At 31.5% G+C, this 230,686-nt stretch carries 188 protein-coding genes, 1 tRNA gene and 1 pseudogene (2 of these 190 cut by a window edge); 77 read left to right on the top strand and 113 right to left on the bottom strand.

The window, feature by feature from the left end:
- From ACE193_RS19370 to ACE193_RS19360, 3 genes are all read left to right on the top strand, one after another.
- Window positions 1-947, top strand: the 3' portion of a protein-coding gene (locus ACE193_RS19370; RefSeq protein WP_375559865.1) for an HTTM domain-containing protein. It extends 463 nt beyond the left edge of the window; the window shows 947 of its 1,410 coding nt (coding positions 464-1,410); the start codon falls outside the window, past its left edge; the stop codon is at window positions 945-947.
- Between the two features lie 139 nt (window positions 948-1,086).
- Window positions 1,087-1,977, top strand: coding sequence for a 4-hydroxy-tetrahydrodipicolinate synthase (gene dapA, locus ACE193_RS19365; RefSeq protein ID WP_375559864.1), 891 nt, complete (start codon window positions 1,087-1,089; stop codon window positions 1,975-1,977).
- A 559-nt stretch (window positions 1,978-2,536) separates the two neighbouring features.
- Window positions 2,537-3,358 carry an SGNH/GDSL hydrolase family protein gene (locus ACE193_RS19360; RefSeq protein ID WP_375559863.1) on the top strand — a complete coding sequence of 274 codons (822 nt, stop codon included), beginning with the start codon at window positions 2,537-2,539 and terminating at the stop codon, window positions 3,356-3,358.
- Between the two features lie 61 nt (window positions 3,359-3,419).
- Here ACE193_RS19360 and ACE193_RS19355 read toward each other — a convergent pair whose 3' ends face one another.
- The 13 genes from ACE193_RS19355 to ACE193_RS19295 form a co-directional block, all read right to left on the bottom strand.
- Window positions 3,420-8,027, bottom strand: coding sequence for a translocation/assembly module TamB domain-containing protein (locus ACE193_RS19355; protein ID WP_375559862.1), 4,608 nt, complete (start codon window positions 8,025-8,027; stop codon window positions 3,420-3,422).
- A 325-nt stretch (window positions 8,028-8,352) separates the two neighbouring features.
- On the bottom strand, window positions 8,353-13,248 hold the full coding sequence (locus tag ACE193_RS19350) for a M43 family zinc metalloprotease (RefSeq protein ID WP_375559861.1): 4,896 nt from the start codon (window positions 13,246-13,248) through the stop codon (window positions 8,353-8,355).
- A 273-nt stretch (window positions 13,249-13,521) separates the two neighbouring features.
- Window positions 13,522-16,035, bottom strand: coding sequence for a M28 family peptidase (locus tag ACE193_RS19345; RefSeq protein WP_375559860.1), 2,514 nt, complete (start codon window positions 16,033-16,035; stop codon window positions 13,522-13,524).
- A 236-nt stretch (window positions 16,036-16,271) separates the two neighbouring features.
- Window positions 16,272-17,051, bottom strand: a complete 780-nt coding sequence (locus ACE193_RS19340; protein ID WP_375559859.1) for a hypothetical protein — start codon at window positions 17,049-17,051, stop codon at window positions 16,272-16,274.
- Complete coding sequence (locus ACE193_RS19335; RefSeq protein ID WP_375559858.1) at window positions 17,048-17,815, bottom strand: hypothetical protein; 768 nt, start codon at window positions 17,813-17,815, stop codon at window positions 17,048-17,050. The genes ACE193_RS19340 and ACE193_RS19335 overlap by 4 nt, the downstream gene beginning before the upstream one ends.
- Entirely contained in the window at window positions 17,812-18,600 is a 789-nt protein-coding gene (locus ACE193_RS19330; RefSeq protein ID WP_375559857.1) for a hypothetical protein, read from the bottom strand. Before ACE193_RS19330 ends, ACE193_RS19335 begins: the two co-directional genes overlap by 4 nt.
- Window positions 18,597-19,181 (bottom strand): hypothetical protein, encoded by a 585-nt coding sequence (locus ACE193_RS19325; protein ID WP_375559856.1) that lies wholly within the window; start codon window positions 19,179-19,181, stop codon window positions 18,597-18,599. The genes ACE193_RS19330 and ACE193_RS19325 overlap by 4 nt, the downstream gene beginning before the upstream one ends.
- Window positions 19,147-20,235, bottom strand: a complete 1,089-nt coding sequence (locus tag ACE193_RS19320) for an ISAs1 family transposase (protein WP_375558711.1) — start codon at window positions 20,233-20,235, stop codon at window positions 19,147-19,149. Before ACE193_RS19320 ends, ACE193_RS19325 begins: the two co-directional genes overlap by 35 nt.
- 63 nt (window positions 20,236-20,298) lie before the next feature.
- Window positions 20,299-20,538 (bottom strand): hypothetical protein, encoded by a 240-nt coding sequence (locus ACE193_RS19315; protein ID WP_375559855.1) that lies wholly within the window; start codon window positions 20,536-20,538, stop codon window positions 20,299-20,301.
- A complete protein-coding gene (locus tag ACE193_RS19310) occupies window positions 20,528-21,484 on the bottom strand; it encodes a hypothetical protein (protein ID WP_375559854.1) in 957 nt (318 codons plus the stop codon). The genes ACE193_RS19315 and ACE193_RS19310 overlap by 11 nt, the downstream gene beginning before the upstream one ends.
- A 188-nt stretch (window positions 21,485-21,672) precedes the next feature.
- Complete coding sequence (locus tag ACE193_RS19305; RefSeq protein WP_375559853.1) at window positions 21,673-22,320, bottom strand: hemolysin III family protein; 648 nt, start codon at window positions 22,318-22,320, stop codon at window positions 21,673-21,675.
- 64 nt (window positions 22,321-22,384) lie between these two features.
- Window positions 22,385-22,966 (bottom strand): sigma-70 family RNA polymerase sigma factor, encoded by a 582-nt coding sequence (locus tag ACE193_RS19300; RefSeq protein ID WP_338790317.1) that lies wholly within the window; start codon window positions 22,964-22,966, stop codon window positions 22,385-22,387.
- A gap of 216 nt (window positions 22,967-23,182) precedes the next feature.
- Window positions 23,183-23,782, bottom strand: coding sequence for a NifU family protein (locus ACE193_RS19295; protein WP_375559852.1), 600 nt, complete (start codon window positions 23,780-23,782; stop codon window positions 23,183-23,185).
- Between the two features lie 293 nt (window positions 23,783-24,075).
- On the opposite strand from ACE193_RS19295, the gene ACE193_RS19290 reads away from it, so the two are divergent.
- Entirely contained in the window at window positions 24,076-24,459 is a 384-nt protein-coding gene (locus ACE193_RS19290) for a hypothetical protein (protein WP_375559851.1), read from the top strand.
- Between the two features lie 322 nt (window positions 24,460-24,781).
- On the opposite strand, the gene ACE193_RS19285 is transcribed toward ACE193_RS19290, so the two are convergent.
- The gene (locus ACE193_RS19285; RefSeq protein ID WP_375559850.1) at window positions 24,782-25,609 is read right to left on the bottom strand and encodes a hypothetical protein; all 828 of its coding nucleotides are present in this window, start codon (window positions 25,607-25,609) and stop codon (window positions 24,782-24,784) included.
- Window positions 25,610-26,068: 459 nt separating this feature from the next.
- Here ACE193_RS19285 and ACE193_RS19280 point away from each other — a divergent pair, with 459 nt between their 5' ends.
- Window positions 26,069-28,663, top strand: coding sequence for a DUF5686 family protein (locus ACE193_RS19280; protein ID WP_375559849.1), 2,595 nt, complete (start codon window positions 26,069-26,071; stop codon window positions 28,661-28,663).
- 293 nt (window positions 28,664-28,956) lie between these two features.
- Here ACE193_RS19280 and ACE193_RS19275 read toward each other — a convergent pair whose 3' ends face one another.
- The 8 genes from ACE193_RS19275 to ACE193_RS19240 all read right to left on the bottom strand — a co-directional run bounded on the left by ACE193_RS19275 (window position 28,957) and on the right by ACE193_RS19240 (window position 35,109).
- The gene (locus tag ACE193_RS19275; RefSeq protein WP_375559848.1) at window positions 28,957-29,277 is read right to left on the bottom strand and encodes an SCP2 sterol-binding domain-containing protein; all 321 of its coding nucleotides are present in this window, start codon (window positions 29,275-29,277) and stop codon (window positions 28,957-28,959) included.
- 166 nt (window positions 29,278-29,443) lie between these two features.
- Window positions 29,444-30,355: a DUF4835 family protein gene (locus tag ACE193_RS19270; RefSeq protein ID WP_375559847.1), complete on the bottom strand. Its 912-nt coding sequence runs from the start codon at window positions 30,353-30,355 to the stop codon at window positions 29,444-29,446.
- Between the two features lie 87 nt (window positions 30,356-30,442).
- Window positions 30,443-31,069 carry a TlpA family protein disulfide reductase gene (locus ACE193_RS19265; RefSeq protein WP_375559846.1) on the bottom strand — a complete coding sequence of 209 codons (627 nt, stop codon included), beginning with the start codon at window positions 31,067-31,069 and terminating at the stop codon, window positions 30,443-30,445.
- A 114-nt stretch (window positions 31,070-31,183) separates the two neighbouring features.
- Window positions 31,184-32,107 carry a methionyl-tRNA formyltransferase gene (gene fmt / locus ACE193_RS19260; RefSeq protein WP_375559845.1) on the bottom strand — a complete coding sequence of 308 codons (924 nt, stop codon included), beginning with the start codon at window positions 32,105-32,107 and terminating at the stop codon, window positions 31,184-31,186.
- A gap of 193 nt (window positions 32,108-32,300) precedes the next feature.
- Window positions 32,301-32,717 carry a hypothetical protein gene (locus ACE193_RS19255; RefSeq protein ID WP_375559844.1) on the bottom strand — a complete coding sequence of 139 codons (417 nt, stop codon included), beginning with the start codon at window positions 32,715-32,717 and terminating at the stop codon, window positions 32,301-32,303.
- 41 nt (window positions 32,718-32,758) lie between these two features.
- The gene (locus ACE193_RS19250) at window positions 32,759-33,433 is read right to left on the bottom strand and encodes a DUF4159 domain-containing protein (protein ID WP_375559843.1); all 675 of its coding nucleotides are present in this window, start codon (window positions 33,431-33,433) and stop codon (window positions 32,759-32,761) included.
- 207 nt (window positions 33,434-33,640) lie between these two features.
- Complete coding sequence (locus tag ACE193_RS19245) at window positions 33,641-34,390, bottom strand: RsmE family RNA methyltransferase (protein WP_375559842.1); 750 nt, start codon at window positions 34,388-34,390, stop codon at window positions 33,641-33,643.
- 128 nt (window positions 34,391-34,518) lie between these two features.
- Window positions 34,519-35,109, bottom strand: coding sequence for a hypothetical protein (locus ACE193_RS19240; protein ID WP_375559841.1), 591 nt, complete (start codon window positions 35,107-35,109; stop codon window positions 34,519-34,521).
- A 294-nt stretch (window positions 35,110-35,403) separates the two neighbouring features.
- On the opposite strand from ACE193_RS19240, the gene ACE193_RS19235 reads away from it, so the two are divergent.
- A complete protein-coding gene (locus tag ACE193_RS19235) occupies window positions 35,404-36,075 on the top strand; it encodes a phosphatidylserine decarboxylase family protein (RefSeq protein WP_375559840.1) in 672 nt (223 codons plus the stop codon).
- 348 nt (window positions 36,076-36,423) lie between these two features.
- On the opposite strand, the gene ACE193_RS19230 is transcribed toward ACE193_RS19235, so the two are convergent.
- The 3 genes from ACE193_RS19230 to ACE193_RS19220 form a co-directional block, all read right to left on the bottom strand.
- Window positions 36,424-37,653 (bottom strand): serine hydrolase domain-containing protein, encoded by a 1,230-nt coding sequence (locus ACE193_RS19230; protein ID WP_375559839.1) that lies wholly within the window; start codon window positions 37,651-37,653, stop codon window positions 36,424-36,426.
- A 79-nt stretch (window positions 37,654-37,732) separates the two neighbouring features.
- Entirely contained in the window at window positions 37,733-38,557 is an 825-nt protein-coding gene (locus tag ACE193_RS19225; protein WP_375559838.1) for an AraC family transcriptional regulator, read from the bottom strand.
- Between the two features lie 12 nt (window positions 38,558-38,569).
- Window positions 38,570-39,118, bottom strand: a complete 549-nt coding sequence (locus tag ACE193_RS19220) for a hypothetical protein (RefSeq protein WP_375559837.1) — start codon at window positions 39,116-39,118, stop codon at window positions 38,570-38,572.
- Window positions 39,119-39,435: 317 nt separating this feature from the next.
- Between ACE193_RS19220 and ACE193_RS19215 the strand changes: the two genes are divergently transcribed.
- Window positions 39,436-40,989 carry a hydroxymethylglutaryl-CoA reductase gene (locus ACE193_RS19215; RefSeq protein ID WP_375559836.1) on the top strand — a complete coding sequence of 518 codons (1,554 nt, stop codon included), beginning with the start codon at window positions 39,436-39,438 and terminating at the stop codon, window positions 40,987-40,989.
- 113 nt (window positions 40,990-41,102) lie between these two features.
- On the opposite strand, the gene ACE193_RS19210 is transcribed toward ACE193_RS19215, so the two are convergent.
- Together ACE193_RS19210 and ACE193_RS19205 are read right to left on the bottom strand one after the other, a co-directional pair.
- Window positions 41,103-43,220: a SurA N-terminal domain-containing protein gene (locus ACE193_RS19210; protein ID WP_375559835.1), complete on the bottom strand. Its 2,118-nt coding sequence runs from the start codon at window positions 43,218-43,220 to the stop codon at window positions 41,103-41,105.
- 467 nt (window positions 43,221-43,687) lie between these two features.
- Window positions 43,688-44,326 (bottom strand): trimeric intracellular cation channel family protein, encoded by a 639-nt coding sequence (locus tag ACE193_RS19205; protein WP_375559834.1) that lies wholly within the window; start codon window positions 44,324-44,326, stop codon window positions 43,688-43,690.
- Between the two features lie 200 nt (window positions 44,327-44,526).
- On the opposite strand from ACE193_RS19205, the gene ACE193_RS19200 reads away from it, so the two are divergent.
- On the top strand, window positions 44,527-44,724 hold the full coding sequence (locus tag ACE193_RS19200) for a hypothetical protein (protein ID WP_375559833.1): 198 nt from the start codon (window positions 44,527-44,529) through the stop codon (window positions 44,722-44,724).
- 161 nt (window positions 44,725-44,885) lie between these two features.
- Here ACE193_RS19200 and ACE193_RS19195 read toward each other — a convergent pair whose 3' ends face one another.
- Window positions 44,886-45,452, bottom strand: a complete 567-nt coding sequence (locus tag ACE193_RS19195) for an ExbD/TolR family protein (RefSeq protein ID WP_375559832.1) — start codon at window positions 45,450-45,452, stop codon at window positions 44,886-44,888.
- 247 nt (window positions 45,453-45,699) lie between these two features.
- On the opposite strand from ACE193_RS19195, the gene ACE193_RS19190 reads away from it, so the two are divergent.
- Together ACE193_RS19190 and ACE193_RS19185 are read left to right on the top strand one after the other, a co-directional pair.
- Window positions 45,700-46,773: a CAP domain-containing protein gene (locus ACE193_RS19190; protein WP_375559831.1), complete on the top strand. Its 1,074-nt coding sequence runs from the start codon at window positions 45,700-45,702 to the stop codon at window positions 46,771-46,773.
- A gap of 11 nt (window positions 46,774-46,784) precedes the next feature.
- On the top strand, window positions 46,785-47,690 hold the full coding sequence (locus tag ACE193_RS19185; RefSeq protein WP_375559830.1) for a hypothetical protein: 906 nt from the start codon (window positions 46,785-46,787) through the stop codon (window positions 47,688-47,690).
- A 77-nt stretch (window positions 47,691-47,767) separates the two neighbouring features.
- On the opposite strand, the gene ACE193_RS19180 is transcribed toward ACE193_RS19185, so the two are convergent.
- The 14 genes from ACE193_RS19180 to ACE193_RS19115 form a co-directional block, all read right to left on the bottom strand.
- Complete coding sequence (locus ACE193_RS19180) at window positions 47,768-48,658, bottom strand: glycosyltransferase family 2 protein (RefSeq protein ID WP_375559829.1); 891 nt, start codon at window positions 48,656-48,658, stop codon at window positions 47,768-47,770.
- 15 nt (window positions 48,659-48,673) lie between these two features.
- Complete coding sequence (locus ACE193_RS19175) at window positions 48,674-49,075, bottom strand: hypothetical protein (RefSeq protein WP_375559828.1); 402 nt, start codon at window positions 49,073-49,075, stop codon at window positions 48,674-48,676.
- 94 nt (window positions 49,076-49,169) lie between these two features.
- Entirely contained in the window at window positions 49,170-49,361 is a 192-nt protein-coding gene (locus tag ACE193_RS19170; protein ID WP_375559827.1) for a hypothetical protein, read from the bottom strand.
- Window positions 49,362-49,477: 116 nt separating this feature from the next.
- Window positions 49,478-50,599, bottom strand: coding sequence for a transposase (locus ACE193_RS19165; protein WP_375559008.1), 1,122 nt, complete (start codon window positions 50,597-50,599; stop codon window positions 49,478-49,480).
- Window positions 50,600-50,632: 33 nt separating this feature from the next.
- Complete coding sequence (locus tag ACE193_RS19160) at window positions 50,633-51,106, bottom strand: hypothetical protein (RefSeq protein ID WP_375559826.1); 474 nt, start codon at window positions 51,104-51,106, stop codon at window positions 50,633-50,635.
- Between the two features lie 74 nt (window positions 51,107-51,180).
- A complete protein-coding gene (crcB, locus tag ACE193_RS19155; protein ID WP_375559825.1) occupies window positions 51,181-51,570 on the bottom strand; it encodes a fluoride efflux transporter CrcB in 390 nt (129 codons plus the stop codon).
- A gap of 11 nt (window positions 51,571-51,581) precedes the next feature.
- A complete protein-coding gene (locus tag ACE193_RS19150) occupies window positions 51,582-52,181 on the bottom strand; it encodes a hypothetical protein (protein WP_375559824.1) in 600 nt (199 codons plus the stop codon).
- A gap of 93 nt (window positions 52,182-52,274) precedes the next feature.
- The gene (atpG, locus tag ACE193_RS19145; protein ID WP_375559823.1) at window positions 52,275-53,210 is read right to left on the bottom strand and encodes an ATP synthase F1 subunit gamma; all 936 of its coding nucleotides are present in this window, start codon (window positions 53,208-53,210) and stop codon (window positions 52,275-52,277) included.
- A 163-nt stretch (window positions 53,211-53,373) separates the two neighbouring features.
- Window positions 53,374-54,969, bottom strand: coding sequence for a F0F1 ATP synthase subunit alpha (gene atpA, locus ACE193_RS19140; RefSeq protein ID WP_375559822.1), 1,596 nt, complete (start codon window positions 54,967-54,969; stop codon window positions 53,374-53,376).
- 132 nt (window positions 54,970-55,101) lie between these two features.
- Window positions 55,102-55,638 carry an ATP synthase F1 subunit delta gene (atpH, locus tag ACE193_RS19135; protein WP_375559821.1) on the bottom strand — a complete coding sequence of 179 codons (537 nt, stop codon included), beginning with the start codon at window positions 55,636-55,638 and terminating at the stop codon, window positions 55,102-55,104.
- A gap of 143 nt (window positions 55,639-55,781) precedes the next feature.
- The gene (gene atpF / locus ACE193_RS19130; protein ID WP_375559820.1) at window positions 55,782-56,276 is read right to left on the bottom strand and encodes a F0F1 ATP synthase subunit B; all 495 of its coding nucleotides are present in this window, start codon (window positions 56,274-56,276) and stop codon (window positions 55,782-55,784) included.
- Between the two features lie 139 nt (window positions 56,277-56,415).
- A complete protein-coding gene (atpE, locus tag ACE193_RS19125) occupies window positions 56,416-56,682 on the bottom strand; it encodes an ATP synthase F0 subunit C (protein WP_375559819.1) in 267 nt (88 codons plus the stop codon).
- A gap of 266 nt (window positions 56,683-56,948) precedes the next feature.
- Window positions 56,949-58,028 (bottom strand): F0F1 ATP synthase subunit A, encoded by a 1,080-nt coding sequence (gene atpB / locus ACE193_RS19120; RefSeq protein ID WP_375559818.1) that lies wholly within the window; start codon window positions 58,026-58,028, stop codon window positions 56,949-56,951.
- Between the two features lie 110 nt (window positions 58,029-58,138).
- Window positions 58,139-58,567 carry a hypothetical protein gene (locus ACE193_RS19115; RefSeq protein ID WP_375559817.1) on the bottom strand — a complete coding sequence of 143 codons (429 nt, stop codon included), beginning with the start codon at window positions 58,565-58,567 and terminating at the stop codon, window positions 58,139-58,141.
- 290 nt (window positions 58,568-58,857) lie between these two features.
- On the opposite strand from ACE193_RS19115, the gene ACE193_RS19110 reads away from it, so the two are divergent.
- Entirely contained in the window at window positions 58,858-59,769 is a 912-nt protein-coding gene (locus ACE193_RS19110; RefSeq protein WP_375559816.1) for a TIGR01777 family oxidoreductase, read from the top strand.
- A gap of 93 nt (window positions 59,770-59,862) precedes the next feature.
- On the opposite strand, the gene ACE193_RS19105 is transcribed toward ACE193_RS19110, so the two are convergent.
- Window positions 59,863-59,991 (bottom strand): hypothetical protein, encoded by a 129-nt coding sequence (locus ACE193_RS19105; protein WP_375559815.1) that lies wholly within the window; start codon window positions 59,989-59,991, stop codon window positions 59,863-59,865.
- A 365-nt stretch (window positions 59,992-60,356) separates the two neighbouring features.
- On the opposite strand from ACE193_RS19105, the gene ACE193_RS19100 reads away from it, so the two are divergent.
- From ACE193_RS19100 to ACE193_RS19085, 4 genes are all read left to right on the top strand, one after another.
- Window positions 60,357-60,722: a hypothetical protein gene (locus ACE193_RS19100; protein ID WP_375558918.1), complete on the top strand. Its 366-nt coding sequence runs from the start codon at window positions 60,357-60,359 to the stop codon at window positions 60,720-60,722.
- Window positions 60,658-61,506, top strand: a complete 849-nt coding sequence (locus ACE193_RS19095) for an IS1634 family transposase (protein WP_375558917.1) — start codon at window positions 60,658-60,660, stop codon at window positions 61,504-61,506. The genes ACE193_RS19100 and ACE193_RS19095 overlap by 65 nt, the downstream gene beginning before the upstream one ends.
- Window positions 61,500-61,871 carry a hypothetical protein gene (locus ACE193_RS19090; protein WP_375558916.1) on the top strand — a complete coding sequence of 124 codons (372 nt, stop codon included), beginning with the start codon at window positions 61,500-61,502 and terminating at the stop codon, window positions 61,869-61,871. The genes ACE193_RS19095 and ACE193_RS19090 overlap by 7 nt, the downstream gene beginning before the upstream one ends.
- Before the next feature lie 345 nt (window positions 61,872-62,216).
- Window positions 62,217-62,459, top strand: a complete 243-nt coding sequence (locus ACE193_RS19085) for a hypothetical protein (RefSeq protein WP_375559814.1) — start codon at window positions 62,217-62,219, stop codon at window positions 62,457-62,459.
- 26 nt (window positions 62,460-62,485) lie between these two features.
- Here ACE193_RS19085 and ACE193_RS19080 read toward each other — a convergent pair whose 3' ends face one another.
- The 3 genes from ACE193_RS19080 to ACE193_RS19070 form a co-directional block, all read right to left on the bottom strand.
- Window positions 62,486-64,147 carry an FAD-dependent oxidoreductase gene (locus ACE193_RS19080; protein WP_375559813.1) on the bottom strand — a complete coding sequence of 554 codons (1,662 nt, stop codon included), beginning with the start codon at window positions 64,145-64,147 and terminating at the stop codon, window positions 62,486-62,488.
- Window positions 64,148-64,393: 246 nt separating this feature from the next.
- A complete protein-coding gene (locus ACE193_RS19075; protein ID WP_375559812.1) occupies window positions 64,394-64,924 on the bottom strand; it encodes a hypothetical protein in 531 nt (176 codons plus the stop codon).
- Between the two features lie 87 nt (window positions 64,925-65,011).
- Entirely contained in the window at window positions 65,012-66,184 is a 1,173-nt protein-coding gene (locus ACE193_RS19070) for an aspartyl protease family protein (protein ID WP_375559811.1), read from the bottom strand.
- 354 nt (window positions 66,185-66,538) lie between these two features.
- Between ACE193_RS19070 and ACE193_RS19065 the strand changes: the two genes are divergently transcribed.
- Window positions 66,539-67,363 carry a hypothetical protein gene (locus ACE193_RS19065; RefSeq protein ID WP_375559810.1) on the top strand — a complete coding sequence of 275 codons (825 nt, stop codon included), beginning with the start codon at window positions 66,539-66,541 and terminating at the stop codon, window positions 67,361-67,363.
- A 68-nt stretch (window positions 67,364-67,431) separates the two neighbouring features.
- On the opposite strand, the gene ACE193_RS19060 is transcribed toward ACE193_RS19065, so the two are convergent.
- Together ACE193_RS19060 and ACE193_RS19055 are read right to left on the bottom strand one after the other, a co-directional pair.
- Complete coding sequence (locus ACE193_RS19060) at window positions 67,432-68,298, bottom strand: DUF3108 domain-containing protein (RefSeq protein WP_375559809.1); 867 nt, start codon at window positions 68,296-68,298, stop codon at window positions 67,432-67,434.
- Window positions 68,299-68,573: 275 nt separating this feature from the next.
- Complete coding sequence (locus ACE193_RS19055; protein WP_375559808.1) at window positions 68,574-69,272, bottom strand: hypothetical protein; 699 nt, start codon at window positions 69,270-69,272, stop codon at window positions 68,574-68,576.
- Window positions 69,273-69,538: 266 nt separating this feature from the next.
- Between ACE193_RS19055 and murG the strand changes: the two genes are divergently transcribed.
- Window positions 69,539-70,651, top strand: a complete 1,113-nt coding sequence (gene murG, locus ACE193_RS19050; protein WP_375559807.1) for an undecaprenyldiphospho-muramoylpentapeptide beta-N-acetylglucosaminyltransferase — start codon at window positions 69,539-69,541, stop codon at window positions 70,649-70,651.
- Window positions 70,652-70,721: 70 nt separating this feature from the next.
- Here the strand turns inward: murG and ACE193_RS19045 are convergent, their stop codons facing one another.
- From ACE193_RS19045 to ACE193_RS19025, 5 genes are all read right to left on the bottom strand, one after another.
- Window positions 70,722-71,960: a PepSY-associated TM helix domain-containing protein gene (locus ACE193_RS19045; protein ID WP_375559806.1), complete on the bottom strand. Its 1,239-nt coding sequence runs from the start codon at window positions 71,958-71,960 to the stop codon at window positions 70,722-70,724.
- Between the two features lie 75 nt (window positions 71,961-72,035).
- Entirely contained in the window at window positions 72,036-74,387 is a 2,352-nt protein-coding gene (locus ACE193_RS19040; RefSeq protein ID WP_375559805.1) for a TonB-dependent siderophore receptor, read from the bottom strand.
- A gap of 595 nt (window positions 74,388-74,982) precedes the next feature.
- Window positions 74,983-76,404 (bottom strand): right-handed parallel beta-helix repeat-containing protein, encoded by a 1,422-nt coding sequence (locus ACE193_RS19035; protein ID WP_375559804.1) that lies wholly within the window; start codon window positions 76,402-76,404, stop codon window positions 74,983-74,985.
- A 148-nt stretch (window positions 76,405-76,552) separates the two neighbouring features.
- A complete protein-coding gene (locus tag ACE193_RS19030) occupies window positions 76,553-76,927 on the bottom strand; it encodes a hypothetical protein (protein WP_375559803.1) in 375 nt (124 codons plus the stop codon).
- A gap of 411 nt (window positions 76,928-77,338) precedes the next feature.
- Window positions 77,339-77,411 (bottom strand) — tRNA-Thr (locus ACE193_RS19025).
- Window positions 77,412-77,765: 354 nt separating this feature from the next.
- Between ACE193_RS19025 and ACE193_RS19020 the strand changes: the two genes are divergently transcribed.
- From ACE193_RS19020 to ACE193_RS19010, 3 genes are all read left to right on the top strand, one after another.
- On the top strand, window positions 77,766-78,638 hold the full coding sequence (locus ACE193_RS19020) for a pirin family protein (protein WP_375559802.1): 873 nt from the start codon (window positions 77,766-77,768) through the stop codon (window positions 78,636-78,638).
- Between the two features lie 196 nt (window positions 78,639-78,834).
- Window positions 78,835-79,977, top strand: a complete 1,143-nt coding sequence (locus tag ACE193_RS19015; protein ID WP_375559801.1) for a CaiB/BaiF CoA transferase family protein — start codon at window positions 78,835-78,837, stop codon at window positions 79,975-79,977.
- A gap of 335 nt (window positions 79,978-80,312) precedes the next feature.
- Window positions 80,313-82,400, top strand: coding sequence for a GAF domain-containing SpoIIE family protein phosphatase (locus tag ACE193_RS19010; RefSeq protein ID WP_375559800.1), 2,088 nt, complete (start codon window positions 80,313-80,315; stop codon window positions 82,398-82,400).
- Window positions 82,401-82,727: 327 nt separating this feature from the next.
- On the opposite strand, the gene ACE193_RS19005 is transcribed toward ACE193_RS19010, so the two are convergent.
- Both ACE193_RS19005 and ACE193_RS19000 read right to left on the bottom strand, forming a co-directional pair.
- Window positions 82,728-85,199: a Tex-like N-terminal domain-containing protein gene (locus tag ACE193_RS19005; protein ID WP_375559799.1), complete on the bottom strand. Its 2,472-nt coding sequence runs from the start codon at window positions 85,197-85,199 to the stop codon at window positions 82,728-82,730.
- Window positions 85,200-85,482: 283 nt separating this feature from the next.
- Window positions 85,483-86,202 carry a hypothetical protein gene (locus ACE193_RS19000; protein WP_375559798.1) on the bottom strand — a complete coding sequence of 240 codons (720 nt, stop codon included), beginning with the start codon at window positions 86,200-86,202 and terminating at the stop codon, window positions 85,483-85,485.
- A 299-nt stretch (window positions 86,203-86,501) separates the two neighbouring features.
- On the opposite strand from ACE193_RS19000, the gene ACE193_RS18995 reads away from it, so the two are divergent.
- Window positions 86,502-88,685 carry a glutamine synthetase III gene (locus tag ACE193_RS18995; protein WP_375559797.1) on the top strand — a complete coding sequence of 728 codons (2,184 nt, stop codon included), beginning with the start codon at window positions 86,502-86,504 and terminating at the stop codon, window positions 88,683-88,685.
- Between the two features lie 148 nt (window positions 88,686-88,833).
- Window positions 88,834-91,008, top strand: a complete 2,175-nt coding sequence (locus ACE193_RS18990) for a carotenoid oxygenase family protein (protein WP_375559796.1) — start codon at window positions 88,834-88,836, stop codon at window positions 91,006-91,008.
- Between the two features lie 77 nt (window positions 91,009-91,085).
- Here the strand turns inward: ACE193_RS18990 and ACE193_RS18985 are convergent, their stop codons facing one another.
- From ACE193_RS18985 to ACE193_RS18975, 3 genes are all read right to left on the bottom strand, one after another.
- Window positions 91,086-91,529, bottom strand: coding sequence for a hypothetical protein (locus ACE193_RS18985; RefSeq protein WP_375559795.1), 444 nt, complete (start codon window positions 91,527-91,529; stop codon window positions 91,086-91,088).
- A 123-nt stretch (window positions 91,530-91,652) separates the two neighbouring features.
- Window positions 91,653-92,423: an enoyl-CoA hydratase/isomerase family protein gene (locus ACE193_RS18980; RefSeq protein ID WP_375559794.1), complete on the bottom strand. Its 771-nt coding sequence runs from the start codon at window positions 92,421-92,423 to the stop codon at window positions 91,653-91,655.
- Between the two features lie 141 nt (window positions 92,424-92,564).
- Window positions 92,565-94,496: a DNA topoisomerase IV subunit B gene (locus ACE193_RS18975; RefSeq protein WP_375559793.1), complete on the bottom strand. Its 1,932-nt coding sequence runs from the start codon at window positions 94,494-94,496 to the stop codon at window positions 92,565-92,567.
- 518 nt (window positions 94,497-95,014) lie between these two features.
- Between ACE193_RS18975 and ACE193_RS18970 the strand changes: the two genes are divergently transcribed.
- The 5 genes from ACE193_RS18970 (at window position 95,015) to ACE193_RS18950 (ending at window position 101,713) form a co-directional block, all read left to right on the top strand.
- Window positions 95,015-95,908 carry a polysaccharide biosynthesis/export family protein gene (locus ACE193_RS18970; RefSeq protein ID WP_375559792.1) on the top strand — a complete coding sequence of 298 codons (894 nt, stop codon included), beginning with the start codon at window positions 95,015-95,017 and terminating at the stop codon, window positions 95,906-95,908.
- 275 nt (window positions 95,909-96,183) lie between these two features.
- Window positions 96,184-98,670: a polysaccharide biosynthesis tyrosine autokinase gene (locus tag ACE193_RS18965; RefSeq protein WP_375559791.1), complete on the top strand. Its 2,487-nt coding sequence runs from the start codon at window positions 96,184-96,186 to the stop codon at window positions 98,668-98,670.
- A 1-nt stretch (window position 98,671) separates the two neighbouring features.
- Complete coding sequence (locus ACE193_RS18960) at window positions 98,672-99,421, top strand: tyrosine-protein phosphatase (protein ID WP_375559790.1); 750 nt, start codon at window positions 98,672-98,674, stop codon at window positions 99,419-99,421.
- 184 nt (window positions 99,422-99,605) lie between these two features.
- On the top strand, window positions 99,606-100,886 hold the full coding sequence (icd, locus tag ACE193_RS18955; RefSeq protein ID WP_375559788.1) for an NADP-dependent isocitrate dehydrogenase: 1,281 nt from the start codon (window positions 99,606-99,608) through the stop codon (window positions 100,884-100,886).
- A gap of 254 nt (window positions 100,887-101,140) precedes the next feature.
- Complete coding sequence (locus tag ACE193_RS18950; protein ID WP_375559787.1) at window positions 101,141-101,713, top strand: hypothetical protein; 573 nt, start codon at window positions 101,141-101,143, stop codon at window positions 101,711-101,713.
- Window positions 101,714-101,860: 147 nt separating this feature from the next.
- Here the strand turns inward: ACE193_RS18950 and ACE193_RS18945 are convergent, their stop codons facing one another.
- Window positions 101,861-102,925: an agmatine deiminase family protein gene (locus ACE193_RS18945; protein ID WP_375559786.1), complete on the bottom strand. Its 1,065-nt coding sequence runs from the start codon at window positions 102,923-102,925 to the stop codon at window positions 101,861-101,863.
- Window positions 102,926-103,169: 244 nt separating this feature from the next.
- Between ACE193_RS18945 and ACE193_RS18940 the strand changes: the two genes are divergently transcribed.
- Window positions 103,170-103,856, top strand: coding sequence for a hypothetical protein (locus tag ACE193_RS18940; RefSeq protein WP_375559785.1), 687 nt, complete (start codon window positions 103,170-103,172; stop codon window positions 103,854-103,856).
- Window positions 103,857-104,200: 344 nt separating this feature from the next.
- On the opposite strand, the gene ACE193_RS18935 is transcribed toward ACE193_RS18940, so the two are convergent.
- The 4 genes from ACE193_RS18935 to ACE193_RS18920 form a co-directional block, all read right to left on the bottom strand.
- Window positions 104,201-104,686, bottom strand: coding sequence for a GNAT family N-acetyltransferase (locus tag ACE193_RS18935; RefSeq protein WP_375559784.1), 486 nt, complete (start codon window positions 104,684-104,686; stop codon window positions 104,201-104,203).
- Window positions 104,652-105,740 (bottom strand): ISAs1 family transposase, encoded by a 1,089-nt coding sequence (locus tag ACE193_RS18930; RefSeq protein ID WP_375559783.1) that lies wholly within the window; start codon window positions 105,738-105,740, stop codon window positions 104,652-104,654. Before ACE193_RS18930 ends, ACE193_RS18935 begins: the two co-directional genes overlap by 35 nt.
- A 104-nt stretch (window positions 105,741-105,844) precedes the next feature.
- On the bottom strand, window positions 105,845-107,476 hold the full coding sequence (locus ACE193_RS18925; RefSeq protein WP_375559782.1) for an ATP-dependent endonuclease: 1,632 nt from the start codon (window positions 107,474-107,476) through the stop codon (window positions 105,845-105,847).
- Between the two features lie 86 nt (window positions 107,477-107,562).
- On the bottom strand, window positions 107,563-108,882 hold the full coding sequence (locus ACE193_RS18920; RefSeq protein ID WP_375559781.1) for a glycerol acyltransferase: 1,320 nt from the start codon (window positions 108,880-108,882) through the stop codon (window positions 107,563-107,565).
- A gap of 122 nt (window positions 108,883-109,004) precedes the next feature.
- Between ACE193_RS18920 and ACE193_RS18915 the strand changes: the two genes are divergently transcribed.
- Both ACE193_RS18915 and def read left to right on the top strand, forming a co-directional pair.
- Window positions 109,005-109,874 (top strand): hypothetical protein, encoded by an 870-nt coding sequence (locus ACE193_RS18915; protein WP_375559780.1) that lies wholly within the window; start codon window positions 109,005-109,007, stop codon window positions 109,872-109,874.
- Window positions 109,875-109,961: 87 nt separating this feature from the next.
- Window positions 109,962-110,513: a peptide deformylase gene (gene def / locus ACE193_RS18910; RefSeq protein ID WP_375559779.1), complete on the top strand. Its 552-nt coding sequence runs from the start codon at window positions 109,962-109,964 to the stop codon at window positions 110,511-110,513.
- Window positions 110,514-110,773: 260 nt separating this feature from the next.
- Here def and ACE193_RS18905 read toward each other — a convergent pair whose 3' ends face one another.
- Window positions 110,774-112,399, bottom strand: a complete 1,626-nt coding sequence (locus ACE193_RS18905) for a hypothetical protein (protein WP_375559778.1) — start codon at window positions 112,397-112,399, stop codon at window positions 110,774-110,776.
- Window positions 112,400-112,670: 271 nt separating this feature from the next.
- On the opposite strand from ACE193_RS18905, the gene ACE193_RS18900 reads away from it, so the two are divergent.
- The 3 genes from ACE193_RS18900 to ACE193_RS18890 all read left to right on the top strand — a co-directional run bounded on the left by ACE193_RS18900 (window position 112,671) and on the right by ACE193_RS18890 (window position 115,906).
- Entirely contained in the window at window positions 112,671-113,807 is a 1,137-nt protein-coding gene (locus ACE193_RS18900) for a hypothetical protein (RefSeq protein WP_375559777.1), read from the top strand.
- 113 nt (window positions 113,808-113,920) lie between these two features.
- Entirely contained in the window at window positions 113,921-114,469 is a 549-nt protein-coding gene (locus ACE193_RS18895) for an RNA polymerase sigma factor (protein ID WP_375559776.1), read from the top strand.
- A 15-nt stretch (window positions 114,470-114,484) separates the two neighbouring features.
- A complete protein-coding gene (locus ACE193_RS18890; RefSeq protein ID WP_375559775.1) occupies window positions 114,485-115,906 on the top strand; it encodes a hypothetical protein in 1,422 nt (473 codons plus the stop codon).
- Between the two features lie 106 nt (window positions 115,907-116,012).
- Here ACE193_RS18890 and ACE193_RS18885 read toward each other — a convergent pair whose 3' ends face one another.
- Window positions 116,013-116,426, bottom strand: a complete 414-nt coding sequence (locus ACE193_RS18885) for a DUF4783 domain-containing protein (RefSeq protein WP_375559774.1) — start codon at window positions 116,424-116,426, stop codon at window positions 116,013-116,015.
- 430 nt (window positions 116,427-116,856) lie between these two features.
- Here ACE193_RS18885 and ACE193_RS18880 point away from each other — a divergent pair, with 430 nt between their 5' ends.
- The 4 genes from ACE193_RS18880 to hutH all read left to right on the top strand — a co-directional run bounded on the left by ACE193_RS18880 (window position 116,857) and on the right by hutH (window position 123,750).
- The gene (locus ACE193_RS18880) at window positions 116,857-118,020 is read left to right on the top strand and encodes an efflux RND transporter periplasmic adaptor subunit (RefSeq protein WP_375559773.1); all 1,164 of its coding nucleotides are present in this window, start codon (window positions 116,857-116,859) and stop codon (window positions 118,018-118,020) included.
- A gap of 1,304 nt (window positions 118,021-119,324) precedes the next feature.
- Window positions 119,325-120,116, top strand: a complete 792-nt coding sequence (locus ACE193_RS18875) for a mechanosensitive ion channel family protein (RefSeq protein ID WP_375559772.1) — start codon at window positions 119,325-119,327, stop codon at window positions 120,114-120,116.
- A gap of 40 nt (window positions 120,117-120,156) precedes the next feature.
- Window positions 120,157-122,001, top strand: a complete 1,845-nt coding sequence (locus tag ACE193_RS18870; protein ID WP_375559771.1) for an SET domain-containing protein-lysine N-methyltransferase — start codon at window positions 120,157-120,159, stop codon at window positions 121,999-122,001.
- Window positions 122,002-122,097: 96 nt separating this feature from the next.
- Entirely contained in the window at window positions 122,098-123,750 is a 1,653-nt protein-coding gene (hutH, locus tag ACE193_RS18865; protein ID WP_375559770.1) for a histidine ammonia-lyase, read from the top strand.
- Window positions 123,751-123,815: 65 nt separating this feature from the next.
- Here hutH and ACE193_RS18860 read toward each other — a convergent pair.
- From ACE193_RS18860 to ACE193_RS18850, 3 genes and pseudogenes are all read right to left on the bottom strand, one after another.
- Window positions 123,816-124,457: pseudogene (locus tag ACE193_RS18860) on the bottom strand (IS3 family transposase); the annotation flags it as partial.
- A gap of 51 nt (window positions 124,458-124,508) precedes the next feature.
- A complete protein-coding gene (locus ACE193_RS18855; RefSeq protein ID WP_375563340.1) occupies window positions 124,509-125,405 on the bottom strand; it encodes an IS3 family transposase in 897 nt (298 codons plus the stop codon).
- On the bottom strand, window positions 125,405-125,788 hold the full coding sequence (locus ACE193_RS18850) for a helix-turn-helix domain-containing protein (protein ID WP_375559769.1): 384 nt from the start codon (window positions 125,786-125,788) through the stop codon (window positions 125,405-125,407). The genes ACE193_RS18855 and ACE193_RS18850 overlap by 1 nt, the downstream gene beginning before the upstream one ends.
- Window positions 125,789-126,465: 677 nt before the next feature.
- Here ACE193_RS18850 and ACE193_RS18845 point away from each other — a divergent pair.
- Both ACE193_RS18845 and ACE193_RS18840 read left to right on the top strand, forming a co-directional pair.
- Window positions 126,466-127,359, top strand: coding sequence for an NAD kinase (locus ACE193_RS18845; RefSeq protein ID WP_375559768.1), 894 nt, complete (start codon window positions 126,466-126,468; stop codon window positions 127,357-127,359).
- A gap of 11 nt (window positions 127,360-127,370) precedes the next feature.
- Complete coding sequence (locus tag ACE193_RS18840) at window positions 127,371-129,395, top strand: hypothetical protein (protein WP_375559767.1); 2,025 nt, start codon at window positions 127,371-127,373, stop codon at window positions 129,393-129,395.
- Between the two features lie 89 nt (window positions 129,396-129,484).
- Here ACE193_RS18840 and ACE193_RS18835 read toward each other — a convergent pair whose 3' ends face one another.
- Window positions 129,485-129,934, bottom strand: a complete 450-nt coding sequence (locus ACE193_RS18835; protein ID WP_375559766.1) for a hypothetical protein — start codon at window positions 129,932-129,934, stop codon at window positions 129,485-129,487.
- Window positions 129,935-130,013: 79 nt separating this feature from the next.
- On the opposite strand from ACE193_RS18835, the gene thrC reads away from it, so the two are divergent.
- Window positions 130,014-131,333, top strand: coding sequence for a threonine synthase (thrC, locus tag ACE193_RS18830; RefSeq protein ID WP_375559765.1), 1,320 nt, complete (start codon window positions 130,014-130,016; stop codon window positions 131,331-131,333).
- 45 nt (window positions 131,334-131,378) lie between these two features.
- Here thrC and ACE193_RS18825 read toward each other — a convergent pair whose 3' ends face one another.
- The 3 genes from ACE193_RS18825 to ACE193_RS18815 all read right to left on the bottom strand — a co-directional run bounded on the left by ACE193_RS18825 (window position 131,379) and on the right by ACE193_RS18815 (window position 133,792).
- Window positions 131,379-132,203 carry a DJ-1/PfpI family protein gene (locus ACE193_RS18825; protein ID WP_375559764.1) on the bottom strand — a complete coding sequence of 275 codons (825 nt, stop codon included), beginning with the start codon at window positions 132,201-132,203 and terminating at the stop codon, window positions 131,379-131,381.
- 108 nt (window positions 132,204-132,311) lie between these two features.
- A complete protein-coding gene (locus ACE193_RS18820) occupies window positions 132,312-132,884 on the bottom strand; it encodes a Crp/Fnr family transcriptional regulator (RefSeq protein WP_375559763.1) in 573 nt (190 codons plus the stop codon).
- 23 nt (window positions 132,885-132,907) lie between these two features.
- Complete coding sequence (locus ACE193_RS18815; RefSeq protein WP_375559762.1) at window positions 132,908-133,792, bottom strand: alpha/beta hydrolase; 885 nt, start codon at window positions 133,790-133,792, stop codon at window positions 132,908-132,910.
- A gap of 246 nt (window positions 133,793-134,038) precedes the next feature.
- On the opposite strand from ACE193_RS18815, the gene ACE193_RS18810 reads away from it, so the two are divergent.
- The 3 genes from ACE193_RS18810 (at window position 134,039) to ACE193_RS18800 (ending at window position 137,884) form a co-directional block, all read left to right on the top strand.
- A complete protein-coding gene (locus ACE193_RS18810; protein ID WP_375559761.1) occupies window positions 134,039-134,314 on the top strand; it encodes a hypothetical protein in 276 nt (91 codons plus the stop codon).
- A gap of 48 nt (window positions 134,315-134,362) precedes the next feature.
- Complete coding sequence (locus ACE193_RS18805; protein ID WP_375559760.1) at window positions 134,363-135,619, top strand: M16 family metallopeptidase; 1,257 nt, start codon at window positions 134,363-134,365, stop codon at window positions 135,617-135,619.
- Between the two features lie 267 nt (window positions 135,620-135,886).
- A complete protein-coding gene (locus tag ACE193_RS18800; protein ID WP_375559759.1) occupies window positions 135,887-137,884 on the top strand; it encodes an ATP-binding protein in 1,998 nt (665 codons plus the stop codon).
- Between the two features lie 77 nt (window positions 137,885-137,961).
- On the opposite strand, the gene ACE193_RS18795 is transcribed toward ACE193_RS18800, so the two are convergent.
- From ACE193_RS18795 to ACE193_RS18765, 7 genes are all read right to left on the bottom strand, one after another.
- Window positions 137,962-138,507: a hypothetical protein gene (locus tag ACE193_RS18795; protein WP_375559758.1), complete on the bottom strand. Its 546-nt coding sequence runs from the start codon at window positions 138,505-138,507 to the stop codon at window positions 137,962-137,964.
- A 223-nt stretch (window positions 138,508-138,730) separates the two neighbouring features.
- Window positions 138,731-139,078: a DUF3244 domain-containing protein gene (locus ACE193_RS18790; RefSeq protein WP_375559757.1), complete on the bottom strand. Its 348-nt coding sequence runs from the start codon at window positions 139,076-139,078 to the stop codon at window positions 138,731-138,733.
- A gap of 567 nt (window positions 139,079-139,645) precedes the next feature.
- Window positions 139,646-139,870 carry a DUF433 domain-containing protein gene (locus ACE193_RS18785; RefSeq protein ID WP_375559756.1) on the bottom strand — a complete coding sequence of 75 codons (225 nt, stop codon included), beginning with the start codon at window positions 139,868-139,870 and terminating at the stop codon, window positions 139,646-139,648.
- A gap of 64 nt (window positions 139,871-139,934) precedes the next feature.
- Window positions 139,935-141,902: a T9SS type A sorting domain-containing protein gene (locus ACE193_RS18780; protein WP_375559755.1), complete on the bottom strand. Its 1,968-nt coding sequence runs from the start codon at window positions 141,900-141,902 to the stop codon at window positions 139,935-139,937.
- A 141-nt stretch (window positions 141,903-142,043) separates the two neighbouring features.
- Entirely contained in the window at window positions 142,044-142,748 is a 705-nt protein-coding gene (locus ACE193_RS18775) for a hypothetical protein (RefSeq protein WP_375559754.1), read from the bottom strand.
- Window positions 142,741-144,198: an AAA family ATPase gene (locus ACE193_RS18770; RefSeq protein ID WP_375559753.1), complete on the bottom strand. Its 1,458-nt coding sequence runs from the start codon at window positions 144,196-144,198 to the stop codon at window positions 142,741-142,743. Before ACE193_RS18770 ends, ACE193_RS18775 begins: the two co-directional genes overlap by 8 nt.
- Window positions 144,199-144,273: 75 nt before the next feature.
- A complete protein-coding gene (locus ACE193_RS18765; RefSeq protein ID WP_375559752.1) occupies window positions 144,274-144,888 on the bottom strand; it encodes a hypothetical protein in 615 nt (204 codons plus the stop codon).
- 328 nt (window positions 144,889-145,216) lie between these two features.
- Here ACE193_RS18765 and ACE193_RS18760 point away from each other — a divergent pair, with 328 nt between their 5' ends.
- Window positions 145,217-145,624, top strand: coding sequence for a 6-pyruvoyl tetrahydropterin synthase family protein (locus tag ACE193_RS18760; RefSeq protein ID WP_375559751.1), 408 nt, complete (start codon window positions 145,217-145,219; stop codon window positions 145,622-145,624).
- Entirely contained in the window at window positions 145,587-146,381 is a 795-nt protein-coding gene (folE, locus tag ACE193_RS18755; RefSeq protein WP_375559750.1) for a GTP cyclohydrolase I FolE, read from the top strand. The genes ACE193_RS18760 and folE overlap by 38 nt, the downstream gene beginning before the upstream one ends.
- A 234-nt stretch (window positions 146,382-146,615) precedes the next feature.
- Here the strand turns inward: folE and ACE193_RS18750 are convergent, their stop codons facing one another.
- The 6 genes from ACE193_RS18750 to ACE193_RS18725 all read right to left on the bottom strand — a co-directional run bounded on the left by ACE193_RS18750 (window position 146,616) and on the right by ACE193_RS18725 (window position 151,414).
- The gene (locus ACE193_RS18750) at window positions 146,616-147,137 is read right to left on the bottom strand and encodes a hypothetical protein (protein ID WP_375559749.1); all 522 of its coding nucleotides are present in this window, start codon (window positions 147,135-147,137) and stop codon (window positions 146,616-146,618) included.
- Between the two features lie 47 nt (window positions 147,138-147,184).
- Window positions 147,185-147,952: a tRNA pseudouridine(38-40) synthase TruA gene (truA, locus tag ACE193_RS18745; protein ID WP_375559748.1), complete on the bottom strand. Its 768-nt coding sequence runs from the start codon at window positions 147,950-147,952 to the stop codon at window positions 147,185-147,187.
- A 335-nt stretch (window positions 147,953-148,287) separates the two neighbouring features.
- Window positions 148,288-148,515 carry a hypothetical protein gene (locus tag ACE193_RS18740; protein WP_375559747.1) on the bottom strand — a complete coding sequence of 76 codons (228 nt, stop codon included), beginning with the start codon at window positions 148,513-148,515 and terminating at the stop codon, window positions 148,288-148,290.
- Between the two features lie 5 nt (window positions 148,516-148,520).
- Window positions 148,521-149,246 (bottom strand): 2-phosphosulfolactate phosphatase, encoded by a 726-nt coding sequence (locus ACE193_RS18735; protein ID WP_375559746.1) that lies wholly within the window; start codon window positions 149,244-149,246, stop codon window positions 148,521-148,523.
- A 14-nt stretch (window positions 149,247-149,260) separates the two neighbouring features.
- Entirely contained in the window at window positions 149,261-150,091 is an 831-nt protein-coding gene (locus ACE193_RS18730) for an MBL fold metallo-hydrolase (RefSeq protein WP_375559745.1), read from the bottom strand.
- 90 nt (window positions 150,092-150,181) lie between these two features.
- Window positions 150,182-151,414: a SufS family cysteine desulfurase gene (locus ACE193_RS18725; protein WP_375559744.1), complete on the bottom strand. Its 1,233-nt coding sequence runs from the start codon at window positions 151,412-151,414 to the stop codon at window positions 150,182-150,184.
- Between the two features lie 273 nt (window positions 151,415-151,687).
- Between ACE193_RS18725 and mgtE the strand changes: the two genes are divergently transcribed.
- Window positions 151,688-153,040: a magnesium transporter gene (gene mgtE / locus ACE193_RS18720; protein ID WP_375559743.1), complete on the top strand. Its 1,353-nt coding sequence runs from the start codon at window positions 151,688-151,690 to the stop codon at window positions 153,038-153,040.
- A 103-nt stretch (window positions 153,041-153,143) separates the two neighbouring features.
- On the opposite strand, the gene ACE193_RS18715 is transcribed toward mgtE, so the two are convergent.
- From ACE193_RS18715 to ACE193_RS18685, 7 genes are all read right to left on the bottom strand, one after another.
- Window positions 153,144-153,617, bottom strand: coding sequence for a hypothetical protein (locus ACE193_RS18715; protein ID WP_375559742.1), 474 nt, complete (start codon window positions 153,615-153,617; stop codon window positions 153,144-153,146).
- A gap of 304 nt (window positions 153,618-153,921) precedes the next feature.
- A complete protein-coding gene (smc, locus tag ACE193_RS18710) occupies window positions 153,922-157,470 on the bottom strand; it encodes a chromosome segregation protein SMC (protein ID WP_375559741.1) in 3,549 nt (1,182 codons plus the stop codon).
- Window positions 157,471-157,570: 100 nt separating this feature from the next.
- Window positions 157,571-158,239 (bottom strand): DUF4276 family protein, encoded by a 669-nt coding sequence (locus ACE193_RS18705; protein WP_375559740.1) that lies wholly within the window; start codon window positions 158,237-158,239, stop codon window positions 157,571-157,573.
- A 3-nt stretch (window positions 158,240-158,242) separates the two neighbouring features.
- A complete protein-coding gene (locus ACE193_RS18700; protein WP_375559739.1) occupies window positions 158,243-159,718 on the bottom strand; it encodes an AAA family ATPase in 1,476 nt (491 codons plus the stop codon).
- Between the two features lie 165 nt (window positions 159,719-159,883).
- The gene (locus ACE193_RS18695; protein ID WP_375559738.1) at window positions 159,884-160,126 is read right to left on the bottom strand and encodes a 4a-hydroxytetrahydrobiopterin dehydratase; all 243 of its coding nucleotides are present in this window, start codon (window positions 160,124-160,126) and stop codon (window positions 159,884-159,886) included.
- 46 nt (window positions 160,127-160,172) lie between these two features.
- The gene (locus tag ACE193_RS18690; RefSeq protein WP_375559737.1) at window positions 160,173-160,961 is read right to left on the bottom strand and encodes an enoyl-CoA hydratase/isomerase family protein; all 789 of its coding nucleotides are present in this window, start codon (window positions 160,959-160,961) and stop codon (window positions 160,173-160,175) included.
- Between the two features lie 136 nt (window positions 160,962-161,097).
- On the bottom strand, window positions 161,098-161,352 hold the full coding sequence (locus ACE193_RS18685) for a hypothetical protein (RefSeq protein WP_375559736.1): 255 nt from the start codon (window positions 161,350-161,352) through the stop codon (window positions 161,098-161,100).
- A gap of 105 nt (window positions 161,353-161,457) precedes the next feature.
- On the opposite strand from ACE193_RS18685, the gene ACE193_RS18680 reads away from it, so the two are divergent.
- From ACE193_RS18680 to ACE193_RS18605, 16 genes are all read left to right on the top strand, one after another.
- Complete coding sequence (locus tag ACE193_RS18680; protein WP_375559735.1) at window positions 161,458-162,816, top strand: DNA cytosine methyltransferase; 1,359 nt, start codon at window positions 161,458-161,460, stop codon at window positions 162,814-162,816.
- A 4-nt stretch (window positions 162,817-162,820) separates the two neighbouring features.
- Window positions 162,821-163,699, top strand: coding sequence for a hypothetical protein (locus ACE193_RS18675; RefSeq protein ID WP_375559734.1), 879 nt, complete (start codon window positions 162,821-162,823; stop codon window positions 163,697-163,699).
- 99 nt (window positions 163,700-163,798) lie between these two features.
- Window positions 163,799-164,722: a hypothetical protein gene (locus ACE193_RS18670; RefSeq protein WP_375559733.1), complete on the top strand. Its 924-nt coding sequence runs from the start codon at window positions 163,799-163,801 to the stop codon at window positions 164,720-164,722.
- 7 nt (window positions 164,723-164,729) lie between these two features.
- Entirely contained in the window at window positions 164,730-165,479 is a 750-nt protein-coding gene (locus ACE193_RS18665) for a hypothetical protein (protein WP_375559732.1), read from the top strand.
- Window positions 165,480-165,583: 104 nt separating this feature from the next.
- Window positions 165,584-168,256 carry a DNA mismatch repair protein MutS gene (gene mutS / locus ACE193_RS18660; RefSeq protein WP_375559731.1) on the top strand — a complete coding sequence of 891 codons (2,673 nt, stop codon included), beginning with the start codon at window positions 165,584-165,586 and terminating at the stop codon, window positions 168,254-168,256.
- 1 nt (window position 168,257) lies between these two features.
- Window positions 168,258-168,857: a hypothetical protein gene (locus tag ACE193_RS18655; protein WP_375559730.1), complete on the top strand. Its 600-nt coding sequence runs from the start codon at window positions 168,258-168,260 to the stop codon at window positions 168,855-168,857.
- Window positions 168,858-168,860: 3 nt separating this feature from the next.
- Window positions 168,861-169,631, top strand: coding sequence for a Uma2 family endonuclease (locus tag ACE193_RS18650; RefSeq protein WP_375559729.1), 771 nt, complete (start codon window positions 168,861-168,863; stop codon window positions 169,629-169,631).
- Window positions 169,632-169,797: 166 nt separating this feature from the next.
- Window positions 169,798-171,069 carry a fumarylacetoacetase gene (gene fahA / locus ACE193_RS18645; RefSeq protein ID WP_375559728.1) on the top strand — a complete coding sequence of 424 codons (1,272 nt, stop codon included), beginning with the start codon at window positions 169,798-169,800 and terminating at the stop codon, window positions 171,067-171,069.
- Window positions 171,070-171,270: 201 nt separating this feature from the next.
- Window positions 171,271-174,468, top strand: coding sequence for a two-component regulator propeller domain-containing protein (locus tag ACE193_RS18640; protein WP_375559727.1), 3,198 nt, complete (start codon window positions 171,271-171,273; stop codon window positions 174,466-174,468).
- A 113-nt stretch (window positions 174,469-174,581) separates the two neighbouring features.
- Window positions 174,582-175,325 carry a LytR/AlgR family response regulator transcription factor gene (locus tag ACE193_RS18635; protein WP_375559726.1) on the top strand — a complete coding sequence of 248 codons (744 nt, stop codon included), beginning with the start codon at window positions 174,582-174,584 and terminating at the stop codon, window positions 175,323-175,325.
- A 146-nt stretch (window positions 175,326-175,471) separates the two neighbouring features.
- Window positions 175,472-181,129 (top strand): HYR domain-containing protein, encoded by a 5,658-nt coding sequence (locus ACE193_RS18630; protein WP_375559725.1) that lies wholly within the window; start codon window positions 175,472-175,474, stop codon window positions 181,127-181,129.
- A 341-nt stretch (window positions 181,130-181,470) separates the two neighbouring features.
- Window positions 181,471-181,935, top strand: coding sequence for a transposase (locus ACE193_RS18625; protein ID WP_375559724.1), 465 nt, complete (start codon window positions 181,471-181,473; stop codon window positions 181,933-181,935).
- Between the two features lie 57 nt (window positions 181,936-181,992).
- Entirely contained in the window at window positions 181,993-182,418 is a 426-nt protein-coding gene (locus ACE193_RS18620; protein WP_375559723.1) for a transposase, read from the top strand.
- Window positions 182,419-182,753: 335 nt separating this feature from the next.
- Window positions 182,754-189,413 carry a BspA family leucine-rich repeat surface protein gene (locus tag ACE193_RS18615; RefSeq protein ID WP_375559722.1) on the top strand — a complete coding sequence of 2,220 codons (6,660 nt, stop codon included), beginning with the start codon at window positions 182,754-182,756 and terminating at the stop codon, window positions 189,411-189,413.
- Between the two features lie 189 nt (window positions 189,414-189,602).
- A complete protein-coding gene (locus ACE193_RS18610; RefSeq protein ID WP_375559721.1) occupies window positions 189,603-191,027 on the top strand; it encodes an Hpt domain-containing protein in 1,425 nt (474 codons plus the stop codon).
- Between the two features lie 5 nt (window positions 191,028-191,032).
- Entirely contained in the window at window positions 191,033-191,494 is a 462-nt protein-coding gene (locus ACE193_RS18605) for a hypothetical protein (protein ID WP_375559720.1), read from the top strand.
- A 37-nt stretch (window positions 191,495-191,531) separates the two neighbouring features.
- On the opposite strand, the gene ACE193_RS18600 is transcribed toward ACE193_RS18605, so the two are convergent.
- From ACE193_RS18600 to rlmN, 5 genes are all read right to left on the bottom strand, one after another.
- Window positions 191,532-192,623, bottom strand: coding sequence for a hypothetical protein (locus ACE193_RS18600; RefSeq protein WP_375559719.1), 1,092 nt, complete (start codon window positions 192,621-192,623; stop codon window positions 191,532-191,534).
- Between the two features lie 76 nt (window positions 192,624-192,699).
- Window positions 192,700-193,197, bottom strand: coding sequence for a DinB family protein (locus ACE193_RS18595; protein ID WP_375559718.1), 498 nt, complete (start codon window positions 193,195-193,197; stop codon window positions 192,700-192,702).
- A 261-nt stretch (window positions 193,198-193,458) separates the two neighbouring features.
- A complete protein-coding gene (locus tag ACE193_RS18590; RefSeq protein WP_375559717.1) occupies window positions 193,459-194,037 on the bottom strand; it encodes a YceI family protein in 579 nt (192 codons plus the stop codon).
- A 353-nt stretch (window positions 194,038-194,390) separates the two neighbouring features.
- Window positions 194,391-194,864 carry an SMI1/KNR4 family protein gene (locus ACE193_RS18585; RefSeq protein WP_375559716.1) on the bottom strand — a complete coding sequence of 158 codons (474 nt, stop codon included), beginning with the start codon at window positions 194,862-194,864 and terminating at the stop codon, window positions 194,391-194,393.
- A gap of 42 nt (window positions 194,865-194,906) precedes the next feature.
- A complete protein-coding gene (rlmN, locus tag ACE193_RS18580; protein WP_375559715.1) occupies window positions 194,907-195,986 on the bottom strand; it encodes a 23S rRNA (adenine(2503)-C(2))-methyltransferase RlmN in 1,080 nt (359 codons plus the stop codon).
- Window positions 195,987-196,556: 570 nt separating this feature from the next.
- Here rlmN and ACE193_RS18575 point away from each other — a divergent pair.
- On the top strand, window positions 196,557-198,197 hold the full coding sequence (locus ACE193_RS18575; RefSeq protein WP_375559714.1) for a copper amine oxidase N-terminal domain-containing protein: 1,641 nt from the start codon (window positions 196,557-196,559) through the stop codon (window positions 198,195-198,197).
- Between the two features lie 143 nt (window positions 198,198-198,340).
- Here ACE193_RS18575 and ACE193_RS18570 read toward each other — a convergent pair whose 3' ends face one another.
- Entirely contained in the window at window positions 198,341-198,877 is a 537-nt protein-coding gene (locus ACE193_RS18570; RefSeq protein ID WP_375559713.1) for an O-acetyl-ADP-ribose deacetylase, read from the bottom strand.
- A gap of 531 nt (window positions 198,878-199,408) precedes the next feature.
- Between ACE193_RS18570 and ACE193_RS18565 the strand changes: the two genes are divergently transcribed.
- Window positions 199,409-199,927 (top strand): hypothetical protein, encoded by a 519-nt coding sequence (locus tag ACE193_RS18565; protein WP_375559712.1) that lies wholly within the window; start codon window positions 199,409-199,411, stop codon window positions 199,925-199,927.
- A 77-nt stretch (window positions 199,928-200,004) separates the two neighbouring features.
- Window positions 200,005-200,913 (top strand): hypothetical protein, encoded by a 909-nt coding sequence (locus ACE193_RS18560; RefSeq protein ID WP_375559711.1) that lies wholly within the window; start codon window positions 200,005-200,007, stop codon window positions 200,911-200,913.
- A 209-nt stretch (window positions 200,914-201,122) separates the two neighbouring features.
- On the opposite strand, the gene ACE193_RS18555 is transcribed toward ACE193_RS18560, so the two are convergent.
- Window positions 201,123-203,210, bottom strand: coding sequence for a DUF885 domain-containing protein (locus tag ACE193_RS18555; protein WP_375559710.1), 2,088 nt, complete (start codon window positions 203,208-203,210; stop codon window positions 201,123-201,125).
- On the opposite strand from ACE193_RS18555, the gene ACE193_RS18550 reads away from it, so the two are divergent.
- Complete coding sequence (locus tag ACE193_RS18550) at window positions 203,181-203,930, top strand: HAD family hydrolase (RefSeq protein WP_375559709.1); 750 nt, start codon at window positions 203,181-203,183, stop codon at window positions 203,928-203,930. The two genes, ACE193_RS18555 and ACE193_RS18550, sit on opposite strands and share 30 nt — an antisense overlap.
- A 24-nt stretch (window positions 203,931-203,954) precedes the next feature.
- On the opposite strand, the gene ACE193_RS18545 is transcribed toward ACE193_RS18550, so the two are convergent.
- The 4 genes from ACE193_RS18545 to ACE193_RS18530 form a co-directional block, all read right to left on the bottom strand.
- Window positions 203,955-207,767: a SpoIIE family protein phosphatase gene (locus ACE193_RS18545; RefSeq protein WP_375559708.1), complete on the bottom strand. Its 3,813-nt coding sequence runs from the start codon at window positions 207,765-207,767 to the stop codon at window positions 203,955-203,957.
- A 45-nt stretch (window positions 207,768-207,812) separates the two neighbouring features.
- On the bottom strand, window positions 207,813-208,652 hold the full coding sequence (locus ACE193_RS18540; RefSeq protein WP_375559707.1) for an MBL fold metallo-hydrolase: 840 nt from the start codon (window positions 208,650-208,652) through the stop codon (window positions 207,813-207,815).
- A 196-nt stretch (window positions 208,653-208,848) separates the two neighbouring features.
- A complete protein-coding gene (gene hemE, locus ACE193_RS18535) occupies window positions 208,849-209,880 on the bottom strand; it encodes a uroporphyrinogen decarboxylase (RefSeq protein ID WP_375559706.1) in 1,032 nt (343 codons plus the stop codon).
- Window positions 209,881-210,009: 129 nt separating this feature from the next.
- Window positions 210,010-210,231: a DUF2795 domain-containing protein gene (locus tag ACE193_RS18530; RefSeq protein ID WP_014797151.1), complete on the bottom strand. Its 222-nt coding sequence runs from the start codon at window positions 210,229-210,231 to the stop codon at window positions 210,010-210,012.
- A gap of 867 nt (window positions 210,232-211,098) precedes the next feature.
- On the opposite strand from ACE193_RS18530, the gene ccsA reads away from it, so the two are divergent.
- The 3 genes from ccsA to ACE193_RS18515 all read left to right on the top strand — a co-directional run bounded on the left by ccsA (window position 211,099) and on the right by ACE193_RS18515 (window position 212,655).
- Window positions 211,099-211,770: a cytochrome c biogenesis protein CcsA gene (gene ccsA, locus ACE193_RS18525; RefSeq protein WP_375559705.1), complete on the top strand. Its 672-nt coding sequence runs from the start codon at window positions 211,099-211,101 to the stop codon at window positions 211,768-211,770.
- 60 nt (window positions 211,771-211,830) lie between these two features.
- The gene (locus ACE193_RS18520) at window positions 211,831-212,154 is read left to right on the top strand and encodes a CcmD family protein (protein WP_375559704.1); all 324 of its coding nucleotides are present in this window, start codon (window positions 211,831-211,833) and stop codon (window positions 212,152-212,154) included.
- A gap of 69 nt (window positions 212,155-212,223) precedes the next feature.
- On the top strand, window positions 212,224-212,655 hold the full coding sequence (locus tag ACE193_RS18515) for a cytochrome c maturation protein CcmE (protein ID WP_375559703.1): 432 nt from the start codon (window positions 212,224-212,226) through the stop codon (window positions 212,653-212,655).
- A 58-nt stretch (window positions 212,656-212,713) separates the two neighbouring features.
- On the opposite strand, the gene ACE193_RS18510 is transcribed toward ACE193_RS18515, so the two are convergent.
- The 7 genes from ACE193_RS18510 to ACE193_RS18480 all read right to left on the bottom strand — a co-directional run bounded on the left by ACE193_RS18510 (window position 212,714) and on the right by ACE193_RS18480 (window position 220,904).
- Window positions 212,714-213,214 carry a hypothetical protein gene (locus ACE193_RS18510; protein WP_375559702.1) on the bottom strand — a complete coding sequence of 167 codons (501 nt, stop codon included), beginning with the start codon at window positions 213,212-213,214 and terminating at the stop codon, window positions 212,714-212,716.
- A gap of 75 nt (window positions 213,215-213,289) precedes the next feature.
- Window positions 213,290-213,958 carry an RNA polymerase sigma factor gene (locus ACE193_RS18505; protein ID WP_375559701.1) on the bottom strand — a complete coding sequence of 223 codons (669 nt, stop codon included), beginning with the start codon at window positions 213,956-213,958 and terminating at the stop codon, window positions 213,290-213,292.
- Window positions 213,959-214,197: 239 nt separating this feature from the next.
- The gene (locus ACE193_RS18500; RefSeq protein WP_375559700.1) at window positions 214,198-215,421 is read right to left on the bottom strand and encodes a glycosyltransferase; all 1,224 of its coding nucleotides are present in this window, start codon (window positions 215,419-215,421) and stop codon (window positions 214,198-214,200) included.
- Window positions 215,422-215,561: 140 nt separating this feature from the next.
- Complete coding sequence (locus ACE193_RS18495; protein ID WP_375559699.1) at window positions 215,562-216,692, bottom strand: endonuclease/exonuclease/phosphatase family protein; 1,131 nt, start codon at window positions 216,690-216,692, stop codon at window positions 215,562-215,564.
- A 33-nt stretch (window positions 216,693-216,725) separates the two neighbouring features.
- A complete protein-coding gene (locus ACE193_RS18490) occupies window positions 216,726-218,600 on the bottom strand; it encodes a SpoIIE family protein phosphatase (RefSeq protein ID WP_375559698.1) in 1,875 nt (624 codons plus the stop codon).
- 540 nt (window positions 218,601-219,140) lie between these two features.
- A complete protein-coding gene (locus ACE193_RS18485) occupies window positions 219,141-220,040 on the bottom strand; it encodes an SDR family NAD(P)-dependent oxidoreductase (protein WP_375559697.1) in 900 nt (299 codons plus the stop codon).
- Between the two features lie 231 nt (window positions 220,041-220,271).
- Entirely contained in the window at window positions 220,272-220,904 is a 633-nt protein-coding gene (locus ACE193_RS18480; protein ID WP_375559696.1) for a TetR/AcrR family transcriptional regulator, read from the bottom strand.
- 466 nt (window positions 220,905-221,370) lie between these two features.
- On the opposite strand from ACE193_RS18480, the gene ACE193_RS18475 reads away from it, so the two are divergent.
- From ACE193_RS18475 to ACE193_RS18445, 7 genes are all read left to right on the top strand, one after another.
- The gene (locus ACE193_RS18475) at window positions 221,371-221,880 is read left to right on the top strand and encodes a hypothetical protein (RefSeq protein ID WP_375559695.1); all 510 of its coding nucleotides are present in this window, start codon (window positions 221,371-221,373) and stop codon (window positions 221,878-221,880) included.
- Complete coding sequence (locus tag ACE193_RS18470) at window positions 221,813-223,201, top strand: M12 family metallo-peptidase (RefSeq protein ID WP_375559694.1); 1,389 nt, start codon at window positions 221,813-221,815, stop codon at window positions 223,199-223,201. The genes ACE193_RS18475 and ACE193_RS18470 overlap by 68 nt, the downstream gene beginning before the upstream one ends.
- Window positions 223,202-223,208: 7 nt before the next feature.
- Window positions 223,209-223,763, top strand: a complete 555-nt coding sequence (locus tag ACE193_RS18465) for a hypothetical protein (RefSeq protein ID WP_375559693.1) — start codon at window positions 223,209-223,211, stop codon at window positions 223,761-223,763.
- 166 nt (window positions 223,764-223,929) lie between these two features.
- The gene (locus ACE193_RS18460) at window positions 223,930-224,448 is read left to right on the top strand and encodes a hypothetical protein (protein ID WP_375559692.1); all 519 of its coding nucleotides are present in this window, start codon (window positions 223,930-223,932) and stop codon (window positions 224,446-224,448) included.
- Between the two features lie 76 nt (window positions 224,449-224,524).
- The gene (locus tag ACE193_RS18455) at window positions 224,525-224,650 is read left to right on the top strand and encodes a hypothetical protein (protein ID WP_375559691.1); all 126 of its coding nucleotides are present in this window, start codon (window positions 224,525-224,527) and stop codon (window positions 224,648-224,650) included.
- Window positions 224,651-224,657: 7 nt separating this feature from the next.
- Window positions 224,658-225,212 (top strand): hypothetical protein, encoded by a 555-nt coding sequence (locus tag ACE193_RS18450; protein ID WP_375559690.1) that lies wholly within the window; start codon window positions 224,658-224,660, stop codon window positions 225,210-225,212.
- Window positions 225,213-225,370: 158 nt separating this feature from the next.
- Window positions 225,371-225,919, top strand: coding sequence for a hypothetical protein (locus tag ACE193_RS18445; protein ID WP_375559689.1), 549 nt, complete (start codon window positions 225,371-225,373; stop codon window positions 225,917-225,919).
- A 135-nt stretch (window positions 225,920-226,054) separates the two neighbouring features.
- On the opposite strand, the gene hflX is transcribed toward ACE193_RS18445, so the two are convergent.
- The 3 genes from hflX to rsfS all read right to left on the bottom strand — a co-directional run bounded on the left by hflX (window position 226,055) and on the right by rsfS (window position 230,288).
- Complete coding sequence (gene hflX / locus ACE193_RS18440; RefSeq protein ID WP_375559688.1) at window positions 226,055-227,305, bottom strand: GTPase HflX; 1,251 nt, start codon at window positions 227,303-227,305, stop codon at window positions 226,055-226,057.
- Between the two features lie 250 nt (window positions 227,306-227,555).
- Window positions 227,556-229,583: an ATP-dependent zinc metalloprotease FtsH gene (ftsH, locus tag ACE193_RS18435; protein ID WP_375559687.1), complete on the bottom strand. Its 2,028-nt coding sequence runs from the start codon at window positions 229,581-229,583 to the stop codon at window positions 227,556-227,558.
- Window positions 229,584-229,913: 330 nt separating this feature from the next.
- On the bottom strand, window positions 229,914-230,288 hold the full coding sequence (gene rsfS, locus ACE193_RS18430) for a ribosome silencing factor (RefSeq protein WP_375559686.1): 375 nt from the start codon (window positions 230,286-230,288) through the stop codon (window positions 229,914-229,916).
- Window positions 230,289-230,532: 244 nt separating this feature from the next.
- Here rsfS and ACE193_RS18425 point away from each other — a divergent pair, with 244 nt between their 5' ends.
- On the top strand, window positions 230,533-230,686 hold the 5' portion of the coding sequence (locus ACE193_RS18425; RefSeq protein WP_375559685.1) for a biotin--[acetyl-CoA-carboxylase] ligase. It continues 698 nt past the right edge of the window; only the first 154 of its 852 coding nucleotides appear in the window; it begins with the start codon at window positions 230,533-230,535; the stop codon falls past the right edge of the window.

Here is a 230,686-nt window from a genome sequence, read left to right as displayed (position 1 = left end):
CAGTCTATTGTATCATTTTTCAACTTAGTATAGTTTATATTTATGCAGGAATTGCAAAACTGAATATTGACTGGCTACACGCTCAACCGATGCAAATTTGGTTGGCTGCCAAAAAAAATCATCCTGTTCCTTATTTAGGAATTTTACTTGCTCACAAGTACCATGCTTTTTTGGTGGCTTATGGTGGAATTATCTTTGATTTGTTTGTTGTTCCTCTTATGCTTTGGAAAAAAACGAGGAAAGTAACCTTTATTTTAGCTATCTTTTTTCATGCTACCAATGCAATTACGTTCGGAATTGGTACTTTTCCTTGGTTTTCTATCGCTGCAACAGCTTTATTTTTCCCTCCTTCTGTTTTTCGAAATTGGTGGGTTTTTAAGTATTTTGATAAAAAACTGCCTAAAAAAAACACTCACTTTTTTCAGTATTCTGATACTTCAAAATTATATCAAAACTTCGTTTATTCTTTCTTTATTTTATTTTTTGTGATTCAATTTTTTCTTCCTTGGAGGGCATTTTTGTATGGAGAAGACCCTAGCTGGACAGAACAAGGACACTTTTTTTCGTGGAGAATGATGCTCAGAACCAAACGAGGGATTACCACTTTCAAAGTCAGTGATGCTAAGTCAGATAAACAAGAAATTGCTTACCCTAGCAAACATTTACCCTATCGCCAAAGACAAAAAATGCAAAAAGACCCAGATATGATGCTTCAATACATTCATTTTTTGGAAGATTATTATAAAAAAGAAAAAGGCTATATCGAACCTATCATAAAAGTAGAATCTGAAATGTCGTTGAATGGAAGAAAAAAACAATCTTTTATTGATTCTACTGTTGATTTGACGAAAGAAAAACGAAGTTGGAGATTGTATAAATGGGTAATTCCACTTACTGAAACAGAATATATAGAAGCAGAAGGTGAAAATGAAGGGCTAAACGACTAAAGTTTACTTTTTTTGAGAGAATGCCTATTTTTAAAATCACTATTATCGTTTAACTTTGTATGAATATATTTTTAAGCCCTAAGGGTTTTGAAAACCCTTAGGGTTTCGAAACTAAGCTGACGACTTTTAACAAATAGCTATGAATAATTTATTTAGAGGAACAGGAATTGCCCTAGTTACTCCTTTCGATGAAAATAAAAATGTAGATTTTGATGCACTCAAAAATTTACTTGTACATACACAAGACCATGTAGAATTTTGGGTCGTTCATGGCACAACTGGCGAGGCTGCCACCACAACACGCCAAGAAAAACGAGAGATTTTTGATTTTATTACTGAAAATAATCCAAAAAAATTACCTTTGGTGTATGGGTTAGCTTGGAATGACACCAAACAACTCATTGAATTGATTGGAAAATCTAACTTAGAAGGTGTTTCAGCAATTCTTTCGGCATCTCCTTCTTACAACAAACCAACACAAGAAGGAATTTATAGACATTATATGGAAATGGCTGATGCTAGTCCCAAACCAATTATTTTGTATAATGTACCGAGCAGAACAGCATCCAATATTGAAGCAAAGACAACACTAAGACTAGCAGAACACCCAAATATAATTGGAACAAAAGAAGCATCTGGTGATATTACTCAATGTATCGAAATTTTGAGAAATAAGCCAAAAGATTTTATGGTATTTTCTGGAGATGATGCCCTTACACTTCCTTTGATTTCTTTGGGTGCAGATGGTGTAATTGGAGTTATTCCGAATGCCTATCCAAAAGAATTTGGAAACCTTACTCGTGCAGCCCTTAAAGGAGATTATAAAACAGCAAATGAATATTTACACCAGCTTTTTCCTTTATTCGAACATTTATTTGTAGAAAGTAACCCTGTTGGAATCAAAGAAATTTTGTCTTTAATGGGAATTATGAAACCTGATGTAAGACTTCCTCTCCTAAACGCATCAGAAGAACTAAGTCAGAAGTTTGATAACGAAATGAAACTAATCAATACTTTTGTTTCAGCATAAAACCAATCATTTTCTGATGATATGATTACTAATTTGATATCGTAAAATAGCTTACACTATTCTAATGTGATTTACAAAATTGCTGGCTCTTCCAACTTTTTAGCGACAGATAATGTATTCAGATGTAGCTTAAAATACTTCTGAGAAAATATTTCATTTGTTTTGAGCAAATGAATATACTCCTTTTATATTTTGTTTAACTGTTGGTAGAGCCATTATATTTGTATTTTTTTGTCTATTTTTTAGAAAAAATATAGTTTATTGATACAAGAATTAATAAATTTACGTGAACTCGGTATTAGAATTATATGTATTCATCAGTCTATGCTTCTTTATTAACTGATTTACAAACTATCTTGTCAGTACACCTTCAAGATGTCAGACAAGATAGCCCAACATAGCTGTCTGACACTCTGAAGTGTCTGACAGAGACATAAAGCAAGAATATAATACCGAGTTCACGTTAAATTTGAGCTTTAATTCTTTCTCTTTTTTTGATTCTCTTTTTTAATTTTGCACAGACTAGAGAGTCTGTTATACTTAATTTATTCTAGTCAAATTGTCTGATTTTATTCCTCCTTTTACTTCTCATTCCTCTCAAAAGAAATCTTCTACATCTAATTTATACAATTTGTTTTCTGTGTGGTTAGTCGTTTTGTGTGTAATTTTGGGTTTGTATGCAATGGATAGTTATGAAAAGCCTGTAAATTTTGATTTGTCTATCAAAAAACCAACTGCCAAAGAATTATTTACTCCTCCTTCAACAGATTTTTTGTATCAACAGTTAGCCAAACAAACCTATTTTATAGTAGATTCTTTAGAACTAGCTCGCAAAAATAGCATTGATACTTCTGCACAGCGTATTTTATTGACTGGAGATTCTATGTCAGAAGGCTTGTATCTTGCTTTCCGAAGCTATGCAAAACATAATAATCACTTTTTGAAAGGGCGAATTTGGTATAGTTCTCTAACTATTCAATGGAGTAAAACTGATAGTTTGGAACGTTTGATAGAAATTTATAAACCTACGATTGTGATTTTTACGCTAGGAGCAAATGAACTTTTCAGAACTGATATTTACGAACGAGAAAAAGATATTCAAGATATTATTGCACAAGCTGGCGATACACCTTTTATTTGGGTAGGTCCTCCAAACTGGAAAGATGATACGGGAATTAATGAAATCATTGAACGAAATATGCCTTCAAATACTTTTTTCTTGTCTAAAGATTTGGAGTTTGATAGAGAAAGAGATGGCGCACACCCTACACGAGAATCATCAAAATATTGGGCAGATACTATTGCAAATTGGATTATGAATAAATCTCGTCATAAAATTTTATTGGAAAAACCTGTTTCGGAAGGTTCGGATAATAAATAGAACGTAATAAAAAACTAAGAAAATGGCTGTCTTTTTTACTTCTATGACAGTTAAATGCAACTTACTCCTCAATCCGAATTTCATTATCCTGCACAAAAGGAACTTTCTTTTTCTTCTTCTTGAATTTAAAAAGGTCTTTAAAATTATCAAAAGTAAAGACTTTTAATAGACTTGCTCCTGCTGTCGAATTGTTTTGAAGGGCTGTATTGAATGTGTTTACATTATTTTTATGATAGACTTTCATACGCAGTTTTCCATCTGGCAAAATCAAATATTCGACTGTCCAATCACCTGCAATACTAGCTAAATTAGCTTGATTCTGAACATTGGTAAACGAGCCTTCCCGAGTTACACGTATTCTTCCCTCAAAAAATGAATATGACAAACGAAGTTGTAACGTATTCAATGCTTGTGCATCTAACCCTTGTACATTCAAATCTATTTCTAAATTTTCATCTACTTGCGAAATGAGATTACTAAGCTGATTGGATAAAAGCTCACTTACACTACTTCCTGCTGACCTATTAATTCCCTCAAAGGCATTTTGGGTAGATAAACGTCTCAATAAAATTAAACTAAAGACCTGTTTATTCATTTCTTGGTCGTCATTCTGAATACGAGTTTTGAAAGCTGCTATATATGATTCTAACGAAATTGGTGTTCCTCCTGCTAGTATCAAAGCTGGATATTGAGTTATATTTATGTCAAAAGAAATATCTGGAGTAAGCAAATCACCTTTCAAAAACAAATCCACCACAACAGGATAACGCCTTTTTATCTCTGGACTAGCCAAAACACTACTATCCGAAACTGTAATCAAAGGAGCAAGAGAAGCCATTTGTTGATACGTCGCTGTCAAATCTACTTGTGCAGCAAAAGGATCACCACTCCACGTAATATGACTTCCTCTATCTACATTAAATTCTTTATTTATGACATTCATAAAGGTAAAATTATATGCTCCCTTTACAATTTCTACATCGCCATACATATTAAAATCGCCTTTTGTATCGACAATCATTTTGAGTCTTCCTTTTCCATTTCCACGAATAACATCCCCTACTTTTTTATCAAAAATAAGTTCCATGTATGCATCAGGTGTAATATCTAAATTGAATTCCATTTTTAGACTAGACAAATCTTCTTTTTTCAAACGGCTTTGAAGAGAATCTAATTTTGTAGAATCGGTATGATTGACAAAACGAATGAAAGACTGTGTCGAAGAAACATCTTCAGGATTTGAGAGAGGCATATAAATACGTGTCCCAGCTTCACTTTTTGCATTAATCGTAATTCCTAATTGCTCTAAAGCTCCAAAAAGCTCAAAATCTCCTGTCGCAAAAGCAGTTCCATAAAAAAGGTCATTATGATGTGGTTTTGTATCTAAAACCTTCATTTTTTTCATTTCTCCACGAAGTTGCATCACAAAATCCTTAAAACCATCGTGAAAAATACCACCATCCAAAAACGCAATATTGTCAGCATCGTCATACAAACGCAATCTATCCACACCAATTTGATTTTCTGTAAAAGTTACTTTATCATCAAAATGATAAACTGTATTGAGATAATCTACTCTAAAACTGCCCCCACTTACAAAGGCTTCTCCAATCAATTTAATCTGATTTGGCTTTCCTTTTATCTTGACAGCACCATATACATCTCCCTTAAAATTATCTGCTACTACATTCAGAAAAGGTTCAATAATATTGAGTTTCATTCCGATAATTTTGGCATCCAAATTCAATGGATTTTCTTTGTCTTTTGGCGAATAATATCCCGAAATATCAACGACTTCTCTACGTCCATACGCTAAATAAGATTCAATATTTAGTTTTTGTTCTTCATTATTCCAAACAGACTCTGTATGCAAGTTTCCAATCGGAATACCTGCCATTACTACTTTTTGAAGATTGAGATTATTTTCTAATTTTAATGTATCATAAACACCACTAATAAAGGCTTCTCCACTTGCTCGCCCTTCCACATCCTGCCCCAAAAATATTCCAAAAGGTTCTAAATCTACATTGACCAAACCCACATTCAGAACCGAGTTTGGGTCTTTCGAAACTTTGCCCATTACTTCTACTCGTTGGCTATCACTTTGCAATACAAATCTATCTTCAAAACGAATTTCATCTTTACGAATTCCTATTCTAACAGAGGAATCACTTTTCCATTTTTTATCTAAGACTAAAAATTCTGGTTTGATAAGATTAAGTGCATAAAGTGAATCTGTAATATTTAAAGAACCTTTCAAAGAAACATTATCTTCGTGTTCTTGTCTTTTGAGATATGTGTCAAATAAAATTTCTCTTCCAAACCATTGAGCATCTATACGCAAATTTTCAGCAGAAACAGCACTTGTATAATACTGTCTTTCAGAAAATATATTCGTCTGAACATCCACTCCCAATGAATCTAAAGACTTAATGGCATTGATTTTCAAATCTGTTTTGTAGAGAGCCAAATCTTGATAAGAAAGTGAATCTATATAAGAATCTAATGTAAATTTTACTTGATTTTTTTCTAAATTTCGCTCAAAAACCCCATCAAATCTTGAATCAGCAGCAATAAAAAAACTGGGTTCGAAAAGACGAATTAGTGGATTTATTTTTTTTATATCCATCGAATAATCAATCTTGTAGGGTTCTTTTTCAGCAGGATTTTTTTCTAAACTCTCTTTCTTTTTATCATAATAAGCTACTTGTGAAGCCGAATCATTCAGAAATTCTAATTGATATTCTTCAAATGTATTTATGGCATCATCAATGGCATCTTGTAATTGAAATTCTCCTTTTATATCAAAATCAACATAATCAGATTCTAAATGAATATCACGAACCCCATTTTCTAAGGTAGAATTAAGAGAAATTACGCTTAAAGCTAGTTTATTTTTGTTGTAATCAATTTGTGCTTGACGAATTTCGGCTGTTCCTGTAATAGAATTTAGAGTAAGCCCTTTTAGATTAAAATTACCATTTCCTTGTAGGTTTGCAATTTTTCTTGAAAGACCTAAGTTTTGCAAATCCGACTTTATAATACGAACTCTTCCATTTATAACACTATCTTGTAAATCAATTTTCCCACGCACATCAGCTACTAAATTTACATCATTGACTGTCATTTCTCCATCAAAAGAAGGGTATTTCAAACGTCCATCTACCAAAATATTTTTATACGAGTAATACTTAAATGTATTTTTTAATGTGATGCTATCGACAGTAGCCTTGATTTCTAAATTAGCTTCTTTTTGATTAAAACCTTTTCCTTTTATCTGTCCTTTAGCTGTTATTTGTCCTAGAAAACTACTTTTGGCGAGTTTTCCAGCATTGAATTTTGTCAAATTTAATTTACCTTCATACGTTTTATTTGTTGTATTCAAATGAATATCAGTTACTGCATTTCCTATGGAGGTTTTGAATTTTGCATTGGCTACAAAATCAGAAGGAAACCCTAAAAACTCACCTGAAAAATTAACCATTCCTAAAGGCAAAACAGTTTGATAATCAGATGGAGAAATATATTGTTTTATATCAGAAATAGTAACTCGTGCATCTTTAAAACGCAAATCAAAAAAAGAGTTTTCATAATCAGGCAGCCCCCGAATAGCAAATTTTCCATCAACAAAACTCTGATTCGCAAAATCAATTCGTAAACCTTTCGAACGCAAATCATCCACTGTTCCACGCACCACTCCTGTAGCTACTACTCGTTCTTTGTAGGCTTTTAAAGAAGGTGCAAAACGAGCCAAATCAGCAAAATCAATTTGGGCATTTTGAAGGTTTGCATAAATATCTACTTTTTCTATAAAATTCTCTGAAAGATAAGCCGTACTATCATATCTAAAAATAAGTGTGTCTTTGAGATAACTATTTCCAATTTGTGCATCCAGATTGAGAAATTCTAATGAATTGTTGGTATAACGAAAAAATACATCCAAGTTACTGACAGGAAAATCTACAAAAGGCTCAATCAAACTTCCATTTTTGACATTTAATTCAACTGTATCTTTAAACAATCTAAAATAATCTAACTCACCATAAATATTATTGATAGTAAAATGATTGTAATCAAAAAGTCCTGTTGCTAATGAATCTCTAGTTGGATTATGAAGAGAAAATTGTACATTATGCAAACTTGCCTTACTAATTCTGAAAGGAATTGCTTTTGTTTTTTTGGTAGTGTCAGTGGTAGAAGAAAGAGCAGAAATAGCTCGTACAAGCTCATTGATATTCCAAGATTCTGTTGCAGGATTCATGGTCATATTAAACTGTGTTCCACGCAATTCTACATTATCAATCTGAATAACTTCTCCTCCAAAAATCTTACGCCATCCCAAATCTGCATTAAGTGTATCTGAATCTATAAAAAGACGGTCTGTATGGTCAATGACACGCAAATTAATTAATGTAACTTTATCAATATCAGAAAAATATAATCTTTCGATAGTAATTGGAAACCCCAAACGCTCACTCAAATAAGTCGCTCCAATTTTGGCAGCCCACGTTTGAGTACCTGAATATTGAGCTACCAACGTAATCAAAAGTCCAAATATAAGCACACCCACCATAAACTTTAGCGTAAAGCGTATCGTTTTGCCTATCCGTATCATAAACCAACGGAGATAAATAGCAAGATTGTGATATATTTTTTTGAGTTTTTGCACGTCAATAAAGTTAGAAATCAGATTTATGAAGTCAGAAGTAGATGCAGAATACTTTTTTAGCTTAATGGTTTAGCATTGTCTATTCTTTCAATGTAAAATTATAGAAATAAAGCTAGACTTCCTTTTAAACAGTTCTAAATAAGATATGTTTTGCAAAAAGAAAACCATTGATTTTTTTAAAATTAAAAGACAGAAGTATTCTTTAAAATCAAGTCAGAGGTCAGATTTATAAAGTTAAAAGTGAATATAGTTTTCAATAAAAAAAACGGAAAGCCAATTAAGGCTTTCCGTTTTTGATTTTTATAAAAAAGATTTGAAATAATGATTATTCTATTATCAATTTTTTGATAACCATTCCTTTTTCTGTTTGGATTTTAATAGTATAAATTCCTGAAGAATATTCTGTCAAGCTCAAGCTATATAAACTTGCTCCAAGTGGAATCTTTTCTGTTTTGATAAAACGTCCTAGTGCATCTGTTACTGTAATAGTAATTTGCTCTTGGATTTCGCCCAGTTCAATTTTGAAAGTTCCAGTACTAGGGTTTGGATAAATACGCAATGCGTTAGCTAATTTTTCATCTTCTCCAGTAACAATAACAGGAACAAAAAGTCTAAAATAAGCAGAACGAGTTTTGTAAGTACAACCTGTTGAGTAAGTAACTACTGCATAATAGTTTCCACTTTCGGTTGGCGTAATCGTTTCTCCACTAAAAGTAGTACTTTCTTCTCCTTCTAAGAACCAAGTTACATTTGTAATTTGTGTTGAAGTGTTTTTAGGTTCTACAAAAAGTGTATTTTCAGTACTACGTAAATAAGTAATTTCTTCATTAATACGCTCTACACTTATAGATGTTGAAGAACTTGTACAGTTGTTTTGAGAAATAGTAACACTATATTCACCTCCTGAAGTTACTTCAATCGTATTTCCTGCATTTCTACGAATAACTCTTCCATTTCTACTCCAATCGTAACGAACACTATTTACATTATCTGTTGAAAGTGTAACTCTTTCGCCTGCACAGAAGGTCGAAGATGAAGCTGATACAGAAACAGAAGGTAAAGAAGTTATTGTTACTTGGATGTCATCAGTAGCCGAACACCCATCTTCTGTAACTGTAAGTGTATATAACCCAGAACTAGAAACAGAAAGTTGTCTGTCTGAGCCTACTACTGCACCATTCAAAGTCCATTCATAAGTTGCATTGGTTGCTTCACTTGCACTAATAGTTCCACTTTCACAGAAATTAGTAGCTATACCTTGGGAAATATTTGCTGTTGGTGCATAATTAAGTGTTACTCTAGTAAACGAAGAGGTAACAGTACAACTTCCTCTAGTAATTCGTACTTGATAAGATGAGGTACGAGTAACTTCTAATGTATTTGCAGTTGCTCCACTAATCACAATTCCATTAACTAACCATGTATAAGTTGCTCCATCTACCACATTAGCTGTGAGAGTAGTAGTAGCTCCACAACTACGAAGAGAAGAACCTTCTGTAATTGTTGCTATAATTGGTGTAGCTACAACAGCTTCTACTTGTGTACGTGTGCTTTCATTTCCATTACTAACTGTACTAATAAAATAAGTCGTAGATTGTGTAAGAATAGGGGTTGTATAAGTAGCAGTATTTATTTCAGCTACTAATGTTCCTGCTGTTGCTGCATCATAAATACGATACGTAGAACCTGTTCCAGTAAGAACAATACTTACACTACCCTCTCCACAACTTTCCATAACAGAAACAACAGTTGGGGCATTTGGCAATGTACGACCTGTTGCTTGTACAGCATTAGAACGAACAGAACCGTTTATTGCAACCAAACTATAAGGATATGAAGTATCAGCCGTAAGTCCAGTATGCTCAAAAGAAGTTGTCCCTGTTGGGAGTGTCGCTACTTGTGTATTTCCAGAAGTAATTATATAACTTGTTGCACCATTTACGGCAGTCCAAGTCAAATCAATCTGTGAAGTTGAAGTTCCTACTGCTCTAAAGTTAGTAGGACTTGCTACTGTTGTAGTAGTGCCTCCACCACCTCCACCAGTTGTACCTGTAACAGTAACTGTTACCGTATTCAATGTACGAGTACAAGTAGTGGTTGCATGAGTAGCAACTACTCTAAAACTTGTACTTACTGTAAGGTTTCCTGTTGGAAGGCTTATTGTTCCTCCAGTTCCTGCTACGACTGCTCCTACATTAACATTACCTGCTGTATTTTGTAACTGATAATTTACACCTATTTGAGATGTAGGAACTTCAATAGTACTACCATTTCCACTTGTAACACTTGTAGGATTGGCTACTATGGTAATATTATTTGGTAAAGCATTTACTGTAATATCAGCAGAAAGGTTACTTGTTGTAGCTGGATTAGAAGCTCTAACTCGTACTTTATAGCCTGTACCTGCTGTCGTTGGTGCAGTTAATGAAATCGGACTTGTACCAGTTTGTGTAGCTGTGATTGTTCCAAAATTTCCTGCTGCATCTGATAATTCTGCTGTAAAAGTATTTCCTCCAACAAATGTTCCTGTTGTTGTAAAAGGAACACTAATAGTAGATCCTGAACAGAAACTTGTACCTAATGTACCCAAAGTAATCGTTGGGGCTGCTCCTGTAACGGTAACTGTTACCGTATTCAATGTACGAGTACAAGTAGTGGTTGCATGAGTAGCAACTACTCTAAAACTTGTACTTACTGTAAGGTTTCCTGTTGGAAGGCTTATTGTTCCTCCAGTTCCTGCTACGACTGCTCCTACATTAACATTACCTGCTGTATTTTGTAACTGATAATTTACACCTATTTGAGATGTAGGAACTTCAATAGTACTACCATTTCCACTTGTAACACTTGTAGGATTGGCTACTATGGTAATATTATTTGGTAAAGCATTTACTGTAATATCAGCAGAAAGGTTACTTGTTGTAGCTGGATTAGAAGCTCTAACTCGTACTTTATAGCCTGTACCTGCTGTCGTTGGTGCAGTTAATGAAATCGGACTTGTACCAGTTTGTGTAGCTGTGATTGTTCCAAAATTTCCTGCTGCATCTGATAATTCTGCTGTAAAAGTATTTCCTCCAACAAATGTTCCTGTTGTTGTAAAAGGAACACTAATAGTAGATCCTGAACAGAAACTTGTACCTAATGTACCCAAAGTAATCGTTGGGGCTGCTCCTGTAACGGTAACTGTTACCGTATTCAATGTACGAGTACAAGTAGTGGTTGCATGAGTAGCAACTACTCTAAAACTTGTACTTACTGTAAGGTTTCCTGTTGGAAGGCTTATTGTTCCTCCAGTTCCTGCTACGACTGCTCCTACATTAACATTACCTGCTGTATTTTGTAACTGATAATTTACACCTATTTGAGATGTAGGAACTTCAATAGTACTACCATTTCCACTTGTAACACTTGTAGGATTGGCTACTATGGTAATATTATTTGGTAAAGCATTTACTGTAATATCAGCAGAAAGGTTACTTGTTGTAGCTGGATTAGAAGCTCTAACTCGTACTTTATAGCCTGTACCTGCTGTCGTTGGTGCAGTTAATGAAATCGGACTTGTACCAGTTTGTGTAGCTGTGATTGTGCCAAAATTTCCAGTTGCATCTGATAATTCTGCTGTAAAAGTATTTCCTCCAACAAATGTTCCTGTTGTTGTAAAAGGAACACTAATAGTAGATCCTGAACAGAAACTTGTACCTAATGTACCCAAAGTAATTGTTGGGACTGCTGCTGATTGAATGGTAATAGAATAATCTTCTGCTTGCCCTCTAAATACAGCACAAGAAGTAGCCGTTCCATCCCCAACAAACGAAGAGACTACACGCAAACGTAACGCCTCATTAAATATAACTCCAGCAGTACCAGCAGCAGGAGCTGTATAGTTAGTTGTATAAGTAAAAGTTCCTGCAACATTTGTAGATGTACCTGTGGCTACCTCTTCTCCTGCATCTAAGAAATCTCCGTCTTTATTATAATCTATATATACCTTCACGTTATGTGAATTGACAGATGTTTCTATTTTCAAGGGATGAGTTGTACCTGCATTTACAGTTGTTCCTTGTGTACATACACGGTTTACATAGTTTCCTTCTGAGTCAGAACGTCCAGAGGTAAGATTAAGCGTATTCATATTAAATCGTGTAATCCCAAAACCACTAAAAGTACCAGTCGCAGTAGGTGTACAAGCTAGTGGAGGAAGTGTCCCTGAAAGAGCTGTTGCACCCAAAGAAGAAATCAGCCCTCCTCGTTGTGTTTCCAAAGCTGTACGCATTCGTGTTACTTGATTTGGAGAAAATCTATCTTGTGCATTACAATAAGACATATAATTAGCTAATGTCGCTGCACTAACTCCACCACAGTTAGTAGTAGCACAAGTACCTAACATATATGCATGAGGGTCGGTATCACAAATTAAATCTCCTTGAGTAGCACAATCAGTATTGGCAGGACAGTCAGTAGCATTTGCACTATCATTTCCTGTTTCTGCTTTATGAAAAGTATGTTGTAGTGCAAAAGCATGACCGAGTTCGTGTGTCATCGTTGCGCTTGTTCCGTTTACTTGAGTTGCCAAAATTACAGTACCATCTACTGCAGGACTTGCGCCTGGAAAAAAAGCATACCCTGCCGTGAAAGACCCTGAAGTTCCGTCATTGCCATCAATTTTATTGACAATCCAAATATTATAATAATCTGTGTTAGGCCAAATACTCAATGCTTTTACCGTTGCATCTGTTGCACCTCCTGTACCTATTCCTCCTGCCGTGTAATTGGTCAGTCCAGAACCATTAACTCTATTAATACCTGTACTGGCATTACAACTAGGATCTCGTTTTGCATAAATAAATTCAATTTCTACATCTGATCCAGCACCTCCCCCATTTCTAAAATCGCTATTGATTTTAGTAAGCATTTCATTAATCCTTGTATCAGTAGGATTATAGATAGTACCTACTGCACCTCCTGTATGAATAACATGTACTACAAGAGGAATTTGATAAACTGTAGCATTTTCTCTCTGTGAAGCTGAATTTGCCATTTTTTCAGCTATGTGTACTTGTAAATCAGCTTGTATCCTTTCAAAGGTAGCCCTATAATCAGGGTCTGCTAAATTCTGTTGATGAATAGTATTTGTGGCACAAGGTTCTACTTGAGCTTGTGTAACTTCTGCTATTAGTGTAAAAAATAATAGCAGTAGCCCTATGAAATAATTCTTTTTCATAAAAGTTGTAAAAGTAAGAGTGTAATAAATGATTATTTTAAATTAAAAATAATGATGGATAAAATAGATGGTTCAACTTAAAGTAAGAATCCTTTTTTTATTCAACCCATCATTAACCTAACATTTTTTTGTAGCAATTTTATCTAAGATATTAAAAGTATTTAATTTTAGCCCTTTTTTTCAATAAGAATTTAACCCCTTTTTTTTAAAAAATAGCCTTACGGTTATGTAAGGCTATACTTTGTTAGAGAAAATATTTTTATTTTCTACTTTTTAATTTTCCTCTTCAATAAAAGAATATTTTTTCTGAATAATAACACTTTCGCTATATGGATAAGGTGCAGCCATCATGGTCTTTTCTCGTTGTTTTGTAATAAGTTTATTTACTTCTTGCAATCCATATTTAAGTTCACTTACCCAAATTTCTGGATTTGGTTGTGAGGTTTCGACATCTATGACAGCACCCGAATCAGGCAATGCCCAAATACTTATTGTTTTAAAATATTTATCAGCATCAACTAAGGGAATTCTGATGGTATCACTCCAAATGGCTTCCAAAACAGAACTATGAACCTGTATCCATTCACCTTGACGAGCTGGTTTGATAGAAAACTGATAGCGATAAGTAGTATCATTTATCATTGAATCAAAAACTAAAGAAAGCAAAGGAGCTTCAAAATTGAATGAAGAATCTAGCTCTATTGTTTTACTTTCCTGCAAGAAATTCCAATTTCCACTTAGATTTTTTGTTCTTCTTGGGTAAATTCCTTTTGGAATAGAATCAAAGACAGCCGAATCACTCAAAAACTGGTTTGTAAACTCATCTGTTTCTTCATCATAAGAAATCCAAGTTTGTTTATTTTCATCAAGATTATACAGATAAAAAATACTATTCGGTTTTGGTTTTTCTTTTGTAAAATTAGCTTCTAAAGCTCCCCAAAATAAAATTCCTATTCCTACCAACATAAAAAACAACGAAAGTGACCAACGCCAACTTTGAGTTAGAAGTTGCATCACAGGAACTAAAAGACCTCCCAAAAGAGCAATCAAAAGAGCCATTAAAGTAAACCCATACAAAACAAAACCTCCTACATTTACAGCTTCAAGAGCTTCTGGAACGATAGCCAAAACAGGGTAGAAAATATAAATAGTAGGAACAGAAAGAAGCAATAAGAAAATTGCATCAAATGGATTGAGGTAACTCGCATTATTACGAAGCAATAAATAAAGCCAAGCAACAAGCATCGATAAAGTAGGAATAACAAAAAGATAGGCAGCAGGACGCAAATCCATTCCTATCCAATCTTGACTAAAAACAGTCAAAGCACTCAATCCAATCCAAAAAGGCAAAACACCCAACAGAACCGAAGCAGGTTTTTTACTTCTAAAAAATATAGAATATGCAAGCAAAGAAATACCTACAAAAATAAGTGCAAATGCTATTTGATACCAAAAAGCAAAATAAGTGGTGTTATAAGGCATCCAAGTATAAGCTGAATGTGTCATCAAAATTCCTTTCCAAAGAAGAGTTGCAAGCCCTCCAATAGCAATAACAATAATCAAATATCCAAACAAACTACCTGCAACCAGTTTCCAAGACCAATAACGCAAACCAGACAAAAATAATAATACAAAAAAGATAAGCATTCCATAAATTGTCCATTCCAAATGTTCATCATTAATATCTATAGCTATAATTTCTCCAAAGCTCTCCCCCAAAGGAACTCCCAAAAAAGTAACATTTTCCTCAGAAGTAATTTCGGTTTTGAGGTTTTTTAAGTCACCAAAATAACGAATCAGAGCAAGCATATAATCGCCATGTTGTTGAAGCGAACGTTTATCTAAGTTTTCTGGTGTGTCTAATGGTGTGTGATAATGTGTATGTTTGCCTATAAAAGCAAAGTTTAGAAATGGGATATTATTTTCTCCAAAAACAGCAGCATCTGTTCCGTTTGGCATATTTTGATAGACAATATTTGCAAAGGAAGTACCGAAAGCTCGCAATTTACCTGTTTTATTCGCTTTTTTGAAAGCTGTTTGTGTATGATGAAGAAGATTTTGATTTTTATCAGAGGTTTCGAAAAGGATTGACATTCCTCCTGCTCCTCGTGCTTCAAAATTAAAAGCAACACCAATTTCTTTTGCCCAAGGGTGTTGTTCCATAAATGCCTGCGCTCCCAAAAGGTCTATTTCTTCGCCATCAGAAAAGAGAAAAATAATATCATTTTCGAAAGGAGAGTTATTTACTTGTGTTTTGAGCATATCCATTATTTCCAAAATTGCTCCTACGGCTGCTCCATCATCGGCTGCTCCTGCTGCATTGCTGCGTGAATCGTAATGACAGGCTATCAGAATCGTGTTTTTTGGCGTTGCGACATCGACTAAATTGATGGTAGAATCTACTGTCGTGGAATCTAATAATATAGAATCTGATAAAACAGTATTTTCTATTTGCTCAATAGAGTTTTTACCTTTTACTCGCACCAAAATATTTTCTAAGAAAGAAATTTGAGGTACTTTTCCATCATTTACAAAACTTGTCGCCTGAACTTCAACTTGATAACCCATTGCTCTAGCCTGTGAAACAATGTAATTACGAACGCTGTCGTGTGCTGCCGAGCCTGTGGGGTGAGGAATTTTGGCTATTTTTTGAACGTAGGTAAAAGCTCTATCAGCCGAAAAATTTACCTCTGTATTTTGGGGTTGAACAGGAATAATTTGAACAGCCGAAATAATCAAAACGGCTGTCAAGACACAAAAAGTAATAAAAGTAGAAACTGATTTCATAGATAAGAAACAATTATGAATTATGAAATAATCAGCGAAGCTAATTAAAAATTACGAACTGAAAGACAACACAGTTAATTATGATTATAATCTGTTAGATATTAAAATTACAATCTAAAGCTATTTGCTTTAATAAAACTATTATCTTAGGCAAAGAATAAATATAGATTATTTTGGTAGGTTAAATGTATTCATTTTTTGCACGAATTAAAAATTATTCTTTGCTTATCCTTTCATTATTCTATTTCTTCATAATCAAAAGGCTTTAATTCTTGTCCTTCTTTTGGTAATGTTCTGTATTTTTTTGTAATTTTTGTTTGATTTCTACCTAGTCTTTTTATTGAGATTTCGAACTCAAAATCTTTTTTATCCATTTGAGAAATTGTGAAGGGATATTTTTTATAGACAACATTTTTGAGAGCAAATCTACTCTTATCGCCTTGTATTCCAATTCTGTTTTCATCTATAATAGTCAATTTAGAAAATAGTTTATCAAATCCACATGATTCAAAAAATCTTACTCTTACACTAATTCTTTCTTTTCTAAACTTCTGGAGCAAAGCATTTTTATACAAAGTACTTGTAAAATTAGATTTTAAATATAATTCTTCATTAGAAATAAGTTGATTAATTTGTTCTGTAAAGAACTTATTCAGAAACAAGATATCATTAGAAAATGAATCTTTAATATCGTTTAAAATAACTTTATTAGAATTTTTATAAAAACTAATAACATAATTAGAATTTTTCAAAAATTTTATTATTTCTCTATCCCTTGGGTTTGTAGTAGCAAAAGAAATATCTCTTGCGCTTTTTCTCTCCCACCATTTTTCATTGATAGCAAACAAATTTTGATGTTTTTTTTCTAATTTTTGAGCTGATTCTATGATATTCTGCTCTGTATTGTCTAATTCTCTTTTATTCACATCAAAAATAAAGTACGCAAAAAAAGCTACTCCAAGCCACAAAAAAGCAGAGATAAAATAAAGTTTGAAAGAAGTACTATTATTTTTCATTCTATTTCTTCGTAATCAAAAGGCTTTAATTCTTGTCCTTCCTTTGGTAATGTTCTGTATTTTTTAATTATTGTTTTTGGGTTTCTACCTAAGGTTTTGACAGTCATTTCAAATTCAAAAGCTTTATTAGCATTTGTAAATATTCCTCTCTCAATATTTTTAGGAAAAGTAAAATAACCTATTGTGTAATTATCAAAAATATCAAAACAGATTCCGAATTTATTTCCTTCAATTACTTTGAATTCTGTTTTAGGATAAGTCCCACATTGTGTCCCAAATCTATGTGACTCCCTTTGTATTCCGTTTCTAAAAATTTGAAGGAAAATTTTATTATATAATTTTCTACTTAGTTCTGACTTAACATATAACTCTTTATTCGCAACTATTTTTGTATTTTGTAGAGGGTGCATTTTTTCAAAAATCGAATCTACTTCTGTAAAACATGTAATCATATCTAAAAAAGTTAGATTTTCAGAGTTACTAAATTTATCTAAACCTTCATGCAAACTTTCTATATAAGCTAATGACTCTAAATCTCTTTCAAAGAAATAAAGTAGGTTTGCTAATTCCGTTCGTTCCCACCATTTATTAGATAAGTCATAAAAATCTTGATGCAAATCATCTATTTTAGTAGAAGATTCTACAATCATTTCTATTTCTTGCTCATCTGAATTTTGATAAATAAAGTACGCAAAAAAAGCTACTCCAAGCCACAAAAAAGCAGAGGTAAAATAAAATTTGAAAGAATTACTATTATTTTTCATTTTATTTCTTCGTAATCAAAAGGCTTTAATTTTTGTCCTTCTTTGGGTAATGTTCTGTATTTTTTGGTTATCGTTTTTGGGTTTCTGCCTAGTATTTTAGTGGTCATTTCAAATTCAAAAGCTTTATTATTTTCATTAAAAACACCATGTTGTGCGTTTTTAGGAAAACTAAAATATCCTATTGTGTAATTATTAAAAACACTATTAATATACAGAGCTATTTTATGATTTTCAAACTTATTTAATCTAACCTCAGAATCAACAAACAATATACAACCCTCATAAATTTTATAATCTCTTTCTCTATTCCATTCCTCTCTTATAATTTGAAAAAGAATATTTTTATATAACTTATTTATTGATTCAAAAGCTAAATAAAACTTTTCATTTTCAACAAAGCCATCTATCCAATACTCATAACTTCTTCCATTATAATATGCACCTTCACCCAAAACAGGAAGTTGTTTTTCAATTTCTAAAAAAGTAATTTTATCAGACTTTTTAAATGTTTTAATAGCTTGTTTTGAGTTTTCTAAATTATGGACTGTTTCTACATCTCTCTTATTTATAGAAACAAATCTTGCTAATTTATTTCTCTCCCACCAAGTATATTCTAAATCATAAAATTCTTGATGCAAATCATCTATTTTGGTAGAAGATTCTACAATCGTTTTTATTTCTTGCTCATCTGAATTTTGATAAATAAAGTACGCAAAAAAAGCTACTCCAAGCCACAAAAAAGCAGAGGTAAAATAAAATTTGAAAGAATTACTATTATTTTTCATTTTATTTCTTCGTAATCAAAAGGCTTTAATTTTTGCCCTTCTTTGGGTAATGTTCTGTATTTTTTGGTTATCGTTTTTGGGTTTCTGCCTAATAATTTGGTAGTCATTTCGAATTCAAAACTCTTATTAGTTCCAGTAAAGATATTACTTTCCATTTTTTTAGGAAAAGCAAAGTAACCAACTTTGTAAGGAGCAAAATCATTCATACTCAAACCTACTTTTTTATTTGAAAATATTTTTAAGTTTAATTTAGCTCCTCCCCAATAACATTCTGGATAGATTTCATAGTTTCGCATCCACTTCCATTCATTTCTAAATACTTGTAGAAGACTATTTTTATATAACTTTCTAGTTAATTCAGACTCCAAATAAGTTTCTTCATAAGAAATCAAATCTTTAACAAATTCTTTTCTTCCATTCGTATCTAACACTGGAAGTTTTAGTTCAATATCCGAAAATTTAAGTATGTCATAACTCTCAAATACTCCAATATTTTCTCTTGACTTTTCTAAATCATCAAGTGTTTTTATCAGACTAAACGCACTATTAAATGAACATTTTGGTAAAAAGTTGTTCAGCATAGCTTGTATTCCAATTAATTTTATTCATCATTTTTTTAGTGCTAAGTTTAGTTTCATACATTTTAGCAGCATTTAGTATTATTTTTCTGACTAGTGCTAAATTATGAACTGAATTGTCTTTTCGGTTTCTTTTTTCGTCTTCTTTTAAAATAACGTCTAGTTGCCAATGTAATTTATTTTCTATTGCCCAATGCCCTCTAGCTAATTTATAGGCTTGTTTTGCACTCAAATTTTTAATACTTGAGATATAATAGCGTATATGTTCTCCTCGTAATGAGCTATTTGTAGTTAATTTTATTAAAGTTACTAAACCTAACCAATTAGCTAGATTTTCTATCCATTTACAGTTTGAACTTACCTCTACTTTATATTCTACTACTTGATTAGCACTTGCTGACCAATCTTGTGTCTCAAATATATCATCAGCCTTTTCTACTTTAAAAGTAAGCTCTGTTTGCTCTAAAAGATGTTTTTGGTTTCCTTTTAGGGCTAAAAAATAATCTCCTTCTTTCTCTATAATCTGTTGAGCAATCGCTTGTTGTGTTCCCATAGCATCTAAAGAAACAACATATCCTTTCAAATAAAGCATTCCTAAAAGAGCTGGAATAGCCGTAATTTCATTACTTTTTTCTTCTACTTGAACCTGTCCTAAACTCAAACCTAGTTCACTAGCAACAGCACTAACTAAATAAATCCCCGTTTTACTACCCCGAAGAGCTTTTCCATCCACACTAATTTGCTGATAAGGTAAACCTAAATCTTTAATGCAAGCTGAAATCCAATCCATAAAACAACTATTAAAAAAAGCACTATCTAAGTGTAAAAAAACTCTACGTATAGTATCATGGGAAGGAATTCCGTTAGGCAAACGTAGAAAATTTTGTAAAAATTCCTTTTTCTCAATACCAAAATCGGCTATTTCTTCATAACCATCTGCACCATGAAAAATAGCACATACACTTAAAAGCAAAATATCCTGCAAATTGTGCAAGTAATTTTTATTTTGCCTACGAAAATCAGGAACTTCTGATAAATAAGAGCTTAAACTGACCATAAAAGAGAAAAAATTAAAAGTGAGAACGAAAATTAACTCTTTTTTATTAATTTTATAGTGCGTTTAGTCTGGTGTTTTTATATTTCTACTATCTATTGAAAAAATTGCTAACAATTTAGTTCTCTCCCACCAAGTATATTCTAAGTCATAATATTCTTGATGCAAACCATCTATTTTAGTAGAAGATTCTACAATCGTTTCTATTTCTTGCTCATATGAACTTTGATAAATAGAAAATGAGAAAAAAGCTACTCCAAGCCAAAGCAATGCAGAAGTAAAATAAAGAATAGTTTTATTTTTCATATTGTAAATCCTCCTTTCCATATTCTAAATATGTTTCTTTCATAATACTATTTTCATGTTTGTAAAGTTTCCATTTTAGTTTTAGATTTTTGATGTTAAAATTCTTTTCATCAATTACTAAAAATCCCTTTTTATCAAAATAATAATTTACATTGGTTTCGATTTGATTTCGCAATTCTGTTGTATCTCTATATACAATTAAAGGCAGGATTTCCTGTACTTCAATTTCATAGCAATCTTGACAATCTGAATAAGACGTTTTTTCTATGATAGGACGAAATATAGCATTTTCATATTTGTCAGTTTCTGGAAAATAAACATATTCTTCTACCAAGGTATCAACAGCTTGTACATAAATCTGCGCTAATTCTGCCTTAAAACGAGCTAAATGAATCAAAACTTCTATTTTTCTTCCTTTTAGATATTTGTTTTCTAATTCCTTATCTGTTTGGTTTTCTTCAAAAACATAGTCTTTGTATTTATCTGATAGAAAGCTATCAAACTGTTTTATTTCCGTCAAATAATTTGTAAAAAGAGTTTGTAAGTTTAGGTTTTGAATGGAATAATTTTGATTGGCGAATTTATTAAAATCATTTTCTGTAAGATTTTTATTTCGCTGCTCATAAAGGGTTTTTAGGTCTTTTGTCGAATCAAATTGCTGTTCGTACTTTTTATAGATTGCTTCCAAACTATCTAATTTTGGAAAAATAGTTAATAGCTTTTTAGGATTTCCCTGTTCTGCAATTTGATTTTTAGCACTTCGCTCAATCTTCTCTTCTAAATATAAATAACCACTAGAAACATTTTCTCCTCCTCCTGCTGTTGCAGCTAAAAGGTCAAGTGTTTTTTCATCATATTTCTCAGAGAAAAAAGTATCATAGCTGTATTTTCCTGCTAACAAAAGCAAGACAAACAAAGGAATAAGAGGATGGAATAGCTTTTTCATTACAATTTGAAAGAATAAATTATTGAATTGTATTTATTTGATATTCAATTTACTTAAAAACGAAGGAATCACAAAATAGTATTTACCGTAGCTGACACTTTCCAAAATGTCAGAAGTTTATAAAGAAAAAAATCCGAAAACTACTGTTGTAATTTTCGGATTCTGTTTTGATTATTTTGGTTCAATTTTTATACATACAATCCAACGGCAAGAAAATGACAAGCACTTCCTCCCAAAACAAATAAATGCCAAATTGCATGATTAAATGGAAGTCTTTCCCAAACAAAAAACACAACTCCTAGCGAGTACGAAAGTCCTCCAATTCCAAGTAACACAAGTCCTCCTGTATGCAGATTTTCGAAGAAAGGTTGTACTGCCACTACTGCCATCCATCCCATAGAAACATAAAGAATAACAGAAAAGCGTTTCCATCTCCCTAAAAAGAACATTTTATAAATAATTCCTAAAAGAGCAATTCCCCATATTATACCAAAAAGCGTCCAGCCCCAAGCACCACGCAAAGTAACAAGTGTAAAAGGAGTATAAGAACCTGCAATCAAAAGATAGATTGCCATGTGGTCTATTTTTTCAAAAAACTTTTTTAGTTTAGCTGTTCTTGCTCCATGATAAAGCGTAGAGGCTGTATAAAGTAAAACAAGTGTAGTCCCAAAAATAGAAAAGCTGATTATTTTCCACATATCTTGTGCTTCACTTGCCCAAATAACAAGCAGCGTAAGAGCAACAATACTCAAAACAATGCCTAATCCGTGTGTGATTGTATTGGCAAGTTCTTGGTGCTTATTGCTAAATTTTTGTAATTTTTCTAAAGTTGTCAAGGTATTTTTAAATGTTTTTATTGGTAAAGGGTTAATTTAAGTTAGGTTCTGATTGTTTACTTATTTAATCCACATCAAAACCAAATTGTTTGGCATATTCAATGAGTTTTTCCTTCAAAACGCCTCTCGCTCTATGCAAACGAGAACGAACTGTTCCGATAGGAATATCCAAAATAACAGCCATTTCTTCATACGTAAATCCTTCCAAATCGCAAAGAATAATTACAGTACGAAAATCAACAGGCAAAGAATTTAAAGCTCCTGTAACCTCATCACCAATTTTGTTTTGCATCGTTGAGGTACGCAAATCTACGGTATGATTCATTTCAGCCGTTTCTACTGAAGCCGAATTGTAATAATTTTCTACGTCTTGGTAATCTACTTTTGAAGGTTCTTTTGTCTTTTTCCTGTAATTATTGATAAAACTGTTTTTCAAAATACGGAAAAGCCACGCCTTTGCATTTGTACCCACTTCATACGAGCCTGCAAAACGATACGCTTTCATGTAAGCATCTTGTACCAAATCTTTGGCATCGTCTTCATCAAAGGTAAGTTTGTAAGCAAAGTTGTACATGGCATCTGCATGAGGCATAAATTCAGTATTGAAAATATGTAGTTTTTCTTTTTCTGGAAGTGATTTAGCCATAAAGTGTTAGTTGTTTTATTATTGGTTTTTATCGCTCATGAGGACACGAGCAATGGATAGGGTAAATTTGGGAAATGTGTGAGTTCATTTTTTAAAGTAAGACTGTAAATGATTTTATGATGAATAAAGACAAATGCAATTACTTTTTTATAGTTATGTATTTATTCTAACTTCATTCAAAACTGGTAACTGATTACTACTTACTGATTACTAAAATTAGCCATTTTCAGCAACTACTTCTTTTACTTCAGGCATCATATTTTTGAAAAGATTTTCAATTCCAGCCTTTAATGTAATTGAAGAAGAAGGGCAACCACTACAAGAACCTTGAAGAAGAACGCTCAGTTTTCCTGTTTCTTTATCAAATTGAGAAAAAGAAATTGCTCCTCCATCCATTTCAACAGCAGGACGAATATATTGGTCTAAAATATCTTTTATTCTTGCAATCGTTGGGTCGTCGTTGAGTTCTACTTTTGAGTCGGGCAAGTTTTCTGAAAAAACAGGTTTTTGTGCCTCAAAATAATCTTTCAAATAATTACGAATAATAGAATTGATTTCTACCCATTCTACATTTTCTGTTTTGGTAACTGTAATGAAATTTTTACTCAAAAATACACGCTCTACAAAATCAAATTCATTGAAAAGAGCAGCAGCTAAAGGAGAATCATGGGTATCTTCTTTGCTTGCATAATCCTTCACAATTCCATCTGCCATAAGCATAAAGCTCATCACAAACTTCATTGAATTTGGATTTGGATTTTCTTCTACATATATGTGTACGTGAGGCGCACGATTGTTATCTGTGATTACTGCCATAATGATTTAGTCTAAAGTTTTAGTCTATTATTGATTAAACTGGTTATTGATTCTAGTTGAGTTTAGAACAATAAAGAAGCCTTAAAGTTCTGTTAAAACCCTTTTTTCACAAAGATACCATAAAATAAAACCAAAATTAAATACACAATTATAATCTATCTAAAAAATAATAAAAAGATACTCTGAGTAAATAAAGTCAAATAACCTAAACAATTTTAATACTTTTATGTTATATAAGTAGATTACAATAAAACAATATTAAATCTATTTTTTTAACTAAAAACATTATTTTTATGGAAACTTACCAAGAATCAATACAAGAAGCACAAGCAAAATTAAAAAATATACCAGCCAATGAAGTAAAACCTCGTAATGAAGTTGCACCTGCATTTATTATGCGTGTAATGCTTACAAGTTTAGCTGTTTTTTTTCTAGCCATTGGCGTAGAAGTAGCTATTCTTCATTCAATCATCGGAAATCCAGAAGTAGAATTAGGACGTAGAATTATCTTTTTTGCTGTTGGTGGTGGACTTTTGGGAGCTACAATCGGAATGATTACCTCTTTTGCATTTATTCTAAAAAAGAAATTTGATTACAAAAATGCGATGTCAATAATGGCAGTAGTATTAGTTCTTTTAATGATAGGGGTTGCTATTTTGGGCGATTATCCCATATAGAATCTAAAATTACCATTTGATTCACTCAAAAATTATTAAACAAGGAAGCCTTTTTTCTTATGAAAAAAGGCTTCCTTGTTTGTTAGAAATTAAAACAATCCACTACTTATTAAGCAACGTGAATTCTGTCAGACACCTCAAAGCTGTCAGTACAGTCAAAACACAAATTATCCGACATCTTTGAGGTGTACTGATAATGAGTAATATAAATTCATTTGTAGAACAAACAAAAAGGCTATTTTCAATTCCAAGTTCACATATAAAACAATAACTTCCAGATAATTCGTAATTATTTAAAAAAAGATATTTCCCTCAATTTAATCTACATCACATCAACAATTTTTGCATATACATCATCCCATAAAAAGGCTTTTATCTCTCCTGTATGCAACCTTAAAATAAGTAAATTATATTTATCAGTATGGTCACCAATACCTAAACGATAGCCTGTTGCTCGTGTGTGTGGATGAAAACCAAATTGCTGACAGTTGGGAAGCACTGTTCCAAGTGCTACTGAATTAAAATCAGCAAACTTTGAACTATAAAAAATATTCTCCTTTAAAATATTTATTAATTCTGGATTATTAAATTTTAGTGTTTCTTTATCATACATTTGTTCTGGGTCGGTATTCAATAAATCTTTAATAGCCAAATCAGCACGTCGTTTGCGTTCTTCTTTTGCATTTATTTCTGCAAAAGCCATTGCTATTCGCAGTTTATTCATCAAATTATTTTCACCTTGTAAGTCTTCCTCTGTTGCTCCATAAGCCGACCTCCAACGAATATTCAAACGCAAATGGCTACGAACTTCCTTGAGAGCCAAAAAACGAGCTTCTAGCTCTTCAGGTTCAAAATTACCTACATTTGCAGCAGTTATGGCATAAGGTGCGTATTCACCTTCAAGCTGTGCCAAACTTTTGGTAGGACGAATGAGCTTACGTGTAGAGTCTGTTGGTGAAACAGTGGAATCTACAATAACAATAGCCTTATTCGAATCACCGACATTTATACTAGAATCTTGTTCATAATTATCTTCTGTGATTACAATTTCTAAATTAGTAGAGTCATTTTGGGCAAATGAAAAGTGTATTGCTACAAAAAATATACATATTGAAAAAAAAAATTTACTAGTAAAGTTCAAGTTTTTCATTAGGATTGAATTATTTTATCTAAATCATCTAAAAATTAGATCTTTAGAAATTGGATAGGTGTTTATTAGAAAATTTACGTCTAATTTTGAAATAGTTTTCAAAATGTAGAATTAGCTACAAAGTTAATAGTATTTTTAATGCCTTATTATAGTCAGTCTCTATCAGATTATTTAAAAAGATATAAAATACTATTTTTATACTATTTAAAATATTTTTTTTTATCTGCTTGACAAGATACAAAATTAGCAGCTTGACTTAAAACTATAAAAGTAAATTAATTAGTCTTTATGTTAAATTCTGATATAAAATAAGACAAATTTAGTGCAAATCAATTTGTAGTTATTATTTTAACTGCTTAATCGAAAAATTATTTTTCTAAAAAACCTAAAATTAAGATAAAATTACTTTCCTTTCTTTAAAAAAAGAAGTTGTATTTTTGTAATCCCATTTTACCTTTTATGTCCATTACTTTCTATATGAATACTGTTTTTTACTCCTCCTATTTTTCTGTTCGAAAAAGATTTTTGTCTTATGACTCTTTTGTAGTCAAACTATTTTTATGTTTTAGCTTTTTATTCATTGGTCTATCTGCTTTTGCTCAAAAAACCATCGTTACAGGAAAAGTAACTGATGCAGAAACAGGAGACGGTGTTCCTTTTGCAAATGTTTATTTTGATGGAACAACCATAGGAACATCTACGGATTTTGATGGGTTTTATAAAATTGAAACCGATAAAGCCAGTGATTCACTTGTCGTCTCGTATGTAAGTTATCAAACTAGAAAAAAAGCTGTCAAAAAAGGAGTTACTCAAAATATTGATTATCAACTTGCCTCATCTGATGAAACACTAAAGGCCATTGTAGTTACATCTGGGAAAAGAGAAAATCCTGCTTGGGAATATTTACGAGGTTTATTAGACCATAAATCTGAAAATGATAAACGCCGTCTTTCTGCTTATGAATATGATTCTTATTCCAAAGTAGAATTAGATGTTGATAATATTTCTGACAAATTCAAAGAAAAAAAACTTGTCAAGCAGATTATTGGAGTAGTCGATAGTGTTGAAAGTTTGGCAGGAGAAGATGGAAAGCCTGTTTTGCCTCTCTTTATTTCTGAAACTATTTCGAAATATTATTATAGAGATAGTCCTATCAAAAGAAAAGAAGAAATTGAGAAAACACGTATCAAAGGAGTTGGGGTGGATGATGGAAGCATTGTTTCACAGCTTGTTGGTTCATCTTTTCAAGATTATAATTTTTATGAAAGTTGGATTCAGATTGCAGGAAAAGATTTTGTTTCTCCTATTTCTGAAAGCTGGCGATTATTTTATGATTATGAATTACAAGAACGTACCGAAATTGATGATATTTGGTGTTACCGTATTGATTTTCAGCCCAAACGAAAAGAAGATTTAGCTTTTACAGGCACAATGTGGGTTACCGATGATTCGACTTTTGCTTTAAAACGTATAGATGTAACAGTTCCAAAAACAGCTAATCTTAATTTTATTGAGAAAATAAAAATTCAACAAGATTTAAAACGAATCGAAGATGAAAAAGAAATGGCTTGGCTTCCTGTCAAAACACGTATTTTAGTTGATGTAGGACAAATAAATGACCAATGGGCAGGAATGCTTTTAAAATCATATAGTTCGGCAGAAAATATTGTAATCAATAAACCAAGAGAACTTAAATTCTACAAAGATGCGATTGTTGTAGATGAAGAAGCTACAAATTCGTCGGATGAATTTTGGCAAGAAAACAGACATGATTCACTTACGGCAAGCGAACAAACGGTTTATGCAATGATTGATACCATTAGTAATTTGCCTATGGTAAAAAGTTATATCGAAATTGCTGATTTGCTTATCAATGGCTATAAAGATATTGGAAAAGTAGATGTAGGACAACTTCTTACACTTTATTCAAATAATAATATTGAAGGAAGTCGTGCCATGCTTAATGTACGTACAAATGGAGATTTTAGTAAAAAAATTCAGATTTCGACAGGAATAGCGTATGGTTTTGGAGATAAAAAATGGAAATATAAAGGACAAATACGAACTATTCTTTCTCGTCGTCCTTGGACAGTATTGGGCATTCAACATCAATACGATCTTCAACAGGTAGCTTTATTTAATGAGGATTTTCGTTCTAGTGGAAACATTCTTTTTTCATCTTTCAGTCGTGTGGGAAATTTGGATAGAAACCGTCCTTTTTATCACAGACAAAGTAGCATTTATCTTCAAACTGATATTGTAAAAGGAATTACACCAAGAATAACATATCGTAATCAAAACTATAATCCCTTATTTGTATTTGAATTTTTTGATCCAGAAAACCTAGAAATTCGTCGTCGTGATTTTACAGTTTCTGAAATAATGGCAGAAGTCAGAATTGGTTTTAAAGAACGTTTTATAAATGCTGACCTTACTCGTGCTAATTTGGGAAGTAAATATCCTATTTTTAAATTTCGTTACATTAGAGGTTTAGGAGATTTTTTGGGAGGAGACTTGGAATATCACAAATTTTCTACTCGTTTGGAGCATTCATTTCGTTTAGGAATTTTCGGACGTACAGATTATTTTATTAGTGCAGGTTTTACGCCTTCTACCCTTCCTTACCCACTTTTAGAGTCACATTTGGGCAATGAAACTCCTTTTTATAATCAACTTTCATTCAACCTTATGAATTATTTTGAATTTGTGAGTGATAAATATGCTTCACTCAATATAATTCACGACTTCAATGGATTTTTATTAAACAGAATTCCACTTATGAGAAGGCTTAAATGGAGAAGTTTTGTAGAAGGAAATATGCTCATCGGAAATGTGAGTCAGAAAAATATTGATTTAATCCCTGATGTAAATTCAAATGGAATCCCAGTTCCTAAATTTGGCAGTTTGGGAGCTACTCCTTATGCAGAAGTAAGCTACGGAATTAGTAATATTTTTAGATTTGTGAGGGTACAAGCTGTTCATCGTCTCACTTATTTGGATAAAGATGATGTTAGTCCGTGGGGGATTCGTGTTTCAGCTCAGTTTAGATTGTAATAGAATTTCAAATAAACAGATAAAAGCCTTTTTATTCAATTTAGAATAAAAAGGCTTTTATATCGTGAACTCGGTATTCTATTCTTGCTTTATGTCCCGTCAGACACTTCAGAGTGTCAGACAGCTATGTTGGACTAAATTGTCTGACACCTTGAAGGTGTACTGACAAGATAGTTGGCAAATCAGCTAATAAAGAAGCATAGACTGATAAATACATAAATTATAATACCGAGTTCACGTTTTTATATTAAAAACTTATTCTTGTTGATGTTTCTATCAACGAGAGTTTTAATCTACTCATTTTCTTTAGCACGACGAGAAATAAGCTGAACTACTTTCATAGCCATTTCCATATCTCCGTTTACTTTTACTTTTCCAGTCATATAAGCAGCCATTAAGTTTAAAGAACCATCAAGCATTTTATTTGCATTTTCTTCTGAAATTTTAACTGTACAGTCTGCATCTTTATCTTCGTGAGAAACTACATTAGGAACTTGTGTAGCATCTACATAAACAACTCCGTCGCCTTTAAGGTCAAACTTTACTGATTTTCCTAGTCCACTATCAGTTCCAACTACTGTTTTTACACGTTCTGTGAAAGATTCTAAGCTCATATTTTTTTACTTTTGGGGTGAGTAATTTAATAATAATTACGAATTACGAGTGTAATCCATTGATTTTATAGTTTGAAGTTATTTACTTCTTTATTTTTATACTGCAATTTAACATAAAAAACTCGGCTTGCAGCGTTTTTTATTCTCTTAGCATTGTTTTTTTTAATTAATTTTGAAGTTTTCTATACAAATCTGCGTGTGCAGGGTCAAGTTGAAGCAAAATCTCAGCAGCTTTGAGTTTTTCTTCTTTTTCTGCATTCGAAAATAGTTGATAGAGTTCTTCTCCTTTTGCATCAAAGAGTGTTTGAATCAGTAAAGCATTCAATCGAATTTCACTTACTTCTCTCCATTTTTTCAACACTTCCATTGTTTTTGTGCGTGATTCTTCTGGTTTTTCTAACATAATATCAAGCCCCAAACGATGATAATCATATAAGCCTTTTCGCAAATCAACAAATTGAGGACTATTCAAGTTTTCGGCAAGCCAGTATCTCGAACGAACATCATTATTTTGCCAACCTGTATTTGCAACTCCTGTACTTTGTGCATTATTGATGATATTTTGGGCTTTTTCAATATAAGGACTTCCACCCAAAGAAGAAAAAGAATCATAATCTAAAGCCAAAATAATATAAGAATAATACGCCAACATCAAGGTCAGATTATTATTGGTAGAATTAGGAATATAAATAAGTGGCTCACTAGGTTTATAGGAAAAATCAAAATTTTTGTCAAAATAATTGAGCATAGGAGAAGTATAAACCGTTCCATATATAGGACGATTGTATTGAATTTGTGCATCTCCAGAATAAATACCTTGAGCAAAATCTGTATTTTTATCTAGCGTAATCAAAATATTACACTCTATGCGTTCCCATTCTTCGTAACGGTCTTCTGTCCATTGTGTCGTGTTCATAAACTTTGTTAGAGCTTTGGTAAGCTGTCCAACAATTTGTTTGTTTTGATTTTCAACACGAGAATCATTAATAATTACATTGCAACGAAATTCTTGTGCAAAAACTTGACTAGCAAACGACACAAAAAGAAGACTAAAAACTAAAAAAAGATATTTTTTCATTGATGATGATTTTTATAAAATTCAAAAAAACGCTATAAAGAAATTCTGATTTTTCTTTATAGCGTTTCATGCTAACTAAAACTAATTTTAAAGTAAACTATTTATCACGTTTACTATGTTTACTTGTTCTATATTTTCAGTGTCCTGTGGAATTTGCATAGAACTAGGACGAGGAGCATCTTGATTAACTACTTTTCCAGTTTTATCTACAAGCATATAGCGAGGAATTCCTGTGATTCCATATTTTGAAGAAACAGCTTGATTTGCATCAGCAGCAGGATAAAAATGCACTCCTTGAATATCCATTTTCTCAATTCCATTTTTCCATGCAGCAGCAGCTCTATCAAAGGAAACGTACAAGAAAACTACATCTTTTCCTTCAAACTGACTGTGTAATTTTTGAGAACTAGGCATTTCTGCACGACACGGAGGACACCAAGAAGCCCAAAAATCAACATAAATTACTTTCCCTTTGTACTCAGCTAATACATCTTCAAACATTTTTACGCTACCATCAGCATTATTTTGCTCCAAGAATACTTTATCTGTTTTTGCTACAGTTGTTGTATGAGTTGTTTCTGTTTTAGCCCCACCAATTACTACATGAGAAGTAGAGCCATTGCCATTTCCTTCAGAAGCATTGGCTTGTTTTTTTTCACTTGCACAAGAAGCTGCCGAAGCAATAAGAGCAATAAATAAGATGAATTTTTTCATAATAGTATATTATTTTAAATGAGTTGATTTTTTTATATATAAATTAAAATGCTGTAAAATCTTTCCTAAAATTTGGTTTTGGATTATTTCAGAATAACAAAAATACTAAAAATTTTAGATTTTATTTCCTCTCAAAAATTCTTCTGTTTTCATTCTTCGTTTTCCTTGAGGCTGTAATTCATTGATTTTGATATAACCATCTAGTGTCTTAACGTAAAGATATGTCTTTTGGTCTGTGAGAGGTTCGCCAATCAAAAGTTCATTTACTTCATCATAATCAGCAATTTCTATATCAAAAACCTTATACATTGTATCATAAAGGCTCATTCTTGCAGCAGGATAAGGCGTAAGTCCACGCACAAAGTTTAGTATTTTTTCACTTTCATTGTTGAAGTTTATGAAGGTATCCTCTGTAAAAATCTTTGGAGCGTGTGGTGTTTTTTCTTCCAAATTCTGTTTTTTGACTGCATAATCATTGTCTTGAATAGCTTTTACTGTTTTCAAAACAAGTCTTGCACCTTTATTTTTTAGTCTTTCATACAGCGTTCCGACATTATCATTGTCATAAATTTCTTCTTCTTCTTGAAAAAGAATATCGCCTGTATCGATTTTATGTTGTAGAAAAAAGGTTGTTACTCCTGTCTTTTTTTCTCCATTGATAATTGCCCAGTTGATAGGTGCAGCACCACGATAATTAGGCAACAGCGAAGCATGAAGATTAAAAGTTCCTATTTCTGGCATCTGCCAAACAACTTCTGGAAGCATTCTGAAAGCCACTACAATTTGAAGATTTGCATTATAACTTTTGAGTTCTTCTAAAAAACTCTCATCTTTTAAATTCGTGGGTTGGAGAATAGGCAAATTATGTTTTAAAGCTGCTTTTTTTACATCAGATTCATTTATTTTCTGACCTCGCCCTGCTTTTTTGTCAGGCGCAGTAATAACAGCAACTACATTGTAGCTATTTTCTACTAAAATATCTAAGGAGGAAACGGCAAATTCGGGCGTTCCCATAAAAACAATACGTAATTGGGGCATATATTATTGATTATAATCATTTATAACCGTCAAACGAGGCTTGCCGTCGTTGAGGTAAAATACTTTGATTTTTTATTTGTAGCTCATTATTGGCTAAAATTCATTTATTTGTAGACCAAAAATACAAAAAAGTGAGCTACAAAATGACTAAAAACAGTATAAAGTGAGCTAGAAAATATTCTATATTCTTATATTAATAACAGTTATCATTTAATATCAAGGGAATATAAAAGTAATTTTCTTTCTTATTCTTGAAAACAGTAATTCCTAAATAATTTCCAGTGTGAGAAATCATTAATAATTCTTCTAAATCATTAACATAACGATTATTATTATTAACTTCAATATTTACCCCTACTGGATTACATAAAAAATTAGCTATAATTCTATCTTTTCTAAGAATACTAAATTTTATTGAATCTATTGTTTCACCAATGTATTTAATCGAATTAATATTATTTTTATTAGGTTTGCAATCTACTTTTAAAAATTTCATTTGTAATATATCCACATTATTGATAAATAATGTGTTACATTTTTGAGCCTTATAAGAAAATTGAACAAAACATAAAATAATGATTGACAATAATCCTAACCACTTGTTTTTCAATATCTGCGTTCTTGTTGGTTTCCTCATTTTTTTTTATAGTCTTATTGAAGCTGCATAAAAGCAAAAAGAACCAAATTTGCACCCATTTTTAAAGCAGCTTGACGTTTTTCTTCTGGGTCGTTGTGGATAGAAGAATCTTCCCAGCCGTTTCCTAAATCTGATTCATACGAGTAAAAACAAACTAAACGACCTTCGTAAAGCAAACCAAAACCCTGTGCTGGTTTTCCGTCGTGTTCGTGGATTTTTGGGAGTCCGTCTGGAAATTTATAATTGATAGTGTAAACGTCGTGAGAATAAGGCAGTTCGATAAAATCTAACTCTGGAAATACTTTTTTCATTTCTAAGCGAACAAATTTATCCATTCCATAATTATCATCAATATGCAAAAAACCTCCTCCAATCAAATAATTACGAAGATTTTGAGCTTCCTGTGCTGAAAAAATAACGTTTCCGTGTCCTGTCATGTGTACAAATGGATAACTAAAAAGCTCTGCGCTTCCTACCTCTACTACTTCTTCTTCTTTATCAATTTGTGTTTTTAAATTTTCATTACAAAATTCTATTAAATTTGGTAAAGAGGTTTTATTAGAATACCAATCTCCACCACCATTATATTTCAACTTAGCTATTTTGTAAGTAGCAGTTGGTTTTAGAATGGATTTATTAGGAATGAACGAAAATAAAGCTAGAGTAAGGACAATTAGTATATATTTCATATTTGATAAGATTTTGCAATACAAATACATAGATAGGATTGGTAAATGATTTGTATGATTTATAGGATGAAAAGCAGAATAAATACTTTTTCAGAAAATACGAATACAAGGTTACAAAGAGTACAATATATTTTTAACCACAGAGTTTGAAGAGAATAAAAGAGGAATGAATAGTAGTTGAAACTCCCTAATCTCTCGCCCCTATCCCTAAATTCTATTTAAGCTATTAAGAGCCATACACGAATAAAGAGCAGCCGTTTCAGTTCTGAGTCTATATGCTCCCAAACTCACACATTCGAAACCTGATATTTGAGCTTGATGTGCTTCTTCTGGACTAAACCCACCTTCACTTCCTATCAAAACCAAATAATAAGCATTTTTGGTAGCGCAACTTTCCAAAACAGCATTTGTATCAGTAGGCGTATAAGCAATAAAGCGTTGAATTTCTAACGTTTCTTCTCCGTGTTTCGTTTGATTTTTTCTATCAGAATGGTATTTTTTTATAAATTCTTTAAATTCTTTAGGAGCATTTATTTTTGGAAGTGTGGCACGTAAAGATTGTTTGATTGCTGCAATACTTTTCTTTACTAATCGGTCAGATTTGAGGTGGTTGTATTCACTTCTACTTGTTTCGATAAATGAAATTTCATCAATTCCAATTTCGATAGCTTTTTCTAAAAACCATTCTATTCTATCCGAACTTTTTGTAGCAGCAACAGCAATATGAATATAAAAAGGACGTTTTGGCTCTGTATCAAAAATTTGTGTAATCTCTATCAAAGAGTTTTTGACATTTGGAGAAAGCACCTTTCCTTTAGCTAATATTCCTTTTCCATTTACAATATCTATAAAATCGCCTTCTTTTACTCTAAGTGTTTTGAGGTGTTTGGCTTCTTCTTCTGGAAGTGTAATTTGTTGTCCGAGTTCTAAATCAGGATAGAAAAAATAAGTATCCATATATTACAGTTATCTGTTACCAGTTTTCAGTTACCAGTGAATGCAAAATGATATATTTGCTTTTTTAATTAATACACATAGGCAAACTGTTTTTGTTAAAAAAATAATTTCACAAGCTATAAAAAAATCTAGTCTTTCACAATCATTCCAGCACATTCTACGGCTTCATTGCCTACAAAAGACTTCCAAATTTGTTTGTGAGGATTGAAAATGATAGCGTATTGCCAGTCATTAGAGAAAAAACGTTGTTGTGTTCCCATATCTGTTCCTGACATAAAAACAGAAAGATTATTTGGGTGAGTATGATACCAACCTATCATTTGCCATTGTTTGTTTTCATCTTTATCTAAGATTGCATCAAACTCATCTAGCATTTCTTTCCATACTTCGTGATCCATTTCTAAATAGGCAGAACTTCCTTTGGCTTGTTTTCCTGCTAGAGCTTCCTCTACTACGCCATACATAAGTTTCTTTTTTTCATCAAAAAACACTTTTCCTAATAGAACTCCACCTTGTTCGACAACGTTTTCTTTTGTTGTTTCTCCCCAAGAAATATGTTCAAAAATTTGTTTTATAGCCTTTGGCTTGATGTAGAGTTTTGTGTTTTTGGCATCGTCTTTACTTTTTGAATTGAGTGAAGGCTCAATCAAAAAAGACGGTTCAGTCTGATTTTCAGGCTTGTAGGCTTCTGAAACGGTATTTATTTTGAATTTTGACAAAATTGAAATCGTTTTTGGTCTTTGTATAGTTGAAACTAAAAAAATAACATATCTATTAACAATACAGTTAAAAGTAAGCAAATTTATTGAAAATGCCGTATGTTTGTATCAAAATTTTTAAAATAGTCCTTTTGCATATAGGTTGTCGCTCGTGGGGACACGAGCAACGGATAAATAGGTTATTAGAATAACTATATCTCTAAACTATTTTCTATTGTATTCATTCATTTACATAAAACACTCTGCTGTTACTTGTGTCCCCACAAGCAACGTAATAAATAAACACATTAAAAAATGAAAATTCATAAAGAAGGTTATCCAAGTTTACTCCTCGTTATTATTTTTGCCTCTATTGTTATTGGTTCAGGTTATTATTTTTCCAGTTCTTTTTCTAATCCTCAATTAATAGAATCCATAGCTGTTGTTATTGGTGTTGCTTTTTTCTTGATTATTCTTCAGTTTTTTAGAAGTCCTGTGGTAGTAACAGAACGAAATGAAAAACATATCATTGCACCTGCCAACGGAAAAGTAGTGGTTATTGAAGAAGTAGAAGAAACAGAATATTTTAAAGACAAACGTCGTCAGATTTCAATTTTTATGTCACCTATTGATGTTCATGTAAATCGTAATCCTTTATCTGGTATTGTATCTTACTTCAAATACCACCCTGGTAAATATCTTGTTGCTTGGCATCCGAAAGCAAGTACAGATAATGAACGCACAACGATTGTAGTAAAACAACCTAATACCAATACAGAGGTATTGTTTCGTCAGATTGCTGGTGCGCTTGCTCGTCGTATCTGTTGGTATGTAAAAGAAGGACAGCCTGTTATGCAAGGAGAGGAATTTGGTTTTATAAAGTTTGGTTCTCGTGTAGATATTTTTGTTCCTCTTGATACAGAAATAAATGTAAACTTAGACCAAAAAACAAAAGCAGGAAGAACTGTCATTGCTACTTTGAAATAACAATAAAAGCTTTGTTTAGCTTTCATAGAAAATCCTTTTTACTGTTTTGTAGTAAAAAGGATTTTTTAGCTAAGGAATAGAAATTAAATAAAGCACTCATTTATAAAAAATAAGTCATTGTTATTCAATACATTATATTCGCAATTAGCTTCACTGCCATACTACTAGACATTTTCAAATAAATAGGTCAGTCCCAGAGGGCAAACCATCTATAAAACTTAAAAACAAGCAAGATTGACTATAAACGGTCTGCTATACGAGGCTGACCTATACAGTAATTAATAAAATGTCTAATTGTAATCTTTAAATCGTTCCTAAATGATGTGTCGTGTTACTTAAACTAAAATATTACTTTGCAGCCTCAAAAGATTTATAAGCCTTTACTATTTCACTTACTACTTCAAAAGCTAAATCTCCAGCCTCTTCCATATTAGAATTTATCAAGACAATCGAACCTGATTGAGTAGCTGGGTCAAACCCAAAAAAAGCAGTTGTTCCTATGTCTCCCCCTGTGTGTCCGATACGACCATTTGTAGACCAGAGCCAAAAAACACCATAATTATCCTCTTTTGAAGGCATTTCTTTTGGTCTAGCTTCTAGTTTCTTATCAAAAAGAAGTTGGTATGATTCTTTTGAAAGCAATAAAGAAGATTGTCCTGTCTTTGCTTTTATCATTTCTTGCATAAACACTGTCATATCTTCAATTGAGGTAAGCAAAGAGCCATCAGGATAAGTTGTCATTGTATAAGCAGGAAGAGGAGTATCTTTGTCAAAAAATTGTGTAGAAACTAATGCAGCATTCAATTCTGATTTTCTCCAAGCTGTATGATTCATCTGTAAAGGTTCAAAAATTACTTGTTTTGAATAAATATCGAAAGGAGTTTGAGTTGCAATTTCTATGAGATAAGCAGCCAAAGCAGAACCAATATTACTATAAGAATACTCTGTTCCAGTCGGTGCATTCAAAAAATTAGCTGAATTATAAAGGCTTCCTATTGTAGAAAGATAAGACTGTGTAAAATTAGCAAGTGAGAGAATATTTCCATTCGTTTTTATTCCCAGTTCATTTATCATTAGTTGCGCTCCTTTTGTAGATGTATTTTCACCTTCCAAAATACTATAATTTTGAAAATAAATTGCTTCATCATCCTTAATTCCAGAAGTATGAGTAACCAAATGTTTGATTAAAATAGGTTCATTTGGAAAATTTGGATTGTTTACTTCGAAAGGTAAAATCGAATTAATAGGTGTTTCTAACGTAAAATACCCATCTTCAATCGCTTTAACAAGTGAAATCCCAATAAAAACTTTACTAATAGAAGCAATATTCATCGACATTTCATTGGTCAAGTCTATATTCTTTTCAATATCAGCCTTACCATAACTTTTCTGAAAAGCAACTTCTCCATTTTTGATAACAGCTACCGAAAATCCTCCAAAATTAGATTTTTCATAACTTTTTTGAAGAGAAGCATCAAGTTGTTGGGGAGTATTTATTTGAGGAACAACCTCTTTCGAACAGCTTAAAATTAGAGAAGATAAGGTAATTAATAATAGCACTTTAAAAGAGTTTTTCATAGATGATAGTGTTTTAGTGAGAAAATCTAAAAATTAGGTTATAAAAATAATTTCCTCAAAGATAAAACACCTCTTTTCCTTAATCTTGTAAAATATTGAAACTTTGTTGATAGTTTCTAGGAGTTACACCTACATAATTTTTGAAATAATTAGTAAAATTACTTTGGTCATAAAATCCTGCATCCAAAGCCGTTTCTGTAATTGAGTTTCCTTCTTGAAGCAATTGTTTGGTAAGTGCTATTCTACTCAAAAGAATGTATTGAAAGGGTGTAAGTCCGACATGCTTTTTAAAGGTTCTAATAAATTGAAACTTATCTAGTTTTGTCTGATTAGCTAGAGTTTCTAAACTTATTTTTTGGTCTAAATTAGCATTTAAATATTGTTTTATTTCGGTCAACCAAGTAGGTTTTTGTATTATATTAATATTTAATTTTTTATTTTTTTCAATGGATTTAAACTTCCCAATTTCTTGAATAAATTGTATAAATTCTTTTTCAAAATTAATATCAAAGCTGTTTTTAGAAGCTATAATTTGATTAGATAATTGATTGAGTTTGTCAAAAAGAAAACTATCAGTAATGAGATTTTGTAATATAAAATCATCATTTACTTCATTTTTTCCTAAAGCGAACCGAAAAATATCTTTACTGATATATAAAGTCTTGATAGAATAATCAAGATTTTGAAAAGCACTATTTTTATGTATTTCTAAAGGATTCGAAATCAGTAAAGAGTTTTGTAAAGCAACTTTATTATTCTCTACAAAAGCTCCTTTTTCTATAATCGAAATACAAAATGTTTCGTGATAATGCAAAGGAAAATCTTGACTTGAATTATATGCAGAAAATAACTCTAAACTATCCAAACGCTGTAATTTAATTCGTTCAATTTTTGAAACATTCATTAGCAAATAAATCTAATCATAAATTCTATCAATAACCTGCATATTTTGAGGCATACGAGGCTCTATTTTATACAAATTTTCTTGAAGCCCTGTAAAAAAAGCCTTTTCAAAATATCCTACCAAATAAATAGCTGCAAGTGGCATTCCCTTGAAATAATATTTCCCTCTCCAACGCAGATTACAACCTCGTTTTGTTGGTGTAATCTCTACAATCGCTCGTCCTTTGAGTGGATGTTCGGCAACAGGCTCATAGACAAAATATTTTCCATAACTAGCCTCAGTTATATAATAATGATGTACTTTGGCAAAAAGAGGTGTTTTATAAATTGCCATTACTTTGTTTCCAGCTTCTATTCCTGTAGTTTCTAACTCTTCCAAATGCTGAATCCAAAGCTCACTTTCTTTTGAATTTCTGAATGCTTCTTCTATATATGTCCAAAGTACGGTAGGCGAAAAATTGGTCTTAAATGTATAATCAAAACTAATTTCTTTTGGCTTTTTCCACCAATATGAAATACCTGCTGCCAGTGCAGCTCCAAGCAAAAGAGTTCTTTTTTTCATAACTGAATCTATAATCTATATAATTAGGGTAGATGAATACTTCTTAAAATCAAACGATACTACTATTTGTTTGTAAAATACTATTCTCACTTTCAAAATTACTATTTATTTATTAGAATGGAAGGATAAATAGTTGGATAGTAAAGATTTATGCAAAATTTAATTTAGTATTAAACGATATAATTGTTGGTTTTTTAAAAAAAATCCAAATAATTTGCTATTTCATTAAGAAATAAGTTGTAATATCAATGGTTTTTTATAATATTAGCTTAATTTTTAATTCAATCAATTTTTACACACACCTTACTGCAAAACTTATGCAAATACCTAGCTTAATACTCAAACAACTTTATTCAAGAGGAAGTTTGAAAAATACTGACCAAGGAGTACAATTTACTATCAAGAATCGTTTGAGTGATGCCAAATTTAGCGAGCTTGTTAGTGTTGAGATAAATGGAAAAGAGGTGCCGATGAGTGATATTCAAATTGACATGGGAGATGGAAATGTAATCAACCCTTCTGCCATGGATTCTAATAGTCCTATTGATTTTCCATTAAGTAAAAGCTTTAATGTACTGGCTAATATTGACAAACTTCCAGAAGCAAAACACGATATTCAGATTTCCTTTGTAGCAAATCCATTTGGTAAGCTCAAATTCAAGGTACAAGATGCTATTTCAGGTTTCGGAGATTCAGAAGTCAAAATCCCTAGAGATAAAAATGATGATTATGCAGAAAGTGCTATCAAAACTAGACAAGAATTTGTTGAAAAAGTTACTGGTAAAAAATTAGACCACGTAACAAAATATTCTTTTGACCCACATATCGCAGCAGGAAATTGTGAACATTTTGTAGGTGTTGCACAAATTCCGATTGGTATTGCAGGACCTATTACAGTAGATGGAGAACATGCAAAAGGTGATTTTTTAGTTCCGATGGCAACAGCAGAAGGAACATTAGTAGCTTCTTATAATCGTGGTATGAAGGTGCTTAACCTTAGTGGTGGCGTAAAATGTACCGTTATTGGAGATGCTATGCAGCGTGCGCCTGTCTTTGTATTTAAAGATGCTCGTGGAGCTAGAGATTTTGTGGAGTGGACAAAGAAAAAAGAGATTTATGCTAAAATTACAGAAGAAGCAGAAGCTACTTCAAGTGTTGCCAAACTTAGTGATATTGATTGTTACCTATCAAATAAGTTTGCTTATCTACGTTTCAATTACAAAACAGGTGATGCAGCAGGTCAGAATATGGTTGGGCGTGCTACTTTTGCAGCTTGTAGTTGGATTTTGGATAATTACGACGAAAACAAATTAGAGCATTTTTATTTAGAGTCTAATTTTGCCACAGATAAAAAAGCATCTCAAATCAATGTAATGCGTACTCGTGGTAAGCGTGTGGTAGCAGAATGTACAATTCCTAGAGATGTACTTATTCAAAATATGCGTGTAGAGCCAGAGTCTTTAGCTTATCACGGACAAGTAGCCACTATTGGTGCATTTCTTTCAGGCGCAAACAACAATGGAGCGCACTCTGCCAATGGTATTACAGCTATGTTTATTGCTACAGGTCAAGATGTAGCAAACGTTTCAGAATCTTCTGCTGGTATTCTTTATTCAGAACTTACTCCAGAAAGAGACCTTTATATTTCAATTACTATTCCTTCTCTAATTATTGCTACTTATGGTGGTGGTGTTGGTTTGGCTACTCAAAAAGAGTGTCTTGAAATGATGGACTGTTTTGGTAGAGATAGAGTAAACAAACTTGCTGAAATTATCGCAGCTGTTGTACTTGCTGGAGAAATTTCTCTTGGTTCGGCTATTTCTTCTTCTGACTGGGTATCTAGTCATGAACAATATGGTAGAAACAGATAATTAAATAAAGTCAGAAGTATGATTTTAGAAGTCAGAAGTGAATGCAATTTTTCTAAAAGACAAAAAAAACCTAAGTTTTTCAACTTAGGTTTTTTGTTTAAGACTAATAAATCTTAATAAAAACTATCAATATTTTCTTCTGTATCAGTAAGTTGTTTGATAGCACGAATAATTCCACCTGAATTATAAGGCTGTTGACGGTCTTCTTCTAATGGAGCTTTGTATTTAGCGTAATCGGCTACTTCTCCAGCTTCAGTACGTTTTTCTACTTTCATTATCAAAACACCTGATTCGTCTGTTATAGGTTTAGAAGTTTCTCCTTCTTCCATTCCAAAAGCCATACCTACTGCCTTTGGAGCAAAACCTACCCCATTAAGTGCATTAGTGATATATGTATAGTTTTGTTGGTCAAGTACACGAGCTTGGTCGCCAAATGCTGTTGCCAATTCTGCTAATGTACCTGTCTTACCTTCTAATTTAGCTAAGATTTCTTTTTGCTTAACTTCTTTGATTACTTCACGACGAACTTGCTCATATACTTTAGAAAGAGGCTGAATTCCTTTTTGAGTACGAGATTTCAATACCATAACAATATATTGATTATCCACATCAAATACTTCATTAGAAACAGAACCTATTTTTGTATTTTCTTCAAATCCCCAACGAATAGCTTGACGAATAGAAGCATCATAAATATTATTCAAAGAACGAGCATTTTGTTTTACATCATTTGCTTGCAAACTGAGTAAATTATATTGTTTAACACGGTCTTCGTATTCAGTCATATTTTTACTAGAAGCCAAATCGCCAGCTTGACGGTAAAGAGCCTCACGAGTAGATTCACTTGGGTCTAACAAGCGACTAACAGAGGCAAGTAAATACTTGTTTTTCTTTGTCAAACCAGTAACCTCTATGATGTGATAGCCAAAACGACTTTCAACTAATTCTGGTAAAACACCATTGCCAGTAGCTCCAAAGGTAGCATCTTCAAATGGTTTTACCATCGCACCACGACCAAACCAGCTCAAATCTCCTCCTTTGTCTTTACTGCCATCTTCACTATATTCTTTTGCAAGTTCTGCAAAGTTTCCACCACTTTTTGCTTTTGCTAATATTTCTTTTGCTTTAGTTTCGATAGCTAATTTTTCTTCAGGACTTTTTCCGTCTGTTTTAAACAAAATATGACTTGCTTTTACAGAATCAACTGCTAATCCTAATTCTTTTACTACTTTAAACATTTTGTATGTTCCATTTGAAGCAACAGGATTGGCTACAAAACCAACAACGACTTCTTCTCCCATTTGATTTTTGATGGCATTAGGGAAATTAGAAGTAGAAAGTTCTGCAAAGTTAGCCTCTATCTGTGAGTGTTCTGCTATAAAAGATGTGTCATTTTGTGTTGTTGCAAACTTATCTTTAATATTTGTCAAATAACGTTTAGTATCTGCACTATCTGATTTTGAAGGTACAATCGGAATAGTAACATATTCTACCGAGATTGAAGCTACATCATCGTACTCTTCTTTGTGAGAATTATAATACTCTTTGATTTGGTCTTCTGTAACAGTTACAGTAGAATCAGGAATATTTGCATAAGGAACATACAAATATTTCAAATCTAATTTCATTGTTTCGTCTTCATAACGACGTTTTGCCTCTGCTTTAGTAACATAAACAGATTTACGAAGTAAATTCTCATACTTCTCATTTCTACGAGATTTAGGAAGCTCTTGCTCAAAAGCATTAAAAGCACGGTGCATTTGAATAGTTTGTTCTGTTGGTGGATTTTTTAGAAACGCAATTAATTGGTCTTTATCAAAAACACCTGTTTTTGGGTCAGTAAAGGCTTGTTTGATTTGAGGAGAAACATTATTTCCTTGTACCATATCCACAACTTCTTCTTTTGTGATGATGATACCCAATTTTTCCCATTCTGGTTTGAGTGCATACTCTGTAACCAATTCATTCCACGTCTGATTACGAACGATTGGCATTTGAGATTCATTTATTTTTGTCTGTTGGCTTGCTTCCATTCTATCACGCATGATTTGAAGCTGATTATTAAAATCTTGGTATTTGATTTCTGTTCCATCAATTTCTCCAATGATTTGATCGCTACCCATTCTACTTGCACTGCCAATAAAGTCAGTAAGAACAAAGGCTGCAAGTGCGCCCAAAATAACTACAAGAAGTAGTCCTGTGCGTTTCTGAATTGCTGTAATTATAGACATAATCTATCTGTGTAATTTTTTAAAAATGATTAATGTGAAATTGAATTCCAAATTTTTAATAGAATTTTTCTAATTATCTTCTACCTAAAAATAAGTGTTCAGTATCATTGAAATAAGTACTGATAAATTTGTGAACCAGATTGACAAACTAGACTTCTGTACTTACTTTGATACACAACCCTTCACAAAATTTTAGTCTGCAAAGGTAGCTAGTTTTATTAAAAAATCAAATTTCCTTTTACATAGAATTAGCCAGAAATAGACTTATATTACTAAAAAAAAAATATTTTCTCAACTATACCCTATTTTATAGGTTCATATTGAAGTTGTTTAAGAATAAGTTTTGTGTATTTATTTGTTGGTGTCGCTACGCTAAAACACCAACAAAAACTGTATTTTTTCCATAAAAAAGTATTTAAAATTTCTCCTTTATGAAAAAACAAAACTATTTTTAAGCATACAGACTTCTATTCTTTTGTATCATTTAATGGTTGTAACTGTGGTAGGTGAATATGAAATCTCACTACTATCAATCGTACAACAATCACAGTCAAAGCAGCAATGACTTCTATTACTCCAGTCAAAAGATTAAAATAACTACAAATGAAATACATTCCACCTCCAGCAATACAAGATAAAGCATAAATATCTTTACGAAATAGTAAAGGAACTTCATTTAGTAGTACATCCCTAACAATACCACCGACAGAACCAGTAATAGTTCCCATCACAATACACACCCAAATAGGAAGGTCAGCATCAATACTTTTGGTAATACCAACTATAGTGAATAAGCCAAGTCCAATTGTATCAAACATAAATAAAGTACTTCCCCATTTGAATAATTTACCTTTAAATAATAAGACAGTAATAAGAGCAACTCCTGTGGTTAGAAAATACTTTGCATCCAATATCCAAAAAGGAGTTACACCAAGTAGCAGGTCTCTTAATGTTCCACCACCAATTGCAGTTACCAGTCCAATAATGTATGCTCCAAACCAATCCATTTGTTTTTTTGATGCCAATCTAATACCACTAATAGCAAAGGCAAATGTGCCAAAAAGGTCTAGTACTACAGTAAAATCAATTTGTGAAATGTTTTCCATTTATCGTTTTAATTCTGTTTTTGACAGCCATAAGGATATGCAACCCAGTTATAGCTTTGTTATTAAAATATTTGGTCTCAAAATTATCTCAAATATAACTTCTCTCCAAAAGCAAAATATATTTTTAATAGAAAATTGAAAATTACTTTTCACTACTTTTTTTGTACTTTTGTAAAAACTTAAATCAATACTTTAAAACTATGACAATCTTATATACAATCCTTCTTGCAATAGGCGTTCTTATGATTTATTTTGTAGGAATGGGGGTCAGAATGTTTTTTCAAAAACAAGGACAATTTAGAGGAACATGTGCTAGTCAAAGTCCATTCTTAAAAACTGATGATGGCTCATGTAGCTATTGTGGAAAATCGGCTGAAGAAGCTTGCCCAAATAAATAAAGTAATAAAAACCTATACGATTCTTAAAATCATATAGGTTTTTTGTTTAGGAATAGAAATTAAATAAAACACTTATTTAGAAACAATAAATCATTGGCATTCAATGTATTACATTCGTAATCTTTAATTAACTTCGTCGTCTTTCAGTTCGTAATTGTTCCTTAGATAGAATTATTCTGTTCCAAAATAGTAACAGGAAACTCTTTTTGTAGAAATTGATAAAACTCTTTTTCTTCTTGTGTTTTCTGTAAAGCAAAATCTATGACTTCAAGAGAAGTATATTTTGCACCCATTTTTTTGCTCAAAAAATCTGCTTTTGCTTCATTATATCCTTCTTTGATTTTATCCAAAACTTCAATATAAAAATTATAATCTGTTTGGCGTTGGCTGCTCAAAACAACAATAGCTTTTTGTGGATTTTGTGAGTAATTAGCATCTTTTCCATAATTCATCAAATGCGTCTTGACAAGTTTTTTGATTTCTGAAACAGTTGCATCTTTATCTGATTCAATCAAAATTTTGTTTTCAGAATTAATACTAACTCGCAAAACATCTCTATCCAAAGCTGGCGTAGGCTTTACCTCCTGTTCTTGCTTTTGAGGAAGAGACATTGCAAGTCCTTTTTCAGATGCTATTCGTGTACTGACCAAAAAAAAGATGAGTAACAAAAAGGCAATATCTGCCATCGAACTCGCATTTACAGTCGCTTTTTCTCTCTTAGAATTCATAAAATTGAAAAGTTTAAATAATTTAAAAATTGATATGTTCTAAGCTGTTTTATATTTAATTTGGTATAAAATCTAAAACCTCGCTTTATTTTTGAATCCTTTTTTATCAAATTAGTAACAATTCAATTTTAAAAATCTTATAAGACTACAAACAACGCAACGTTAAAAAACTGCGTTTATGAATTAAATATGTAATTGTACTACACCAAAAAATTCTACCTATTCTATTATTAAAAAGAAAAAAATTATGAAAAGTCATAGCAAAAACCTGTGGGTTTGTATTTTATCTTTATTCATAACTCTCTGCTTATCAAATTATACGTTTGCTCAAGATTTGAATCAACCCAATAATGCAACTTCAGTTTCAGACAAACCCTTTGTCGATTACAAACCAGTTTATAAAAAATGGCAGAATAATTATATTTTAGATAAAATTGATTATACAAAAGACCGAACAATTTTTCATTTTCGTTATGTTTCTCATTACGAACAAGGAACAGCAACCTATTACGGACCAGGAGAAGATTTAGCTTGGTTCTTAAAAAATGATGCAAACCCATCAGAAGTTTTTAAAATGATAGAAATAAAAAATATTGCTCGTAATGGAAAAGTGGAAATTCCTGTTCTCAATACTAAAAAACCTGTTCAACTTATTACACATAATAATGATGTTTTTACGTGTGAAGTACATTTTGAAAGGTTGCCAAATCATGTAAAAGTAGCTGATTTTATTGAGGGAATTGGGGCAGAATTAAAAACAAATCATTTCAACTGTCTTGATGTAGAGATGAAAACTTTTGATAGTAAAGATTTGGGTTCGCAGCAGGATATGATTACCAATATTACAGATTTTCAGAAACAAGAAGGCGTAACGAATAATCCAATTCCAGAGATAACAGACGAACGCATAGAAGAAGACCAAAAAGTAGATGGTGTTTTTGCACAGCGTTTTTTGGAGCTTACCAATGAACTTCGTACTAAAGGTTGTCATTGTGGGGGAAGTTATTTTGCACCTGTTGAAGAGGTCGAATGGAGTGATACAGTAGCTTATGCAACAAAAGAACTTGTAGTAAATTTGTGGAAAACAAAAGGAATGACAACCGATGTGGGTGGAAAAAATACTGTTCAACGTCTTTCAGACTTTGGAATAAAAACAGAAAGAGCCTATGAAAATATGTCATATAGTTTTACCGAAATAGAACAGGCTTTTCGTGGCTGGAAACTCACCCCTCCACAATGTAAACGCTTAATGGATGCACGAGTAAAACGAATTGGTGCAGCAAGAAAAGATAAATATTGGTCAATGATTCTGATTTATTAATAAAATTACCTTTGAATACTCACAAAATAAATTCCTATTCACATTCAGATTTTTTGAATGAACGAAGGCAAGACCCAATTACAGGCGATTTGATTGTAGAAGGCGATGAAATCGTGTTTTGTAAGGAATGTAAATCAGCTTTTTTGAAAAGCTCGTGGGAATATCTGAATGAAAAGCATTGTAATCAGAAAAGAACTTTAGCTACTTTTCCAGTAAAGAAAACACTCAATTTAAAATCGAAGAGGCAGTATTTTAAGGCATATTTGCATAGTATTTCGGATTGGAAACAATTTGATACACAACTCAAAACTTTGCCTTGGGTGCTTTCTAGTTTGGATATGAAGGAATATAAAAGAGAAAGAGGCGATATAAGTTTCACACTTGGAAAAGTAGTTTCAATTTCAGTCTTATCAATTTTTGTATTTATAGAAGCAGTAAAAAACGATTTTATAGATGATGATTTAGCTATGATAGGTTTTATAATTCTTATGATTTTTTCGGTTGCAGCTATCGTATTTTTTTGGTCTAAAATAGCATCAAAAGATACTGATTTTGTATTGGATAAAAATAGTGCGCCAGCCATAAGCATAGAAAAAGACCAAATCATTATTTTTATGCCTTACAAAGAACAAAAAGTAACTCTAGCAAAATATAAAGTAGAGGAAATTGAGCTTATTCCAAAGGAAGAAAATAATTACAAATTGCGTATTTCATACAAAGGTGGAACGATATTTTTCTCTATGAACCTAAATCAAAACTCACTTAGTAGTTTGATAGAAACCCTTTATGATTGGTCAAATGCAGTTAGAATTGACTTGACAAAATTAAAATTTGCAGTAAGTGGAATGACTGATTATAGTTATTTGTATGCTTCTTTGGATGAAGAAGAGGAAAATCCAAATTTACTTTTACCGTAGTATTGTATTTGTAGGTTAAAGACTTGTCTTTGACTGTATTTTGTGTCGTTACAATTCTTCTTGTTAAAGGCAAGCCTTTAACCTACTAATTTCAAAATCAACTTACCAAACAACCCAAAAAATCCCTTTGCAGCTTTATAATTTTTATACTTCAATGATTCTTTAAAATGATATAGTACAGAAATTGAAAGCGATTTATATTCTTCTTTATTCTGACATAAATAAAATCCTTTTTGGCAGACTTTGAAGGTAGAGTACAAATGAGGATTATTTTTTTTCTTGAATGTAGAAGAATGAGAATGATTTGTTTTTCTATAAAAAGTCAGGTTTTCATTAAGAAAAACATATTTCCAATTTCTACTACTTCGCACCCAAAAATCATAATCTTCATAAGAAAGAGATTCATCATATCCTCCCAATTCTTCCAAAACCTCTCTTTTAATAAGCATAGTAGGCGAACAAATCATTCCTCCAGCTCTAATAAGTTCTTTAAAAATAAATCCGTCTTTTGGTGTTTTTTTGTACCAATCAAAATAATAATTTCCTATTTCATTACTTTCTTCATCAACCTCTGCATTTATTAGGGTAGCATTTGTAAAACAAATTCCTGTCTTGCTATCAGCATTTTCTAAAACTCTTACTTGCTTTTCTAATTTATCAACTTCAAATTTATCATCAGCAGCCAAATCTATAATATATTGTCCTTCCGAAATCTTGAAACCTTCATTGAAAGCTGCACAATTTCCTTTATTATGTTCTAAATGAATAGTTTGAATAGTATAAGAATGATTGTCTTTTTTTTGGTAAAAATCACTTATTATTTTATCAATAACTTCTTTGCTATTATCTGTACTGGCATCATTGACAATAATGAGTTCCCAGTTTTTGTAGGTTTGATTAAAGACAGAATACAAAGCCTCTTCGATAAAATTTGCGTGATTGTAGCACAGACAGATGATTGAAACCATTTTTTGATAGAATTATTAATTACTCAAAGCTTGGAGTTTTTCTAAAATAAATTCTATTTCATCTATAGAACATCCATAAGGCAAAATAGCTTCTACTGATTCTCTATAATTTTTATTTTCTAAAATTTTATGAAATTGTAATTTTAAATATTTATTCACTTCTGAATCTGCTGATTGTATTGTGTTAATTAAATTTTCATTATTCTGTACTACATATATAATATCTTCGAAATCGTGGCTAATTCTCAAATCTGTTCCTCCTCTTCCTAAAAGAGCTTCAAATTTTGTAGCTAAATAATATTCAACTGGCAAAATATAGATAGTTGTTTGTTTTGTAAGTTGATATAAAATTCTATTTTCAAATCCCGATTTATACCATTTATTTGAAAATCCTAATATACTTGTATCAGTAGGCATAACATCGACAATTATTCCTTCATATATAAATCTACAAATTAAAGGTTTTTCTGAATAAATATCATTTTTAAAACCTTTTTTCTTAATTTTTCCTCTAAATCAGAATAAACCATTTTAGAATGAACCTCAATAATGCAATCGACATCTTTTTAGGACGAATATCCGATAAAGAAGCATCATCAGCATAAATAAATGTAACCATTCCACCAAGAAAAACAACTTCATCTTTTAATTCTTCAAATCCTTTTGCTACAAATTCAATCAAATTTATATTCTCTATATTCATTTTAAAATAATTTTTAATTAATCAAAAAAAACGTTTATCTAATTCTTTAATTTCAATTTCTCTATTTTTTCCTATACGCAACGTATCTGTAATTACAGTACTGGACATGTGTTAATTTAGGTTGTATTTTGAGTTTTAGATTTTTGCACTAATTGGGTTATTATTTTTAATATTTTGTCTATAGAAGTAGCATAAAATACTACTTTTCCATATCCGATTCTAAAAACAGACTCGTAAAAGGATTCATTGTCTTTTTTTACTCTTTGTTTTGTTTTTACTCCTTCTAAGATACAGAGTAAAAAAGATGCAATTACTAATGCCATTAGAACACGAATTTTTCTTGGGTTTACCATTCCTAACTCCTCTAAATGAAATCCATTTGTTTTCAAATGTCTAAATAAACACTCTATTTTCCATCTGAGATAATAGATAGCACTAATTTTCTCCTTTGTTAAACGATATTTGTTGGTTAATAAAATGACAAACTTTTCACTTTCTTTTGCTGCTTGAGCATTATAAGAAATCACTATTTTTAGTTTTTTTGCAAAGTCAGTTTCAAATTCTTGGCTTACTAGTTTGCCTGATTTAGCTTTTTTAAGTAAGCTGTGGTATTTTTTAACTTCTAATTGATAATCTCCCTTACAAAGACGAATAATGTAAGTATATCCTTGTTCTTCTAAATACCTAAACCAAACTCTACCTTTATACTCTCTATCAGCTAAAATTGTAAATCTTTTTAAAAAAGGATATAACAATAAAGCCGATGCTAATAAACTTTTACGATGAGCAACAGTAGAACTACCTTTTCGTTCTAAATTGATCCAAAAAATAGGAATAGCCATTTTTCTATAAATAACACTTAAGACCAAAACATGATAGGTATATTCCCCTAATTGCCAAACACTACCATCCATAGCTAGATAGAAAATTTCTTTTTTTATGTCTTTTCTATTCAAAAAAGAGCCTATACTAAAAACTAGAATCAGCTTCCATAGTGTTTTTTGAACATAGACATCCAAAAAATAACGAGTAAGCCGTTTATAATGAGAATCAATTTGAACAGTAGGAGAATTTAAAAAAATACCTACTTGATTTTTTAATTTGTTTAGATTAACAGTTTCTTTTATCAGAATACAGCTAATAAGCAACAAAGTAGCGTGAACATAATGGATAGGAATATCTGAAAATTCCTTTGTATATTTGTTCAGCAGGACGGAATAGAGTTTTTTGGTTTTCACACTTCTAAATTAACTCTTTCTGTCCTTTTTTTGTCAAAAATTTAACTCATGTCCAGTACTATAATCTGTAATAGCCATAAGTTCATAAAATAGCAAATCATTTTCTACTACTTTTGGAAGAGATTTGTAAAGTGGTTTTATTGTTTGTCCCTTTACAGTCCCTTTAAAGTATGCCCAAACCAACTTTTCTCCATTAGAAACAATCGAATTATTAATAGGAGAGGCAGAATGAGCTGTCGGGATTCCTTTTACAATCGCCCCTAACTCTACAGGAAAGACATATTTTAACCCATACACTAAAAATTCTTTTAATGAATTTTTGGCTACTTGTCTTTTACTTGAATCTATTAATTTAGCAATCTTTGAACGATTCAAAGAAGTTGATATTTCAGCAGGACTAATTTTTAATGACGTTGCTAAGTCTATATTTCTCCACTTATTATTTACCTCTTCATTTTTTTCCAAAGAGATAATTTTTAAAAGAATAGCTATGTCTTGGGGACGCATATTATTAAGTTTTTACATAGTAAAAAATCTTCAATTCACGATTTGCGAATCGCAAATCACAAATATATAAAATTTTATTTAAAAACATTTACCAGCCAAAATCCAATAGCAATTCCCAAAAAACCTAGAATTACATTAGAAAAAATATATAAAAAAGCAATTTGATAACTCTGATTTTGAATAAGTTTGAAAGTTTCAAGATTGAGAGTAGAAAATGTACTAAACCCACCACAAAAACCTGTTATAAATAAAGCTGCCATTATTCTTTCACTTTCTTGTTTTGCTTCTCCCAAGTAATTAGCTAATGCTCCCAAAATAATACACGCCAAAAAATTAGTAACAAAAGTAGCTGTTGGAAAATCTGTAGAAGGAGTAATAATCCATTTAGAAAATAAAAAGCGAGTTACTGAACCCAGTCCACCACCAATAAAAACTAAAAATAATGATAATGTAGAGATATTCATGAGAGTAAATTCTATTTTGATGCTGTAAGTATAAATGGAAAAGCTTTTTTAATAATTCTATACTGATTATCATCTTTATCTACTTGATAAAGTATGGCTTTATCTCCTTGTCCTTTTCTGATTAATAGGACATTAGATTCAATTATACGACCTATTTTAGTTCTGTCTAATTTTATGATACTATCCTGTTTTGAGTATTTTCCTCTATAAATGTCTATAGAGTTATTTTGTGTGAATAAATATGTGCTGTCTTGTCTTAGCTCTAAGCGTAGATTGAACCCACTACTAACGTGAGAAAACTCCATAAAGACAGAAGAGCTATCAACTTTTTTAATCTCTGAATAGTTGATGGCAGTATAGATACAAATACCCATTATTGAAAGTATTATGAAAATATAATATAAGCTTCCTCTATTTCTTTTTGTAATACCTTCATAAATAATTACACCTACCATTGAGCCAAAACACAAGCCTAACGAGATTAAACCCAAACTGTCAAAAATACTTGTTTCGTCAAGAGTATCAGATAAAAATTCATTAAAAGTAGAACCTAAAAAAAATAGTAGAGTAAACTCTATTATCGTTTGATAAATATTATCTATTTTGTTCATATTTGAAAAGCTGAGGTTTATTCAAAAAAAAGTCATCTGAAATATAATTAATTTCAGATGACTTTTATAATTTACAATTAATCACTAAAAAGATTAACTCTGCTCTAATGCTTCTGCACCACCAACAATTTCCAAAATTTCTTTTGTAATGTTAGCTTGTCTAGCTCGGTTATAACTCAATTTCAATTCTTTAAGAAGCTCTCCTGCATTTTCAGTCGCTTTATCCATAGCTGTCATACGTGCGCCTTGTTCGGCTGCGTTTGATTCTAAGATTTTGCTATAAAACTGTGTTTTGAGAGATTGAGGAATAAGGTCTGCTAAAATTTCTTTTTTATCTGGTTCAAAGATATAATCTACACTTGCCGTAAATTCTTCTTTTTTGAGTAAAGATGGCTTACTTGATACTTTTTCTTCCACTTTTTCAGTAGGAGGAGCAATCGGTAAAAATTGTTCTACACGTACAATCTGTGTAGCAACATTTTTGAATTCATTGTAAACAATTTCTACTTTATCGTAATTTCCTTTTACAAATTCGTCCATAGCATACTCTGCTGCAACACGAACATAATCAAAAGTAATTTCTTTTTGAGAAAATACGGCTGAATAGTCATTCACAGATTTTAGATTACGACGACGAACATAATCCAAAGCACGCTTTCCGATAGGCATAACTGTTACGTTTCCTAAAGAATTTTGACGGCTATATTTTTTGTTAATCAAACCTTGCATTGCACGAAGAACATACGTATTAAAAGCTCCACAAAGTCCTTTGTCTGATGTAATAGTTACAACTAAGATTTTTTCTTCTGCACGAACCTCACTATACTCACTTTCAAAATCATCTCCAACAAGAGAAGCCGTTACATTTTGCAAAATTTGACTCAACTTTTGAGCGTACGGACGCATTTGCATCATACGATTTTGAGCTCGGCGCAACTTTGCAGCAGCTACCATTTTCATTGCTTTTGTAATCTGTTGGGTGGATTTTACAGATACAATCCTTCCACGAACTTCTTTTAAATTTGCCATAGTATATTTTGAAGGCTATTCTTAAAGTAATACAGACTTCCTAGTCTGTACAAAAACCATTTTTTTATTTGAAAACTATGTTCTGTATATAATTTATACAGAACATAGCAATTAATAACATTTTACTATTTCCAAACAGACTTGGAAGTCTGTTATACAAGAGTTATGCTTTTGCAGTTGCAACATTATACGTTTTAGCTACTTCTTTAGCTACTTTTGCAAGCACGTCAGTTTGTTCTGGCGTATATTTTCCTGCACGAAGTTCGTCTAATGTTTTTCTGTGATTCTGCTCCAAAATGCTTAGATAATTTTGCTCATAATCTTTCATTTTCTCAGTAGGAACATTATCAGTAATACCATTTGTAGTAGCATAAATGATAGCAACTTGTTTTTCTACTTCTACTGGAGAGAATTGTTTTTGTTTCAACATTTCTGTATTTCTACGTCCACGCTCAATAACAAGTTTGGTAGCTGCATCAAGGTCAGAACCAAATTTTGCAAATGCTTCTAGTTCTCTAAATTGTGCTTGGTCTAATTTCAAAGTACCAGATACTTTTTTCATAGACTTAATTTGAGCCGAACCACCTACACGAGATACCGAAATACCTACGTTAATCGCTGGACGAATACCAGAGTTAAATAAGTTAGTCTCTAAGAATATCTGACCATCTGTAATCGAAATTACATTAGTTGGAATATAGGCAGAAACGTCACCTGCTTGTGTTTCAATGATTGGAAGGGCTGTAAGTGAACCACCACCTCTTACGATACCTGCCTCTTTTAAAGAAGCTGGAATATCATTCATTTCTTGTGCAATTTTATCATCATTGATAACTTTTGCAGCACGCTCCAAAAGACGAGAGTGAAGATAAAATACATCCCCTGGATATGCTTCACGCCCTGGAGGACGACGAAGAAGAAGAGAAACCTCACGATAAGCAACAGCTTGTTTTGACAAATCATCATAAACTACCAAAGCAGGACGACCTGTATCACGGAAAAACTCTCCGATTGCAGCACCAGCAAATGGCGCAAAAAATTGCATTGGAGCAGGGTCAGCAGCCGAAGCCGAAACAATAACTGTATAAGCCATAGCTCCGTAACGCTCTAATGAAGCAACGATACCAGCAACCGTAGATGCTTTTTGACCGATAGCTACATAGATACAGAAAACTGGCTCTCCTTTATCATAGAATTCTTTTTGATTGATAATCGCATCAATCGCTACAGCAGTTTTACCTGTCTGACGGTCGCCAATGATAAGCTCACGCTGACCACGACCGATTGGAATCATTGCATCAATCGCCTTGATACCTGTTTGAAGAGGTTCTGTTACTGGCTCACGATAAATTACACCTGGTGCTTTGCGCTCAAGTGGCATTTCGTAAAGGTCTCCTGCAATAGGTCCTTTTCCATCAATAGGATTTCCTAGTGTATCAACTACACGCCCTACCATTCCATTACCTACTTTTAGAGATGCAATACGTCCAGTAGTTTTGACAGAATCGCCTTCACCTACGTTTGTATAATCTCCAAAGAGTACAGCTCCTACATTATCTTCTTCAAGGTTCAAGACCATTCCAGTCAAGCCATTATTGAATTCGATAAGCTCACCAGCACGAGCATTTGAGAGTCCGTAGATACGAGCAACACCATCACCTACTTGAAGTACAGTTCCTACTTCTTCGAGTTGAGCGTCTGTTTTTGCATTAGAGAGTTGTTCTCTTAGAATTGCTGAAACTTCATCAGGTCTGACCATTTATTCGTGAATTTAACAGTTACGATTGAATTTTATTTTTTGAATAGATTGCAAAGGTACAAAATTTTTCTATTAATTACCTTTCATCATCTAACCATCAACGAGGCTTTGCCTTCGTTTAGGATTTTATATTTATTTTACTAGAGACTGTTCTATTTTTTGAAGGCGAGTTTTGACAGAATCATCAATTTGTTTTCCTTCAATATTAAGGATAAAACCTCCAATAAGGCTTTTATCTATTTTTTCCGTAAGCTCTACTCCATCTTTTCCAGAAAGCTGACGTACTTTGTCTTTGAAAGAGTTACGTAAATTATCTGTAAGTTCAAAAGGAGTAATTACTTCTGCCATTTCCACTCCTTTTTTAGAATTGTAAAGCAAATGAAATTGTTTTGCAGTTTCAAAAAGGTCTGCTTCACGTCCTTTTTTTACTACAAGTGTAAAAAATTTCTTTGTCAAATCATTGCTATTTCCAAAAAGGGCATTTAAGATAGATAATTTTTTTGATGAATTGACAATTGGACTTTTTAAAAGAACTTCCAATTCTCTACTTCCTTCAACAGTATCTTTGATATTTACCATATCATTATGCACCTCTTCCAAAGTAGAGTATTCATTGGCTAAATCAAAAACTGATTTGGCATAACGAGAAGCAACACGAATATCTGACATATTTTTATACGATTACGAATTATGAAATAATCAGCATAGCTAATTATGAATTAGAAATTACGAATTTAATGATAATAAGCAGTTTAAAAATTATCACTTTATTCAATTTTCATTTTCAATAAACAAATTTTGAAAAACAGTTATTAATTAACTTTTATATCACTTAAATAATTTTCTACAAGTTGTTTTTGTGCAGAATCATCAGCTAATTGTTGTTTTACTAATCTTTCAGCAATTTGTAATGAAAGTTTTGCAACTTGATTCTTGACATCAGCCATAGCATTTTGCTTTTGTGTATCAATTTCACGTTTTGCATCTTCCAAAATACGGTTATATTCTTTTGTTGCACGCTCACGAGCATCTTCTTCCATTTTAGAAGCCACTACACGAGTTTCTTTCATCATTTGCTCACGCTCAACACGTCCTTCTTGACGAATTTTTTCAATTTCATTTTCTAAATCTGCCTTTGCCATACGTGCAGCCTCAGCAGCTTTAAGTGCCTCTTCGATAGAACGCTCACGGTCTGAAAGTGCTTTTGTAATTGTAGGCCAAACAAATTTACCTAATACAACTACGAGTAAAAGGAAGATAATAAGTGTCCAAATTATCAGACCAAGATTGGGAGTTACTAATTCCATAATTTAAACTAAAATTTTATGATTATTTTTTTTTTATTTCTTGAGAATATAGTTTTACAACTTTCTTTAAGTTCTTTTTATCAAAAAACTAAGTAGTAATAAAATTTAGTTATTACTACTTAATCTTTTTAGTTTCTTATTATTTCCAAAGACCAATAATAAGTGAAACTACAATAGCAAAAAGAGCTGCGCCTTCAATAAGGGCTGCTGCAATAATCATTGCAGTTTGGATTTGACCTAATTTTTCAGGCTGACGAGCCATTGCTTCCATAGCACGACCACCAACTTGACCAATACCAAGACCAGCACCCAAAACAGCTAAACCAGCACCAAGACCACCACCAATTGCAGCGTAAGGAGCAGCTTCTGCAACAACTTGTAATAACATTGCGATAAATGCGAACATAAATTCTAAAATTTAAAAGAAAATGAAAAGAAAATTAACTATATAAAGTGAATACAGATTTTTAAATAAAACCTACCGTTTTGAAATAACTATCTTATATTCTGAAATTTATCCGAAAATAAAGTTAGAAGTATGAAATTAGAATTAAGAAGTAATACAATACATAATTACATTTCCTATTCTAATCTTTTCCTTCTAATTGAAAACTAGCTTTTCAGTATTGTATTTAACTGGTAACTACATTACTGATAACTGGTAAGTGATTCTTAATGATGGTCATCTGCAATAGCTTGACCAATAAAGAGTGCTGTAAGAAGCGTAAAGATATAAGCCTGCAAAAGAGCAACAAATAATTCTAAACACATCATAGCAAAAACAAAAGGAACAACTGGAATACCCAAAAGAGCTTGTTTGAATATAAAGATAATTCCAATCAAGGCTAAAATAATTGTATGTCCTGCTGTAATATTAGCAAAAAGACGAATCATAAGAGCGATTGGCTTTGTAAAAATACCAATAAGCTCTACTACTATCATAATAGGCAATAAAGGAATTGGCACACCAGGCATAGCAAAGATATGCTTCCAATAATGTTTGTTTCCTGATATGTTAGTAATGATAAGTGTAAGAGCTGCTAAAGCCATTGTAAAAGCAATATTTCCAGAGGTATTTGCACCTGTTGGCATAAGACCTAAAAGGTTATTAAACCAAATAAAGAAAAACAATGTCAATAGATAAGGAAAATATTTTTTGTATTTATGCTCGCCAATATTTGGAATAGCCAAATCATCACGAAGATAAACGATAATAGGTTCAAAGAAAGACTGCATTCCTTTTGGTGCTTGTCCTTCACGTTTTTTGTATGCTCCTCTAATACTAAAACCAATAATTAAAAGTAAAAATGCTGCAATCATCATTGAAGCTACATTTTTTGTAATAGACAAATCTAATGGATGAATATCACTTTGCACATTCCCTTGTGCATCTACTACTTTTACATGCTCATGTTCTAGTTTGTAGGTATAATCTCCTTTTGTAACAATGTTATTTTCAGAATGATAAAATTCTCCAGATGAAAACACATCAATTTGCCCATTTGTATAAAGAATAATAGGTAAAGGAAGCGAAACATGATGTTCAACTCCAGCCTCATCCGTAGTGGTATAAAAATGCCATTCATGAGCATCAAGAATGTGATGGTTAATCATTTGAGAAACATCAAATGGTTTTCCATCATCTCCTCCAGAAGCTGTTGCAGTTGTAAGTGCAAAAAATGAAAGCATTATACTTAAAAAAGTAACTTTTAAGTAGTTGAATTTGACAGAAGGTAAAATGTTATTCTTCACTTGATTCCGTATTAGTGTAATTTATAATTTACGCTGAAAATTAATTTCTTTTTGTCTAAACCTAAATTGAACTAGAAACGTATAAAGAACGTTGGCTAGTAATGGTTTATTTACGATTTCTCTGAGTCTTGTTCTGAATTGCGCTGCAAGTTAGGTAACAATGCACGAATTTCAAACAATAAATAACCAAAATATAAAAAAAGCATCACAAAAGCGAGTTGAATAAACCCTTCATCACCCAAAAGCACATAAGCAAGTGCTACACTGGCACAAAAGAGTAAACGTACTGTCTTAAAAATCATTATCGCATAACCAAAGTTAATTGTTCCCAAAAAACGTAGCGTAATCATTCCTGTAATCCAGTATAAAAGTGTAATTCCAACATAAACACCCCAAACTTGAGGTAAATAATATTGAGGCGCAAAAAACTGAAATATCAGCATACATAGAAGCATCACAAGTGCAAAACCTCCAAATTGAAGATGATACGAACGAGCAATTTTTTTCTTTGTAGAATCAGATAATTGGTTCTCAGACACTTTTATAGGAGCTTTTTAGGTACTTTTAAAGAGATTGAATCTTTAAGGCTTATCCTTAATTTGGGTGCAAAAGTACAGACTATAATCTTTAAAAACAAGGAATTTTTGAATTTAATTCGATGAGTTTGCTATTTTTTGTATTTCTTCAAAATAGGATGTTGCATTGAAATCTTTTTCTACACAAAACCTTTGCAGTAGCTTCTTTAGAAAAACTCAAAACGTTTTTCAAAATTTAGAGTTAAGTAAAATATTAAATCATTTTTATAAGTACATTTTTTGTTTTACATTTTATGAAAAAAATATTGATTACAGGAGGTTCTGGGCTTGTTGGAACTCGTCTTACCGAACTTTTATTAGCAACTGGAAATTATGAAGTAATGCACCTTAGCCGTTCGGGAAGTCATATTCCAGGGGTTACGGTGTATGAGTGGGATGTAGAAGCTGGCGAAATGGAAGAAGAAGCCATACAAAAAGCCGATTGTGTCATTCATTTGGCAGGAACTGGTATTATGGAAAAAGCGTGGATAGATTCTCAAAAAGAAAAAATAATGGAAAGTCGAACCCTCTCAACGGCTCTTTTAGTAGAAAAACTGACTGTTCTTGACCATCATGTCAAAACGTATATTGGAGCATCTGCGATTGGTTATTATGGAATCGAAGAGAGTGATAAAACATCTCTAAAACACGAAGATGATGCAGCAGGAAATGATTTTTTGGCACACGTTTGTGTCGAATGGGAAAAAGCACACGCTGAAGTTCCTTCCAATATTCGTTCTACTATTATTCGTATCGGAATTGTTTTGAGTGATAAAGGTGGCGCACTTGTAGAAATGGCAAAACCTGTAAAAGCGTGGGCTGGTGCAGCTTTGGGAGATGGAAATCAAGTCGTTTCTTGGATTCATATCGACGACCTTTGTAGAATTTTTATAAAGGCGATTGAAGATAATAAAATGACAGGAATTTATAATGCTGTTGCTCCAAATTCTGTAACTAATGCAGAATTGACACGCATTATTGCAGACTCTTTGGATAAACCATTATTTTTACCAAATGTCCCCGAACCTGCTATGTATTTGCTTTTAGGGCAACAAGCCGAATCAGTTTTGAGAAGTATAAAAGCAAGTGAGGATAAAATAGTAAAAGCAGGTTTTGAGTTTGATTTTATAGATGCTCAGAAGGCTGTGGAGGATTTTTATTCTTAAAATTTTTATCAAAAAAAACACTTAAAATTAATAATTTTAGATTTAAAAAAGTGAAATGATATACTTTAAAATCAGTTCATTTTTTATATCTCATCATATCGTTATATATTTTGGTTGTCCGACAATTTTTGCACCTACTCGTTTTATCTGTAATTTGATATTTTGAAAATTGTAGGGAAAAGACGTGTCTTTTCCTACCCAATAGGTAATTGTATAGTTCATAATTAAACTATAAATGGCTATTTTAGGAAAAAACATGCTTTTTCCCTACAAATAAAAATTGCTAGTATTACAGAATAATATCTTCCCAAGTACCACATATTTCTTGAGTTTGACACTTGTAGTAGTCAAAATACCTAAATTGAATCGTATTGGCACTTTTTTTTTTAAAAATGTAGTGCGAAAAGATGTTGTAAATGTCCTTTTTTTATGCTAAACTTGCCTTTTTGTTTTCGACACCTAATTTTAGTATTCCTATGGCATTTTTATGAAAAGACAAAAAAGGCAATGAGTATTACCTGCGTATCTGCAAAAATGTACGTAGTGGTAAAAAAGTACACCAAGAAACACTCTACAGTTTGGGTAAAGTGTCAGACTATAGTGCTGAGAGTTTGCAGCGAATAGGGACACAACTTTACGTTTTGGGAGAAGGCAATTTAGAAGATTTGGCTCACAGTTTAGCCAAAGAAGTGGGTCGTTATAACTATGGTTATCCGTTGGTTGTCAAACACTTACTTCGTACTTTTGGTATAGATACTTTTTTGGAAACGATACAATCTAAGCATCATTTGAAGTATAATTTATGGGAAATGGTCGTCTTAATGCTTTGCAATCGTTGGTCATCTCCCCTATCCAAGTTGGGAACTTACCATACACAGAGCGATTTTTTTGGGTTTAGAAAAGTTAGAACTTCAACATTTTTATCGGACATTGGACAAGTTGAGTCAGTATAGTGATGCTTTGCAGCGTTTGATTTATGAAAAAAATAAATCTTTTGAGTCCTATTGCTTAGATGTTGTTTTTTATGATGTAACCACTTTTTACTTTGATTCAGAACTTGTTGTAGAAGGTGCTTTACGTCAAAAAGGATTTAGTAAAGATGGCAAAATAGATCAGACACAGATAGTTTTGGGCTTATTGTTAGACAAAAATGGGCTGCCTGTAGGCTATGGTTTATATGCAGGAAATCAATATGAAGGACATACTTTAGTGAGTGAAATAGAAAAATTAAAGAAGAGCTATCCGATTGATAAAGTGATGGTGGTGACTGATAGTGGCATGTTGAATACTTCAAATTGTGAACAAATTAAAGAAGTATTGGGCTACGATTTTTTACTAGGAGGTCGTCTAAAAAGTTTGCCTAAAGCTATCAAAAAGCAACTTTTAGATAAAACAAGTTACCAAGTTTTGGAGCTAGATGATACTGAAGAAGAAGCTAAAAAAATATACATTCAGTACAAAGCTATCTTACACAAAGAACAAAAACTACTTTGTACATACAGTCCACAGCGAGCAAAAAAAGATAAAATCAAACGAGAAGAACGCATTGCAAAAGCTACTCAATTACTCAAAAATCCTTCTCAGTTAGAAAAAAAGGCAGCTCTTTATTTTTTGAAAAAAGAAGGGCAAAATAGCTATCGGCTAGATGAACAAAAAATAGCAGAGCAAGCCCTCTACGATGGTTTAAAAGTCATCACTTGTAGTGTCCCCCTACTACCTCAGAAGAAACAATGTTAGTGCAATACAAACACTTATATAAAATAGAGCAAAGTTTCCGAACCTTCAAGAGTTTTTTAGAAACTAGACCGATGTTTCATTGGACTGATGAGCGTATCAAAGGACATTTTGCTTTCTGTTATTTATCTTTTGCACTATTGCGTAACTTGCAATATCAACTCAAAAAAGCAGCTTTGCCTTATACTGAAAATGAACTTAGAAGACTACTCAATGCGATGCAAGTAAGTCATCTAAAACAAAATAAAGAGGATTTTTATGTTCGTTCAGCGATGAATCAAGAAACGGAAAGCATACTAAAGAAAATCAAACTTAAAAAACTACCTAATATGACAACTAAAAACTTGATAGACAAATACTTAACCTAAAAATGTAGTGCAACTAAAAAAACACAAAACATTGACTATCAGATACTTAAAAGCAAAAGCTGTCAAAGTCAAGAAAAAACAGAAAAAGAAGAAGACAAACAAAATTGGAAACAAGCTAAAGAGGACAAGCAACAATTTGAATCTAGCTTTGAAAATTATAAGCAAAAAGCCGTTCATAATCACAAAAAAGAAAAATACACTTCTCTCAAAAAGCTATACAAAGAAATAGTCAAACATTGCCACCCAGATAAAGTAAAACCTAAAAACGAAAAAGCAGCCGAAGAACTTTTCAAACAAGCTCAAAAAGCCTTTGAAGAAGGAAATGAAGAACGGCTCAATGAAATTTTGGAAAAACTAGAAAAAGGAATTGCCTTTGATTATGATATTGAAACGATAAATGATATTGAGTTTTTAGAGCAACTACTTTATAAATTACAACATAGGGAAAGCAAAATTTTAAGAGAAATTGAAAATCTTCAAAATCAAACAGAATGGAAAATAATCACAACCTACGACGATGTAGAAGTGTATTTTTCAGAACAAGACGTTTTGTTGAATGAGCAGATTAAAAGTAATTCTAATTTGTAGAAATATAATTTTCATCTCAAAAAAATTTAATTTTCAGCCAAATATTTATGTACAAAACTGATTGCCATTGCACCCTCTCCTACTGCTGAAGCAACACGATTCATAGCTGTTGCACGTACATCGCCTGCTGCAAAAATTCCTTTTACAGAAGTTTCTAAGGTAAAAGGTTCTCGTTTGTGTTTCCAAATTTTCTTTATTTCATCATAAGCCAAGAGGTTTCTACCTGTTTCTACAAATCCTTTTTCATCTTTTATTATATCCAAATCAATCCATTCGGTATGAGGTTTTGTGCCTATAAAAATAAACATAGCATCAGCTTCTACTTCTTTTGTAGAATTGTCTTGCGTACTTTGTAAAACTACATTTTGTAAATGTCCGTCGCCTTTTGCTTCTATAATTTCAGTAAATGGCAAAACTTCAATGTTTTCTGTTCCATTGATTTGGTCAATCAAATACTGTGACATAGACGAAGACAAATCTTCTCTTCTGACTACAATATTTACTTTTTTGGCATACCGAGAAAGATACATTGCTCCTTGTCCTGCCGAATTTCCACCACCGACAACAAAAACACTTTTTTCTGAACAAGAAAGAGCCTCAGTAGTGGCAGCTCCGTAATAAATTCCTGCCCCTGTAAAATCATCCATTCCTTTATTATTGAGTTTGCGATAAGAAACTCCAGAACTAATGACGACACTTTTAGCAATGATTTCTTTATCATCAGCTAGTTTCAAAATTTTATATTTGCCTTTTAGAGTAATTCCTGTTACTTCTTGTGGAACTAAAAACTCTACGCCAAAACGCTGCGCTTGTGTAGTTGCTCGTTTGGCAAGTTCAGAACCACTCAAACCCGTAGGAAAACCTAAATAATTTTCTATTCGTGAACTCGTTCCTGCTTGTCCTCCAGGGGCGTGTTTTTCTATCAAAAGTGTTTTTAATCCTTCCGAACCACCATAAACGGCTGCTGCAAGTCCAGCAGGTCCTCCTCCAATAATTACAACATCATAAATATCTTCTGATGCTGTGGTAGAAAGCCCTAATTTTTCTGCAAGCTCATTTTTAGTTGGCTTTTTGAGTATTTCTCCTTCTTCAAAAACCACAACAGGCAAATCATTTTCATTAAAACTATGAAGTTCTGAAAGCTCTTTTGCTTTTTGGTTTTGTTGAAAATCTAGCCATTGATAGGGAAAAAGATTCCCTGCTAAAAAGTCTTTTAGCTCGTGAGATTGTGGCGAAAATTGATAACCAATAACCCTAAGTCCATCAAAATCTGGTTGATAAGATATTTTCCAACTCTCCAATAATTCATATAAAACAGGATATAATTTGTCTTGAGGAGGATTCCAAGGTTTGTGTAAATAATAATCTAACTGAACATCATTGATTGCTTTTATAGCTGCTTCAATATCAGAATAAGCTGTCAGTAAAACACGCTTTGCACTTGGATAAATAGGCTTTGCCTTTTCCAAAAACTCTACCCCCAACATATCAGGCATACGCTGATCGACAAGAAAAAGAGCAATTTCTTCGTTTTGTTTTTTAAATTCTTCTAAACTTTCTAATGCTTCATTGGCTGAAGTCGTACTGATAATTTTGTACTCTTTGCGAAACTCACTACGCAAATCCCTTTCGATAGCTCGTGCTACTTGTGGGTCGTCGTCTATAGAAAAAATGATAGGCTTTTTCATCGTGAAACAATTAAAAATTACAGATTACGAAATAAATATTCAGTATAGATACACTGTTTAATAAGTCATCTTATATTTTGTGAGTGAATTTTTGTGCATTTAGTTCTGAGGAAGCGTTTCATTCAACTCTGAGGAGTTGAATGAACAAAAAACATCAAATAATTTATTAAACACTGTATTAACAAGATTATTTTGAGGAAGATACAAAATCATTCGTAATTTTTAATCCGTAATCCGTAATCAACTTTAAAAATACTGTTGAATTTCTTCTTTCATAAATTGAAGTGCAGCCTCATTTTGAGAAATTTCTTTATCTCCTTGAAGCTCAAAGATGCGTCTTGAAAGATCAAAGCCTGTTGCTCCTTCTGGAAGCTCTCGGTAGGCTTGATTAATAATTGAAATAAACTCTTCTACTGCGCTTTTTATATACTCCCAAGCTGGTTGGCTAATATAAATTTGTTGTGCAACATTATGATTAAACTCTTCACGAATTGTAAATAATAAAACTTGATGCAATTCGACAGCCGACTGTCCTCCTTCTGTAAGACGAGGAATTAGATTATTGACAGAGTTTCTTTCTAAAAAAATAGCCATTCTTTCATACGCCTGTAAACGAATAGGAAGAGCAATTTCACTATTTTTAGATTTTAGTTGAAGCAGAGATTGGTTCATTTCTCGTCCGATAAACGATTTGACAACCAAAAACATGCCGTATAAAACTGCACCTGCAGGCAGTGTAATAATCAAAAGGTCTTTGAGTAAAGAGCCGTAATCCATAAAAAACGTATTGAATAGGTAATTTTTATCTTAAAAAAATCGTATTGTGATTTTGTATAGTTACAAAGGTAAATATTTTTTTGTTCTTTAAATAGGGTTTTCTAATCTAAATTCAATAGTCCAATCATTTAGGTCATCTCCATCTCTTCTCAAACGAAGTTGAATTTTGCGTCCTTCTTTGCTTCGAAAAAGTTCATGAATCTGATGAATTGTAAATTTATTGATATTTGTACCATTTATGCTTATTATTTGGTCATTTACCTTAATATTCAATTTCGAAACAGGAGAATCTTTTTCTATATTAGAAATCAAATAAACTGCTGTTCCTGGAACTGGTGTAGATAATTCTATCCCAGCCATATTATAATTAAACTCATCTTTAAAATTTCGATTTGGTCTAAGAATCATTCTATTTTGTGAATAATCGAAGATAACATGAAAACGCCTCAAAATCTCTGAACCCAAACTTCCATTTCGTTCTCCCTGTCCTCTTACTGTTGCTATAGAAGTGGAATCTGGAAAAGCTGTTGTTATATTTTCTAATTCAATATCTTTCAAAATAAGTTTGGACGAACGTCCCAAATAACCTGTAATATCCCCTCGCATTCCTTTTCCCAAATACGCTTCTTTTTTTTTGGTCGGAATATATAATCTTTCATCCGAAGAAATATCTAACCAAATTGCGTGTCCTCCTCCTGTATCAATCAATAATTTTGTAGGAATTGTAGTGGTATCATTTTGAATAGAATCAGTAGCATGCACATCAACTGAATTTTGTTGAATATTTGCCCAAATATAAGGTTTCAAATTAATAATTTCTATTGGAATAATCACGTCTTTTTTATGTGGTTTGTATTTGTATTTTTTCTTATTATAAAAAGTAATTGTTTTACTTTCATAATTCACTTTTACTACAAAATCTGCAAAAATACCATATCCCATAATTCCATGAATACGCATTCCAAAACGAGAAGACAAATGAAAAATATCCTCTTTCAGAATGAGCAAATCTTGATGATGTCCTATAATTCCTGAAATATCAAAATTATTATTAGGAGAAGCATAAGCAACTAATTTCTCGCCAGCCCCCAAACCAGAGAGTTCTATTTCTTTGATATAATCTACCTTCAATCCATCACCTACCCCCAACTCTGTGATAAGCATATTCTGCACTCCACTATCCAAAATAAAATGAAGAGTATCCGAACCATTTATCTTAACAGGAATAATAATAAGATTATTTATTAACTTGAATTTCATAATCAAAGCACGTTTATTAGGTCTTTTGAAGCTAAAACCATTAAATTTATCTCCTTGATAATTTTTGGAAGAACTACAAGAGCTTAAAGAAAAGACTAAAAAACTTAGAGAAAAAACAAATAGTAAATAATAATATATTTTTTTATTACGTAGTAGAAGTATATTTTTTTTCATAAAAAGGTGTAAAATAAGTTTGTGTTTTATATGAAGTAAGAGTTTTTGAGTCAAAATACTATTTTAACTTCTAGAAAACAAAATTTAAAATTGCTTTTTGCTTTAATTAAGAAATTTGATAATGATGAATAATTAGCTCTAAATGAATAATTAATAAAACTTTATTTTAGAAAACTCATTATGAAAAATACAGATTATAGGTTAGAATATGAAATTTTTGAAAAGCCAAACAAAAATAAAAAAGATAAAATAACACCTCAAATTTGGCTTGCCTTTCACGGAATCGGACAAAATATAGAGGCTTTTAAACACTTTGCAAATCAAAATAATTTTAAAACTTACAGCTTTGGGTTATTTTACCACGAAAAAAATCAAGATAATTTAATAAATCCAAGAGAAACGAATCTTCATCACTGGATTATCTTGATTCAGCAGTTTTTAGAAACTGAATTTGAAAATAAAGAAGAGTTTATAAATATTATTGGTTTTTCTTTGGGTGTTCGTCCTGCCTTACAGCTTATTTCTAATTTTTCAAAATTCAATCTCAAATCTATTCTTATAAATAAAATTATCTTAATTGCTCCTGAAACTTTAGCTGTTAGTAAATGGTATAGGTTTGGCACACAGACATTTTTAGGGAAATTATTACTCAAAAAAGTAGTTTCTTCAATTTTTTTTAAGGACAAAATTATTTTGATTTCGTCTTTACTTTTTTCAAAAAATGCACAAAAACTGATTCGTTATCAAATCTATCATGGAATAAATTCGCTTGCTTCTGCATGGCTGGCTTATTCTAGTTTTGAAATTTATGGAAAGGATTGGAAAGAAATTTCTGAAAACTATGAAGGAAAAATTACGATTGTGGTAAGTCAGAATGATAATTTTGTCAAATTCAAAAAAATAAAGTGCTTTATTGCAAAAAATAGTTTTGATAAGGGAAAATCTATAAAATGGATTATTTCAAAATCTGCTCACGCTCGTTTGTTGAAAGAATTTAAACTATAAAAATGAGAAAGCATAAAAAAAGGAAAAAGGCAAGCCTTTTTCCTATAATACTTTTTATATTTCTAATTTTATTTTTCGTATTCTGTTACATCTACCTCAACACCACCAATAAACATATCTGCTCTAATTTTGAGAGGAATTCGGTCTTCATCGGCTGACATCCAAATTTTGATAGATTCTTTTCCACTAAAAAGACCATTTTCTGGCATAATTGGAGTCATTACAAAGGTTTCTTTTTTACCAATTTTGGTTTTGATGGTTTCCTTTCCAATGTAGCGCACCTTAAAATCATAAACAGAATCTTCAAAGAAAGCATCCATTCGGATAATTTCATTTTTAGTTAGTTTTTCATAATCCACTCTACGCAAAAAATAATATCCACTAATCATATCTTGCACATTTGTTGGAATTGGATATTCTTTTCGTGTCCAGTTTTTATCATCTCTTTTTTTATATTTTACATTTGCTTGTCTGCCATTATGGTCAAACATCACAGTTTCTTCTTTTCTATATTTATTTTCTTTTATTTTTCTATAAAATTTGCGTGGAATATGTTTTTGTCTGTCAATATATGAACTCCATTTGTCATCTATATTAGTTGTCCAACCAAAAACACCTACTGACTTTCCTTCTACATCTACCTTATAACAGCTATTTCCATTGATAGTATGAAAATCATTATCCACTTTTACAACAGCTTCACCAGCATTGATAAAACCATAATGCACCAAATAAGATATTTTTTCTCCTTTTGTAAAAGTAACATCAGAAAGCATTGCTACTCGGTTTCCGTTTTGGTAAGTCATAAACGCAGAAGTCGAAAAAATTAAAAAACCAATAGAAGCTGCCAAAATGACAAGCATTCGCAAAGGAGAATTTTTTAGACTCTTCAAAAATAAAAAATGAGAAAATAAGAATGTATGTATTTTTTTCATGATAGAATGATAGTAAGAAATTTAGGAATACAAAGTTTTCTTATAAAAAATATTTGTAGTTGTTGGTGTCACTATCGCTAAAACACCAACAACGGCATTTTTCTTTTTCTATAAGAAAACCCTATTTAGGAATAGATTTTAGACTTATTTTAAAGACGTTTTTAGGGTAAAAAACCCTCATTAGTATCTATAAAAATGCAGCAACTAAAACGCATTATAGTAGTAATTTTGCAATAACTATTCCTAAATTTTGAACGAAATAAATAGGCAAAAGTTTAGTTCAACTCGCCATATTCAAACTTAGGAGCTGGTTTTATCTTTACAAATTGCTCTCCCAAAGTAGGAATTTCATCTTTTTTAACCATCAAAAGTTCATTCAACTGACTTGCATAATCAGTATAATTTTTACGCAACAAAAAGTCTGTATTATCCAATTCTGAAAAATAGGTAATAACAGAATAAGGAATTGGATAACGCTCAAGTTCTGGATTATTTTCTTTGATTTGTTTGACTAGCTTCTGAATTTCTGCTAATTTTTTATCATAGGCATCCATTGTTTTTGCATTTTGCATAGTATTCTCATCATAACGCAATTTCAACAGTGCTTTTCTTTCTATTTCTAATTTATCTATCATTTCTTTGTCATTAAATCCTTCTACAAAACGAGCTTCACGAACAAATTTTTGCAACATATCATCTTTTTCACGCTCGGCAGATAGTAGTCTATTCCAAGTTACTGCAACACTATCATTAAGCATAGTAAGTTTATCAGGTAAGGCAAGCGTATCAGCATCAGGCATATTTTGGGTAGCTTCTTCCCAAAGAGCTTCATCTTGTGCTTTTTGTTGTTCCTCTTCTGAGATAGTTTCTATGTTTTCTTCTTTCGTTTTTTTGTCATTACAAGAAGATAAAAAAAACATATTGCCTAGTAAAGCAACTAGCACAACAAACGAGAAATAATTTATTTTTTTCATACGAGTTAAGATTTTGGTGGTGTTGTTGGTGTTGTTGGCAAAGAAACCACTAACAGCAATTATTATTTTAAAATTTATACAAAGATAATCAAAGAAAAACAGTTTTTGTTTGTCTTGAAAACTGGCAAAGTACAAAATTATTGTTGTAAAGTAATAATCAATTTTATAAAACTAGCTAGATTGATTTAGAGTTTGTAATTTTACGGATTATAGCCAAAGAAAAACTTACTATTCAAACTTACTATTCAATCGAAAATAAAATTATAATGAAAGTAATTATAAGTGGAGGAGGAACAGGTGGACATATCTATCCTGGAATTGCTATTGCTGATGCCCTCAAAGAAATAAATCCAAATACAGAAATTTTGTTTGTGGGTGCAGAAGGAAAAATGGAAATGGAAAAAGTACCCAAGGCAGGTTATCGTGTCATTGGTTTGCCTATTCGTGGTTTGCAGCGCAGTTTTTCACCAAAAAACATTTTAGAAAACCTTAAATTTCCTGTTCGTCTTTTTGGAAGTCTGAATCAAGCACGAAATGTAATTAAAGAATTTAAGCCTAATGTAGTGGTCGGAACAGGTGGTTATGCAAGTGGAGCAGTTTTGCAAGTTGCTACCACAATGGGTATTCCTACACTTATTCAAGAGCAAAATGGACATGCAGGACTCACAAACAAGATTCTTTCTCGCCAAGTAGATGCAATTTGTGTCGCTTATCCAAATATGGAGAGTTATTTTCCTAAAAATAAAATACAGTTTACTGGGAATCCTGTTCGTTCGGATTTGAAAAAACTACCTCATGCTGTTCAATCTGATTTTGATTATTTTAATCTTATTAAAGGCAAAAAAACAATTTTGGTAATGGGTGGAAGTGGTGGCGCAAAAGTTATCAATGAAGCTATTCTGAATGGAATTGAAACGATTTTGGAGAGTGGATTTCAGCTTATTTGGCAAACAGGAAAATTTTATATTGATTCTATAAAAAAACAATTAGCTGCAAAAAATCTCTTAAATCATCCTTCTCTTTTTGTAAATGATTTTATCTACGATATGAAAAAAGCCTATCAATGTGCTGATATTGTAGTTGGTCGTGCTGGTGCTTTGACAATTTCCGAACTTACTTTGGTTGAAAAACCTGCAATTTTGATTCCTTCTCCCAATGTAGCCGAAGACCACCAAACCAAAAATGCAATGGCATTAGCAAAAGAAGATGCAGCTATGCTTATAAAAGATAATGAAGCAAATGAAAGACTTATTCCTACTTTAATTTATGTTTTGAATGATGAAAATCAACAAGGAAAATTGAAGAATAATATTAAAACTTTTGCTCGCCCTGATGCAGCCAAAGATATTGCTAGGCGTGTGATGGAGTTGGGGAAGTAAATTTTCATTTCCTCTTGAAAATATAAAACTGCCCTACTGGATTAAATTCAATAGAGCAGTTCTACATTTACTATATCAAATCTTGTATCACAGATTTTCTAGTCTGTGTAAAAATAGTTTTTTTCTTTCTTTTTTTGTGCCTTTGCCACCAAATCATAAAACCTGTAACGGGCAAGGATGCACAGATAAGAGAAACTAAAAAAGCTAAGATTTTTCCTCCTAATCCTAAAATTGCACCTACATGAATATCATAATTGGCTGCAATTACTTTTTCTCCAAAGTTTTTCTCTTTATGAGGACGATTATAAAGCATCTCACCTGAATTTTCATCAAAGAAAACTTCATTATTGATATAATAAACGCCTTTTTTCTGTTGAATATAAATTGAAAAAGCTGGATGTGAATGTTCGTCTAAATGCTCATGTCCTAAGTCAATACTATATCCATAGGCTTCAGGGTATAATAGTTCTACTTGTTTTGCTATTTTATCTGGAGTGCTTGCTGTTCGTTCTGTTTTTGGAGAGGTTGTTTTGTATTCTGAGAAATCAGGATATTGTGTAAGTCCACCCGAAAAGACAAGATATATCAAAGCTCTAACAAAGAAAAAGGCATAAAAAGAGCCTGTAATCGCAATTATGATTCCGACAAAAGAAGCATAAAATCCTAAAATATTATGCAAATCATAATTAAATTTTTTCCAATTCTTTAGATTTTTTTTAGGAAACCAAAAACGCTGTTTTCTAGCTTTTTTATTTTTTGGCCACCAAATTATAATTCCTGAAATAAGCATTCCAATAAATAACAAAGTAGTAATTCCGACTACCCAACTTCCAATAGGACGTGACAGTAATAAAGAAAAATGTATGCCTAAAACAACTCCAAAAAAACCATTTTTCTCATCATAAATGCCCAAAACTTCTCCTGTATAAGGATTAATATAGACCGACTTATAGATAATAAATTCATCGAAATAATTCCAAGTAGTTTCAGGATTTTTTTCGTAATAGTAAAACCGATAGCTTTCATTTCTATCAATTGGAATATTTACCCAGTGTACAGGATATTTTTCTTGTGTATATTCATTTACCTTTTTTTCTAGTATATGAATAGGTAATACTTGTTTTTTATCTATGTCAGGCTCATTATGAAACATAGCATCTTTTCGCAAAATGTCTTGAATTTCATCTTTGAATACATACAAACAACCTGTAACAGAGATAATAAAAATAATACTGCCAATACCCAAGCCAGCCCACAAATGAAATTTTCTTACCCACTGTTTGAATATCTTTTTTCTATTTAATGCCATAATTAGTTAAATTAAAGAACTAAACTACCCAAAGTTTTTGCTTTGGATAGTTTAGAAATATTAGGATAGAAAAGATTAAAATTTGTAGGCAAGAGCTAAACGCCAATTTCTTGGAGCTTCAGCTTGATAATAGTAGAAAGTTCCATAAGGTGCGCCGCTGTATAAATATTCATCAAGTAGATTGTAGATATTGAGTGTAACTTGTACATCATCATTTCCCCAAAAAATACCTGCATCTACTTTTTTGTAATCTCCAAGAGATTGTTGATTTGGAGTAGAAGCCCATCCCCATGTAGTTCTGTCAGCAAGTATAGTTGCGCCTAAAGACAATCCTGCGCCTTTCAAAAATCCTGTTTGCTGTGTGTAAGCAATCCATGTATTTGCTGTATGTTTTGCATATCCTGGAACAAGGTCGCCTTCTTGTAGAGCTTCTACATTTGATTTTGTAATTAGGTTTTCAGTTAGAGCATAGTTTAGAGTAAGATTCAAACCTTTAATGATTTCTCCTCTCAAATCAAATTCAATTCCTTTTGATTCTGATTCTCCTTTTATGATAGAATATTGTTCGGTTGGAGCATTGTTAGGGTCACTTATCAACTCATTTTTCTTAGTAATTTGGTAAATAGATAATGTAGTTGTCCATTTTTTATCGAACCAATCTCTTTTTATTCCTACTTCCAAATTATTTCCTGTAATAGGTTTAATTTTATCTCCATTTCTCAAAATTCCAGATTGAGGAACAAAACTTTGGTCATATAAAGCATAAACAGAAGTATGTTTATCTACCGAACCACTAATACCAATTCTTGGAGTCCATTTACTAGCTTTTTGTATTGCTCCACCATAACTAGATTGAGAAATATCTGTAAAACGAGTAGCCAAAGTAAGACGGATTTTATCATCTAAAAATCCTAATTCATCTTGAAGATATATTCCTGAATATTGTAAATTAATTCTTCCATAAGGATTCGAACGTATTTCTAATGGTTGTGATAAATCAAAATCAGGATAGCCATTTGTTACAGGTTGGTAGCCATCTGCTGTCATTGAAAAATAATTATCACCTGTTTCCAATTGATGCGACTGATTCCAGTCTGCCATATACTCTTTTGTTCCCACGTCTAAAGCACCAACTAATTTATGACTTACACCACCTGTCATAACTTTACCATTAACATAAACTTGTGCAAATTTCATGATATTGCTAGATTCAAATAAGCTCACATTACGCTGAATCAAATCTTTTTGTACATCACCAGCCCACATACTTTGTCCGATTTGATAGCTATTTATATAGGTAGTTTGTGCTGTGATTTTCCAATCTTTTTTAAATTCATGTTGGAAATTTACATTGAAAGTTTGGTCATCAACAAGACTTGGTTCTAGTCCAGAATCTCCCAAAGTGGTCTCAGTAGGATATGTTGCATAGCCTTCTGTACTGAAAATATAAGATGCTCCAATGTTAGACATTTTTGCTTTCTGATAAATATATTCAGCAGTAAGTTTTGTTTTGGAATTGAAATCATAACGTAATGAAGGAGCAACAATATATCTGTCATTGTATTCATAATCTCTAAATGAATTTTTATTTTGTCCCATTACATTGAGCCTTGCAGATAATTTGTTAGTAATTTTTGTATCTACATCAGCTTCAGCACGAAATAAATTATAACTACCTGTTGTAAAACGCACAGACCCATTAAAATCATCGCCTGTTGGTTTTTTGGTAACGATATTATAAATACCACTTGGTTCGCCACTTGACATCATAAAACCAGCAGGTCCTTTTACAAACTCTACTCGTTCGACATAGCTCATATCTTCCGTCAAAGGTCCCCAACTTGAAGTAATATTTACGCCATTGAAAAAGGCAGAAGCACGGCTACCTCTCATATTTACACGAGCATAAACATCGCCCCAATGCTCCAAACGCATAGTTCCACTCACATTACGTAACAAACCATCACTGAGACTTAATACAATTTGATTGTCTAAATCTTTTCTTTGAATGACTTGAATGTTTTGAGGAAGTTTTTCGATTTCTGTTTGTAGTCGCAATGAAGTAGAAACTTTTGACTTTGATTTTTCAGAAGATGCTCGTACTGATACTTCATTGAGATTGCCTGTAGATTCTTCAACAGTAAAATTTAAAGTGATTGTTTGATTAGCTTCTACTGAGATTATTTTTGAAATAGGTTTGATTGTAATCCCTGCAATTTTTAAAGTGTGATTGCCAGCTTCCACATTTTTAATTTCATAGAATCCGACAGCATTGGTAATTGTTCCAATACTTGTGCCTTCTAAATAGACATTGACTGCTACGGCAGGTGTTCCATTATTAAGTTGGATAGTGCCGTTTATAGAACTTTGTGCAAAGAGCAAAGTATTTAAAATAAATGTGAATAAAATGGTAAGAATAATTTTCATGGTTTTTTGTTTTTATTTAGACTGAATAAAAATAACAACACAAAAGTAGTAAATAATTCTGCACACACAAAAAAAGCTATACTAATTTTACAGTATTCTTTTGTTTATTGAAGTAAAAATGTTGATTATAAGCTATTTAATAAGCATTTATTTCAAATAATTCAAAAATGTCTAATTTTTGAGAAGAGGGAAAAAATAAAAAAATAGAAGGACTATTTGGTCAAAATTCAAATCAGTTTTTCTGTAAAAGTCTTGTATTCTAATTTCATTAGACTTAATTTTTAACTTCTGAATTAAAGAGGGGGACTTATACTACTAGACATTTTTTGGATAAATAGGTCAGTCTTAAAGGGCAGACTGTCTATAACAGACTATAAACGGTCTGCTCTACGAGACTGACCTATATAAAAACACAAGGATAATACTTTTGTTAGTAGTATAGAGGGGACACAAAATTGTACATTTCTGCTATTAATTAAAGCAAAATGTACTTTATTCTCTGTGTTCTCTGTAACTCTGTGTTTAATAAAAGTAGGGTACAGTACTTTCTATTCTAATTTTTTCTGCTTAGAAAAATAAATTCGTAATTCTAAAGCTATTCTTTTTCAAAAGCACCAATATCAGGATTAGAACCCCTAACTTTGCCTTCCAAATCTATCTCTAAACCAATATCAAGACCAGCATTTATGGCAGGACTAAGCGAATCTAATTGATAGTTACCATTAAAAGCATCTACAAAATTAGGATTTTCATTCAAAATATTTGGTAATGAAGCATCTAAAAGTTTTGTTTTAAGCAAATTAGAGTTCCAAAAAGTTTGAAATTCAGCTTCTGGAGTGGCAAACAAAATCAGTTCTTCGTCGATACTTCCCCAAATAATATTATTGATAAAATAGGCTTTTAAATCTTCTCTAATAACTTGCTGATTTCCTAATGTATCAACAAATGCCAACACATTGGAAAGCTCAAAAGAAGGTTCTTCTCTAAAAAAATTAAATCCAAAATTGGCAAACGTATTATTATAAAAATAATAATTACCTCCTGCTCCTGCCGAAAAAGTTCGGTTCAAACAGTTGTGAATAAGTGTATTTTGAATCAAAACATCAGAATTTAGACAAAAAACACCTGCATCAGCCATATTTCTAATTTCTGTATTTTCGATAATCAAATCTGGAATAGTATCATTATCAGGTGTACCAAAACGAATACCTACCGTAGCATTTTCGATAATGGTGTATGAAATTCTATTATTTTTACTGTTTTCGCCAAACAAAACACCAAACCATTGTCCTAAAGCTCCTTCAAAACTTCCATCATTTCTAAAACTTCCTAGTTTTACATTTTCTGTTGCATTTCCATTGATTTCCAACGAACCAGCCACCAAAAGAGCTGCATCTGTCAGAAAAGCAACTTTTACACCTGCATCTATCGTAAGTTTGCAATTTTCTTCTACCAAAACACTTCCTTTAATAATATATGGCTTTTTTCCACTCCAAACCGTCTGACAATCCAAAACAGAATCTTCTAATAAAATTCCATCTTGCAACCAAACAATCAAAGGCAACTTTTCAATATTTCCATTACTTTCTACTACCAAAAAATCTTCTAGTTTAGTTATTTCATCAGTATTCAAAGTAGGGGGAAGAATATCTAAAAAAACACGCAAACTATCATTTCCTCTCAAAAAAATATCAGTCGCTTCTTGCTGTTTTATTCCATTTATAGTCAGACGAAAAGGCGAATTTTCTCCAGTTTGAAGATACAGACGTGAAATGTTGAGGGCTTCATTATTAAAATTCTTGATACTAACACGTTGTACAGGCGACTCAAAACCAGTAAAAAGCGTATCAAAAAAAACGGTGTCAGGCGAAAAGCTGATTTTGTTGCTTTTATCTGTGCTAATCATTTCATCTTTTGGCTCACAAGAGAAAAGAGAAATTGATAAAATACTAAAGAGTATAAAATAAAAGCTATTTTTTTTAGGAAATAATTTGACTGATTGGATTATAGGATTCATTCTTTAAGAGCGTATTTTGATTGTTTTTTGTGGACAGCAAAGATACAAAATATAAAGACTAGAAAACTTTTGATGAAAAGTTAAAAGGCACAAAAAAACCGATTCAATCTAAATTGATTTAGTTTGAATTGGGAACTACTTAAAGTGGCTAATTTCTAATCCAATCAGGTACAGAAGAAAATTTAGAAGGAGCTTTAATAGGTATTCCTCCCTCCATATTCAATGAAATTACTTCATAATTACCAAAAATATCATCGTAAACAAATACTTTATAAGTAGGAATAATTTCCAAATTAAAAAGAATACATAAAAGCTCTACATAACTTGAATATCTAATATGCTCTACATACAAACTTAGTCCATTATTTTCTGCAATATGACCTAACCAACTCCAACTCTGTTCATTAAATCTACTTATGAATATATCTAGTTCTAACAAATAATAGTTAGAATTTTTATCAGAATCTGACCAAGATTCAATCTTTTTTAAAAATTTTGAAGGTAAAGCCTTAGTAATTTCCAAGTCTGTTTGTTTTCTATGAAGTTTTATAAGGATTAATATATATTTAAGGTCAGTTAAAAACTCATCAACGTGTATAATATTTGATATGTGTATCTTAATTATTTTTTTAGTGTATTGCTTTTGAAATACATTTTGAAATATATTTTTTTGTTCAATATCCATATTTATGTTTGATATTATTATATTCCTGTTGATGTTTCAAAATAAAAAAAGTTGTTATTAGTCTATAAACTTCGGTAATGCAATTGTGATAAACAATAAGAAAAGCCATAGCACAAATCTACTAACTTAACTTCAAAACTAAAAGACATAAAAAAAACCGATTCAATCTAAATAAATTTAGTCTGAATCGGGATTTATTTTTTTGTGTAGTTTATCACTCTTACACTTCAGTATCTTTCAATACTATTGAGCCTTCTAACGGGATCGAACCGTTGACCTATTGATTACAAATCAATTGCTCTACCAGCTGAGCTAAGAAGGCTTTTTATTCTGATATTACAATAAGGTTATTTTTAATAACTTTTTAAAATCTAAAAAACTATTTTATTGGTATTTTTTAGTTTATTTTGTTACTATCTTTTCCCTTAATGCAATGCAAAGGTAAGACGGTTTTTTTGATTCTGCAAATAAATCTTTAAAAAAAATTAGAAAAAATTTATCTTTTTTTAATCTAGTAGAATAAACTACTGATTTTCAGAAAATTACATTTTAAAAATAAATGTCAAAAAAAACAAAAAACAACCTATTATGCTACTTTCAAAACCCCAAGGCATATATTTTAGTTTCATTATCCTATAACAATGTATTTGCTTAAAAAAAATCAAACCACAAAAAAATGACTTCTATAAAACAGATTCATAAAGCTGCATTTCACCCTATTGCAGATTTAATTACTTATTCTCCCTTGCCAAATAATAAGATACAACAAATAGACCCGTTTTTATTTCTAAACCATCATGGTCATCAAGTTTATCCTGCTAATAATAATGGTTTGCCTTTTGGTCCTCATCCACATAGGGGAATGCAAACTGTTACTTTTATCATAAAAGGCGATATTATGCACAAAGATTCTCAAGGATATAAAAGTATAATCAACGAAGGAGGTGTACAGTGGATGGTAGCAGGAAGTGGACTTTTGCACTCTGAAATATCTTCTGATAAATTCAAAAAAGAAGGTGGAGAATTAGAAATTTTGCAACTTTGGGTAAATCTACCTGCCAAGCTCAAAATGACTGCTCCTACATATATAGGTTTGCAAAAAGAAGATATTCCTAGTATTAAAATCAATGAAAAAACTATACTCAATCTTATTTCTGGCACTTATACATCTGAAAATAAAGAACAAAAAGGAGCTTTTAAAAGTCCGACAGAGCTTTTTTTATCAACCTTAGAATTGAAAAAGGATGCAAAATGGGAAACTAATGTTCCAAAAGGCAATACTATTTTTTGTTATCTGATAAAGGGAAAATTAATTATTAATGAAAAAGAAATACAGGAAAGGCAATTAGTAGAGTTTGAGCTAAATTCAAATAACCCAACTCTAGTTAATTTTGAGGCATTAGAAAATAGTTTATTAATTTGGGGCTACGCTGTACCATTTAATGAACCTTTGGTAGCAAAAGGTCCTTTTGTAATGAATACCGAACAAGAAATTATGGAAGCCTTTCAAGATTATCAATTAGGAAAATTTGGCATTTGGAAGGAATAAAGTCAATTACGGATTACGAAATGTAAATAACTTGATTACAGAACATATTCATAAAACTTTGTCAGTAGTTTTTTGGTAACCCAAAATAACTCTGACAATAGTTTGTTACAAAAAATGAGATAATTTCTTTGACTATTTTTTTCGTAATTTTCAGTTTTCAATCCTATTAATTTTACTGGTAATTTTAACTAGATAAATGAATATTTTCAAAGACTTAAAAGTAATAGAATTAGCAAGTGTTTTGGCTGCACCTTCGGTCGGACAATTTTTTGCTGAATGTGGTGCAAGCGTCCTTAAAATAGAAAATCCTCTGACAAATGGCGATGTTACACGCTCTTGGAAACTACCTTCTGAAAACCCTCAAAATAGTGTTTCTGCTTATTTTTCGGCTGTAAATTGGGGCAAAACATCGCTTGCTCTCAATATTTATGATAAAGAAGACAAAGAGAAATTATATCAAGAAATAAAAAATACTGATATTATTTTGGCAAGTTATAAAAAAGGAGATGCCGAAAAATTAGGCGTAGATTACAAAACGCTCAAAAAAATTAATCCAAAACTTATCTACGGACACATTACAGGTTATGGAACGGAAAGTTCGAAAGTTGGTTATGATGCGCTCATTCAAGCCGAAACTGGTTTTGTGTTTATGAATGGCGAAAAAGAAGAAATAGGAACTACAAAAAAACTAGAAGGAACAAAAATGCCTGTTGCCTTAGTCGATATTTTGGCAGCGCATCAACTCAAAGAAGGTTTGTTGATAGCTCTTTTGAAAAGAGAACGAGAAGATAATAATTTTGAAGGAAGTTACGTAACCGTTTCGCTTTATGAATCTGCACTTTCTTCACTTGCCAATCAAGCTACCAACTGGCTCAATGCAGGACATTCTCCTCAAAAAATGGGAAGCGAACATCCAAATATTTTTCCGTATGGAACAATTTTTCAGACCAAAACAGATAGTTTGATGCTTGTGGTAGGAAGTGATAAGCAATTTTCTATTTTGTGTGAAGTGTTAAAAACAAACTCTATTTCAGAAGATGAACGTTTCAAGACAAATGCAAACCGAGTTCGGAATAGAGAAATTTTACGACCTATTTTAGAAAAAGCTTTTTTACAAACAGAGAGTAAAGAAATTTTACAGACTTTGGAAAACAACAATGTCCCTGCTGGAAGTGTAAATGATATTCCAAAGGCTTTTGAAAATGAAGCAGCTCAAAAATTACTTTTCAAGGATAAAGAAACAGGACTAAGAGGCGTAAAAAATTTTGTTGCTTGTTTTGATAATGAAGTTCATAATTTGGAATTGAGTGTGCCTCCTAAATTTGATAAAAGGCTTTAAAAAATTAGACAGATTTATTATTATTTTTAAATTTGTTTATGCTTGCAAGCTAAAAATGGCTATTATTAGACTAAATTTTAAACTATATACTCTATTTTTAGGCAAAAAAATACGCATTTACTTTTCTATGATTAGCTATGCCAAAAATTACATAAAGTTTATTTTTATGAAAATAGAGTATTTTTTGGCAATAGTTTTTTGTAGCTTGCAACAATTTCTAATTGTATTCTAATTATGGTATAATTTCATTTTATGTTATTAATTTTCATCCTTAAATTGATTAAATTAGAGAAATTGAAAGCTATTATATAAAACCTTTTCTTCCTGTTAGTTATATGAACCTTGCTCTGCCTAAAAAAGGCTATAAAACAATATTACTGTTCCTGACGATGCTTTCGTGGGTTCTCTTGACTGCTTATGGCATGATAGAGCAGTATTTGTTGGTGCAAGGCTATCAAGAAATTCAGCAAAACTTGCCTATTTGGATTAAAGGTCTTTTATTTAATACGTTTCTTCTGTGTACATTTTTTACTATTCGCAGGATTGATGTTCAGAAAGATGATAATGAAGATTTTTATGGTTTTCTATGGAAAGCATTTGGTTCAAGTATTGTTTCGGTTGCACTTTCCTTGATGCTGAACATTTTTATTAATGTTGCATCAAATTATCTTTTAGAGCATACGATGCTTTATAATTTTATCTATCACGTAGATTTTGGACTCTTTGTAGGTTTTTTACTGACAGCATATCACAAATGGAAACATTTGATAACCTATCAAGCAAATAAGTTTATGCTAACTTTAATGAAAACGTTTGAATATACGCTTTTCGTTACCCTATTTTTTCATTTTTTTGGGTTTGATTTTTTTACCCCTTATTCGCAAATAATTCTTTTGTTTTTGGTCTTGATGAGTTTTGTCTTATCCATAAATATTCGTTGGATTGCTTACTTAAATTTCAATCAAAAGATTCGTTCTATCCTTCTTTTATTGATTACTTTGGGCGTTCAAGTTTATTTTCTATTTGAATTTTTGTGGTATAATAATATGGCAGGTCAAAATACAGAGGTACAAGCAATTACAAATTTGGTCATTGATTTACAAAACTCTGTTTTTTTTGTAGCTACATTTGTCTTTACTGGAATTTATTCTGTTTCAAGTGCATTACTTTTGCTTTTTAATCTTCCTACATCTTCTGTTTTTGAGAAAAAAATTGGAGAGTTAGCTAGTTTTCAGAAACTTTCTGAATCTCTTTTGAGTGGAGATAATGAAAAAGAAGTCTATAAAGTTTTATTAGAAAGTGCTATTCAAACGCTTCATGCTGATGCTGCGTGGCTAGAAATTTGGAACACACAGCGAGACTTTATCACAAAAGATATTTCGAATACAGAAGCTGTCAAACTCAAAAAAGTAATTTATGAAAAGGGATTGGATAGAAGCAAACCACGCAAATATTCAGCCATGCAACTTTTTGAAACAGATTACGAAGAACAACCTTATCAATCTATTTTATCGTTGCCTTTGATTGCTAATAAAAGTTATTTGGGTTCGCTTGTTCTATTAAAAGAAGTCGATAATGCCTTTGATAATGTAGTAATGACGACACTGACTTCATTTGTAACACAGGCAAGTTTGGCAATTTATAATTTTAGATTAATCACAACAGCAGTAGAAACGCAGCGTTATCAAAACGAACTAAAAATTGCTCACAGAGTACAAGAAAGCCTTTTACCGAATGTTATTGATGTAGATAATCAATTTGAAATCTGTGTAAAAGCAGGTTCTGCTGATGAAGTGGGTGGAGATTATTATGATTATTTTCAAGTTGCACCTCATCGTTTTGCCGTTATTATTGCTGATGTAGCTGGGAATGGAACTTCTGCAGCCTTTTATATGGCACAAATGAAAGGTATTTTTCATAGTTTGGTACGCTTAGATTTGAGTCCAGATTTATTTATGGAATATGCCAATAATGCACTTAGTTCGTGTTTAGAACCTCGTCTTTTTATTACGGCTACCTATTTGATTATTGATACCGAAAAAAGAAAAATTTATTCTTCTCGTGCAGGTCATTGTCCGACTTTATATTACAATGCTAGGGAAGAAAAGGCAGATTTTTTGGAAGAAAAAGGAATTGGTTTGGGTATTATCCGAAATGGAACGTATGGAAAACATACACAGGTTTCTATTTTTGATTATGAAGAAGGAGATACTTTTTTCCTTTATACAGATGGAATAAATGAAGCTCGTCATCCTGTTTCGAAAGAAGAATATGGGTATGACAGAATCAAAAACTTTTTGGAAGAAAATGCACATTGCAACGTCGCACAAATAGCTGAGTTAGTTATCGATGATATTTATCAATTTATTGAAGGCGATGATTTGAGAGATGATTATACGGTTATGGTCATGCGATTTGATTAGATGACTTTTTGTAAAAATATACTGTACCCTACTTTTATTAAACACAGAGTTACAGAGGACACAGAATGCAAAACACAAATAATTGCATCTTAAAATGACTTATTCAAATAAAAAATAGCATAATATAAAACAAACCTTTCTGCTTTTTATTAAAATATTATTAAAAAAATCTGTGTTAATCTATATAATTCGTAAAATCCGTGTCCTATAAAAAAGTAGGGACAATAGCAAAAACAAAAAACTCCTTACTCAAATAAAATGAATAAGGAGTTGTAGGAATTTTATAATAAATACACTCTCATCTCACGCTAAAGCGTAAGCTACAGTTTACTTACCAAATTTATTTTTGAGGGCAGCCAATTTATCAGCCATTGTTCCTCCTGTTTCAGCTTCTTCTTCTTTTGATTTTTCTTGTCTTTTCTTAAAAGAATCAGCTTTTTTGTAGGATGACTTTCTGACTTTACCTTCTTTTGGGTTTTCTTCTAGTGAACTTCCTCTAGCAAATTTAGAATCATTTTTACGTTCCTTGCCCATTTCTGAAATCGTTTCTTTTTCTACTTTCGTAGTTGGTTTTCTTGCTGCTATTTGTGGTCTAGAGCTAGACAAATGTGCTTCTCCTCCTTTTTTTCCTTCTGAACTTGCTCCAAAAGGTTCAGATTTTAGACTTAAAGCAATTCTTTTTCTACCCAAATCTACATCCATAACTGTTACTTCTACTTTCTGATGAACTTTTACAGCTTCTGTTGGGTGTTTGATAAATTTATCTGAAAGCTGACTAATATGAGCCAATCCGTCTTGATGAACTCCTACATCGATAAAAGCACCAAAATCTGTAATATTTGTTACGATACCTGAAAGTTTCATTCCTACTTTCAAATCTTCCATTTTTTCAACTCCTTCTACAAACGAAAAGGCTTCAAACTGCTCACGAGGGTCACGTCCTGGTTTGGCAAGTTCAGAAACAATATCTTCAAGTGTTGGAAGTCCTACTGTATCGGTAACATAATTTTTCAGATTGATTTGTTTGCGAAGTTCTTCATTTTTGATAAGCTCTTCGACTGTTGTATTCAAGTCTTTTGCCATTTTCTCTACAATCGGATAACTTTCTGGATGAACAGCACTTGCATCTAACAAATTTTTGGCATCACGAATACGAAGAAAACCTGCTGCTTGTTCGAAGGCTTTATCTCCCAAACGAGGTACTTTTTTGAGTTGCGCTCTACTTTTAAACGCTCCATTTTCATTTCTAAATGTTACGATATTTTTGGCAAGAGAAGCACCCAAACCAGAAACATAACTCAATAATTCTTTACTCGCCGTATTTACTTCTACACCAACAGCATTTACACAGCTCATAACTGTATCATCAAGGCTATTTTTGAGTTGTTTTTGATCGACATCGTGCTGATACTGACCTACACCAATAGATTTTGGATCAAGTTTTACGAGTTCTGCCAATGGATCCATTAAACGACGACCAATCGAAACTGCCCCACGAACAGTCAAATCATAGTCTGCAAATTCTTCACGAGCTACATCAGAAGCTGAATAAATTGATGCACCACTTTCACTTACCACAACAATCTGAATAGACTTTGGCAAACTTGGAATTGCTTTAATGAAACGCTCCGTTTCTCTACTTGCTGTTCCGTTTCCGATTGCAATAGCTTCAATATTATATTTTTCTGCTAAAGCTAAAATTATATTTCCTGCTTTTAGGGTATCTTTTTGAGGTTCATTTGGATAAATTGTATCATTATAGACTAATTTTCCTTGTTTGTCCAATACCACCAATTTACAACCTGTTCTAAAGCCAGGGTCTAAGGCAAGTGTATTTTTTTGTCCTAGAGGTGCAGAAAGCAAAAGTTGTCTAAGGTTTTCTGCAAAAATAGTAATTGCTTCTTCGTCGGCTCTCTGTTTGGAAAGCATACGAATTTCTGTTTCCATTGATGGTTTTAGAAGTCTTTTGTAGGCATCTTTTACAGCTATTTGCACTTGTTCGGAAGATTTTGTGTTGCTATGAACAAAATTATCTTCCAATAAAGTAATTGCTCGTTCTTCATTTGGCTGCAAATCTAAAAGTAAGATACCTTCTTTTTCTGCTCTACGTAAAGCCAAAACACGATGTGAAGGAGCTTCAATCAATGGCTCTTCCCATTCAAAATAATCTCTATATTTTTCGCCTTCTTTTTCTTTTCCTGTAATTACCCTAGCTGAAATCCTACCTTCTTTTTCAAAAACGTTACGCATTTTTGCACGAGTTTCTGCGTGTTCGTTGATATGTTCGGCAATAATATCTCTTGCTCCTGCTAATGCTTCTTCAAGTGTTTTTACTCCTTTTTCTTCATCAATAAATTGTTTAGCTGTTTTTTCTAAATCCAACCTTCCTTGTTCCAAAATCTGCAAAGCTAAAGGTTCTAAGCCTTTTTCTTTTGCCATCGAAGCACGAGTTTTTCGTTTTGGTTTATAAGGCAAATACAAATCTTCTAAAGCAGAAAGTGTCTGTACAGCATTTATTTTTTCTTCTAATTCAGGAGTGAGTTTTTCTTGCTCACTAATTGATTTTAAGATTGCCTCACGTCTTTTATCCAGTTCACGAAGTTGTAAGAGTCTATCACGAACACTTGCCACTTGTACCTCATCTAGTGTACCCGTAACTTCTTTTCGATAGCGAGAAATAAAAGGAACGGTTGCCCCTTCATCTAAAAGTTGTGCAGTTGCTTCTACTTGTTTGACTCGCACACCCAATTCGGCAGCGATTTGAACGATATGTTGAGCATCTAAAAGAGCCTGATCCATAGTCTTTTCTTATTCTTGTCGTAGGAAAAAATGAAAATAGTTTGCTAATTAAGTAAGCAAAAATACGAAAAAAATATGAATAATTTATGCAAACCAAACAGAGCATTTTTTAATGTTACAAATTTTAAAATTAGCAAAAATAAAGACTAGGTTATTTCTCTATTTTGGAATAACTCTATGAAATAGTCAAAACTACCTTTTTTCATCATTTACTTTTGAGATTTATGTCGCTTTATTCATTTAAACGACTTCTTTTTATAACAAAAATGAGGGCATAATAATATCATCTCAAGAAATGTAATTTCTTAGAAGGCACAACTATTCTAGTACTGTCATTGAGATATTCTGCTTTTTCCAACAATTTTTGATAAAAATCGCCTTTTACTTCTGTGCCTTCTTTTATTAAAAATAGTTGTCTTCTGTCCTTTAAATAGATAGACGTAAAATCGCCATATTCTGGACTTGTTACAATAGAGTTAATTTGATACTCTAAAAATAGACTTCCTATTTCCAATAGTTTAGCTGAATCAGCCGAAGTCTTATTCAGTTTTTTTATTTCAACCTCTTCAAATGTAATTGTATTATCTGAATCGTAAGAATTATTAAATTCTAATGTTCCATAATTGATAATAAATTCTTTATCCGAATTATTAGTATATGATTTCTTAAAATATTGTTTTACAGAATCAGGTATTTCATCATAAAAAATATCTTTTGATGGATTATAATTTACAATCCCAAAGTTTTTGTCAATAAATATATATGTTTTTTTTAGTGCTTGATGAGTAGCTGTTTTTGTTTGTAGCTTTTCCAATTTCCAAAAATTAACCAAATCTGTACTATCAAAAGGTTCAAAATATATTTTTTCTTCTTCTACTTGTGTTATGTTTTTTATTTGTTCTTCATCAAAAAAATTTATAAAAATAGTAAAGCCAATAATTCCAATTAATAAAAGGAATCCAATAAAAGAGGAAAATTTACTTGTGTTTAAGTTTTGGGGCATTACGTTTTTAAAATTAGTGAATTTATAACTTATTCTTTTTTCTAAATTTATAAAAAACTCTCTATTAAACCTCAAAATAGAAATTAATAAAAATAAAACATTCATTAAACCAAAAACAATAATTATAAAAATAGGTTGTTATTTGAGGCACTCAATTATAAATTGATAAAATTTATTTATATTTGCCTTATATTTAAAGGTCATTTTTTCAAAAAATCAATTTTATTTTCAGAATTGACATCAAAAATCAATTCTATCAAAGTTTTATTTAACACCTTATTCTCTCAAAATTTCTATTTATGTCACATATTCGTTTTGAAGCATTAAAAGATGCCAAAAATCGCCCAGAAGTAAACGTAACTCCACCTTCTAATCGTATTTCTGATTATTTTGGAGTAAATGTTTTCAATGACAAAGCAATGCAACGCTATTTGTCTTCTACAACCTACAAAAACCTAAAAATAGCCGTCGAAAAAAGTCAGAAAATAGACACTCGTCTTGCTGATGCTGTGGCTTCTGGAATGAAAGCATGGGCCATCGAAAATGGTGTTACGCATTATACACACTGGTTTCAGCCATTGCGTGGTACGAGTGCAGAAAAACATGATTCATTTTTTCGCCCAAATGCAGAAGGAACTCCTTTGGAAGAATTTAAAGGCTCAACACTCGTTCAGCAAGAACCAGATGCTTCTTCTTTTCCTAGTGGTGGACTTCGTGTAACTTTCGAAGCTCGTGGTTATACAGCTTGGGATCCTTCTTCTCCTGCTTTTATTGTAGAGAGTGGAGGAGGCAAAACGCTTTGTATTCCGTCACTTTTTGTTTCTTACACAGGCGAGGCACTAGACCACAAAACACCTTTGATTCGCTCAATAGATTTATTAAATCGTGCTGCAACAGATGTTTGTCGTCTTTTTGATAGAAATGTAAATAAAGTTACGATTACTTTAGGTGTTGAGCAAGAATTTTTTGTAATTGATAAAGCTCTATTTTATGCTCGTCATGATTTGGTTTTGGGTGGTCGTACTGTTTTGAGTCATGCACCAGCTCGTGGTCAGCAATTAGACGACCATTATTTTGGTTCGATTCCTTCAAGAGTAAAAGCATTTATGCAGGACTTCGAAATTGAATCATTGAAATTAGGAATTCCGATTACTACTCGTCATAATGAAGTTGCACCTGCACAGTTTGAATGTGCGCCTCAATTTGAAGAAGTAAACGTAGCTGTTGACCACAATATGGTTTTGATGGATGTAATGAGTAGAGTTGCAGAACGTCATAACCTAAAAGTTCTTTTCCACGAAAAACCATTTCAAGGTGTAAACGGAAGTGGAAAGCACAACAACTGGGCATTAAGCACAGATACAGGAAAAAATTTATTAGCTCCTTCTAATAAACCAAAAGAAAATTTACAGTTTTTAGCCTTTTTTGTAAATACAATTAAAGCTGTTCACGAACATGCCGATTTGCTTCGTGCTAGTATTGCATCAGATTCGAATGATTATCGTTTGGGTGCAAATGAAGCTCCACCAGCAATTATTTCTGTTTTTGTAGGTTCACAACTTGATAAAGTTTTGAATGAATTGGAAGAAAATGCAAAAGTAGAGGTTGGTAAAGGAGACAATATGTATATCAAGTTAGGAATTGATAAAATTCCACCAATTTTGTTAGACAATACAGACAGAAACCGTACTTCGCCTTTTGCCTTTACAGGAAATAAATTTGAATTCCGTGCTGTTGGTTCTACTGCCAACTGTTCGCTTCCAATGATGGTTTTGAATACGGCAGTTGCTGACCAACTTACAAAGTTTCATGCAGAAGTAGAGAAATTAGAAAAAGATGGCGAGAAAAGAGAATTAGCCATTGTTAATGTTCTTCGTCGTTATATTAAAGAATCCAAAGCTGTTCGTTTTGAAGGAAATAATTATAGTGAAGAATGGGAAAAAGAAGCCAAAAAGCGTGGTCTTTCAAATCTTCGTACTACTCCAGAAGCTCTTACTGCAAATATTACTAAAAAAGGAAGAAAGTTATTTACAGATAATAAAATTCTTACAGAACAAGAAATTGACGCACGTCAAGAAATTCATTTAGAAAATTATTTACATCAAGTTCAGATTGAATCTCGTTTAATAGGTGATTTGACAATAAATCATGTCATTCCTTCGGCTATGAAATATCTAGGAGAATTGACTGAAACTATCCACAAGATGCAAAAAATTGGATTAGATGATGACTTAGAAATGATAACCGACACAGCTCGTAGAATTGCCAAACATATAAATAAGGCAACTAAACTTGTCAAAGAAATGATAAACGAACGCAAAAAAGCAAACCTACTAGAGCCAACAGAAGGAGCAGAGGCTTATTGCAATAAAATCAAGCCTTATTTTGATAAGATTCGTTACGAGACTGATAAGCTAGAACAATTTGTTGATGACGAAATGTGGCAAATGCCTAAGTATCGTGAGCTTTTGTTTGTGAGATAATTATATTTTTCTTTTTATAATAAAAAAAGGATTTTGATATATTTTATCAAAATCCTTTTTTTATTCAATAGTATTTCAAATTCTATATTTTATTTGTAGTTTAGAAATTATATTATCAAAAATCATTTATTCAAATTACTTATAATTTATGCAACCTTTAGTTTCTGCCAGTCGAGAAGAATTAGATATCGAACTTTTAGTAAAAAAAGGACAAATTCCTACTGATATATATGGTCATGTATTTGTCAATTCTTCTGTGGGTTCTGTTAATTCTAATGGACTTCCTTATCCAAAAACAACAGATGAAGGAAAAGCAAACCAAGAATATAGTAGTCCTGTAATGAATGGAGATAGCATGGTTTTTAGATTTGATTTTGATGAAATAGGTAAAGTAAAACTCAAATCTCGCATCTTGAAAACGCCTTCTTATTATGCAGATTTGGCGACCAAACAAGGAGAAGATATACACAAGATTTTTGGCTTTCGAAATATGGGTATCTCTCGCCTCTCGTTTGCTCTTGGTGCAAGAGATATGCTTAGTACAGCTTTGATTCCTTTTCGTATGAAAGACGATACAAATTCTAGGATAGTTGCTACATCAGATTTAGGAAGACCTTTTGAAATTGATGTCAATACATTGGAAGTCATTACTCCAATTGGAACAAATAAAGAATGGAAACCTGCAACACCTCCTTTTATACACTGGGTTTTTCCACTTTATCAAAGTACAGCACACCCAAGTTTTGGTGCCAAAACACAAGAGCTTTTTATGGTTAATTTTATCAAAGATTCTAAAAATATAACTTCTTCACTTCGATTAGTAGAACTACTTACTAAAAAAGAAGATATTGTGAAAGAGGAACTTCATCAAACCATAAAAGAATGTGAAGGAATGGATAGAAAAGAGGCAATTGAACACTTACAGCATTTTTATTCTAGACCAGAAGTGGATGAAAAAGGAAAAAGCACTATTTTTCAGAATATTCTTTTTTGGATAAAAGAACAGATTCAGAAACTCATTAAGAAAGAAACACAAACAGAAGCAGCCGTTTTTTTATTGAAATGGAATGGCTCACAAGAACTGCAAAAATGGGAACTCATAAACGAAGATGGAACTCCTATTAATATTATTCAATGTATGCACCAAACGGGATTGAGCAAAGATTATATTATTTTAATTGATGCTTCTTTCAAAATTGCATTGGATATTCTCCTTAATAATCCTTTTCCAAACGAACCAGAAATAGATAAAGTTATTCGTTTTCTGACAGCAGGCGAACAACTTCCTTATACAAATATGTATATAGTAAAAAGAGCAGATTTGAAAGAAGGAGCAAGTAAAGTAAAAGTAAAAACAGTTCAGATTCCGATAGAAACGATACACTTTTCACCTCAATATCCTAATCCAAACGGACAAATAACACTTTTTACAGCCAATAACGCAGCAGCTTGTTTGGCAGAATGGGTTCGTTATTATGATAAAATTGTAGATTCTCCAAAAGACCGTCCCATTGATAAAGGAACAGCAGGTATTTTAGCAGTTGGAGAAATGGATGTTTCAAGAATGGGAAAATTAGTTATTGATGTAAAGCAAGAGAAATTTGTAGAAGAAAAAATAATTTATAAGTTAGGAAATAATGTAGCAGGAGAAAAAACAGGTGTACATACTTGGGGAGTAGGTCTGCATACGTATAGAGATATAATCTCCGATACAGAAACAAATGATTCTATAAAAAACATTTACTGGCAGTGTTCGGGACTAGAAAATAGGAGGCTTACTCGTTTTATTTATAATTTATATAAAGATTATCAAAATAGAGTTGTTTCTTTAGATGATTTAAAAAAATATACTGAACAAGAGATTCCTCTAACACTTACTCGCCTAGATACAGAAAAAATGGAGTTAGTAGATTTTTATGAGTTTCCTAGAAATTGTGAGTTACGTTCCCTTCAATTTATTCCAAGAAAAAGAGAACCTAATGAAGATGTATCAAATATAGACCTTTCTACTGATGGGTATATTCTTTGTACAATGATAAATGGACAAGAAGTAAAACCAGACACAAATTATGAACGTGAAATATGGATTTTTGATGCTGCTGATTTACAAAAGGGAGCTGTTTGTGTTCTTGATCACCCTTCTCTTATTTATTTCTTTACTTTACATTCAGTTTGGTTACCTAAACTTGGAGAAAATACGTCCTCTTATAAAATTTCAGTCAGAGAGGATTATGAAAAACAAGTAGAAAAAACAATTTTCAAACATAAAAGAGAACGTTTAGATGAGTTTATGGAAGAAAAAGTATATCCCTACTTCGAATAATAACAAATAAAATATCCTTCACTAAAATAAATTAGTGAAGGATATTTTTATGAATAAGTAATTTTATTTAATGGAAACTACCTTGCTAATGGTTCTAATTGATACTCTATATTCTTCAACCAATCTTGTGCAGCGTCTATATCTTTAAAATACTCAAAAGTAACAGCAATAGAGTTTGTAGAATTTTGCCCTACAATGTTTTGGGAAATAGATTTAGCTGATATCTCAGTAAATACTCCTTTATCTAACACAATTGCTGTATAAGTATCCTTAGAGACAAGATTACGAACTCTTGGCGACCAATCTTCCGAAAACCATTGTTGATCTTCTGGACTAATAACAGCCATTTTGCGAGAGTCAGAAACCCATTTATTTACTTGGTATTTTTCAGCTACCTCAGCTGCTTTATTCCATGCTTCTCTAAAAGCTTCTGATGTACCAAATTTTTTGTATTCAAATAAGATGTAGTTTCCATCTTCATGATAAGTCACTTTTGCAAATTTATTATCAAGGATAGTCATAATAAAGGTAGTTTTATAGTAGTAAATTAAAATTTATAGAAAAATAATGATTTAATTCAGAAACTCAAAATTAAAACTTATCATTAACAACAAATTTATATTTTACCTAAACCCTAAATTTAGTTACCAACTAACTTTCTCTTTATTCAAAAATGCTCCAATTCCTTTTTTACAATCTTCGGTCATTCTTGCTTTAGCATTGAGTTCGGCAGCATAACGAAGGGCATCTGGAATTGTCTTTTCTTGCACATCCAAAATAGCTTGTTTTGTTAATTTCATTGCTTCTCCAGAATTTGTATCACAGATATTCTGACAAAAATCTAAAACGGTTTGTTCTAAGTTTTCAGCTTCTACAATTTCGGTAACAATACCATACTGCTCGGCTTTTTCAGCTTTAATAAGATTTCCAGAAATAAGTAAATGTCTTGCACGAGCTTCCCCAATTTTACGAATCAGAAAATACATCACAATCGCAGGAACAAAACCAATTTTTACTTCTGTATATCCATATTTTGCCTTCGGAACAGAAAAAACAAAATCACAAACTGACACTAAACCACAACCACCAGCCAGCGCATGACCTTGCACCTGTGCAACAGTAGGTTTTGAAAGCATATAAATCTGCTCATACAAATCTTTCAAAGAAGAAGAATCTCCTAAATTTTCTTGATAAGAATTTGTTTGGAGTGTCTGTAAATATCCCAAATCTGCACCTGCACAAAAAACATCACCATTTGCCTTCAAAACTACAACTTTTACGTTTTTATCATTTTCTGCTTTCGAAAAGTTAGTTTTTAGTTCTTCTACTAATTCATCACTAAAGGCATTTCTTTTTTCTGGACGATTGAGCGTAATAAAAGCAATTCGGTTTTTGACTTCGTAGTTTGTGTACATGTTTTTTGAAATATGTGTGTTTTTGAAATTATTGAAGGATTAAAGATAAAATGAATTTTAGTTTTATCAAAAAGTTTGCATCAAAAAACCCTAAGGGTCTTCGAAGTCACTTAGGGTTTGATATTATGAATTACAGAAAATTTAAACAGTTTCTAAATCACCTTGAACAGTAACTTCAATTTTATTTCCCTCTTCATCTTCAACTGCATCTTTTTCTACTTTCAAGTTATCGATAATAAACTCTTGACGTTCACGAGTATTTTTGCCCATATAATAAGTCAAAAGGTCAGAAATAGAAGTCGATTTATTCAAAATAACAGGTTGAAGTTTCATGTTTTCATCTATAAACTGTCCAAATTCATCAGGAGAAATCTCTCCCAAACCTTTGAATCGTGTAATTTCGGCTTGTTTGCCTAACTTATTTGTTGCTGTTTGTTTTTCTTCTTCTGAATAGCAATAGATAGTTTCTTTTTTATTTCGAACTCTAAATAATGGCGTTTCCAAAATATGTAAATGTCCTTTTTTGACCAAATCAGGAAAGAAGTGCAAAAAGAAAGTCATCATCAAAAGACGAATGTGCATTCCATCAATATCAGCATCTGTCGCCAAAACAATTCTATTAAAACGAAGTCCGTCTAATCCATCTTCAATATTTAAGGCGTGAAAAAGAAGATTAAATTCTTCATTTTCATAAACTACTTTCTTCGTCTGACTAAAACAGTTGAGAGGCTTTCCACGAAGTGAAAAAACAGCTTGTGTCTGTACATTTCTAGCTTTGGTAAGACTTCCACTTGCCGAATCTCCCTCTGTAATAAAAATAGTTGTCTGTCTTTTTATTTCCTCATCGCCTTTGTTGTCATCAAAATGAACACGACAATCACGCAGTTTTTTATTGTGAACACTTGCTTTTTTTGCTCTTTCGTTGGCAATTTTTTTGATGCCCGAAATTTCTTTACGCTCTCTTTCTGATTGCAAGATTCGCTTTAAAATAGCATCAGCAACCGTTGGATTTTTATGTAAATAATTATCTAGTTCTTTTCTAAGAAAGTCATTAATGAAATGACGTACACTAGGTGAGTTTGAATCTGGAGAAATATTTTGAGAGCCTAATTTTGTCTTGGTTTGAGATTCAAAAACAGGTTCTTGGACTTTTATTGCAATCGCACCAGCGATTGACTGACGAATATCAGCAGCATCAAAACTTTTTCCATAAAAATCACGAATTGTCTTGACCATTGCTTCTCTAAAAGCTGCTAAATGCGTTCCTCCTTGAGTAGTATATTGTCCGTTTACAAACGAATAATAATCTTCTCCATAATCGTTGGTATGACTAAAAGCAACTTCAATGTCTTCTCCTTTCAAATGAATAATTGGATAACGCAATGACTCTTCATTTACTTTTCTCATCAAAAGGTCATACAAACCTTTGTTAGAATAGAAATTTTTGCCATTATAATTTATTGTCAGTCCTGCATTCAGAAAGGCATAATTCCAAATTTGTTCTTCCAAATATTCAGGAATAAAACGATAATTTTTGAAAATAGAATTATCAGGTTCGAAGAGTACAAACGTTCCATTTTTTGCATCTTCATCTACAATAGGTAAATCATTTTTCAAAACTCCTTGATGAAATTCAGCCACTTTTGACTTTCCTTCTCGTGTGGATTTGACACTAAAATGTGTAGAAAGTGCATTGACAGCCTTCGTACCAACACCATTCAAACCAACTGATTTTTTGAAGGCTTCTGAATCATATTTTGCACCTGTATTAATTTTGGAGACACAATCAATGACTTTTCCGAGTGGAATACCACGTCCAAAATCACGAACTGAAACTCTATGATCTTCAATTTTGATTTCAATTCGCTTTCCATGTCCCATCACAAACTCGTCAATACAGTTATCGACTACTTCTTTTACAAGAACATAAATTCCATCATCTTGTGCCGAACCGTCGCCGAGTTTACCAATATACATACCTGGACGTAACCGAATATGTTCACGCCAATCTAGTGAGCGTATGCTATCTTCATTATAAGTTGAATTACCAGTAGAGGAAGTATCTTGAGCCATATCTATTATAAATTTCTATATTTTCAGACAAATATTTTTTTCTAATTTTTTATATTTGATTTTGTAATGGAGAATTAATTTCTTTTTATTAAGAATCAAATATTTTGCAAAGATGACTAATTTTTTGAGTAAAGTTAATTATTTATCAAAAATTTATCCTAATTGCTCTACAAAAATGCTAATTAATTTAGCAAAAACCAAATTTATTTTCAGTATTTTTATTTCAATCAAGGAGATTATTTTTTTGTATATTTTAAAAAAAGATTAAACGTAAGCCATTTTTCTCTAAAAATCAATAAATTATAAATATCTCTAGTATATCTACTCATTAATCCTCAAAAGTCCATAAAAAGAATGTATTTTTGTGCCTTGATTAAAATTATTCTAATTCTATCATTAGGAATTAATTTATATTTTATGGCTTATTATTCGCTTGTATTAATTTTGCCTTTTTTAATAAAAAATTGAAATTTATTTATTTACATCAATTTAATCATTGATAGATATACTGTTATTTAATGAGAAATACTATTATTTTTTCAGCAAAAATTATTTTTTCTTTTCTTCTTTTATCATCCTTATTTTCTTGTGCAGGTTATCAGAACAACATTCTTTTTCGTACAGGCGAAGATTTTGATAATAATGCTTTTGATAAAGTAAAAGTAGAAGCAGAACAAAATTATAGACTTGCACCTTTTGATTATATTACTATTCAAGTTTTTACCAACGATGGCGAAATTATGATTGACCCTTCTGGAGATTTTGGTGAGGAAGTTACAGATGGAGGTGGGGTTATTGGGCGCAATCAAAATCAATTTGAAACAGATGTATCAGGTATTCCTACTACAACTGGCAATACAGGTGCAAATGGCAGAGGTGGTTTGTTACGTAGGTATTTGATACAAGAAACAGGAACAGTTATTTTACCTATGATTGGAAAAACTCAGCTTGCAGGGCTTACTCTTTATGAAGCAGATAGTTTGTTAGCAGAAAAATTTAGCAAATTTTATGAAGAGCCTTATATTATTACTCGTTATATCAATAAACGTGTTATGGTAATGGGAGCTATGGGAAATAAAGTCATTACACTTACCAATGAAAACATGACACTATTAGAAGTACTTACATTAGCAGGGAATTTTGATAACAATACTAGGGCAAACAAAATTCGTTTGATTCGTAATGCCAATACAGGCAATCCTATCATGAAAAACATTGATTTGAGTACGTGGCAAGGCTTGAAAAATGCAGAGTTAATTATTCAACCTAATGACGTAGTATATGTAGAACCTCGCCGTCGTGTAGGTTCAGAATTTTTGGCTGATTTTGCTCAAGTAGCTTCTGCTATAGGCAGTTCAGTAACTCTTATTCTTACTGTTCTTTTATTACAAGATAGATTTGGAGGTAATTAGAAATAAATTATATTTCATTTCATTCTAAATACAGGGCATGTTCATAAAAAATAATTGAGCTTGTGAATATGTTTAATCAAATAAGTTATAGCATTTTTTTAACTTTAACTTTGACAGTCCTTTTAGAAGGCTGTCAATAGTTGGAAAAATAAGCTCGTCTGTACCTAAACTATTGTCAGAGTTATTTTGGATTACCAAAAACTGCTGACAAAGTTTTTATGAACATGCCCTGATTCTAAATATTATATAGATAAAAAGTTATTTTAATAGATTAAATGAGCGACTTCGACGAAAATCCATTCATAAATCCTGCACAAGCAGCCGACGCATCCTCTAATGAAGATAATTTTTTAGCTGACTTTGATGTTTCTAAACTCATTAGGGTCTTCAAAAAGAAGCTAATTTATATTATCCTTTTATTTATTATTTGTGTAGCATCTTCTTGGGTAGTATTACGATATACAAAACGTATATATCGCTCCTCTTCTACTTTAAAGTTAGAAATGAAAGGAACTTCTGAACTATTAGGAAGAGGAATTTTTGCTAACGATGAAAATGTAACCAATTTTTTGGTTGGAGAAATTGAACTTATTCTTTCTCGCTCTGTATATGAAGAAGCAGTAACCAAACTTGATTTGGATATAAGTTATTTTGTAAAAGGGCGTTGGTGGTTTAACTACTTCGAACGTTTCCAAGATAGTCCTTTTGAAGTTAGTGAATATGAAGTTTATAATTCTGCTTTTTATAATCGTCCTTTGGACATACAAATTATAGATGAAGAGGAATTCGTCCTCAGTTATCAAACCCCAACAGGAGATAATTTCAGTAAAATATATAGGTTCAATACTCGCATCAAAAATCAATATTTTACGCTCATTATTTCTACAACAAATACGTTTGATAAATTAAAATCATCTTCAGATAATTATTTTTTCACAATAAATAGCCGTGAATCTCAGATAAATTATGTTGCTTCTTCTTTGACATCAAATATAGTAAACCCCAAAGCATATACTATACAAGTTTCATTTACAGATAATAATCCCTATAAAGCTGCTATCATAACAAATACAGTAGTAGATATATACTTTGACAAAACACTAGAAAATAAAAATAAAGTATATAGACAAACCATAAATTATTTAGAAGATCAAGTACGAATTGTACAAGACAGTTTAGAAAAGGTTGAAAAAGGAATTGATGACTACAAACAAGAAAATGGAATTAGTAATCAAAACCCTGAAGAATATCAAAGTTTGATACAAAATATCCTAAATGATATTAGAGGTTTACAAGAAAAAAGATTAGAGATAGATAATGAACTAAAAATCTATAGAGAGATATCTACATTATTAGAAGATGACTCTACACTTTTGGTAGCCCTTACTTACTCTACTATCCTTAAAGACCCTACTTTAAAAACTAGATTAGAGAAGGTGTATGAGGAAGAGAAAGAGAAAAAATTTATGCTTGATAGAATTACAAAACAAACAGCAGCCTATCAACAAAAGGAAAAAAAAATAGAATTACTAAAAAAAGAAGTTGATAAATTTATTACACTCAATCAACGCATTATTTATGAACAGCTTAGTGAAATAGCTATAAACATATATAAATTACAAAATTCCATTCCCTCCTCAGCTAGTGAAATAGATTTAGAGCTCAAAAAAATGATGCGTTATCAAAATTCTTATCAACAAAACTATAGTATTTTGTTGGGAAAATTGATAGAAACGAGTATCACTATGGCAGGTACAGTTACCAATTATCAACGTCTGGCTACTGCAATTCCTAGTACAAGCCCAATTTATCCAGAACCTCAGCTTTTTTATATTTATGGATTAGGTGTTTGGTTGGCTCTGTCTGTTTTGCTTATTGGACTTACCTATATAAGACAAAATAAAGTTGATTCACTTATTGAACTCGAAAAATTATCTAATGTCCCTATCTTAGGAATGGTACCTAAATATAATAAGCCAATGGATTATTCTCAACTGATTATCCATAAAAAACCAAAATCAGCAATTAGTGAGTCTTTCCGTTCGCTACGTACTAACTTAGATTTTATGGGCAATATTTCTAATGATACCATTATATCTGTTACCTCAACAACCAGTGGAGAAGGAAAAACATTTATTGCCGTTAATTTAGGTGGAATTATTGCTCTATCTCAAACAAAAGTTGTACTCTTAGATTTAGATCTCAGAAAGCCAAAAGTACATTTAGCTTTTGGTGTAGAAAATACAAGAGGAATGAGTACCCTTTTAATAGGAAAAACTTCTATTGATGAAGCTATAAATAACAGTGAAATTCCTAACTTTGACTTTATTACAGCAGGAGCACAGCCTCCTAATCCATCAGAACTTATTATGAGTGAGGAATTTAAAGATTTACTCAAGCAACTAAAATTACGTTATGATGTAATCGTATTTGATATGCCTCCAGTAGGTCTTGTTACCGATGGAATTATTGCTATGCGTTTAGCTGATTTGCCTATTTATGTTGTGCGAACTGAGTATTCTCAACGTTCTTATATAAAAGGTATAAACCGTTTGCATCAAGTACAAAATTTCAAGAAACTATCTATCATTCTCAATGCAGCAACTAAAAGCACAGGAGGAGGATATGGGTACGGTTATGGATATGGATACGGATACGGATATGGATACGGGTATTATGACGATGATAATGATGAAAAGTCTTTACTAGATAAAGCTAAAATTTGGTGGATTAAAACAAAACAAAAACTAAGTAGAAAATAAAATGATTTCATTATTTAGAAAAAAAGCCAAATCGTATGGCAACATACTGCCAATTACAGTAGATATGCACTCACATCTCTTACCAGGTATAGATGATGGTTGTAAATCTTTTGATGAATCCATCGAACTCATTAAAGAACTAATACTTTTAGGATATAAAAAACTTATCTGTACACCTCATATTATGGGGGATTTTTATCGTAACACACCTGAAATTATTTTAGGAAAATTAGACCAACTTAATGATATTATCCAACAACTTGGATTGAATATAGAATTAGGTGCAGCAGCAGAGTATTATTTAGATGAATCCTTTATGGAGCGAATAAATAAAGCAGAAAAGTTACTTTGTTTTGGTAAAGAGAAATATGTTCTTTTCGAAACTTCTTATATGAATGCCTCTCCTCATATAGAAAATACAATTTTTATGTTGCAGTCCTTAGGTTATACTCCTGTACTTGCACATCCAGAACGTTATGTATATCTATTCGAAAATTATAATGAACAACTTCATAAACTACATGAAAAAGGAGTTTTATTTCAAGTAAATATAAACTCTCTGTCAGGATATTACTCTCGCCCTTCCAAGAAAATAGCTGAATATTTAATTGATGAAGACTTAGTTAGTTTTTTAGGAACAGATATGCACGGAAAACGTCATTTTCAATCTTTATTAAAAAGTAGAGAAACAAATCATTATAAAAAAGCAATCTCCCAAAAATTATTAAATAATAAATTATTAGAACTCTAAAATTAGTAACACTTAACTAATTTTGCCCTTCATTTATTGTATTATCACTTATCAAAAGATGAATTTCATAATTCATAATTCGTAATTGCTTACAGTTTGCGTATATTTGTACCTAACTTGGTTCTTTTAAAAAGATTCCTATCAAAAAATTATTTCACACAATTATTAAAATAGAACATTTTTTATGAGCGAAAATATTATCACCATCGAAAACGGCAATCTAAATGTACCTGAAAACCCAACACTTCCTTTTATTGAAGGAGATGGAATTGGTGCAGATATTTGGAAAGCATCACAAGCTGTTTTTGATGCTGCAGTTGAGAAAGCCTATAATGGCAAAAGAAAAATTGACTGGAAAGAAGTATTAGCTGGAGAGAAAGCATTCAATGCAACAGGAAGCTGGTTACCTACTGAAACTCTAGACGCATTTAGAAAGTATTTAGTAGGAATCAAAGGTCCTTTGACTACACCTGTAGGTGGTGGTATTCGCTCTCTTAATGTTGCACTTCGTCAAGAATTAGACTTATATGCTTGTTTACGTCCTGTTCGTTACTTTGATGGTGTTCCTTCTCCAGTAAAACACCCAGAACGTACAAACATGGTTATTTTCCGTGAAAATACAGAAGATATTTATGCAGGTATTGAATATATGGCAGGAACAGCAGAGGCTGATAAAGTGAAAAAATTCTTGATAGAAGAAATGGGCACTACTAATATTCGTTTCCCAGAATCATCTTCTATTGGTATCAAACCAGTTTCTAAAGAAGGTACAGAACGTCTTGTTCGTTCTGCTATCAAATATGCAATCGCTCAAAAACTTCCTTCTGTAACACTTGTACATAAAGGAAATATCATGAAATTTACGGAAGGTGCATTCAAAACTTGGGGCTACGAATTAGCCGAAAAAGAATTTGGTAATGAAACTTACACTTGGACGCAATACGATCGTACAAAAGAAGCTAAAGGAGAAGATGCTGCAAATGCAGAACAAAAAGCAGCTTTGGATAGTGGAAAAATTCTAGTAAAAGACTCTATTGCAGATGCCTTTTTACAACAAATTTTGCTTCGTCCGTCTGAATATTCAGTAGTGGCGACACTTAACCTTAATGGTGATTATATTTCTGATGCTTTAGCTGCTATTGTTGGTGGTATTGGTATTGCTCCAGGGGCAAATATAAATTATGTAGAGGGTTCTGCAATCTTTGAAGCAACTCACGGAACAGCTCCTAAATATGCAGGTTTGGATAAAGTAAATCCGTCTTCTGTAATTCTTTCAGGTGTTATGATGTTCGAATATATGGGATGGCAAGAAGCTGCTGACCTTATTACTCAAGGTTTGGAAGGTGCTATCAATTCTAAACGTGTTACTTATGACTTCGAAAGACAAATGGAAGGAGCAACACTTGTTTCTTGTTCTGGTTTTGGAGAAGAAATCATCAAGAATATGAAGCCTGTTATGGCATAAATACCTTTGTTTTTATAAATCAGAAATTTACTCAATATCTAACTTGATAATTTTGATACAATTTCTGTAACTTTATAGCGATACATTTTACCAACTAATTATACTATTTAGTAAAAGGCAAAATGTATCGCTATTTTTTTATAAATTAGACTTTTCTACCTTGTCTTTATCAAAAAGATACTAAATTATAGTGATTAGAAGAAAATAATTTTATTCATTGATCACTAATCATTAACCACTAATCATTAAATTTTATGCGTTTTTCATTTTTAAATATCCTTGCTGTTGCACTACTTATCTGTCTTTTTTCTTGTAATTCTTCTACAAAAGATAGTTCAGAAACAAATGCAGACTCTGTAACTACAACAGAAAACTCAACGAATTCATCAGAAACAAATACAAATACAGAAACAGTAGTAGAGTTTTCTCCTGAAGATGCCAACAAAGAAGGTGGTTTTTTTAATGTTTCTTTAGGCGAAGAAAAATCAACTGTAAAGACTAATTTTTCGGATAATGGTCTTTCAATGGATAAAGACAATGGCGTAACTTATATCATGGCTGGAAATACTGAAAACAATATCAGTATCGATCTCAAAGGTGGAACTTCTGGAGAGTTTCCAATTGGTAGTGATGAGAAACGTTCTGCAAATGTAGCTATAAACTTAACAACAACATCTGGAACAATGGGTGGTTCGCTCACAAAAGGAACAGTAACAATTACAGAACTAGACGAAACAGCAGGAACAGCAGCAGGAGAATTTAAAGGAACTACAGCAGATGGAAAAGAAGCAACAGGAGAATTTAAACTCAATCTAAAGAAAATGTAAGGTATAGGGGACGCTAAAGCGTCCCTTTTTTATTTGAAACTATTGAAAACTCATAATACAAGAAAAAGTGTGCCTTTTCACTACGATGATTGTTTATGATTTTTCACTTCGCATTTACTTATAACTTCTCAATTCATACTTCTTACTTTATTTTGGAAACTGCATGGTCAAACAATGCAAAGAACCATGCTGACGAATAATAGGCAAACAGTTTATTCCAATAATTTCTCTATTTGGAAAAGCTTTTTTAATTTGAGAAAGTGCTAAATTATCTAAATCTCTATTTTCTTGGTCATTTTCATAAGTAGGAACTAAAACAGCTCCATTAATTATCAAAAAGTTTGCATAGGTGGCAGGTAATCGACGATTATCTTCCTCGTGATATGCAACAGGCGCAAAAGGCAAAGGGAGTAATTTATAGGAATTGTTATCAACTGTTTTTAGATTTTTGAGTTCTTCTTCCATTTTTTGTAAAGATTCATAATGAGAATCTGATTTATCTGTGGGAGGAGCAACATAACAAATTGTTTCATTCGGACACAAACGAGCCAACGTATCAATATGTGCATCTGTATCATCTCCTTCTAATGCACCATGTTCTAACCACAAAATACGTTCAGCCCCAAAATATTTTTTGACTTTTGTTTCTATTTCTTCTCTTGAAAAATTAGGATTTCGCTCTTTTGAAAGCAAACATTCAGAAGTCGTCAAGATTGTACCTTCTCCATCAGATTCTATCGAACCACCTTCTAATACAAAATCTATCTCTTCAACTTTGCCTTTCAAATAATTTTCTTTCTTTAAATTTTGAGTAATCAAATTATCTTTAGATGCTTCAAATTTATTTCCCCAGCCATTAAAAGTAAAATTTAAATGGATTTTTTCTCCATTCTCTAAAACAGTAATTGCGCCATGGTCTCTTGCCCACGTATCATTCGAATCTATTTCTACAAAGGTTATTTTATCAAACTGTTTTTTACTATTGTTTAGTAATGAGTTCTGAAATAGTTTTTCAGTTTCTGATTTGTTTTGGCAAACCAAAAGTACATTTTCAAAACGTGTAATTTGAATTACAATTTCTACAAAAACAGGCGTTACAAGCTCCAAATCATTTTTCCAATCCGAATTTTGATGTGGAAAAGTAAGTTGAACATAAGATTGTTCTTCCCATTCAGCAGGAAGACGACGAGAAATAGACGAATTTTCAGACATAATTTATATAAGTAAAACAGACATCCCTGTCTATTGGAAAGATATTTTTATTTTTTTATTGGCACAAACTCGGAAGTCTGTGATACTCGTACAAAATAAAACAATTTTTGGAATATATTTTTATGCTGCACTTTGTTAAAAAACTTCAAATTTAGATTTTCTTCAAAAAATGAGTAGGGGAACTCTTTTGATTTGTTCGTCATAGTTGCAAATCAAAAATTCAATTTCAAAACCAAATTTAACTATGACACATTCTAAATTTTACACGCTTTCATTTTCTGCCTTTATTTTATTTTTCTTGATTTCATTTTCATCCTTCTCACAAGATTCTACTTCACAAGTTATAAATGAGAAAAGTACTACTGACCCAATTACTATTTTTGGAAAAAATTCTACACAAAGAAGTGGTTTTTTTATGGCGTGGGACACAAAAGCAACTAAACTTATTGGCGAACCAGCTATTCTAACTGGTGGTAGAGTGGGTTGGAATGTAAATGGAGTAATGAATATGGGGTTTATGGGACAAGGACTTGTTCCGACTGTTCAAAAGACATTTTCTAGTGATGTATTTCAAAATCAAAATGCTCGTTTGTTGATGGGTTATGGTGGAATTACACTTGAACCTATCATTGGTTCTCGTTTGCCTATTCACGTTACTTTTCCAACTACGATTGGTGCTGGCTGGGTAGGTTACGTAAAAGATTGGAAACATGAAACAGCTTATACCAATCATGAAGACGATTTATTAGATGATGAAATTTTCTTTGTTCTTGAGCCAAGTGCGATGGTAGAAATGAATCTGACCAAAATTTTGAGAGTTTCGATGGGAGGAAGTTATCGTTTTACGGATGATGTAAAACTTTTAGAAACTTCAAAAAATGGACTAGAAGGTTTTGCATTTCAGTTTTCCATCAAATTAGGTAGATTTTAATTTGATTAATTAAAAATTAGTTTCATTAAACAAACAAAAACAATCTACAAACCAAAAAAACCTTTTGATATTTATTCAAAAGGTTTTTTTTATATATTAGCATTAAATAATTTACTCATACTGTAAAGACTTTTTGCAAAAAACCTAAACAATTTATATATTTGTAGTGTTAATAAAGTGTATTAAGAAATTGACACAGTTCTATTCCATTCTTTCTTATTTCAAGTACAAAAACTTGAAACTTTTTTTGAAAGAATCAAATAGAGAAAAAATAGTAAAGATTCATTGTTTTCCTGATTGAATAGAAAAAGGCTCTTACATTTTGTAAGGGTCTTTTTGTTTTTTTATAATTTTCGTTCCATAATTCGTAAAAACCTTCCTTCAATAGAAGTTTTTAATTTTGCAACAGTAATGAAATCTAGTTTTTTATAAAATAGTTCTGCATTAGGGTCAGCATCTAAAACTATTTTTTTAGCTTGAATTGCTTTTACTTTTTTCATAAAATCATTTACAAGTAGCTTTCCATATCCTTTTCCAATAAAACTAGGCAGCAAAAATAAATTATCTAACTTAATTGTATCAGTATCTACTTTGAAGAAGGAATAATATGCAATTACTGTTTCTTTTTCCATCAATATATAAACTTCATTCTCCTCAATATACCTCTCCGTAATGGTAAGTTCTTCATCCCATTTTTGTAGCTGTTCTTCGCTATAATTCCAATATGCTTTTGATTTTTTGGTTATTTCTGTTAGAATAATATGGTTTTTGGGTGTAGCCAGACTAAACGCACTATTAAACGAACATTTTGGTAAAAAGTTGTTCAGCATAGCTTGTATTCCAATTAATTTTATTCATCATTTTTTTAGTGCTAAGTTTAGTTTCATACATTTTAGCAGCATTTAGTATTATTTTTCTGACTAGTGCTAAATTATGAACTGAATTGTCTTTTCGGTTTCTTTTTTCGTCTTCTTTTAAAATAACGTCTAGTTGCCAATGTAATTTATTTTCTATTGCCCAATGCCCTCTAGCTAATTTATAGGCTTGTTTTGCACTCAAATTTTTAATACTTGAGATATAATAGCGTATATGTTCTCCTCGTAATGAGCTATTTGTAGTTAATTTTATTAAAGTTACTAAACCTAACCAATTAGCTAGATTTTCTATCCATTTACAGTTTGAACTTACCTCTACTTTATATTCTACTACTTGATTAGCACTTGCTGACCAATCTTGTGTCTCAAATATATCATCAGCCTTTTCTACTTTAAAAGTAAGCTCTGTTTGCTCTAAAAGATGTTTTTGGTTTCCTTTTAGGGCTAAAAAATAATCTCCTTCTTTCTCTATAATCTGTTGAGCAATCGCTTGTTGTGTTCCCATAGCATCTAAAGAAACAACATATCCTTTCAAATAAAGCATTCCTAAAAGAGCTGGAATAGCCGTAATTTCATTACTTTTTTCTTCTACTTGAACCTGTCCTAAACTCAAACCTAGTTCACTAGCAACAGCACTAACTAAATAAATCCCCGTTTTACTACCCCGAAGAGCTTTTCCATCCACACTAATTTGCTGATAAGGTAAACCTAAATCTTTAATGCAAGCTGAAATCCAATCCATAAAACAACTATTAAAAAAAGCACTATCTAAGTGTAAAAAAACTCTACGTATAGTATCATGGGAAGGAATTCCGTTAGGCAAACGTAGAAAATTTTGTAAAAATTCCTTTTTCTCAATACCAAAATCGGCTATTTCTTCATAACCATCTGCACCATGAAAAATAGCACATACACTTAAAAGCAAAATATCCTGCAAATTGTGCAAGTAATTTTTATTTTGCCTACGAAAATCAGGAACTTCTGATAAATAAGAGCTTAAACTGACCATAAAAGAGAAAAAATTAAAAGTGAGAACGAAAATTAACTCTTTTTTATTAATTTTATAGTGCGTTTAGTCTGGGGTGTAGCTTTTTGGATTTTCATTTTTAAATATCATTTTTTCTTAGGCAATGATTCACAAACTTCTCTTACTTTATCAATGAAACTGCTAAGAATATCAGAAACTTTTTCTATATCTTCTTTTATCATTCTACTTGCTATAATTCTATATACTCTTTCATCTTTTCTAAAACCTTCTACTTTTTTCTCTAACTGAAATAAATTTTTATCGTCGTTTAGGCATTCTTCAAAACCATCTGCTAACACATATTGACTATTTTCATCATAGTATGTTTTTACAATCTCTGCATTCAAATAATTTTCTATTCCATATCCTTTTAATTCACAATGAATAATTTTATCATTATTGGCAGCCATTTTTCTAATTTTATTTACTGACTTTTTACTTTGTTTATTATTATCTCCATCTGTAACAATAATAATTTTATTATAATTTCCATAAAGTGATTCATATTTAGTACTCTCTAATACAGATATTCCTCCTATTGCTAGAAACTTTATATCATACTCTTCAAATAAATTATATTTACGCAGAAATTCCTCTAAAACAGGAATATCTGTTTTCCCTTCTGTCAGAATAATAACATCAGAAAGTAGATTATCAGAAGACAAATAACCTAATTCACTAAGTGCATCTGCTTTATCTGTACTTTCTCTGACATTTATTTTATCATCATAAAATACTGTATAGATTTTATCTACATAACTCATATCTAAAAAAATATTTGAATGAGTAGAAATAAAAAATTGCTTATCAGTTTGTTGAGATAGAAAACGTAATAACTCTCTTTGCATTTCTGGATGCAAATGATTTTCAGGCTCTTCTATTAGAACTATATCATAATCTGGAAATACAGCATATATCAATATTGTGAGAACATCTCGTAAACCCAAACCCATATCCTCTGCTGATATCGATGGCTTATCTTTATACGCAAACTCTAGATATGTTGTATCTCTATCTAAAACTATATCAAAACTATATCCTTTAGAAATCTTTTTAAACCCCTGTTTTATTGTATTGTAATAACTAAATTCTTGACTTACCTTTCTAGCGTTTTGACATTGATATAAATATTTTATTACTTCTATCATATCTTTTTCTAAATACTTATTTTCTTTTTCATCATGACTTAAATTTAAATGAGAACTATTTTCTACATTTATTCTTCTTTTTGCTTCTACGTATTTTATGTTGGGATTAGGGTTTAAAATTTGAATAAGAGTTGATAATGTTCTTTTCTTATTGTCTTGAGGATAAATAATATCATCTAACTCTATAAAGTGACTTATTAACTGTTTTGCAGAATAAGAAAATACTTTACCTTCTACTGTTGTATTTTCTGATAACTTCTTTAAATCACTAAAAATTGCCTCTTTATATATTATGTAATTTTCTAAAAATTGGTTTACATTTTCGATAGATGTAAATTTATCTGTTAAATTAGCAAGTGTAAACTTATCAGCTTCATTCTTAAACTCGCTAACTTCTTTATCATTTAAAGTTGTCTTGGCTATTGTTTTTTTTGCTTCAATTGTTTTCAATAAAGTAGTTTTACCAGCATTATTTTTCCCACACAAAATATTTATCCTACCTAGATTAAGTAGTTCACAATCAATATTTTTTTCTTTATCTACTATCTGAATCCCTTGAAAAAATTTCATTTTCTATGATTTTAATTAATTGAAAATCTAAACTCACATTTAGGAAAAGGCAAGCCATTTTCCCTACAAAAATCTAAATTCAGAATTTATTTATTAAACTCCCTCCAAATCGTAGGCAACCACCCCACCACAGGCACATACATCAACAAAACTTCTGGATTATCTACTACCAAATCAACAGTTTCTTTTACCATATCCATTACATCTTTATCTTCTTCTAGCTCCTCTTCTACTTCATTTGTTCGTGCAATTTGTTGAGCTTGAACTACTTTTTCTTCTAATGAAGGAGCAATATTTGAAAAATTATTAAGCTCAAATAATCGATTTTGAAATTGTTTTTCGTGGTCGATAAAACGAAATGCCCACGTAAAAGGCAGGTATTCAGGTAGTTTTTTCCATTTCCAAAGTGCTGTTAATAAAAATTCTTTCCAGTTGTACGGACTTTCGCCATATCTTTCTACAGCTTCATTGAGTTCTCGCTGCATAATGGCGTGAATAGCATCACGAAGTGCAAAAATTTCTTCTTCGGTAGCTTCTTCTACTGGTTTTCCTAAAATCTTGTAGGGTTTTATACGCCTTCCACGCACAAAAATCAGTTTTGCAGGAAAAGCAAAATAAAATAACCAAGGTTGCAAAGGAATCAAAGCAGTCATGACACCGATAGGCAAAAATGGAATTCCTAGTTTCTGAACCAAATTATCCAAAACCTCTATGCTATAACTAAACGGATTGATGTATTCGGCATTCACAGTCGCAAAAGGAATAATATCAGCTTTGTGTTTCAAACTCATTCGCAGAGTTGATGTAGAAAGCCGTTGCAATTCATATTTTTTATCAAATCCTTTTCCAATTCCTCCTACTCCTTCTGGATAAATCAAAACATTAAATTTACCTTCTTCCATCATCGTTTCGAAGTTGAGCGAAGTAGCATCTACTCCACCTGCTCGTTTCCAAAAATTCTCTATCGCAAACGGACTCATCAAATTACTCTGTGAAAGCATCGGCGCAGTAAGTGGACGAGCAACTTTTGTCATGTCGTAATTATGGATTTTCAAAAGCATCGACGAAAAAACAATAGCATCCCACGGAAAAGCCATTCCAGAGTGGTTACTTGCAAAAATCAAAGGTGCATCCGTTTTTCTTTCAGGGTAATCTTCGCCCTCAAAACCTATAAATTCGGTTCGGAAGTAATACAAACTAAGTGGCTCTAAAATCTTTGTAATCAAACTTGCTGCATAACGAGGGTCAAAAGGCGCATTGATTTTGATGCCATTATCTTTGATTATTTTTTTATAGGTTTCTAATTTTTGTGCTAGAGTTTGGCTTTTTGTAAAAGTGTCGTTGGTGGAGACACCAACAATGGCAGGATTAGAATTTGCAAAAGAGGCAGAATTTTGATTTTCCATAATTGCAGTTTAGTTTTTTAGTGAAACTTGAAACGTATCAGTTCCACAATGAACAAATAAAACTATATTTACTACAAAATACGTAAAAAAATAGATTCTTTTAAACTATTTCACGTCCATTTATGACTAATTCAATTACAATTCTTTCAAACAGTTCTATTTTACAAGAAAATCGTCAAGATCCAATTACTGGCGATTTGATAAAAGAAGGCGATAACGTAGTGATTTGTGCCAGTTGTAAGTCTGCTTTTTTGGAAGGAAGTTGGAAGTATTTAGGAGAAAAACATTGTAACCAAACAGAAACATTAAACCAAGTTCCTGCAAAACAAAATTTTAAATTTGTAAAGAAATTAAAGAAACTAGAACAGGTTATTTTTTCGGCTGAAATGGCTGTAGGAAATACAACTCTAGTTTTATCAATCATTTTTGGGATGATTAGTTTTATTTTTTCTATGTTGGTATTGGCAGATATTCTCCCTCAAGAATTTCTATATGCTATCGGAGTTTTTATACTTATTACGCTACTTAATAATATATTTGAAAATAAAGGAGTTGAGGTAAAAGAAACAGCTATTTATGTAAAAAAGGGATTTGGTAGAAAGAAACGATATCCAATTTCTAAACTAAAAAAACTAGATATTGTGTACTATAATGGTTTTCATCATGAAGTAGATCATAATAATCCCCTTTTTCAAGGACAAACAATGGCAAGCGAACTTACCATTTCTGTGTCTCCTACCATTCGTCTTAGAGGAGGTTGGTTTCCATTAGATTTGAATCTTAGTGAATATGACTTTAATAAAAACAGAGATAAATTTGCTGAGTTTTTGAGAAAAATCAGCTACGTCTTGCCTGTCAATTTATCAACTGATGATGATGAGTTGATAAATCTAATTAGAGAAAAAGAAAGTAAATTAATCATAAGGAAAGATTTGGAAGGGTTGCGTCATTTTTTTGGAAAATATTATCGTGGAAAAATTCCTCTCAGCTAATTTTCATTTTCATAATTCTCTACAAAAAAATCTTATTTTCCGTACCTTTGTCATTATTTTCATTCTCAAAAAACAAAATCTGAAATTATGATTCGTCCGATATACGTATATGGTCATACTGTGCTTCGCAAAAAAGCAACTGATATAAAACAAGATGGTTCGATTGATGTAAAAGAACTAGCAAATGATATGTTCGAAACGATGTATTCGGCAAGTGGTGTCGGTCTAGCAGGACCTCAAATTGGTCTTGGAAAACGTATTTTTGTTGTCGATGGTGGCGCAATGGACGAAGAACTAGACGGCTTTAAAAAAGTATTTATCAATGCTGAAATCCTAGAAGAAGAAGGCGAAGAATGGACTTTCGAAGAAGGCTGTTTGTCTATTCCACAGATAAGAGGAGATGTTTCTCGTAAACCAAACATCAGAATTAAATATTATGATGAAAACTGGGAACTTCATGAAGAATCTTTTGATGGAATTGCTGCCCGAATCATTCAGCACGAATATGACCACATTGAAGGCATTTTGTTTACTGATTATCTTTCTCCACTCCGAAAACAACTTTTGAAAGGAAAATTAGATAAAATAAGCAAAGGAAAAATAGCTGCTGATTATAGAGTTACGTTGCCTAAGAAGTAGATACAATAGTTTTAAGTAGTCGTGCAAAATTAATAATACATATAACTGATTAGTGAGTGATTTATATGATTTTTAAGATAAAATACAAGATTAATACAATAAAACACTAAATTTATTTTTATATATAATTAAAATGTATTTATGTACTATCCTGCAATTATCATAGTAATCATAAAAATCACTCGCTAATTATGTCTAACTACTTACTGAACTGTTGGCTTCAAACGAACCGTTCAGTATAAAAATTATTAGAAAAAAATTTATTTTTTACGAAATACAAAACCTACAAAACTTCTATCACTTGCCCAAAACTCTTGTATTTTATCAAATTTTTGAGGATTTTCTAAGAAATATTTATAATTGAGCATAGCTTTGTTTTGTTCTGGACGATACGAATAATGCGAATCCCAAAAGATAAGCGCATTTTTTGGAAGCTCTGCAACTGTTGTCGAATCTATTGATTTTGGAGTAATTTCAAATGTTTCAGGCGTTTCATCTAAATAATAATAGAAAAGTTGATGATTTACCAAAATAGGTGTTTGTCCATATTTTTCCGTAAAATTTTCATACCATTTTGCCATATTTTTCACACTAGAATCTTCTTCTGATAATGGTTTTGGTTTGAGTGTAATAAGTGCCATAAAAATAGCAAAAACAGCAAAAGCAGTTCTAGCTTGAGAAAATGAAAGCCCAATAATAAGAATAACAATCGTTCCTGATACAGCCATCAAAGGCGCAAAATAGCGTTCTATTTGAAACTCTCGTCCTGCTTGTGCCATTCGTGCAGCATAATCTTCATCTAAAAGCATAATCTGATTATCAGGATAAGTCATATAAATACCTACCAAAAGAGCCATCGGAATAAGTGCATAAATTACTTTCCAACCCTCTTTTGTATTTCTGTATTCCTCCACAGCCAACGCACCCAAAACACTAAAAAGTGGAGCAATGATAATCAAATAACGTAAATTTCCAGCCGTTGCAGGACCAATCGGAACAGACTGAATATTAAAAACACAATACATCAAAAAGTAAAGCGTCGGCAAAATAGCAACTGTAACGTGTGGTATTTTCTTTTGAAATGCCTTCAATGTAAAATAAGCAACTATCAACGTAATCACAATTCCACCATAAACCGTTGCAGACATCAGAAAATAATGCTCAAAACCTTGTCTAGGATATTGGTCGCCTATTTCGCTACTTGTCTTTAATACTTGATTTAATAAATAAAGGAAATCGCCTGTAATGGCAGCACCCCAAAAGTTATGAACTAGAGGAAAAACACCTGTCAGAAGTGCAGGAAGCCATTGTTTTTTGTAAAGCAAGAAGAAAAAATAAAGAGCTAAAAAAGGATAAAATTCTTGTCGAATAAAGACAATATAAGAAGCAGCCAAAGCAGCAAACGCATATTTTTTGTCTTCATTGAGATAAACAGCCAAAATCAAAATAAAGGCAGCAAGCAGCTCAGAATAATTACGAAAAGAAAGACCAATCCAAAACGGTTGAGTAAGCAAGAAAATAAGAGCTAAAACAGGAATCTTGACATTAATTTTTTGAGCTAATTTAAAAGCAAAAAAACCAGAAAAAGCAGCCAAAAGACAATTTAAAAAAGTAACAAAATGTACTCCCAAAAGAGAAGGCAACGCATAAACGAGCTTAAATCCAGGTTTTTCCCAGTTGCTAAGAATTCGATTTGGATTAAACCAAAAACGCTTCATAGAAACATAATGAACAGCTTCATCTTGCTGATAAAATCCTTCTGAAACAAATGAAAAAGCAAAATACAAACACGCTGCAACAAGTGTCAGAATAAGAGCTATTTTTGTAGAAATGGGAGAAAAAAGAGATTCAGAATCTAATCTTTTATATTGATTTTGAGAAGACATTTTAAGTAAATTTGGTAATTAATATGATTTTATTTTTTCACAAAGGTCTATATTCTCTTTCAAAATTGCTATAAAAAATAACTTTAATTTTATTTTACATAAAAAAACACACCTTTTAAAAGCAATGTAAAACACTGATTTACAACAATATACACTTGTAAAAAGATTGTAAATTAAAAATTAATTAAAAAAATACTGAACCACTAAGCAGCATAATTATAGAAGGTTCACTCTTTATAGACAGAACATCAAACCTTTTAATTTTTACATTATGCAAACATTCAAAAAGTGCTATTCGCAATTATTTTTAATTGTATTTCTACTTATCAGTTCATTGTATCTTACAGCTTGTGATACATCGGAAGATGATGTTATTGTAAACCCTGAACTTCCTAAAGATCATACAGGAGAAACTAGAGATAATGTAACAACAGTTTCAACAGCTTCTAATATGGGTGCATATATCATAGATTTTCCACGTTTGTTTGATATCTCACAAGAAATTGAACTAGAACTAACCACAGTTCCTAGATATGGAAGAGCTGATATTGTTAATCAAGGGACTATACTCTATCGTGCATTTGATAAAACTACTCCAAGAACAGACGAGTTTGGCTATCGAATGAATGGTAAAGATGGAATTTTAAAAATTGCATATAGACCTGACTCTACCATTTGTGAGGCTGTTAGTGATTATTTTTATGTTACAGAAAATACTCCACTTTATGATTTAGACTTATTTAGTAATGATAATTTATGTGGTGATGTTGATAGATGGGTTACACAAAGAATTTCTATAGAACCTGAAAGAAGAGAGCCCACTTTTATATATCAACAGGCTACTACTACAATGAATTACTATCCACCTAGCGACTTTGTTGGTATTGAAATACGTGATTTTCGTATTGAAACATCAAACGGTAACTCATATATAAGTAGTATAATATTCGAAGTAGTAGAAAATACGGATAGTCTGTGTACATCTTTTTCAAACAATGACACATTTAATCATACCAATCTACCAATATTTGAAGGTATTCACTCCGATATAGTAGTATTAAAAACTGATACAACATTGATGGATAGAAGCAACATACATGTAGCCACTCACTTTGAACTAGATATACTAAGCTCATTAAGTACATTTAATACATTTATAGAAGGTCAAGAGTATTATTATATCCCTTATTTAGATAACGATAGCATCTGTACTTACTTGATTAATGATTGGGATGTAAGTGTTGATTGGAATGGAATCAGTAATGGTAGTCATGGTTTAGGATATTACCCCTTTTACAACCCTGTTTTTCTTGTGCCAGTAGATACGCCCAAGCCATTTAATTTTATTTATACTATTAAAAATAGTGTTACAGGAGAAGAGCATACTGCTGAAGTGGTTGTGAATTAAAAACTATTTCCTTTTTCCTAAAAACAGCATTACTTTGTAGTGCTGTTATTGTCGTTTGTAAAGGTTTGATGTTCTACCAATGTTCTACAAAAAAGAATCTACCAAAAATACCTATGTCAGAGAAAGAAATTTTTTCAGGTTGTTTAAAAGGCTCTCGTCCTGCTCAAGAAGCTCTGTACAAGCTCTATGCAGGAAAAGTCATGGCAACCTGTACACGCTATGCAAAAAGCAGGGAAGAAGCAGAAGACATGCTACAGGAAGTTTTTCTAATCATTTTCAAGAAAATCAATCAAGTAAAAAAGATGGATTCTCTTGGAGGTTGGATAAGACAAGTAGCTGTCCATAAGGCGATTGATATTTATCACAAACAAAAAAAACATTTTGGACATCTCTCTGATGAAGCACTTATGTATGAATCTGATACACAAGATACTGCACTTGATATGCTTTCTGTTGAAGAACTTATAAAACTTGTTCAAGAATTACCTGAAGGATACCGACTAGTATTTAATTTGTATATCATTGAAGGATACAAACATGAAGATATTGCCAAACTATTAGGAATATCAGATAGTACTTCTCGTTCACAACTTACCAAAGCCAAACAAGCATTGCGAAAAATGTTGGCAACCAACTATCAAATTACTCAATACATACGCTAAAAACATTTTTGTTTTATGGACAACAATATACAAAATTCTCAAAATGATTCGGAATGGAAAAATAGCTTTTCCAAACTAAATGACTGGGACTCTCTGCCTCCTCTTGATGGATGGGAAAAAATTTCTGAACAACTAGACAAGCCTTCAAGACCAAAGTTGCTCTATTGGTTTGTAGCTTTAGGATTCATTTTATTTTCTGGTATTGGAAGTGGAATTTATCTTAATCAGTCTGAAAAGAATAATAAATCTTCTGAATTTGTTTCAGTTAATACACCTCAAATTGTAAAAGAAGAAAAGAATCAAGTTTTAGAAATAGAAAAATTAGATAATAGTTCTGCAAAAGAAAATTCAGTAATTAAATCTAATTCAGAAAAGTCAATATCAGACAAATTTTTTTCCTCTAAAGCTATTAAGTCTTCTAAGCATTCTGATAAAATAGCTATTACACAAGAAAAAAAGAGCAATATTGTTTTGTCAAATGACCTAAACAATAACAAAGGAGAAAAAAGAGTGGTAAATAAAAATCAAAAAAATCTCCCACAAAAAGACGCAGAAATGGCTACTAATACTGATGAGGATAAAAAAATACGATTTGTGTTAGAAGAAATACCTCTTGGGAAAATAAAACTAAATGCAGACCCATTTTTTGAGATGCAAATAGATTCTATCAAACTTGTATCAAATAATGATAAAATAGATAGTTTGAGTAAAGTCAATTCTAGTTTACCTAAAAAATCAGATGCAATTTCAACATGGAAAATTGCTTCTTATACAGGTGTTGGACTGACCTACAAACACTTTACAGCAAATCCAAATGACAACCATTATGTCAAAATGCTCAATGAAAAACAGACTATTAATGAACGTCAAAATCTTACCTTTGGATTTACTGTTGAAAAAGAATTATCTAAAAAATGGAATTTACACGCTGACATAGGCATTTTGAAGTGGAAAAATACTATTGAATATAAATTTGTTGGAAATTATTATTCTGCACCTACCAAATATACAGCTACCAAAATTTCCACAAATCATGTATCTATTCAGCCTATTTATGAAGATAGAGAAAGCATACAAATACAGACTCTAAACTATGAAACAACTTACTTTAAAACTGATTTAGGTATTTCCTATTCTTTATTTCAATCTAAAAAATGGAAACATCAAATGGGATTAAAAACAGGTCTTTTATTACTTACAAATGAAACTACAAACTATACAGCTTATCAAAGCACAACACAGTTTCCAAGTGCAAAAAAAGCAATCCCATTTCTAGCAGGTTTTCATCAGACTCATTATCAACTAAATAATCATTGGGGAATTTTTGGTGAAAGTTCATTAAAATATCTACCTAATTCGGTAGGAGATAAAAATACAATTTGGCAAATACGTTTTTATCAAATAAACCTACACGTAGGAATTTCTTATAAATTCTAAATTCCATTGTCATAAAAAAAGCCTTTTTCTTGCGAAAAAGGCTTTTTTTTATAATAGAATCTTAAAGTGAGAGGGGGCATTCTGACAAGATTTATTTTTTGTACTTTTATTCTCTACTAAAATCAAGTGTATCTATTCTGTAACCATTTGCAGTTGATTTTACCAAAATATAAACTCTAAATGTATTTCCGTTTGTAGCTGTATATTTTCCAATTACATATTTCAATCCTTCTTTTGACGCTCCTTTATGAATATATTCGAATTGTTTGGCTGGGTTTTTTGTAAAGAAATCTTTCAATACAAATTCGGCTTGAGATTGACTATAAGTTGCTTTTTGGTCGCCAAGTCCTATTTCGATAGCATCGTGGCAAAGTTTTACTAATTCTTTTGTAGAAGCAGCTCCAATAGCTGTTTTGGCTGTATTTATGACTTCGTCTTCTGTTTGTGCAAAGGTTGGAGAGGCTGAAAAAATCCCCCAAACTAAACCGAATGTTATCCAAAGAAAAAATAATGATTTCATAATTGTAAAAGTTTTAACAGATTTTTGTAGATAGAATAAATTTGTATAATTATTTTAAGGTGTGTTCTATTAAATTGGAACAACAAAGATACCATTTATAAATTCTAATGGGATAGTTCTTTTTGGGTATAAATAAAAAAGAATTATTTTACTTTTCCACTCTTAATACAAAGATTTGCCAAAATAGTGCCAATAAAAGAATAACCTATTTCTGTTGTCTGTATTCTTACATTCTGTAAAACGTATTTTCAGTTTGAAATATGGCTATTTTTCTCAGTTTGAAGTCTCAATTTTATTTTTAACGCCTTTTATTAGTTTTTCACTCTTGTTTAGCTATAAGTTTTGTGTAAATTAGCCACTTCTAAATCCTATTTTCATTTGGATTATTTTTTTATAGGTCTTATTTGGTATTTAATTTTACTCATTAATTATGAAAAAAGTTTTGATTGCTTCATTTGCTCTTTTACTTATCGCTATGGGCATTTTTGTTGTTTATTATTTTATTAATCAAGAAGAAGATGTACAAGAAGATATAGAGTTAGTTTCTCCAAAAATGGGTTCAATTATCAAAAAAACAGTAGCGACAGGTTCGATTGTTCCTCTAAAAGAAGTTGCTGTAAAGCCTGCTGTTTCGGGAATTATAGACAAAATTTTTTTTGAAGCAGGACAAGAAGTAAAGGTGGGAGATGTAATCGCCAAAATAAAAGTAATTCCGAATATGACCAACCTTACTAATGTTCAGAATAATCTAGAACAAGCTCGGCTTACTTTAGGTATGCGTGAGCGTGAAATGAAAAGACAAAAACAACTTTTTGATGATGGCGTAATTGCAGAACGTGAGTATATGTCAGCAAAAGATGATTATGATTTAGCCAAAAATCAAGTCAGTGCAGCAGCCGAAAGTCTGATTATTGTTAGAGAGGGAACTTCTAGCCGTTCTTCTAGTACCTTGACACTTATAAAAGCTACAACAAGTGGAGTAATTTTGGATATTCCTGTAAAAGAGGGCGCAAATGTAATTGAAAGTAATACATTTAATGAAGGAACAACCATTGCAACCATTGCAGATTTGAATAATATGATTTTTGAAGGAACAGTAGATGAAGCCGAAGTAGGAAAACTCAAAAAAGGAATGGATTTGGTCTTGACAATCGGAGCAATAGACAATGAAAAGTTTGGTGCAAAACTAGATTTTATTGCACCAAAAGGAATAGAAGAAGAAGGAGCAATCAAATTTCCTATAAAAGCTGATGTAGAACTGAAGGAAAATCAATTTGTTCGTGCTGGATATAGTGCCAATGCAGATATTGTTTTAGAACGAAAAGATAATGTCTTAGTCATTGAAGAAGCATGGCTACAATCAGCTAATAAAAATCAAGAAAAAGGCGAAAAATCAGATAAAAACAAGAAAAATGAGCAAGATTCTACAAAAACCAAAGAGTCAAGTCAAAAACCTGATGCACTTTATGTAGAAATACAAACTGGAGATAATACTTTCGAAAAACGTTATCTTACCTTAGGACTTTCAGATGGAATAAATATTGAAGTATTGAAAGGACTAAAATTAGGAGCTAAAATCAAAAAACCAAATTAATTTTTAAATCTATTTGGTTGTTGGTGTCGCTTCGCTAAAATACCAACAACGGCATTTTGGGCAAATTAATTTTTAAATGCCTTTTTTATAAAAAACAAAGTTTTTATTTACTTCTTAGGGCAAATGCACGAAAATAAAATGTGTGATTTTACACTCTTTTTGACCTATTTTTTTAGTTTTAAAACTCAAGCGAGGACGCTTGAATTTAGACAAAAACTGGTTTAAGCGTCCTCGCTTGAACTAATTCTTAAAAAATAAAATTTCGTGCGTTTGCCCTATTTACTTCTAGCTTTTCAATTAACAATTAGTCATTTTTTTGTAGTAATTTGGTGGTTTAATGATTTTTAAGACTTTTGTTGTTTGAAAAAAAATCATGGTTCTCTGACAATGTTTGCACTATGTTGTTGGTGTCTCCACCATAGCCGTAAGGTTAAAAATTTATTTGATTTTTTAGCTTCGCTGCTTTCGTTACACTTCAGGTGTTCCGTTAGGAACTTTATATTGGTAGAAAAAAGGCGTAAAAAAAATGTATTCTGTTCCATTAGGAACTACATATTGGTAGTATTCTAAGATGTTCAACACAAAAAATGCTACCAATATCAAACTCCTACGGAGTAAATGAATCTAATTTTTCATATTTTACTACCAACATACAACTCCTAACGGAGTAAAAATCAAAATTTCTCAATAACCTTACGGCTAGGGTGTCTCCACCGACGACCACCAATATTCAAAATTCGAAAAGATCAATAAGGTGCAAAAATTGTCAAAAAACCAAAATCATTAACCACTTAAAAAAACTTAACCTCGTTTTTTATCCTTTTAACCTACATATCCTCCCACTTACGACATTTTCGAAAAATAAAGTTTAATATTAATCAAATTTGTTTCTATGGATAAAGGAAATTAAAACTACCTTTATCTACTTCAACTTTATAGATAAGTTACTTACCACCTAAATCAATCAAAAAATAATGTTTAAAATTCTTGAAAATGACTTTTTTCAACAAGTTATACTCAATAACACACTTGCAAAATGGGTCACTACCTCTTTGTTAATTATTTTAACTATTGTAGGAGCATTCATTATCTCATGGATTACTCGTAAATGGGTTTCCAAACTAATAAAAAATTTAGAATCAGAGCATAAAAATCTAATAGCCAGCAGTATATCCAAACCTTTGTTTGTTGTTCTCTTTATGACTGGCTTGAATACCAGTATCAAAATATTGACTTTACCCCTTCCTATAATAAATGTTATTAATAGTTTATACCATGTCAGTTTGACGCTAGTAATAGCTTGGATGATTGTAAGACTCTATAATGCATTACATCATAGTTATTTGATTCCCTTATTTAATAAGAAAGAAGGACTTGATGAACAAATATTACCGATTCTTAGTATCATAGTTAAACTACTTACTTGGATTTTAGCCATAGTAATAGGCTTAAGTAATGCTGGATACAATGTGGGAGCTATCCTAACAGGTTTGGGAATTGGAGGGCTTGCCTTTGCTTTAGCAGCACAAGATGTCATTGCCAATATATTTGGAGGAATTACTATTTTTATACAACGTCCATTCAAGGTAGGTGAACGAATTATAGTGGGAGACATTGATGGCTGGGTAGATGAAATAGGATTACGCTCTTCTGTTATTACCAATTTTTGGGGGGAGCGAATTACTATTCCTAACAAGACATTTACTGATAGTTCAGTAAAAAACATGGATGCTCGTGGACGTTATTTTATCAACTCTTCTATTCGTTTGAGATATGATACCACTCATGCACAATTAGAAAAAGCCATGAGTTTACTAAAAGAAATCCCCACAAAATTTGATGTACTGGAAGATACCACCTGGACTACTTATAGCATAGGTACTTATTCACATGATATTGACTATTGGTATGCAGTAAAGGTTTGGAGTCCAGCAGATATAGAAACTGTAGGCAAAGAATTCGATAAGTATAGTTTGGGTAAGACTCAAGCAAATATGGAAATATTAAAGCAGTTCGAAGCCCATGACATTAAATTAGCAATGCCAATAGAACTAAAAGTAGAAAGGGAAGCAAATGTACCTAACCTTTTTATATAATAAACGTGCTCTCAAAAATTCACTTAACTACATATTTATTATGGATTTTAAAATTAACTTTACAATTACACATCAATTTGATGATATTGACCTTTCAGATAAAGAGCTACAACAAATATTAGGCTTTATTGGATGGAATGAAACTCCACCTTTTGAGCAACCTGGGCGAGGAGCATGGTATGTATTGACGCAAGAAGCTAATACAGATTTGATACCTAATCAACCATTAAAAGCTGCCAAAATTAAAGGAGTAGGGTTTTGGAATCCTCAATCACAAGGCAAAATTCATTCGGGAGTACTAGCTAATCTAAACAGTGAAAAACCTACACCTCCTACTACTGATACTTTAGAAAGCATGCTTACTTTTCCTCATATTGGCTTCAACCAACAAGGTGAATACATGATTGCTTATAGTTCAGCAAGTCCTATTGGAGGTATTTTACACGAAAGAGCTTTGTTAGAGTATAACAGTGCTTGTATATTGTTGAAAAATGGTGTACCTTCTATGATACCATTAATGGTTGTAAAATATGAAGATAAGTATCAGTTTGATGGTAAACCTATGGGAGTAGTAATAAATTTATCACCAGAAGCAGCTACCATGCGTTTATCTTCTATTCAATATGGAGCAGCCGTACACAGAGGAAAAGATGCAGAAGCTGATGCGTTTTATGATAAATTGCGAGTTTCTTTAGGGATAAACGGATTGCCCGAATTAGAAACTACCCGATTACAAACTATCAACCTACTTTCTCGCCAAATAGGCAAATTAGTACATGATTTTTCAAAGGCTGGTTTATATCGCTATTCATCTGAATGGAGTAATTTTGAATACAATTTTACTACTAACGAGGTATTTCTAACTGACCTAGATTCAACTCTTGAATTAAAAAACCAACCAGTTTCTATGCGTGCTTTACAGGTACTCAGAGATCTTGGAACAGCAATTTATCGTTTGGTAGCCAAATTTGGTTACCCAGACATACTAAATGATTATACTCTAGATAACGTTCTAAAATTTAATCCGTTAGTTGAGCTATTAGTAGGATATTTTCCAGAAACTCCTTATGATGAAATAGAAAGTATAAGCAATCGTTTGTGGCAATGTTTTGTTCCCCATTGGATGCTGCTGAAGAAGCACAAAAAGTCTATTATGACAGATTGGACTCGTACACAACGTCAAAGCTATAAAATGGATCATGATTTATTTTATGTGTTGGCAATAACTATGGTGTTTCCCTTATTCAAGAAATCAGATCTATCCAGTTTATATCCCTGTGAACTTACTACAGAAGACATGCTTCAAAAAGCTGAACACTTTTTAGGTGAACGTTATGAGTACTTTTTATTTTTGTTAAATGGTGGTAAAGTTCCTTTGAATACCCAAGAAGAAGAAGAAGGATATATGTTAGGTGTTACAAAAAGCAAAGGTGAAGGCATGATAACCACTAAATCTTTTGAAAAAGGCGAGATAGTAATGATAGGCAAAATTGCCAAATTATTGGGGGGTAACCACTCTCATGCCTCTCAGATGGGAGAAAACACATGGGCAATTCATGAAGGGATTATTCATAAAATAAATCATTCGTGTGCATCCAATTGTGGTATCCGTCTAAATAAAACAGGAGCGCATGACATTATTGCTATTAAACAAATAGCAAAAGGAGAAGAACTTACTCTAGACTATGCCATGAGAAACTATCAGATTGACCACTTTCCGTATGAATGTAAGTGTGGAGCAGTTGAATGTCGTACTCATATCACAGGATGGAAAGATTTACCACAACACACCAAAAAATTGTATGCTCCTTGGGCAGCTCCTTATTTATTAGAACTGGATAAAAAACATGCTGGTAAGAAAGAAACTGCTGTACTACAATCATAAACTGAATATCAATTTTTGAATTAAAAAAATCTATATTAAGACACTATTTTCTGTAAACCTTTAAATAAATTTTGTAAACTTAAACAAGCCAAAACGATGAAAGTAATTAGATCTACAACCTTTTTTTTGTTATTTATTTTTGTTCAAATATCATTGAGTATTGGACAAAACACATTGGTACTTGATGGAAAAAGTCTTACACCTAAACAAGTATTACAAGTTGCTAAAAATGAAGTAAAGGTGGAAGTTAGTCCTGCTGCTCAAGAAAAAGTAGAAAGAGCTCAAGAGTTTTTGATGTTAGCAGCAAGAAAAGGTCATAAAATTTATGGGCTTACAGTTGGTGTAGGGCAAAACAAAGACAAAAAAATGCTTGACGCTCAAGGCAACCTTACCAAAGAAGTAATTGAAGCTTCTCAAAAGTTTAATAATGGATTGATTCGGGCACACTCAGCAGGAGCAGGCACTCCTATTCCAGAAGAAACAGTAAGAGCAATGTTAGTTATAAGATTGAATGCTATTTTGTTTGGTTCTACAGGTGTGCAACCTAGAACTGTTAATTTATTTTGCGATTTTTTAAATAAAAATATCATTCCTGTTATTCCATCTCAAGGCTCTTTAGGTGAAGCTGATATAACCATTAATGCACATATTGCTCAAGCAATGATTGGTGAAGGTTATGTCTATTACAATGGAGAAAAGATATTAGCAAGCGAAGCATTAAAACAAAATGGAATAGAAAAACTAATCCCTTTTGGAAAAGATGCTTTGTCTATTTTTAGTTCAAATACCTATTCAGCTGCATTGGGTGCGCTTGCTATTAACGAATTATCACAGTCAATTGAAGTATCCAAGCTTATTTTTGCTTTAAGTTTAGAGGGATTTAATGGTAATATAGAACCTTTTCTGGAGCATAATAATACTATTAGACCTTTTAAGATGGTAAATAACATGGCAATGGATTTCAGAACAATATTGCAAGGAAGTTACTTATGGGATGAGTCAGACGAACGTGCTTTGCAAGACCCTCTTAGTTATCGTACAAGTGCTTATACATTGGGTTCTTTAGAAGAAGCAAAACAAGAACTTGTTCAAATGTTTGCAATACAGCTTAACTCTTCAGATGATAACCCTGGAATTGCATTAGATGTTGATGCTCCTTCAAAAAATTACGAAGAATTTTCGCATTATGCCAGTGAAAAAGATCTAAAGGGGGCAGTAATTCCTTCAGCAAACTTTTCGCCTTTACCTTGGGTTATTTCTTTTGAAAAGGCTAGTATTGCCATTGCACATGTTTCTGCTGCCTCAACACAACGTACCATCAAACTAGCTGATCCACATTTTACTCATTTAAGTAGATTTTTGGGAACTGACAAAACAGTTCATGCTTATGGAGCTATCCAAAAAGTTTTTGTTTCACTTAATAGTCAAAACCAAGAATTGGCCTTGCCAGTATCTTTCAATACGTATGCTGTTGCAGGAAATATTGAAGATGTAGCTACTAATGCACCAAGAGTAGTACACAGAGTACGTCAGTCAGTAGATAATATGTATTATATTCTTGCAATAGAACTCATGCATGCTGCTCAAGCTATTGATTTACGTTTGCAAAAAAATCCTGACTTAAAACTCTCACCTACAACTCAAAAATTTTGGAAAGCTTTTAGAGAAAAAGTTCCTTTTATGGAAGTGGACAGAGCTTTAACTCCAGATATCAAGAATGCCTATGATTTTGTAAAATCTTATAAATAATTTTTGAAAGTAATTTGTCTAGTCCTGAAATAGTGTTACAGTTTTTTAGATAAATTAAATATATATCAGGCAGTCTTTAGATTGTCTGATTTTTCTTTTTTATAGGTTCTTATTTGAATATTTTCCTCTTTATGGGTTTGTTGTGGTGTTTGCATGTAGAGTGACCAATGAGGTCTTTCTGTGTTATAAATTTCCACACTTTCTTTTACCACTTTTTGCAAAAACTTCAAATAAGTTATTTGTGAGTCCAATAAAAACTCTTGTTTTAAAATTCCATTTACACGTTCTGCAACGGCATTTTCATACGGATCATAGCATTCTGTCATACTACAACGAATATGGTTTTTAGTTAAAATAGTTTGATATTCATCACTACAATATTGAACTCCTCTGTCTGAATGATGAGTTAGTTCTCGTAAAGGATAGTTTCTGTTTTTCAATGCCATTTTCAAAGCATTTGAACAACCAATTGTCTCTAAGCTATTAGAAACATCATAACCCACTATTTTTTTTGAATACGCATCTGTAACCAATGCTAAATACATCGGATTCTCTCTTGTTCCAACATAAGTAATATCACTTACCCAAACTTGCTCTGCTCGTTCAATTTTTAAATTTGCTATCAAATTTCTATGCTTTTTGAAACGATGAAATGAATCCGTAGTAATGTGATACCTCCGTTTGGGTAAAATAAGAAGATGGTTAGCTTGTCTAGTCCTGAAATAGTGTTACAGGTTTTTAGATAAATTAAATATAGATCAGGCAGTCTTTAGATTGTCTGATTTTTCTTTTTTATACGTTCTTATTCGAATGTTTTCCTCTTGATGTGTTTGTTGTGGTGTTTGCATGTAGAGCGACCAATGAGGTCTTTCTGTATTATAAATTTCCACACTTTGTTTTACCACTTTTTGTAAAAACTTCAAATAAGTTATTTGTGAGTCCAATAAAAACTCTTGTTTTAAAATTCCATTCACACGTTCTGCAACAGCATTTTCGTATGGGTCATAGCATTCTGTCATACTACAACGAACACGGTTTTTAATTAAAATAGTTTGATATTCATCACTACAATATTGAACCCCTCTATCTGAATGATGAATTAGTTCTCGTAAAGGATAGTTTCTGTTTTTCAATGCCATTTTCAAAGCATTTGAACAACCAACTGTTTCTAAACTATTAGAAACATCATAACCCACTATTTTTTTTGAATACGCATCTGTAACCAATGCTAAATACATCGGATTCTCCCTTGTTCCAACATAAGTAATATCACTTACCCAAACTTGCTCTGCTCGTTCAATTTTCAAATTTGCTATCAAATTTCTATGCTTTTTGAAACGATGAAGTGAGTTTGTAGTAACATGATACCTCCGTTTAGGTAAAATAAGAAGATGGTTAGCTTTTAAAATAAAAAATAGTTTATCTCGTCCCACTTTCAAGGCTTTCAAAGGAGCTTCTAAAATATGATAGAGTTTACGAGTACCAACTCTTGGCATTTGCGCTCTAACCTTTTTTACTAAATCAACTACTTTTTGAGCCAACTCTTTACATTTTTTCGTTCGCAATAAAGAGTAATAATACACCCGTCTAGTTATCCCAAGCAATTTACAGGTTTTACTTATACTTGTTGCATGCTGTTCACTAAATGAACTAATTACTTGGGTTTGGAGTTTTTTCGTATCTGAATTTTATATTCCTTTTCTGCTAAATCAATCATCATATCAAACAAAATAGCCTTTTTATCTAAAGTAGATAGCTCTTCTTGTAAAGTAGCATTTTGCTTTTTTAGATGACGAATTTCCTGTTCTTGTTCTATTAAACGTTGTTCTGCTGTTTTCATAGGACGAATTACTTTATAAGAATGATCAAAATTACCATATTTATCAAGCCAATTCACAACTGTTTTTCGGCTCTGAATACCATAATTCCGTTGGGCTTGAGTGACTGTAAAAAGACCTTGTTCAATTTCCTTAACTACTTGAAGTTTGAATTGCATGGTGTAGTCTTTCTGTGTACGTTTAACATATTTACGTTCCATAATAAAATTAGTTGTGTAACACTATATTAGGACGACACAATTTGAAATAAAGAAAGCCTCATAATAACTATATTTTGAGGTTTTTTTTGCTTTCTTTGAAATTTTTCAAATGTGTGTTTGTTGATGTCTTTACATTGTACCAATCCTTTTATTTGGACGTTCTTTTTGTCAGTATATTTTGACTAAATAGGTAGGTACAAAATGAGATCTTACACTAGTAAAAATTTTAGTGAATTTTAATCAGCAATTCCCAATATAACACGGTTTCAATCTCAAAGCTATAATTTAGTCATTTTTTGCTAATTTAATTTAACATTGGGAACTGCTAAATTTTAATATTTATTTTGGTATTACCATAGTTTTAAAGGCAGTATTATTTGCCCATAGAATTGGATTTGCAAATCCAAATTTATAGAAAAAACGATAGCTGCACAAAATAAAATTTGGTAATATTGCATAATATTTATTACCAGTCCAACTTAGATAAGAGCCTATTTTATAGCACACTACAACAAGCAAATTATTGTAAAAATTCATTCTTATAAAAAGAACTCTACCCAATTAACAATTAATCATTTTTTTATAGTAATTTAGTAGTATTAGTTGTTTTTGGTCATTTTTAAAAAAATAACCAACAAAATACGCAATAATTCATTTTTTATCTTGAACCTTTTATTTTGAAAAAAGTAGCCATACACAGTAAAGACATAGCAGAGAGTAAACTTTTTTTTGTAAAACAAATTTTTACAGAATTAGAGAATTATGGAGTAGAAATTGTCATTTCAAAAGACTTTGATAGATTACTTCATTCTATTAATTTTCGTCCGAATATTGTCGGCACTTTTTCAGCCCCTCATCATCTTTCTGGTGTAGATTTGATGCTTAGTGTGGGTGGAGATGGTACTTTTTTGGAAGCTGCCACGATTGTTCAACATCAAAACGTTCCTATTTTGGGAATAAATACAGGTCGTTTGGGTTTTTTGGCTACGACTTCAAAAGAACAAATTCATAGCGCATTAGAAAGTCTTATGGCTGGTCATTATACCTTAGATGAACGTATTTTGTTAGAGTTAGAAGCCGATAGAGATTTGTTTAAAGGTGTCAATATTGCGCTTAACGAATTTGCAATTATGAAGCGAGACTCTTCTTCTATGATTGTTGTTCATACCTATATTGATGGAGAGTATTTGAATTCATATTGGGCTGATGGTTTGATTGTCGCTACTCCGACAGGTTCGACAGGTTATTCATTAAGTGTTGGAGGACCTGTGGTTGTTCCTCAATCAAATAATTTTGTAATTGCTCCTGTTAGTCCTCATAATTTGAATGTACGTCCTTTGATTGTTCCGACAGAAAGTGTAATTGCTTTTGAAATAGAAGGACGCAGCAAAAACTTTTTGGTTTCTTTGGATTCTCGTTCTCGTAAAGTAGATAGTAATGTTCAGTTAGCTGTCCGAAAATGTAATTATACCTGCAAAATGATTCGCTTAGATGGCGATAGCTTCCTAAAAACCCTTCGTGAAAAACTCAACTGGGGAATGGATATTCGTAATTATTTGAACAGATATTAATTAAACACTAAATGATTCCTACTTCACATATTTTTTACTACTATTTATATAGTCTAGTATTTATCACTCTAAATTATTTTATAGGTCATTTTATTTTTTGGGTATTGTCGCTTCGTATCTCTTCTAAAAGTGGCTCAATAGATATTTTGAGTAAAACACTGACAGGGGTAATAAGTAGTGTTATTGTCTTCTCACTCATAATTACAAAAGGTATTTCATATAGCTTGGCTGCTCTTCCTATTATTATTTTTTTGATTTATTATCTAAAAAATTATTCAGATTTAGTACAAACTAAAAGACCTTCCTTCCTAAATTTTCAAAACCTCTCTCTGAAAGAACTACTCTATATTTTTGCTTCTTTTAATTTACTTGTCATAGTACGTTGTATTAGTTTCATAAATTTAGATTATGATTTTTTGATAGGAGGAGGAAATGATTCTACTTATTTATTTTATACTCGTATATCAGATTATTTATTAGTTACAGGAGAAGAAAACCTAAATACAGCAGCTAATTTGTTAGATTCTAGCTACAATGGTTCGGCTATTTACCATTATTTTGAGTTGTGGCTTGGTTCTTTACACTCTTTTTTATTCAATTCTGCTTCTAGCTTTTCATTCAAGATAAGTATTCATACACTATTTCTAACCTTAATTTATTGTGGATATTGCGCCTTGGCAGAACATTTTATAGGAAAACTAAAGTACTATCATTATTTATTAATTCTTCCTTTTCTTTTTTCATCTTCTATTTACAGTCAGTTCTTATTGAGTTTAGACCAAACTCTATCTAGCTATTCTATTTATCATTTTATATATGGTAATGAAGCTGTTGCATTTTTGCGTCATAAGATTGCTATTGTTGAATTAGTTTTATTATCTAGTATTCTTCTTTTTTTGAAGAAAAGAATTCAAATTGCTTTTTGTTTTTTGCTTTATTTTGCTTTAAGTTATACAGTTATTGCTCCTGCTACTTTTTCTGCTATTTTTATTTTTTGTTTTGCTTATCTATTCATTAAAAATAAAATTAATTTTCTTCCTAAAGCTACTCTTTTTCTCTGTTGTATCGTTCCTCTCATTATTATCGGTTTAAGTGTCCTAAATAAACCTAATTTAGATATTGCACTAAGTAAAGATGATTTTTCAGCACGAATAGGAATTATGTATTCTCTCAAAACAATAGGTGTATTCGTTACACAACAACCTTTACTGTATTTTCCTTTTAGCATCTTTTTTATAGTTTTATTTTATTATTTCAGAAAAAAAATAGATATTAACTTATACTTTTTTTTACTATTATGTCTCTGTGGAATTCTTTTTGGTAGTTTAGTGGATGATTTTAACTGGAAGCAGTTTTATAATGGAATTGCATACCCATTGAGTAAGATTGTATTTACGTTTGGATGTTTTGTAGGTGCTATTTATATTTTAGAACAAAGAAAAAATTACAATAAAATTTGGATTGGTTTTTCTCTTATTATTTTACTAACAACAAGTTGGCTTTTTTTTAGAACATTTAGAAATATACAACTGGCTACCCACACACCTACACTTACTCATTCTATTGATTTTTTAAATGAAATACATCAAAACCTTGATTACCAATCTATCAATGACCCTACCATTGGTGTATTTTTATTGGAAAGAAAAAAATTTGAAGAGGACTGTAAAATGTCATCTGGTGCATACACTCACGCTAACATGATAAATGCAGCTACTCTATTAGCTGAATTGAAAAATACAGTTGATTTTTTTAATTTATCTTGGGGAGATATTAGTATAGAGAAAGGGAATTATCTTGTTCAATCATTTATAGAAAATTCTATTTTTATGAATTTTGTTCAAAAACAGAAACAAAACAATACTTTTGTCTCAATGGAAAAGTCTAAAGTAGATTTTATAAATAAACATAAAATTCGTTATCTAATTGCAGAAAAAAATGTTTTTCTATCTAAATCATTAGAAAACAAAATAATAAAAAGAATTATTGACTCAAAAACAGGATTACAATTTTGTGTTTTGAAAGAAGGAGAATAAAATAAATACTTTTTGGTTATAGAAGTTTTGCAAAAAAAATAGTTGTTTTCTATATTCAATTTATCAGACTGCCCAAGCATCCCAACTCCTCAAATTTCAAAGGTTTTCAATACTTTACGTTCATAACCAGTTTCCCATTCTATTTTAGAGAAAACTGATTTTTGTTTTTCTATTGGAGCAATTAGATTTTGATGATACCATTCAAACCATTCAGATTCATTTTCCTCTCTTCCAATATCTAAATCAAAACAAATTGAATTGTTATCCATATTAATAGTTACACCTTTTTCTATCTGTTTATTGAAGATTGAAAAACCTATATATTCGTTATGTTCGATTTTATATCTTAAAATATTTGTGTATTCTTCTCTGCCTTCTTGATTATCTTCTAAGCTAATCCAATCAAAATCATTTCCTTTATCTATAAGAAATAGTTGAATTATCCAAGAAGTTGATTGCAATAATTCAATCAAATCAAGAGCATTAAAATCCAAAAACTCTTGTTTTTTGTAGCAGTTTATCTCTTTTGTGTAGCCCATTTTTTTCGATTTATGATTAAAAAACAATTTTTCATAGTAAATTTGTCAAAAAGTATATCATCTCTAAAACGCAAATCTAGTGAATTACCTTAGCACAAGAAAAAACGGAACAAACAATGAGGAAAAAGTTTCTTTCAAAGAAGCTGTCATCAATGGACTTACAAAAAATAGTGGTCTTTATTTTCCTGAAACTATTCCTTCTTTACCGACTTCTTTTTTTGAGAATATCGAAAATTTAGAAGACCATCAAATTGCATTTGAGGTTTTGAAGCCTTTTGTAAAAGATTCTTTAAATGATGAGCAGTTAAAACAAGTCATTGCAGAAACTCTCAATTTTCCTATTCCTGTTGTGAAGGTAGAAAATAACATTTTTTCGTTAGAGCTTTATCACGGCAATACACAGGCTTTTAAAGATGTTGGCGCACGTTTTATGTCTAGGTGTTTGTCGCATTTTTATAGTAAAAATGATAGAGAAGATACTACTAATAATCAGAATGTAATTATTCTAGTTGCTACTTCTGGCGATACAGGAAGCGCAGTCGCAAATGGTTTTTTTGATGTAAAAGGAATTGATGTAAAGATTTTGTTTCCAAAAGGAAAAGTAAGTCCGTATCAAGAATTTCAAATGACTACTTTAGGCAAAAATATTCAAGCCATAGAAGTAGAAGGAACTTTTGATGATTGCCAAAAATTGGTAAAAGAAGCCTTTAATGATACAGAATTGAGAGAAAAAGTAACGCTAAGTAGTGCAAATTCTATCAATGTAGCTCGTCTTTTGCCTCAAATGTTGTATTACTTTTTGGCGTACAAACAATTAAAAAAACAAGATAATTTAGGAGATAAAAAGCTAGTTGTTTCTGTTCCTTCTGGAAATTTAGGAAATATTTCGGCAGGACTAATCGCAAAAAAAATAGGTTTGCCGATTGAGCGTTTTATAGCTGCACACAACGTAAACGATACATTTTATAATTATCTCCAAACAGGAAAGTATGAACAAAAGTCATCAGTTTTAACCTATTCAAATGCAATGGACGTAGGCAATCCAAGTAATTTTGAACGAATAGAATATTTATACAAAGGCGATTTAGAAGCCACTAAAAAAGATATTTCAGCTTTTACGGTTGATGATAACTCTACTATAAAAGAGATTTCGGATTGTTTTGAGAAAAATAATTACCTTTTAGACCCACATGGCGCAGTCGGAAAATTAGCTTTGCATAATAGCTTGAAAGAAAATGAAATTGGTTTGTTTTTAGAAACAGCCCACCCACAAAAATTCTCAGAAATTATACAAAAAGCCATTCCAAATTATGAATCTGAAAAGGTAGATTTGTCGAAGGCAAAGAAACTTTCTATTGAGAATAATTATGATAAATTGGTGGAAATTATTTTGAAGTAAGCATTTAAACCCTAAGGGTCTTCATAGTCCCTTAGGGTTTTGAAATTATTTTTTCCAATCTTGAAGTCTATCCAAATAAAGATACGATTCTACAAATTTTCTATGTTCTTTGCTGCTTAGTTTCTCCAAAAGTTCTAAAGAAGAAATATAAGAAGCCAAATTTCCATTTGAAGACAAAAATTTTCCGTCTTCTATGTAACTCACTTTTCCATCATCTTGTACTTTCAGATTAGGATAATTTTTCTGTAAATCTTTACCTCCACCAATCCAAGTAACAATTTTTTTGCCGTCTGCTATTCCTGATTCTCCAATCAAAGTCGCACCAGCACAGTTACTGACTGTATAATCTGTATTTTGATTTTGATTTTTTATAAATTCTACCAAATTTTTATTCTTGACTTGCAAACTCATATCATAAGCACTTGGCACGATCAGAATATCTAATTTTGGAGCATTCTCTAAAATATAATCAGGAAATATTTTCAGTCCTTCTTCACTTGTAATGACTTCATATTTTTCAGCAATGGTAATGACATTAAAAAGCTGTTTTCCATCTTCACTTTGTTTTGTAAAAACGTCCATTGGTGCAGTCAGTTCAGTAGTCAAAACATCATCGTACATCAACAAACCAATAATAGGCAAGTCAGGATTTAATGATTTTAGATTTTGAGCTAATGAATTTTTAGAACTTTCATCTAATGAAGAAGATTCATTTTGAGTATTCTTGTTTTTAGCATTTGGACTACAACTTGCCAAAGAATCCAATCTTATAGAATCTAATTCTGCTTGGGTAAAATTATTTTTTTGAGTATTTTTAGAAGTACAACTAAATAAAATAAAAGTTGCAAATAAAATAGTGAGTAATTTCATTGTTTAATAATTTAATGTAATTGAGATTTTTCACAAAGCTACTTGCTTTCTCTTACAAAAAACTTAAACTGGTTTAAGAAAAATAATTGCTATTTCTGTATTCTCTTTCTATGTCCTTTTATTTCTCAACTGACTCAAATATTCGGGTGTTAAGCCTAGATAAGTAGCCAATAAATACTGTGGCACTCGTTTTACAAAATCAGGAAACTGCCTTCTAAATTCAAAGAAAATTTCTTCTTTTGAATAATCAAACATGTATTTTACTCTCATTAAAGAAGCACCATAAGATTTTTGATAAACCATTCGAAAATAAGTTTCTAGTTTGGGAAAAGCTACAAATAATTCTTGTTGATTTTGATAATCAATAGCCAATACTTCAGCATTTTCGACGGCTTGAATACAAAAATCAGTAGTGCTTTGCTGCTCAAAAGCCAAATAATCAGTAAGCCACCAGTTTTCGATAGCAAACTGAATAGTTTGTTCTGTACCTTTTTCGTTCACAAAAAACATGTGAATACAACCTTTAGCAATAAAATAATTTGAAGTACATTTTTCACCAATTTCCAATAAAATTTCTTTCTTTTTTAGGGTTTTATATTCAAAATAAGAAAGGATTTTAGGCATTTCTTTTTTATCTACACTAATAAATTTATTGAAGTGATTATATAATTCTTCTTTCATTTTGAATAGAAATATTTTTTATTCTAATTCTCCTTTATAAATTTAATTATTTCATCATAACGATTATTCCAAGGAAAGAAATATTGAACCATCATCGGAATGTGCGATTTATTAAGTAAAATCGGTTCTACATTCGGCTGAAATTGATGCAAAGAATCTACAAAATCTCTATTTGAAACTTTGATAGATTCGTAGGTTTTCTTTCCCAAATAAAGCATAATCGGTGACGTTTGTTCATCAATATAATAAATGGGCGATGCTTTTTTCCATGTTTCTGGGTCTTTTGTCCAAGTTGTATCGTAGTTACTATTGCTTGTTGGTGGGTCTTTTTGGAGATAATTGTACATATCTAATCCTGCTGCATCATTCAAAATCAGCCCCGAAATAGTATTATCTTTTACTTCATATTTTGGATTCATGGTAGAAAGAGCAATCAAATGCCCTCCTGCTGAATGTCCTGTCAGAAAGATTTTATCTGGGTTTCCATTGTATTCTGCAATGTTTTCTTTTGTCCAATTTATAGCTGCTGCAATTTGTTTTGCCATATCGTCATAGTTTGCCTTTGGGCTTAATGTATAACCAACTACAACAGTTACAATTCCTTTTTTGGCGAAATTTCTACCAAAAAAATTATAAGTTTCTTTATCTCCACTATTCCAATTTCCACCATGTACAAAAACCAAAACAGGTAATTTTTCATTTTTTGAATTAAATTTTTTGAGATTCTTTTTGAGTTTTTTAGGCGAAAAAATATTTAATGTTGGTAAAGGCTCTTTGACTGTTTTTTCCGAAACAGCTTTATCTAAATAAGCTACATTTTCATATTTTTTGGAAGCACAGTTTGAAAACATGAAAGTGATGGTAAGAAGAGAAAGGATTAAAAATGAAGTTAAAAAAGTGTTTTTCATAATATGGCTCACTCTTCAGAGCGAAAAAGGAAAGGTTTATGGTTAATTTTTGATACAATTCTAACCATTTCTACAAAGTAAAGTTATCAGATTTAATAAACGATAAGCTCATCACTTATTTCTGACTTGTTTTTGAACAATATTTTTTTGTATTTTGAATATGTATAACAGACTTCCCAGTCTGTTTCAGAACAAAATGCACACTTCTAAACAGACTAGGAAGTCTGTTATACTTAATAAAATTTTATGCGATACACAAAGGAAACATTAGATAAATTAGAAAATATTTTTGAGTTGGGAGGTTATAAAGTTCGTTATGAAAAAGGTAATTTTCGTTCGGGTGCTTGTTTAGTAAAAGGAACTCCTATTATTATTGTCAATAAAATGTTTACCAATGAAGGAAAAATCAATTCGTTGATAGAAATTTTGAAAGAAGTTGATGAAAACATAGAATTTAAAAACTTCATGACAGATGAGCTACAAAACGATTTTGAGAAATTTTTAAAACACGAGCCTAATTAGACCTCAATACAATTAATCACTAAAAACTAATCATTCATCACTAACTATATGATAGACTTTTCACATTTCACACTTGATAATGGCTTACGTGTTTTTGTTCACCAAGACAAAACAGTTTCGATTGCTACGGTAAATATTATGTACGATGTTGGTTCTAGAGATGAATCACCTAATCGTACAGGTTTTGCACATTTATTCGAACATTTAATGTTTAGTGGCTCTGCAAATATTCCCAATTTTGATACGATTGTACAGCAAGTTGGAGGTTCGAATAATGCTTATACTTCGCCTGATGTAACGAATTATTACACTATTGTTCCTGCGCCAAATGTTGAGACTGCCTTGTGGTTAGAAGCTGATAGAATGTTGTCGCTTTCTATTAATGACAATTCGTTGGAAGTTCAGAGAAAAGTAGTTATTGAAGAGTTCAAACAGCGTTATTTGAATCAGCCTTATGGCGATATTTGGCTGCATTTACGTCCTTTAGTTTATCAAAAACACTCTTATAATTGGGCTACAATAGGCAAAGAAATTAGTCATATTGAAGATGCAACCTTAGAAGAAGTAAAGGCTTTTTTCTTCAAACATTACAGACCAGATAATGCCGTTTTGGTAGTAGCAGGAAATGTAGAAAAAGACGACGTGGAGAAAATGGCAAAAAAGTGGTTTGGAGATATTCCAAAAGGAAACCGACCAATGCGTAACCTTGAAAAAGAACCACCACAAACCGAAGCAAGACACAAAAAAGTAGAAGCAAAAGTTCCTCTAAATGCCATTTATAAAGCCTACCGAATGGGAAATCGAAAAGCTGCTGATTATTATGCAACTGACCTTGTAAGTGATGTTTTGGGAAGAGATAAATCGGCTCGTTTGTATCAAGAACTTATCAAAGAAAAAGAAATATTTAATTCTGTTGGTGCATATATTATGGGTTCGGTAGATGAAGGTTTGCTTGTTATTTCGGGAAAACTAAACCCTGCTTACACACTAGAACAAGGAGAAGAAGCCATTCAAAGCATTATTGATGACTTTTTAGAAAATGGAATTTCTGATGATGAGCTTACAAAAGTAAAAAATCAAGCAGAAGCCTCACATATTTTTTCAGAAGTGGAAGTACTAAATCGTGCTATGAATATTGCCTATTATGCTATTTTGGGAGATGTAAATATGGTAAATACGATTGCCGACGATATGGCAAAAGTAACAAAAGAAGAATTGATGACTACTGCTAAAAAAATATTGAGAAAAGAAAATTGTAGTACGCTTTATTATTATTCTAAAGAATTGAGTGCTGTTACAAATTAATTTGAAGTGTTTAATTTGATAAATCAAATGGCTGCATGTTAGTTATGTAACCACTTGATTTATCAAGTCAAAATCTTTCAATCGACACAAAGTTAGGTTTTATCTAAATTAGTATAGTATTAAATCTAATTTTGTTTTACTTTTGATTTTAAGGCAAAACTATTGCAGCTAGTTTATTTCTATAATTGAATTTATGGTACTCTTTAACTTTTTAATTAAGATTAGAAATAATCGTAATTTTTAATCCGTAATCCGTAATTGTTGTTTATGTTTAAGTTTCTCAATCATGTTTCTATAAAGACAAAAGTAGTCGGTTCGATTATGATAGCGACTATTATTGCCTTAATAACTGCTTTTACAGCATTTATTATTTATGATTTGATTGATTATAGAACAGAATTAGAAACTGGTTTGCGTGATAGAGCACAAATTATCTCTAGGGATGCTTATATTTCGGTTAGTTTTGCAGACCCTTCAGCTACCGAGAATCAGTTGAAAGATTTGTTTGCTTCTGACCCTAATATTTTGGCTGCACAAGTATATGATACACTCGGCAGACCTTTTGCAAAATACGAGCGTTTGGGAATGCCCAAAAGTCCTAAATATGAAGAGCCTCCTCATTTAGAATTTGATTTATTGAATAATCAAATGTCAGTTCATCATCGAAGAGAAGTAGAATTAGCCAGTTTTAATAGTGATAATACAACAGGACTTTCGATAGATAATCGCCCCCCAACTTATCCTACAGTTTATCTTTTATCTAATCTTGACCGTTTTTATGACCGTCTTCAACGTTATGCACTCATTACAGGGCTTATTTTACTGACTGTTTCTTTACTGACTTATTTTATTGCTATTCGCCTGCAAAGACTTGTGTCGAAACCTATTTTGGAACTGACAGCCCAAACCAAACAAATTGCACAAGAAAAAGTATATTCAACACGGATAAGTAGAGGAGATAGAAGGGACGAAATCGGAACACTGACAGAAAGTTTTGATGATATGCTTGCTCAAATCGAACAGCAAAATTTAGCTTTAGTTTTGGCAAAAGAACAAGCCGAACAATCAGCAAAGGCAAAAGAGCAGTTTTTGGCAAATATGAGCCACGAAATCCGAACGCCTATGAATGGAGTCTATGGAATGTCAGAGCTTTTATTAGATACTTCACTCAATAATGTTCAGTTGAAGTACGTAAATGCAATTAAATCTTCGGCTGACCATTTACTTGTTATTATTAATGATATTTTGGATTTATCAAAAATTGAATCTGGAAAAATTTCTTTTGAGGAAAGCCCTATTGATTTTTATCCCATCGTAGAAGGATTGATAAGTAGCATAAAAGTAAAAGCAGATACCAAAAAAGTAACTCTAAAAAGTAATATCAGCCGAGATATTCCTGCTCGTTTTGTGGGTGATGAAGTACGTTTACGACAAGTTTTACTCAATCTTTTGGGAAATGCTGTAAAATTTACACACAAAGGAGAAATTGTAATTGGTGCTAATTTAGTAGATGAAGACAAAAATTTTGTAACCCTTCATTTTTATGTAAGTGATACAGGAATCGGAATTTCAGAAGAAAAAATAGATGATATTTTTACGATGTTTACACAAGCAAGTAGCGACACAACACGCAAATATGGAGGAACAGGACTAGGACTTGCCATCTGTAAACAATTAGTAGAACTTCAAGGAGGAGAAATTTATGCAAAAAGTAAAGTAGGACAAGGCTCTACATTTGCCTTCCAGCTTCGATACAAAAAATATACAGAAGTAAGTGAACCCATTGTACAACGAGACAGAACCAATCAAATTCCTGATTTTCTTCGCAATGCAATCAATTCTGAAAACCTTGCTCAAAAAGATAATATAGATAGTACAAGTATTGCAACTCCCAAACCAATTACAAATAAGATTTTGCTTGCAGAAGACAACGAAATAAATCAGCTTTTAGTAGTAACCATGCTCAAAAATTGGAATTATGATATTCATGTAGCTTTCAATGGAAAAGAAGCTGTCGAAAAACTACAACAAGAAGAGTTTAATTTGGTCTTAATGGATGTTCACATGCCAGAAATGGACGGCTACCAAGCCACAAAAATCATAAGAGAAACCATTTCAAAAGACCTAACAATCATCGCCATGACAGCCTCTGCACTAAAAGGAGAAGCCGAAAAATGTATTGCAGCAGGAATGAACGACTACATCGCCAAACCATTCAATAAAGAAGCATTCAAACAAAAACTGGCAAGTTACCTAAGGAAATAAAAATTGGGAATTGGGAAATGGAAAAAAATTCATTCTCTTGTATTTCCTCTTCAACCTCTGTGGTTAAAATGTATTTCCTACTTAATTTTTACTTTTTTCAAAAACTCTGTCTTGAAAGATTGATTTTCAAAAACTTCTATCAAAGGAATTTTCAAGCCATCTCCCAAACAAATCATCGCTTCTGAGTTTTCTGACAGTAAATTTTGTACTAACTCTTGATAACTAAAGGCACAAATCAACTGTCCTTTTTCAGAATAAATACTAATTGCAATTACTTCGTGAGAAAAAATTTCATCAACTTGATAATTCACTTTGCTTTTCAAAATTATCTTGTTAAAAATGTTATTTTTATTTACTCTATATTCAAAGACTTGTTGAGCTAACCTCATCTGTAAATCATCATTTGTATAAGGTCGTATAATTCCTAGCCGTACACTTTCTAAAAGTAGATTTATAAAATTACAATCTTGATACATAAACCCTGTATTTTCTACTTGCTGCAAATCCAAAACTTCCCACACAAAAAAAGTATCTGTTTTCAAAACCTCTTCTTTGTTTAGAGTTTGAGAAAAACTGATACTTTGACAAATGAAAAATAATAGTACAAATAAAGTAGTTTTCATAGGATTTAATTTTTAGTGATGTTCTAAAAACTTGGATTCAACTCATAAACGCAGTTTTGCACAGTAAATTATAGACAAAAAAAAGCAACTCCAAATGAAGCTGCTTTTCTGAATTTATGAAGAGATAGAACCTTACTTAGCAAAAGAAATTTACTAAAATGAATTACTTCAAACATAAATTACTTGTATTCAGCAATTTACATTCGTAATTCGTAATTGATACTTACTTTACTTGATAGGTTTCATAAGTTGCCTTATCTTCTCCTATTACTTGCAAAAAGTAAGTTCCTTTTGGTAGATTTTCAAGACTGATTGTATATTTTATATTTTTCGATGTAATTGTTCTTTCCTGTAAAATATTTCCCTGTTCGTTGGTAAGTGTTACGACAACAGTTCCTTTATTATTTGTGATGCTTGCTGTTGCTTTATTATCTGTCTTTGGTGAAAAAGTAGCTGTAAATTCGTTTTTTACTTTGTCTGTTATATCTGTTGTTGATGTATTAGTAGCAAAAGAATTGAATGAAAAAGTAAGTGTAAAAACGACTGCGAAGATTAATTTTGAGATGTTCATAGTTAATTGTGATTTGTATTTTGGTGTAACTAAAGAATAATTATTTTGTAATAAAATAAGTTTTAAATATGTATTACAAAGACAACTAAAATAGTTTCGTTTTTTGTTTCCTTATTTTTCGTTGTTGTTACTGTACCTAACGGCTTCTTTCAGTATAGGTTACAGGTTTGAAAATTGTATTTCTGAAAATCACTTTTAACTAAAAAACGTGCAACCCAAACAAAAAACATATTTTAATATAAAAATCAAAATTTTATTCTGCTAATTAACAAGACAAAATATTTTAATTCTGACATTTCATAATTTTAAGTTAAAAGTAATACTATCAAAAAAAATAAATCCTAATAAATCATAACAAAATAAGAGTTTGCAACCCCTACTTAAAATCAGAATTATATTTTGAAAAATAAATAAATACAGAATTATATACTGATTATTATTATTAACAGAGTATTAGAAAATCTTTATTTTTTATTTACTAAAAAAAGTTAAAACATATAAATAAAAAAAAGCGACACTATTTTGTGTCGCTTTGCTATTCAATAAATTATTTTCTTTACTCAATTTCTAAGAAGCAATTCTGATTTTATGATTTTTATCTGCTGCAAAAGCCAAACAAGCTCTAATTTGAGCAGTAGAAAGTTCTGGGAAATCCTCTATAATTTCTTCTTCACTCATTCCATTTGCAAACCAATTCAGAACATCATATACTGAAATACGAGTTCCGATAATGCACGGCTTCCCAAAACGTTGATTTGGATTTATAGTTATATATTTTTTGTAATCAATCATAGTTTTATAATTTTAATCTCAATTCTTTTTTAATTATACGAAAATCAAGATAATCAAGTTCAAATTACTTCTGAATAACCAATTTCTTAACTGTCATAAAGTTTTTATACTGACATCTTACCAAATACATTCCATTTTTCATAAAGGAAGGTAAAATAATTTCTTTGTCTGTTTCAAAAGAAGAATACGGATTGAGTTTATACTCTTCCAAAACTTTTCCTGTCAAATCTATAATCTGTACATTTTCTACTTTTGTTGTAAAACGAATTTTGTCTTGTGCTGGATTTGGATATAAAACCAAATTTTGTTGCCACATCTCAAACTGATTTTCTTCGGTTATATCATCAATTCCTGTAACAATATCATCTTTTGCAAAAACAGGACGCAACATCAAACTTCCATCAACAAACTCATTTTGTTCCCAATAATTACGAACATTAAAAAACATTTTACTTTTCGAATCTGTCTGAACATCAAGACCAATCGGCAACATATTATCTCCCAACTGCTGAATGCCAATATAAATCGTATCTGAAACATCAAGCGAACGAGAAAGCTTAATTCTTCTAAACTGATTTATTCCATCAGAATATTTCAAAATAGAATTCTGAGTAAGCATAACCGAATCTTCAATATCTGTTTTTGATAAATCAATCTTTTGCCAAACTTTTAGATTAAAGGTCTGATTTTCTACACTTGCTCCAATTCTTGAAAAATAAATATCAATATGGGTCAGTTTATCAGGCTGCGAAATATAATATTGATAGGCAAGTTGTCCGAAACGCTGATTAATTCCTGCTGCATATTCTGCTGTTCCGTCATCATACGCATAAAAATCCTTGAAAACAGAAGTCTGACTAATCGTATCGTTATCTCGTGTATAAACTCCTCCAAAATTATCATCAGGTTCTCTAGTATTTACTTGAAACTGATGTGTAATTGTCATAGAATCTTGTCCTTGTGGCAAAATACTAGCATTCGGAATCGCTACAATTTCTTTGTTTCGTTCAAATCCTTCTACCAAATCAGACGAAGAAGCATTATCGGAATCCAATCCATACCAGTACCCCAAAATTTGTTGAGTTTCTTCATTTCTAACTTCACACAAATACGAAATGACATTGAAAGTTTCATCTAAATTATTAACCGATGAAAAAATAGAATCCGTCAAAAATTGAGTAGTATCATTCCAAAAATGTTCATAAGGAACAGCAGAATAAGGTTTGATAAAATGTGAAGGTGTTTTGCTTGTCGCAACATCAAGAAAAACAGTGTCTGTTGGGATTCTACTTGTATTGAAATAAATATAATCTACATTCCAAACATCAAAAGCTCCCGAAAGACGATTGAAAGACATAAAACGAAACTGCAAACTATCGTGCAAAAATTTTTCTTCTTGGATTTTCAAAATGACATGTTCGAAACCTTTTGTATCAATTCTGCCTCCTCGCTTTTCCCACTTTTGCTCCCAATTCCCTTCATTATCCAAAAACTCTACTTTCAGAAAATCAGTTGTATCAGGCGTTTCTCCATTTCCACGAGCCTGTAGCATAAAAGAAAAATACAATCCATCGCCTGCATCTGTTCCTGTCAAATCTATTCGTTGAGAAGTAAGTGTATCTCCCAAACCTTGGCGAGTAGGAAAAAGTTGGTCGTAAGGTCTTCCATTGGCAGCCACACCGTCAAAAGTCGCTACATTTTTTGTAGGAGGATTGAGAGGAATTCCATTATTAACAAAAACACCACTTCCTTTTATCCATTTGGTAGTATCGGGCGCACCAATAGGTGTAGTAGAAAAATCTTCAAAAAACGGCAAAGTCAGAACGATTGTATCTACTGCAATACTATCTATTTTTTGAATTTTGTTTAATCTAACAGAATTAGAGTTGTCTGTTTTGCTATTTTTTAATTGCTCTGAATTAATTTGTTTGTGGTTTTGAGTTGGAAAAACCAAAATTTGAGCAACTGCCTGTGTATAAATTCCTAAACTTATAAATATAAGGAGGAAAAGAGTCATTATCGTTTTATTCATAACTACAAAAATAAGGAAAAATAAGAGTTTTTATCAATTTAGATTGACTGAAACTGAATTTAGAGAATGTTAAAGTTTAATTTTTGTAGAAGTTTTGCGATAGGGGAGTTTTTGAGTTTGTTGAAATCAATATTTATTTGCTCAAATATTAAGTAATCTATCTAATGAAATAATATCTGTATCATTGTAAAAAGCTACTTTCATCTTATCATTATCTCCAAAAATAGTTTTACAATCTATAATATTATTTCTAGCAGTTAATCTCAGAATAGGATATAGTTGAGTATTGTCATTTCTAGTTGTATTATCATTTATATAACAAATCACTCCTTTAAAATTTAATATTATACTGACACTATAATTTGGGTCATTATTATGTTCATTTAATGACAATAACATATACATTCTATTCATAGCAGCAGTAAACTTTTCTTCACAACTTTTTAATGTACTTTGTTTATATGTCCGTCCTTCTTCTTTACTATCTTGTAAAGATTTCTTCAACTCAATAAATACCACATGTAATATGGAAGTACTATGTCCTTCTTGATGAGTAAGAATCAACAGAGCAATTTCAGGAGTTCTAAAATAATTTTTAGTTGATATTCCATCAATTTCTTGTTCTAAATTTACTCTCCAAATAGCTTTTATATTTGTGCTAAGAGATAAATCAATTTTAAGTTTTTGTACAATTTCGCCGTCATCCTTAATTTCCTCAACTACTGTTTCATCGTCTCCATATATATCTTCAATAAATTTTGAGCGAGTCAAAAACTTTTGAAACTCATTACGAATAATAAAACTATTCTTCCCAGCTACATTGTGTAATAAATATTTTTTAGCCATTACTCTCTGTAGTTTCTTGTTTTTGTAAGTAAATATAGTCTGTCAGTATTTTGCTATTGTTTTCCATTGATGTTTCGATTTCTCTAAAATTATCAAAAGAAATACCATACTCATTATCATCATAATGTATAATTTTTTTTCCATCAAAAAAATATACTCCTACATCTTCTTTAGCGATAGATGTATTACTGTTTATATGTTTTAATTTATTTTCCTTAATTATCTCTTTAACATCTAACTTTAGTTCGTTCTTTAAAATATCTAAATAGGAATAATTATTTATAGATTCTGCAATTATGGGGCTATGCGTAGTTATGAGTACTTTATTATTACTTTCGTTTGCAAAATCAATCAATATTTCAAGTAATTTGATTTGATTTTTAGGATTTAGATTTTCTTCTGGTTCGTCTATCAAAAGAAAATTATCTTCTTTATCTGCCCAATACTTCAAATATAAATAAATAAGTGTTAGTTGATTGACAGATGATGAAGACAAATACATAGGCAAACTTTTATCTGTATCTTTTATTTTGAGAGCGAAATCAATCATTGAAACTCCCTCTAAACTATTCATAGAAATATCACCTCCCATAAGTTCAGAAATTCTGTTTACTAAACTAGGGTAGTTTTCTGTTTCTTTCGCATTTTTATTAAAATCATATAATTTTTCAAATAAATCATTGACAGGGGCAGTATAAGGTCTTTTAAAAAAATTGAAATTTGCTAAATCTAAACTATTACCTTTTTTATCCAATAAACCTCTTAATTCTGCTATCTCTTTCTCTCTTTTTTCTCTTTCTATTTCATAAATATATGGATAAAATGTAGCGTAAAAAGAACGATTAGCTGGTAAAAATAATGTATTTGTATCATCTAAAAGAGTTTTAATGATTGATGATAAGAAAGTGTATTTTTTCATTTCACTTTTACTTAACGAGTTTTTCGGCAAATCAAAAGGTAATTTATCAATATCAATATTAGTAATTGATATTTGTGAAGAGTTTTCCTTCTTATGAAATTTAAAGACACTTGCACTTCCAACCTCTTTTTCGCTAATGTCTAAGGTAGCTTCAAAACCTTCTTCTATTACTTCATTTATATCATATACAAACTCTAATTGAAAATTGCTTAGAATAGTATTTTTGTAAGGGGTATTTTCTATATTATATGTTGTTGCCAATTCTTTCTCTATAAAAACCAAATATTTATTTAAAACCTCATCTACAAGTTCCTTCGTTATTTCAAAGCTATCTACTTCAAAATCAAAATCTATGTCAGTTTGCCGAGAAAACCTCTCTTGTATTTGGTAATTATATAATGTCCAAATAAGTTGTGAAACATACGTTTTTCCACTATTATTATCTCCTACAAAAACATATAATTTTTTACTTAAATCAATCGTCTGTTTATTGTTCTTTATAGAACCTAAATTTTTAATAAGAATTTCCATATTTAATAGCTTTAATGGCTTATATTTTTAATGTAAAGATACAAAAAGTTAGGAATAGCGAAATTAAAATCTCAATCACTTCAAAATCTTCTCTACCAGTTCTTCAAAAGGCAGTGCATCAAGGAAAAGTCTATCCGAATAAATATTTGCTAAAAGACGAATAAAACTAGGCTCTCCGTCAATCTGAATATATTCTATCAAAATATTTCCATAAAATTGAGGTAATTGTCTTTCTTTTTTGAGTTCATTTTCTACTTGATTATTTGTTCCATAGACAGGTTTTAGATAATGTTTTTCTATGGTTTCTACATAATTGGTTCGCTCATAATGTGCTCTATCAGATGTATAAATTTTGTAAGGATAAGGAAGTCCAAGAACAGAATCTTTCAATTTATCAAAAATAAAACGAAACTGTTTGCTACTCATCGCATTGGTATAAGTAATTGCAATTCCATTTGAAGCAGCCGAAGCAAACAAATGAACTTCAATATCTTGTGAAAGTTGTCCTTGTCTTTTTAGATGATAGGATTCATAAATCCTTGCAAACCAATACCTTGCATCTCCACTTGAAGACCAAACTTGAAATTCTAGCTCTTCTTTTTCTGACCTTTTTAGATTTTCTTTTATCAAAGGAATTGTTTTATTTCGCTTGGGAAAGAGTTTTTTGAATATATCGTCGAAAAAATCCATAAATTGAAAACCTTTTTAATAAAAGTAAAGTTAGAAAATTCTATTTTGTTTAACTATTTATCATTTTAACTTAAACACATTGATTAAGATTTGTTTAAAAAATAAAACCTAAAATATGAAGTTAGAACAAGAGAGTAAAACGTAAACTATCAAAATTGCGTATTTTTTTTATAAAAATAGTTGTTTTTCAAACAAATTACATAAAAACTTATTTAAGATTCATGATGTTGTTGGTGTCGTTTTGCCAAAGTACCAATAACAGCAGTAAAATTATTAAGTAAATAAGATTAGTCCTTTAGATTTTAATTTATCATTCCTATACAAAACTATGCGTGTTTCCGTTTTCAGAAAAGAACATTTCAATGCAGCCCATCGTTTAAATAATCCAAACTGGTCAGCCGAAAAAAATCAAGAAATTTTTGGCAAATGTAATAACGAATATTATCACGGTCATAATTACAACCTTATCGTACAAGTAACTGGCGAAATTGACCCAGAAACAGGTTATGTGGTTGATATGAAGTGGCTTAGTGATTTGATAAAAGAACATATTGCAGACCGTTTTGACCACAAAAACCTTAATTTAGAGATTCCAGAATTCAAAGAATTAAACCCAAGTGCTGAAAACATTGCAGTTGTAATTTATAATATATTGCGTCCAAAACTTAATTCAAACTTAGACTTAAAAATCAAACTTTATGAAACTGAACGGAACTTCGTCGAATGTCCAGCCTAAAAAGGTAAATGGCATTCATAATCATGACAAACAAGACAGTCAAGACTTTACTACTTCCACCAACAATAAAAAACAAGTGAAAAAAACACAAGAAAAATTACAAATCAACAAACAAGAAGATTTAGAAATAATTGGAGAAAATCATATTGCGACTTCCATAGAAACTCCTTTACGAAAAGATGCCTTTGAGCTTGATGATGCTACAAAAATAGAAAAAATAGCAGACCATTTTAAAGAAATAATGGATATTTTGGGACTAGACTTAACAGATGACAGTCTGCAAGGAACACCAAAGCGAGTTGCCAAAATGTATGTACAAGAAATTTTTAAAGGCTTAAATCCAGAAAACAAGCCAGCAACTAGAATGTTTGAGAATAAATTTGGTTACAATCAACTTCTAGTAGAAAAAAATATTAGTTTTCACTCTCATTGCGAACATCATTTTGTTCCAATTCACGGAAAGGCGCATATTGCCTATATTTCGAATAATGGTGTTGTGGGACTCTCAAAATTACATAGAATTGTGGATTATTTTGCTCGCCGTCCACAAGTACAAGAACGATTGACGAATCAAATAGGCGAAGAATTAAAGAAAATGTTAGATACAGAAGATATCGCTGTCGTTTTAGATGCTGCTCACATGTGCGTGTCTATGCGAGGCATACAAGACCAGACCAGTACCACAATTACAAGTTTTTATAGTGGCAAATTTAATGAAGAAGCTACTCGTAATGAATTTTTGAGATATATTCAGTAAATTCAATTACGAATTACGTTTTTCATTTGGTCGTTTCTTTATTGAAACGACCATTTTTTGTATTATTATTTTTTGATAGAATTTGTATTTTTTGCTTTGAGAAGTTATTTTTATAACATTTTTAGCATACTAACGACTCCCAAAATTTATTTTTTATGACCAGTATTCGCATACGTCCTCACTTTCAACAACATATTACTCGTAACCCAGAATCGCTGACGTTAGAGGATTAGATTACCTACTCAAAAAATAGGTTCTAAATTTTTCAAATTCTTCTAGTTCTTGTTTTACAAATCGTGCAAAAAGTTTTTCTCCTACCTGTTCTTGGAGTGCCGAAATACCTGTATCAATCAAACGAATACCTTTTTGAGTCAGTAAAATATTATCAAAGGGTTGTCCACCAATGTTAGAAGGACGTAATAAATCTCTGTGAGCAAAACCTGCCTTGTGCAGTTGTATCAATTCATCTTCAAAAACCTCTGACCACAAAATACGTTTTTCTTGTTCGTAAGCACGAAAATCCATTGGATAAACTCGTTCCATTACCAAAATTTCTGTTTCTTCATTGAGTTCATCCAAACGAATAAATTTTACAACTAATTCATTTATAGAATTAGCAAACTTCATTTTCTGCGCCTCCGAACCAATATCTGAACGAGTATCTCCAGCAAATATTTTTCCCACTTCTGTTTCAGAAATAGCAATAACCGTATTATTTGCACCAGAAGAAAGTGTACGAGGATAACGTTTTTTCATTGAAATTGAATTTAATATTTCTTTTGGAATGAGGTCTAAAACACAATTTACAAAAATATTTCTTTCGGATATTCTACATCTACCAAAAAAAGTCCAGTTGAAGGAACAGAAAAACCTGCTGATTTTCTGTTTTTATCTAAAATTATTTTTTCAAAATCATTGATTTCTATTTTTCCTTCTCCCACCAAAAAAAGCGAACCCACAACAGCACGAACCATTCCTCTCAAAAAACGATTTGCTGAAATAGTAAAACGCCAATAATCAGACTGACTTCCATCTTCTTTTGTCCAAATTGCCTTAGTAATATCACATTCAAAATGATTGACCTGTGTTTTTACTCTACTAAAAGATTCAAAATTTTTGTGTTTTAAAAGATATTTTGCAGCTTCGTTCATTTTTTCAAAACTCTCATCATTCAATCCTTTTCTATGAAAATGAGCGTGATTTATCAAAAAAGGACTTTTTTCAAGAATTACATGATAATGATACGTCCTAAGAAAAGCATCATAACGAGCATGCGCCGTTTCTACAACAGGATAAACTTTTGAAATAGCAATTTGAGGAGGTAAAAAGCTATTCATTCGATACTTCAATTCATTTGTATCTATATTAGTTGATATGTCAAAATGAGCAAATTGTTTTTTGCAATGAACACCTGTATCTGTTCTGCCACTTCCCATAATAAGAGTAGGAGTTCTCAAAATTTTTGATAATCCATCTTCAATAATAGCTTGAATAGTCTTTGGAGTATTATTTTGAGCCTGCCAACCGTGATAATTTGTGCCTTCGTAAGCCACTTCTAAAAAATAACGCATAAAATAAATAAGTTGTTGGTCTTGCTGTCGCTAAAACACCAACGAGAGCAAGTAAATAGTTACCAGTTTTTAGGATTAACTTTTTCTCCATGTAGAACGGATTTTATCTATTTTTTTTCTGATTTAATAAGTCATTTGGATTTATATATTCTTCCAAATAGCCACATTCAAGACAAACTACTGTACCCTACTTTTTTAAAACATAAAGTTCACAGAGAACTGAAAGTCGGCGAAGCCAAATCCTTAACTATCATACACGACAAAAAAATAATAGGGTACAGTAAGGACAAACATCTTTCTCGTACAAAAAATAACAGAAATTTTGTTTTTAATTTTTATATTCCCCTATCCCATTTAGTAAGCACTTTTTCAATTTTCTTTTTATCTAGTAAATCTTTTTCTGATATGTATTCTTCTATGTATCCACAATCAAGGCAGATATGTAAATCTATAACAAAATAATTTAAAGTGGACAACGAAATAGCACTTCTAGGGTCATTTGTAGACGTTTTTTTATATATTTCTAATGACGTACATTTTGGACAAATACCTGTTTGTTTCATAAAAATTAAGAGTTTACTAAAAAATTTTCCTTCAAGATAGGAACATTTTTGAATTTATCAATTTCTAAACAAAAATCCATGTCATTTTCTACTCCATGTTCTTTAAGTCGCTTATAATGAGAAGAATATTTGAGCATTTTGGGTAAATTATTTTTGACAGAACTATAAGAATGAGAAGCAAAAAGAGTTTCGTCGCCTTCCCACCAAAAATCACCCTTAAGCTTCAATGCCAATGCACCAGCAAAAAGAGAATCTTCTGCATTAAAACGACCTTTCCAACCTGCACAGACAATAACAACATCTTTATTTTGAGTTTTTAAATAATTAGTTATTGCTCTTAGATTCAGAAAAGACCCAATTACTACTTGTTCGGCAGTACTTTTTACGGCTTCAATGGCTTGTGTTCCGTTGGTGGTTGTCATAACAATTTTTTTAAATTCTTGTGCCATGTGTTCGAAAGGGGAGTTTCCGATGTCAAAACCTTCTACTTTTTCTCCATTTCTTTCGCCTGCCGTTACGTAGTCCTCATCTTTTAACGATTTATAATGCAGCGCATCGGCAATATCAGCAACAGGAACAACATGAGTTACACCACATGCCAAACCTGCTACCATGCACGAAGTGGCACGAAAAATATCTACTACAACGGCTATTTTTCCTGTTAAATCTACAAATGAAACTGCATCAGGAGTAAGGCAAATTTCTAATGTTGGTTTTGTATTTTGATTCATATAAATAGTTTGAATTAACTTTTGTTTTTTGCGTTTTCTAAATCTCTAATTACTGATTTTACCATGTTTAGTTTAGATAAATTTCCATTGGAGAGTATTCTGACAAACCAATTTTCTTTTAAATTTAATTTTTTGAATATCTGACTCGCTGAATAACCTTTTTCGTAAAGAGAAGAAATATCATTAAAAGCTGATTCTAAGAAGTTTAGTTTTTTAATTAGTTTCTCTTTTGGATTTTTCAGTTGAGGCTTATGTCCACAAAACATCACTTCAAAATCTAGCTTCAAAACTCTTTTGATAGAATTTATTTGTTCCAAAATACTTTCATTCTCCAAAAAGTAATCAATATAGGAATTAATATATAAATCTGCTGAAAACAACCATTTTTTTGAAGGCTCATACAAAGCAACCATATCGGTAGCATGTCCAGCTATTGGAATGACTTGAAAAGAAAAATTATCTGTTTCTATACTTTCAGCTATTGGGATTAAATAATTTTGAGAAGGACGGTTTCCCCACGTTATTTTTTGAGCAAGGCTAATTTTAGGTGGATTTTTCATCATCTGACAACATAAATTTGAAGCAAATACTTTACAATTATGTTGTTTTTGAAGCTCTGTGATATTTCCAGTATGGTCTTCATGATGATGTGTAACAAATATTTGCTTTACATCTAGCTTTTTAGTTTCTGCTAGTACCTTCTCTTTTGCATTGCTTTGTCCTGTGTCTATCAATAAGCCATCTACAAAATAAATATGCGTAAATAAAGTAGGCATTCCAAGAAATTGATAGCCAAACTTGATTCCTAAAACTTTTTCATGTTGGAATGAATTTGAAATGACCATTTATAACTTTGTTTTTGAACTAAAAATAGAGAATAACTCTACAAAGCTATTCTCTATTCTATAAATATCCTAATTCTCATATTTTAGCTCTTATCTCAACCTCTCAATAACCATTTCAAGTGTTTCTGCAAAGGTATCAATTTCCTCTTTAGTATTATAAAGCGCAAAAGAAGCACGAGCTGTTCCCTCCAAATTCATTCTTTTCATCAAAGGTTGTGTACAATGATGCCCCGTTCGGATAGCAATTCCGTTTGCATCAAGCATCAAACCCATATCGTAATGATGAACACCATCGACAACAAACGAAATTACACTTGCCTTTTCTTTGGCTGTTCCGATTATTTTTAGACCTTTTATAGCAGAAAGTTGTTTTGTTCCATACTCCAAAAGCATTTGTTCGTGAGCAATAATATCATTTTTGGTAAGATTATTTACAAACTCAAAAGCCAAACGCAAAGCAACTGTATCAGCAATATTTGGTGTTCCTGCCTCAAATTTATAAGGCAAAACATTATACGTCGAAACGTCAAAAGAAACATCTTTTATCATTTCGCCTCCTCCCATGTAAGGTGGCATCGCTTCCAAAAGCTCTTTTTTTCCATATAAAAAGCCAATTCCTGTTGGCGCATACACTTTATGACCCGACATAGCATAAAAATCTACATCCAAATCTTGCACATCAATTTCTAAATGTGGACAGGCTTGCGCTCCATCAATAACTACTTTTGCACCTACTTCATGTGCTTTTTGAATAATTTCTTTTACTGGATTAATTGTTCCTAGTGCATTCGAAACGTGAACAACAGCTACAATTTTTGTTTTTTCTGAAAGTAAGTTTTGATAGGCTTCCATATCTAATTCGCCATTATCAAAAACAGGAATTACTTTGATTTTTGCGCCTGTTTGTGCAGCTACAATTTGCCAAGGAACAATATTAGAATGATGCTCTAAACTAGAAATAATAATTTCATCGCCTTCTTTTAAAAATGTCCTGCCATACGATTGAGCAACTAAATTGATACTTTCAGTTGTTCCACGAGTAAAAATGACCTGCTCTTCAGAAGGAGAGTTGATAAATTTTTGTGCAGATTTTCTTGTTTGCTCAAAGGCTTCTGTTGCACGTTCGGCGAGTGTATGCGCTCCACGATGAACATTTGAATTTATCTTTAAATAATAATTTGAAAGTGCATCAATGACTGATTTTGGTTTTTGTGTTGTGGCTGCATTGTCAAAATAAATCAATGGTTTGCCTTGTATATCTTGATTGAGAATTGGAAACTCTTCTCTAATTTTCTTTATATCAAATTTGGTTGCAGTAAGCATAATAGTCTAGTTTTTCTTATGTTAAAACAGACATCCCTGTCTGTTAAATTTCATTCGTTTTTGCACAGACTAGGAAGTCTGTGATACTATAATACAAATATAGCTAATTTAGATTGATTTTAAACAAGCTAGTTTGATATTGAACTAAGAAAGTGAATAAGGGTTTTGTTTTGGACAAAATCAAAATTACTAAAAACCTTGCACCTTGTTGTAAGTTGTAGTAAGTAATCATAAATTTGAATAAACTATTTCTCACTTCAAATTATTTACTGTGTGAATTTTACACTTACCCAAGATTATTTAGACTTATTTTCAGAAGCTGTACAAAATCAAAATGCAGATTTCATAACATCTCAAACTACTATTCTTCACTCGGCTGATATTTCGGCTATTTTGGACGAACTAGAAACTGATGAGTGTCATTATATTTTGAGCCTTTTGCCTGAACAAGTGCGAGCTGATATTATTAGTGACTTGGATACTGATATTCGTTCTGATTTTTTACAGACGTATGCACCTGCCCAAGTGGCAGGAATATTAGATTATACTGATTCTGATGACGCAGCCGATATTTTGAATGAACTTCCTATCAAGATGAGAGAGGAGGTTATTTCTCATGTAGAAGAGCCACAGGATGTAATGGATTTATTGCATTATGACGAGGATTGCGCTGGTGGTTTGATGGCAAAAGAGTTAGTTACAGCAAATATAAATTGGACAGTTGTAGAATGTATAGAAGAAATAAGAAGACAAGCCGAAAATGTAGAAAAGATTTATTCGATTTATGTAATTGATGATAATGATGTTCTTTTGGGAAGAGTTGGAATAAAAAAATTAGTTTTAAATCGTAGTAATACAAAGGTTGCAGATATTTATGAGTCTGATGTTATTTCGGTTTATTCGTATCAAGATGAAGAGGAAGTAGCTAATATTATGCAAAAATATGACTTAGAAGCTATTCCTGTTATAAATGTGAATAGGCAACTTTTGGGTAGAATTACGATTGATGATATTTTGGATGTAATAACCGAACAAGCTGAACAAGACATACAAGCAATGGCTGGTATCTCGGAAGATGTAGAAGAAGATGATAGCGTTTGGGTGCTTTCTCGTGCTAGATTGCCTTGGCTTTTGATTGGAATGGTAGGAGGAATGATAGGTGCAAAATTCATAGGACTTTTTGAAGGGCAATTAATAGCTGTTCCTGCTATGGCATTTTTTATTCCTCTCATTACTGCAACAGGTGGAAATGTAGGAATTCAATCTTCTACTTTGGTCGTACAGGCTCTTGCAGATACAGGAGGCTTACAGGAAAGTTTATGGAAAAGACTTTTTAAATCCTTTCTAGTAGCTCTTATCAATGGTTTTGTGATTGGTGTTTTTGTTTTGGGTGCTAATGTTCTTTTGACTGGAGGAGAGATTATTCTTTCTTTAGTAGTTTCTTTTGCTCTTTTCTGTGTTGTAATTATTGCTTCTATAATGGGAACGATAACACCACTTATTTTGAATAAATTTGATGTAAATCCTGCCGTAGCTTCGGGACCTTTTATTACAACTGCAAACGACCTTTTGGGGTTAGCTATTTATTTTTCGGTGGCGAAGTTGCTTTTTTCTATGGCTGTTTAATAAATAAAAATACCATAAATTATTGGTAAATGATATTTATGATTTATATGATGAAAGGCAGGATAAATATTTTTTTGACCATTTTTCTATTGATTAAACAAGTTTATAACTCAATAAGATTTTTCTTATCAAAATCAATTTCTAAATCTTTATCTTCTAATTCATTATTAAACCATTTTTTTATCCATTCAAAAGCAATTTTTGATGATTTTCTACTAAGTTCCAAAGAAATAACTAATTTAGGAGTTTCTTCTTTTGGATAAAATCCCTTTTGCATCCAAGCACTTATTTCAATAGAATTTTCATTATTTTCATCTTCTATTTCTTCTTGAATGATACGAACTAACTTTTTTTGTTTTATAGAAAAAACGGTAAAAATAGGATTACCATCTCTTACTTCTTTTTTGTTATTAAAATTATGATTGTGCCAGTTAAAAATCCATTCTAAATTTTCTTTTTCAAATTCTGAATTATTTCCTATTATTTTCTTATAAAATTCTCTCTTCCACCAATTTTTTGTTAGGGAATAAATACGATTATTTTTAAGAAAGTTTTTATATAAAATTTTATTCTTCATAAGTTATAAAAACTTTGTCAGTAGTTTTTTGGTAATCCGAAATAACTCTGACAATAGTTAAGCACACTCAGCAATTCCCAATGTAACACGAATTCAATCTCAAAACTATGATTTAGTCATTTTTTTGCTAAAAAAATCAACATTTAAGAGAGTTTAAAGCTACTTTTTCAAATTTTTGAATCCTAGAAAGACGTTTTATTGCTAATTTAATTTACATTGGGAATTGCTGAAGCACACTATTTTCAACTATTGACAGCCTTCTGAAAAGACTGTCAAAGTCAAAAAAAACACTCTGTTTTTTTACTTACTCCACCAAAATCCCCTTCAAATCCACAGGCAAAACTTTCGAAACACCAATTTCAGGCATCGTAACGCCATAAACGACATCAGTACTTACCATTGTGCGCTTGTTGTGGGTAACGATAATAAACTGTACTTCTTCTGCAAATTTCTTAATAATTCGATTGAATTTATCAATATTTGCATCATCTAAAGGCGCATCTACTTCATCAAAAATACAGAAAGGCGCAGGTCGTAACAGATAAAGAGCAAACAAAAGTGCCACGGCTGTAAGTGTTTTTTCGCCACCCGAAAGTTGCTTGATAGTAAGAGGTCGCTTTCCTTTTGGCTGTGCAATAATTTCAATTTTTGAAGAAAGTGGGTCTTCAGGATTTGTTAAAGTCAAATCACAATTATCCTCCTCTGAAAAAAGAGAACGGAAAACACGAATGAAATTCTCACGAATTTGATTAAACGCATCTAAAAAGGCTGTTTTGGCAGCATCATCCAGCTCTGCGATTGTATCTTCTAAAAGTTTTTGAGCATCGAAAAGGTCGCTTCTTTGTTCTGTAATAAAATCGTGGCGTTCTTTTATTTCGTCATACGCCTCTTTTGCTGTGGCATTTATTGTTCCTATGCGCTGCAAACGACGTTTTGCAGCTTCTATTTCATCGATTAATGTTTCGTCTGGAAGCTCATCTTCTTCCGTTTTGGCTTCTAAAAGCTCGTCTGTCAGTTCGATTTCAAATTCGGCTGAAAGACGTTCTCTTGTCGCTGTTAGTTTTAATTTTGTTTCATTGAGTTTATTTTGAAAAGACATCGTTCTTGTATCGCAGTTTTCTCGCTGTCTTTGTAGTTCTTTGATTACCTTTTCTACTCTCGTTATTTCTTCACGCAATTTGTAAAACTGACTTTCAATTTCTGACAAATCGTGTTGCAAATCACCTTTTATTTCTTCTAAAGAAGTTATTTCCTCAATCTGAGTAGCTATTTTTTCTTTAAGTTGATTTACTTCTTCTGCAATTTCTTGAAGTTGTTGCTGACTTTGTGTAATTCGTTCTTTTCCTGTCAGAAGAGAAGTTTGTTTGAATTTTATTTCTTGTTTGAGGTTTTCTAATTTACTTTCAAACTGAATAAAAGACATATTTTTTTCCTGTAATTCTTCTGCAATTCCTTGAAAACGCTCATTTTGAGTAGAATATTTATCATTCAAATCATAATAAGTTCGTTCTGCTTCAATAGCTTCTTCTTTTTTCTGACTTACTTTTGGCTTTAATTTTTCAATTTGTTCTGCCAAAATACTCAAACGTTCTTGTGCTGCTTGTTTTCGCTCTTCACTTCGCCTAACATTTTCTTGCATCTGTTCGGCTTTTGCTTGAAGAGATATTTTTTGCTGTGAAACGTGATTAGTTTCGTTTTTTAAACTTCGTAATTCTTCAAATTTAGATTGTTCTTGTAGGTTTTCTATCTGACTTAAAAAATCATTTCTTTGGTTTTCTAAAACAGAAATTTCTTCTTCTAAAGTGATAATTTCTTTATTCAATTCTTCCAAACGCTGTTTTCTCCCTAATTGAGAATTCTGATTTGAATTTTCCTTTCCTTTTCCACCTGTCCAATTTCCACCAGTACGAGCTACAAATTCGCCATTTTTGAGTGCAATCGTAAAACCTTCAACATCATTTGAATTGTCGTTTTCACTAAAATAAACATTATGAAATAACGAATACGCCAGTTTTTTATAGGATTCATCAAACTGAATAACTGCCAAAGCAGCAACAGCATTATCAATCGGAGGAAGATTTGGAATAACGTTTTCTAATTTTTCCAACACAAAAAAGTTTGCTTTTCCTTTTTCATTTTCTGTCAATAAAGAAATTGCTTTTCGTACTTCTTCTTCTGTCTGAACGACATAAAAATTGAGATACGGCTCTAAAATCGAAAAAAGTGCATCGTTATATTCTTCTTGTGCTGTAAAAATGTCAGCCAATAAAACTGCTTTTTCAGACCAAGATTCATCCGTATTTTGATAATCATTTAAGAATTTCAAGGCACTTGAAAAACCTTCCATATTTTCTACTAGAGATTTGGTAAGATTTTGTTCGGCTTTTAGACTGCTTTCTTTTCGTTGTTTTGTTCCTATTTGTTCTTTTAAAGATTCAATTTGAGTAGTGAGCGAATTTATTTTTTGCGTTCTTTCACTTTCTAGTTGCTCTAACTCAGAAATTTCATTATTTCTATTCTTTAGCTCATTCTCAATTTCTTGAACTTTCTTTAATGTAATTTGGAGTTCGTCAGCTTGTCCAGAAAAATCTAGTGCAATTTGGTCATTTTCTTGTTTTGAGCCACTTTGTTGATTTTCTTTTAATTCAATTTCCTTTTGCAGCATCAACACATCATTTTGAAGCATCTTGAATTTTTCTTGTGCTGCTTGCATTGCCGAACGCAAATTCTCAGTTCTTACTTTTTCTTCTGAATGAGATTTTTTAAAATTCTCTAAAATGCTTTGTGTTTCCAAAAACTGCTTCTCTTGACTTTCTAAGTTTTGTTGCAAACTCTCTAGGCTGCTTCCTGCTTGTTTTGTGCCTGTTTCATCTTCTAATAACTGCTCCTCAATTTGATTTCTATTTTTACTTAAAAACTGTGTTCTATCTTCATTCCTAACTTTTTCATTTTGAAGATGATTTATTTTTTCTATTTGAGAAGACAAATAACGTTTCTTTTCAGAAATAATTTTTTCTTGTTCTGTTGCTGTATTTTTTTGGTCTTCAATAGACTTTTCTAGGTTTTCTTGTTCATTTGTAAGCGTTTCTTTTTGTGCTAAAATCTCATTAATTTGCGTATTTAATTCTACAAAATCATCAGAGTTACTTTTTACTTGACGTTTTGCAAGCGCAATACTAAACTTTTCGTAGGCTTCTTTAGTAGAAAAATATTTTTCGGCTTGTTTGGCTTGGCGTTCCAAACCTTTCATATTTTTATCAATTTCGTGCATCAAATCCTCTACACGTTCCAAATCAGATAAAGTAGCCTCTAGTTTTGCCAATGTTTCTTTTTTACGTTGTTTGAATTGCGCCACTCCAGCAGCTTCTTCGAACATTACTTTTCGTGCGTCTTCTCTATCAGTCAGAATATCATCAACCATTTTTAGCTCAATAATGGCGTAACTATTTGAAGTTGCACCTGTATTCATGAGCAAATTGGTAATATCTTTTCGACGGCAAGGCGTACCATTCAAAAAATATTCACTAGAACCCGAACGAGTATAACGCCTCGTGATACAAACTTCTTTGTATTCTGGTGGCAAAAGTTGTCTATTATTATCAAAATATAGCGAAACTTCGGCAGCATCGGCAGCCTTTCTTTTTGCTGTTCCGTTAAATATAATATTCGACATTTTGTCGGAGCGCAAATGACGAGTTCGGTGTTCGCCCAAAACCCAACGCATGGCATCAATAATATTTGATTTTCCACAGCCATTTGGCCCTACGACACCTGTAATACCTTCGTCAAAACGAACGACTACTTTATCCCCAAAACTTTTAAATCCTTTTATTTCTAATCGAAGAAGTTGCATATATTATTTTCCTGTAACCGACTTTCAAATATATTAAACTAGAAAAGGCAAGCCTTTTCCCTACAAATACAGAATACGATTGTAAAATTACGAAAACCATTTAATACAACAAGCCTAATTCTTTATAGGCTTCTCTAACATTATTTTTAAAATCTTGATACGATTCAAAATTTTCTAACTTTTCCAAATCAATTGCTTCTCCAATAGATTGATAAAGCTCTGAAATTGTAAGTTCATTTCGACGATGTTTTGTAATATCCTTTCTAGCTATTCGAATGGCTTCTTGTATTACTTCTTTTGGATTTGCGATTGTTTCGGCATTACGATGTATTCCTAGCTCTGTATCTGTTTTATTTGTTCCAATTTGTTTTTTGAATAATTCCTTATCTGCTAAAAGCCAACTTTCAGTTTCTTGAATAGGAACAATAGCCACCATTATTTTACAATATTCTATTTCATCTTGTTGTTGTAGAGCTTCTTTTGCAGGATTAATTTTATATTGATAGGTTTCCTTTAGTGTTTTTGTGTCTGCATCTGAATGAATACACAGAATAGTGATTCCGAATTCATCACGTCCTCTTTTTGATGCTTCTAAAACTTTATCTACAAATTTTAACTCTTCCAAGTTGTTTATGAAATTTATACTATAAACCTCAACCATTGTATGACATTCAAAAGAAATTTCATAAAAAGCTCTTTTTATAATACTTTCTAAAAAACGCCAATCTGTTGTTCCTTCAGTCATTAATCCAATAAGTAATTGTTGCATGTTCTAACGATTTTTTTGGTGTTTAGTAGTATTCTCTTCTATTTTTTTTAATTTATCCTCTATATCAAAACTACTTGCAGCAAGATATTTTTTAATATTGTAAATAGCCTGTTTCCTCATGTTTTCTTGTTCAATTTGTGTAAACATTCCTCCATAACCTTTTTCTTCATATCCTAAAAAAGGACTTTCCATTTTAGTTTGAGAAATACCTATCCTTTTATTGTTTATAGTTGTTACAAGTTTGGTCATACGAGATAAATTGACACTTATATTTTTTGCATTATTATCATTGATTATGTAATCAATAATTTTCCCTACAAAAATAGGTGAATGAGTATTTACGATTACTTGACGTAATGGCATTTGTATATCTGTAAAATCTACACTTAAATTTCTTAATAACTCTACCATGTCTTTAATATGATCAGGATGTATTCCATTTTCGGGTTCTTCAAAACATAGTAAACCTGTATGCTGACTATCATATTCTAAAATACATAAAGCTAAAATACGAAGAGTACCTTCTGATAGAACTCTTGAAGAATATTCCTTCTTATCATTATCTTTTAATTTTATAATATATTGTTTATTTTCTTTATCGTCAACTACGATTACTTCAATAAAATGAGGTAAAAATCGCTGCAAGTTTCTTGAAATTTCAATCAAGTTATATTCATCTTCTTGTTTTATCCTATATAAAACGGCAGCTAAATTTTTTCCACTTTGAGAAATGGTGTCTGTTCCATCTTCTTTACTTGTTGGTTGTCGTAAATCTTCTGGATTAAGTTGTAAGAACTTCCAACTTTTCATCTCTTCTTTAGCAGCTAAAACATGTGGAAAGTCTGCTATATCAAAACTGCTTAACACAGTTCGTGTGGCATTATTATTTAGAGGAAAACGAAAAACTCTTTTATTTCCTATTGTTCCGTCTTGTGGCACTTCTACTATCATAATCCCCTTGTCTTCAACTGTTCGCATATAAGGTATTCCCCTCTTTCCAGTACCTACTTTGGGTAGCCAATTTTTAAGCAACTTTTTAGGAATATTATTAATCCACCTATCTTCGTTGTGTTTAAAATTTTCTAAATATTCATAAACTACTGATAAATCTTCTATACCTAAAGAATTAGTAAATCGTTTTATATGAAGTTGATACTTTAGACGTGTATATTTTAATTTAGCTTCGTTTCCCCACGCATCTTTTACTTCTTTATTAATCAACATTTCTACACAAAACTGCATTTCAGTAGCATATTCAGTTTCAGTATATTGTGTGAAAAGTTCTATAAATTCTCCTCGTTGTTCTTTAAATGCTTTTTTTAGATTATCTGTTTCTGCAAGTCTAGCCAAAAGCATAAGTGCATCAAATAAATTACTTTTTCCAGAAGCATTTGCACCAGCTATAACCGTAAAAGGAGCAAATTCCATTTCAAAATTTTGAAAGGACTTAAATCCGTTAATCTTTATATTCGTTATCATATTTTTACTTTCTAAATATTCTATTAAAAATCCGTTGGGCAGATAAACAAATTTACAAAAAATTACCTTTCCAAACGTCTAAAAAAGATAGACTTTTGAAAAGGTAATAGCTCTTTGTCGTTGGTGCGACACCAACAACGGCAATTTTTTATTTTAAAAACAGTTTTAAATTTTATCAATCGCTTCTGCCAGTTTTCGGTCTTTTGTTGTAATTGTGTTTCCTTCATCGTGCGTAGTGAGTTCAATCTCTACTTTATTATAAACATTACTCCAATTTGGATGATGTCCTTGCTGTTCTGCTAAAAAAGCAACACGAGTCATGAAGGCAAAGGCTTCTTGAAAATCGTTGAATTCGAATGTTTTTGTTAGTTTGTTGTTTTTTTCTTGCCACATATTTTTTCTGTTCAAGACCCTAAGGGTTTTTAGAAACCCTTAGGGTCTAATTTATAATAATTTATTTTGTCAAAGAAGCTACAATCATTTTGAGAATACTTCTCGTTCTTGGTGACCACCATTGTTTTAACATTGGCTCTAATATTTCATCTAAATTATCCATATTCATTCCTGCAAGCATTCCTCCACGAAGATTAGTTTTGCTCAATGACCATGTTTTCCCATCAAAATTAGCATAATCTTCCATTTTTTCTTCTGCGTGTGCTAAAACTTTATCAGCAGCTACCACTTCATCAACCAAACCAACTTCTTTTGCTTCACTTGGACTAATCAACTTTCCTTCTAAAAGATATTGATAAGCTGTTTTGTTTCCTATCCAAAAAGAATATAAATCAAAAATTACTTTTGGCACAACGATTCCAACAGGAATTTCATTGAGTCCAATAATATAATTTCCTTCTGCCATCACACGATAATCTGCACAAACTGCCAATACACAACCACCAGCAGGACTATGACCTGTAATAGCTGCAATAAATGGTTTAGGAAAAGAAGCAATGACTTTGGTCATTTTCATGAAAGCAACCCAAAATTCTTTTACATCTTCTTCGTTCATATCATAGAGTTCTTTCAAATCTAATCCTGAAGAGAAAAAATGTTGTTTTCCTGTCATGATTACACCATTTACGTTCTCATCGTTTGTTGCTTGTTCGAAAAAGGCGTGTAAATCACTAATCATTTGACGATTAATCGGATTTGCTTTTCCTCTATTTAATTGTAGAGTTACAATATTATCTTTTGTTGAAACGGCTAAAGTTTCAAAATTGGTTTGTATGGTTTCGTTTGTCATTTTTTCGATTATATAATTGTCTATACTATTTGATACAAGATTAAAAAGTAATACTACTAAAAAAAACGCAAAAACAGAAATTCGTCTTGCATACTATTCTAGTCATTTCAAAGATTTATATTTTTTTTTGTAAAGACTAAACGAAAGCCAAAAATCCGAATATACTTATTCCAATAGATAAAACGAGTACTCCAATTAGTGCCACAATTTTTACAATCGTTTTTTTGGATTCTGAAAAATGATGTCCTACAAAACCAATCAACATTCCAAAAGCTCCCAATACAATCGTAAAGAGTGGAATTACGTCTTTATATTCGTCTATTTTCAAACCTACATTTGCTAGTATTGCAAAAGGTAAAATGATTGTGAGGAGTTTGAATAGTTTGTTCATTTGGTTTTTGATGTTTTGTTATTTTATTGCCTATTTTATGAAAATTCAAAAGGCTTTTTTTTGTAATTTTACAGAAATTAAATCGTAAAAAATAGTTTGATGAAAATGAAAAAGAATTTATTGTCCCTTTTTTCAGGTTGTGGTGGAATGGATATTGGTTTTGAAGGAGGTTTTAAAATTCCCAAATCAGTTTTAAATATAAAAATAAATCAAGATTGGATTGAGAAAGAAGATGAAATTTATTATTATCTCAAAGAAACCATTTTTGAAACAAAATTTGCAAACGATATAAACAAATATGCTAAAATAGCTTGGAATGACTATTTCCTAAAAAAAAGAAGCTCAGAAAATGATGAAACAGCAGATAAAGAAATCTTCAAAGTTGGAAGTATTGTAGATATTGTAAAAGAATATCAAAATGGAAATAAAGCCGTTTTTCCTCAAGATATAGAAATTGTTACAGGAGGTTTTCCTTGTCAAGATTTTAGTGTTTCTGGAAAGCGAAAAGGTTTTGATTCGCACAAAGACCACAACGGAAAACGTATTGAAAATAATCCAAAAAATAATGAAACTCTAAAAACTACCATTCCTTCTGAAGAAACACGAGGAAAATTGTATATGTGGATGAAAGAAGTAATAGAAATTACAAAGCCTAAAATTTTCATTGCTGAAAATGTAAAAGGACTGACAAATCTAGGAGAAGTAGAAAAAATTATACAAACTGATTTTTCTGATATTGATTCAAAAGAAGACAAAAAAGACGGTTATTTAGTTCTTACAAAAGTTTTGCATTCGGGTATGTATGGCGTTCCACAGTCAAGAGAACGTATATTTTTTATTGGTTTCAAAAAATCTGCCTTGACACAAGAAGCATTAAAAGAATTAAACAAGACTACTATATCTGAAAAATTTTCTCCTTATCCAATTCCTACACATAAATTAAATGGCGAAATTCATACTTCTTCTTTGAAAGATTTGATGATAAATTTCACCAAAAGTGCAGCCGTTTTGAAGGATTTAGAAGAGCCTGAAAAAAGCGATGATTTTTCACAAAAATATTATTCAAAAGCTAAATTTATGGGCGCACATTGTCAAGGACAAAAAGAAATCGATTTAGAAAAACTTGCGCCTACCATTCGTGCAGAACATCATGGAAATATTGAATACAGAAGATTAAGCAAAGAAAATGGAGGGAAAATAAATGAAGAGTTAGAAAAAGGCTATCAAGAAAGACGTTTGACACTTAGAGAATGCGCCAGAATACAGACCTTTCCAGATGATTATAATTTTGTTATTCCAAAAAAAGGAATGAAAAATAGATTTGAAGTAAGTGCATCTGTTGGTTATAAATTAGTTGGAAATGCTGTTCCTCCTCTTCTAGCCTATCATTTGGCTAAAAAAATTGAAAATAACTGGGAATTATATTTTGGAAAAAATCAAAAAGAACAGTCAGAAAACATCTAATATTATGAAATCACAACCTAACTTACTAAACTGTTTTCTCTCTGTTTATTTTTACGAAATAGAGCAAAAATTAAATTCTACTAAAAATGAACTTGAACTGATAAAGTTTCAATCGGAAGAAGCCAATACTGACGAATTTTTGAAACGTTATTTCAAAGAGTTTCTATCAATTCATAATTCGATAAAAGAAACAAAGATTGAAAAATTGGAGTTACAAGTTGATTCAGAAACGCATCAAATTGATACAAAAGATCTTTTCAATTATCAAGTAACAACTGTTTTCTTGCCAGAAGAATTAACTGTAAGTCAAAAACAAGAAATTACAAAGACTAAAAACTCAGTTTATACAAACCCCGATTTATATTTAGAAATAAGCGACGGAACAACTCTTTTTTATGAATCAGTAGAATTAAAATCTACTAAAAATGATGTAATTCCTGGCTCAAGTGTTCAACAAGTTTCGCCTTTTGAATGGGTTATTTTTATAAAAAGAAATACAACTTCTGTTTCTGTTGCAACAGGTTTTTACATCAATAGCATTACAGAAAAACTACCTTTTCCAGATAGAAGTCCAAGACCACAAGTAGGTTTTAAAAATTTAGTAGATTGGAATAAAAAATATAGAAAAGAAACTAATAAGATTTTATCTATTGAAAATAAAAGCGAACTCAATAGCGAAAAAATAAAATTACTAACTGATTGGCAAGACTATTTAGCTTCTGAATGGTTAGAAATAATTTCATCAGATTCTTCAAAAAAGAATGAAAAATGGTTTAATAATGCGCTAAGAAAATTCTCTTTGAAGTTTTTAGAATATACAGAAAATCTAACAGAAGAAGAGAAAATTAAATTAAAGGAGAAATTGAAAAATCTTATTAAATAGTTGATTAATTAGACTTTTCTCAAAAAAACTCTCCAAATCTCAAAATATTTTTGCACTTTTGATACATTCAAAAAAACAAAATAGTTATATAATTATTTTATGAAATACCTAAAAAATCCATTATTTCCTCTGTTTATTCTATCCGTTATCTTATCAGTTTTTGGATATAATTATTTCTTTTATGATTATACCGAAATAGAAAAAAGTGTTTTTAGTCATAATTATCAACAAAATATAGACTTAAAATATGAGTATATCAATCTAGCTGAAAGAACGAAAAAAGAAGCAGAGAATAAATTCTTGGAGGAAGGGAGAAAAGAGAATGAGTTTTCTGAAAAAACATACAAATCATTAAAAACGAAAATGGATAGTTTAGGTAAAATTTATTCCGATATTCATCTCAACTATTTTGAAAAACCTAGACTTGAATTAAGAGAAGAAACGCTCCCAAATACAAAAGAAGTAATTCCAAAGTTCCCTCCAAAAGTTCCAAACATAAAAATAGTAAGTGTTTTTAATGAATACATAAAGAAAGTATCAGAGCTAGATTCTTCACTTGCTAGTAGTTATAAAAATTTTGTTTTTGAAGAGGGAATGACTGATGAGCAGTTGCATGATTTTTATTTTGATGCTGATGATTATTTGAGAGCATTTCATTATTCTCGTTTTGAGGCGCAACTTGCCAACATGTATTATGAAGATTCAAAACAACTCACACAAAGCTATTTTCTTTATCCTCTTGACTTAAAAATAGAAGATGCAAAAGTAGTTCCTTATATAGAACACCATTCAAATCTAGGAAAATATAGCATTGCAGCAATGAGTGTTTTTCCATTCAACAAACAGAAATCTACTCTTATTTATTCAGAAAATATAGAAACCAAATTTGATGAAAATGGATTTATTATTTTCCCTAAAGAATTTCAGAAAGGAATGCAACAGTTTGGAGTAAGGATTCCATTGTTAAACGGAAATGATACGACCCTTACAATGAAAATTGATTTTGATTATAAAAAAGAATAGTACAAAAATGAAAAACAAAACACTTTTATCGGTTTCTGTATGGCTTTTAGTGGTGTTTCTGAGTGTGTTTTATTTTACTTCTCAAAAAAATAAGCAAGAAAAAAATAATATTGCTCTTGATAAAAGTATCCATTTTATAGAAAATCAAATAGCACATAAACAAGCAAAAATTCTAAAAGAACACTTTATTAGTGTGGAAGAATCGGGGTTTCATCCAAGAGATACGGCTGTTTATAATCCTATTGAAAGAAATTTAGCCTTTTCAGATTCTCTTTACAGAACAGCTAATTATGAATGGAAATATTTAAAAAATCATACCGTAGATAGTTTTTATAATTATGTCCAAATAAAAGAAGATGATATATTTTTAGATTATCAAAATTATAGTTCATTATTCGTTAATAAGCTGCATAAATTAGCTTTATATAGACTTTATAGTAAAAATCATTTGCTAGATTTCAATAAATTTGGTTGTGGATTTGGCTATTATGATAAATTTCAGATTAATTTTCTACTAAGTCAGTCAGTTATCGTTTTGGAATACACAAGAAATGGAGAATTACAATCTTCTACAATTTATCAAGGCAAAAAATCAATACAAAACTTATATTTTGATGTAGAAAAAGATACAACTATTTACTTTGAAATTGAGACAGATTATTTTGAAAGAAGTGTAAACCGTAATAGAAAAAAATATCAACTAAAAATAAAAGCAGGACAGAAAAATGATTTTGAAATAAAAGAAGTCAAACAATAAACACTTTTCTCAAAAAAAACTCTCCAAATCTCAAAATATTTTTGCAATTTTGATACACTTAAAAAATCAAATTGCCAATAAAAATAGCCATAAAAAATATTCTCATGAGCAAGAAATCAACTTCAAGAACAAGTACAACAGATACCAAGAAGACAAAACAAACCCCTTTGATGAAACAATACAATCAAATCAAAGGAAAACATCCAGATGCTATTTTGCTTTTTCGTGTTGGCGATTTTTACGAAACTTTTGGAGAAGATGCTGTTCGTGCTGCCAAGATTCTAGATATTACACTTACCAAACGTGCCAATGGTGCAGCTTCTCAAATTGCATTGGCTGGTTTTCCTCATCATTCCTTAGATAATTATTTGCCTAAATTAGTTCGTGCAGGACTTCGTGTGGCTATTTGCGACCAACTAGAAGACCCAAAAGCTGCAAAAGGAATTGTAAAACGGGGCGTTACCGAGCTTGTTACCCCTGGATTAGTTTTGGGAGATAATGTTTTGGAGAATAAAAAGAATAATTATTTGGCTTCTATTTATTTCTATAAAAATAAAAAATATGAAGCTGTTGGTGCAGCTTTTTTAGATTTATCGACAGGAGAATTTTTGGTAGCAGAAGGAGAATATACTTATATCGAACAACTTTTAGAGCGTTTTGCGCCTTCGGAGATTATTTATAGCAAATCCAATAAAAAAGAATTTGAAACGCAGGTAGTCAGACAGGAAAGTAATTTTTCACAATTTGCTATCGAAGAGTGGATTTACACGACTAATTTTGCCTACGAAAAACTAACAAAACATTTTGGAACGGCATCATTAAAAGGTTTTGGTGTTGAGTCTATGCACGCTGCCACGATTGCAGCAGGAGCAGTTTTGTATTATTTGGAAACGACAGAACACCACGAAAAAAATCATATTATTTCTCTCAGCCGAGTCGAACAAGATAAATATGTTTGGTTAGATTCTTTCACAACTCGCAATTTGGAATTACTTGTTCCAATGCACGGAAATGGTAGTTCATTGATTGAAATTTTGGATAAAACGGTTACTCCAATGGGCGCAAGGCTTTTGAGAAAATGGGTAGCTTTTCCACTTAAAGACGCAAAACCAATTCAGAACCGACTTAGAAATGTTGCTATTTTAGTAGAAAAAGATGCTTTACAAGGCGAATTGCGTTCGTATTTGAAGGAAGTAGGAGATTTAGAACGCTTGATTTCAAAAGTTGCAGTAGGTAGAATTAATCCGAAAGAATTAGTAAAACTTCGTGATTCTTTAGAAGCAATTCCGACAATTAAAGATATTTTATTAAAAAGTAAAACCAATGAATTAGAAGCCATTGGAGAAAAAATTATTCTCAATACTGAAATTCTTCAAAAACTTCAAAAAGAATTAGAAGACAATCCACCTCTGAATGTTCAGCAAGGCGACACCATAAAAAAAGGAGTTCATAAAGAGCTTGATGAGCTTCGGAATATTGCCACCTCGGCAAAAGATTTTTTAGAAAAAGTACGCCAAAGAGAAATTATTGCTACTGGAATTACTTCATTAAAAATTAGTTATAATAAAGTTTTTGGGTATTATATTGAGGTCAGTAATGCTCATAAAAACAAAGTTCCGACGGCTTGGATTCGTAAGCAAACACTCGTTAATGCAGAGCGTTACATTACGCCAGAACTAAAAGAATGGGAAGAAAAAATTCTGACAGCAGAAGAAAAAATTTCTAGTATTGAATATACTTTATATCATAATTTGGTTTCGGAAGTGGCGCAATATGTAAAAGTAATTCAACAAAATGCCAAGTTTTTGTCGATGTTAGATGCTCTTTGTGGACTTGCAGAAGTGGCGATGCAAAACGGTTATTCCGAACCCGAAATTACAGACGATAATATTTTAGAAATTAGAGAAGGAAAGCACCCCGTTATTGAAAAATTATTACCTCTTGGAGAGCAGTATGTTCCGAATGATGTAATTATGAATCCTGAAAGTGAACAGATTTTTATCATTACAGGGCCTAATATGGCTGGTAAATCTGCACTTTTGCGTCAGACGGCTTTGATTGTTTTGATGGCTCAAATTGGAAGTTTTGTTCCTGCTAAAAGTGCCAAAATTGGTGTTGTAGATAAAGTTTTTACTAGAGTTGGAGCTTCTGATAATATTGCAAAAGGAGAATCTACTTTTATGGTGGAAATGTCTGAAACGGCTAGTATTCTGAATAATCTCAGTGATAGAAGTCTTGTTTTGATGGACGAAATAGGTCGTGGAACAAGTACGTATGACGGAATTTCGATTGCGTGGGCGATTGTAGAATATTTACATTCATTGCCAAATGCAAAGCCTAAAACGCTTTTTGCTACTCATTATCACGAACTCAACGAACTCAAAAATGATTTTGATAGAATAAAAAATTATAATGTTTCGGTAAAAGAAGTGGGAGGAAAAATTATTTTCCTTAGAAAGCTAAAAGAAGGAGGAAGTGAACACAGTTTTGGAATAAATGTAGCTTCACTTGCAGGAATGCCAAAAGAAGTAGTTTTGAGAGCTTCGGAAATGATGCATCATTTTGAAACCAATAAATTTGCAGAAAAAGACAAAGAAACATTACAATCTGCACCTAAAAATACATTTTACCAAAATACTTTGTTTGGAGAAAATCAAGGAAGTGATCCAATTTTAGAAAAACTAAAAGATGAATTATTAAGTCTTGACATTAATCGTCTTTCGCCTGTGGAAGCTCTTTTGAAATTAAATGAGTTTAAAATTAGAGTGGGGAAATAATATGAAAACTAAAAATCAAAAACCTTTATCTTTAAGAATTGAAAGTAAACTGCATTATCTGTTTATCATTTTTGGTACATTATTAATAATCATTTTATTTATTGGTATAAATTATAGAAATTATACATATAATGAAGGGTTCAACTTTTTATTTTTTTGTATTGCTTTATTTATTATAGGATTGATATATTTTCTATTTCGTACAATAATCAAAACTGATTTTTCTATAAAGTTTAATGAAGAAAGTCTAACTATAAAACGACCTTTTAATAGAAGCATTACTGTAGTATATAATGAAATAAATAAGATAGATATTACTTATGGCTCTCCACTTGACATAATTAGTGGTACACCTTTGGAAATGATTATAATTAGTAGAAAGTCCAACAAATCTCTTGGAGTTATCTTAGAAAGATGGAAAATAGATTTAAGAGAACATTCGAACTTCCAAAAATGTATGTGTTTTCTATCAGATAAGGCTTCTGTAACTATTCATGTTCATAATCTTAATAAAAAGGCTTTCAGTACAGTAAAAACTAAAGCGAGGTTAGAGTGGTCAGATAATCCTAATGATTTTTACAAAAAGTATAATCAACAATAACCTATGCAAACACTAGAAAAAAAATTAGCGACTACAATTTCTGCTTTAAAAGAAGAAAAACAAAAATATCTTTTAGAGTTGGTTGATAAAATGATTTTGGAAGAATTGGAAGAGCAGAAAAAATTTACAGATTCATTAGAAAAGCCTTTGTATGAAGAAAAATCATCGTACAATGCTGATGATATTTTGGCTATTGTAGATAAATTTCCAAAAGATAAATTATGGACGTTTGAGGATTTGGATAACGAGCTTATTTTTCCGAGTGACTTAATGGTAAAAATCGAAATTCTTGATTATAAAATTTATGTTACGCCAGACCCAACTACAAAACACCAACTTATCTTAGGAAATATTCATACATTTTTGAATATGTATGTGCTGCAAAACAAATTAGGAAATGTTTATCCTGCGCCTATTAGTATGCAAATGAATAATGGCAAAACAGTAAAACCTGATATTTTTTTTATAGTAAAAAAGAATGTAGAAAAAGTAACTGATAAAGGAATTGACTTTGTGCCTGATTTAGTCATTGAAGTCATTTCTCCTGCTAACTATAAAAAACTAAGAGAAAAAAAGAAACAAGAATATGCAGATTTTGGCATTTTAGAATACTGGGAAGTTTATCCAAACAAGCAGAAAATAAATATAGATACTCTTTCAAAAGACGAAGAAGGAAAACCTACTTATACACTTTTTTCTTCTGCTACAAAAAAAGGAATTGTAAAATCTAATGTTTTGGAAGGTTTTGAATTGGACTTGGAAAATGTATTTTAAGTAAAACAGACTTCCTAGTCTGTTTAAAAAAGTTTTCAATTTCTCATAACAAAATCAATTCTATACGATTGTGTATATTTGCAGTATAGTAACTTTTTAACCTTGCCTTTGTTGGTGTTTTAGCATAGCGACACCAGCAAAATAAACTAAAATAAATACACATTTCATGTCAGCACACACATTCAAAGCTAATAATCCAGCCTTAAAATCTTTTGTAGAAGTTGCGAAAGATTCAGACTTTCCAATTCAGAACTTACCATTTGGTATTTTTTCTACTGACAACCAAGATGCTCGTGTAGGCGTTCGTATTGGAGATTTTGTATTAGATTTGGCAGAACTTTCTGATTCAAATTTATTAAATGATTTAGATTTTGACCACAGCGTTTTTTATGAAAGTGTTCTTAATCCTTTTATAGAATTAGGTCAAGAAAATTGGAGAACAACACGAGAAAAAATTTCAGAATTATTGCAAGAGGGTTCTGATTTGGAAAAACAAAAAGACAAAGTTCTCTTTCCTGTTGCAAACGTAACGATGCACATGCCTGTACAAGTAGGCGATTATACTGATTTTTATTCTAGCATCGAACACGCTACCAATTTAGGAAAACTTTTCAGACCTAATGCAGAGGCATTGATGCCAAATTGGAAACATATTCCTGTTGGTTATCACGGACGAGCTTCTTCGATTGTTATTTCAGGAACAGAAATCCATAGACCAAAAGGACAAATAAAACCAAATCCAGAAGAGCCACCTATTTTTTCTCCTTGTAAAACATTAGATTTTGAATTAGAAATGGCTTTTATTGTCGGAAAATCTACAAAATTAGGAGAATCTGTAACGATTGATACAGCAGAAGACCATATTTTTGGAATGGTTGTCTTTAATGATTGGTCGGCTAGAGATATTCAAAAATGGGAATATGTGCCATTAGGACCTTTCTTGGGAAAAAGTTTTGCTTCTTCTATTTCGCCTTGGATAGTTACGCTTGATGCTTTAGAGCCGTTCAGAGTAGAAAGTCCAAAGCAAGATCCAGAAGTTTTGGATTATTTGAAATACACAGGAAAACATAATTTTAATATTAGCTTAGAAGTCGATTTTATTCCTGAAAATGGAGAAGCGACTACAATTAGTCATTCAAGTTTCAAATATTTGTACTGGAATATGGCACAACAGCTTACACACCATACCGTAAATGGTTGTAATATCAATGTTGGCGATATGTGTGCTTCGGGAACAATTAGTGGAAAAGATGAAAATTCGTATGGTTCACTTATTGAACTTACACAAGGAGGCAAAAAAATGATTCCATTGAAAAATGGCGTAGAACGCAAATTTATTCAAGACAATGATACGATTGTAATGCGTGGCTTTTGTCAGAATGATTCTGTAAGAATTGGTTTTGGAGAAGTAAGTGGAAAAATTCTTCCTGCTAAATAAAACATTGAAATTTGATTTTCACAAAAAATGCTTGCAACTTAAATGAGTTTGTAAGCATTTTTTGATTTAAAAACACTACTTTTAAATTATTCTATTTCTTTTTTTGGAATAAAAATTAAATAAATTACCATTTTCGGATTTATAATTAATAATTTACATTCGTAATCCGTAATTCGTAATTAATTCTTTGATTGCTATTCAATGAATAATTGGCTTAAAATATTATTTCTTTTTCTGCTTATTAGCTTTATATCTCAAAAAAGTTATGCTCAAAACTATGTTCTAAATTATCAACATCTTCAAACAAAAGATGGTCTAGCCAATGCTTTTGTAAACTGTGCATTGCAAGATAAAGAGGGTTTTATGTGGTTTGGAACAAATGATGGATTATCTAGATATGACGGCAAAAATTTTATTACACTTCGAAATGATGAAGAAAACAGTATATTTTTGGGTTCAAATTCAGTGCAAGCGATTGTACAATTAGATGAACATTATCTTTTACTTGGTACAACGGCAGGACTTAGTAAGCTAGATTTATACACTCAAAAAATTTCTACGATTGATTTTTTTAATCAGAAAAATATTCTATCTATTTTGATTGATTCTGAAAAAACAATATGGATTATTGCTAACGAGCAACTATTTTTCAAGAAAGTAAATCATCACAAGTGGCAAAATTATTCAGATGAATTCCCAAGTTTTTCCCAAAAAAAAATAACAGGTATTTATGAACGTATTTTAAAAAATAAAAATCAAGAAGACGAAAAATATCTACTTATTACTGAGGAGTTAATTGATAAAAATATCACATTAACAAAAATTTTATACAAAAAAAAGACAAATCAAGAGTGGAAAGATATAGCATTATTCCCCTTTTATAGCGACTATTTTGACAAAAAAAATGAATTATGGTTTTCATATAATTTAGATACTAAAAATTATAGTCACTTATATAAAGTCTATGACACAACAGTATTCAAAATAAATATTTTGCCTAATTTTTTTAATACTTGTGACAAACTAGGACTTCCTTTTTCTTCTGAAGTTCAAGAAAATGATAATTTGTATAGTTACAACTCACAAGGCATTTTGATAATTGATAAAAGTAAAAAAAGAATCTCAAACTATATTGATTTTACAAATTCTCCTCTCAACACAAGCAAATATTCTATTGTATTTATCTACAAAGACAGAACAGATAATTTATGGATTTGTACCTATGGAGCTGGTATTGCAGTTGTTCCCCTGTACACCCTTTTTAGTTTGAGAGAATATAAATTAGGAGCAAGTGTGCGTACTATTTTTCAAGAACCCACTACTAAAAATATGTGGATTGGAACATATAATAAAGAAAATAAAATAGATATTTTTTTGGGGGATTCAATCAAAAAAATGTGGGCTTATAACTCGTATCCAAATTTATTTAAACAACAAATCTATACACAATCTTCTTTTTCACCTCCTCTATGGTTTGCAACCAACCAAGGAATTATAAAAATCAATCTAACAACATTTCAAAAATCCATTGAGTACAACACTAAAGAAAATTGCACTGCTCTTTTGCCACTCAATGACTCTACAGTTTGGTTTGCAGAAGGAGATATACTTCAAAAATACAATCCCATTACAAAACAGATGCTTTCCTCTACAGAATATGGAAAAGTAACTTGTTTGTATTATACAAAACAAAATGAAATTTGGGTAGGCTCTCAAAATAATGGTATTGCTTTACTTAAAAGTACACACAAAAAACCCGTTTTTTATAATCCAAACTCAAAATCTAAAAATACAACTTGCTATGTTTTATCTATTCATCAAGATAAAAAAGGAGTAATTTGGTTAGGCACTAAAGATGGATTTTATCGTTTTGATACTCTTACTAAAATTTTCAAAAAATATACTGTTAGTGATGGATTGCCTAATGAGGTTATTTATGCTATTTTGGAAGATGAAAATTATAATCTTTGGCTAAGTACAAATTATGGCATTTCAAAATTTAATAAAGAAACAGAAATATTTGAAAATTATGATGAGTCAGATGGATTACAAAATAATGAATTTAATACGAAAGCCCATTTCAAAAGTGAAGAAGGAGAACTTTTTTTTGGTGGAATAAATGGACTCAATGCTTTTTTTCCTAATCAAATGAAACGAAATAATTTTGTACCTCCTTTATATTTTACTAAAATCACCAAACAAGATTCTATAATTAAATTTGATAAACCATTAAATCAAGTCAAAAAATTAGAATTACCGATTAAGGAAGCACAGATTCTGAGTTTTGACTTTGTGGCTCTCAATTATTACCGTCCAGAAAAAAATCAATATGCCTACAAAATAGATGAACTTCAAAGTGATTGGATTAATCTAGGAAATGAAGGTAAACTGACTCTTACAGGACTTGCACACGGAAAATATACTCTTCGAATAAAAGCTGCCAATAATCACGGCATCTGGAATGACAAAGGAATTACTCTAAAACTAATTCTTGTTGCACCTTTTTATCTTCAACCTTGGTTTTTATTTAGTTTACTTATCTTATTTTTAGTGTTGGTTTATCTTATCTATAAATGGAGATTATATCAAATCGGATTAGGCAAAAAACTTTTAGAAGAACAAATCCAAAAAGCTACTCAAGCATTAGCCAACAAAAATATTCTTTTTGAGAAGCAAAATAAAGCCTTAGAAAAATCAAATGCGACTCAAAATCAGCTTTTTGCCATTATTGCCCACGATTTACGGAGTCCTTTAATAGCTTTTCAAGATATTTCCAAACAAATAGATTATTTTTTAAAAAAGAATAATTCTGAAGGATTGCACCAACTAGGAGAATACATTGATAATTCAGTTCAAAACCTGAATACATTACTTAATAATTTATTGAATTGGGCTTTAACTCAACAACATCAAATAAAATACAGCCCACAAATAATTGACTTACAAAGCGTTACAAAAGAAACTATCAATATTTATCACAATCTTGCTCAAAGTCTGCACATAGAAATTGATGTACAAATCAATACAGATTTGTTTATCTATGTAGATAAAAATTCGTTTCAGACCATTATCAGAAACCTTATATCTAATGCTTTAAAATTTACTCCCAACGAAGGCAAAATCAACATTTTGGCATATCAAGAAGCAAATCAAAATGAAATTATCTTGCAACTAACAGATACAGGAATTGGAATGAGTAATGATGCTCAAAAAGAAATATTTGAGCTTAATTTGGCTCATACTAGAAAAGGATTACGAGGAGAAAAAAGTACAGGTTTGGGACTGGTTTTGTGTTATGAATTTGCTCAAATGAACGGTATTACTATCGATATAGAAAGCAAAAAAAATGAAGGAACTACTTTTACTCTTGTTATTCCAACTATTTCTCCAACGGAGTAAAAACCATTCATTCATCAAAAACAACCGTTTAATTTAAAAAATCTACCTTTTAGAATTATTTTACTTGACCATTGGATTGTAATTTTTATATTTACTAAAAAACAAAAAAATGTATGAGGATTATTGCAGTAGAAGATGAACCAATTTTTGCGACTACTATTAGAAGAATTATTGAAGATGATTTGGGTTATGAATTGGTCGGAATGACAGATAATTCAGAAGAAATGCTTCGTTTTTTTGTGAGCATGAAACCTGATTTGGCTCTGATGGATATTCATATCAATGGCTCAATGAATGGAATTGAGGTTGCCAAAAAAATTTCTAATTCAGAGTTTTCTGTACCTATTATTTTTATTACTTCGTATGAGGATAGAGCGATTTTTGATTCGGCAAAAGAAGCAAACCCTTATGCCTATATCACAAAACCTATTGATGCTGATTTATTACAACGCACCATCGAATTAGCTATTTCTCGTTATTCAAAACCCAATCATAATGAAGATGGTAAAGAATGGAAAAGCGATATTTTGATTCGTGACCATTTTTTTATCAAAACAGAAACTAATCAACTACAAAAAGTAGCCATTAAAGATATTTTGGTAGTCGAAATAATAGATAAAGCCTGTCAGATTACAACAAAAGAAAAAACATTTACTGTCAAAATGCCTCTCAAAGAAATTGAAGAGCGTTTGCCAATTACAGATTTTGTACAAATACACAGAAACACCATTGTCAATGCTTATTTTATAGATAATATTGATTTGCAAGACAATGTACTTACCATAGGTAAAAATCATTATGATATTAGCCGAAGACACAAAGAAAACTTACTTAGTAGGCTCAATATGCTCAAATAGATAAAAATTAACAAAAAGTTAAAAACGCTTAACTCTTAAAATCAACCACTCAGTGCCAAATTTCAACCACTGAAGTACTTTGTTAAGTTTCACATAGAGAGAGTGAGTATTTTTGAAGTAAAATTTACTAAAAAAACTTTTACCTCATGAAAAAGCTACTACTTTTCCTCAAAAATAGCATTTTACTTTTTATACTACTTGCAATTTCCTATCAAGTAAAAGCACAAGATACCACACCTCCTGTTTTTGCAATGCCTGAAAATGCCTCTTTTGATTGTGTATTAAATGGACAAACTAGAGTATTAAACTATAATATTGGAGCTGGTGATGAGTTTGATGATACTATTTTGCAAGCCACTACTACTGGGGGACTATTGGGGGGAGCTTTTGCACAAGGTGGAGGTATTACATTCGACATAACCCCAACCAACTCAATAGTCATTACTTCTTTTGATTTATATCTTTATACAAATGGAGTAGCCACTTCATTTAATGTAGATGTATTTTATAAAAGGGGGTCAAGAGTAGGCTTTGAAAATAATGCTTCTGCTTGGACATTAGCAGGAACTGCAACTATTCCATTTAATGGAAGTACTTCACTTAAAAATGTAGATTTTGGAGCATTAGGACTCTTAGAAGGAGAAACGTATGCTATTTGGATTAGAGGTTATGCTGGTGTGAGTGCTATGGTTCCAGTTACTAATAATGCAGTAAATATTGGAGATGCTAATTTTACTACTGCCAATCATCACGCCGTAACAGGAGCTTTCCAAGGAGCAAACATAGGTGGTGGTCCTTATTATTTTAGAGGAAATATAAATTATGTCTTAGCTCCTTTTAGTAATGTAACACAAATAGCAGGTTTACCTTCTGGGAGTGCCTTTCCTATTGGTGTTACTACCAATACTTTTACTGCGACGGATGTAGCAGGGAATGTAGCCACAAAATCATTTACAGTTACAGTAAATGAAGACACACAAAAACCAACACTTACGGCAAAAACAGATTATACAAGAAATACAGATACAGGAAATTGTACTTTCACAAATACAGATATTCCAAATGGAATAGCAGCAGATAATTGTTCCGTTGCTTCTTATTCGTATGTTTTGACAGGAGCAACAACTGGAACAGTTACAACTCTTGTAAATCAAGCATTTAATGTCGGAATTACGACAGTTACTTGGACTGCAACTGATACAAATGGTAATATTTCCAATTCTGATGATTTTACGGTTACCGTTTCTGACACTCAATTACCAACGCTCACAGCAAAAACAGATTATACAAGAAATGCTGATACAGGAAATTGTAATTTTACAAATACAGATATTCCAAATGGTGTAGCAACTGATAATTGTTCTGTTGCTTCCTATTCGTATGTTCTGACAGGTGCAACAACAGGAACAGTTACTACACTTGTAAATCAAGTTTTCAACCTTGGAGTTACAACAGTTACTTGGACAGCAACAGATACAAATGGTAATGTTTCATTAAGTGATGATTTTACAGTTACAGTTTCGGATAATCAATTACCAACACTTACAGCAAAACCAAATTATACAAGAAATGCTGATACAGGAAATTGTAGTTTTATTAATACAGATATTCCAAATGGTGTAGCAACTGATAATTGTTCAGTTGCTTCTTATTCGTATGTTCTAACAGGAGCAACAACTGGAACAGTTACAACACTTACAAATCAAGTTTTCAACCTTGGCGTTACAACCGTTACTTGGACAGCAACTGATGGAAGTGGAAATATTTCATTAAGTGATGATTTTACAGTTACAGTTTCGGATAATCAATTACCAACACTTACAGCACAAGCAGACTTTACAAGAAATGCTGATACAGGAAATTGTAGTTTTATTAATACAGATATTCCAAATGGAACTGCAACAGATAATTGTTCAGTAGCTTCCTATTTGTATGTTCTGACAGGTGCAACAACTGGAACAATTACAACTTTAGCAAATCAAGTTTTCAATGTAGGAACTACGACAGTTACTTGGACTGCAACTGATACAAATGGTAATATTTCCAATTCTGATGATTTTACGGTTACCGTTTCTGACACTCAATTACCAACGCTCACAGCAAAAACAGATTATACAAGAAATGCTGATACAGGAAATTGTAATTTTACAAATACAGATATTCCAAATGGAACTGCAACAGATAATTGTACTGTAGCTTCTTACTCGTATGTTCTGACTGGCGCAACAACTGGAACAGTTACTACTTTAGCAAATCAAGTTTTCAACGTAGGAATAACGACAGTTACTTGGACAGCAACTGATGTGAATGGAAATATTTCCAATTCTGATGATTTTACAGTTACAGTTTCGGATAATCAATTACCACTTCTAACAGCACAAGCAGACTTTACAAGAAATGCTGATACAGGAAATTGTAGTTTTATTAATACAGATATTCCAAATGGAACTGCAACAGATAATTGTACTGTAGCTTCTTACTCGTATGTTCTGACTGGCGCAACAACTGGAACAGTTACTACTTTAGCAAATCAAGTTTTCAATGTAGGAACTACAACAGTTACTTGGACAGCAACAGATGCAAATGGAAATATTTCCAATTCTGATGATTTTACAGTTACAGTTTCGGATAATCAATTACCACTTCTAACAGCACAAACAGACTTTACAAGAAATGCTGATACAGGAAATTGTAGTTTTATTAATACAGATATTCCAAATGGAACTGCAACAGATAATTGTTCAGTAGCTTCCTATTCGTATGTTCTGACAGGTGCAACAACTGGAACAATTACAACTTTAGCAAATCAAGTTTTCAATGTAGGAACTACAACAGTTACTTGGACAGCAACAGATGCAGCAGGTAATACTTCTGCAAGTGATGATTTTACAATTACAGTAAATGATACTCAGTTACCAATTCTAACAGCAAAACCAAATTATACAAGAAATGCAGATAATGGAGTTTGTTCTTTTACAAATACAGATATTCCAAATGGAGTTGCAGCAGATAATTGTTCTGTTGCTTCCTATTCGTATGTTCTGACTGGTGCAACAACAGGAACAGTTACAACTCTAGCAAATCAAGTATTTAATTTAGGAACAACAACAGTTACTTGGACAGCAATAGATGTAAATGGTAATACTTCTGCAAGTGATGAATTTACTGTTACTGTAAATGATACACAGTTACCAACTTTGACAGCACAAACAGATTTTACAAGAAATGCTGATACAGGAAATTGTAATTTTATCAATCTAATAGGTGCAACCAATATTCCAAACGGAATTGCTACTGATAATTGTTCAGTTGCTTCCTACTCATACATTTTGACTGGGGCAACTACTGGAACAGTTACAACATTAGCAAATCAAGTATTCAATGTCGGAATTACAATAATTACTTGGACTGCAACAGATGTAAATGGAAATATTTCATTAAGTGATGATTTTACAGTTACAGTTTCTGATACACAAAACCCTACTATTACTTGTCCTACAAATATAATTGTCAATAATGACCCTAATATTTGTGGTGCAATCGTAACTTTTGCTCTGCCAACTGTGTCAGATAATTGTACGATTGCTTCACTCAATCAAACAGCAGGAATTGCTTCTGGAGATTTATATCCTGTCGGAACAACTACAAATACATTTCTTGTAACTGATAATAATGGAAATACAGCGACTTGTTCGTTTGATGTAACCGTAAATCAGCGTTATGAGCTTTTGTATTCGACTGCTGGTTTTTCTGAAATTTATCCAACCACTTCAGGAGTTTTGGGAAATACAATTTCTATAAAAAGCTATGCCTGTGATATTTTTACAGGAACAAACGGAGAAAACTTTATTGCCACAGGAAAAGTAACAGTTTCAAACATTCCTGCTGGTCTGACAGCCTCAATTATTAAAATTTCAGATACAGAATTAGCTTTTAGATTAGAAGGTTCAGCAATAAATAATGCCGTTGTTGATGAAATTGAAAACCTAACAGTAATTTTCAATGATGCTGCTTTTGTGGGTGTAACGGCTGCAAATGTAATCACTTCTATCAAAACTGATTTAGTGATTCGTTTCTTAGATTTCATTCCTCTTAATCTTCGTGCAACTGCTATTTCTACTTCTCAAATAAATCTAACGTGGGAAAGAAATAGTCAAGTTCATAGAGCTTATAGATTGTACCGAAATAACCGTTTTGTAAGAGAGTTTCCAACTACAATTACAAGTTATTCTGATGAAAATCTAAATCCAGATACTCGTTACAGCTATAAATTAGTCGGAGTTGTAAATCAAAACATAGAATCTGATGCTTCTCGTGCTAACGAATGGACGTTCCCAGAAAAACCTATTTTACTTTCTATTTCTACTATTTGTGGAGAAGGGAAAGCAAATCTAAAAATCGAAGGTTCGGGAACAATATTTAGAGTTTATGCACAAGAAACAAATGGAAATTTACTTTTAGAAAGTAGCAATGGAAGTTTTGAATTACCTTCTATTTCTGAAACTACCACGTTTTATGCTTCTGTTATCGGAAGAGGTGGAACGGAAAGCGAAAGAATACCTATTTTGGTAAATGTACAACCTACTTTTGAAGCAAAAATTGTAGGAGAAAATAACCGAGAAAGTTGCGAAAATTCTATTGAACTAACAGCCCAAGAGGTAGAAAACGCAACTTATACGTGGTTTTTGAATGGAACTAATTTGGGAACAAATGGACAAACTATTACAGCAAATTATTCGGGCAATTATCAAGTATTCGTGCAAAAAGGAGTTTGTAGTTTTATGTCTGAAAAAGTAAAAGTAAAATTAAATCAAAATCCAGTCGCTAAAATTCAACAATCAAATAGCACAAAATTCTGTCAAAATGGAACTATCAATGCCGTTTCAACAGGAGAAAATATCAATTATGAATGGATTTTGAATAATGTAATTGTAGGAAACAATCAAAGTTTGAATGTTACTCAATCAGGGATTTATACATTACAAATAACAAATGCAACTGGTTGCCAAGCAAGTAGTGAAATTGAAATAATTGTTACAGATATTCCTCAAACACCTATTTTAGAAGCAAGTGAGAGTATTATTTGTCCAAATACAGAAACTACAATTTCTATTCAGAATCCTCAAAACGATGTGATTTATCAATGGTTTAGAAATGGAGGAAATTTAAGAAAAAATGGAAATTCGATTTCTACTTCTATAAAAGGAAGCTATGAAGTTCGTGCAATTTCTAATCAAAATAATGCTTGTAACTCCCTTTCAAATGAACTAGAAATTAACCACTTTGAAGTATTGCCAATTTATTTGAGAATTAGTGAAGATAAAACGTCTCTTTTTGTAGAAGATGTAAATTTATCTCAATCTGAAATTGCAAATATAGAATGGTATTTTGAAGGAGAATTAGAGACTGATTTAGGTTCTACTTTTGAAATTAGCCCAACAGTAAATGGTAATTATTCTGCCAAAATCACAAATCAAAATGGGTGTTTAATCCAAACTAGAACAGTTTATTTCTCTGTTCCCAAAACTCCAGTTATTACAGGTAAAGAAGATTTGAAAAATGATTTATTCAAAATTTATCCAAATCCAAGTAGTGGGCTATTCAATATTCATTTTGGAAATTCTCTAACAGAAGATATTCAAATCACTGTTTTTGATGGAATTGGTAGAAAAATTTACACAAAAACGCTTGAAAAAGGAAGTCAAGATTTCAAAATAAGTCTTCAAAATAAGCCAAGTGGAATGTATATGATTCGTTTTAATCAAACTAACTCAGTCTATTCAAAACAAATTATTATCGAATAAAAATTAGAATAAAGATAATCCAATGGATTAAAGTAACAGATAAAACCATTCTTCATTGAGGAATGGTTTTTTTACTTTTTATTATCATTTTGTTTTTAGTTTAAAACTATACAAATGATTTTTTGATAAAATTATGGCAGAAATAGATAAGTTAAAAAAAGAAAGATTTGTGTATATTCTTAAACATACAGAACAGTTATACTCATCCATAATTAGATTTCGAAAATAGTTAGCATTTGATTATCTTTAGATTATGATTTTTCAACTTAGTGATTCTGATAGAGAAATTTTAGCAACTTATCGTAGTAGGTAAGAAGAACTATATTCGTTGTACTGTGCTTTTGAGTTTAGACCAAGGTAAATCAGCAAAAGAACTCTCTGAAATTTTAGGCATTGACTTGAGCAGTATTTATAATTATGTAAAAAGTTATGAACATTCTGGTGTTTCTAGCTTTATTTCTTCTAATTATTTGGGTTTTTGGGGCAAACTAGACAACTTTGAGTTAGCTGCATTAGATAAAGAACTTCGTTCTCACTTGCATAAAAATTGTCAATCTATTGCTTATTGGATAAAAGAAAATTTAGGTATCGATTATGCTCTTAAAAGTCTTCCTAGCTTAATGAAACGTCTGGGTTTCTCCTATAAAAAGACAAAAACAGTTCCTGCTAAGGCAGATAAGGAGCTTCAAACTCACTTTTTAGAAGATATAGAGGCTTTGATAGAACGTTTAGATTCAGAAAATGCCGTCCTACTTTATTCAGATGCTGTTCATCCTCAGTGGAATACACGAAGTAATTATGGTTAGATTCCAACAGGAGAGGAGCATGAAATCAAAAGTATAAGTGGTAGAAAACGTATAAACTTGACAGGCACAGTAAATGTCCAAAACCCAAGTGATATACTCATTAGTGAATCAAAAACAGTTGATTCAGATAGTGTAAGAGAGTTTTTAGATAAAGTAGAAGTAGCGTATTCAGATAAAAGTAAGGTTTACATTGTCTTAGACCAAGCCTCTTATTTCAAATCTTATTTGGTTCAAGATTGGATATATGACTCTAAAATAGAACTCATTTATTTACCCACTTACTCACCTAATTTAAACTTAATTGAAAGGCTTTGGAAGTTCATGAGAAAGAAAGTAATTGATTACGAATACTACGACACATTTAAAAAATTTAGGACTAATGTCCTTACATTTTTCGAATATATCGTTGATTATAAAGATGAGCTAGAAGAACTTTTAGCTCCGAATTTTCACGTCCAATTTTCGAAAACCAATTTCTATTGAGTATATATTATAATCAGCAATTCCCAATGTGAATTAAATTAGCAATATTGCTGATATATGATTAGCTAAAAAATACCCCAAATGCCCTATTTTTACTTATTTTCTAATCCAATACTTTTGTAATTCATTATGAGAGAGCATTTCTCTCTTACATCTGCAAAGATATGTAGCAAACTATAAATGAGCTATTTAAATACAGCAGATGATATTATTTCATTTTATAATATAAATTAATAATGTTACAAAAGTTTTACAGTTTTCAAATTAATTACTGGCAAAGCCTTTTGATTAAAAGTGTTTTTCTATTCATCATTTGCTGCTCTATTCAGCAAGTCATGGCACAACCTACTACAGAAATAGCAAAGCTATTATCTACAGACATAGAAAGTTATGATTATTTTGGTGCATCGGTTTCTATTTCAGGCGATTATGCCATTGTAGGAGCTTTGGAAGAAGATACAGGAGGAGCTGACGCAGGAGCAGCTTATATTTTTAAGCGTGATGGCTCTAACTGGATACAGGAAACCAAGATACAAGCAAATGATATACAAGCAAATGATTACTTTGGGCAATCGGTTTCTATTTCAGGCGATTATGCTATTGTGGGTGCTTATGGGGAAGATACAGGAGGAAGTTTTGCTGGGGCAGCTTATGTTTTTAAACGCAACGGATCTACTTGGACTCAAGAAGCCAAAATACAGGCAAGCGATGTGCAAACTCTTAGTATATTCGGTTGGGCAGTTTCTATTTCAGGAGACTATGCTATTGTAGGTGCTCATGGAAGTGATGGTGCAACAGCCGACGCAGGAGCAGCTTATATTTTCAAACGTAATGGCTCTAACTGGGTAGAGGAAGCTAAGGTATTTGCTAGTGATGGAGATTTCAATGATAATTTTGCTCGTTCAGTTGCCATTTCAAATGATTATGCTGTTGTAGGAGCTAGAGCAGAAGATACACAAGAAGAGAATTCTGGTGCTGTTTATATTTTTGAACGTAATGGCACTTCTTGGACACAAGAAACAAAAATAAAGGCAAATGATGTACAAGGTGTTGGACTTTTTGGTCATTCTGTGTCTGTTTCTGGAGAATATATTTTAGTAGGAGCGCATGGTTATCGTGATAGTGCACTAGGTGGAAACGTAGGAGCAGCTTACATGCTTAAGCATACAGGTACAACTTGGGTGCAAGAAACTAAAATACAAGCAAGCGATGCACAAAGTGGAGAATTATTTGGTTACTCTGTGTCTATACAAGATGATAAGGCAATTATAGGAGCAACTCAAGGCGTTTTAGGTGGAGGTTCTGGCTCTGCTTATATGTTTAAGAGAGTAGGTACAAGTTGGGTAGAAGAACAAAAAGTACAGGCTAGTGATGCTGAAAATGGAGATTATTTTGGTTTTTCTGTTTCTACTTCAATAGATTATGCTATTGTAGGAGCACCTAGAGAAACTACAGGAGGCAGTTTTGCTGGAGCAGCCTACATATTTGGAAATTCTCCCACGCCTACCCCAGACTCTTTCCGTACTACTTGGATAACCACTGATGGAACAATCATGATTCCAACAGAAACAACAGAGACATATAATTATGACATTACTTGGACAAACCTTAGCAACACAGGTGTAGGAGATGGCTCTGCTACAGGACAAACTGGAGATTATACCATCACAGGTTTAGAAAATGGGAGTAGTTATGAAATAGCTATCACTGGAGATTTCCCAAGGTTTTATATGAATAATAATTTAGCAGAGAAAACAAAAATAAGAACCATAGAAGCATGGGGGAATATAGCTTGGACTTCGATGGCAAAGGCTTTTTATGGTTGCAACAACCTTACTTATAATGCCACTGATACTCCCAACTTAACAGGAGTCACAGACCTATCTTTCATGTTTCGTAGATGCACCATATTTGATGGTAACACAACTATGAATACTTGGGATACAGACAATATTACAGACATGTCTAGTATGTTTTATGCTGCAATAGCTTTTAATCAAGATATTGGAGGGTGGAATACAAGTAATGTTACAGATATGACTAGTATGTTTAATCTTGCAATAGCTTTCAATCAAGATATTGGAGGGTGGAATACAAGTAACGTCACATTAATGACTGAGATGTTTAGTGCTGCACAGGCTTTCAATCAAGACATTGGAGGGTGGAATACAAGTAATGTTACAAGTATGTATGGTTTGTTTCGAGGTGCAAGAGCTTTCAATCAAGATATTGGAGGGTGGAATACAAGCAATGTTACAAGTATGCCTGTTTTGTTTCAAGGTGCAAGGGCTTTCAATCAAGATATTGGAGGGTGGAATACAAGCAATGTTACAGGTATGCATGCTATATTTGAAGGTGCAATAGCTTTCAATCAAGATATTGGAGGATGGAATACAAGTAATGTTATATATATGTCTGAGATGTTTTTGGGTGCAACGGCTTTTAATCAAGATATTGGTGGGTGGAATACAAGTAATGTTATATATATGTTTGGGATGTTTAGTAATGCAATAGCTTTCAATCAAGATATTGGAGGGTGGAATACAGGTAATGTTACAGATATGTCTGCTATGTTTTTAGGTGCAACGGCTTTCAATCAAGATATTGGAGGATGGGATATATCTAGTGTTGTGGATATGCCAGACATGCTTAATAACTCAGGATTAAATACAACTAACTATGATGCTACACTCATAGACTGGGCTGGACAGACTCTACGACCTAATGTAACTTTAGGAGCTACTGCCTTAACTTACTGTACGGCAGTAACTGAAAGAAATACTCTTACTTCTGCTCCTAATAATTGGACAATTACAGGAGATGCTCTTTTGTGTGCTGCAAATGCGAATATTAATGTCCAAGGTAATGGTAATGATATTGCTGATGGAGATATGACTCCAAGCACAACAGACAATACAGATTTTGGTAGTGTAACAACAAGTAGAAGAGTAACCTACATTATTGAAAACACAGGAACAGCAGATTTAGATATTTCATCTATCAATGTGAGTGGTGCAAATAGCTCTGACTTCTCGTTAGGTATATCATTTCCAGTAACTATTCTACCAGGAGGGTTAGGCATTCGCATGGATCTTATATTTACACCTTCTGCTGCTGGGTTGCGTACTGCAACGATTACTATTAATAGTAATGACCCTGATGAAGCTGCTTTTGATTTTGCTGTACAAGGTACAGGGGATATAGCTTCAAATAACAATGCCTTAAGTTTAGATGGAGTTGATGACTATGTTGATATTGGTTTTATTCCTGTTACCTCAGCATATACTTATGAAATGTGGTTTAAGGCAGATACACCTAATACTATGTTATTAGATGGAACAGATGCTGCTGGTAGTCTTCAAAGTTATAGTTTTCTTGGTTTTGGGAGAGGAGGAGAATTACGATTTGGACAACGTGTTCCAGCTGCAGATTTAGGAGGAGATGAGGTTACTACAACAGGAGTAAATTATATTGATAATCAGTGGCATCACATAGCTGCTGTTAAAACCAATACACAACTCTTACTTTACTTCGATGGTGTTTTAGTTGGAAGCACTGCATCAACAACCTCTATAAACAATAACGTTTATTATTATTTAGGTCATTTAGGAAGTGGTAATAGAAGACTTAGTGGTGCTTTAGACGAAGTTCGTATTTGGAATGTAGCTCGTAGTTGTTCAGAAATTAATGCGAATATAAATAATGAACTAGTTGGAAATGAAACAGGTTTACTCGCTTATTACAACTTTAACCAAGGGGTTGCAGGAGGAAATAATACAACAGTTACGACCTTGAATGACTTGACAAGCAACAATAATGATGGAACGCTCACTAATTTTGCTCTGACAGGAGCTTCTTCAAACTGGATCGACGGCTCTTCAAATGGTGTTAGTGGTACTGCGCCAAGCAATATAGCTGAAATAAACGTACAAGGAAATGCTACTTCTATTGTTTCTGGTGATGTTACCCCAAGTATTGCTGATAATACAGATTTTGGAAATGTAACAACAAGCAGAACCATTACTTATACTATTCAGAACACAGTAACAAACTCTAGCTTAACTATTTCTTCCATTAATGTAACAGGAACAAATGCAACAGATTTTGCAGTAAGTAATTTTACAAATAATACTACTATTGCTGGAAATACCACGACTACATTTGATGTTACTTTCACTCCAAGTGGGACAGGAACCAGAACTGCAACAATTACCATCAATAATAACGATTGTGATGAGAGAGATTATTATTTTTCCGTACAAGGAACAAATATAAGTCCTCCAGAAATAAACCTTCAAGGAAATGGCAATGATATTCTAAATGGAGCTACATTTGTCAGTACAGGTAATAGTACAGATTTTGGTACAGGTTGTTCAATAGTTACACATAGATTTACTATACAAAACACAGGTACAGGAACATTAAACTTGACAGGAACACCGTTAGTAGCTATTTCAGGATCATCTGATTTTGATGTTAGCACACAACCAACAGCAAATTCAATTCTTGCAAATGGAAGTCTGATATTTGATATTACTTATACACCAACCAACACAGGTACACAGACAGCCACAATTTCTATTGCTAATAATGATAGTAATGAAAACCCTTATACTTTTATAGTTAGTGGGACAAAATTAGCTGATACTCAAGTTCCAAGTCTTACTCTTCCTACTGATATAACAATTCCTGTTGATGCAGCAAGTTGTACAGCAGTGGTAAACTATTTCATCTCAGTAAACGATAATTGTGAGATAGCCACTAACAACCAAACGGCAGGATTATCTTCAGGCTCTGCATTTCCTATTGGTGTTACTACAAATACTTTCGTAGTAACTGATGCAGCAGGAAATACTACAACAGAATCATTCACAGTAACGGTTAATCCTACAAGGGAAATTGATGTTATTGGCAACTCTGTTAGTATCGTAAATGGAGATATTACACCAAATACAGCAGACGACACAGATTTTGGAAATGTAATTACAGATAACACCAAAACCTATGTACTGTCTAATACAGGAAGCGAAGTAATATCTATAGCTTCAATTACAAGTGATAATGCCGAGTTTGTAGTATCTAATATTCCGACAACAATAGCAGCAGGAGCAACAGAAACATTTGATGTTACTTTTACTCCAACTACCTATCTAGTACAAACAGCTACAATTACGATAAATAATAATGATTGTGATGATGTAGTATATGAATTTATGGTGCAAGGAAAAAAGGTAGTTCCTACTCCACCTTTACCAACACCTGCTACGCCTATTAACCTTGTGGCAACAGCTATCAGTACAACACAGATTAATCTTGAATGGCAACCGATTACACAGAATATAACTTCATACAGACTTTTTCAAAACAATGTTCTGATTGCAACTCTACCAAGTAATGCATCAAGTTATGAAGCAATAGATTTGAACCCTGATACTTTTTATTCTTTTAGTTTAGTTTCTATAAATGAAAGAGTTGGAGAGACAAAACTTTCAGCTCCTGTAGCTGATAATGAGTGGACATTCCCAGAAATACCTAGCGTAATTTCAGTTTCTACAGTTTGTGGAGAAGGAAAAGCTACACTAAAAATCACTGCTCCATCAGGAACGATTTATAGAGTTTATGACCAACAAACAGATGGAAATTTATTGGTAGAAAGTGATGATTCTGATTTTGAATTGCCTTCTATTTCTCAGCAAACTACATTTTATGTTTCTGTTGTTGGAAGGAGTGAAAAAGAAAGTGAAAGAATACCTATTTTGGTAGAAGCCCAACCTACTTTTGAAGCCAAAATAATGGGAGGAAATCTGCAAACAAGCTGCGAAAACTCTATTGAACTAACTGCTCAAGAAGTAGAAAACGCAACTTATGTTTGGTATCTGAACGGAAATAAAACAGAACTGACAGCACAAACTATCAGTGCAACTAGCCAAGGATACTACCAAGTGATTGTACAAAAAGGAGTTTGTAGTATTATCTCTAATAAGGTAACTGTAAAACTAAACCAGAATCCTGTTGCCAAAATACAAGAAAAAAATGGCATAATTTTCTGTGAGAACGGAATACTCAATGCTATTTCAGCAGGACAAAATATGAGTTACGAATGGTTACTAAACAATGAAATTATTGGTAATAGCAAAAGCCAAGAGGTTACACAGTCTGGAGTCTATAGACTCCAAGTAACAAATGAAAATACTTGTCAGTCAAGTACAGAAATTGAGGTAACAGTAACAAACACTCCTCAAAATCCTATTTTGGAGGTAGCTGAAAGCAATATTTGTCCAAATATAGAAGTAATACTTTCTATTCAAAATCCACAGAATGATGTTATTTATGAGTGGTTTAGAAATGGTAGAAAGATAGCAAAAACAGGAAGTGCAGTTTCTACTTCTATACAAGGAAAGTATTTTGTTCGTGCAGCTTCCAATCAAAGTAATGCTTGTTATTCAATATCAAATGAAATAGCCATTAATCGTTTTGAAGTTCTTCCAGTTTATTTGAGACTAAGTGAAGATGAAAAATCTCTTTTCTTAGAAGATATAAACGGTTCTCAAAATGATATTGTAAGTGTTGATTGGTATTTTGAAGAAGAACTAAAAACTGATTTAGGTTCTACTTTTGAAATTAGCCCAACAGTAAATGGTAATTATTCTGCCAAAATCACAAATCAAAATGGGTGTTTAATCCAAACTAGAACAGTTTATTTCTCTGTTCCCAAAACTCCAGTTATTACAGGTGAAGAAGATTTGAAAAATGATTTATTCAAAATTTACCCAAACCCAAGTAATGGAACTTTCAATATTCATTTTGAAAAAGCTGTCTTAGAAGATATAAAAATCACTATTTTTGATGGAATTGGTAGAAGGGTTTATACAAAAACGCTTGAAAAAGGAAGTCAAGAGTTCAAAATAAACCTTCAAAAACAGCCAAGTGGAATGTATATGATTCGTTTTAATCAAAATAATTCATTTTATTCTAAACAAATTATTATTGAATAATATCTAAATAAGAAAAGTTAACAGATTAAAGTAGTAAATAGGAAAACCACTCTTCGCTGAAGAGTGGTTTTTTTTATTGATTTAGAAGCCAATTAGATTTGTTTTATTTATTTTTTCTAAAAAAAATTAGATAGTTTTCGTAATTTTAGGTATATTTTCTATCAAATTTATTTCTTGTCAATTTTTAACGTGCCTAACAAAATCCTATCAAAAAATATCTCTTCATCATCTGAATTTAATGCTCGCAAACTTTCTTTTGTTTCGAATCGCATTCAGATTTTCTATATAGATGAAAAAGGATTTATTATGAAAACATGTGATGGAATTTGGCAAATCAAACAAAATCAAGACGTTAATTTTTTTGATACTTTTGAAACCTTTAAATTTCATAAAGAAGCCATTGATTTTCTTTTAAAAAACACAGAAAAAAACACCAACAGAGAACAAAAAAATTTAGCTATCAACAACTTAGAAATCTTTTTTGAAGAAGAGTTTTTTTATGTAGATGTTTTATTTACAGTCAAAAAAAACTCAGAAACAGCGAAAGAGCTTTTTTTAGAATGTCTGATAGAAGACAAAACAGCCTATTATCAATCTTTAAAAAATTTAGAGGAAAGTCATAAACTACAAGAAATTGAGTTTTTGAATGAAAAATGGCAACTTACTAAAGATGCCGAACTTTCGGAAGTAAAACATCAAGAAGCACTTACTACACTTAACGAACAGTTACGAGTAGATTGGACAAACTTACTTGCTGATAATCTCAAAAGAACAACTACACAAAACTTTATTCAGTATAATTCTGAGTCTGATTCTAAAAACAAACAAAGCATTGAAAATTTAATTAAATTATCGGCTTCTTTTGAAAAAATAAGTGGCATTCGTCTTTTTCCTCCAAAAATTAAAGCCTTTATTTCTACTCAAAAAACATTTACCTATCTAGGTGATAATGAAACTCATCAGTTACTTATTGAGAAAATGATTCAATTAGCAGGAGGAAAGTTTGTAATTTATTCTGATGCTACCCAAAAAGAATTTGATTTCTCTGAAATAGATTTTATTTTTATAGAACAACACTTTATAAAAAAAGAATTAGAAAACAAAAAACAATCTTGTTTGCTTGTCGAACCTAGTTTTTTAGAAAATGAGCAGCATTTGATAAACAATGAAACAAATTTATTGATTTATCCTTTGTATCCTTTTCAGATTTGGCAACAACTACTATCCTTTACAAACACCAATACTATGAGCTACCACGAAAAAATTGACCTTTCTCAAATCTATGAAATTGTAGATAACGAGCCGATGCTTGTTCAGAATATGCTACAAATTTTGGATAAAAACCTAAGAGACTATCCAGCACAACTACAACAGGAATTTAAAAATGGAGAACTAGACACACTTCGCCAAACTGTGCATAAATTCAAATCGTGTACAGCTTATACAGGTTTGACACAATTCAATACCACCCTTTCAGAAATAGAAGCTAGTAAAGAAAACGGCTGGACAATAGCACAAATTAAAGATAAATTAGAATTTGTCTTGCAAGCTATTCCTGTTATTAAAGTGCAGGTAGAAGAGAAATTGAGTGATTTAGAGAAGAAGATGTCTTGATTATTATGAATGTAAAAATATTTTTTTTCTATGCCTTGATAGCCATTTTTCTATTATTTTCTTGTCGTTCTCTAATAGAAGATGATGATAAAACGAAATGTATTTATTCATCTGTTTTTGAAGGAAGTATGAGTATAGACTTATTTGAAGTAAAAGAAGATAATACGTTTCGATATTATTCTGTAGATTTTGGCAACTCTCAAAACACAGAAGGAAGATGGTATTACAAAGGAGATACTATAGTTTTGCATAAATATAGAGACAGCACAACTACTTATGGAGATCTTTTTATAAGATATGAAACTGTTCCTTATTTTAGATTAAATGGAAAAGATACTTTGTCTTTGAAAGACTTGACTTACCCAAATGTTCGAAAGCGTTTGAGATATCACAACCCACCCAAAAATGTTTTTTTTAGAGTAAATAGAACAAAAGCAAATATGAAAATCAAGAAAAAGCAACCATAACTTGCCGTTGTCGGTGTCCCCACCGACGACACAAAATCTAAAAAAACGTTTTCTTAAATTCATCACTCACTATTTTCCAAATTTGAGAGAATGAAGCATAAGGAGTTCCATCTTTTTTATTCTGAAAACTAATCACTTGAATAATTTTCATGTGCCAAAAAATATCTTTATACGCCTTCAAAATGGGAGTTTTTGGGTCATAAATATGAGCAGGTTCGGAAGCTACGCCATTTACTTCCATTATTTTTATTCCTTTTCCTTGTTTAAAATCCTCTATTGAAGGCACTTTTATATCAAAACGTCCATAATAATAATTCTCTAAGGACTTCATTATTTCATCAAAAGCAGCTAGGTTTTCTTTTGTAATTAAATCATTTCCATCTAAAAATTTTGTTCCTCTACAATGGTTTCCGATGTGTTCTAAAACGATTTTTTCATTTGTGGGAATTGTTACATTCCATTCTTGTTCAAATTCCTTTTCTAGTCTTTTCTTTTGAAACCTTGCTCTATCAGAATCTTCAATAAGCTGGGCTACTGTTTTTTTTCCATCTCCTTTTACAGTCAAAAATTCTTTTTGTACAATAGAAGTAATAGCAGAATCTCTGAATTTCTTTAATCTTCTATTATTTCGTTCTTTTTTTACTTTGTTTTTCAAATTATTTGGCAATCTATAATACAAAACACCTAATTCAATTGGCTCTGTCAGAAATTCTTGAATAATAAAATCAGACTTATTTTCTTTTGTATATTCATTCAAATAATCTTGTAATTCTTCGAAAGAATCCATTTTTTCTACTCCTTTTCCACGTTCGCCTACCTCTGGTTTTATAATAAATGGAAAGTTAATTTCTTTTTTCTCAATTTCTGATTTTACAAATTCGAATGCTGAATTATGCTTAAAATAAAGCGATTTAGGAAGATACTTTTCATCCAAGAGTTTGAGAATATCTTGTTTGGGCTGTCCTTGCATTCCACTCAAAGGCACAGCAGGATTAACTGATGTAAAATAAGCCAGCGAACCCGAACGCAAAGCCAAATACAAACCATAAGGAACAGTCGGCAAATAGAAAAACCACATAGACCAATATTCAAAATTGGTCAGTTTTATCCACCACAAAGGTTTTTTCATATAAAAATATGTCGTTGGTGGAGACACCAACAACGGCTAAGTCGTTGAGGTCTGAAGCATCAACGAGGATTTTAATTTAGTTTTTAATTGTTTCTTCTTGATGTTGAAGTGTGGCATAAGCTACTCCAAATTCATCAGCAACTTTTACCTGAGGAAATTCATTTTTAACAGCAATTTTGATAATTGCAAAATGATGAATGGTGTGTTCCAAAACGTATAAAAGTTCTCTTTCAACAGTAGAAGTCAATTTTATTCTATCGTGTGGAAGTGTTGCAAAAAGTTCTAATTCTGTTTTTTTATCTAAATTTAATAACGTTTCAGCAATAAAATTTGAAGTTTCGCCTGCTTTCCCAGTATAATTTTCTAGCTCAAGATTGCGTTTTCGTGCGTCGTAATCAACTGATTTATTTTCTATTCCTTCTAAAAGACACGTATAAAATTCTAAAATATGTCTAACGTGTTTTCCTATTGTATTTTTAGAAATGATAGGTAAGGGTTTTGCATATTCTGCATCTGAAAGTTGATGTAAAAGGTCATTAAGCTGCTTCAAAACAGCAATATTAGAATGATTCATAAAAGAAATTTTTGAGATAAAAGTGTAGTTTTATTATTACATTTCCCAATGTTTGTGCAGTTTTTTAAACACCGTATAAACTACGATAAACCCTTTTTAAAATTGATTATAAAAATCAAATTAATTAAAAAGGGTAATTATGTTTTGGTAAAAATACGTAAAGTCTAAGAATTAATAGTGTTTTGAAAACTAATCTAGTTAAAAAGTAGGCTAAATGAATAGTATTACTTTAAAAACTCTTGAAATTGTTCTTAGTGAGTGTTAGTTTTTTACTTCTAAGCTAATAAATACATTTACATCATCTGAAAGAATCCAACTAGAACCTCCTACACCAAAATCTCTCCTATCTATTTCAAAAGAGCCATTGAGTTTGTAACCTGTACTTGTCTTTTCATAAGAAAAAGGAAAAGAAACTGATTTGGTTTTGCCTTTTATGGTAAGGTCAAAGGTAGCTTTATATTTGCCGTCACTTACTTTTGAGATGCTTGTCGATTTCATAGAAATTTTTGGGTGCTTTTCTACACCAAAATATTCGTCTTCTCTCAAATGATTGTCTCTTGCATTATTGTCTGTATCAACTGTTTTGGATGCTACACTTACATCAAACTTGCTACTTGCAAGGTCATCAGGACTAAAATCTACTGTTCCTTGAAAGCCTTTAAAACTTCCATCAACACCAATTCCAGCATTTTTGATTTTGAAAGTAATAGATGAAATAATGGTTTGCTTTACTTGATTTGTACTATTGATAGTTTCTTCGAAAGAATTTGAAGAGATAGAAGACGTAAATCCGAACATAAAAAAAAGGATAACAGGGAGAAATAAAAAATTAAGTTTCATAATAAAATGTGAATTGAGCTAAAAAAATGATTAAAAGTATTGTTTTGAATTATCTGAGTTATTTAGATTATCTATCGAAACAAATGTTAGTTTGCTTCTTATTTCCCCTTTTTTGTTGTTTAATAAGATAATTTACCATTATTGTACCTAAAATACAATTTTAGCTTTATTTTTTCACAAAAACTTTAATAGATAGATTTTTTAAATACTTACTTAATAAGATGGAGATGTTACACAAAGTATGATATTTCTTCATGCTCTTTCTATGGGTTAAATTATTGTTGATGTCTCCACCGACAATGGCAAAAAATAGCTGTTGTTGGTGTCCCCACCAACGACAAAAACATGTATGATTAGCTTTTTATATTACTCTTCAACCCTGAAAAAATCAACTGCATTTCTAAAAACTCCGTAAATGAACTTACTTCTATCCAATCGTTATTCTTATTTCCCTCTGAAAAATAATAAACAGTTGGATTGGGAGAATCATCAACTAAAAAATAAGCCATTTGATATCCTTGATGCATCCAAAAAGTAAAAGCATTTTTAGGTAATTCAGACATATTATTTTCATCAGTTAATTCTTTAGCCCAGTCTTTTAACTCTAGTAGTTCTGGATAAAAAACAGACGAACCTCTCATAAACCTACTTGCACCTTTACCCATTACAGTTAAAAACTCAATATAAGCTATAGGAAGATTGATATCATATAATCTCTGTAAACTATCTATCTTCTTTTGACTTAAAGGAGTAAAAACTTCTCCACTTAACTTCAAAAAATCTACTAGCGAACTTAAATATATAAAACTTGGCCTATTTTGCTTCAAAATTCTCTTTGTTAGATATTTTATCAATATTTTTCTAAAACTCTATCCCTTCTTATTAGCAAGTTGTCCACAAGCTGCATCAATATCTTTTCCTCGGCTTCTTCTGACAGTTGTTCTGACACCTCTTTTAATGAGATAACCAGCAAATTTTTCTATTCGGTCTTCAGTTGGTTTTTTATACTCAGCTTCTTCTATTGGATTATATTCGATGATATTTACCCTACAAGGAACGTATTTACAGAAACGATACAACTCATCAGCATCTTTCAATGAATCATTAAAATCATCAAACAAGATATATTCATACGTAATTCTGTTTCCTGTCTTATCATAAAAATACTTTAAGGCTTCTGCCAAAACTTCCAACGAATTACTCTCATTAATATCCATAATTTCATTACGCTTTTCATCATTTGCAGCGTGTAGAGATAAAGCTAGATTGAATTTTACATTATCATCAGCCAGCATTTTGATAAACTTTGCTATTCCAGCCGTCGAAACAGTTATACGTTTTGGCGACATACCAAGTCCATCTGGAGAAGTAAGCCTATCAATCGATTGTAATACATTTTTATAGTTCATCAACGGCTCACCCATTCCCATATAGACAATATTCGAAAGCGACTGACCATAATTTTCTTCAGCTTGACGAGAAATAGCCACTACTTGGTCATAAATTTCGGCTGCTTCTATGTTTCGTTTTTTGCCCATATAACCTGTTGCACAAAACTTACAAGAAAGCGAACAACCTACTTGTGAAGAAATACAAGCTGTCATTCTATCTGTTGTCGGAATCAAAACTCCTTCTACAATCTTTCCATCATAAAGGCGAAAAGAAGATTTTATAGTTCTGTCATTACTTTTTTGCTCTTCTGCAATCGTCAAAGGATTTATAGCAAAATTTTCTTTTAAAATATCTCTTAGCTTTTGAGAAAGATTTGTCATTTCGTCAAATGAAGTCGTCGATTTTTCCCACAACCATTGCCAAATCTGTTTGGCTCTAAATTTTGGTTCTCCTAATTTTTTGAGTTCTTCTGATATTTCGGCTAAGGTCAGTTTGCGAATATCTGTTTTTTTATTCTCTATCTCTTTTAATGATAATTTTATAGTAGGCGTATCCATAATGTAGTTTTATTCTTCTTTATTAGTTTGATTTTACAAAAATACGAAATTATTAGGGCATTAATTATAAAACGATGCTCTTGAATATAATTTTCAGTTTTTTCATCACAAAACTCCTTATACAAACCACAACATAAAAAACATTTTTTCAAATTTAATACCTTAATTATCAACACTTAACAAAAATAGTTAATTAAATTACTTACAATTTTTATAAAAAAAACTCTTTTTATTATCGAAAATTCAAAATTGCATCTTTTATCAATAGAAATTTGATAAATAACGTACAAATTCTAAAAAAGTAGTAATTTTTAAAAAAACTAACTCTGTAAATTATTTACGATTTTTTTGTTAAAAATTTGGAATTGTAAAATTAACCTGCTTAATTTGTTTAATAATTAACAAAGATAACTACTTTAAAACATTAGCTAATTATCTACAAAACAGCTTAATAATTTAAGCTACACAAAAAAGTATATTGATTGCTTTTTTATTTTTATTAATAGTATGCAAACATACTATAAAGTTAATTAACTTTATTAAATTCCCCTAACACACAATTCATAGATTATGAAAATATTAAAATTAAATTTATCTTACATTGCATTTCTCTTAGTAATTGCAATCGGATTCACTTCTTGTCAAGAAGAAGATATTTTAGAACAGGCTAAACTAAAAAATCAAGAAGTAGAATCAACAGATCCTGCTATTGCTGCTACCTCTAATAAAAAGAACAAATCTGGTCAAGAAACGCATACGGCTTCTAGTACAGTACGAGTGCTTGTCAATGGTAATCCTCTTACTTGGCCTAACTATAGAGCAAACCCTGTCAATCTCAATGGCTATGTAATGGTTCATATGAATACTATTTTCACACGTTTGGGTTATTCTGTTCAATGGATACAAAGTGATCCTAATCGATCTGGTCTTTCTAGTGTAATTGCTACCAAACCAGGAAGAACTATTCAGATTTGGGTAGGCGACACATGGGCAAAAGTAAATGGAAACTGGATACAGTCTACTGCTGCTCCTTATAATAATAATGGGTATGTTATGGTACACTCTCGTTTTGTAGCTGACCATTCAGGAGCGCAAACTGAATGGGATCAGCAAACTACTTCGGTTCAGATTTATTATTATGATGAATTAGATTACGGATTCTATTTCTTTGATTCTCAACCAACTAACAATCCAGGTGGTGATGCTGTGGGTTGTCAGAAATATGTACCAGGTGTTGCAAATCCATTTTTTGATCCTTCTAAACCAACTATTATTTATGTACATGGTAATGCTCCTGAAAGTGTAGTAAACAAATCTCGTGAAGACTTTTTACTTACTGATGGTGGTCTAAACGTTCAAAGTCATAATATTTGGAAACAACAAGGTTGGAATGTAGCTATTTTTTATTGGATTCAGTTTGCAGATGAAGGTATTGCTCACTCTGCTCCTCCTATTCGTGTAGAAAAGAAAATCTATGACCATAATACAGATGTAGGTATGCGTTGGAAAGGTTCGAATGGTAATTTTTATGTTACTACAGGTGTTACAAACCGTCCTATCAAAAATTTATTTGAAGAAAAATACAGAGAAATATTTTATAATGGATATAGTGGAGAAATAAGAATTGTAGGTAATTCTCTTGGAGGAAACTTAACAATGGCAGGTCTTTTAGAAGTCTATAGAAACGGTGGACGTTTGCCTTCTCGTGTTACTTTAATGGATCCTTTTTGGACACCAGCAAGAAGTGATGTTGATCCTGCAAATGTACGAAAAGTAAATTTTGATGAAAATGTAAACTCTTCTGATGAATATGCAGGACTTTCAGCAGAACTACTTGCAGGTAGAGGCGTAGCTATTGAATATTTCCGTACAAGTCTTCTAGGTGCAGGTGGACTTTCTGCACGAGTAGGGCGTACTGCTGCTGTTACTCATTTTGGCGCAGAGTTTTTAGGGAATAATCATTTTAGAAAACATACTGTTCCTGTTCGTCAGTATTTTCATTCTCGTAGTGTAGCACCTCCTTTAGAAATTTTCCGTCCTAACCCTTGGACTGATTGGGCATTAACAGGTTTACAAGCTGGTTCGGCTTCTACATCTACAGCAAGAATCAAACAAATGATGCGTTCGGACAAACACTGGAATCAAATCTTTGGTAGAGGTACAGCTTCTATGGCAGATGACCAAATGGAAATCCGTAATGGTCTTTGGTAGAAAATAAAACAAGATATTAAAGAACAAAGCATCTTTAATGAAATAGGAATAATTCTTATTCTTCAACATTAAAGATTGTGTTTTGGTAGTAAAATAGTATTGAAAGAGGTTATCTTAATTTTAGGATAACCTCTTTTTTTCGATTATAAACTTTCAATCATCATCAATCGCTCATAAATTTTGTAATTCTCTTCATCAAAACAAACAAAAACTATTTCTTCTAAGATAGAACTCTTACTTTGTTTTACAAACTCATTTACTGTGTTTAATGCAATTTCGGCTGCTTCTTCTTTTGGAAATTTATAAACCCCTGTACTGATGTTTGGAAATGAAATTGTTTTGAGTTGTAATTCTTGAGCAATTTTGAGAGAATTTTGATAACAGTTTGCTAAAAGTTCTCTTTCTCCATGTTCTCCATCTTGCCAAACCGAGCCTACTGTATGAATAACATATTTTGCTGGTAGGTTTCCTGCTGTTGTATAAACGGCTTCTCCTGTCTTGCAACCTCCTTGTTTGTTGCGTATTTTAATACATTCTTCCAAAATTTCTTTTCCTCCTGCTCTATGAATTGCTCCATCCACGCCTCCACCTCCCAAAAGTGATGTATTTGCAGCGTTTACGATAACATTAACAGGTATTTTGGTAATATCGCCTTTTTGTAATGAAAGTTTAATTGACATATAATCTGGGATTAATAATTATTTTTTTATGTACTTTTCTACTATTTTTTTGTCAGAAATAATGTTTTTTAATAAAAAATGATTATGTTTGAGACATCATAAGGAAAGCAAATACAATTTTAAGAAAATTGTTTTGGAGAGATGCTAAAGAAATCAGTTCAGAGCAGTTTTTATTTCTTTCTATAAAGCCAAAAATATATTTTTGATGCTACTTTTAGAGAAAGTAACAAAAACTAAAAGCTATTTTTTTAACTCCCACTTTTTTCACAACAACTACTTTTTGCCCTTTTTACTCTTGCAGTAAAAAGGGTTTTTTATGGTTCTTACTTTTTAGACCTCGTTTTATAATTTTATTTTCAAACATATTTTAACATAAACTTTTCTAATTTCGAATGATAATTTGTACATTGAGGTAAATATTCAGAGTAATTAGAAAAATTGACATAGAACCAAATATAAATTTCTATTTCTTGTTTTTGATAATTTTCTATATTTTAAAGTTCATTTTATCACTAAATTTTACCTTACGTTATGCACATGCAAAAATTTCGTATTTCGTTATTTGCCTTATTATTAAGTTCTGTTTTCCTTTTTAGTTGTGGAGGAAAGAAAAAAACAAATACAGAAACTACGACAACCACAACAACAACAACTGATAATAGTTCAACAGCTACTGAAACGATGCCTGAAGAAGTAGAAGGTGGTGCACTCAACAAATTTTTCCCAAAAGAAGAAGGAGCATATAAAGTAGTTTATAATCAAGAAAAAGATGGTTTTGTACAAGCAAGCCTAGAACAAGACGGAAAAGAAGTTGCTACTCTTGCAGTTAGTGATTTGAGTACCAATATGGATACAAAAGCTAAATATACTGAATCAACAATGAAAGTAGGAGCTTATCCTGCACTCACAAAAGGTTCGAAAGGAACGACTATCTTGGTAGGTGACCGTTATCAAGTCAGTATTCGTTCAAAAGATGATAGTTTTAATGAAGATATGCGTAAAGCGTGGTTTGAAAAATTTGACCTTGCTGGACTAGCTAACCTTAAATAATCAATCAATCTTTTTGACACTTTGGATGTCTTAAAATTCTAAGTAAAAAATTTTCAACTACTTAAATATACAACTATATGTTTTTTGGTTCTGATGACAAACCTGCTTCTATTGTAGAAGCTATAAATGATCTGCCTGAATCGGGCGTTACTATCTATGCACTTAAAGCCCTAGATTTTGTAGTTCCAGGAGAATGGAACAATCCAACTGACTTTGATACGCTGATGCGTGAAGTTACAGGTGAAACTGACGATGATTTTTTAGAAGAAGTAAAGGCAAAAGCAGAAGAACTTTATGCTGACGAATCTGAAGGTTACCAAACAGCCATCAAAATTTTTAAGATGGTAGATACGGCTGATACAGCTTTGGGTGCTGCTGCAATGGCTGATAAACTAGCTGATAGTGTTGGATTTCTTTCTTTTATGAAAGACCTTACTCCAAAAGCTGATACTGTTCAAAGTATTGATTTAGCTATCAAAATTACGGCTGAACTTCTTGCTTTTACAAAAATAAATGGAATACCAGGAGATAGTTTTGGCGATTTCGTAGGTGCTTTAGGCAACTATGCAGGGGAAAGCAAAATGCGTATGGCAGGAATTATAGCCTTTGATGGTGTACTTCCTCTAGGTCCTGATTTTGCTGAACTTGTAATGGATAAGTTGCAATCTATAAGTGTCGATAAAGTAGAAGATAATTCTGTGTTCAAAAAGATGGCAGAGTATATTCCAGGAATTGGTGCTGCTGATAAACTAAATTTTGTCAAACAAGCATTTAGCCATACAAAAGGCTGGATTAGTAATTTCCAATCTGAAAATAATATAAATTCAGAAAAAGTAATTGCAAGCCTTTCAGAATATATTTCATTAGCTGACACCAAATTAGATTATGTAGCTGCATTCTTAGATGCTTCGACAAACTACTTTGAGCATACAGGAACACAAACAGTAGCTGCTCGTTTGATTGAACGTGCTGTCAATGAAGTTTAATTTTTAGTTTATTATAAAACAAGAGAATCCATTTCTACAAAAAATAGAAATGGATTTTTGATGGATTTTTGTTTGTCTATAAGTTTTCATGTATTCTATAACTACATTTTTTCATATAAATCGTTCGTCAAAGCCAAGCAAAAACTAACAAATAGCAATATTTTTTTCACTTCATTATACCTTTGTCCTAATTTATTTTTTTCATCTTATTATTGTTTTTCTACTGCTTCTTGTTTTATTTCTGCTTCTCGGATGGCTTTCTTTTTTTCGGTAACGAAATGCTCAACTTGTTTTTTTAAGACAGGAAGAGGAATATGTCCATTTTTTAATAATAGTTCATGAAATTCTTTAAGATTAAAATTTTCCTCTAACGCATCTTCTGTGTATTCTCTTAGATTTTTGAAATAAATTTTACCAATTTTATAAATCGTTGCTTGTGCAGGACGAACGACAATTTTATCCACTTCATCAGTCATATCTTCTCTGGGAAGTCCTGTATTTTCTACCAAAAAATTGATGGATTCTTCTCTTGTCCATTGTTTGAGATGAATTCCTGTATCGGCTACCAAAAGTGACGTAATGAAAAGTTCGTGCTGAATTTTGCCAATTCTAGTATATAAATCTTTGTAATAATCAATAGAATTTCTGTTTTCATCCTTTAATAAATCTGCAAAATAACCTTCCCAACCTTCATAATAGACATCAAATTGCAAAACCCTTCTAAAAGTAGGAATATCTGTAAGTTGTTGCTCGTACCACGATTGAATATAACGTCCTCCTGCCTTTTCATAAATCCAAACAGGCATTTTATTTTGAGGAATATTTTGAGCTTTTTTTAAATTAATATAAAGTAATTGAGATGTATCACTTTTTCCAATATGAAACTTTAATAAAGGCGAACTATTCTGTAAAGGAATCTCAACTTGAAGTAATTTTAGTGGCTCTTTGGGCTGATGCAAGAAGAAATGACTAAATGATTGAAAGGCAGAATCTGAATAACGTTGGTAAGCATCTAAGTAATTTTTGTAATTATCATTAATTTCAAAATCACTAGGCAAATGATTATTTATGCGAGCCAAGTTTTTTGAAATAGAATCTTTTTGTGGAAATTTTAATGAATCAAAAATACCTGTCAGTTCTTCTCTCAAATCACTAATTTCGCCCAAACCTCTATAATGATATTCTTCGGCTGACTCTTCTTGTGAAATATGAGCATGAACCATAAGCATTGTATTATAATACATAATAGCTGTGGCACTATCATAACCCAATTTCCAAACTCCAGCATCATTATTTGATAATTCAAGTTCATTTTTTAAATAATTCAATAGTTTGCGATAAGCAGGGTACACATCCTTTTCCATAATTGCTTTAGCTTCTGCTTTTAAATCACGCTTAGGACCTCTAACATCTATTAGTTGCTTATTTAGCGAATCAAAATGATTAGGATGTTTTAATATTCGATTATCTGGGTCTTCTACTTTACGAGCAAAATCTCGGTACAGTAAATTATATTTTACATCTCTTGAAATAAAATCTTCAATCTCTTCAATTACTCTTTCTAAAATGAAACGAGGAGGAATTACATTAGCTTCTTTTCTGGATTCTAAAAGCTGAATGAGTTGGTCAAATTTATCATCAAATTTGGACAATCGCTCCAAGTAATCTTCAGCATCGCCAAGCGTTTCGATTTGATGTACTTCCATCATAAAACGAGGCAATTCTACTTGAATTCCATTAATATGATTTACTGGATATTCGTACTGACGAAAAGCATTTCTATAAATTTCTAGCTCTAAATACCAATCTAGTATTTCAGTAGATAAAATTTCTTCTTCGGTTTGTTGTGAGCGTTTGTAGGTTCTGAGCATTTCAAAATTACGAACAATACTTTCTTCATATCGTCTATCACGTTCTGCATCAGAAATATCTGTTAGTTGGCTATTATGATAGGTAATTCCGTATTTCTCTAAAAGATGCAAACGGCTCATCAGTTCTGGGTCATCTTGACCATATTCTATAAACATGCGTTCATAAAACAGTTCGATACTAAAAGGCTTAAACCAAATTAGATTACAGACCCAAATACTAAAAATAATAAATACAAAAATAAATAAACGCAAAATAACATTTCCTACTTTTAGCTGTTCTAAATAAGAAATTGTTTTATGACTTATATGTATCCACAACCTACGCCACGCAAATTTGCTATGAATGACATCTCCTCTACTCGCCATATTAAGCGTAGTATTTCTGCTGGGAATATTATGTTGAATATCTTCTTTGACCTCGACCATACATTATGGGATTTTGAGCAAAATTCTAAACAAACTTTGTTTAGTTTGTATCAAAAGTATGAATTATCTGATAAAGTTATTAATAATGAAACAATAAGTTTTGATGATTTTTTAATTGCCTTCCAAACTACAACTAAATTTCTTTGGAAACAACATCATGAAGGCTTGGTAGATAAAGTAAAGATAAGACAACGTCGTTTTATGCTTATCTTCGAAGAGCTACATACAATGAAACATAAAAGAGAACAATTTGATAAAACGTCTTATCAGAGTGCTACTTATAACCTTTTAGAAGAATTAGAAAATGAGTATCAGTATAATTGTCCTCGTCAGCCCAATCTTTTACCTTTTGTCTTAGAAATGCTTACTTATTTGCAATCTAAAGGTTATCAACTTCATATTCTTACTAATGGTTTTGAAGAAAGCCAAAAACTAAAACTAGAGTATTCAGGTATTTTACATTTCTTCAAAAATATTATTACATCAGATTGTACAGGGTTTACCAAACCAAATCCTATTATTTTCAATCATGCACTTGCTATCTCTAACGCTACACCTCAAAACTCTATTATGATTGGCGATAGTTTTGATGCTGATATTTTGGGCGCACGCTCACTAGGAATAAAAACTATTTTTTATAATCCTTACCAAAAAACACCTCAACATTCGGTGGCAAGTTATGATATTTCGTGTTGGAGGGAGATTGAAGGGATTTTGTAGAAAATTATGAATTTTATTTTTTATCTAAACTCTAAAGCCCAAAACAGTAATATCATCACGTTGTTCTATTTTACCTTGATGAATATCTAAAGCCTCTTCGATTTTACTTTCCTGTTCTTGCATAGATAGGGATAGATTTTTCTCTACTAATTCTATTAACTTATGTGTTCCGAATTTTGCTCCTTTTGGATTGGATTGGTCAGCAAAACCATCTGTTGTTAGATAAATACTTGTTCCTTTTTCTAAAAGCAGCTCGTTGTTTTCAAAGACTTTTCCTTTTACACGATGTGAACCTATCGAACGTCTTGTTCCAGATATATTCTCTAAGGTAGAAGAGTTGGGTAAAGCATACCAAAATGGACGTTTTGCACCCGAAAAACTCACTTTTACTTTCTCATCAGTGTTTGTCTGTTCGAAGACACAAATAGCTGCATCCATTCCATCTTTATTAGTTTGCTCTCCTTTTTGAAGTGAATTTTTGAGTATTACATCCAAATCTTCAAGAATTTGAGCTGGATTTGTGATGTGTTTTTCGTTGATTATTTCATGCAAAAAAGTATTTCCAATCAACGACATAAATGCCCCTGGAACACCATGTCCTGTACAATCTACGGCAGCAATAACTATTTTATTAGTATTGGTTTCTTTATCAAAAACAGTTGTGAACCAATAAAAATCACCTGAAACAATATCTTTTGGACGATATAGAATAAAAAACTCGTCTATATTTTTTTTGATAAGTTCTTTTGATGGTAAAACGGCTGCTTGTATCGTTCTTGCATATCGAATAGAATCGGTAATATGTTGATTTTTTTCGTTTATGGTTGCATAAGATTGAGCATTCGAAACAGCAATGGCTGCATAAGAAGCTAATGAACGCAAAATAGTAAAATGATTATTCTGATAAGAATCCTTAGCAAAACTCTGAACAGTCAAAACGCCAATAGCTTTTTCTTGCACAACTAAAGGAAGATAAATCAGTGATTGTGGAAGTTCTCCTACTTCTAATTCTTTGGTGTGATAGGCAGGAAAATCTTTCTCAAAATTATTTGTAGAAATTTCTTTTTGATGTATGAAAGATTGAACAGCTAGTTTTTGTTTGTCTTCCAATGAATCAGAATTGAAAGGGAGTATTTGTCCATTTTCCACAAACCCCCTAAAATCAATTTGTTGTCGATAAGGATTGAAAACGCCTATTCCAAATCCTTCTGCTGGCATAAGACTATTTACACTTTCATAGAGCATTCCGATTAGTTCGGTCAAATCTAGTGTAGCCGTAATTTGCTGACCTATATCTGCAAGTGTTTGAATATTTTGATAAGACTTTTCTATTTCTTCTTTTTGTTGTTCAATATTTTGTTTTTGCATCAAAACCTCCTCTTTTTGCTGTTCTAGTTCACCATTAGCAAGACGAAGTTCTGATGTTCTTTCTTTTACTGTTTCTTCTAGTTTTTGATTTTTGTATTTAAGCCTTCTTACATTATAACGAATACCCGAATAGGTCAGAATAGAAACAAGCAAAATTCCAACTACAAAATATAAGATATAAGCTAAAGGTGTTTTATAAAAAGGAGGTTCTATCTTGAAATCATATTTTGTAATTTTACTTTTTGTATCATAGACATTTTTAGCTTCTACTTCAAACGAATATCTTCTAGCATTTAGGTTAGTGTATTCCTTTTTTGTTTCAGTTGTCCATTCTGACCATTTTTTGTCATAGCCATTTAATTTATATCTAAAAACTGTATTTTGCTCGTCCAAAGAGTTATTTGAGCTATAAAAAAAAGTAAGTGAGTTTTGCTCATAATTCAGTATTGGATTATTATTTTGTTCTGTATAGTTTTCATAAAAAAGCACAGAGTCAGCTTGCATTATCTTACGAATAAAGACATTAAACTCTGCTTTTTGATAATTTTCATCTTCTAAATCTAAGTAAAAAAGACCTTCAGAAGTACCAAGAGCAATCTTACCTATTCGTTTTATTGTACCTCCTGCATTCAAAAATTTATAAATAGAAATAGAATTATCAGTAAGTCTAGTGGTAGGTAACTTTTTTGATGTATTATTTTTGGTATTGAATAAGTAATAATCTGTTTTATCAGTTGCACCTATTCGCAGTACAATATTTTCATCATCTATATCATTAATTTCTACCACATATTGATTTTCTTGTATCAATTTGCTGATAGATTGTTGTACCTCAAAACCATTATTTTTCCAAATATATACCAATGAATCTGCTGCTATATAAATTTGATTGTTATGCTTTTCTAAATTACGTGTAGTATGATTAAATTCTATACCTTGTTTCTCTAAAGTATCTTTCTCTTGATAGAGATGTAGTTTTTCTTCTCCGTCAATTACAAATAATAAGTTATCCTGCATCTCCAATCCTAATATAGTTAGGTCAGAGATAACTTGTTTAAAGTCATTTTTAGTGCTGTTGATGTAATCCAATTGATAGATTCCTTTTCTATTTGAAAGTCCTACATATAATCTATCAGAAGTATTTGACGATTCAATGAGATGATTTATAGAACTTTCTACTCCTTCAAAAGTAGTCCAAGAGTTGTTTGTGATTTTATTAATTCCTGTATTAGTAGCTGCAAAAAATAAAGAATCTTTGCCTAAAGCAACTGTTTTCATTATCCATGTTTGAAATGAACTTCCTTGTAAAGGTAGAAAGTTATTTTGGTCATTATCATAATAAAAAACGCCATTTGTTGTACTGACATAAAATTGTTTTTTATATTTACTTGCATCAGTTATAATACCAGAAAGTCCTCTACCTTCACCATATTTAGTAAAAGGAGAGCCAGTTTCTATTTTAGCTACTCCTTTTGCAAGAGCGACCCATAAATTTTGTTGATTATCAAATTCTACTTCATATACTTTGTCTGTTAAACCTTCTGTTTGAGTAAACTGAAAAAGTTTTTTACCTGCTGGGTTTATACAAATAAGACCATAACGAAGTGTAGAAATATAATAATTACCATCTTTTCCTAGAACTGCATTATACATAGACTTAATTTCATCTACTGTCAGTTCGGTTTCAAAAACTCTAAATTGCTTATTATTAGGGGTATAAATAAGGAGGGATGATGTGTTTCTTCCTACCAAAATCTCATTATTTTTTGTTTGTCTTGTTGGGTCAGAATAAGGAAGTAAAAAATAAATGCCACTATTATCTATTAGGTCATCATTTGTAATAAATTTTAATTTATCATCTTCTAGTTTTCTCAAGCCAAATCCCCTATCTAATGCATATAACTCATCATTTACATAATATATAGAGTAAAAATATTTCCCCTCTGCTGTCCATTTATCAACTTTTCCATTTTGATAGCGAAATATATATTTATCTGTACTAAAAAATGCCCCTTGAGGTGTAGATTTTACTTTCCATACTTCTCCAAAATTTCTATCTGCTGAATCCAACAAATCCATGAAAGAAATAAACTCTAATTTTCCAGTAGAATCAGACTCTAACTTTCCTATCTGATTGACTGCACCTATAAACACAGTATTTTTTTCATCAATATCTAATGTGCGTATATAACTTACTTTTGGTACTTCTATGGTACGCCAATTTTTTCCATCAAATTGTAAAACTCCTTTTGTATTAGCAAAATAAATAATTCCTCTGTTATCTATTTTTACAGACATATTTACAATACCAGCTTGATATTCTTTGGGAGAATAAAGGCGAGTAAAAGGCATTGCATCAAAACCTATGTCAGTTTGAGCATAGGTTTTTGTATAATTTAAGGTAGCTAAAAGAGGAACTACACCTGTAATAAATCCAAGAAAAAAACGAAATAATATTATTTTTATCATATAGAGTAAAGGGAATGTAAAAAGGGGAATTTACATGTTCACAAACTACACAAAATCACTCAGTTTTCCAATTTCTTTTGGCATAATTCCTCTGTCAGTTTTTTGTAATGTACAACATTGATTTATTGGGTCGTGTTCGAAAAATAAAATATAATCATTTTCGACAGCTTCATTTAGTAACTCTTCTTTTTCAGTAAGTGTCTTTAAAGGTCTCATATCATACGCCATAATATAAGGCAAACGCACATGATGAACCGATGGAATAAGGTCCGCACAAAAAACAATCGTTCTGTCTTTGTATTTTAGTTGAGGCAACATTTGTTTTTCGGTATGTCCATCCACAAAACGCAAATCAAAAGGCAAGGAATCATTTTTTTGATTACTAGAAAGAAGTTTTAATTGTCCACTTTCTTTTATGGGAAGAATATTTTCTTTCAAAAATGACGCTTTTTCTCGTGGGTTTGGTTCAATAGCCCAGTTCCAATGTTCTGTATTTGACCAATAAGTAGCCTCATCAAAAACAGGAATGAGTTTGTCTTTTTTTCTTTTTATTGCTCCTCCACAGTGGTCAAAATGCAAATGAGTAAGAAAAACGTCTGTAATATCAGAAGTAGAAAAGCCTTTTTGTTTTAATGAATTTTCTAAAGAATCCTCGCCATGCAAATGAAAATGACCAGTAAATTTTTCGTCTTGCTTATTACCTATTCCTGTATCGATAAGAATAAGTTTATTTGAATCTTCTATCAAAAGACAACGCATTGCCCACGTACACATATTGTTTTGGTCAGCAGGATTGAGTTTTTGCCACATTACCTTCGGTACAACGCCAAACATTGCTCCACCATCTAATTTAAAAAGTCCTGTATCTATTGTATGTAATGTCATTTTTTTTGAGATTGGTTTGAAAAAATAAAAAAATCCTATAATAGCATAAGAACTAAAATAGGAGTTTTGTTTTTGACTCTTAATAGATTTTGGACTGATAGCAATAAAAACTTATTACAGGATAAAATTTGATACATACGAAGTCTAATTTATTACCAGTCCAATATTAGATAAGAGCTAATTCTTTTCTTTTTTCCTAATACTTCCAAGCCTTAACAGTATCAATAAAATGCTTGACTTTATTAAAATCTAAATCTGGATAAACGCCATGACCAAGATTGGCAATATGTTTTCCTTTTCCAAAAGAAGTAAGCATTTTCTTCGTTTCTGCTTCTATAGTTTCATACGAACCATACAAAACACAAGGGTCAAGATTTCCTTGCAAAACTTTGTCGTTTCCTATCAATTTTCTTGATTCTTCAATCGGCATTGTCCAGTCCATTCCAACTACATGACAATTTAGTTTTCCAAAATCGGCTCTAGCTGCATGTTGGTCTTTTCCAAAAACAATAGTAGGCACTTCATCAATCGCTTCTACAATTTGCTGAATGTATTTCAAACTAAATTCTTTGTACTGTTCCAGTCCCAAAACACCAGCCCACGAATCAAAAACCTGTACAATATCTGCACCTGCTCTTATTTGAGCTTTTAGATAAATGATTGTCGAATCTGTAATTTTTTGGAGTAATTGATGCGCTAATTTTGGATTCTCATAAAGTAATCCACGAGGTTTTGAAAAAGTCTTTGAGCCTTTTCCTTCTATCATATAACAAAAAAGCGTGAAAGGCGCACCAGCAAAACCAATGAGGGGAACACGTCCATTCAATTCTTTTTTAGTAATAGAAATGGCTTCGGTTACATAACTCAATTTCTCTTCAATTCCATCCGTAGTCATTTTTTTGACATCACTTTCTGTTTTGATAGTTTGAGGAAAGCGAGGTCCTACTTTTTCTACCATTTCGTAAGGCAAACCCATTGCTTCGGGAATTACCAAAATATCCGAAAAAATAATGGCTGCATCTACTCCCAGTCTATCGACAGGCTGAATAGTTACTTCGGCTGCCAAATGTGGCGTAGTAACAAGCTCAATAAATCCACTTAATTTTGCTCTTAGTTCTCTATATTCAGGCAAGATTCTACCAGCTTGGCGCATTGTCCAGACAGGCGCACGTTCTGTTTGTTCTCCTCTTGCTGTTCTTAAAAGTAAATCGTTTTGTAGGGTCGTCATAATTGGAACATAATCCTCAACGACGGTTTTAACCTCGTTGACGGTTAATAAAAAATAAAAAACTCCATTTCGATACAAAAGTAAGCAAAAGGGAGTTTATAAAGTTAGGTTATTCGTTCAATTTAATGATTAATATTCATCTTCATTAAAAAAGAAGTCGTCTTTAGTTGGATAATCAGGCCAAATCTCTTCGATATTTTCGTAAGGCTCGCCATCATCTTCTAAATCTTGTAGATTTTCCACTACTTCCATAGGCGCACCTGTACGTGTCCCATAATCAATTAATTCATCTTTAGTGGCTGGCCAAGGAGCATCTTCTAAATAAGATGCAAGTTCTAGTGTCCAATACATAGGCTTATATTTGTATTTTTTTTGTAATAATTTAAAATTTTAATCAGTAATTTATCTCAGCATAAGCTAGATTTATATAGGTTTACTCATAAGACTGATTTTTTAATAAGGCTGCAAAGGTAATAAGTTATTCATTCTAAACAAGTTAGTTGTCGTATTTTTTTGAGATAACTTTTAGGTTTACTTTTTAATTCTAAACCTTTACTTCTTCTCGTCTTACAGCAAATAATTAAACCTTATAAAGCATTTTAAAAGTGTAACGCAAGGCTTTATTTTTTGTTTTATTTCCTCTATTTACTTTTAAAAAACTTTTACAAATTTGTATCCAAAAATACTGATTACTATTCATAGAGAGTTTATAAAATAGTAACACAAAAAACTTTTTTATAAAAAATACCTTAATTTTTTAGTAAAATAATACAAATAACCCTTTGCAGTAAAGCAGTATTGATTTATTAAAACACTTGAAAATCAGCTTTATAAGGATAATTTAAAAAAATATTGCAAAAAAATCAACTTTTTCCACTAATGAGTTGCTTTTGTTATAAAATAGTAGTATTTTTAGAATATCAAGTTAAGAGAATTTTTGAGTACTTAACAAAGAAACTTCAGAGAAGACTTAGAAATAAACTCATAATAAACTTTTTTTACTAAAGATTTTCATTTAGTTATTTTCGGAGAGGGGGCTTTCTGACAAAACTAAAATTCTACCGTTGCAATATCGGAATGATTTGCAACGGCTTTTTTATGCCTTTTTTTATAAACTTTTAGCCTTTCTTTTCTATCCTATTTTTGTTCTTTGGTGTTTTGAGTTGTAATTTTGCAGAATATTATTTTCACACTCTAAATGGTAGGCTACAAAATAAAATGAATTTACTCAAAAAACATTGGTGGAAAATTGCTTGTGTAATAATCCTTTTTTATACCATTATTGGAGGGCTTTTAGTTGAAGTTCCACGACTAAATATTCTTAACGAAAGTATCAGAAATCTATTTTTCCATGTTCCTATGTGGTTTGGAATGGTTTTGATGTTACTTGCTTCCGTTATTTATTCCATTACTTACCTCAAAACTTCAAACCCAAAACATGATGATTGGGCAGTAGAACTCGCAAATTCTGGAATTGCTTTTGGTGTTTTGGGAATTTTGACAGGAATGTGGTGGGCAAGATTTACGTGGGGACAATTTTGGAGTGGCGACCCAAAACAAAATGCTTCTGCTATTGCTCTTTTGATTTATTTTGGGTATTTACTTTTGCGTAGTGCCTTGCCAGATGATGAAAAACGAGGCAGAATAAGTGCTGTTTTCAATATTTTTGCCTTTGCTACCTATATTCCACTCATTTATATTTTACCTAGAATGGTAAACTCATTGCACCCTGGGGCAGAAGGAAATCCTGCTTTTAGTGCGTATGATTACGACAATGACTTGAAAAAAGTCTTTTACATTGCCATTATCGGATGGACACTTTTAGGTGTTTGGGTGGCACAGCTTCGTGTCAGAATGCGAAGAATTGAATATAAAACTCTTTTTGATTAAAAATAATACAAAACAAACCGTCGTTGAGGCTTCGCCGTCAACGAGGATAAAATAAAACAAATGAAAAATATATATTTACTTTTGCTTCTTTTCTCTTTTACTTTCTCGCCTTTGCTTCTTGTTGCTCAAAATGAAGACACAAGTACAGAACAAACCACTGAAGTAAATAAAAATGGAAAAATTCCTGTTACGCAGCGAGATTACGAAAATACAGAAGTTTCGATGGCTGATACATTTAGAGAAGACGGAAAAATTTATGTAGTAGTAGCTGTTTTAGCGACTATTTTTGCAGGAATTGTAGTCTTTTTGGTAGTTACAGAATCTAAACTCAAAAAACTAGAAGACTTAGTTTATTCTGATAAAAACCTTAAAAAAGAAGTTTAAAAACAACGCTTCAAGGCTATTTTTCGTTAAAAATTAAGAATCAAATTAACCAAAATTCATAAATAAACTATGAAAATTTCACATATAATTGTACTCGTTATTATAGCTGTTGGTATCGGAATTTTTGTCAGTTCTAGCGAAAATGCTAGTCAGTATGTAGATTTTGATAAAGCTCTTTCTATTGCTAAAGATGGCGATGACAACAAAATTCACGTCGTGGGCGAGCTTCCTAGAAATGCAAGTGGCGAAGTAATCGGAATTGAATATAATCCAATAGCAGACGCTAATTTTATGGCATTTCAGCTTATCGATGAAAAAGGAAAAAAACAGCGTGTAATTACAAGCACTCCCCCTCCTTCAATGACAGATTTCAAACGCTCTGAAAAAGTCGTTGTGATTGGAAAATATGAAATTAAAGATGAAAAGGAACAGTTTGTCGTAACTGATATTCTTTTGAAATGTCCTTCTAAGTATGAAGAAAATACGGTAGCTGTAAAATAGTATTGATTTCTAATCAACAAAAAGCCCTTTTGTTTTACAATGAAAGGACTTTTTGATTTTATTCATACTCATAAAGTAAAAATTTTCTTTGTCTGCCTAAAGTTTCGCCTTTTTTTACTTTCACATTTTTCACAGAAATACATTTATAGTATTTGTCTATCAACTTTTCGGCTTTTAGTTTTATAACGACCTTTTGCTTATTGTCAATCAATTCTTTATGTCTAAATTTTGTAAACTGTTCGTATTGAGGTTTTTCCATGTAAATAGTTACTACCTCACCATTTTTTCTTCTTAGAAAAATGTATGGACTATTCTTTAAATTTCTATTTATTATGATCGATAATAACGTATCTTTTGCAATGGTTGAGTCAGGTAAGGATTTATAACGCAATTCGATACGTTCAACTACACTATCTGGTAAATTATAAAGACTTCTCTTAGCAAGGAAAGTTAGATAATGTAAATTACCAGTTAATTTTTCACTTTTTATATTTGATTTACAGGAAACTAAAGTAACTCCAAATAAAAGAGTTAAAAGATACAGCTTGTATTTAATCATTTTGAAATCGATAAAATAAAAAATAGCTCAAGAAAAAACCTACAAAAAAAGAAGTCTTGTAGGTTTAGCAATTTCTTAAATCACATCACGCTTATTCTTCACTAAATCGTACATCAACTCTCTTGCTCGGTGTAATTGAGCTTTTACAGTTCCTAGAGGTGCATCAAGTTCAGTTGCTATTTCATCATAAGAAAGTTCATCAAAATAGCGTAATTCTACTAGCTTTTTATATTTTGGAGGAAGCTGGTCGACAAAATTTCTAATAATTTCTATTTTTTGTGTTCGGATAGCCTCTTCCTGTGGAGTTAAATTTTGGTCTGGCACATCCATCTGAATTTGTTCGCCCGAATCATTTTTGTAAGGTGTGTGCAAGCTAAGAGTTTCTAATTTTTTCTTACGAATAAAATCGATACAGTTATTGGTTGCAATACGAAAAAGCCACGTACTAAATGTATATTCTTTCTTAAATTTCTTGAGGCTTTTAAAGGCTTTTGTAAATGCTTCGACAGTCAAATCTTCGGCATCATCTGTATTTTTCACCATTTTGAGAAGCATAAAATACACCGAATTTTTATAGCGATTCATTAGTTCGGCGTATGCTTGTTGGTCACCTTTTACTGCCAAATCAATTAAATCAAAATCTTTTAGAGCTTTGTCTGAAAATTCTTTATCATCAGCATTCGATAAAGGATTTTTATTTTTTTTTTCTTCTGAATTTTCGGAGTTTTTTTTATTGTCTTTCATCAATAGAGGTGTAATAAATACTTTTTTTTGTAATGAGTTGTTGTTTTATTTAATAAAACAACTTTTATTTTATCTACTTCTAATTTTTATTAAAATTAGTCGTTTTTTTATTTCTTTACTGTTGTTGGTGTTTCCACAAACTACATATAGCTATTTTTAATCCATAAATCAAAGTTAAGTCAAACTGGGTAAGAAATGGTCATTTTGACACACTTTTTAAAATCTACTGTATTATGAAGTTATTTCTGTTCTGTTTTCCAAGTTTGGGGAGGAAAAAAAACTGCTCCTATTCCGACCACGAAATAATAAAAAATAAATACGAATTCAAAACCGAAAAAGGTAGTAAAAAATCCCTTAACAACGTTTTTATAATCAAAACGCCTTGAAACGTAATTATTTTGCATTTGGTTGTAGAATATATGCAAAATAGCAAAAAAAAGCAACTGACGAAAGAATTCAATACCTAAAACTTCATAAAAGCCATTTATCAAGAACCCTATCAAAGCAACATACCAAAAAAAGATACTCAATGGATAAATACTAGAAATGATTTTTTGACGAAAAGAATAGTGTGTTCCAACAGCCAAATGTCGTCGTTTTTGATGTATCCATTCTCTAAAATTTTGAGGTGCTTTACTCTCTGTTTGTCCATCCAAACAAATACTTACATTTTTATAAAATCGCTTTTCCGAAAAAATTAAATCATCATCCCCTCCTAATTGAGAAGCGATTGTTTCAAAACTGCTTTTTTTTGTCATTGGTGTGTCCACCGATGAGCTTTCTAAAAAAACGTTTTTTTTATATGCCAAATTTCTCCCAACTCCCATATATGCCATTCCAAAATTAGCAAAAGAAATATATTGAAGAGCTGTAATTAGTGTTTCATTTTGAATAAACCAATTTAAAATAGAATGAGGAAAATTAGTCTTTTCATTTTTATACAATGAAATTCCAACAACTGTATTTATTTCTTTATCAGAGTTTTCATTATGAAACGAGTTTGCCATTTTTTCTATCCAAAACTCATCTTTTGGCAAGCAGTCTGCATCTATCAGTAAAATAATTTCATTTTTAGCAGCTTTTATTCCTGTTTGTAACGCATATTTTTTCCCGTTCCAGTTGTGAGGTTTTTCTATGATAGAAATAAAATGAAAATTTTTAGCCGAGTTTTCTAGTTTAAATTTTTCTAAAATTTCTAGAGAATTATCTTCCGAACGGTCATTGACTAGAATTACTTCAAAATTACTATAACTTTGATTGAAAACAGAAAAAAGTAATTGCTCTAAATTATGAGCTTCATTTCTTGCTGCAATAACAACAGAAACAGTTTTTTGAGTATTGTTTTTAGGAAATTCTTTTTTATTATTTCTAGTAAGAAGTAATTTAAAAATTACGACAAAAAAACTACCTTGTAGAACAAGACTGATTCCTAAAATAATCCAAAAAATATAAATTTGATTCATATTTTTTATTCTTCAGCAACTAAGCAAAATTATTTATATGTTAATAAAATCTGTCTGACAATTCAAAAGTGTCTTGACTGTTTAAATTTCCACTTTCTAATTCTTTTTTAGATATTTTTTTTGCTCAGTTACTTATATTATTACTGTCTTTCCAAATGCACATAAATAGGAAAATGATCACTTGTTCCTCCTAAATACTTTGTACCCACATAAGTTCTGAATGGATTTCCTTTGTATTTTCCTGATGCTTCTTTCAAAAAATCTTGATCATAAATATTTCCATCAATAAAACGCCAACCTTTTGCATTATTTTTGGTTACAAAAAATCCTTTATTAATAATCATTTGGTCAAGCATATTCCAATCGCCTTTGTAATTATATGTTCCTTTTCCTGATTTTTCTAAAGATGCAAATACATTAAAGAGTTGTTTTCCTTTAATATCAGGCGTTTCGATGGCTTCTAATCCTTTTGTAATGCTTTCATTAAAAGGTTCATCATTAAAATCTCCCATTAAAAGAATTTTTGCATTTGGATTTTTGGCTTCCAAATCATCCACAATCTGACGAGCTACCAAAGCAGAAGTCATACGCTTAGGACGACTTTTTTCTTCTCCTCCACCTCGTGAAGACCAATGATTGACAATCAGATGAATTTCTTCACCTTCTAGTGTTCCAGCAACCCATAGAACATCTCTTGTTTTGTCGTCTTTTAATTTAGTTTCATAATTTTTTGATGCTGTAACTTTAAAAACAGGTTCTTTATAAAGAAGTGCTACATCAATTCCACGCTCATCAGGCGAATCATAATGTATATAATTGTAGCCATATTTCTTTAGTTGTGGGTCATTGATTAAGTCTTTTAATACGCTTTCATTTTCAATTTCACAAAGTCCGATAAGTTCTGCACCATCTTCATCTCCTATCATACTAATTACTTTGGCTATTTTTTTGATTTTTTGTTTGTAGCGTTCGGTTGTCCATTTTTGTTTTCCGTTTGGCGTAAAATCGTCGTCAAAGGTATTTGGGTCATCTTCTGTATCAAATAAATTTTCTACATTATAAAAAGCTACTGTATGAACAGAAGGGTTTGGATTATAAACAGGCATATTTTCGATAGCTTCGATTGCAGAATCAGCTTCTGTTTTTGGTTTAGCATCATCAGCTAAAATTTTGTTTTCTTCTTCTGTTGCATTTTTGGAAGGCGAGCAAGAAAATAGAATAAAAGAACTAATTGAAGCAAGTAGTATATAAAATGACACGTTTTTTTTCATTAGAATTTATGATTTTGAGTTAGTTTGATTTTTTTAGGGCGTAACCTTTAGACCAATTAATAAAACATCATCTACTTGGTCTTCATTTTCTTTCCATTTGTTAAAAGTATGACTAAATAATTTATGTTGCTCATCCATTGGTTTTTGGTGGTTCTCAAAAAGAAGTTTTTTAAATTTAGATTTCATAAATTTTCGCCCACTTTCTCCTCCAAATTGGTCTTGATAACCATCAGAATAAATATAAATTGTGGTTGGTTTGCTGACATCAATCGTATGTTTTTCAAAATTAACTTTTTTGTTTTTGTAAAATGCTCCACCTACACTTGCATTTGTTCCCTTTATTTCATGTAGCTCATCATCTTGAATGTAGATAAGAGGATTTTTTGCACCTACAAAATCAACCGTTTGTTTGTCTGAATCATAAACACAAACAGATAAATCCATTCCATCTCGGTTTGCTGTGTGTTCTTGTTGGAGTGATTTAATAACGCCATTATGTAACTTCTCAACTAATAGATGAGGCTCTTCTAAGGTAGCTTGATTTGAAAATTGATTCAATAAATTATAACCAATCATAGACATAATCGCCCCTGGTACGCCGTGTCCTGTACAATCTACGGCAGCAATGGCAATACGCATATTTCCATTTTCATTGACTTTTCTATCAATCCAATAAAAATCTCCTGAAACGACATCTTTTGGTTTGTAAAAAATAAAAGATTCAGGAAAAAGAGCTTTTACTATCATTTTAGGAGGTAAAATAGCATTTTGAATGTGTTTTGCGTAATTAATACTTTGATGTAAAGTTCTAGTCTTAGATTCTAAAGCAAGATAAGAATGTTCTAAAGCCTTGTTTTGCGCTCCAATTTGCTGTGTTCTTCGCTTAACCTCTGCTTCTAATCGTTGTTCGGAGGCTTGTAACTCGGCATTGATTCGGTTGGTTTCCTCCATTGCTTGTTTCATAATAGCTTCTTGAGCTTGCATTTGTTCTGTTTGCTCTTGCAATTCTTCAAACGAATTACGCATCAATTCTTCTTGTTGTTCTATTTGATAAAGTTGAAGTTTATTTTCTTCTACCTTTAATCGCAGTTTTTCCTCTTGCTTGGTTATTTGTTCATTTACACTTGTTAGTTCTTCAACAGTTTGTCGCATTTCTTCTTCTTGTGATTGCAACTCATTGTTTTTTAGTGCAAGTGTTTTTTTATCTTCTTCTAGAAGTTTTAAAGCATCTTGCAGCGATTTCTCGGTTGTGGCTAACTCTTCGTTTTGTTCATTTGTTGTGGCTTGCAGTTCTTCTGCCTCTTTGAGTGTTTCTAAAAGCTCTATTTCTGATTCTTGATTATTAACTGCAAAAGTTCCTACTAACATACAGATAACCATAAATACAGTAATGACCATAAGGACAAATAAGTAATTTTGTTGGGTTTCATCCAGTACTACAAATTTTTCTAAGTCATAAAATAATCGTATTACATAAAAAGAAAAGAAAGAAAGTGCTGCTATCAATACAAGAATAGCAATTTTTATTTTTTCTCTAATAGAATAAATAACAAAAGGCAGTAGTGCTAATAAATAATAGGTATGTGTAATTCCTGATTTTTCGCCTAAAAACACGCAAAATAAACTTACTGTTATCCAAAACCAAATATAAGTACCTGTACGAGCAAGAGAAAATCTTTGAAGTTTATTAAATAATAAATTAGATAAAAAACCACAACCAATTAAAAACAAGATTAATGAAAGCCATTTGTTTGTGAAAAAATGAACAATCGTAAATACAAATGTTTCTAAAAAGAGAAAACTGCTTATTTGATTAATTATTCGTACACGTTTTCGCTCGCTCCTTTCCATAGATGTATCTATGCCAAGTGCAGAAATCTGTCGCCAAACTTTTTTGATAAAGTCCATTTATCTAAATTAGCTTTGAAAAAGTAGTCGTTAAGTATATAATATTTTCTGTATGACTTAGAAGTTATTTAACGTGAACTCGGTATTAGAATTTATGTATTTATCAGTCTATGCTTCTTTATCAACTGATTTGCGAACTATCTTGTCAGTACACCTTCAAGGTGTCAGACAATTTAGCCCAACATAGCTGTCTGACACTCTGAAGTGTCTGACAGGAGCATAAAGCAAGAATAGAATACCAAGTTCACGTTATTTAAGAATGTATCATATATTTGTTAGTATCGCTACGCTAAAATATCAACAAAAGCTATGCTGTTTTCCTTAAAGTTGATTTTCTAAACCCAATTTGAAGGAAAAATCAATATTCATTAAATAACTTCTTAATGAATCAGAAATTTACCATAATTTATTGAATCTAAAAAATTTAAAAAAACAATAAAAAAACTCTTTCTCAGAGAGAAAGAGTTTTCGACCTAACACACAAACACAAACAATAGAGAAGTTATATCTCAAAAGAGAATAAAAACTCTATATGTTACGCTATTTGATAGCAGGAATTTCCTGCTCTTGGGTTGCGCTTCCCAAGTCTTTTGAATGCTTTTGAGTAGAAGAAACTTCATTTCTTCCTGTAAATTTGCTCATTGAGTTATATACATTAAAAATATTTCCTGCTAGGAAATCGTAAGCTCTTGCTGGCAATACTCCTCTTAACAAAGGCAATAATTTTACCATAAATGGTTCTTGAACCAAAATTTCGTTTGCTTTTACAGCTTTGATAATTTCTGATGCAATTTCTTCTGGAACTAAAAGTGGCGTAAGAAGTGGTGCAGAAGCTCCATTGAACATTCCTGTATCAATATACCCTGGCATTACTGTTGTTACGTGCAAATCTGTTTTCTGACTCTCATTGATTTGTTCCATTTCCAAACGAAGTGATTCAGACCAGCCCAAAACAGCCCATTTGCTACCTGCATACACAGACATACGAGGATTTGGTGTAAATGCTGAAGCCGAAGAAATATTAACAATATGTCCTGCTCCTTTTTTAATCATTCCAGCTACAAATGCTCTAGCAATGTGCATTACACCCAAAACATTGATACGGATTGTTTTTTCAATATCTTCATAAGAATGGTCTTCAAAGTGCTTTCCTACTACGATTCCAGCATTATTGAATAAAATATCTATCGTTCCTACTTCGGTTGCTACTTTTGAAGCAGCAGCTTGAATGCTTTCTAAATCAGAAACATCAACTTTGTAGGTATGAACTTTATATCCTTTATTTCCAAATTCTAAAGCTACTTCATCAAGTCCTTTTTGATTAATATCCCAAATTACAAGTTCGGAAGCACCTTCTTCCATACACTTACGCCCCATAATCTTACCGATTCCACTTGCTCCTCCTGTAATAAGTATAATTTTGTTGGTTATTCTTGACATAATAGTAATATAAGTTTAATTTAGAATTCCTTTTTTTTATTATTTCCTAACTGGCTGAATATTTTTTTTAGAATATGCTTTAAAAAATACTCGGCTTGCAGAGTATTTACATAAAACGATTTTGTTAGAGATAAGTTGCACAAAATTGAAAAATATTTTAGAAATTGTTATTTCTCAACCTCTAGTTGTGAAGTTTTCATTCTCCAATTCCTAATATCTAATTCCCAATTTCTATTTTAGCATTCTTTCGACCATTTTCCAATGTGTAATGAGCAAATCTTCTTTTGTAAGAGAAAAATAATGTTCTATAATATTTATTTTTCGCTTCATGACTTGCAAAACACCTGTAAACTGACTCCAAAGTACAAAAGCTGTTTCGAATGGATTCCCCTGTTCGGTAATACTTCCATCTTTTACGCCTTCTCTAATTGCTTTTACCAAAATTGTAATCACAGCATTTCCTTCTTCTAAGGCTTGCAAAGATTCTGCTTCGGCAGAGGCAAGGTTGAATGTATCGTTTTGGTAATCCAAAATAGTTGTGAAATAATTTGGATATTTTTCTGAAAACTCTACATACGTCTTTCCTACAATAATCACTTTATCATATCCTGAATTTCCTTCTTTGATAGCTTCACGAAGCATCTTTTTTAGAATAATAAAACCTCTCAAAATGATAGCTCTATATAATTCTTCTTTGCTTTTGAAGTAAAGATATAAAGTTCCTTTGCTAAGTTCGGCAGCTTTGGCTACTTGTGCCATTGTTGCGACTGAAAAACCATGCTTGAAAATTACATCTTCGGCTGCATCAACGATTGCATTTCTTCTATGCACTCGTTCTCGTGCTTTTCGTTCTGCTATTCCCATTTACTACTTCTGAAATTTAGATACTGACTAAGTGATGTGTGTATTGTTTTTTGATTGAATGCTGAACTCTTAAAATGACCAGCAGTCATTATATGAACATAAAGGTAACATAAAGGTTTGGAATTGCAAACATTTTCTATAAAAAAAGTAGAAATAATTTAAAATTTAACATTTGTAAATCGCTTTTTATCAGTTGTTTAAATGCTTTTTGCATTTTTAAGAGTATAATTTATATTTTTTCTCTAATTCTAAATTTTACTATAAAAATGACCGAGTGTTCAATATATTTAAATAAAACAACAATAGATAAAATTGAATTATTCAAATACTAAACTAAAAAAAAACATCGTTTTAAAGAAAGTATTTTGCTTTATAAATTTACTCTATCTACATTTGCGCTGTCAAAAACAACTTATCAAAACTAAATATATTCATATCTTAACTCAACTGTAAATCTATTTCAATCATGAAGCAAAAAACGTTCACATTCTTAACTCTATTACTTTGGTTGCTACTTCAAAGTAATTTTATCTATGCTCAAGACAATTTTATCGAAGCAATACACAATAAATCTATAAAATTCTCTAAAGAAGGACAAGAAAAACTAAATCGTGTAAAGAATCAAAAACTCTATCAAGAACCTCAAATAGTTCATTTTAGAGATATTGAGAAAGTAATCAAGGAAAACAAACTTGAATTTGTGCTACCTAATTATTCTTGTAAATTATCTTTTACCTATCAAAGTGGAGAATATGAAGATAATAATAACTATCATTGGTACGGAACTCTTTTTAATGAAAAACAAAAGAACTGTTATGATGGTAGCATTTTGTTTGTGAAAAAAGACGGAGAAATCTTTGGTACAATAAACATAGACGAAAATTCGTATGAGTTTATAGAAATTGAAAATGGCTATCAAGTTCTTTATAAAATCAATCCTGAAATACGATGGTGTATGTGGAAATTCAAAAGATAATACTGCTAACCCTATAAAAAAGAAACATAAAATAGAAAAAGTCATAGATGAGAATACTATGCAGCGTATAGAGTGTATAGAACTTAGCAAAGTACGTATCCTAGTTTTATACACTCCTGCTGCTGTACCTAGCATTACGACCACTACAAATCTAGCCATGCAGCAAATGCGAACAGCTTTGAGTAACTCTAGTGTAGATAGGAATGATTTGCAAATAGAAGTAGCAGGGATTATTCCTTTTAATTTTACAGAAACCTCTGATATAGATGCTGATGTAAATAGACTATCTTTAACTTCTTCTGCCCAATCTTTACGAAATACCTATCAAGCTGATTTAGTTGTTTTGATGTCAGGTAATTATGTAGGAAACCTTTCAGGTTATACAAAATCTTTGAATCAAGATTTTGAAGGTGCTTATTCTATTGTAGCAGCACCTTATGCAGCTTCTTCAAATCTTGCTTTTATACATGAAGTAGGGCATTTAATGGGAGGAAGACATGAAGAGAATAACGATCCTAGAGGTACAATAGAACATGGATACTGTTTCAGACCGACTCTTTTTTCGGCTAAAAAAAGTACAGTCATGTCAGTGGTTGTAGATAATCACATTTTACATTATAGTAATCCTAATAGATATTATGCAGGCTGTCCGACAGGAACAAGTAATTCAAACAATGTAGCTCAGCATTTCAGAAACGCAGGAAGAAAAATAGCAGCCCATTTTCCAAATACACCTGGAAATTTTTACACTTCTATTATAGGTTCGCAAACTCCCTGCCCTTGGCAAGACAACTGGTATGAAGCTGATGTTAGATGCGGAACTCCTCCTTTTACTATTCAATGGCATACTTCTACAAATGGAGTGAATTATATATATAGAGCTTCTGGAGAATTTTATTTATTCCAAGCACCTATGCAAAATGGAACAGCAACTACCATTCGTATGACGGTAAGAGGTTCTAATGGAATTACACAAACTCGTTATATCCAAACTACAAGCTACTCTCCTTCTAATTCTCTATCTTGTGATGGAAGTACAGGAAACGGATTCAGAACAGAAAAGGAAAATAATATAATTACTAAAGTAAGCCCCAATCCAGTAGAGGGAAAAGCAAAATTGTATGTTGAATTACCAAAAGAAGACACACAAATACAAATTTTGATTGTAGATTCTTTTAGAAAAACAATACAAATTTTAGATACTTCAAAATTCATCCAAAAAGGTGAATTTGATATTAGTGGACTTTCTACTGGTTTGTATTATATAAGTATTCACTCTCAAATAAATGGATTACATTCCATTACTATTCATGTTAAATAAATTATTTATGAAAAAGCAAATTCTAGTTTTGTTTGTCCTTATGAGTTGTTTCTTGAGTAGTTGTAATGATGAAAAAATTCAACTTAGTAAAAATTATTTTGGAACTATTAATGTCTTCAAGAACGGAGAAAATTGGCAACCTCTTATATATGCTTCACAAAATAGAAAAGAAAAGGAGTATATTGTTTTACATATAGAAAAACCTGATAGACAAAATATAATAAGAGAAAGTCTATATCTGCATGCTATTTCCAAAAGAAAAGGATATAACTTAATAAAAAGTAAAGAAGAGATAGACGATTTTCCTTATGAAAATAATATCCGACGTTATGCTAGTTACTATACTCATATTGCAGATGGTGATGTGGGTTGTGCTTCCTACCAAGTAGATGACTCTGTTGAGATAGCAGGGTATGTGAACGTAACTACCTATGATGAGAGTAGTGGGAGAATAGAAGGTACGTTTGAAGTAACTTTAGTAAAAGAGAGAAGTTGTGAAGAAAATGCACCTGATACACTTCATTTTACAGAAGGTTTTTTTTCTACTAAAATACAAGATTAGTTTTTTTGTATTTTTCCTTCTTCTATGCTTGTTTTTTAGAATAGAAGAAGGATTTTTTATTTAAATCTATACAAAAATGAAATATTCAAAATTCATTCAAGTCAGTATTCACTCACAAATTAATGGATTACATTCGATTACTATTCACGTTAAATAAAACACACTTATGAAAAAGCAAATTATAACGCTACTGGCTATTATAAGTGTTTTAGCGAGTAGTTGTGATAAAGAGGAAATTCCATTAGGTCAAGATTATTTTGGCGTTGCCCAAGCCATTAAAAATGGAGAAAAGTGGAAGCCCTATATCTATGCGACATCTAGTAGAAGAGACCCAGAATATATTGCTATTGAGATGAAGGTCTATAACAGATATAATATAGCTAGAGAAGCTCTATTTTTTACTAGAGTCAAGAAAAAAGAAGGAAGCAATGCTATAAAGACCTTTCTTTATGATGCTAGTTACTTTGGTTATGTATCAGATGGAGATGTAATCTGTGCTTCCTATCAAGTGGGTGATTCTACAGAAGTAGCAGGTCATATTAATGTAACCAAGTATAATGAAGAGAATGGTGCTTTAGAAGGTAATTTTGAAGTTACTTTGGTAAAGAATTATAATTGCGATGAGAGTGCTCCTGATACACTTCACTTCACAGAAGGTGCTTTTTCTACTAGAGTACAAGATTAATAACTCTTATTTTCCTTCTTTTAAATTTGTTTTTGTAAGTTTAAAAGAAGGATTTTTTGGTTTAATTTTAAAGATTATGATTTATTCAAAATTCACTCAAAAAGGAGAGTTTGATATTAGTGGACTTTCTACTGGTTTGTATTATATAAGTATTCGCTCTCAAATAAATGGATTACATTCCATTACTATTCACGTTAAATAAATTATTTATGAAAAAGCAAATTATAATCCTACTTGCTATATTAAGTATGCTAGTGAGTAGTTGTAGTAAAGATGAAATTCAACTTAGTAAAAACTATTTTGGAACAGTAGAAGTTTTGAAAAGTGGGCAGAAATGGAAACCACTTATATATGCCTCTGTTAATGTACAAGAGTCACAGTATATACAACTAGAAATGGCTATTTATGATAAAAAAAATATTGCGAGAGAAAGACTACGCTTTTATATAATTTCAAAAAAAGAAGGTTATAATGCTGTTAAGAGTAATGAAATAATACCAGATGCTGATAATGAGAATAATATCAGATTTTATTCTAGTTATTATACATATGCTGCTGATGGAGATGTAGGTTGTGACATTTATTCTGTGGCTGATTCTACTGAAAATGCAGGGAATGTTACCGTTACTAAGTATGATGATGAAAGTGGTATTATAGAAGGCACATTTGAAGTCACTTTAGTAAAAGAAAGTAGTTGTAATCCTAATGCCCCTGATACACTTCATTTTACAGAAGGCGTTTTTTCTACTAAAATACAAGATTAGTTTTTTGTGTTTGTCCTTCTTCTATCTTTTTTTTAGGGTAGAAGAAGGATTTTTCTTAAAAATATACAAAAATGAAATATTCAAAACTCATTCAAGTCAGTATTCATTCTCAAATAAATGGATTGCACTCTATTACTATTCATGTTAAATAAAAAAAAATGAAAAATCTAATTTTAATGCTGCTCTCTATTTTAGGTATCTTATTGAGTAGTTGTAGTAAAGAAGAAATCCAACTTAACAGGGATTATTTTGGAACTATAAAAGTTCTAAAAATTGGGAAAGAATGGAAACCTCTAATATATGCTTCACACAATACAAAGGAAAAGGAGTATGTTGTTTTACACATAGAGAAACTTGATGAACGAAATTTCGTCAGAGAAGGTTTATATCTACATAGAATTGCTAAAAAAATAGGATATAATGTTATTAAAAGCCAAGAAAAGATAGAAGATTTTCCATATGTAAATAATATCAGACGTTCTTCTAGCTACTATGTAACTAATATAGATGTAATTTGCAGTTCTTATCAAGTAGCTGATTCTACTGAAATGGCAGGATTTGTAAATGTGATTAATTATGATGAAAGTAGTGGTAAAATAGAAGGTACATTTGAAGTAACTCTAATAAAAAAAGAAAGTTGCGACACAAATGCACCTGATACACTTCACTTTACAGAGGGTGTTTTTTCTACTAAGATACAGGATTAGTTTTTTGAGTTTTTCCTTATTCTATGCTTGTTTTTGAGAGTAGAAGAAGATTTTTTACTTCATAAGCTACATTGAGTAGAACTCTAAAACAAAAATGTCAGTTCAATTTTTTATGATTGAACTGACATTGTGTTTTTATTCTTCCTCATCTTGATTATCAATTATTCCATAATCTTCTTTATCAAAATCTTTTGCTTCAGCATAATAATTTGGACGAACATAATTAGGATAAATCTGAAAATGACGAGCTGCAATAAGTTCGATTAATTTTTCTTTTAGTTCTTCAATATTTTCATTATTTGCAGCCGAAACAAAAACAGTGTTCTTTGTATCACTTCCCAAATAAGAATCTTTGAGTTCTTCCAAGGTTGGAGGACAAACTAAATAATTCTGTCCAACAGTAACATCATGTTTGTAAGCATCAATTTTATTGAAGACCAAAAGTGTAGGTTTGTCGGATGCTCCTAATTCTTTGAGTGTTTCTTGTACAACCTTAATATGCTCTTCGAAAGCTGGATGAGAAATATCGACCACATGAATCAAAACATCAGCTTCTACAATTTCTTTTAAAGTAGATTTAAAACTTTCGATAAGCATGGTAGGTAGTTTTCGAATAAAACCAACCGTATCAGAAAGTAAAAACGGAATTCCTTCCCAAAAAACTTTACGAACTGTAGAATCAACAGTAGCAAAAAGTTTGTTTTCAGCAAAAACATCAGAACCACTCAAAATTTGCATCAAAGTAGATTTTCCAACATTGGTATAACCCACCAAAGAAACACGTACCACTTTATGACGCTGTTTGCGACGAGTTTCGTCTTGTTTCTCTATTTTTTTGAGTCGCTCTTTCAAAAGCGTAATTCTATCTCTAACAATACGACGGTCAGTTTCGATTTCTTTTTCACCTGCTCCACGCTGTCCTACACCACCACGCTGACGAGAAAGGTGAGTCCACATATTAGTTAATCTAGGCAAAAGGTATTGATAACGAGCCAGTTCTACTTGTGTACTTGCTTGTGAAGTTTGCGCTCTATGCTTGAAAATTTCTAAAATAAGTGTACTTCTATCAAAAACTTGTTTGTTTTCGAATTCTTTACCTATATTTCTAACGTGGCGAGGCGAAAGTTCGTCATCAAAAATAACAGTATCAATATCTTTTGCAGCCATATAGTCTTGAATTTCTTCAATCTTTCCCTTTCGTACAAAAGTAGTTGTATCAGGAGTGTCTAGTCGCTGCGTAAAACGATGCACGCATTGAATGCCCAGCGTTTCGGCTAAAAATTCTAATTCATCTAAATATTCTTGTGATTTTTGTAAGGTTTGTGTTTGATTTACAATTCCTACCAAAACGGCCGTTTCGGGTTTTATAGTTGAGGTTTCTAACATATATATATTGTGAAGGCTAGTGTATGCGTTTTAATCTTATTAAATAATGAAACTTGTTTTTTTTGAGTTTTGTTTGCTTTTACAAAAAAATGATAATTCATATAAAACTAAAACTTAATAAATTTAGTTTCATTTTACGAATTTTTGGAGAAATAAAGTTTGAGTTTCTATATTTTTTTGAATCAAGACAAAAAAAAACCTTAGCTAAAATTATTCTAGCAAAGGTTTTTTGATTTTGATGGATAAGTTTTTATGTCAGAGGATCTAAATTTCCTTCCAAAACATCATCAAATCCATTTTTTGTATGTTTTTCGTAATTTGTTGGTTTATCAAATGGACGTTTGCCAATCAATTTTTCCAAATCACTTTGAAATAATACTTCTTTTTCTAAAAGCTCTTTTGCAATTACTTCTAGTTCGTTTCTATGTTCGGTTAGTAATTCTTTAGTAAAAATATAAGCTCTTTCTACCATTTCTTTTACCTCTTCATCAATAACTTGGGCTGTTGCATCCGAATACGGTTTGCCTGCAAAATCCGAACGCTGTGCATCATAAAAAGAAACATTACCTACTTTAGCATTCATTCCATAAACAGAAACCATACTATAAGCCATTTTTGTAATTCTTTCAAGGTCAGATAAAGCTCCTGTTGAGATTCTACCAAAAATAATATCTTCGGCTGCACGTCCACCTAAAGCCATACACATTTCGTCGGTAAGCTGTTCGGTTGTGTAAAGGAATTGTTCTTTTGGTAAATATTGAGCATATCCTAAAGCTGCAATTCCACGAGGAACAATCGAAACTTTAACCAATGGATCAGCGTGTTCTAAGAACCAACCTGCCACTGCATGTCCTGCTTCATGGTAAGCAACAATTTTCTTTTCTTCTGGAGAAATGATTTTATTTTTCTTTTCTAATCCACCAATAACTCTATCGATAGCATTTTCAAAGTCAATCATTCCTATTTCTTTTTTGTTTTCACGAGCAGCAATCAAAGCAGCTTCGTTACACACATTGGCAATCTCAGCACCTGCAAATCCAGGAGTTTGAGCAGCTAATTTTTTTGCATCTATTTCAGGGGCAGTTTTTAAAGGTTCTAAATGAACTTTGAAGATTGCCTCTCTTCCTTTAATATCTGGCTTATCAATACTGATTTGTCTATCAAAACGACCGGGACGCATCAAAGCACTATCCAAAACATCTGGACGGTTGGTAGCTCCTAAAATAATAACACCTGCATCGGTAGAAAATCCATCCATTTCTACTAAAAGAGAGTTCAATGTATTTTCACGTTCATCATTCGACCCTGGTTGTTTTCCACCACCACGAGAACGACCAATCGCATCAATTTCATCAATAAAAATAATACAAGGAGCTTTTTCTTTTGCTTGTTTGAACAAATCACGTACACGAGCAGCACCAACACCCACAAACATTTCTACAAAATCAGAACCCGAAAGTGAGAAAAACGGAACACCAGCTTCTCCTGCCACAGCTTTTGCAAGCAATGTTTTACCAGTACCAGGAGGACCTACAAGCAGAACACCTTTAGGAATTTTGCCACCAAGCTCTGTATATTTTGTTGGCTGACGAAGAAAATCTACTACTTCTTCTACTTCTTGTTTTGCTTCATCTAATCCTGCAACATCTTCAAACGTAATTTTGACTTTACTTTCACTATCAAATAAAGAAACTTTTGCTTTTCCGATATTAAATATCTGTCCACCAGCTCCTCCACCTGTCATGCGACGCATCAAGAACCAAAAAGCTACCAAAATAAGAATCAAAAATCCCCAAGTAAAGATTACACCACTAAAATCAGCATCTTGACCTACATCATATTTTATACGTTTGTCAGCAGGCAAATCAGCTTGAAGTTTATCAAAATCTTCTTTAAAACTTTCTCCACTCGTTATATTTAAAAAATAGTGAGGAGGTTTTTCTACTATTGCGCCAAAAGGATTTTTTTGCTTTAGTTCGTTTGCATATTTTTCTTTTTTGAGGGCTTCTTCGGTAAGTGTAAGTTCTACAATATTTTTATTTGTAATTAATTTTACACTTTCTATATCCCCAGCACGAGCCATTTTATCAAAATCCTGTTCGTAAGTTTTGACTGTCGTACTTTGGTTGAGATACCATGCTCCTAATATCAATGCAATCAAAAGACCTGACAACCAAATTTGGTAGTTGCCTCCAGTTCCTTTTGGGATATTGTTACGCATCGAATTTTTTGGATTTTTGGTATCCTTTGTTTCTTTACTGTCTTTTTCTGTAGCCATTATAAAAAAGTATATAAGTAGTATAATTATAAGGAACAATTACGAATTAAAAATTACGAATTGAAAACCAGTAGGGTTTGTATAGAAAATACACAAATACGTAATTTAAAAATCTTTTGTATAATAAAGTTTGCTCCTAAGACTTATTTTTATTAAAAAATAAGTCTATTTTATATTTCGTTTGCTAATCTATGAATCTAAATTATCGGTTGTTAAACCAAAAGTTAGTTCTATTGTTTGTAATCGTTTTGTCAAAAATCTATTATTTGGGATATTTTAAAATAAATAAAATTGATTTTTGATAAATAATATTTCTTTAATTCATCAATTTTAATCCAAATCAGGAATTTGAGTAATTTTGGCATCTCCCCACAGTTCTTCTAAACCAAAACGCTCTCTTTTTTCACCTTGGAATATATGAACCACCACATCTACATAATCCATCAAAATCCATTGACGATTTTCTCTACCCTCTACGTGCCAAGGGTCTTGTTTGTATTGTTTATAGGTTTCTATTTCTACTGAACCTTTTAGTGCATCGACGTGTGTATCAGAAGTACCTGTACAAATAATAAAAAAATCTGCGATAGAATTTTTGACATCACGTAAGTCAAGAAGTGTAATTGATTTTCCTTTTCGGTCTTGAAGACCAGCCACGATAGCTTGAGAAAGCATTTGTGAAGTAACCGACTGTTTTTGAGTCATAGTGTAGATTTATGTATTTATTTAAAAAAATTAGAGGAAAGTAATTAACTTTTGATTAGCTTTCATAATTTTGGTTTTATTTTAAGTTAGATTTGAGTTTTTGATTTACAAATTGGATGAAGATTTTGTTCCAATTTTAAAATAAAAAGCAGAATCAAATTAGATTCTATCAAAAAAATTATCAAAAATTCACTTGCAAAGATAAGATATTATCAAGTAAAATTATCAAATGAATTAAATATAAATGACCAATTACAAAATTCATACAAAGGGACTCTTTATAGGACAAAACCAAATTTATCTGCCAAGCTGTCAGTCCACCAACGAAAGTTTGGCAAAACGAGTTTCAGAAAGCAAAAAAGATGTAGAAAAAAATGCACCAAATTCGATTTTTGAAG

Origin of the sequence: Bernardetia aquimarina, assembly GCF_042180575.1 — a bacterium.
In the GTDB taxonomy this organism is placed as follows: domain Bacteria; phylum Bacteroidota; class Bacteroidia; order Cytophagales; family Bernardetiaceae; genus Bernardetia.
The sequence above is the reverse complement of the archived record's forward strand: the minus strand, read 5'-3'. Positions and strand labels throughout refer to the sequence as shown.

What these genes read in the sequence shown, in the direction of transcription:
- ACE193_RS18485 (WP_375559697.1), bottom strand. Translation starts at nt 220,040, where the DNA reads ATGTCAAGAATAACCAACAAAATTATACTTATTACAGGAGGAGCAAGT.
- ACE193_RS18905 (WP_375559778.1), bottom strand. Translation starts at nt 112,399, where the DNA reads ATGTCTTCTCAAAATCAATATAAAAGATTAGATTCTGAATCTCTTTTT.
- ACE193_RS18700 (WP_375559739.1), bottom strand. Translation starts at nt 159,718, where the DNA reads ATGATAACGAATATAAAGATTAACGGATTTAAGTCCTTTCAAAATTTT.
- ACE193_RS18685 (WP_375559736.1), bottom strand. Translation starts at nt 161,352, where the DNA reads ATGAACAAACTATTCAAACTCCTCACAATCATTTTACCTTTTGCAATA.
- ACE193_RS18690 (WP_375559737.1), bottom strand. Translation starts at nt 160,961, where the DNA reads ATGACAAACGAAACCATACAAACCAATTTTGAAACTTTAGCCGTTTCA.
- ACE193_RS18930 (WP_375559783.1), bottom strand. Translation starts at nt 105,740, where the DNA reads ATGGTCAGTTTAAGCTCTTATTTATCAGAAGTTCCTGATTTTCGTAGG.
- dapA (WP_375559864.1), top strand. Translation starts at nt 1,087, where the DNA reads ATGAATAATTTATTTAGAGGAACAGGAATTGCCCTAGTTACTCCTTTC.
- ACE193_RS19235 (WP_375559840.1), top strand. Translation starts at nt 35,404, where the DNA reads ATGAAAATTCATAAAGAAGGTTATCCAAGTTTACTCCTCGTTATTATT.
- ACE193_RS18605 (WP_375559720.1), top strand. Translation starts at nt 191,033, where the DNA reads ATGAATGTAAAAATATTTTTTTTCTATGCCTTGATAGCCATTTTTCTA.
- ACE193_RS18555 (WP_375559710.1), bottom strand. Translation starts at nt 203,210, where the DNA reads ATGGTCGAGGTCAAAGAAGATATTCAACATAATATTCCCAGCAGAAAT.
- ACE193_RS18970 (WP_375559792.1), top strand. Translation starts at nt 95,015, where the DNA reads ATGAGAAATACTATTATTTTTTCAGCAAAAATTATTTTTTCTTTTCTT.
- atpG (WP_375559823.1), bottom strand. Translation starts at nt 53,210, where the DNA reads ATGGCAAATTTAAAAGAAGTTCGTGGAAGGATTGTATCTGTAAAATCC.
- ACE193_RS18630 (WP_375559725.1), top strand. Translation starts at nt 175,472, where the DNA reads ATGAAAAAGCTACTACTTTTCCTCAAAAATAGCATTTTACTTTTTATA.
- def (WP_375559779.1), top strand. Translation starts at nt 109,962, where the DNA reads ATGATTCGTCCGATATACGTATATGGTCATACTGTGCTTCGCAAAAAA.
- hemE (WP_375559706.1), bottom strand. Translation starts at nt 209,880, where the DNA reads ATGACGACCCTACAAAACGATTTACTTTTAAGAACAGCAAGAGGAGAA.
- ACE193_RS19040 (WP_375559805.1), bottom strand. Translation starts at nt 74,387, where the DNA reads ATGAAAATTATTCTTACCATTTTATTCACATTTATTTTAAATACTTTG.
- ACE193_RS18835 (WP_375559766.1), bottom strand. Translation starts at nt 129,934, where the DNA reads ATGGGCTACACAAAAGAGATAAACTGCTACAAAAAACAAGAGTTTTTG.
- ACE193_RS18890 (WP_375559775.1), top strand. Translation starts at nt 114,485, where the DNA reads ATGGACAACAATATACAAAATTCTCAAAATGATTCGGAATGGAAAAAT.
- ACE193_RS18935 (WP_375559784.1), bottom strand. Translation starts at nt 104,686, where the DNA reads ATGCTGAACAACTTTTTACCAAAATGTTCGTTTAATAGTGCGTTTAGT.
- ACE193_RS19045 (WP_375559806.1), bottom strand. Translation starts at nt 71,960, where the DNA reads ATGGCATTAAATAGAAAAAAGATATTCAAACAGTGGGTAAGAAAATTT.
- ACE193_RS18770 (WP_375559753.1), bottom strand. Translation starts at nt 144,198, where the DNA reads ATGGAAATTCTTATTAAAAATTTAGGTTCTATAAAGAACAATAAACAG.
- ACE193_RS18680 (WP_375559735.1), top strand. Translation starts at nt 161,458, where the DNA reads ATGAAAAAGAATTTATTGTCCCTTTTTTCAGGTTGTGGTGGAATGGAT.
- ACE193_RS18940 (WP_375559785.1), top strand. Translation starts at nt 103,170, where the DNA reads ATGACACATTCTAAATTTTACACGCTTTCATTTTCTGCCTTTATTTTA.
- ACE193_RS19325 (WP_375559856.1), bottom strand. Translation starts at nt 19,181, where the DNA reads ATGCTGAACAACTTTTTACCAAAATGTTCATTTAATAGTGCGTTTAGT.
- ACE193_RS18885 (WP_375559774.1), bottom strand. Translation starts at nt 116,426, where the DNA reads ATGAAATCATTATTTTTTCTTTGGATAACATTCGGTTTAGTTTGGGGG.
- ACE193_RS19295 (WP_375559852.1), bottom strand. Translation starts at nt 23,782, where the DNA reads ATGGCAGTAATCACAGATAACAATCGTGCGCCTCACGTACACATATAT.
- ACE193_RS18925 (WP_375559782.1), bottom strand. Translation starts at nt 107,476, where the DNA reads ATGAAATTTTTTCAAGGGATTCAGATAGTAGATAAAGAAAAAAATATT.
- ACE193_RS18900 (WP_375559777.1), top strand. Translation starts at nt 112,671, where the DNA reads ATGCAAACATTCAAAAAGTGCTATTCGCAATTATTTTTAATTGTATTT.
- ACE193_RS18815 (WP_375559762.1), bottom strand. Translation starts at nt 133,792, where the DNA reads ATGAAAAACACTTTTTTAACTTCATTTTTAATCCTTTCTCTTCTTACC.
- ACE193_RS18565 (WP_375559712.1), top strand. Translation starts at nt 199,409, where the DNA reads ATGCACATGCAAAAATTTCGTATTTCGTTATTTGCCTTATTATTAAGT.
- ACE193_RS18760 (WP_375559751.1), top strand. Translation starts at nt 145,217, where the DNA reads ATGCGTGTTTCCGTTTTCAGAAAAGAACATTTCAATGCAGCCCATCGT.
- ACE193_RS18545 (WP_375559708.1), bottom strand. Translation starts at nt 207,767, where the DNA reads ATGATAAAAATAATATTATTTCGTTTTTTTCTTGGATTTATTACAGGT.
- ACE193_RS18570 (WP_375559713.1), bottom strand. Translation starts at nt 198,877, where the DNA reads ATGTCAATTAAACTTTCATTACAAAAAGGCGATATTACCAAAATACCT.
- ACE193_RS18980 (WP_375559794.1), bottom strand. Translation starts at nt 92,423, where the DNA reads ATGTACACAAACTACGAAGTCAAAAACCGAATTGCTTTTATTACGCTC.
- ACE193_RS19335 (WP_375559858.1), bottom strand. Translation starts at nt 17,815, where the DNA reads ATGAAAAATAATAGTAATTCTTTCAAATTTTATTTTACCTCTGCTTTT.
- ACE193_RS18715 (WP_375559742.1), bottom strand. Translation starts at nt 153,617, where the DNA reads ATGAAGAATAAAATTTTATATAAAAACTTTCTTAAAAATAATCGTATT.
- ftsH (WP_375559687.1), bottom strand. Translation starts at nt 229,583, where the DNA reads ATGGCTACAGAAAAAGACAGTAAAGAAACAAAGGATACCAAAAATCCA.
- truA (WP_375559748.1), bottom strand. Translation starts at nt 147,952, where the DNA reads ATGCGTTATTTTTTAGAAGTGGCTTACGAAGGCACAAATTATCACGGT.
- ACE193_RS18540 (WP_375559707.1), bottom strand. Translation starts at nt 208,652, where the DNA reads ATGACATTACATACAATAGATACAGGACTTTTTAAATTAGATGGTGGA.
- ACE193_RS18740 (WP_375559747.1), bottom strand. Translation starts at nt 148,515, where the DNA reads ATGAAACAAACAGGTATTTGTCCAAAATGTACGTCATTAGAAATATAT.
- ACE193_RS19170 (WP_375559827.1), bottom strand. Translation starts at nt 49,361, where the DNA reads ATGAATATAGAGAATATAAATTTGATTGAATTTGTAGCAAAAGGATTT.
- ACE193_RS19010 (WP_375559800.1), top strand. Translation starts at nt 80,313, where the DNA reads ATGAACCTTGCTCTGCCTAAAAAAGGCTATAAAACAATATTACTGTTC.
- ACE193_RS18725 (WP_375559744.1), bottom strand. Translation starts at nt 151,414, where the DNA reads ATGCTTACTGCAACCAAATTTGATATAAAGAAAATTAGAGAAGAGTTT.
- ACE193_RS19350 (WP_375559861.1), bottom strand. Translation starts at nt 13,248, where the DNA reads ATGAAAAAGAATTATTTCATAGGGCTACTGCTATTATTTTTTACACTA.
- ACE193_RS18735 (WP_375559746.1), bottom strand. Translation starts at nt 149,246, where the DNA reads ATGAATCAAAATACAAAACCAACATTAGAAATTTGCCTTACTCCTGAT.
- rsfS (WP_375559686.1), bottom strand. Translation starts at nt 230,288, where the DNA reads ATGACTCAAAAACAGTCGGTTACTTCACAAATGCTTTCTCAAGCTATC.
- ACE193_RS18840 (WP_375559767.1), top strand. Translation starts at nt 127,371, where the DNA reads ATGATTCCTACTTCACATATTTTTTACTACTATTTATATAGTCTAGTA.
- fahA (WP_375559728.1), top strand. Translation starts at nt 169,798, where the DNA reads ATGTCAGCACACACATTCAAAGCTAATAATCCAGCCTTAAAATCTTTT.
- ACE193_RS19195 (WP_375559832.1), bottom strand. Translation starts at nt 45,452, where the DNA reads ATGAATTCTAAGAGAGAAAAAGCGACTGTAAATGCGAGTTCGATGGCA.
- ACE193_RS18560 (WP_375559711.1), top strand. Translation starts at nt 200,005, where the DNA reads ATGTTTTTTGGTTCTGATGACAAACCTGCTTCTATTGTAGAAGCTATA.
- ACE193_RS19270 (WP_375559847.1), bottom strand. Translation starts at nt 30,355, where the DNA reads ATGAAAAAATATCTTTTTTTAGTTTTTAGTCTTCTTTTTGTGTCGTTT.
- ACE193_RS19200 (WP_375559833.1), top strand. Translation starts at nt 44,527, where the DNA reads ATGACAATCTTATATACAATCCTTCTTGCAATAGGCGTTCTTATGATT.
- fmt (WP_375559845.1), bottom strand. Translation starts at nt 32,107, where the DNA reads ATGCCCCAATTACGTATTGTTTTTATGGGAACGCCCGAATTTGCCGTT.
- ACE193_RS18455 (WP_375559691.1), top strand. Translation starts at nt 224,525, where the DNA reads ATGATTTATTCAAAATTCACTCAAAAAGGAGAGTTTGATATTAGTGGA.
- ACE193_RS18965 (WP_375559791.1), top strand. Translation starts at nt 96,184, where the DNA reads ATGAGCGACTTCGACGAAAATCCATTCATAAATCCTGCACAAGCAGCC.
- atpF (WP_375559820.1), bottom strand. Translation starts at nt 56,276, where the DNA reads ATGGAATTAGTAACTCCCAATCTTGGTCTGATAATTTGGACACTTATT.
- ACE193_RS18805 (WP_375559760.1), top strand. Translation starts at nt 134,363, where the DNA reads ATGATAGACTTTTCACATTTCACACTTGATAATGGCTTACGTGTTTTT.
- ACE193_RS18470 (WP_375559694.1), top strand. Translation starts at nt 221,813, where the DNA reads ATGGCTATCAAGTTCTTTATAAAATCAATCCTGAAATACGATGGTGTA.
- ACE193_RS18510 (WP_375559702.1), bottom strand. Translation starts at nt 213,214, where the DNA reads ATGATTAAATACAAGCTGTATCTTTTAACTCTTTTATTTGGAGTTACT.
- folE (WP_375559750.1), top strand. Translation starts at nt 145,587, where the DNA reads ATGAAACTGAACGGAACTTCGTCGAATGTCCAGCCTAAAAAGGTAAAT.
- ACE193_RS19180 (WP_375559829.1), bottom strand. Translation starts at nt 48,658, where the DNA reads ATGGTTTCAATCATCTGTCTGTGCTACAATCACGCAAATTTTATCGAA.
- ACE193_RS18575 (WP_375559714.1), top strand. Translation starts at nt 196,557, where the DNA reads ATGAAAATATTAAAATTAAATTTATCTTACATTGCATTTCTCTTAGTA.
- ACE193_RS18730 (WP_375559745.1), bottom strand. Translation starts at nt 150,091, where the DNA reads ATGGTCATTTCAAATTCATTCCAACATGAAAAAGTTTTAGGAATCAAG.
- ACE193_RS18810 (WP_375559761.1), top strand. Translation starts at nt 134,039, where the DNA reads ATGCGATACACAAAGGAAACATTAGATAAATTAGAAAATATTTTTGAG.
- atpA (WP_375559822.1), bottom strand. Translation starts at nt 54,969, where the DNA reads ATGGTCAGACCTGATGAAGTTTCAGCAATTCTAAGAGAACAACTCTCT.
- ACE193_RS18600 (WP_375559719.1), bottom strand. Translation starts at nt 192,623, where the DNA reads ATGAAAAAACCTTTGTGGTGGATAAAACTGACCAATTTTGAATATTGG.
- ACE193_RS19320 (WP_375558711.1), bottom strand. Translation starts at nt 20,235, where the DNA reads ATGGTCAGTTTAAGCTCTTATTTATCAGAAGTTCCTGATTTTCGTAGG.
- ACE193_RS18850 (WP_375559769.1), bottom strand. Translation starts at nt 125,788, where the DNA reads ATGGAACGTAAATATGTTAAACGTACACAGAAAGACTACACCATGCAA.
- ACE193_RS19175 (WP_375559828.1), bottom strand. Translation starts at nt 49,075, where the DNA reads ATGCCTACTGATACAAGTATATTAGGATTTTCAAATAAATGGTATAAA.
- ACE193_RS18665 (WP_375559732.1), top strand. Translation starts at nt 164,730, where the DNA reads ATGAAAAACAAAACACTTTTATCGGTTTCTGTATGGCTTTTAGTGGTG.
- ACE193_RS18795 (WP_375559758.1), bottom strand. Translation starts at nt 138,507, where the DNA reads ATGAAAACTACTTTATTTGTACTATTATTTTTCATTTGTCAAAGTATC.
- ACE193_RS19160 (WP_375559826.1), bottom strand. Translation starts at nt 51,106, where the DNA reads ATGCGTCCCCAAGACATAGCTATTCTTTTAAAAATTATCTCTTTGGAA.
- ACE193_RS18825 (WP_375559764.1), bottom strand. Translation starts at nt 132,203, where the DNA reads ATGAAATTACTCACTATTTTATTTGCAACTTTTATTTTATTTAGTTGT.
- ACE193_RS18945 (WP_375559786.1), bottom strand. Translation starts at nt 102,925, where the DNA reads ATGTCTGAAAATTCGTCTATTTCTCGTCGTCTTCCTGCTGAATGGGAA.
- ACE193_RS18590 (WP_375559717.1), bottom strand. Translation starts at nt 194,037, where the DNA reads ATGAAACTTAATTTTTTATTTCTCCCTGTTATCCTTTTTTTTATGTTC.
- ACE193_RS19075 (WP_375559812.1), bottom strand. Translation starts at nt 64,924, where the DNA reads ATGGATTACGGCTCTTTACTCAAAGACCTTTTGATTATTACACTGCCT.
- ACE193_RS19285 (WP_375559850.1), bottom strand. Translation starts at nt 25,609, where the DNA reads ATGAAAAACTTGAACTTTACTAGTAAATTTTTTTTTTCAATATGTATA.
- ACE193_RS19215 (WP_375559836.1), top strand. Translation starts at nt 39,436, where the DNA reads ATGCAAATACCTAGCTTAATACTCAAACAACTTTATTCAAGAGGAAGT.
- ACE193_RS19310 (WP_375559854.1), bottom strand. Translation starts at nt 21,484, where the DNA reads ATGAAAAAGCTATTCCATCCTCTTATTCCTTTGTTTGTCTTGCTTTTG.
- ACE193_RS18820 (WP_375559763.1), bottom strand. Translation starts at nt 132,884, where the DNA reads ATGAAAGAAGAATTATATAATCACTTCAATAAATTTATTAGTGTAGAT.
- ACE193_RS19105 (WP_375559815.1), bottom strand. Translation starts at nt 59,991, where the DNA reads ATGAACTATACAATTACCTATTGGGTAGGAAAAGACACGTCTTTTCCC.
- ACE193_RS18650 (WP_375559729.1), top strand. Translation starts at nt 168,861, where the DNA reads ATGCAAACACTAGAAAAAAAATTAGCGACTACAATTTCTGCTTTAAAA.
- ccsA (WP_375559705.1), top strand. Translation starts at nt 211,099, where the DNA reads ATGAATTTACTCAAAAAACATTGGTGGAAAATTGCTTGTGTAATAATC.
- ACE193_RS19055 (WP_375559808.1), bottom strand. Translation starts at nt 69,272, where the DNA reads ATGAAAAAAATAAATTATTTCTCGTTTGTTGTGCTAGTTGCTTTACTA.
- ACE193_RS19000 (WP_375559798.1), bottom strand. Translation starts at nt 86,202, where the DNA reads ATGCCCCAAAACTTAAACACAAGTAAATTTTCCTCTTTTATTGGATTC.
- rlmN (WP_375559715.1), bottom strand. Translation starts at nt 195,986, where the DNA reads ATGGATACGCCTACTATAAAATTATCATTAAAAGAGATAGAGAATAAA.
- ACE193_RS19090 (WP_375558916.1), top strand. Translation starts at nt 61,500, where the DNA reads ATGTTAGTGCAATACAAACACTTATATAAAATAGAGCAAAGTTTCCGA.
- smc (WP_375559741.1), bottom strand. Translation starts at nt 157,470, where the DNA reads ATGCAACTTCTTCGATTAGAAATAAAAGGATTTAAAAGTTTTGGGGAT.
- ACE193_RS19280 (WP_375559849.1), top strand. Translation starts at nt 26,069, where the DNA reads ATGTCCATTACTTTCTATATGAATACTGTTTTTTACTCCTCCTATTTT.
- ACE193_RS18670 (WP_375559733.1), top strand. Translation starts at nt 163,799, where the DNA reads ATGAAATACCTAAAAAATCCATTATTTCCTCTGTTTATTCTATCCGTT.
- ACE193_RS18750 (WP_375559749.1), bottom strand. Translation starts at nt 147,137, where the DNA reads ATGAAAAAACGTTATCCTCGTACACTTTCTTCTGGTGCAAATAATACG.
- ACE193_RS18635 (WP_375559726.1), top strand. Translation starts at nt 174,582, where the DNA reads ATGAGGATTATTGCAGTAGAAGATGAACCAATTTTTGCGACTACTATT.
- ACE193_RS18445 (WP_375559689.1), top strand. Translation starts at nt 225,371, where the DNA reads ATGAAAAATCTAATTTTAATGCTGCTCTCTATTTTAGGTATCTTATTG.
- ACE193_RS18460 (WP_375559692.1), top strand. Translation starts at nt 223,930, where the DNA reads ATGAAAAAGCAAATTATAACGCTACTGGCTATTATAAGTGTTTTAGCG.
- atpE (WP_375559819.1), bottom strand. Translation starts at nt 56,682, where the DNA reads ATGTTCGCATTTATCGCAATGTTATTACAAGTTGTTGCAGAAGCTGCT.
- ACE193_RS18960 (WP_375559790.1), top strand. Translation starts at nt 98,672, where the DNA reads ATGATTTCATTATTTAGAAAAAAAGCCAAATCGTATGGCAACATACTG.
- ACE193_RS19275 (WP_375559848.1), bottom strand. Translation starts at nt 29,277, where the DNA reads ATGAGCTTAGAATCTTTCACAGAACGTGTAAAAACAGTAGTTGGAACT.
- ACE193_RS19190 (WP_375559831.1), top strand. Translation starts at nt 45,700, where the DNA reads ATGAAAAGTCATAGCAAAAACCTGTGGGTTTGTATTTTATCTTTATTC.
- ACE193_RS18990 (WP_375559796.1), top strand. Translation starts at nt 88,834, where the DNA reads ATGCAACCTTTAGTTTCTGCCAGTCGAGAAGAATTAGATATCGAACTT.
- ACE193_RS18785 (WP_375559756.1), bottom strand. Translation starts at nt 139,870, where the DNA reads ATGATTGATTACAAAAAATATATAACTATAAATCCAAATCAACGTTTT.
- ACE193_RS18495 (WP_375559699.1), bottom strand. Translation starts at nt 216,692, where the DNA reads ATGAAAAAAAACGTGTCATTTTATATACTACTTGCTTCAATTAGTTCT.
- ACE193_RS19330 (WP_375559857.1), bottom strand. Translation starts at nt 18,600, where the DNA reads ATGAAAAATAATAGTAATTCTTTCAAATTTTATTTTACCTCTGCTTTT.
- ACE193_RS18915 (WP_375559780.1), top strand. Translation starts at nt 109,005, where the DNA reads ATGACTAATTCAATTACAATTCTTTCAAACAGTTCTATTTTACAAGAA.
- ACE193_RS18975 (WP_375559793.1), bottom strand. Translation starts at nt 94,496, where the DNA reads ATGGCTCAAGATACTTCCTCTACTGGTAATTCAACTTATAATGAAGAT.
- ACE193_RS18790 (WP_375559757.1), bottom strand. Translation starts at nt 139,078, where the DNA reads ATGAACATCTCAAAATTAATCTTCGCAGTCGTTTTTACACTTACTTTT.
- ACE193_RS19265 (WP_375559846.1), bottom strand. Translation starts at nt 31,069, where the DNA reads ATGAAAAAATTCATCTTATTTATTGCTCTTATTGCTTCGGCAGCTTCT.
- murG (WP_375559807.1), top strand. Translation starts at nt 69,539, where the DNA reads ATGAAAGTAATTATAAGTGGAGGAGGAACAGGTGGACATATCTATCCT.
- ACE193_RS18530 (WP_014797151.1), bottom strand. Translation starts at nt 210,231, where the DNA reads ATGTATTGGACACTAGAACTTGCATCTTATTTAGAAGATGCTCCTTGG.
- hflX (WP_375559688.1), bottom strand. Translation starts at nt 227,305, where the DNA reads ATGTTAGAAACCTCAACTATAAAACCCGAAACGGCCGTTTTGGTAGGA.
- ACE193_RS18655 (WP_375559730.1), top strand. Translation starts at nt 168,258, where the DNA reads ATGAAAACTAAAAATCAAAAACCTTTATCTTTAAGAATTGAAAGTAAA.
- ACE193_RS19080 (WP_375559813.1), bottom strand. Translation starts at nt 64,147, where the DNA reads ATGAAAAAGCCTATCATTTTTTCTATAGACGACGACCCACAAGTAGCA.
- ACE193_RS18505 (WP_375559701.1), bottom strand. Translation starts at nt 213,958, where the DNA reads ATGAAAGACAATAAAAAAAACTCCGAAAATTCAGAAGAAAAAAAAAAT.
- ACE193_RS18500 (WP_375559700.1), bottom strand. Translation starts at nt 215,421, where the DNA reads ATGAATCAAATTTATATTTTTTGGATTATTTTAGGAATCAGTCTTGTT.
- ACE193_RS18880 (WP_375559773.1), top strand. Translation starts at nt 116,857, where the DNA reads ATGAAAAAAGTTTTGATTGCTTCATTTGCTCTTTTACTTATCGCTATG.
- ACE193_RS19345 (WP_375559860.1), bottom strand. Translation starts at nt 16,035, where the DNA reads ATGAAATCAGTTTCTACTTTTATTACTTTTTGTGTCTTGACAGCCGTT.
- ACE193_RS19225 (WP_375559838.1), bottom strand. Translation starts at nt 38,557, where the DNA reads ATGAATGTTTCAAAAATTGAACGAATTAAATTACAGCGTTTGGATAGT.
- ACE193_RS19245 (WP_375559842.1), bottom strand. Translation starts at nt 34,390, where the DNA reads ATGGATACTTATTTTTTCTATCCTGATTTAGAACTCGGACAACAAATT.
- ACE193_RS19210 (WP_375559835.1), bottom strand. Translation starts at nt 43,220, where the DNA reads ATGTCTATAATTACAGCAATTCAGAAACGCACAGGACTACTTCTTGTA.
- ACE193_RS19205 (WP_375559834.1), bottom strand. Translation starts at nt 44,326, where the DNA reads ATGGAAAACATTTCACAAATTGATTTTACTGTAGTACTAGACCTTTTT.
- ACE193_RS18520 (WP_375559704.1), top strand. Translation starts at nt 211,831, where the DNA reads ATGAAAAATATATATTTACTTTTGCTTCTTTTCTCTTTTACTTTCTCG.
- ACE193_RS18950 (WP_375559787.1), top strand. Translation starts at nt 101,141, where the DNA reads ATGCGTTTTTCATTTTTAAATATCCTTGCTGTTGCACTACTTATCTGT.
- ACE193_RS19015 (WP_375559801.1), top strand. Translation starts at nt 78,835, where the DNA reads ATGAATATTTTCAAAGACTTAAAAGTAATAGAATTAGCAAGTGTTTTG.
- ACE193_RS19340 (WP_375559859.1), bottom strand. Translation starts at nt 17,051, where the DNA reads ATGAAAAATAATAGTACTTCTTTCAAACTTTATTTTATCTCTGCTTTT.
- ACE193_RS19315 (WP_375559855.1), bottom strand. Translation starts at nt 20,538, where the DNA reads ATGAAAAATAAAACTATTCTTTATTTTACTTCTGCATTGCTTTGGCTT.
- mutS (WP_375559731.1), top strand. Translation starts at nt 165,584, where the DNA reads ATGAGCAAGAAATCAACTTCAAGAACAAGTACAACAGATACCAAGAAG.
- ACE193_RS18515 (WP_375559703.1), top strand. Translation starts at nt 212,224, where the DNA reads ATGAAAATTTCACATATAATTGTACTCGTTATTATAGCTGTTGGTATC.
- ACE193_RS18480 (WP_375559696.1), bottom strand. Translation starts at nt 220,904, where the DNA reads ATGGGAATAGCAGAACGAAAAGCACGAGAACGAGTGCATAGAAGAAAT.
- ACE193_RS19070 (WP_375559811.1), bottom strand. Translation starts at nt 66,184, where the DNA reads ATGAAATTCAAGTTAATAAATAATCTTATTATTATTCCTGTTAAGATA.
- ACE193_RS19110 (WP_375559816.1), top strand. Translation starts at nt 58,858, where the DNA reads ATGAAAAAAATATTGATTACAGGAGGTTCTGGGCTTGTTGGAACTCGT.
- ACE193_RS19230 (WP_375559839.1), bottom strand. Translation starts at nt 37,653, where the DNA reads ATGAAAAACTCTTTTAAAGTGCTATTATTAATTACCTTATCTTCTCTA.
- ACE193_RS19065 (WP_375559810.1), top strand. Translation starts at nt 66,539, where the DNA reads ATGAAAAATACAGATTATAGGTTAGAATATGAAATTTTTGAAAAGCCA.
- ACE193_RS18615 (WP_375559722.1), top strand. Translation starts at nt 182,754, where the DNA reads ATGGCACAACCTACTACAGAAATAGCAAAGCTATTATCTACAGACATA.
- ACE193_RS18800 (WP_375559759.1), top strand. Translation starts at nt 135,887, where the DNA reads ATGTTTAAGTTTCTCAATCATGTTTCTATAAAGACAAAAGTAGTCGGT.
- ACE193_RS18895 (WP_375559776.1), top strand. Translation starts at nt 113,921, where the DNA reads ATGTCAGAGAAAGAAATTTTTTCAGGTTGTTTAAAAGGCTCTCGTCCT.
- ACE193_RS18675 (WP_375559734.1), top strand. Translation starts at nt 162,821, where the DNA reads ATGAAATCACAACCTAACTTACTAAACTGTTTTCTCTCTGTTTATTTT.
- crcB (WP_375559825.1), bottom strand. Translation starts at nt 51,570, where the DNA reads ATGAATATCTCTACATTATCATTATTTTTAGTTTTTATTGGTGGTGGA.
- ACE193_RS18465 (WP_375559693.1), top strand. Translation starts at nt 223,209, where the DNA reads ATGAAAAAGCAAATTCTAGTTTTGTTTGTCCTTATGAGTTGTTTCTTG.
- ACE193_RS19035 (WP_375559804.1), bottom strand. Translation starts at nt 76,404, where the DNA reads ATGAATCCTATAATCCAATCAGTCAAATTATTTCCTAAAAAAAATAGC.
- atpH (WP_375559821.1), bottom strand. Translation starts at nt 55,638, where the DNA reads ATGTCAGATATTCGTGTTGCTTCTCGTTATGCCAAATCAGTTTTTGAT.
- ACE193_RS18870 (WP_375559771.1), top strand. Translation starts at nt 120,157, where the DNA reads ATGGATTTTAAAATTAACTTTACAATTACACATCAATTTGATGATATT.
- ACE193_RS19290 (WP_375559851.1), top strand. Translation starts at nt 24,076, where the DNA reads ATGGAAACTTACCAAGAATCAATACAAGAAGCACAAGCAAAATTAAAA.
- ACE193_RS18995 (WP_375559797.1), top strand. Translation starts at nt 86,502, where the DNA reads ATGTCACATATTCGTTTTGAAGCATTAAAAGATGCCAAAAATCGCCCA.
- ACE193_RS19220 (WP_375559837.1), bottom strand. Translation starts at nt 39,118, where the DNA reads ATGAAAAAAAGAACTCTTTTGCTTGGAGCTGCACTGGCAGCAGGTATT.
- ACE193_RS18775 (WP_375559754.1), bottom strand. Translation starts at nt 142,748, where the DNA reads ATGGCTAAAAAATATTTATTACACAATGTAGCTGGGAAGAATAGTTTT.
- ACE193_RS19005 (WP_375559799.1), bottom strand. Translation starts at nt 85,199, where the DNA reads ATGGATCAGGCTCTTTTAGATGCTCAACATATCGTTCAAATCGCTGCC.
- ACE193_RS18705 (WP_375559740.1), bottom strand. Translation starts at nt 158,239, where the DNA reads ATGCAACAATTACTTATTGGATTAATGACTGAAGGAACAACAGATTGG.
- ACE193_RS18780 (WP_375559755.1), bottom strand. Translation starts at nt 141,902, where the DNA reads ATGAATAAAACGATAATGACTCTTTTCCTCCTTATATTTATAAGTTTA.
- ACE193_RS19020 (WP_375559802.1), top strand. Translation starts at nt 77,766, where the DNA reads ATGACTTCTATAAAACAGATTCATAAAGCTGCATTTCACCCTATTGCA.
- ACE193_RS18640 (WP_375559727.1), top strand. Translation starts at nt 171,271, where the DNA reads ATGAATAATTGGCTTAAAATATTATTTCTTTTTCTGCTTATTAGCTTT.
- ACE193_RS18765 (WP_375559752.1), bottom strand. Translation starts at nt 144,888, where the DNA reads ATGGATTTTTTCGACGATATATTCAAAAAACTCTTTCCCAAGCGAAAT.
- ACE193_RS18595 (WP_375559718.1), bottom strand. Translation starts at nt 193,197, where the DNA reads ATGAATCATTCTAATATTGCTGTTTTGAAGCAGCTTAATGACCTTTTA.
- ACE193_RS18550 (WP_375559709.1), top strand. Translation starts at nt 203,181, where the DNA reads ATGTTGAATATCTTCTTTGACCTCGACCATACATTATGGGATTTTGAG.
- ACE193_RS19250 (WP_375559843.1), bottom strand. Translation starts at nt 33,433, where the DNA reads ATGAAATATATACTAATTGTCCTTACTCTAGCTTTATTTTCGTTCATT.
- ACE193_RS18475 (WP_375559695.1), top strand. Translation starts at nt 221,371, where the DNA reads ATGAAGCAAAAAACGTTCACATTCTTAACTCTATTACTTTGGTTGCTA.
- ACE193_RS18985 (WP_375559795.1), bottom strand. Translation starts at nt 91,529, where the DNA reads ATGACTATCCTTGATAATAAATTTGCAAAAGTGACTTATCATGAAGAT.
- icd (WP_375559788.1), top strand. Translation starts at nt 99,606, where the DNA reads ATGAGCGAAAATATTATCACCATCGAAAACGGCAATCTAAATGTACCT.
- ACE193_RS18920 (WP_375559781.1), bottom strand. Translation starts at nt 108,882, where the DNA reads ATGGAAAATCAAAATTCTGCCTCTTTTGCAAATTCTAATCCTGCCATT.
- ACE193_RS18490 (WP_375559698.1), bottom strand. Translation starts at nt 218,600, where the DNA reads ATGGACTTTATCAAAAAAGTTTGGCGACAGATTTCTGCACTTGGCATA.
- ACE193_RS19300 (WP_338790317.1), bottom strand. Translation starts at nt 22,966, where the DNA reads ATGGCTAAATCACTTCCAGAAAAAGAAAAACTACATATTTTCAATACT.
- hutH (WP_375559770.1), top strand. Translation starts at nt 122,098, where the DNA reads ATGAAAGTAATTAGATCTACAACCTTTTTTTTGTTATTTATTTTTGTT.
- ACE193_RS19150 (WP_375559824.1), bottom strand. Translation starts at nt 52,181, where the DNA reads ATGAACAAAATAGATAATATTTATCAAACGATAATAGAGTTTACTCTA.
- ACE193_RS18875 (WP_375559772.1), top strand. Translation starts at nt 119,325, where the DNA reads ATGATTGTAAGACTCTATAATGCATTACATCATAGTTATTTGATTCCC.
- ACE193_RS19060 (WP_375559809.1), bottom strand. Translation starts at nt 68,298, where the DNA reads ATGAAAAAAATACATACATTCTTATTTTCTCATTTTTTATTTTTGAAG.
- ACE193_RS18450 (WP_375559690.1), top strand. Translation starts at nt 224,658, where the DNA reads ATGAAAAAGCAAATTATAATCCTACTTGCTATATTAAGTATGCTAGTG.